We start from the raw sequence: 226,908 nt of genomic DNA, 5'->3' as shown, positions 1-226,908 counted from the left end.
CGACGAACGCGGCCACCGATCCGACCGAGAGGTCGATGTGGCCGGCGATGATGACCATCACCATGCCGATCGCGAGAACGAGGATGTACCCGTTCTGCACGATCAGGTTCGAGATGTTCTGCGGCCGCAGCAGGATCCCGTTGGTGAGGATGCTGAACAGCACCACCACGAGGATCAGTGCGATGAAGATGCCGTTTTTGCCCAGGTCGCCGAGGATGTGGCTGAGCCGGTCGGTGAACTTGTTCTCCACGGGATTGACCTGCGCACCCGCGGCCGTCGTGTCAGACGGCTTGGTCTCCATATCGGACATGGTCTTCTTCTCTCCTCTCCGTCAGCGCGGGCGCTAGCGGGGCTTTTCCATGGTCATGAGCTTGAGCAACGACTCGGGGTCGGCTTCGGCGATCGGGAGCTCGCCGGTGATGCGGCCCTCCGAGAGGGCGTAGATGCGGTCGCAGATGCCGAGCAGTTCGGGAAGCTCCGAGGAGATCACGATGATGCCCTTGCCCTGCGCGGCGAGCTTGTTGATGATGCTGTAGATCTCGTACTTCGCACCCACGTCGATGCCGCGGGTGGGCTCGTCGAGGATGAGGACGTCGGGGTCGGAGTAGATCCACTTCGACAGCACGACCTTCTGCTGGTTGCCGCCGGAGAGCTTCCCGGTCTTCGCCAGCACCGAGGGAGCCTTGATGTTCATGCTCTTGCGGTACTCGTTGGCGACCTGGAACTCCTTGCCGTCGTCGACGATGCCGAAGCGCTCGAGCTTGTCGAGGGCGGCCATCGAGATGTTGCGCTTGATGTCGTCGATGAGGTTGAGGCCGAAGGTCTTGCGGTCTTCGGTGGCGTAGGCGAGCCCGTTGTCGATCGCCTCGGCGACGGTGCGCGTCTTCACCTCCTTGCCCTTCACGAACACCCGGCCCGAGATGCGCGAGCCGTAGCTGCGGCCGAAGACGCTCATCGCGAACTCGGTGCGCCCAGCGCCCATGAGCCCGGCGATGCCGACGATCTCGCCGGCCCGAACGTTCAGGTCGACGGAATCGACCATCACCCGGTTCGGGTCTTGCGGGTGGTGTGCTGTCCACTCCTCGACCCTGAAGATCTCCTCACCGATGTGCGGGGTGTGGTCGGGGTAGCGGTGCTCGAGGTCGCGGCCCACCATGTCCTTGATGATGCGCTCCTCGGTCACCTCCGTCTTCGCCATCGTCTCGATCGTCTTGCCGTCACGGATGACGGTGACCGAGTCGGCGACCTTCTTGATCTCGTTCAGCTTGTGGCTGATGATGATCGACGTGATGCCCTGCTCCTTGAGGTGCAGGATGAGGTTCAACAGGTGGTCGCTGTCCTCGTCGTTGAGGGCGGCGGTCGGCTCGTCGAGAATGAGCAGCTTCACGCGCTTGGAGAGGGCTTTGGCGATCTCCACCAGCTGTTGCTTGCCCACACCGATGTCGCGCACCTTGGTGGTGGGGTTCTCACGCAGCCCCACGCGTGCGAGCAGCGACGCGGCTTCGTGGTTGGTCTTGTTCCAGTCGATCAGACCGAGCGGGCCCTTGAGCTCGTTGTTCAAGAAGATGTTCTCGGCGATCGAGAGGTAGGGGCTGAGTGCGAGCTCCTGGTGGATGATCACGATGCCTTTGGCCTCGGAATCACGGATGTCGCGGAACGACTGCACCTCGCCTTCGAAGACGATGTCGCCGTCGTAGGTGCCGTGCGGATACACGCCGGAGAGCACCTTCATGAGGGTGGACTTGCCGGCGCCGTTCTCGCCGCAGATGGCGTGCACTTCGCCGCGACGGACGTGGATCGTCACGTCCTGCAGCGCCTTCACGCCCGGGAAGGTCTTGGTGATGCCGCGCATCTCCAGAATGTTGGTGCGATCATCCGTCATCGAACTGTTGTCCTTTTCTCGCCTCGTCCAGGGACCGGCCGGGGCCCCGGCCGCGCTGTCACGCGGCCGGGGCCTCGGTCGGAGCAGGGCTCGATCAGCCCTTGATCTCGTCTTCGGTCCAGTAGCCCGACTTCACCAGGACGTCTTCGATGTTGTCCTTGACGACGATCTGCGACTCGAGCAGGTAGCTCGGAACGACCTTCACGCCGTTGTCGTAGTCGGTGGTGTTGTTGGTCTCGGGCTCGTTGCCCTCGAGCAGTGCCGTCGCCATGTCGACCGCGACCTTCGCCAGGTTACGGGTGTCCTTGAAGATGGTGGCGTACTGCTCGCCGGCCTCGATGGCCTTCACCGAGTCGAGCTCGGCGTCCTGGCCCGAGATGACGGGCCATTCGGCACCCACCGTGTAACCGGCGTCGGTGAGGGCGGAGATGATGCCTCGCGAGATGCCGTCGTAGGGCGACAGCACCGCGTTGACCTTCGACCCGTCGGAGTACGTCGAGGTGAGGATGTTCTCCATGCGCTTCTGAGCGGTCTCACCGTCCCAACGGAGCGTCGCAGCCTGCTCGAAGTCCTCCTGGCCGCTCTTCACGACGAGGGTTCCCTTGTCGATGTAGGGCTGGAGGGTGTCGATCGCGCCGTTCCAGAAGAACGTCGCGTTGTTGTCGTCGGGCGAACCGGCGAACAGCTCGATGTTGAAGGGGCCGGCGGGGGCTCCGTCGGTCGCCTTGCCCTCGAGGTCGACGAGGCCGAGGCCGTTCAGTACCGAGTTGGCCTGCTGCACGCCCACCTTGTAGTTGTCGAAGGAGGCGTAGTAGTCGACGTTCTCGGTGTCGCGGATGAGGCGGTCGTAGGCGATGACGGGGATGTCGCTGTCAGCGGCCTCCTGCAGCACGCTGGTGAGCGTGGTGCCGTCGATCGAGGCGACGATCAGGGCTTCCGCGCCCTTGGTGATCATGTTCTCGATCTGCGAGACCTGGGTGGGGATGTCGTCTTCTGCGTACTGCAGGTCGACGGTGTAGCCGGCTGCCTCGAGCTGCTCCTTGACGGCGTTGCCGTCCTGGATCCAGCGCTCCGACGACTTGGTGGGCATGGCGACGCCGATGAGGCCGCCGTCGCCGCTTCCGCCGCCTGAGCTGTCGGTGCTGCCGGAGCCGCCAGAGGAGCAGGCGGCGAGGCTGACCATGAGTGCGCCCGCGGCGACTCCCGCGAGCAGTGTCTTGATCTTCACTGTGATTCCTTTCGTGTGGTGTGGGACTTCTTCGTCGGTATCTCGGTAGGGGACGGTTGAGCATGGGGGGCTCCGGCGAGCTGCCGGGCCAGGTAGGCGACGCGGGCCGCGTCTTCGACGAGAACCGCCGACTTCACGGCGGCACGGGCGTCGGGGCCGAGGGTGAACGGGCCGTGCCCGCCCATCAGCACGGCGGGCGAGCGGTGCTCGGCGAGGGTGGCGGCGATGCCGCGCCCGATCGACCCGTCGCCGGTGACGGCGGCGGGGCCGAGGGGGATCTCGGGGCCGAACTCCTCGACCGCGGTGGTGCCGATGCACGGGATGCCCTCACCGAGCGACGACCAGGCGACCGCGAACGGCGAATGGGTGTGGGCGATGCCACCGACCTCGGGGAGGGTGCGGTAGACGTAGGCGTGCGTGGCGGTGTCGACCGACGGGGAACGCGTGGCACCCGGGGTGTCGGGGATGACGTTGCCGTCGAGGTCGCAGAGGATCATGTTCTCGGGGGCGAGCTCGTCGTAGGAGACGCCGGAGGGCTTGATGACGAACAGATCGGCGCCGGCGACGCGGCCGGAGATGTTGCCGCCCGTCCAGACCACGAGGTCGTAGCGCGGGAGCTCGGAGTGGAGCTTGGCGATCTCGGCGCGCAGTCTCGCGATGCCCACCTCGATCTCCGGACCGAAGCCGCTCACGCGAGGCCACCCGCGGAGATGCCCGCCACCCGCTGGGGGGAAGACTGGTCGGCGTACTGCATGGTCCGGGGACTCCTTTGTCTAGTGTGACCGTTCACATCGGTCTTGATGTGAACGGTCACATCTCGAACATAGTAAGACCCCGAGGGATCGCCCTGTCAAGTCGACGAATGTCTCGTTTCGATAAACGCGTCGTCGTCAGCCTGCGAAGGGGGGCGCAGTCGATCTGCGCACGACGAGGGCGGGCTGCACGGCGCCGGGCTCCTCCTCGGCCACCGGCGAGGCCGCCTCGGGTTCGGGATGCAGCACACGCCGCCACAGACCGCGCGGCTGCGGTCGGTGCTCTTGCGGCGGCTCAGGGGCCGGCTCGGGCTCGGGCTCCTCGCTGGTGCCTACGCCCGCATCTCCCGCCTCAGCGCTCTCCACGAGAGCCGCGATCGCCCGTCGGCCGAGCTCGGCGAAATCCTGCCGGACCGTCGTGAGCGGCGGCCAGAAGTGCGCGGCCTCGGGGATGTCGTCGAAGCCCACGACGCTGATGTCGCGGGGAACGTCGAGCCCCGCGTCGCGGATGGCGTGCACGAGGCCGAGGGCCATCTGGTCGTTCGACGAGAAGATGGCCGTGAAGTCGCGCACCCTCAGCAACTCACGACCGGCGTAATAGCCGAACTCGGCGGTCCAGTCGCCGAGGATGGGCGCCGTGGTGGGCACGTCGTTGTCGCTCATCTCGCGAAGGAAGCCCTTCATGCGCGCCTCAGCCTCGATCCAGTCCTGCGGGCCCGCGAGGTGATAGATGCCGCGATGGCCGAGTTCGATGAGGTGCCGCGTCGCGGCGCGGGCACCCGCGATCTGGTCGACGGCGAGAGAGTGGTCGTTGAGCCTGCCGGTGGCCTGGAGGGTGACGTAGGGCAGGTCGAGCCGCATCTCGGCGAGGGTGTCGAAGACCCGCACCTGCGGCGCGATCACCACCATCCCCTCGACCGACTGATTGATGAGGTGGGTGATGGCGCGAGCGATCGAGGCGCTCGAGTTGCCGTCGGCGTTGGCGGTGATGACGAGATAGCCGGCGAGCTGCGCGGCTTCCTCGATGGCGAGGATGCTCGACGCAGGCCCGTAGTCGGCACGCGAGGAGGTGAGCACGCCGATGGTGCGGGAGCGGCTGGTGACCAGGGCGCGGGCCGCGCGGTTCGGCCGGTACTGGAGCTGGTCCATCACCTCCAGCACGCGTGCCTTGGTCTCGTCGCGAATACTCGGGTGGTTGTTCAGAACGCGCGAGACGGTCTGGTGCGAGACCCCGGCGAGCTTCGCGACGTCACGGATGCTGGGGGCACGCGAACGGCGCTGCTCCGGTGGGGCTTCGCTCATCGCATCCCTGCTCGCTCACGGCCATGTGCACGTTCACACGGCGTGGACGCAGTTACATTATGCCGTCTCCCGACGCGCGATGTGACTGTCACACTCCTGTGAACACGCCGAGGGCATGGGCTCGGAGCGGGTGCGTCCGCCGAAGCGGTGCGCACCCGCCCGAGGTGCCGTCATCGACCGGTGCCGGCCAGAGCCCGCGCCCTGGGGGCCGGCGCCAGCCGCGCCGAGAAGGTGCGGCGCGAGCCGTCGACCGACTCGAGAGGGAGCCCGGCGTCGGCTGCGGCGGCCCGTCGCCAGGCCACCGCGGCCTGCACAGCCGCGTCGGCCGGGTCGGTGCCGGGCAGCTCCTCGACGACGAGGTCAGGGGCGAGGATCGCCCCGGCCTCGGCGAAGGCCCGGTGCGCCGACCGGATGAGGGCGGCACCCCACACCTCGGGGTGCGGGAGCGACTCGTCGACGAGGAGGCAGTGCAGGGCTACGGGGTGAACCGAGCCCACAGGCCCCCACCAGACACCCCGGGCCACCGGGGCGGCGTCGGGGGTGTCGTCGACGAAGGCGAGCCAGGTCCATTCGCGACGGTAGGTGCCGGCGGCGAGGCCGCGGCCGTAGCGGAGGGCGTCGACGCGGTCGAGGGGTTCTCGACCGGTGAAACGGAGTATCGCGGCGTCGTGCGCGCGAGACGAAGAAGTGAACACGATGATGTCTCCAGGAAGGTGATGGGCGTCGGGGAGACGCTTCCTGGCGAGACCGGGGCGAGCCTGGCTTCAGAGAATCTGAACTAGAGGGCTGCGCGCGTCGACGAGGGAAGCGTCATGTCTGTGATCTCCGGATCGAACATGATTCACCTCCCTTTCTCGTGTCTGGGCGACCGTGTTGTCGCGGTTTATGACTGTAGCGGTCAGCCGCCCGCGAGCGCAAGGCTTGTGCCGCGATCAGTGCGAACCGCGAGCCGCCGTGCGGCGCGGCAGCGCGAAGACGAGCAGGAACGCCACCACGCTGAACGCCACGCTCACCCCCATCGCCGCCGCAGAGCTTGCGGTGAAGCCCGACGCGAGCGCCTCGGCCGACCCGCCCTGTACCACCAGGGTGCCGAAGAACACGCTGCCGATCACCGCGATACCGATCGCGCTGCCGATGCGCTGGATGGCGCTGATGACACCGGAGGCGGCTCCCGCATCCCGACCGTCGACGGTCGCGACGATGAACTGCACGTTCGGGGCGATGAACAGCCCGTTCCCGAAGCCCGCCACGAGGAGCGGCACGAGAAGGTGCCAGGAGGTGAGCTCGCCCGCCGGCACGGTGAGCAGCAGCAGCCAGACGGCGGTGAGGCCCAGCGTGACCGCCGCGGTGCCGATGACGAGCACAGTGCGCCCGAGGCGCTGCGCGAGGCGGTTGCTGAGCGCCGAGCCCGCGATGGAGCCGAAGGCGAACGGGATCGAGACGAGACCCGACTCGAGCGCCGTGTGCCCCAGGCCGGCTTGCCAGAGCAGCGAGATGGTGAAGAAGATGCTGGTGAAGGCCGCGAAGTACACCAGCGCCAGCACGACACCCCCGGTGAACGAGGGATGCCGGAACAACCGCGGGGGCACGAGCGGCAGCCTCCCCCGCTTGCTGAAGAACACCTCCCAGGCGCCGAAGGCGACGAGCAGCAGCACTCCCCCGCCGATCGTGAGGAAGGTCCACAGCGGCCAACCCTCGTCCTCCCCCTGGATGAGCGGCACCAGCAGCGCGATCAGGCCCGCCGAAACGAGCACCAACCCCACCCAGTCGACCCCCGCGCCTTGCACGGCCGCCGGTTCCGCGCCGCGCGACGCCGTGCCTTCCGGAGCCCCGGCGGGGGCGCCACCGGGTGCCCCACCGCCGATCGAGGCGGCCTTGTGCGAGGCGGCGACCGCATCCGTCTCCCGCCGCCCTGGCAGCAGCACGGCTGCGGCCACGAGCGTGACGACGCCGATCGGCAGGTTCACCCCGAACACCAGCCGCCAGCCCTCGTCGGCGCCGAAGGCCTGGATGATGAGTCCCCCGATGATGGGGCCGAGTGCCGTCGACACCCCGATGACCGCGCCCATGACGGCGAAGGCCCGCCCGCGCGCACGGAAGGGGAAGAGCAACTGGATGTACGCCGTCACCGCCGGCACGAACGCCCCGCCCGCGAGCCCTTGCACCACCCTCGAGGCGACGAGCTGCAGGTCGTTCTGGGAGAGTCCGCACGCCACGCTCGCCGCCGTGAAGACGGCGATGCCGGTGAAGAACACCCACTTGTGGCCGATGCGGTCGCCGATGCGCCCGGCGGGAACCAGCGCGAGACCGAAGGCGAGCGCGTACCCCGAGATGATCCACGACAGTGTGGCCTCGGAGGCGTCGATGCTGGTGCGGATGCTGGGCAGTGCCACGTTCACGATCGTCGTGTCGAGGAGAGCGATGAACATGCCGGCCAGCAGCACGACGAGGGCCTGCCAAGCGCGGCGGGGGACGGCGGGAGGAGCATCCGACATGATGCAATCATGTCCCCGATCCTCGGGCGACGGACGCAACGCCCTCGACGCGTTCCCGGCGAGTGGCGGCGGGCACGGCTCGTCGAATAAGTTGTGTCTGGGAACTTATAGAGGAGACACCAATGACGTTGGTCGCCGGCATCGATTCATCGACGCAGAGCTGCAAGGTCGTCGTGCGGGAGGTGGAGAGCGGGGCGCTGGTGCGCGAGGGCCGCGCCGCGCATCCCTCAGGCACCGAGGTCGATCCGGCCGCGTGGTGGGAGGCGTTGCTGACCGCCCTGACCGCGGCGGGCGGACTCGACGACGTCGCTGCCCTCGCGATCGCCGGCCAGCAGCACGGGATGGTGGTGCTCGACCAGGCGGGCGAGGTGGTGCGGCCCGCGCTGCTCTGGAACGACACCCGGTCGGCGGGCGCCGCCCGCGAGCTCATCGAGGAGTTCGGCGCCGAGGCCCTCGCCGCGCGCACGGGGTCGGTGCCGGTCGCCTCCTTCACCGCGACCAAGTTGCGCTGGCTGCGCGACACCGAGCCCGAGGCCGCCGCCCGGGTCGCGGCGGTCGCCCTTCCCCACGACTGGCTCACCTGGCGGCTGCGTGGGTACGGCCCGGCCGGCTCCAGCCCGCTCGGGCCCGTGCTCGACGAGCTCGTCACCGACCGCTCCGACGCGAGCGGCACCTCCTACTGGAGCCCGGGAGCCGAGGCCTACGACCGCGAGCTGCTCGTGGCGGCACTCGGGCACGACGCAGTGCTCCCCCGAGTGCTCGGGCCCGCCGAGCAGGCCGGCGAGACCGTCGAGTTCGAGGCCGCGGCCGGCCTCCGCATCCCGGCCGGGATCGTGGTGGGCGCGGGCGCCGGCGACAACGCCGGAGCCGCCCTGGGGCTCGGGGCGAGCGAAGGCGACGTCGTGGTGTCGATCGGCACGAGCGGCACCGTGTTCGCCGTCACGGGTGAGCCGTCCGCCGACGCGAGCGGAACCGTCGCCGGGTTCGCCGACGCCTCCGGAGCCTTCCTGCCGCTCGTGGCGACGTTGAACGCCGCCCGGGTGCTCGACTCGACGGCGGCGCTGCTCGGTGTCGACCACGCGGCCCTCGGCGAGCTCGCTCTCGCCGCGGAGCCCGGCTCGGGCGGCCTGGTGCTGCAGCCCTACTTCGAGGGCGAGCGCACACCCAACCTGCCCGAGGCCACCGCGACGCTGTTCGGCATGACCCTCGCGTCCACCACGCGCGAGGGCCTCGCCCGAGCGGCCGTCGAGGGGCTGCTCTGCGGCCTCGCCGACGGGCTCGACGCGGTGCGGCGGGTGGGGGTGCGGCCGCGTCGCATCCTGCTCATCGGCGGGGCCGCGCTCAACCCCGCCGTGCAGGCCGTCGCGGCCCAGGTGTTCGACGTGCCCGTCACGGTTCCCTCGCCCGGCGAGTACGTCGCCGACGGGGCGGCGACCCAGGCCGCGTGGGCGCTCACCGGCACCCGGCCGTCCTGGCCCGTCGCGGTGGTCGCGGAGCCGAAACCCGACCACAGGCCCGTCATCCGCGAGCAGTACGCGGCGCGCGCCGTCAGTGTGAGCTGAGCGGAGGCGCCGCGCCCGGCCGTCCTGCCACCCTCCGAGCGAGAGACGGGCGCGGCCGCGGGAGCGGGCAGCGGGACGACGGGCGCATCCGCCACCGAGGCGGCGGGCGCGGTCGCCGAGGCCGGCCGGAGCGCGGGGCCGGCCGGAGCCGGCCGGAGCGCGAGGCCGCCAGGAGCGCGGTCGCCGGGGCCGCCCGAAGCGCGAGGCCGCCAGGGGCGCGGTCGCCGAGGCCGGCCGGAGCCCGGGGCCGTTACCGGGCGGCGCTCGCCCGGCGCCCGAACCAGCGCTCGAGGGCGGCGTCGAGCCCCGCCTGGTCGTCGCCGAGCCAGGCGGCATGACCATCGGGCCGCAGCAGCGCGGCCGGGCCGACCAGCGCATCCGCACCGTCGACCACCCGATCGACGCGGTCACCCCATCCCCCGACCGACAGCTCGCCACCCGGATCGAGCAGAAGGCCGCGCCCGCGTCGGGTGAGCTCGTAGAGCCGGCCACTCTGCAGCGCGAGGTCGGGCATCCGGCGACCGAGCAGCTCCGGCCCGTCGCCGAGCGGGTAGCGGATGCCCGTCGCCGTCACCTTCTCGGCCAGCAGGTGCGCGACGCCGTCGATCTCCATCAGCTCCACGAGCAGCCTCCGCACCGCCTGCGGCCCGGGCTCGGGCAGCAGCAGCTCGCTCTGCGCGCGGGTGAGGGTGAGCACCTGCTCGGCGACGGGCCGGCGCTCGGCCTCGTAGCTGTCGAGGAGGGCTTCGGGGGCGGTGCCGTTCACGACGGCGGCGAGCTTCCAGCCGAGGTTGAACGCATCCTGAATGCCGAGGTTGAGCCCCTGCCCGCCGAGCGGCGGATGCACGTGGGCGGCATCGCCGGCAAGCAGCACCCTGCCGCGCCGGTAGCTCTCGGCGAGCCGCGTGGCGTCGGTGAAGCGGGTGAGGGATCGCGGCTCGTGCACCCCGAAGTCGGTGCCGGCGTAGGCGACGAGCTGCGCGCGGAACTCCTCCAGCGTCGGCGCGACCGTGCGATCCTCCGCCACCGACGCGGCGGGCACCACCGCGCGGAAGAGGCCGTCTCCGGCCGGCCCGATGCCGAAGCCGCGATGCGTGAGACGCACCCGCGCCGAGGTCTCGGCGATCTCCTCGGCCGAGGCCCGCACGTGCACCTCGCCGAGCAGCCACTCGGTGGTCGCCGCCTCTCCGGGGAAATCGATGCCGAGCAGCCGGCGCACGGTACTGCGCCCACCGTCGCATCCCACGACCCACGACGCCGTCAGCCGCTCGCCGTCGGCGAGCACAACGGTCACCTCGTCGTCGCCCTGCTCGAGCGACACCACCTCGGCGCCACGACGGATGGTCGTGCCGAGCTCCAGCGCGTGCTCGGTGAGCAGACGGTCGGTCACCGGCTGCGGCAGCCCCAGCACGTAGTCGTGAGCGCTGTCGAGCTGCACCGGTCTGGGTGGCTCGATGCCGGCGAATCGGCCGGACATGCCCGGGTAGGCCGTGCCGAGCTCGAGGAAGCGCTCGAGCATCCCGCGCATGTCGAGGATTTCGACGCTCCGCGGGTGCAGGCCGAGCGACCGCACCGCCTTCGTGGGCTCGTGCTCGCGCTCGAGCACCAGCACCTCGACCTCGTGGAGGCGCAGCTCGGCGGCGAGCATCACGGCGGTGGGGCCGCCACCCACGATGACGACGCGGCTCACGCGGAGGGCTCGATCGTCGCGGCCAGCCGCGCGCCGGCGACTCTCAGCCAGGTGAGGGGGTCTGCTCGTGCCGCCTCCGCGCTGCCGGCGAGCTCGCTCAGCGAGACGGCCGCGTCGAAGCCCGTCGGGTCGGCGGCGAGCAGACCCACCGCCAGGTAGGCGCGAGCGCCGGCGTCGGCAGCGAGCTGCCGCAGGTGGCCGGCGACCTTGCCCGACTCCGATTGGCCGTCGTACCGCCCCTCGCCGGTGACCACCGCATCCGCCTCGGCGATCGCGTCGCGCAGCCCCACGAGCTCGGCCACCGCCGACGCTCCCCCGCGCAGCTCGGCTCCCCAGGCGAGCAGGCCGAAGCCCACTCCTCCGGCCGCGCCCGCGCCGGGCGTCGACGGGTCGATGCCGCGAGCCGCGGCCACGATCGAGCCGAAGTGCGCCAGCCGCGCCTCGGCGGCGGGGGCCAGAGCCTCGGTGACGCCCTTCTGCTCCCCGAACACCGCGACCGCGCCCGAGCGGCCGAGGAGCGGACTCGTCACATCGCTCAGCACGACGACCCCGCCGGGCGGGAGCTGGTGCATGGTGCTGAAGTCGACGCGGTCGAGCTCGGCGAGGGCCCCGTTGCCGGTGAAGATGGGCGTGCCGTCGGCACGCAGCAGCGCGCAGCCGAGGGCTTGGAGCAGCCCCGCGCCGCCGTCGCTCGACGCGCTGCTGCCGATCCCCAGCACGAGCCGGTCGACGCCCGCGTCGAGCGCCGCCCGCACGGCCTGCCCGAAGCCCACCGAGTGGGCCTCGAGGGGCCGGAGCCCGGCCATCATCGTGATTCCGCTGGTGTTCGCCAGTTCGACGACACCCGTGCCGCCCAGGGGGTGCGGATGCGCGTCGGAGTCGCTGCGCGCATCCGGAGCATCGCTCGCGGTGTGCTCACCGGGCAACCACAGCCACGAGCTCGTGGCGACCCGGTCGTCGGGCCCCGTGACGACGACCGGTCTGCGCACGGAGTCGGGCCGCGCCCGTTCGAAGGTGTCGAGCACTCCCTCCCCGCCGTCGGCCATCGGCACGCAGCGCAGCGAGTCGCCCGGGCGCACCTCGAGCCACCCCGCGGCGATCGCCTCGGCAGCCTCCACCGCAGTGGCGGTGCCCTTGAACGAATCGGGAGCGATCACCACGCGCAACTGCATGCCCCCATCCCCTCACGCCACGCCACGCCCGTCAACCACCGACACGGGTCGTGCAGGGCACGAGAGGGCGCCGCCGGGTGGGTGCTCGGTCAAAAGGGCACTTGGAGCGAGAGGATCTTCGAGTCGTAGCCCGGCGCGGAGTAGATGAACTGTGCGGTCGGCAACACCGTCGACGGGGCGCGGCGAAGAACGATGTCGATCGTGATCGTCTCGCCGGGAGCGAGCGGAGCGGTGTACACGTACGAGTAGGTGGGACCCCCGCCGGTGCCGGGGCCGTAGGCCCAGCCGTCGCTGTCGAACATCTCCAACGTCCACTGCCGATCCGAGCCGTCGACGTACAGGGTGAGGCCTCCGGCCGGAATGGCGGAGAGACCGCTGTTCCCAACGTGCAGGCGGTAAGCCGTGCCGGCGGGCTGTCCGGAGATGTCAGGGCCGATGGCGAACGCGTCGAGCAGCTGCGCGGCGCTCGCTGCCGCCTGAGGTGCGGCGGCCAGGGCGACGATCACGGGGGCGGCCCAGGCTGCACCGACGACGGTGCGGCGGGAGACGGAGGGCACCTCAGGCTCGGTCATGTCGGCATGCTAGCGAACGACGAGCGCCCTGTTGAGGGCATGTCCTCAACAGGGCGCTTCGCGTCGACTCCCACGCGCAGAGCGGTTCGGGCTAGAAGTCCCAATCCTCGTCTTCGGTGTTCACGGCCTTGCCGATGACGTACGACGAGCCCGACCCCGAGAAGAAGTCGTGGTTCTCATCCGCGTTCGGCGAGAGGGCCGAGAGGATGGCGGGGTTCACATCCGTCACCGCCTTCGGGAACATGGGCTCGTAGCCCAGGTTCATCAGCGCCTTGTTCGCGTTGTAGTGCAGGAACTTCTTGACGTCTTCGGTGAGACCGACCTCGTCGTAGAGGTCTTGCGTGTACTGCGTCTCGTTGTCGTAGAGGTCGTAGAGCAGCGAGAAGGTGTAGTCCTTGATCTCGTCGCGCTTGGCTTGGTCGACGAGTTCGAGCCCGCGCTGGAACTTGTAGCCGATGTAGTACCCGTGCACGGCCTCGTCGCGGATGATGAGGCGGATGAGGTCGGCCGTGTTGGTGAGCTTCGCCCGGCTCGACCAGTACATCGGCAGGTAGAAGCCGCTGTAGAACAGGAACGACTCGAGCAGCGTCGAGGCGACCTTCCGCTTCAGCGGCTCGTCGCCGTGGTAGTAGTCGAGGACGATCGATGCCTTCTTCTGCAGGTTCGGGTTCTCGACCGACCAGCGGAAGGCTTCATCGATGTCTTTCGTGTTCGACAGGGTCGAGAAGATCGACGAGTACGACTTGGCGTGCACCGACTCCATGAACGCGATGTTCGTGTAGACGGCCTCCTCGTGAGGAGTGAGCGAGTCGGGAATGAGCGACACAGCGCCCACCGTGCCCTGGATGGTGTCGAGCAGGGTGAGCCCCGTGAACACGCGCATGGTGAGCTGCTGCTCGGCCGGGGTGAGCGTCGCCCACGACTGCACGTCGTTCGACAGCGGCACCTTCTCGGGCAGCCAGAAGTTGTTCACCAGCCGGTTCCACACCTCGACGTCTTTCTCGTCTTGGATGCGGTTCCAGTTGATCGCCTGCACACGATCGACCAGCTTCAGCGGCCCGGAGGGAGGAGGAGTCATTGTCTTGTCCGATTCAGATTATCTACAGGTGTCGATCACAGCATGCAGGAAACGCAACCATCGATCTCCGTGCCCTCGAGGGCGAGCTGGCGGAGACGGATGTAGTAGATGGTCTTGATGCCCTTGCGCCAGGCGTAGATCTGGGCCTTGTTGATGTCGCGGGTGGTGGCGGTGTCTTTGAAGAACAGCGTCAGCGACAGGCCCTGGTCGACGTGCTGGGTGGCCGCCGCGTAGGTGTCGATGATCTTCTCGGCACCGATCTCGTAGGCGTCGTCGTAGTACTCGAGGTTGTCGTTCGTGAGGAACGGAGCCGGGTAGTAGACGCGGCCGATCTTGCCCTCTTTGCGGATCTCGATCTTCGACGCCACCGGGTGGATCGACGACGTGGAGTTGTTGATGTACGAGATCGACCCGGTGGGCGGCACGGCCTGCAGGTTCTGGTTGTAGATGCCGTGCGCCTGGATGGAGGACTTGAGCTCGCGCCAGTCGTCTTGCGTGGGGATGTGGATGTTCGAGGTCTCGAACAGCTCGGCCACACGCGCCGTCGCCGGCACCCACGCCTCGTCGATGTACTTGTCGAAGAACTCACCGGAGGCGTAGGTGGAGTCTTCGAAGCCGTCGAACCGCTCGTTGCGCTCGATGGCGATGGCGTTCGAGGCCCGCAGCGCGTGGAAGAGCACCGTGTAGAAGTAGATGTTCGTGAAGTCGACACCTTCCTCCGAGCCGTAGAACACGCGCTCGCGGGCGAGGTAGCCGTGGAGGTTCATCTGCCCGAGCCCGATGGCGTGCGACTTGTCGTTGCCGTCTTCGATCGAGCGCACCGAGGTGATGTGCGACTGGTTCGAGACCGAGGTGAGGCCGCGGATGGCGGTCTCGACGGTCTTGCCGAAGTCGGGCGAGTCCATGGTGAGCGCGATGTTCAGCGAACCCAGGTTGCACGAGATGTCTTTGCCGATCTCGGCGTAGGAGAGGTCTTCGTTGTAGGTGGTCGGGGTGTTGACCTGGAGGATCTCCGAGCACAGGTTCGACATGTTGATGCGGCCCTTGATGGGGTTCGCCTTGTTCACCGTGTCTTCGTACATGATGTACGGGTAACCCGACTCGAACTGGATCTCGGCGAGGGTCTGGAAGAACTCGCGAGCGTTGATCTTGGTCTTGCGGATGCGCGGGTCGTCGACCATCTCGCGGTACTTCTCGGTCACCGAGATGTCGCCGAACGGCACACCGTAGACGCGCTCGACGTCGTAGGGCGAGAAGAGGTACATGTCTTCGTCGTTCTTCGCCAGCTCGAAGGTGATGTCGGGAACGACGACACCGAGGGAGAGGGTCTTGATGCGGATCTTCTCGTCGGCGTTCTCACGCTTGGTGTCGAGGAACTTCATGATGTCGGGGTGGTGCGCGCTCAGGTAGACCGCGCCGGCGCCCTGACGAGCACCGAGCTGGTTGGCGTAGCTGAAGCTGTCTTCGAGCAGCTTCATGACGGGGATGATGCCGGAGGACTGGTTCTCGATCTGCTTGATCGGGGCGCCCGCCTCACGGATGTTCGACAGCAGCAGTGCGACGCCGCCGCCCCGCTTGGAGAGCTGGAGCGCCGAGTTGATGCCACGGGCGATCGACTCCATGTTGTCTTCGATGCGCAGCAGGAAGCAGGAGACGAGCTCACCGCGCTGTGCCTTGCCGGTGTTGAGGAAGGTGGGGGTGGCCGGCTGGAAGCGGCCTCCGATGATCTCCTCGACCAGGTTGGTGGCGAGCTGCTCGTCGCCCTGGGCGAGACCGAGGGCGGTCATCACCACGCGGTCTTCGAAGCGCTCGAGGTAGCGCTTGCCGTCGAAGGTCTTCAGCGTGTAGCTGGTGTAGTACTTGAACGCGCCGAGGAAGGTGTCGAAGCGGAACTTCTTCGAGTACGCGAGGTCGTTGAGCTGCTGGATGAACTCGAACGAGTAGGCGTCGAGCACCTCCTTCTCGTAGTACTCCTTCTCGACCAGGTAGTCGAGGCGCTCCTTCAGGTTGTGGAAGAAGACCGTGTTCTGGTTGACGTGCTGCAGGAAGTACTGCTTCGCCGCCTCTTTGTCTTTGTCGAACTGGATCAGTCCGTTCTCGTCATAGAGGTTCAGCATCGCGTTCAGCGAGTGGTAATCGAGCGCCGGCGCGGCGGTCGGCGCGTCGATCAGAGTTGCTTCCACAGTCTGTCCAATCCGTTCTGGACGGCCTCACGGTCATCCGGGGTTCCGAATACTTCGAATCGATAGAGCACCGGCACCCTGCATTTGCGCGCGACGATGTCGCCCGCAAGGCAGTAGGCGGCACCGAAGTTGGTGTTGCCTGCGGCGATGACGCCGCGGATGAGCGATCTGTTTCCCTCGTCATTGAGGAAGTGGATCACCTGTTTGGGAACGGCACCCGCACCGTTCCCCCCGCCGTAGGTGGGGAGGACGAGCACGAACGGCCGGGTCGCCGTGAGCTTCTCTTCGCGGGCATAGATCGGGATGCGCGAGGCAGCCCGGCCGAGGGACTCCACGAAGCGGTGCGTGTTACCGGAGACGCTCGAGAAATAGACGAGGTCGTCGGTGTCTGACGTGAGCAGGCTCGGTGACTCGATCCGGGCGGAATCAGCCCGCATCGACTCAGGCGGAGGCGCGGCTGGCGAGCTCGGCGATCTTGTCGGGACGGAAGCCCGACCAGTGGTCGCCCTCGGAGGTCATGACGACGGGGGCCTGCAGGTAGCCGAGCTCCTTGACCGTCTCGAGCGCCTTCTCGTCGACCGAGAGGTCGAAGATCTCGAACTCGAGACCCTTGTTCTCGAGGGCGCGGTAGGTGGCAGTGCACTGAACGCAGGAGGGCTTCGTGTAGACCGTGATTGCCATAGGAGTTGCACCTTTCTCGAGGAGAAAAAAGGACTGATGAAAATGAGGTTTCTGCCCGGTTCGGAACCCATTTCCCGCTTCGCAGCGGGCTCTCGTCGCCGGGAGTTCAATACTACATCTAGTTGTCAGCCAGAGCGAGCACCCCTAGATGAAGTGTTACACCTGTGTAATTATCCACAGGCCCTCCACAGCTGTGAACAGCTTTCTGCGCAGGGATCTCCACAAGCAGATCGGCCTGTTCTCGCCTTTCTCGCTCGGCCTGTGGAGAGTGGGCCTGATCTCCCCTGAGGATAAATTCGACCACCGACATTCAGCGCGCCCGGCGTGTCGCGTGAGTCGCCCGAACGAGTGACACGGCGAGGGCCGCCACGGCGAGCAGGGCCGGCACCAGCAGATTCCCTCCGGCGAGCACGACCAGCCCGCCCACGAGCAGCACCGACACTGCGGCGCACCACCACCCGGCCCCGAACCGCGGCAGGATGCGCAGCGCCGCCACCACCCCGAGGGCGTACACCGCCACCATGCAGGAGGTGTGGATGAGGATGAACGGCGTCAGTTCCCCTCCCGTCAGCACCATCGCCGTGTAGTAGCCGGCCGCCAGCAGCGCGACCACCGCGAGCGCCCGCCGCGGCACCCCTCCCGCCTCGGCCCCCCGGCCGAGCGCCGAGGGCAGGTCACCGTCGCGCCCGAGCGAGGCACCCAGCTTGGCGAAGGCGCCCAGATAGGCGTTCAGCACCCCCACCGCGACGATGCCGGCCACGGAGGCGACGGCGACGCGACCCCACGAGGGCGCCGTGGCGTCGACGAGATCGAGCAGGGGAACCGGGGATGACCCGGCTGCGTCGCCCAGCACCGCGACGGTCACCAGTTGGAGGCCGAGGTAGCACGCACCCACCACCACGATGGCGATCGCCGTGGCCAGCGGGATGGTCGTGCGCGGGCGCCGGAACTCCCCGGCGATATGGGTCACGGCCTCCCAGCCGGCGAAGGCCCAGACGAAGAGGCTGATCGCCGCTCCGACACCTGCCCAGCCGTGCGGGAGGAAGGGCTCGACGTTCGCGGCGGCACCCGCCGGCGCCGCGACCACGACCACTCCCACCACCACGGCGACCAGCAGCCCCGAGAGCGCGAGCTGCGCCCGCCCCGAGAAGCGCAGTCCGAACAGGTTCGAGGCCAGGGGCAGCGCGATCAGCGCGGGAGCGACCACGAAGGCCACCCAGCGCTCGGCACCGAGCACGGCGACGAGGTATTCGGCACCGAGGAGCGCGACCACCGGCGACCCGACGCAGACCCCGAAGAAGAACCAGTACCCGGCCATGCGCGCTGCCGTCGGCCCGAGTGCCAGACGCACGAAGGTGGCGACCCCGCCGGCATCCGGATGCCGCGCCGCGAGAGCCGCGAAGGTTCCCGCGAGCGGTACCGACAGCACGATGAGCGCCAGCACCGCGAGGATCGATCCCGGCCCCGCCACCTGGGCGGCGAGCGCCGGCAGCACGAGGATGCCCGTGCCGAGCACCGCCGCGACGTAGAGCGCGGCGCCCTGCGCCCACCCGACGGTGCCGGAGTCGATCGAGGGTTGGGTGGGGCTCTGGTCGGTCTCGGTGCTCACTCCTTCATACTCGCGGCCCGATGCGACGGCGGCGATGGCAGAAATGCCAGCATCCGTCGAATTACAGCCAGCCTGCGGCTAGTCCCCTTCGTGATGCGCGAGCCACCGCGCGAGCAACTCCTCGAGATCACGGGCATCGGATGCGCCGAGCTGGTCGAGCAGGCGACGCCCGTTCTCCATGTGGTCGGCGAAGGCGGCATCGATCACCTCGACGCCCTCCGGCGTGAGCGCCACGACACGGCGGCGGCCGTCGCCACCCGCGGCGCGGCGGCTGAGCAGACCGCGCGCCCCGAGCCGGTCGAGACGCTTGGTCATGCCCCCCGTCGTCACCATCGTCTGGTCGGCGAGCTCACTCGGCGCGAGCTCGAACGGATCCCCCGCGCGGCGCAGCGTGGCGAGCACGTCGAACTCGCCCTCACTCAGGCCGTGGCGGGCGTAGACCACCTCGAGCTCGGCGGTCAGGTGGGCGGCGAGACGGTGCAGCCGGCCGATCACCCCCTGGGGCGAGACGTCGAGGTCGGGGCGCTCGCGTCGCCAGGCGGCCTGGATGCGGCCCACCCTGTCGTCGAATTCCGTCATGGTCCTCATCTTAGCTTCCACGGAAGCTATAGTGGCTTCCATGGAAGCTACCTGGCGCTGGATCCTCGTCACGGCGATCGCGCCCATCGCCTGGGGCTCGAACTACTTCGTGACGCGCCAGCTCCTCCCCGTCGACTCGCCCCTGTGGGGCGCCGTGCTGAGGGCGCTCCCGGCCGGGCTGCTCCTGGTCGCACTCGCACGAGAGCTGCCGCGCGGTTCGTGGTGGTGGAGGTCGGCCGTGCTGGGAGTGCTCAACGTGGGGGCGTTCTTCGTGCTGATCTACGTCGTCTCGCAGCTGCTGCCGACGAGCCTCGCCGCCACCCTCATGGCCACCTCGGCAGGAGTGCTGATGCTCATCGCCTGGCCGCTGCTCGGCGAGCGCCCGCAGCTGGTGCCGGTGATCGGGATGCTGGTCGGGTCGGCCGGCGTCGTGCTCATGCTCACCGCGGGAGCGGGAGCGGGGGGCGGCGATCGGGGCACTCCGGGTGGCGAGGTCTCGGGACTCGGAGTGCTCGCCTCCCTGGGCGCGATGCTGCTCTCCTCGATCGGCTTCGTGCTCACGAAGAAGTGGTCGGCGGGCGTCCGCACCCTGTCCCTCACCTCGTGGCAGCTCGTCGGCGGCGGTCTCGCCGTCGTGCCGGCCGCCATCGTCGTCGAAGGCCCTCCGCCCGCCCTCGACGCGCCGGCGATCGCCGGCTTCGCCTACGTCTCGCTCGTGGCGACCGCGCTCGCCTTCGTCGCCTGGTTCACCGGTCTGAAGCATCTGCGCGCAGGAACCGTCGGTGTGATCGGCCTGCTCAACCCCGTGACCGGTGTGGTGCTCGGCACCGTGATCGCCGGCGAGGCCTTCGGGCCGGCGGAGGCGGTGGGCACGGCGCTGGTGCTGCTCGGCGTGCTCGCCGGCAGGGTGCGCGTGAGGCCGGGGCGGATGCCCGGTCGGATGCGGGCCTCGGCGGCGCGGGCGTCGGCGGGCCGGGCGTCGGCGGGCTCCGATAGAGTCGCCAGAACCCCAGGCAGAGGAGAGACGTGAAGCGACGCAGCACTTTCGGCGCGGCGACGGTGGGCGCGGTCGCGCTCGTGGCCCTACTCGCCGGCTGCACGGGCATGACCCCCGACCCCACCCCGTCTCCGACCGGCACACCCGAGAGCCGCTACCAGCCCGGGGCCGCGGGTATCGGAGACCCCTACTACCCGCTCGACGGCAACGGCGGCTACGACGTGGGGCACTACGACCTCGAGCTCGCCTACGAGCCCGAGACGGGTGAGCTCGCGGGCCGCGCCGTCATCAGCGCCACCGCCACCCAAGACCTGTCGCGCTTCGACCTCGACCTCGACGGGCTCATGGTCACCAGGGTCACCGTCGACGACGTCGACGCAGACTTCACCACCGAGAGCTTCGACATCAGTGCCGCCACGGGGCAACCGGTCGATGAGCCGGAAGGCGACGAGCCCGGGGCCGCCGACGGGAGCGACGAAGACGGTGCGGCAGGTGCTGAAGGAGACGGGCTGGCCGATCCCGGGCGCACCGAGCTCATCGTCACGCCCGCGGCGGGCATCGACGAGGGCACCGACTTCACGGTGGCCGTCGAGTACGGCGGCGTGCCCGCCACCATCGACGACACCTTCGGCTACGGCGGGGTCATCCGCACCGCCGACGGCGCCGTCATCGTGGGCCAGCCGCGCGTGGCGGCGACCTGGTTCCCGGCCAACGACCATCCCGCCGACAAGGCGACCTTCCGCATCCGGATGTCGGTTCCCGAGGGTCTGCAGGCCATCTCGAACGGGCGGCTGGCAGGTGCCGTCACCGCAGACGGCCGCACCGACTGGGAGTGGGTGATGGACGAGCCGATGGCCACCTACCTCGCCACCGCCACGGTCGGCGACTTCGCCGTCTCGACGCTGTCGCAGGACGGCATCGACTACTGGAACGCCGTCGGCAGCGGCCTCTTCGACGAGCAGGCCGTGGAGGCGACCGGGCAGAGCTACGGCGACCTGGCCGATCAAGCCTTCGCCCGTGGGCCCGAGATCACCGCGTTCCTCGCCTCGCGCTTCGGACCCTACCCGTTCACCGAGTCGGGCGGCATCGCCGTCAACGTCGACGACCTCGACTACGCGCTCGAGAACCAGACCCGCCCCATCTACGGGCCGTGGGTGTTCGAGGGGCCCGAGGGCCTGTCGACCGTGGTGCACGAGCTCGCCCACCAGTGGTTCGGCGACAGCGTGTCGATCGCCGCATGGAGCGACATCTGGCTGAACGAGAGCTTCGCGACCTACGCCGAGTGGCTGTGGTCGGAAGACCAGGGCGGCCAGACCGCCCAGCAGATCTTCGACTTCCTCGACGACCAGCCGGCGAGCGACCCGTTCTGGGGCCTCGAGATCGGCGACCCGGGACCCGCGCACGTCTTCGACGAAGCGGTCTACAACCGGGGCGCCATGACCCTGCACGCCCTGCGGCTGAAGCTCGGCGACGAGGTCTTCTTCTCCGCCGTGAAGTCGTGGGCCGCCGAGAACGCTTACGGCACCGTCTCGACCGACGACTTCATCGCCCACGTCGAGAAGGCCTCGGGGAGCGACCTCGGCGACTTCTTCGACACCTGGCTCTACACCGGCTCGAAGCCCACGTCCACCTGAGGCCTGACCGCCCATCACCCCGGGCTGTTCCCCGGCCCTGCTGTGCCCCTATGCTGGGGGCTTCCTGAGCACCGTTCCCTCGACACGATCGGCGAGCATCCATGAACTCCTGCGAATTGGCGGCAACGGGCTCGGGCCCCTTCCCCCTGGTCCTCCTCGCCTTGGCACTAGCAGCCGTCGGCGGCGGGGCCGCCTGGCTCCTGGTGCGTCGCCACCGGCGGCGCGGCGCGATCGCGCTGGCGACGCTGCCGCTGCTCGTGGCAGCCCTCGTGATCGGCGGTGGAGGGTTCGCGCCGCAGTCGGCGAGCGCCGCTGCACCGTGCCCGCCGACGACGTCGCCGTCGCCGCTGCCGACCCCCGAGCCGACACCCACGCCCACCCCGGCTCCCGTCGACTTCGTCGCGGGCGCCGCCGGCATCGGCGATCCCTACTACCCGCTCGACGGCAACGGCGGGTACGACGTCGAGCACTACGACCTCGACCTCTCCTACGAGCCCGCCACCGGGGTGCTCTCCGGCTCCGCCACCATCGAGGCGGTCGCCACCGAGAACCTCTCCTCCTTCAACCTCGACTTCGACACCCGCACCGTCGACGGCAGCGACGCCATCGCCATCGACTCGGTCACGGTCGACGGGGCCACAGCGGGGTGGAGCCTCGCGAGCACCCAGATCAGCATCGTCACCGGCCAGCCCCAGCTCCCCGGGTCGACCGACGGCGACGCCACGCCGCCCCGCACCGAGCTCACCGTCACCCCCGCGTCGGGCATCCCGAGCGGGAGCACGATCTCGACGACGGTCGTCTACCGCGGCGTGCCGATCACCATCGACGACGCCTTCGGCCCGGCCGGGGTGTTCCGCTCGACCGACGGCGCCGTGATCGTGGGTCAGCCCCGCGTGGCGGCGACCTGGTTCCCGTCGAACGACCACCCGTCCGACAAGGCCACCTTCACCACGACCATGTCGGTGCCCGAGGGGCTCACCGTGGTGGGCAACGGCCGCCTCGCGGGCGAATCGACCTCAGCCGGTCGCACCAGCTTCACCTGGGAGATGGCGAAGCCCATGGCCACCTACCTCGCCACAGCGACGGTCGGCGACTACGACATCACCACCTCCACGGTCGACGGCATCACGTTCTACGACGCCATCGACCCCTCCCTCTACACCGTCGAGGCCGACGGCGGCGGCACGACCGTCGGCGACGTGGCGGCGAAGATCTTCGCCACCGAGCCCGAGGTCATCGACGTCCTCGAGCAGTCGTTCGGGCCCTATCCGTTCAGCGAGGCGGGCGGCATCGCCATCGCCGACCTCTCGCCCGGGCAGCCCCTGCCGTATGCCCTCGAAAACCAGACCAGGCCCATCTACCCGAGCTGGTCGTTCCCTGCCGACGCCGATGCCTCCGTGGTCGTGCACGAGCTCGCCCACCAGTGGTACGGAGACGACGTCTCGATGCACCGGTGGAGCGACATCTGGCTGAACGAGGGCTTCGCCACCTACGCCGAGTGGCTGTGGGCCGAGCACACCGGCGGCCCGACCCCGCAGCAGAGCTTCGACCAGGCCTACGCCTCGGCACCCGACGACTTCTGGACGACGGAGATCGCCGACCCCGGAGCATCCGGCATATTCGACGCACCCGTCTACGTGCGCGGGGCCATGACGCTGCAGGCGCTCCGCACCGCCGTGGGCGACGACGACTTCTTCGCCATCCTCCAGGGCTGGGCTGCGGGTCACGCCGGAGGGTCCGGGTCGACCGCCGAGTTCGTCTCGTATGCCGAATCGCTCTCGGGCGACGACCTCTCGGCGCTCTTCGACGCATGGATCCACTCCGACACCAAACCCGCCGTGTGACGGGCGCGCGTCTGCCGCGGCACCGGATGCGACAGCACCCGATGCCGCGGCACGCGGGCTAGCGCCGGGGCAGCGCCCGGTCGAGATCGGCGATCAGGTCGTCGACCGACTCGATGCCCACCGAGAGCCGGATGACGTTCTCGGGAACCTCGAGAGGCGTACCCTTCACCGACGCGTGGGTCATCTCGGAGGGGTAGCCGATGAGCGACTCCACACCCCCGAGCGACTCCGCGAGCTGGAACACCTTGGTCGACTCGGCGAACTTGCGTGCCGCCTTGGGGCCGGCTTTGAGCGCCAGCGAGATCATGCCGCCGAAGGAGCGCATCTGCCGCTTCGCCAGCTCGTGCCCCGGATGCGTGGGGAGGCCGGGGTAGTAGACGGCGTCGAGCGCGGGGTGACCGACGAGGTGCTCGGCGATGGCCTGGGCGTTGGCCGAATGGCGGTCCATGCGCACCGCCAACGTCTTGATGCCCCGCGTGGTGAGCCACGCATCCATCGGCCCCGAGACCCCGCCCGAGGCGAACTGCAGGAAGCGCACCTTCTCTTCGAGCACGTCGTCGTTCAGCACGACGGCGCCGCCCAGTACGTCTGAATGCCCACCGAGGTACTTCGTCGTGGAGTGCACCACGACATCGGCGCCGAGCGCGAGCGGCTGCTGCAAGTACGGCGAGGCGAAGGTGTTGTCGACCACGACGATCGCGCCCGCGGCGTGGCCGATCTCGGCGAGCTCGGCGATGTCGCTGATCTTCATGAGCGGGTTCGACGGGGTCTCGAGCCAGAGCATCTTCGTGCGGCCGGCGGCGACCGCCTTCGAGACGGCGGAGAGGTCGCTCATCTCGACGGCGACGTTCTCGACGCCCCACTTGCCGTGGATGCGGTCGATCAGCCGGTGCGTTCCGCCGTAGGCGTCGTTGCCGAGCACGATGCGGTCGCCGGGCTCGAGCACCGCGCGCAGCAGCGCGTCTTCGGCGGCGAGGCCCGAGGCGAAGGAGAGGCCGTGCTTGGCGCCCTCGAGCGAGGCGAGCAGGGTCTCGAGCGAGGTGCGGGTGGGGTTGCCGCCGCGCGCGTACTCGTAGCCGCCGCGGAACCCGCCGATGCCGTCTTGGACGAAGGTGGAGGTGAGGTAGACGGGCGGGATGATCGCGCCCGTGGTGGGGTCGAACTGCTGCCCGGCGTGGATGGCGCGGGTCTCGAAGTTCTCGTTCTGCTGGATCGCCATGGTGCGGTGCCTTTCGCTGGTCAGGCTTCGCTGAGGAAGGTGAGGAGGTCTTGACGGGTGATCACGGTGACGGGCTTGCCGTCGTCGGAGACGAGCAGTGCGGGCGTCGCGGCGAGCGCTTGACGGGCCGAGGCGACCGACTCGTTGATGCCGATGAGGGGCAGGGCGGGGCCGACGAAGTCGCCGACCTTGTCGGTCATCGCCGCCTCCCCGGTGAACACCTTGTCGAGCAGTGTCTGCTCGTCGAGCGACCCGACGACCTCGCCCATCACGACGGGCGGTTCGGCCGAGAGCACGGGCATCTGCGAGACCCCGTAGATGCTCATGATCTCGATGGCGTCGTGAACGGTCTCGCTCGGATGCGTGTGCACCAGGTCCGGGAGGCCGTCGCCCTTGCCGGCGAGCAGGTCGCGCACCGTCGAGCCCTCGCTCCGGTCGGCGAAACCGTAGCTGCGCATCCATTTCTCGTTGAAGATCTTGCCGAGGTAGCCGCGGCCGCCGTCGGGCAGGAGCACCACGACGACGGCGTCGGCGGGCAGCTCGCGGGCGGCCTTGAGGGCGGCGACGACGGCGAGGCCGCTCGAGCCACCCACCAGCAGCCCCTCCTCGCGGGCCAGTCGACGGGTCATCTCGAACGACTCGGCGTCGCTCGCGGCGATGATGTCGTCGACCACCGAGCCGTCGTAGGCGGTGGGCCAGAAGTCTTCGCCCACGCCCTCGACGAGGTAGGGGCGGCCGGTGCCACCGGAGTAGACCGAGCCCTCCGGGTCGGCGCCGATGATGGTGACGCGGCCGTCGGAGACCTCTTTCAGGTACCGGCCCGTTCCGCTGATGGTGCCGCCCGTGCCGACGCCGGCCACGAAGTGCGTGACCTCGCCCTCGGTGTCGCGCCAGATCTCGGGGCCGGTGGTCTCGTAGTGGCTGAGCGGCCCGTTCTGGTTGGCGTACTGGTTGGGCTTGAAGGCGCCGGGGATCTCGCGCACCAGTCGGTCGGAGACCGAGTAGTAGGAGTCGGGGTCTTCGGGCGCGACGGCGGTGGGGGTCACGACGATCTCGGCGCCGTAGGCGGTGAGCACGTTGCGCTTGTCCTCACCCACCTTGTCGGGGAGCACGAACACGCAGCGGTAGCCGCGCTGCTGCGCCACCAGCGCGAGGCCGACGCCGGTGTTGCCCGAGGTGGGCTCGACGATGGTGCCCCCGGGCTTCAGCAGCCCCTCACGCTCGGCGGCGTCGATGATGCGGGTGGCGATGCGGTCTTTCGACGAGCCGCCCGGGTTGAGGTACTCGACCTTCACGAGCACCGTTGCGGCGATGCCCTCGGTGACCGAGTTGAGCTTGACGAGGGGCGTGTTGCCGACGAGGTCGATGACGCTGTTGGCGTACTTCATGTGGGTGTCCTTGGATGTGTCTCGCACCGATCGCATCCGTGGACGGATGCGGCACGCAGCGAGAGCGGCGGCTGGGGGCGGGTGACGATCCGGTCTGTCAGGAAGGGTCGTCGCTCAGCGACGACAACAGGTGGGATTCACGAACACCCCTCCAGTGTAGCTCAGCGTGCTGGGCTCACGCCGCCCGCCCTGGCGTCAGCCGTTCGAGCTGACCAGGCAGAACGGATGCCCGACCGGGTCGAGGTAGACCCGCCAGGTCGCGTAGTGCTCGCCGGTCGCCGTGGCGCCGAGCGCCAGCACGGCCTTCTCACCCTCGTCGAGGCCTTCGACCCTGATGTCGAGGTGGAACTGCTGAGGGACGAGCTGGCCTGGCCACTCCGGCGCGCGGTAGTCCTCCACCTTCTGGAAGGCGAGCACGGGGCGGTCGCCGTCGACCGAGCCGGGGCCGGTGAGCTCGACCCACTCGTCCTCGGAGTCTTCGGCGATGGAGAGCCCGAGGATCTCGCCGTAGAAGGCGGCGAGCGCCCTGGGGTCGGGGCAGTCGAGCGCGATGGCGTCAAGTTTTCCGATCATGCGCCCAAGCTACCCCCGGGTTCCTCCGCCCGCAGCGGCAGCGTGGGGTCGTCGTCGAGGGCAGCGTAGGCGCTGAGCGGCACCGGTTTGACAGGCAGATGCGCGGTGAACGCGCCGGTCTCCTCGACGGGCATCCGGCGTGCCTTCGCCACCAGCTGGCCGATCGTCGTCTCGCAGTAGCGCCCCTGGCACGGACCCATCCCGGTGCGGCAGGCGAGTTTGACCGGGTTCACCGAGGAGACGTGGGGGTTCGCGTGGAGGAACTGGTCGACCTCTCCCCTCGTCACCGCCTCGCACCGGCAGACCTCGGTGGAGTCGGTGGCGAGGTCGGCGAGGTCGGCGCGACGAGGCGCGAACATCCGCCGCACCACGGCCGCGAAGCGCTCGGCCCGCTTCACCGCGCGGCGGGCCCTCGGCAGGGCCCGCGGGTCGACGGCCAGGCCGAGGTCGAGCGCGATCTCGAGCCCGGCCAACGCCCCCTGGGCGCGCGCCTTCTCGGCGCCCGAGACCCCGGTGGGCTCACCGGCGGCGAAGATGCCCGCCACACTCGTGGCCAGCCGTTCGTCGGCGCGTACGACCCAGCCGCCCCCGGCTGAGTCCCAACGCATGAGGCACCCCGCCTGACGGGCGAGCTCGGCGGAGGGCTGGAAGCCGTAGCCGAACACCACCTGATCCGTCTCCACCGTGCGTTCTGGCCCTCGCGGGCGCCAGCGCGCGTCGGCCTCGACCAACCGCACCGCCCGCACCCTGTCGTCGCCCTCGATGGCGAGCGGCACGGTACCGAGCGAGATGCGCACGCCGGCGCGCTTCAGTCGCAGCAGACAGAGGGCGAGTTCGAGCAGCAGTCCGACGTGGCCGGGCACCGCGGGAAGCGCCCGCACGAGCTCCCCCAGGGTAGGCAGCGAGCGCGCGAGGGCGAGCTCGGTCACCGTCGCACCCGACGCCACCAGCTGAGCGGCCACGATCACCAGCAGCGGGTGGGACCCGGCCAGCACCACCCGATCGGCGACGCGCAACCGCTGCGACTTGAGGAGCCCCTGCACGGCGCCGGCCATCATGACGCCCGGCAGGGTCCAGCCGGGCACGGCCACGGGCATGTCGTAGGCGCCGGTCGCGATCAGCACCCGCCGCGCCAGCACGGTGCCCGAGGAGGGCCCGCCGTTCAGGTACACCTCGAAGTCTCCGGCGCCGTCATCGCCGGGCTCGGTCGCGAGGGGGCGCAGCAAGCCGAAAACAGTCGTGCCGAGGCTCCACCGGATGCGCGGATCGGCCCTGGCGCGCGTCAGCAGCTCTTCGGCCCACGGGTATCCCGCAGGCAGGCGGGAGGGGGATCCGAACTCGGGCGGTGTGCGGCGGAAGATCTGTCCGCCCGGGGCTCGCTGCTCGTCGACGACGAGCACGTCGGCGCCCGCTTCCGCGGCGGCGAGCGCCGCCGCCAGCCCGGCGGGGCCAGCGCCCACGATCACGAGGTCGTGCCTGATCGTCATGAGCGGCTCGTCCTGACGGTCATGCCGTCGGCCACCACGGTGAGGCAGGAGCGCACGAGGGGCACCCCGTCGATGACGACGCCGCACTCGAAGCACGTGCCCATGTTGCACAGCGGCATCCTGGGCTCCCCGCCGCGCCGTGAGAACTCACGCACTCCGTCGGCCAAGAGCGCCACGGCGACGGTCTCGCCTGCGAAGCATCCGACCGGAACGTCGTCGATGAGGATGGTGAGGGGTTCTCCCCGGTCCCCGGGGAGCCGGCCGGTGTCAGCCCCCGCCTGAGGGGTCTGGGTCGAATCGTCAGACATGGAGCAGACCTCCGAAGCGCTGCGGGTCGTAGGGTGTGAGGTCGATCGCCGGGGCACGGCCGTCGGCGAGAGCGATCAAAGAGCGGGCGAAGCTCGGTCCGAGGGTGAAGGCCGATCCACCCGTGGCGACGAAGACGCCGGGTCGGCCGGGCACTTCGCCGACCAGAGGAAGCTGGTCCGGGGTGACGGTGGTGGCGCCCACCCACGAGCGCAGCACCGGGAGGGCCGCGGTGCGGGGAACGACCCCGATAGCGGCGCGCGCGTTGCCGATCAGCGACGAGCGCACGAGCGCGGGCCGCGCATCCACGTCGGGGGAACCGTCGGCCGTCGTGGTCAGCGTTGCCGGCCAGCCGCCGCCGATCAGCACCGTGCCGTTCCCGGCCTGCTTGAGCGAGAGCTTCGCTCCGGCATGCTGCACGAGGTGCGGGATGAAGGGCTCCGTCGCCGCAGTCACGCTCATCATCAGACCCAACGGGATCGTGGGCAGCTCGACATCGAGCAGGCGGCCGAGGCGCGTGGTCCAGACGCCCGCGGCCAGCATCACCGTGCGCGCCTCGAACCGCACCTCGGCGGGTGCGCCCGGCGCCGACCGGTCGACCGCCTGCACGTGCCAGCCCTCGCCCGCGCGGCTCAGGCCGACCACCTCGTGCCGGGTGAGAACCTCGGCACCACGCCGCACTGCTCCCCTCACCAGTGCGGGGCCCGCGATGCGGGTGTCCGCCTTGCCCTCGATGGGGCAGAACGCCGCCGCGAGCACCCGGTCGGAGAGGTAGGGAGCGCGCGCCCGTGCCTCGTCGCCGTCGAGCAGCACCACCTCCAGACCCCATTGCCGTTCCAGCTCGGTCTTGCGCTGCAGTACCTCGACCTGCTCGGCCGTCTCGGCCAGCATGAAGCCGCCGGGCTGACGCACGCCGAGCGACTCGCCGAGCTCATCGCCGAGCGACCGCCACTCCTCGGCCGCGGCCAGATGCAGCGGCATCGCCTCGGCCGCCGTGCGCGCCGACTCCCAACCGTTCTCCACCATCCGGTACTCCAGCTGGAAGTGCAGGCTGCCGGCGTTCTGTCCCGAGGCGTGCTGATTGAGCTGATCGCGCTCCAGAAGCAGCACGCTGGCACCCTGGCTCGCCAGCATCCACGCCAACGCGGCGCCCAGGAGGCCTCCGCCCACGACGACGCTGTCGTACCTCGCGGTCACGAGAGTGGGACGGTCGGGATGCCGAGCCCCTCGAGCGTTCCGCGCACGATCGCCACCTGCTCGTCGTCGAGCTCGAGCAAGGGGCGGCGCACGAAGCCCGCCGGCACGCCGCGGAGCCGGAGCGCCGTCTTCATGATCGCCTGCTGGTTGCCGAAGCGGGCACCGTAGTCGGCGCCGAACCAGTCGAGCATCACCACACGGTCGCGCGCGCCGAGCTCGATCGCCCGGTCGCGGTCGCCGGCCTCGAGAGCGTTCCAGAAGTCGGGGTGGTCGCGGCCGAGCGGCGCGCCGGAGCCCATCAGGCCGTCGCCGCGACCGAGCTGCACCAGGTCGGCACCGAGCTCACTGGTGGGCACGCCGAAGTAGCGCACCCGGTCGCCGAGCGCGTAGAGCCCGGCGAGGAAGCCGCGGAAATCGCCCGTGGAGTTCTTGATCGCCACCACGTTGTCGATCTCGGCGAGCTCGCCCAGCGTCTCGGCGTCGAGATCGACCACGCAGCCGCGCGGCCAGTTGTAGACGCAGATCGGCAGGCCGGTGCCGTCAGCGACGTCGCGGTAGAACTGAACCACCTCGGCGCGCGAGGGCACGAGATACGGCGGCGGCGTGAGCAGGATGCCGTCGAGCCCGGCGTTCTCCGCCTCGCGGGCGTGCTGGATCGCCTCGGCGGCGGTGAAGGCGTTGCAGCCGCCCAGCACCCGCATGCCCGCGCCGAACTCGGCGCCGCGGCGGAAGAGCTCGGCGCGCTCGGCCGCCGAGAGGCTGAACCATTCGCCCGAGGTGCCGGCGAGGATCACCCCGTGCATCCCCTCCTCGGAGAGCCAGCCCATCTGCCCCTCGAATGCCGCGGTGTCGAAGGCCCCTTCCCGGTCGAACGGGGTGGTGATGGCCGGGATGTACCCGTGCCAGTCGACGCTGTTCCTGTCCATCTGTCGTTCCTTTCGGTCAGGCGCTCGGCCGGGGCGCGGGCAGTGCGAGATCTTGGGCGTGATGGTGCACGATCCGCCACCCCGTACCGTCGCGACGCAGCACATCCGTCACCCGCACGAGCTCGAGCAGCTCGCCGCCGGACGGGTCCCTCACCTCGAGCACGTAGCGGATGAGCCCGGTGTCGTCGTAGCGGTCGGTCACGATCTGCACCGGGCGCACGTCGGGCAGGGGGTCACGGCGCTCGCCCGGCGCCCTGGCGGGCCCGCGCAGCTCGTCGAGTTCGGCGATGCCGCGCATCAGATCGGCCCGGGGGGTCTCCCAGACGGTGACGTCGGGATGCAGCCGCCGGTCGAACGCGGCGCGGTCGCCGAGGTCGCTGTAGAGGTCGAGCACGAAGTCGCGCAGGGTGCTGTCGTGGGTCATCGTGGCTCCGGGGCTGAGGTCGAGAGCAGCTCGCGGAGCGGGCCGAGACCCATCGGCCCGAGGCCGAGCGCGCTGCGGTGGAAGTGAGAGGCCGGGATCCCGCGGGCCTCGGCGTCGGCCCGGGCGTCGAGCCACAGCTTGGCGCCGACCTTGAAGGCGAGTGCCTGCCCCGGCCAGCCGAGGTAGCGGTCCACCTCGAAGCCCGCGGTACGCGGGTCGACGAGAGCGAGCTCCACCAGGAAGCGGCGGGCGAGCTCCGGGGTCCAGGGCCCTTCTGCTCCCAGCGCGTTGGGACGCACCGGCCGGCCGGTGTGCAGGCCGATGTCGGCCACGATCCTGACCGCGCGCCAGACCTGCCCCAGCACGGCTCCCAGCTCCTCGGCCGGGTCGCGCAGGAGGCCCAGCTCGGCGGAGAGCTGTTCGGAGTAGTGCGCCCAGCCCTCGGCGTAGCCGTGGATCTCGCAGAGGTAGCGCTGCCATGGGTGCAGCCCGGAGTTGGCGCGGTTGGTGGTGTGCTCGAGGTGGTGGCCGGGCACCCCTTCGTGGTGGAAGCTCGTCACCTCGTGCCAGGTGCTGATGGAGTCCTCCCCCTCCGGCACCGTCCAGACGATCTTCCCGGTGGTGCTGCCGTCGGGCGCGCCCGGTGTGTAGTAGACGACTCCCGTGGCGGCGGTGGGCACCACGATGTCGACCTCGCGCACGTCGCCGGGCAGGTCGAACGCTCCCTGCACCCGCTCGAGCGTCCACTCGAACCGGTCGCGCAGCCAGCCGACGATGTTGTCGCGTCCCGCGACGCGGTAGCGCTCGTCGGCGAACAGCGCACGGGACGCGGTCTCGACGTCTGCCTCACCGGCGACCCCGAGCACCTGCGCGGCGAGACGTCGCGACTGCGCCACCAGACGGTCGAGCTCGGCCCAGCCGAAGTCGTAGATGTCGTCGAGGTCGATCGGGGTGCCGAGGAAGCTCCGGGCGGTCTGGGCGTAGACCTGCTCGCCCACGGCATCCTCCTCGGGGGCGCCCGCGAGCAGCTCGCCGTCGAGGTACGACGCGAACTCGGCGAACGCCAGGCCGGCGTCGGTGCCCGCCCGCTCCAACCGGGTCTCCCTCGAGGAGGCGAGCCCGCCGCGGGCGATCCGGGAGAAGTAGTCGGTGCCCGTGGGGTCGATCCAGGAGCGCACTTGACCGGCCACCGCCCGCACTTGGCGGGCCGCTGCGACGCCGGTGCCGCTGAACCGGCCCTCCTCACCGGCGGCGCGCGCCCAGTCGAGCCGTCGTCGCAGGTCGGCGAGCGCCGCCGGCACGGCGACGAGTCGTTCGATCACGTCGTCGCCCGCCTCGTCGTCGGTCACGGTGACGTCGTCGAAGCTCTCCCTGATCTCGTGCACCGGCGAGGCGAGGGGCGCCAGCAACCGTGCGCTGAAACCGGTGTCGAAGAGCTCGGCCTCACTGCGCATCCGTTCGCCGAGGGCAGCGCGGAGGGCGAGGTCGGGGTCTTCGGACGCACCGGATGGCGCGGGTGCGCCGGACGCGCCGGTTGCCCCGGGTGCGCCGGCCAGGTCGACGGCGACGCGCTCGGCGAGCCGGCGCCGCTCGACAGCCCACTCCGGGCTGTAGTCGGGGAGCCGGCCTGCGGCGTGCTGCCCGAGCGCCTGCGCCGCGGCCGGCTCATGGGCGGCCAGGGCGGCGGTGTAGTCGTCGGCGATCCGCCGGGTGGACGAGGTGCTCATGCCGTCGCCTTGCGATCGTCGCGCACCACGACGCCGCCCTTCATCACCCAGTCGAGGCCGCGCAGCGCCGAGATGTCCGTCGTCGGGTCCTCCGGGGTGGCGATGAGGTCGGCGTGCGCGCCGGGCTCGATGCGTCCGAGGGTGTCCGTCCCGAGCAGGTCGGCGGCGCGAGCCGTGGCCGAGCGCATCACCGCGAGCGGCGTCATGCCCGCCTCCACCATGAACTCCATCTCGCGCACGGTGGCGGTGGTGCCGTCGAACGCGGCGGCGGGCGGCATGTCGGTGCCCATCGCGATCTGCACGCCGCTGGCGATCGCGTTCTGCAGGCTCTCCCAGTGACGCGGTCCCGCACCGAGGGCTCGGGACTTCATCCACTCGGGCACGCCCTGCGCGTCGAAGAACTCCTCGCACCGGCTGACCGTGATGGTGGGCACGTACCAGACCCCGCGGTCGGCCATCAGGGCCGTCACCTCGGTGGTGAGCTGGTAGCCGTGCTCCACGCAGTCCAGGCCGAGCTCGATCGCACGCCGGAGCGCGTCGGAGGGACCGACGTGCGCGGTGACCTTGCGTCCCCAGTCGTGCGCCACCTGGATGATCGAGGCCATCTCGTCGTCGGTCAGCTGCGGGGTGTCGATCTGCTCGTGCTCGCCGGCGATGCCACCGGAGATGCAGACCTTGATCAGATCGGCGCCGTGCCGGATCTGCAGGCGGGCGAGCCGCCGCAGCTCATCGGCACCGTCGCCCTCCAGCGCATCCGACTCCCAGCCGTGACCGCCCGTGCAGCACAGTGCGTGACCGGCGGTGAAGATGCGCGGGCCCGGCACGATGCCGGCGTCGATGCCCCGTCGCAGGGCGAAGTCGAGGTAACGGCTCTCACCCACCAGCCGCGTGGTCGTGATGCCGGCGTGCAGGGTGCGCTTGGCGCCGTCGGCCATCACCAGGAGGAGGTCGGGGTCGGACTTGCCCGCGATCTCGGCGCCGGCCGACCCGGGCAGGGCGAGCCCGAGGTGCACGTGCATGTTGATCAGGCCGGGGCTCAGCACGCGGCCGTCAAGCTCGATCTCGCGGAGCTCGCCGTCGCCGGCCTCCTCGCGAACCCGTTGCTCGGGGCCGACGCTCACGATCCGCCCGTCGACGCCGATCAGCACGGCAGCGTCGACGAGCCCCTCGGCGTCGGCGGCGGTGAACACGCGGGCGCCGGTGATCAGCGTGGCGGTGCCTGGCGCGATGTCGATCATCATGCGGGGACTCCGTTCGTGGGTAGGGGGAAGTCCTCGTCGAGGCCGGGGAGCTTCTTGGCGGGACCGATCTCGGGGATCGCCGCGATGAGGGTGCGGGTGTAGGGATGCTGAGGGTTCTGCCAGAGCTGCTCGCTCGGCCCGCGCTCGACGATCTCGCCCGCGTACATCACCGCGGTCTCGTCGGCGATGGCCCGCACGAGCGAGAGGTCGTGCGAGATGAAGAGCATCCCCATGCCGAGCTCGGCCACGAGCGATTGGAGCAGGCGCACGATCTGGGCCGAGGAGAACGCGTCGAGCGCGGTCACCGGCTCGTCGGCGACGACCAGGCTGGGCCGGGCGGCAAGGGCTCGGGCGATGGCGAGGCGCTGACGCTGGCCGCCCGAGAACTGGGCCGGGTACCGCGTGGCGGCCGAAGCGTCCAACCCCACCAGCTCGAGCAGTCTCGACACCTCGGCGGCGCGTCCGCCGCGGGCTGCGGGCTCCGCGAGACCGTCGAGCAGCTGGCTGCCGACGGTGCGGCGAGGACTCAGCGAGGAATAGGGGTTCTGGAACACCATCTGCAGGCGACGGTCGGCGAGCGGTCGCCGGCGCATCCTGAGCGGTTCGAGGCTCCTGCCCTCGAACTGCACCGTGCCCGAGGTGGGCGCTTCGATGCCGCAGGCGACCCTGGCCAGCGACGACTTGCCGCAGCCCGACTCGCCCACCAGACCGACGATGCGGCCAGGCTCCACCGCGAGTGAGACGCCGCGCACGGCACGCACCGGCGGCGCTCCGCTCCGGCGATGCGTGACGACGATGTCGTTCAGTTCGAGGATGTTCACCTGGCGCCTCCCGCCTGCTCGCCGGCCTTCGGCGCCAGCGACTGCGCTCGTGCGTCGATGAGGGCCCTGGTGTACTCGTGCTGGGGATCGTTGAGGATGAGCGAGGTCACACCCGACTCCACCACCGAGCCGTCCTTGAACACGTAGGTGCGGTCGGCGATCGAGCTCATCACGCCGAGGTCGTGGGTGATGAACAGCATCGAGACCCCGGTCTCGCGGGCGAGCCGGTCGAACAGCCGCAGGATGCCCGCCTGCACGGTCACGTCGAGTGCCGTGGTCGGTTCGTCCGCGATCAGCACCCGGGGCTCGCAGGCGAGGGCGATGGCGATGGCCGCGCGCTGACGCATGCCGCCGGAGAACTGGTGCGGGTACGCCTTGACGGCGCTCTTCGGGTCGGTGATGCGCACCAGTTCGAGCAGCTCGACGGCCCGGGCGTCGGCCTGCTTCTTCGAGACACCGGTGTGCGCGATGAGGTGCTCGGTGATCTGGGTGCCGATCCTGAGCAGGGGGTGGAGCGCCGCCGTCGGGTCCTGGAAGACGATCGCGATGCGGTTCCCGCGCACCGCGTCGAGCTCCTTGCGTCGCAGTTCCAGGAGATTGCGTCCTTCGAACATGATGCGACCGGTCGCGCGCGCACCGGGGGGCAGGATGCCCATCACGGCCGAGGCGGTCATGGTCTTGCCCGAACCGCTCTCGCCCGCCAGACCCACGATCTCGCCGTCGCCGATCACGATGTCGGTGTCACGCACGAGCTCGGTGAGACCGGCCGGGGTGGGCATGGTCACCGAGAGCCCCTCGATGCTGAGCAGGGGGGCAGTGGTCTGCGTGCTCATCGGCTCCTCCCCGTGCGGGATCGCGGGTCGAGGTGGTCTTGCAGGGCGTCGCCCAGCAGGTTGAAGGCCATCACGATGGTGAGGATGGCCAGGCCCGGGAACAGGCTCACCCACCAATTGGTGAGGTTCTGCGACCCCAGCGCGATCATCGCCCCCCACTCCGCCGCCGGCGGTCGCGGCCCGAGGCCGAGGAAGGAGAGCGCAGCGAGCATGAGGATCGCGTTCCCGAGCTCGATCGTCGACATCACCAGAGCCGGTCCGGCGCTGTTCGGGATGACGTCCTTCACCATCGACCGAAGCGTGCCGGAGCCGAGCAACCTGCCGGAGACGACGTACTCCTGCTGACGCACGCTCAGCACCGAGCTGCGGATGATCCTGGCGTAGAGCGGCCAGGACACGATGACGAGGGCGAGCACGGCGTTGCCGACGCTCGGGCCGAAGGCCGCAGCCACCGCCATGGCGAGGATGATCTGCGGGAACGCCAGCACCAGATCGGCGAGGCGCATCGCCACGTTGTCGACAGCCCGGCCGAAGTAGCCGGCGGCGAGGCCGACGATGCCGCCGACCGTGAGCGAGCAGGCGACGATCGCCACGGCGAGCGGCAACGACAGGCGCGAGCCCCAGATCAGACGGCTCAGCATGTCGCGGCCGAGGTCGTCGGTGCCCATCCAGTGCTCGGCGCTGGGCGCGGTGAGGTTGCCGCCGACGGTCTTCAGCGGGTCGTAGGGCGCGATCCACGGCGCGAAGATCGCCAGGATGCACCAGAGCACGATGATCGCCACGGAGAAGATCGTCAGCGGCCGCCAGAAGGTGCGCGTGCGCGCCAGACCGTCACGGCCGGTGCGCCGACCGAATCTGCCGAGCCGCGAGACGGCGACCCGGTCCGGGGACAGGATGGTCATTTCGCTCCGATCCTGGGGTCGATGACGCTGTACATCAGGTCGACGACGAGGTTGATGATGGTGTAGACCACCGCGATGAACAGCGTCACGCCGAGGATCGAGGAGAGATCGAGCGAGATCGCGCTCTTGTAGGCGTACTGGCCGAGGCCGGGCCAGGAGATGATCTGCTCCACCAGCACCGCACCGCCGAGCAGCGACGCGAACATCAGCCCCGAGACCGTGAGCACCGGCAGCAGCCCCGCGCGGAAGACGTGCCGCCAGGTGATCAGCCGCCCGGGCAGTCCCTTGGCCACTGCCGCGCGGATGTACTCGGCATCGAGCACCTCGATCATGGCCGAGCGCACGAACCGCACCAGGCCCGAGACGGTGAGAGCGGTGAGGATGCCGACGGGCAGCAGCAGGTGCCACACCGCGTCGGCCCAGACGTCCCACTGCCCGGCGAGCACGGCGTCGACCGTGTACATCCCCGTCACGGTGGGCGGCGCATCGTAGAAGTTGCTCAGCCGGCCTCCGTTGGGCACCCAGCCCAGCAGGTAGAAGAACACGTAGAGCGCGACCAGGGCGAGCCAGAACGGCGGAGTCGACAGGCCCACCAGGGCGACGGCACGGATGCCCGTGTCGGTGGGCCGGTTCTTGCGCATCGCCGAGAGCATGCCGAGTGCCACCGCCACGACCACGGCGAGCAGCATGGCGGGGATCGCGATCTCCAAGGTGGCCGGCACGTACTGCTGCAGGTCGGCGGTGACGGGCCGGTGGGTCTGCTGAGAGACGCCGAGATCGCCCTGCAGGATGTTGCCGAGGTAGCGCCCGTACTGCACCCAGATCGGCTGGTCGAGCCCCCACTTGGCCCGGTAGGCGGCACGGATCTCCGGGTCGTCGTAGGCCTGCTGCGACAGGTTCGCGGCGGCCGCGTCTCCGGGCACCACGTTCACCAGCAGGAAGGTGACGACCGTGACGCCCCAGAGCAGGATCACGGCGCTGAGCAGCCGCTTGGCGAGCAGTTTCACGACAGGGGACATGGTTCCGTCTTCATCGATCGGGCAGGGCGGTGCGAGCGTGCCGCCGGGGACGTGACCGCCGGAGCGCACCCCGCGGTTGCGGGGGCGCTCCGGCAGGCGGCTACTTCGCGCTGGTGACGGCCGCGAGGTCGACGGTCCAGCCCGCCGGGGTGTACACGGCGCCGTCGAGGTCGCTCGTGGCCACTACGATGCCCGCGTTGTTGGCGAGCGGGATGAACGGAGAGACCTCGTTCATCACCGTCTGCCACTGCAGCATGGCCTCGTTGCGACCCTCGGGGGTCAGCTCCGCCGTGACGGCCTCGCTGGCGCTCACAGCCGAGGGATCGGCGCGCTCCACCGTCCAGCCGGAGCGGAGCGAGGTCGAGGCACCGGGGGCCATGTTGTTCACGAGCGAGTCGGAGGCGGGGTAGTTCAGGCTGTTCGGCGAGAAGTTGATCTCGTTCTTGCCCTCGGACTGCGACTGCAGGAAGACGTTGATCGGCTGGGGGGTCAGCTCGAGCTCGATTCCCGCCTCCGCGGCATCCTGCTGCACCTTCGTGACGATGGTTCCGAGGTCGACGCCACGGTAGGTGATGGCGGGGTAGACCAGCGCCGCTTTCGCTCCGGTGAGCCCGGCCTCTGCCAGCAGCGCCTTCGCGCCGTCGATGTCCTGCACCGGGGCGTCGGACTCGGGCAGGGCCCCGCCGAACGCGGGCGGCACGAGACCGGAGGCGGGGGTGGCTCCTTCGCCGAAGATCTCGGCAAGGCTCTCACCGTCGACGGTCATCCGCAGCGCCTTCACGAAGGCGGGGTTGCTCGTCACCGGAGACACCGCGGGATCCTGGTTGAGGCTGAGGAAGTAGGAGGTGTCGGCGACACCCGAGACGTTAAGGTCGTCGGACAGCTCGGCGGCCTGCGGCCCGGAAAGGTCGAGGGCGATCTCGTTGGACGTCGCCTTGGAGATGGTCAGCTTCTGGTTCTGAACGTCGACGTTCTGGATCACGACCCTGCCGTAGGCGGGCGCCTCGCCCCAGTACTCGGGGTTGGCCTCGAGCACGATCTTCGAGGTCGGGTCATAACTCTTGATGACGTAAGGGCCGCTGCCGAGGCTCATGGTGTCGAGCTGGGTGCCGACGGTGTCATCGGCGGCCGCGGTGGCGGAATCCGAGGCGCCCATCTCCTTGGCCGCCTCGGAGTTGATCACGCTCGCCGCGGGCATCGCCAGGATGGTGGGGATGTTGGGGTCGGGGGTGGGGCTCGTCACGACGACGGTGTCCTCGCCCTCGGCGGCGAAGGTGAGACCTTCGACGGTCTGTGACGAGGAACCCTGCAGGTTCTTCAGCCGGTTGAGGCTGAACACCGCATCCTCGGCCGTCACTGGGCTGCCGTCGGAGAAGACCGCATCGCCGTTCATGGTGAAGGTCCAGGTGGTGCCGTCGGCCGACTGCTCCCAGGCCGAGGCCAGGCTCGGCTGCAGCGTCGTCACGTCGGAACCGGTGAACGTGACCAGGGTGTCGTAGACCGCGTGCACCGCCGTGTTGCCGGTCTGCTCGTAGACCATCCCGGGGTCGAGCGTCTTCACGACGAACGAGGTGTCGACGGTCAGGGTGGAGTTCGAACCCTGGTTGGAAGAACCACCGGCGCAGCCCGCCATCGCCAGAGCGATGGAGAGGGCGCCGATGGGCAGAGCGAGTGTCGCCGTGCGGAAAGAGGTCATCGTCGAGTCCTTCTCAGGGGTCGGAATGGACGCAGTAGAGTTCCAGGGCAGCTGTGCTCCGGACTGCGGGTGCAGGTGGCTTCAAAAGAGTTCAATGTGATTAGAACTGTTTCAATCTGATTTAATGGATTCCATCAGATTTCCGGTCTGGGCGCAACACGCCGCTCACGCCCGGGGAGCACGCGGCTCGCTCCGGCACCGCAGGAAGGGAGCGATGTGCTCGGAGAACGGCTGAAGGCCCTCCGCACAGGTCGGGGCCTGACACTCAAGGAGCTGTCTCAGCGCACGGGCTTGTCGGTGAGCATGCTCAGTCAGATCGAGAGCGGCACGGCCGACCCCAGTCTGGGCTCGCTGCGCACCCTCGCCAACGTGTTCGAGGCTTCGATCGCCACACTCTTCAGCGATCCGGATGCGCCGCTCGTGCACGTGAGCCGACCCGGCAGCCGGCACCAGCTCACGGTCGGAGAGTCAGGGTACACCTACGACCGCCTCACCCCGGGTCGCGGCGACCTGGAGGTGCTCCGGGCCGAGATCCCGCCGGGCGCGTCGAGTTCTGCGCAGCCCTGGGCACACCCCTCGACCGAGTGCGCCTACGTCATCGAGGGCGTGCTCTCGGTCGAGGTCGGGGCGCAACGCTTCACGGTGAAGGCCGGCGAGTCGATCACCTTCGACTCCCGCGAGCCGCATCGCTACCTCAACGAGACCGAAGCCTCCGTGCAGGTCGTCATCTCGGTCACCCCGCCGTCGCCGTAGCTGCGGTTCAATCGGCGGTGAGCTGCTGCGCCAGGAGCGCCACGTAGGCGCCCCCGCGCGCGACCAGCTCGGAATGCGTGCCCGATTCCACGATGCGACCATCGTCGACGACGAAGATGACGTCGGCGCCCACCACCGTCGAGAGCCGGTGGGCTATGGCGATGGTCGTGCGGCCGCGCGCAGCCGTGTCGAGAGCGTCTTGCACCACGCGTTCCGAGATGGAGTCGAGTGCGCTGGTCGCCTCGTCGAGGATGAGCACCGCCGGGTCTTTGAGCAGCACGCGGGCGATCGCGATGCGCTGCTTCTCGCCACCGGAGAGGCGGTAGCCGCGCTCCCCCACCACGGTGTCGTAGCCGAGCGGGAAGCTCATGACGCGCTCATGGATGTTGGCACGCCTCGCCGCGTCTTCGAGCTCGGCCTGGGTGGCGTCGGGCTTGGCGTAGCGCAGGTTCTCGGCGATGGTGGCGTGGAAGAGATAGGTCTCCTGCGAGACGATGCCGAGCCGGTCGACGAGCGACTCATGCCGGAGCGCCCGTACGTCGTGCCCGTCGACGAGCACCGCCCCGCTCGTCGCCTCGTACAGGCGCGGCACGAGGTACGACACCGTGGTCTTGCCCGCTCCCGACGGGCCGACGAAGGCGGCGAACTGCCCGGGCTCCACCACGAACGACACGTCGTCGAGCGTGGGATGCTCGGGGTCGCCATCGGGGTAGACGAAGCCCACGTGCGCGAACTCGACCCGGCCGGCGGAGCGCGACGCCGGCAGCGCCACCGCATCCGGAGCATCGACGATGGCGGGATTGAGATCGAGGTACTCGAAGATGCGCGCGAACAGAGCGCCCGAGGTCTGCAGGTCGAGCCCCACGCGCATGAGCCCGAGCAGGGGCCACATGAGCCGTGCCTGCACGGTGGAGAACGCCACGATGGTGCCCGCCGTGATGTCGACGCCGCCGGCGATGAGGTACCCGGCCGCGAGGTACACCACCGCGGGCACGATCGAGAGCACGATCTGCACGATGGCGAAGAACCACTGGCCGCTCATCTGCTGCCGCACCTGCAACGCGATCTGGTTGTCGTTCTCGTCGCTGTAGCGGGCCACCTCGGCGCCCTGCCGGTTGAAGCTCTTGGCGAGCAGGATGCCCGACACGCTGAGCGTCTCCTGCGTGATGGCGGTCATGTCGCTCAGCGACTCCTGGGTCTCGGAGGCGATGCGCGCCCGCACCTGACCCACCCGCCGCTGCACCGAGACGAGCAGCGGCATGAGCACCGCGGCCACCAGCGTGAGCTGCCAGCTGAGCAGCAGCATCGCCACGAGCGCCGCGATCACCGTGACGGTGTTGCCGAGCACGCTCGACACCGTGTTGGTGAGCACGTTCGCCACCCCGCCCACGTCGTTCTGCAGACGCGACTGGATGATGCCCGTCTTCGTGCGGGTGAAGAACGCCAGCTCCATGCGCTGCAGGTGCGAGAACAGCCGGATGCGCAGGTCGCCCATCACCCGGTTGCCCACCTTCGCGGTGAGGTAGGTCTGCCAGACGCCGAGGGCGGCGCCGAGCACCCAGATGAGCACCATGAGCCCCACGAGTTCGAACAGCACCGGGATGTCGGGGGTGCCCGAGGCGGGGAAGAGCCCGAGGTCGAAGGCCTGCTCGGTGAGAAGCGGCGGGACCACCGTGAGCGCCGCGCCGATGAGCACCAGCACACCCGTGACGATCAGCTGCCCCTTGTACGGGGTGAAGAGCTCGGAGATGCGGCGCAGCAGGTGCGGCACCTTGGGCGCTTCGGCGTTGGCAGCGCGCTGAGCCCTGGCGTCGCTCGACGACACCCGCCCGCCGCCGCCCGGACCGCCCCTCGGCCTCCCTGCCCCGCCCGCGGCGGCGACCGCGCTCATCCGCCCACCACCCATGCCGCTCATGGGCTCACCCTACGCCGCACCACCGACGCCCCCGTCGCGTTCCTCCCACGGCGAAACGCCGTTCGAAAACGCAAACGTCGCAGGGTAAGAGCTCCTGAGGAAGCCGGACCCTGCGACGTTTGCGTTTCTGAACCCGAAACCCGCGCTACCCCTTCGTCGAGCCGGCGAGCAGGCCGCGCACGAAGAACCGCTGCAGCGCGAAGAACACGATGAGCGGAACCACGATGGCCACGAACGCGCCCGCCGTGAGCAGGTACCAGTCCTGACCGCGGGAGCCCGTGATCTCGGCCAGCAGCTTCGTGATCGGAGCCACCGCGCCGTCGGCGAAGATGAGCGCGACCAGCAGGTCGTTCCACACCCAGAGGAACTGGAAGATCGCGAACGACGCCAGTGCCGGCATGGTCAGCGGCAGGATGATGCGGAAGAAGATCTGCCCGTGGCCCGCACCGTCGACCCGCGCCGCCTCGATGACCTCGCGCGGGATCTCCGACACGAAGTTGTGGAGCAGGAAGATCGCCAGCGGCAGGGCGAAGATCGTGTGCGCGATCCACACCTGCGAGAACGTCCCGTTCGACGGGATGCCCGAGAAGATCCAGTCGTCGCCCACCGCGACACCGCGCGAGAACAGCGACAGAAGCGGCACCAGCGCCATCTGGATGGGAACGATCTGCAGCGCGAAGACGCCGATGAACAGCCAGTCCTTGCCCTTGAAGTCGATCCACGCGAAGGCGTAGGCGGCCAGCGAGGCGATGACGAGCGGGATGAGCGTCGCCGGGATCGTGATGGCGATGGAGTTCACGAACGAGGAGGCGATCGTCACCGAGGAGTTGCCCGACTGGAGCACCTCCGCGTAGTTGTCGATCGTGAAGCCCCAGTTCTCGAAGATCGTCCACCAGCCCGTGGTCTGGATGTCGTTGCGCTCGCGGAACGAGGAGATGAAGAGGCCGAACGTGGGGATCGTCCAGAGCACCGCGATGATGAGCGCGGCGACCGTCGCCCAGCGGCTGGTGAGCCGTCGCTTGGTGCGGCGCGCCGTGCCCTCCTGACGTTCGATGGCCTTCTCGCCGCGGCGGAGCTGCTTCTCGGTGGTGGGATCGACCGGCAGGTCGATCGGCTGCACGGCGCTCATCGGATCTCCCTCTGCTTCTTGATCTGCCTGGCGTTGTAGATGACGATCGGCATCACCAGGATGAACAGGATGACGGCGAAGGCCGCCGACCGGCCGTACTCGAAGTTCTTGAACTGGGTGTACATCTCGTTCGCCAGCACGCTGGTGTCGTTCGCGCCCGCGGTCATCGTGCGCACGATGTCGAAGACCTTGAGGGAGGCGATGGAGATCGTCGTGATGACGACGATGAGAGACGAGCGGATGCCCGGCACGGTGACGTTGATGAACCTCTGCCAGGCGTTGGTTCCGTCGAGTTCCGCCGCTTCGAGCTGCTCGGTGGGCACGCCCTTGATGGCCGCGGAGAGCACGACCATCGCGAATCCGGTCTGGATCCAGATGAGCACCACGATGAGGAAGAAGGTGTTCCAGGGCGAGTTCGCGAGCCACTGCTGCGGATCGCCGCCGAGCCACACCACGACCTGGTTGAGCAGACCGATCTGGTTCTGGTCGTCGGGCCGGTAGGTGTAGACGAAGCGCCAGATGATCGAAGCGCCCACGAAGGAGATCGCCATCGGCATGAACACGAGGATCTTGAAGAACTTCTCACCGCGGCTCTTGTCGATGAAGACCGCGTACGCGAGACCGAAGATCGTCGAGGCCGCCGGCACCACGAGCACCCAGATGATGGTGTTGAGGATGACCCTGAGGTTCGCCGGGCTGGTGAGCACCCAGACGAAGTTGTCGAGACCGACGAAGTTGCCGCGGCTCGAGAACAGCGAGTCGATCGCCGTCTTCACCGTCGGGTAGATGAGACCCACGAGGAGGAGGATGACGGCGGGGGCGAGGAAGCCGAACAGCTGGAACAGGTAGCCCGCGCCCTGCTTGGAGCGCTTGTCGAGCCAGAAGAACAGAAGGCCGAGCGCTGCGGCGATGAGCGCCGCCCACCACACCGACCCGATGAGCACCAGCGCCAGGAACGGCGCGATGATGCAGACCGCGAGACGGATGACGGTGTACTTGCGCCCGGTGCGCGGCGCGATCTCGATGAAGAACAGCACCAGGGCGATCACGGCCGCGAAGGCGATGACCACGATGGGGATCTGGGCGAGCGGCGGAAGTCCCCCCACCCAGAGCAGGAACTCTGACATGACAACCTTTCGAGTGCGACTCTGAACTGCGACAGGCCCGACGCTGTTGCGCCGTGCTGACACCGTACACCGGGGTGCACCGAGGCCGTCCGAACTACTCCGGACGGCCTCGGCGCAGCGGTGGCCCGATTACTCGGTGGGCCAGCCCGCCTCGATCTGCGTGAGCACCTCGTCCTGCGGGGTGCCGTTGATCCAGTCGACCATTCCCTTCCAGAAGGTTCCGGCACCGACGGCACCGGGCATCAGGTCACTGGCGTCGAACCGGAACGTGGTGTTCGGGTCCTGCAGGATCTCGATGGCCTGCTGCAGGATGGGGCTCTGCGCGTTGGCCGGGTCGAGACCCTTGTTCGCGGAGATGACACCACCGAGAGCGACGCGGCTGTTCGCCCACTCGGGGCTCGAGAGGTACTCCTGCACCTTGACGGTGTCGGCGTCGTTCGAGAACGCGCCGACGATCTCGCCACCACCGGTGACGGCGGTGTCGCCCTCGGTGACCGGCGGGGTCACGAAGGCCCAGATGTCGGCGTCGGGGCCGACGGTCGCGCCGGCGTCGGTGAGGAAGCCGTCGAAGAACGAGGCCTGGTGGGTGAGCGAGCAGGTGCCCTGCGCCATGCCGGTCGCCACGTCACCGAACTCGGTGCTGTTGATCGACTTCACGTCGCCGTAGCCGGCGTTGACGTAGTTCGGGTCGAGCAGGATGTCGCCGACCGAGGTGAAGGCGTCGGAGATCGCGGGGTCGGTGAACTTCACCTCGTTCTTCACCCACTGGTCGTAGACCTCGGGGCCCGACTGGCGCAGCACCAGGTCTTCGACCCAGTCGGTGCCCGGCCAGCCGGTGGCGTCGCCCGAGCCGAAGCCCGCGCACCAGGGCTGCGTGCCGAGGGTCTGCTGCATCTTGGCGGTGAGGTCGAGCATCTCCTGGTAGGTGCCGGGCACCTCCCAGCCGTTGTCGGCGAACTGCTTCGGGGAGTACCAGACGAAGCCCTTGACGCTCGCCATCAGCGGAGCGCCGTAGAAGGTGTCGTCGACCGTGCCGTAGGCCTTCCAGTCCTCCGACCAGTACTCGTCGACGTTCTTCTCGACACCCTCGGGGGCCTTCTGGATGAAGCCGCGCGAAGCGAGGTCGGCCAGCAGGCCTGGCTGCGGGAAGATCGCGAGGTCGGGCGGGTTGCCACCCTGGGCGCGGATGCCGATCTGGCTCTCGAACTCCTTCGACGACTCGTACTGGATGTCGATGTTGTTCTCTTTCTCCCAGTCCGCCCAGGACTGCTCGAGAAGCTCGGCTTCGGTGTCGGCGATGGTGCCGTAGACGGTGACCACGCCGTCGGCTTCACCCGCGCTGTTGCCCCCGGCGCCGCCACCGGCGCCGCCGGAGCAACCCACGAGTGCGAGCCCGAGTCCCGTCGCGATTGCGATGGGTGCTGTGACGCGGCGGTGCAGAAGTGACCGCATTTCTCCTCCTCATTGAGTGTGGGACGCCCCCGTTGTGGTGCCTTCGGTGGGCGTGTGTAGGGAAACCTTTCCATAACTCTCGGCAAATCACAACCCGAATCACGGCGGATCCGGAACATAACAATTTGGTTGCAGAGAGCGCTCTCACGATAACCTGTCCACGGCACGATCTGCAACTGCCGTTCCACAATCGCCTCAGCAGGCTCTATGATTCTGGAAGCGTTTGCAGACGAGGAGGTCGAACGTGTCAGGCATCGAAGACGTGGCGAGTCTCGCCGGGGTGTCGAAGGCGACGGTGTCGCGCGCCCTGAGCGGCCGCGGCTACGTGTCGGCAGACACCCGTCTGCGCGTCGAAGCTGCGGCGTCGAGTCTCGGCTACGTGGTCTCGTCGAGCGCCTCGAGCCTCGTCACCGGCCGCACCAACAACGTGGGCGTCATCATCCCCATGATCAGCCAGTGGTTCTTCGCGAACATCCTCGAGGGCGTCGAGCGGGCGCTCCTGGACCGCGGCTACGACCTGATGCTCTACAACGTCACGAAGACCGTCGAGGAGCGCTCCCGGGTGTTCGAGTACTTCCTGGTGCGCAAGCGCGTCGACGCGGTGATCGCGGTGACGCTCGAGATCACCTCCGCCGAGACGCAGCGGCTCCTGGCCCTCGGCAAGCCCATCGCCGGCATCGGCGGGCCGCTCGAGGGCATCCCCACGCTCAGCATCGACGACGTGGAGGCGGCGCGCCTCGCGACCGAGCACCTGCTGCTGCTCGGTCACCGCGACATCATGCACGTGGGCGGCGACATCGACGAGCAGATGGACTTCCACGTGCACTCCAAGCGCCTGAAGGGCTACATGGAGGCGCTCACCAAGGCGGGCATCCGCTACGACGAGTCGTCGTACGCCGCCACGCCGTTCGACATCCCCGGCGGCTACCGGGTGGGCAAGCAGATCCTCGGCGACCCGCGTCGGAGACCGACCGCCATCTTCGCCGCCTCCGACGAGGTGGCGATCGGGGTCATCCTCGCCGCCCGCGAGCTCGGCATCTCGGTGCCGGACGACCTCTCGGTCATCGGCATCGACAACCACCCGCTCGCCGAGCTGTTCGGACTCACCTCGATCGAGCAGCGCCCCGACCTGCAGGGCGAGCAAGCCGTCGACTGGGTCATCCGCCAGCTCGAGCAGCCCGGCTGGGCTCCCCCGGTGAACCACACCGTCCTCCCCGTGCGCCTCGTCATGCGCTCCTCGACCGCCCCGCCTCGCCCCCGCGCCTAGCCCGCCCGTGCCACGTCGGCACGGGTGCACGGCACGGGCCGCACGCTCAGTCGAGGACGCTCGGTGCCCTGAGTCGCCCGCCGATCCGTTCGACCGGCACCACGCGCAGAACCTCGGCGCCGCCGAGCGGGATCGCACCCTCGATCGCGAACCCGCCCCGCTCGTCGGCGCGCACGACGACCCCACCCGCCTCGAGCGCCTCTCGATCGAGCAGCACGACCACCACGGCGAAGCGGATGTCGCCGTACCGCGCGTCGAGCACCCCCTGAACCCCGGCGGGCCCGACAGCGGCCACGTACCCCGCCTCGTCGACGCTGACCCCGCGCGTGGAGACCCCGTACTCGCCGATGTTCGCGGCGGCCTCCCAGTCGTCGGCGATGGCGACGTGAACGACGGTGGTCATGGTGATCCTCCCTGGCTGTAATGACACTTCACCGTATCATTACTCCATGACCGAGAATCCCGCGCCGAAGAGGGGCCGCCCCACCGCTGAAGAGCGATTGCTCCGCCACCAGCGCATCCTGGACTCCGCCGTGGCGCAGTTCGCGGCCCGCGGGCTCGCCCGCTCCAGCCTCGATGAGATCGCCGCCGGCGCTGGCGTCACCAAACGCACGCTCTACGCCGACTACGGCGACAAGCAGGCGATCTTCGCCGCCGCGGTCTCACGAGAGCACGACCGCCTGCGCGAGGCCGCCGCGCATCCGGTGACACTCCTCGCACTCTGCACCGAGATCGTGCACGTGCTGCACGCCGATACCGCGGTCGCTCTCCACCGTGCGGTGCTCACCGAGGCGGCACACGCCCCGCAGCTCGCCGCCGAATTCTATGATGCGGGGCCGCGGCACTCGATCGACCTGCTCTCGAGCTTCGCGCAGGATGCGCGGCCGGCCCAGGTGCGTGCCCTCTACTCGCTGCTGCTCGGCGACACGCACCGCCGGCGGCTGCTCGGCCTCGACGGCGCACCCGACCGCGCCGAGGCCGGAAGGCAGGCAGGTGAAGCCCTTACCCTGCTCGGCTTCTCCCCCGGCGACGGCCGCTAACGCACGGATGCCCCGAACCTCGCGGTTCGGGGCATCCGGTGAATGGTAGCTGAGACGCTGTGCGTCTCGGAACTACTTGAGGGTGACGGTCGCGCCGGCCTCTTCGAGCTGAGCCTTGGCCTTCTCGGCGGTCTCCTTGTTGGCGCCCTCGAGGACGGCCTTGGGAGCGCCGTCGACGAGTGCCTTCGCCTCACCGAGGCCGAGGCTGGTGAGTGCGCGCACCTCCTTGATGACCTGGATCTTCTTCTCGCCGGCAGCCTCGAGGATGACGTCGAAGGAGTCCTTCTCCTCAACCTCTTCAGCAGCAGCGCCACCGCCGGCAGCGGCGGGGCCGGCAACGGCGACGGGGGCGGCGGCGGTGACCTCGAAGGTCTCCTCGAACGCCTTGACGAACTCGCTCAGCTCGATGAGCGTGAGCTCCTTGAAAGCCTCAAGCAGTTCCTCGGTGGAAAGCTTTGCCATGATGTTCTCCTTGTTGTGGTAGTTACTTCAACCGCTGACCCGAGCGTGAGCTCAGGAAGCGGACTCCTGCTTCTCACGCAGCGCATCGACCGTGCGAACGGCCTTCGACAGCGGGGCGTTGAAGAGATAGGCGGCACCGAACAGCGAGGCCTTGAAGGCACCGGCGAGCTTCGCCAGCAGAACTTCACGGGATTCGAGGTCGGCGAGCTTGGTGACCTCTTCGGCGCTCAGGGGGTTACCGTCGAAGTAACCGCCCTTCACGATGAGAAGAGGGTTTGCCTTGGCGAAGTCACGCAGCGACTTGGCGACGGCCACGGGGTCACCGTGGACGAAGGCGATAGCGGAAGGACCGGCGAGTTCGTCGTCGAACGACGAGATGCCGGCGTTGTTCGCCGCGATCTTGGTCAGCGTGTTCTTCACCACGGCGTATGACGCGTGCTCACGGATGCTTCCGCGCAGCTGCTTGAGCTGCGCGACCGAGAGACCGCGGTACTCGGTCAGCAGAACGGCGGTCGAGCTCTGGAAGAGTTCCGTGAGCTCGGCAACCGAGGCTTCCTTGTTCGCCATGGCGCTCCTAGTAATCGATAGTGTCGGCCGGGACGACTACCTGAGCGCTCGCAGTTCTCGGAAGAACGGAAAAAGCTCCGGCACAGGGGCCGGAGCTCGGAGAACAGCACGGATGCTGCGGTTCTTGCTTCGTACACCTGCGCAGGTCTTCGCTCTCGCGAACTTTAGGCCTGTGCGAACACAGACGACCGGCGGTCTTTGGCCTCGACAAGAATAGACGACCCGCGCATCCGGTGCAAATCGCAGGATGCGCGGGTCGTCTGGTCGGGTGGGAAGCGGCTAGACCCTGCGGTTGCCGCTGATCATCCGCACGAGGAAGACGATGACAGCGAACACCAGGAGGATGAGGCCGACCCAGAGCAGGAAGTTCAGGGACGACACGAATCCGCCCGTGAACAGCAGGACGATGGCGATCACGGCGATGATGATGAGCAGGATGTTCATGCTGGCGACCGTACCCCCGTTCAGGGGTCAGCGGATTCGCACCAAAGGGGCTTGACAACAAGCCCCTTCGTCAGGTGACGACGAGCGGCAGCGCGACGGCGAACACCGTCTCCCCCGGCCGGCTGGTGACGGCGACCTCGCCGCCGTGGGCGTCGACGACGGCCTTCACGATGGCGAGCCCCAGTCCGGTGCTGCCGGCGTGCCGCGAGCGCGACGAGTCTCCGCGCACGAAGCGTTCGAACAGGGTGGGCAGGAGCGACTGCTCGATGCCCGGCCCGTCGTCGGCGATCGTCACCACGGCGAGCCTGCGCCCCTCGGGGTCGGCGGTCTCGGTGACACCCACCCGCACCGTCGTGCCGGCCGGTGTGTGCACCCGCGCGTTGGCGAGCAGGTTGGCGAACACCTGGTGAAGGCGGAGCGCGTCTCCCGACACCGAGACGGGCTCTTCGGGCAGGTCCAGCTCCCAGTGGTGGTCGGGGCCCGCGACGTGGGCGTCGCTCACGACATCGACCAGCACGAGCGAGAGGTCGACCTCGTCGAGGGCGAGCTCCGGCTTGGCGTCGAGCCTCGCGAGCAGCAGGAGGTCTTCGACGAGCGTGGTCATGCGCGTCGCCTCCGACTCGATGCGGCCGAGCGAGTGCGACACCTCCTGGGGCAGCTCCGGCGCCGTGCGGCGGGTCAGCTCCGCGTATCCGCGGATCGAGGCCAGCGGCGTGCGCAGCTCGTGGCTCGCGTCGGCGACGAACTGCCGCACCTTGTTCTCGCTGCGCTGTCTGGAGGTGAGGGCCTCGGCGACGTGTTCGAGCATCCGGTTGAAGGCGAGACCCACCCGCCCCACCTCCGAGCGGGGGTCGGGATTCGGCACGCGCTCGGCCAGGGCGACCTCGCCGCGGTCGAGCGGCAGTTCGGCGACGCGGGTCGCCGTCGCGGTGACCCGGTCGAGCGGGCGCAGCGCAAGCCTCGTGACGACAAGCCCCGCCACCCCCGCGATGGCCATGGCACCGACCGTGACGGCGACGATGGTGACGATCTGCTGCGAGAGCGTGCTCGTGACGTCGGAGAGCGGCAGGCCCGTCACGATGACCGCCCCGTCGCTCGTGATGACCTGCGACTCGACGCGGTAGGCGCCGAGGTCGTCGATGGCGACCGTGATCGGCTCGCGGGAGGCCGTGAGCCCGTCGAGCGCCGACAGCTCGGCGGTGGTGAGCGCCAGCGCCTCGCCGCTCTCGTCGAGCACGAAGCCCTGCGTCGCCTCGCCGCCGGCGACGAGCGCCACCATGGTTCCCGCTGCCTGGCCGAGGGTGAGGCCACCCTGCGGACCAGGGCCCTGAGCCCCGGTGAGCGCGCCGATCGTGCGGTTCGACGCTTCGCGCAGCTGGTCGTCGAGACGGCTCACGAGAAAGCCGTTCAGAGCGACCGTGCTGACGACGCCGATGATGACGCCCGCGAGGGCGATGAGTCCGAGCACACTCAGGATGAGCGTGCGGCGCAGCGTCACAGCGCCGGCTTCAGCATGTACCCGGCACCGCGCACCGTGTGGATCATGGGGGTGCGGCCGGCGTCGACCTTCTTGCGCAGATAGGAGATGTAGATCTCGACGACGCTCGACTTGCCGCCGAAGTCGTAGCTCCACACCCGGTCGAGGATCTGCGCCTTGCTCAGCACACGCCTCGGGTTGCGCATGAGATAGCGCAGCAGCTCGAACTCGGTGGCGGTGAGCTCGATCGGGTCGCCGTCGCGGAAGACCTCGTGGCTGTCTTCGTTCAGCTCGAGGTCGCCGACCATGACGATCGGGTCGTCGGCGTCGGCCACGACGAGAGTGGAACGACGGATGAGCCCGCGCAGGCGCGCGACCAGCTCCTCGAGGCTGAACGGCTTGGTGACGTAGTCGTCGCCACCCGCCGTGAGCCCTGCGATGCGGTCGTCGAGGGCGTCTTTCGCCGTGAGGAAGAGCACGGGGGTCTCCTGCCCGTCGCCGCGCACCCGGTTGAGCACCTGCAGGCCGTCGATGTCGGGCAGCATCACGTCGAGCACGATCACGTCGGGCCGGAACTCGCGCGCGATGGTGATCGCCTGACGGCCCTCGCTCGCCGTCTTCACCTCCCAGCCCTCGTAGCGCAGCGCCATCGACAGCAGGTCGGTGAGCGTGTTCTCGTCGTCGACGACGAGCGCCCGCACCGGCGAGCCGTCGGCGCGGCGCAGCCGTGGCTGCTTGGCCGCCTGGGAGGAGTTGCCGGAGCCTGAGAGGAGGGAGCCGTCGAGAGTCACAACTCCCAGTATTGGCAGTCGGCTATGAGGAGTCTATGAGCCGACACAGACGCGTCTGAGAATCGTGGAGCACGGATGCGCGGCGTGGGTGACGAGGGTGTCGGCGGCGCAGGTGAGAATGGAGCGGTGACCGATCTCATGCTCTCCTTCCCATGGGAAGACGAGATCGATGTCGCGCCCCCGCCCCCGCCGCACCTCGCCCGGGTGGTCGCCGAGTCGAGCGACCGGGTCGCCTGGCTCCGTGCACGCAGTCGAGGTGTCACCGCCACCGACGCGGCGCGGCTCTCGAGCGACGCCGCGGTGCGCTCGGTGGCGTGGGAGAAGTTCCACGGCACCGGCTTCACCGGGAACGTGTTCACGCAGCACGGTCGCGAGCGTGAGCCCGAGATCGCGGCCTGGGTGCTGCGCGAGCACGGCATCGAGCCGAGCGTCGCCCTGTTCCACGCGGCCCGCGAGCGCCGGCACCTCGCGACCCCCGACGGTCTGCGTCTCGACGGCGACGGCACCCTCTTCCTCGCCGAGATCAAGACGACCTCGAAGCCGTGGTCGCGCATTCCCCGCGGCTACCTGCGCCAGGTGTGGTGGCAGCAGTACGTGCTCGGAGCGGAGCGCACCCTCGTCGTCTGGGAGCAGCACCGCGACTTCGTTCCGGTCGCCGCCGAGCCGCGCTGCCAGTGGGTCGATCGCGACGAGTCGGAGATCGAGCTGCTGGTGCGGCGCGCCGACGAACTCCTGGCCTGGATGCGCGGGGAACGCGGCGAGCGCCGGGCCCGCTGACCCCGGCTGCACTTCAGACCGGTGACGACTCGGTCGCGGTGGTGAGGTTCGGCTCGGGAACCGTGACGTCGGGGGCGCGAGCTGCGGCGGCACGGTCGACCGCCTGGAAGGCAGCGAGACCGACCAACCAGCCGAGGGCGACTGTGGTGGCGATCAATTCGAGCACACCGCCGAGCTCGGTCGCGAAGCGCAGCAGTGACAGCAGGCCGCCGAGCCCGGCGATCACCGCGACGACGACCGCGGCGACGAGCGAGAACCGTGCCAGACGTGCCAGTCGCCGGTCGACCGCCGCCTGAAGCATCACGAACGCGGCGGCGGCGAACCCGATCACCGCGCAGCTGGTGTGGATGAGGTCTTGCCAGGTGAAGCGGTCGCCCACGGGGAGCGGGCAGTATTGCGTGCAGGTGACCTGCGAGGCGATGCCGAAGCAGATGGCGGCGACGCCGAGCACGAGGCTCGAGGGCACGACGGCGAGCCGGCGCACCGAGGGGTCGAGGCGCGGCGCGACCAGCGCGACGACCAGCGCCGCGAGCGACACCAGCACCATGGCCACCTGGAAGATGCCGGCCGTCGGTTCCTCGGGCGCACCCATCTCACTCACGTAGAGGAAGCGGTCGGCGCCGAACCGTGCCACCCAGATGAGAGCGAGACCTGTGGCCGCCATGGCGGCGGCGAGCGCCAGGAGACCTGCTGCGACGAGGTCGGGAACGGGGAGGAGGGTGGTTCTGCGCATCCGCTCTCTCTCGGTCTCCGGGCGCTAGGTCACTGAATGTTACGACGCGGGGCGCTTGTTTGCACCCCAGTGACGTGTTGGTAACACCGGTGAATCATTCGGCACCTAGCGTGGAACACAGCCGAGAAGGCTGCGCAGAGCCGCGGGTAGCCCGAGCCCTCTTCTTGCGTGATCGAGGACGACGGAAGGCACAGCATGACCGAGCAGTGGAGTGGATCGACGGGCACGACGAGTACGACGCTCACACGCCGCAGCACGATGAGTGCCGCCGTGATCGACGGCTTCGGCGACGCCTCGGTGCTCGGGGTCGCCGAGGTGCCGGTGCCCGTGCGCGTGAACTCGGAGGTGCTCGTCAAGGTGGCGGCGGCGGGGGTGAACCCCATCGACGCGAAGACGCGCGGAGGCGCAGGTGTCGCGGCGGCGGTGTCGTCGTTTCCGTTCGTGCTGGGTTACGACTTCTCGGGTGTGGTGATCGAGACTCCCTTCGAGGGGCACCCGCTGCGGCCGGGAGACGAGGTGTTCGGCATCACCTCGACACCGCGCGGAACCGGCTCGTACGCGGAGTACGTCTCGGTGCCGAGCCTGCAGGTGACGCGCAAGCCCGGTTCGCTCTCGCTCCTCGAGGCCGCGGCGGTGCCGTCGGCCGCGCTCACCGCCTGGGGCGTCGTGGTCGACGTCGCCAAGGCGCACGAGGGGCAGCGGATGCTCATCCACGCCGGCGCAGGAGGAGTCGGCCACTTCGCCGTGCAGCTGGCTGCGTACTTCGGCGCGCGCGTGACAGCGACCGGCGCTGCACGCAACCAGGGCTGGCTGCGCGAGCTCGGCGCGTCGACGGTCGTCGACTACGAGGCGGCGCGGTTCGAAGACCAGGTGGGGGACGTCGATGTGGTGATCGACCTCGTGGGCAACGTCGCCGCCGAGACCGGCTCGCGGTCGCTGAAGGTGCTGCGACCGGGCGGACTGATCGTGAACGTGCCGACCGGCAGCTGGCCCGGGTTCGCCGGCGAGGCGGCGGCCGCCGGGGTGCGGTCGACCACGTACAAGGTGTCGCCCGACGCGTCGGCACTCGCTGTGATCGGCAGACTGATCGATTCGGGCGACGTGCGGGTTCACGTCGACGAGGTCTTCCCGCTCGATCGCGCCGCCGAGGCTCACCGGGCGATCGAGGCCGGCCACACGCGGGGCAAGCTGGTGCTGCAAGTGGGGTCGCTCCCCTTCTGATGTCGCGGCGCAGGCGGGCATTGGGCCGCACGGCGGGCGCCGCTGCGGCGTGCGGGATGAGCGAAGCGGACGCTTGGTGCGCAGCGGGGCACAGGGCACAGCGGGGCGCCTCCCGCACAACGTGGGCGGCCCAGGGCACAGCGGGGATCATGGGCAGGGTGTGAGTGCGGAGACGGCGGAGGAGAGGGTGCCGAGGCCGCCGAGCACGACGATGCGTGTGGGGTTCAGGCGGATGAGTTCGTCGAGCACCGGGCGGGGAACGCAATCGGGGCGCACGACGTAGAGGGGAGCCGCAGCAGTCGCCGCCACCGGCCCGCCGCTCAGCGCGTCGGCGAAGCCCGCCCCGCTCGCCAGGAAGACCGTGGCCGCAGCGGGGTATGCGGCTCGGTTCACGACGGCCGAGGTCTCGTAGCGGTTGGCGCCCGCCAGCCTGGTCGTCGAGCGGGCCGGTGAGGCCAGTGCCCGCTCGACCTCCACGCTCACCGATGCCGGTCCTCCGACGATGGTGAGCGATGTGACCCGAGGCGCCTCGAACACGGCGCGTTCGGGTGGCGACAGTGGCGCGACCCCGTCGACGAGCACGACAGGTGCCTGGAGACGCGCGGCAGCCGACGCCGATGACAGCGCATCGGGAAAGTCACGACCGGAGGCGAGCGTGAGTCGCGGGGCCGTCGGCGCACCGGCAATGTCGTCGGCGAGCAGCCGGCGTGAGACCTCGTAGCGGTCGGCACCATCGATGCGCGAGACCGTCGCGCCCACGGCGACCCTCGACACCTCGATCAGCACGTCGTCGCTCACCGAGGCCGCACCGCCGACCAGCACGACGCTGCTCGGAGTTAGCCGGCCGAGTTCGGCCGCCACACTCGCGGGGAGCCTGCCGGCCTGCACCAGCAGGAGCGGCGCCCGATGGATCGCCGCGATCGACGCCGCCCCGAGCGCGTCGGCGAATTTCTCACCCGACGCCAGATATACCAGCTCTGCGCGGGGGAACGCTCGCGCCGACACCAGCGCCGACTGCTCGTACCGGTCGGCTCCCGCGATCCGCTCCACTGCCACCCTTCTCGCTGTCGCCTCGCCCGCGGCCGAAACGACCTCCGGCGATCGTCCGTGCGCCGCCGCCGCCACGACCGAGGCCCCTGCCGGCGCCGACACGGGGAGCGAGGCCAGCATGGGCGAGAGCACGGCCGCGAGCGTGACGACGAGCGTGGCCGTGCTCGCCCCGCGCACCGGGTTCACGCAGCGCTCCGGGTGCGGCTGCCGGAGGGCGCGTTCGCCCCGGCGGCGGTGGAGAGGGTCGTCGTTCATCAAGGGACTCGCTTTCATCGGAATCACTCACTGTCGCAGCGATGAACCCGAGCCCCGGCCGAGGAGTTGCTACTCCGACGGTGGTGGCGCACCCTCGAGCTGCTGCTCGAGCACGAAGTCGTCGTGGAGTTCGTCGCCGACGAGGAAGGTCTTCGTGCCCACCCGCACGAATCCGCTCTTCTCGTAGAAACGGATGGCGCGTTCGTTGCGCTGGTTGACGCCAAGCCACACGCTCACCGCACCGAGCCCGGCCGCCGCCTCGAGCGAGGCGCTCATGAGCGCCGTCGCCACCCCGTGGCCGTGGAACGAGTCGCGCACGTAGCATTTGCTCAGCTCGACGGTGGGGCGGGTGGACACCGCTGCAGCGACAGCGGGATCGGTCGGCTCTCCACCCACCAGCATCGTGTAGCCCGCGATCTCGCCGTTCACGTCGGCCAGGAGAATCGTGCGTTCGGGCGACCTGAGGTAGCTGCTGAAGCGCTCCTCCGAGAGCTGGGTAGCGACGAACGTGGCGATCGCCTCCCGAGCCGTGCCGGGAGGGCAGGCGAGCTCGAAGGTCTCCGCGGCGACCGCCGCGACGATCCCCGCATCCTCAGGCCTCGCCCGCCGTACCCGTGTCACCATGGAGTCAACCTATCCCGCCGCCGCGGCCATCGATCGCCAGCGCGCGGCGACTTGCAGAACCCGGGCATTTCCTGTCATGCCTGCCCCGGTCTCGCCCAGCCGAGCGAATGGTGCACGGCCGGGCCGGGCCGGGCTGCTGCGTCGTGGGGGCGGGCGAGAACGACGCCCGCCCCCCACGTGCGTCAGCAGCTCCGCAGAGCGTCGACGCCCTTGCCGAGGGTGCCGAGACCGCCGAGCACCACCACCTTCTTCGCTTTCACCCTGGCGATGTCACGCAACACCGAGGGCGGTACGCAATCGTTCTGCACCAGGTAGATCGGCGAGCTGCCGTGACCCGCCGCCGGCCCCCCGCTCAGGGCATCGGGAAAGTTCGTACCGCTCGCGAGGTAGACCGTCGGGGCGGCCGTGAACACCTGATTCAGCGCCACCGAACCCTCGTAGCGATCGCGCCCGCTCTGCCGCTCCACCGTCCAGGGACCACCCCAGAGCGTCGACTCGATCGACGTCGAGATCGACGACGTTCCGCCCGCGATCCGGATGCCCGTCACGCTGAGCGATGCGAGCACGCCGTACTCCTCGGCACTGAGGGTCGACTTCGCACCGTCGATCAGCAGCACGGGCGCGTTCTTCGTGATGGCTGCGGGAGAGGCGGCCAGCGCATCAGGGAACCCGGCTCCCGTCGCGAGGTAGATGTCGGCCGAGTGGGGAACACCGAACACCGGGTGGGTGATGAGGGCGCGGGAGCCCGAGTACCGATCGGCGCCGGCCACTCGCGTGACCGTGGTGCCGGGGAAATCTCGGCCGATGCCATCGATCACGCTCTGTGCCACCGAGAGCGGACCACCCACCACGACGACGTTCTTCGGGTGGAGGCGCGCGATCTCGGTCTTCGTCTGTGTCGGCAGACTTCCCGTCTGCGTGAGCAGCAGGGGAGCTCCGTGCACACCGGCGACGGAGCCGGCGCTCAGTGCGTCGGGGAACTTCTCGCCGTTCGCGAGATAGATCAGCTCCGACGACGAGAACGACGCCTTCGAGACCCGGGCCGCCTGGTCGTAACGATCCGATCCCTGGATGCGGCTGATCGCGGGAGCAGCCGACACGGAGACCGTGCAGTCGATCGTCGCAGGCGGGACATCGGTGCGTGCGAGTCTCACGGTGAAGCTGAAGTCGCCCTCGGCCGAGGGAATGCCCGAGAACGCGTACGAGCCCGGAGCATCGGGCGCGAGCACGACTCCAGCGGGAAGCGACCCTGCGGAGATCGACGCGGCGGCGTGCGGGTCTGCCTCAGACACCGCCGGGGACGGCTGGAGCGCCACTCCCCTCAGCGCCTGCTGCTGAGGGCACAGCGGACCCGGGAGCTCGGCGTGCGCCGCGGCCGGGACCAGCACAGGGAGAGTCAGCGCCGCCAGCGCCGAGAGAGCGATGACGGCGCCCCGGGGGCGTCGAGGGGTAGCGGAGGAAGGAGCCACGGAGAGTTCACTTTCTGTCGAGGATGAGCGGGCGGTGGCCCGCACGCCCACTGTGCGGGCCACCGCCCGCGAGGCGTTCTGAGTACCCAGCTCCTGTGAACAAACTCCTGCCTGTGCAGGAGTCACCCCCTCGGCATGCGAAAGCGCGCCGGCCCGGGGACCGGCGCGCTGGGTGCACGCTGACGAAGAGACCGATCAGCAGGGCTTCAGGGCTGCGACCTCCGCACTGACGGTATTGGTGCCCCCGAGGACGAGGATCTCCGTCGCCCCGATGCGCTCGATGTCGTCGAGCACGCTCACCGGAACGCAGCTCTTCTGTACCAGGTAGATCGGGTTGCCGGTGTGGCCCGCCGCGGGGCCCGCGCTCAGCGCGTCAGGGAACAGCTCGCCGCTTGCGAGGAACGCGACTCGCGCCGTGGCGAACGCCTGGTTCACCGCGACCGCACCCTCATACCGGTTCACGCCGCTCACCCTCTTCGAGGTGAAGGCAGGCACGAGCGACGACTCGATGCCCGCGCTCACCGAGTTCGTGCCACCCGCGATGCGGATGTCGGCCACGCCCGCATCGTTGAGCGTCGCGATCTCATCCTGGGTCAGCGCGTTCTTCGACCCGTCGACGAGGAGCACCGGAGCGTTCGTCGTGATGGCCGCGGGAGACGCCGCCAGAGCATCCGGGAAGTTGCGCCCGTCGGCGAGGTACGCCATCGGGCTGCTGGGCACGCCGAAGGTCGCGTCGGCGATCAGCTTTCGCGAGCCGTCGTAACGATCGACGCCGCCGATGCGAGTCACGGTGGGGTGCGACGACACCTCCTCCAGTTCACGGAGCACAGAGTCGCCGATGGTCAGCGCTCCGCCCACGACTACGACGTCGTCGGGCGCGAGCCGCTCGAGCTCGGTCGCTGTGCTCGCCGGAAGGGCGCCCGCCTGGGTGAGAAGAAGGGGCGCGCCGTGCACACCGGCCACCGAGCTGGCACTGAGCGCGTCGGCGAACTTCTCGCCGCTTGCCACGTAGACCGTCTCGGCCTCCGAGAAGATCGACGCGGAGACCCGCGCCGCCTGGTCGTAGCGGTCGGTGCCCGCGATGCGGATCGGCGCGGGCAGCTCGCCGACGACCATCGTGCAGTCGACCGTCTTCGGGGGCGCGTCTTCGAACACGGCCTTGACGGTGAAGCTCGACGTGCCGGCCATCGAGGGCTTACCGGAGAAGGCGTAGGCGGCACCTCGGGGGCTGCCGGTGAGGACGACGCCGGCCGGGAGCGAACCCGCCGAGATCGTGACGGTGGCGTCTTCGTCGTTCGGGGTGAGCGCCGGTGAGGCGACGAGGTCGATGCCCACGTTCGCACGCGCCTGGGGGCAGGTGGGGTTGTAGGGGTTAGGCGCGGCAGCCTCGGCCGGGAGGGGCGCCGCGGTGGCCGGAGCGGCGAGCAAGGCGCCCGCGACGAGCGCGAGCCCGAGGGCCCCGCTCGCGAGAGAGAGTCGTGAGGTGATGCGGTCGGTCAAGACGGGGTCGCTTTCTGGGTGAAGGGATGGGTACCCTCCATCGTCTGACCGCCGGTCCCGGCGTTGTTATGAGCAATCCCTACTCATTGCGCGCATCCCGCACTCCTATCCGGGTCAACGCAAGAAGGGCCCGCCGCGAGGCGAGCCCTTCCTGATCGAACGGTGCGAACTAGATGGCGTTCACATCGAGCGGGATGCCGGGACCGAAGGTGGTCGACACGGCGCCCTTCTGGATGTAACGACCCTTCGAGGCGCTCGGCTTGAGGCGCACGACCTCTTCGAGGGCTGCCTTGATGTTGTCGTTCAGCTGCTCCTCCGAGAAGCCGGCCTTGCCCACGACGAAGTGCACGTTGGCGTGCTTGTCGACGCGGAACTCGATCTTGCCGCCCTTGATGTCGTTCACGGCCTTGGCCACATCAGGGGTGACGGTGCCGGTCTTCGGGTTGGGCATGAGGCCGCGCGGGCCGAGCACCTTTCCGAGACGACCGACCTTGCCCATGAGCTCGGGGGTGGAGACCGCCGAGTCGAACGCGGTGTAGCCACCGGCGACCTTCTCGATGAGCTCGTCGCCGCCGACCTCGTCGGCACCCGCCGCGATGGCGGCTTCGGCCGCCGGGCCGGTCGCGAACACGATGACGCGCGCGGTCTTGCCGGTGCCGTGGGGCAGGATGACGGTTCCACGAACCATCTGGTCGGCCTTGCGGGGGTCGACGCCCAGTTTCAGCGCGACCTCGACCGTGCTGTCGAACTTCGACGAGCCGGTCTCGCGAGCGAGCGAGACGGCCTCGGTGGGCGTGTAGTACTTGCCGGCTTCGATCTTCTCGGCCGCGGCGCGGTAGGCCTTCGACTTCTGTGCCATGTCAGCCTCCTCCTTATGCCTCGACCGTGATGCCCATGGAACGGGCGGTACCGGCGATGATCTTCTCTGCTGCTTCGACGTCGTTGGCGTTCAGGTCGGCCTGCTTCTGCTCGGCGATCTGGCGCACCTGCTCACGAGTGAGCTTGGCGACCTTGACGGTGTGCGGGGTGGAGGAGCCCTTGGCGACTCCGGCCGCCTTCTTGATGAGCTCCGCCGCCGGCGGGGTCTTCAGGATGAAGGTGAACGAGCGGTCTTCGTAGACCGTGATCTCGACCGGGATGACGTTGCCGCGCTGCGACTCGGTCGCAGCGTTGTAGGCCTTGCAGAACTCCATGATGTTCACGCCGTGCTGACCAAGCGCCGGACCGATGGGCGGTGCGGGGTTGGCGGCGCCGGCGTTGATCTGAAGCTTGATCAGACCTGTGACCTTCTTCTTCGGTGCCATATCTTCTCTTCTCTCTCGAACCGCACGGTCGTGCGGCGCTCCCACCACGGGGCTTCTCCCCGCAGTGGTGTGACGGATGCCCGCGAGGGCAACCGAAATATCTTAGCCGATGAAAGCGGTGACGCCTACAGCTTCGTGACCTGGTCGAACGAGAGCTCGACCGGGGTCTCGCGCTCGAACAGGGAGACGAGCACGGTGAGCTTGCCGCTCTCGGGCTTGATCTCGCTGATCGAACCGGGGAGCCCGGCGAACGAGCCCTCCTTGATGGTGATGGTCTCGCCGATCTCGAAGTCGACCTCGGCCTGGACGGTGCGGGCCGCGGCCTTGCCGCCCTTCGCCGACGACGACTTCGCGGCCGGAGCATCCTGAACCTCGACCAGGCTCTTCAGCATGTTGAAGGCCTCCTCGAAGCGCAGCGGCGTCGGGTTGTGCGAGTTGCCCACGAAGCCCGTGACGCCGGGGGTGTGACGGACGACCGACCAGCTGTCCTCGTTGAGGAACATGCGCACCAGCACGTAGCCGGGGATGCGCACCCGCGTGACCAGCTTGCGCTGGCCGTTCTTGATCTCGACGACGTCTTCCATCGGAACCTCGACCTGGAAGACGAAGTCCTCCATGCCCATCGAGGTCTTGCGGCTCTCGATGTTCGACTTCACGCGCTTCTCGAAGCCGGCGTAGGAGTGGATGACGTACCACTTGCCGGGAAGGGTGCGGAGCTCGGCGCGGAAGGCGTCGTACGGGTCGACCTCGGTCGCCTCGCCTTCGTCGCCCGCGCCGTCGGTCGCCGACTCGACAGCTTCGGCAGCACCATCGATCGGCTTGTCGGCGTCAGCGGCCTCCGGGTCTTCGAGCACGTCGAGAACGGCGGCCGCCTCGTCGAAGCTGTCGATGTTCAACGCATCGTCGACCACAGCATCCGCTTCGGGGTCGGCTGCCTCGTCGATCGCCTCGAGGAGGGCATCGAGATCGGCGGGCACGCCGGCTTCATCGGGTTTTGCGTCAGACAAGGAATTCGTTTCCACTTCTCTCGGTCGGGATGCGTCGATCAGGCGGGATCGCCGAAGACGACGACCGCGAGCCACCCGAACAGGGTGTCGAGACCCACGACGATCGCCATCATGATGACGACGAACACGAGCACGACGAGCGTGTAGCTCAGCAGCTCGCGACGGGTCGGGGTGACGACCTTCTTCAGTTCGGTGAAGACCTGCCGGATGAAAAGGGCGATACGGGCGAACGGGTTGCGCCTGGCAGCCCGCTCTTTTTTGGCGTTCTCGACGACGTCTTCGGAAGGTTCGTCGATTACTTTGCGTGCCACCGTGTCAGTACCTTTCACAAACAGGAGCAGGGCGGACAGGACTCGAACCTGCAACCTGCGGTTTTGGAGACCGCTGCTCTACCAATTGAGCCACCGCCCTAAGCGAGATGAACCCTGGGGCTTCGCTATGCTCGCATTCAGCAGGTGGGCCGAAAAATTGGCATAGAAAAGCTTGGCGGATTCAACCACCGACAGACAGTGTAGGTCAGATCGCAGAGCACCGCAAAGGCGGTACGAGACGGAGCAGCGGATGCGCAGCGGGGCTTTGAGAATCGGGTTCGTCGCAACCCTCGGCGGCCTGCTGGCGTTCGCGCTCGGCTACTCCTTCGTGCAGTTGTCGACGGTGGTGATCTGCATCCTCGCCTCGCTGTTCCTGGCGCTCGGCCTCGATCCGCTGGTGCGCTGGCTCACCCGCCGCCGCATCCCGCGCGGCTGGTCGATCGTGATCGTGTTCGCCATGGTGATCGCGTTCGGCGTGCTGGTCTTCTTCCTCGTCATCCCCGCGGTGATCGACCAGACCACGGAACTGCTGCAGAACCTCCCCGCTGCGGTCAAGAACGTCACCGAGCAGAGCTGGTTCACCGAGGTCTTCGGGTCGTCGGTCGACGGCAAGAAGCTGCTGGACGACCTCAACACCTTCCTCTCCGACCCGAACAACCTCGCCGCCCTCGGCGGCGGCGTGTTGAAGATCGGCGTCGCGCTCATCAACGGCATCTCGGGCGGGATCCTCGTGCTCGTCCTGACCCTGTTCTTCCTCGGCTCGCTCGACGCGGTGAAGAACAGCTTCTACGTGCTCGTCCCGGCGTCGCGGCGGGCGGGGGTCGTCTCCATCACCGATCAGATCGTGCGGTCGATCGGCAAGTACGTGAGCGGTCAGGTCATCCTGGCGGGCACCAACGGCGTCTTCGGCTTCATCGCCATGCTGGTCGTCGGGGTGCCCTACGCGGGTGCGCTGGCGGTCGTCGCGTTCCTGTTGGCGCTCATCCCCCTCGTGGGCACGATCATCAGCGCCATCCTCATCACCTTCGTCGCGCTGACCGTCTCACCGGTCGCGGCCATCGCCATCGGCATCTACTTCCTCGTGTACATGCAGGTCGAGGCATACGTGTTCAGCCCGCGCATCATGAACAAGGCGGTCGATGTGCCCGGCATCCTCGTCGTCATCGGCGCCCTCGTCGGCGGAACCCTGCTCGGGGTGCTCGGTGCGCTCATCGCCGTGCCGGTCGTCGCGAGCATCCTGATCATCGTCAAGCAGGTCGTCGTGCCCCGGCAGGCACTACGGTGACCTCGTGACCGACATCAGCACCCCGACGCTCGTCACGAGCGCGATCGGCCTGCTCACCATCACGAACCCCATCGGCAGCCTGCCGATCTTCCTCAACCTCACCAAAGATTTCGATGTCGCCCGGCAGAAACGGCTCGGGCTCCTGGTCGGCATCGCCGTGTTCGCGGTGCTCACGGTCTCGCTCATCGCGGGCAGCTTCGTGCTGCAGGCGTTCGGCATCGACCTCACGTCGTTCCGCATCGCCGGCAACCTGCTCGTGGCGACCATCGGCTGGGCCATGCTCACCGCGAAGAGCAACATCGTGACGGTGAGCGACAAGCAGTCGCCCGTCGTCGTTCCCCTCGCCATCCCGGTGATCGCGGGGCCTGGCGCGATCAGTCTCGTCATCACCTTCCAGGAGACCTATTCGAGCCTGTTCGACTACGGGATGGGGGTGCTCATGATCCTCGCCGTGTCCATCGTCATCGCCGTGGCGCTCTACTTCGCGCCGCAGGTCGCGCGCATCGTGAAACCCACGGGCATGAGCATCGTGACACGCGTGTTCGGGCTGCTGCTGCTCGCCATCGCGGTGCAGTCGATCCTCGGCGCCCTGACAGACGCCTTCCCGGTTCTCACCAAGTAGTACCGGGCGCCGGTTCAGTAGGCTTGTGGGCGTGACACACCCACGCATCTCCGCACGCATCGCCGCCATCGCCGAATCCGCCACGCTCAAGGTCGACGCGAAGGCCAAGAGCCTCCAGGCCGCCGGCCGACCCGTGGTCTCCTACGCCGCCGGCGAGCCCGACTTCCCGACGCCCGAGCACATCGTGGAGGCCGCCGCGGCGGCGGTCCACGACCCGAGGAACCACCGGTACACCCCGGCCGCCGGGCTGCCGGAGCTCCGCGAGGCGATCGCGGCGAAGACACTGCGCGACAGCGGCGTCGAGGTCTCGCCCTCGCAGGTGATCGTCACGAACGGCGGCAAGCAGGCCGTCTACCAGTCGTTCGCGACCCTGCTCGACCCGGGCGACGAGGTGCTGGTGCCCACCCCGTTCTGGACCACCTACCCCGAGGCCATCGCCCTCGCCGGCGGCGTGCCCGTGCAGGTGTTCGCGGGCAGCGACCAGGACTACCTCGTCACCGTCGAACAGCTCGAAGCCGCCCGCACGGAGCGCACCAAGGTGCTGCTGTTCGTCTCGCCGTCGAACCCCACGGGCGCCGTCTACTCGCCCGAGCAGACCAAGGCGATCGGCGAATGGGCCGAGGAGCACGGACTGTGGGTCGTCAGCGACGAGATCTACCAGAACCTCGTCTACGACGGGCTCACCGCGGTGTCGATCGTCGACGCGGTCCCCGCACTCGCCGACCGCACCATCCTCGTCAACGGGGTCGCGAAGACCTACGCGATGACCGGATGGCGGGTGGGCTGGATGGTCGGCCCCGCCGACGCGATCAAGGCCGCCTCGAACCTGCAGTCGCACCTGTCGTCGAACGTGTCGAACGTGTCGCAGCGCGCGGCGATCGCCGCCCTGACCGGCCCGCAGGACACCGTCGCGGTCATGCGCGACACCTACGACCGGCGGCGCAAGCAGATCGTGGCCGGGCTCAACGCCATCGAGGGTGTGCGCACCCCGTTGCCGGAGGGCGCGTTCTACGTCTACCCCGATGTGAGCGGACTGCTCGGACGCAGCTGGGCCGGGGTCACGCCGACGACCTCGCTCGAGCTCGCCGACCTCATCCTCGACCAGGTCGAGGTGGCGACGGTTCCGGGCGAGGCGTTCGGACCGAGCGGGTTCCTCCGACTGTCGTATGCGCTGGGAGACGAGGCTCTGGCGGAGGGCGTGGCGCGCCTGCAGCGCTTCTTCGCCTGAGCGCAGCCCTGGTCGCACGGTCGTCCTTCAGTGCGGTATTCGGTGAGAAAGTCTCGCCTCGGAGGCACTTGACTCGGTAGAGTTTCGCTCATGTTCAGGCATGGGTGGCTCCGGATGCTCGGGGCGGCTGTGTGCGCGAGTGTGCTGGTCGGTGCGGTCTGGCTGATGGCACCGGCGACGAGCACACCGTCGGCGCGCGCTGCTGCGCCCCTGGTGTCGGTCTCACCCCCTGCGGGCTCGGTCGTCGCCCTGGCGGCGGGTGCTGCGGGTGTCGAGATCGAACTCGCCGGCTCCGACGACGCCGGAAGCACCATCAGGGTGACTGCTTCCGTCGAGGGCGACCTCGCGGAACTCTGCGAGACGACCGCGCTGGCCGACGAGAGCTGGAACTGCACTCTCGTCGATCCGCCCGACTTCGAGGGGCCCGCCACCGTGAGCAACGGAACGGACAGCTCCGCCCTCGCCTTCGGCGTGCTCCACGCGCCGACCATCGACGGCGACCCGGGCCATCCCGGGGTGCTCACGTCGACGATCTCGTCCGACACGCCCACGCAGACGGTCGGCGGGGGCGGGCACCCGGGAGCACTCCTGGCGGTGGCCTTCGACGACGCGTCGGGGTGCTCCACCACCGTCGACGCGTCGGGGCGGTGGGAGTGCGTGCTGGCCGGCGTGCCGGCCGGTGCGGGACCGTTCCGCTTGGTCGCGGCGCAGGCCTATGCGGCGGCTCCGGGGTATCCCGCGGCGAGCGCGCCGGTGCAGTTCGTCGTCGACGAGGTGCCGTTCATTCCGACACCTCCGCCGACGCCCGGTCCGTCGCCGTCGCCGTCGGCGACTCCGTCCCCGAGTCCGTCTCCCACGACGACACCCTCCCCGTCTGCGTCGCCCCGCGCCACCCCGTCGCCGGAAGCGGCGACGCCGGCGACCGTCTCCCCCTCGAGCGCGGCGGAGCCGTCGGGCGACGACCAGGCGAACGAGACGCACGAACTCGGCGGCGACGACGGCACGGCCTCGGGTGGTGCGCCCGCGCAGCGGTCGGCAGAAGCGCCTCCGGTCCGCCCGGGGGCGAACGGGGCCCCGCTGGAGACTCCCCTCGGAGACGGTTCGCTGCTCGCGCGGTCGGGCGACGAGCGTGGGGCGGCAGCACAGCCCGTGAAGGCCGCGACGGCCCCACCGGAGGGCCTTGCTGCGCTCCCCAGTCTCACAGAACTCGGGTCGAGGTCGCTGGGGGACCACGCACGGGCGGCGGTGGGCGCACTCGGGGTGATCCTGCTTGTGCTGCTCCCTGGCGGCATCCTGGAGTCGACCCTAGCGGCCAACCGTGCCCGCATCCGTCGCTCAGCACCCGTTCGGCGTCTCGCGCAGGTCTTCGCCACCCGGGGCGCGAGGCGGACTTCGGTCGACGAGCAGCCTGCCGCACCTGAGCCCAACCGACACCTCACACGCCGGCTGGGAGTTGCCGGCACACTGATCGCAGGCGCAGCCATGGGCGCCGCGGTCGTGCCCGGAGCCTTCACGGGCCCGGCGGGTCTGCACTTGTTCATCGTGTTTCTCGCGGCAAGCGCGATCGTGTGTCTCGTGCCCGGATTCGTCGCACTCCTCTTCGCGGGGCGTCCGGGAACCCGTGCGCACGGCGGGTTCGAGGCGCAGCTCTGGCTGCTGCCGCTGACCACACTCACCGTTGTCGCATCGCGGCTCGGCGGTGTGGCGCCCGGGTTCGTGTTCGGACTCGTCGTGGGCGTGACGCTCGCGCCCGGCCTCAGCCGGTCGAGCACGGCGCGGGCACTTCGCGCCGGAGTCGTGGCCTGCCTGGTCACCGGAGTCGGCGCGTGGCTCCTCAGCGGGTCGCTGCGCGACCTCGCCGGTGCGATGTCGTCGGTCTCCGCCGACTCGGTGCCGCCGCCGACGCCTCTCGTCGCCCTCGTGGGCGGCGCCGCGGCCGCCGCCGACGTGCTGACCGTCGTGGCGACGGCGGCGCTCACCGGGCCCGTGGTGTCGCTGTTGCCGCTGCGTTTCCTCGACGGCCATGAGCTGCGGCGGGCCCTCCCCCGCTCCTGGGCGGCCTGCACCCTGGCCGCGGTCACCACCTTCGCCTTCATCGTCGCGCCCGACCGCGACGCTTGGGATGCGGTGGCCGGCGATCTCCTCCGCTGGGCCCTCATCGCCGCCGCCGTCACCCTTCTCAGCCTCGCCATCTGGGCCTACTTCACCTTCGTACCCGAACGCCCCGCTCCCGCCCACACCGGCAACTCCACCCCGCCCTCGCACTCGGCCTCCCGCGACACCCCCGAACCCGTGCGCTGACCCACCAGCCTTCGAGAACCCGGAGCTTCGAGAACCCGGACCCTCGAGACCCAGAACTTCGAGAACCCAGACCCGTTCACCTGCGACGTCTGTCGCGAACTCACCACAGAGTTCTGTCGCGCTCAATGCGCCAAGTGGCGCCATTCCAGCACTTCGTGCTACCTCGACGACGCGTGTGACGCATCCCCCGCGGCGCGCTCGATCGGTAGCCACAACTCGGTGATGGCGGTGCTGAAGTCGTCGGCTCGGTCGAGAATCGCGACGATGGACGGACCCGGCCGGAGCCGCCAAGGGTTGGACGGAAACCAGTCGGTCGCGGTCGCCGCCCACACCTTCTGCAGCGCGGCCGGGTACTCGCCCTCGGTGCGGAAGATCGCCCAGGTGCCGGCCGGAACCTCGATCGTGTCGAGATCATCGTCCACCGGGGTCGTGTCTGCGACTGCAACACCGTGCAGGTAGGTCAGTTCGCTGCCCTCGGCGTAGTCGGGGTCGACATCGGCGGTGACTTGGAGCAGACCAGCCGGTTCGTCGTCGCTCAGGGCCTTCAAGCGTGAGTGCTCCGTCGTCGGCAGCGAGGCGATGTGCGCTTGGATGTGCGGATTGATGCCCTCGTGGATGAGCGGCACGGTAGCGGCGTGCCCGACGAGCCGGAACGCCGGTCGGTCGGTGATGCGGGTCTCCATGGTGATGTTCCCTTCTACGGTCAGGCGGAACCTGAGCTGCGATTGCTGTCGAAGGGGGCCGCCGTTTCGCTTGACGTCACCGATGCTGAGACCGTGCACCGACCGGAACGCCCGGCCGAAGGCCTCGGTCGACCCGTAGCCGTAGCGCACCGCGATACCCAACAGGTCCCCGCCGCCGAGGATGTCGGCAGCCGCGACCGACATGCGACGACGCCGGATGTACTCCGATAGCGACATCCCGGCGAGCGACGAGAACATCCGCCTGAGGTGGTACTCCGTCGTGCCGAGCCGACTCGCCAACGACGCCACGTCGAGGTCGTCGGTCAGGCGATCCTCGATCAGCTCGATCAGCCGGTTCAACTCCGCGATCATGCGCCTCCTTCGACACCCACCCTTCCGGGTCGTCACGACCGGCACCCTACTATCGCGGTCCGATCGGATCGTCGCTGTGCTCACTACCGAGACGAGGCCCGCGGAGCGGGTAGCGGGGTAGCGCGGGGCGCGCAGCGCGCGGCGTCAGCGGATGAGGCGGGCGACCTCGCGGGCGAGGGGCTCGCGGATGAGGTGGTCGGCCCGCGGCACCTGGTGGAGGCCGACGTGGTGCATGGAACCGAGGCGTTCGATCGTGGCGGGCACGATGACCTGGTCGCGAGCGCCGTAGACGACGTCGATCGGCACGGAGACCTGGGCGAGATCGGTCATGGTGGTCTGCGTCTCGATGCAGTGCTGCATCGAGAGCGAGAAGGCCGCCCAGGACTCGTCGTCGATCTTGAGGGACCCGTTCGGCATCCAGCGCGAGAACCGGCCGACGTTGCTGACGATGGTGAGCTGGTTGCCGCGCACGAAGCGGTAGAACCACAGATACCCGCCCACGCGCAGCCGCTGCCCGAGCTCGTCGATGTAGCGACGGTGCGGGTAGATGGGTGGGGAGACGAGCACGAGATGCGAGAGTTCCTTGCGATGCACCGCCGCGTAGCGGGCAGCGATCAGACCGCCCAGGCTGTGCCCCACGAGCGTGAACTGCCCGCGCAACCGCAGCGACCGAACCGTCTTGTGCAGCGCCTGCACGTGCTCGTCGAGCGTGAAGCTCGCGGCATCACCGGCGCGCGACCCGCCGAACCCGAGGAGATCGATGGCGATCACCCGGTACAGCGGTGACAGCAGCGGCACGATGCCCCGCCAGCTCGCCGACGACGACGCGATGCCGTGCAGCAGGATGACAACCGGGCCCGACCCCACGTCGACCGCGACATTGAGCAGCCGCGCCGGGGTTTGACGTTCGCGCAGTCGTGCAAACATGATCTCACCTCACTTCTATACATGAGAATACATCACAGCGCGGCGGTCGGGGCGGGTGCGGAGCCCGTTCAATGAAGCTGCAACGCCGCCCGCCATCCCCCGACCGGCGGACCGCACTGTCCCCCCGGCGACCGCTGGTGGTGCGGCCCGCCACTCGCGACGATGATGTCATGGGATCCACCTCAGCCTCCGGCACCGCCGTCAGCGTCCGCGGCCTCCAGAAGCGCTACGGCTCCTTCACCGCCGTCGACGATGTCTCCTTCGACATCGCGCACGGCGAGACCTTCGCCCTCCTCGGCCCGAACGGCGCCGGCAAGAGCACGACAGTCGAGATTCTCGAGGGCTATCGCGACCGCACCGGCGGCGAGGTGAGCGTGCTCGGCACCGACCCGCAGCACGGCAAGCTCCCCTGGAAGGCCCGTCTCGGCATCGTGTTGCAGCAGTCGGGCGAGAGCGCCAACCTCAGCGTGCGCGAGCAGATCAAGCACTTCGCCGGCCTCTACCCGAATCCGCGCGACGTCGACGAGGTGATCGCCGCCGTAGGGCTGGACGAGAAGGCCGGGGCGCGCATCCGTTCGCTCTCCGGAGGCCAGCGACGCCGTGTCGATGTCGCGCTCGGCATCGTCGGCAACCCCGAGCTGCTGTTCCTCGACGAGCCCACCACCGGGTTCGATCCCGAAGCCAGGCGCCAGTTCTGGGTGCTCATCAGGTCGCTGGCGCAGTCGGGAACGACGATCCTGCTCACCACGCACTATCTCGACGAGGCGGCGCAGCTCAGCGATCGCGCGGCGGTCATCGTTGGCGGCAGGCTGGTCGACATCGGCCCGGTGGGCGCCCTCGGCCCCGCCGAAGCGCGCGTGCCGATCGTGCGCTGGCGCGACGGCGACCGGACGCACGAAGAACGCACCGAGAACCCGGGCCTCCTGGTGAGCCGGCTGATCGCCGAGCGGGGCGGCAGCACCGAACCCGACGGTCTCGAGATCGTGCGCCCCTCCCTCGAAGACATCTACCTCGACCTCGTCGCCGCCGCAGAGCGGCCCGACCCGCAGGGCACCGACCCGCAGGGCACCATCCCGCAGGGCACCGCCCCACACGACGCCGCCCCGCAAGGCGCCGCCCCACAGTCCCCCACCGCAGAAGCCACGACCCCGGAGGGGAGCGCCGCCGGATGACCACCCCCGCGAGCACGAGCACGAGCACGACAGCCGCCCCCACCCCCATGGCCACCCCCGCCCACTTCGGCCCCCTCCGCACCCTCCGCATCGGCCTGAAGCGCATCGCCTACGAGGTCACCGTCTACTTTCGTGCCGGCGACACCGTGTTCTTCACCTTCCTCTTCCCGGTCGTGCTGCTCGGTATCTTCTCGGTCGCCTTCGACGGCCTGGGCGAGGTGCGGAGCCCCGACGGCTCCGCCGCCCTCTCGCAGGCCGCGTACTATCTGCCGGGCATGATCGCGGCCGGCATCCTGCTGAGCGGGGTGCAGAACCTCGGCGTCGACATCGCCATCGAACGCGGCGACGGCACCCTCAAACGTCTCGCCGGCACCCCCATGCCCGTGCTGTCGTACTTCCTCGGCAAGATGGGCCAGGTGCTGGTGACCTCGCTCGCTCAGGTCGCGCTCCTGCTGCTGCTCGCTCGCGTCGCGTTCGGGGTCGAGCTGCCGGGCGATGCGGGCAGCTGGCTCACCTTCGCGTGGGTGTACCTGCTCGGCATCACCACCTCGGCCGTGCTCGGCATCGCCATCTCCCGCCTGCCCCGCACCGGCAAGAGCGCGACAGCAGTCATCATCCCGCCGCTGCTGGTGCTGCAGTTCATCTCGGGCGTCTTCCTCGGCTTCACGATGCTGCCCGGCTGGCTGCAGACGGTGGCGAGCATCTTCCCGCTCAAGTGGATCGCCCAGGGCATGCGCGCGGCCTTCCTGCCCGACTCCTTCGCGGCCGCCGAGCAGGGCGGCAGCTGGAACCTCCTCGGTGTGGCCATCGTGCTCGGCGTCTGGCTCGTGGCCGGGGTCGTGGTCTGCCGCGCCACCTTCCGCTGGATCAGGAAAGACGCATGACGAGCGGATGCGCGCCCGGGCGGCGAAGACACGAATCCCCACTGGCTAGGGTGGGCTCATGAACCCGCGCTGGTGGCAGATCGTCGTGGGCGGGGTTCTGGTGCTCGTCACCGGGCTGGTCTCGATCACCGCGACGGCCGTGCCGTGGGCGACCCCGGCGGCAATCGGGCTGCTCGGCGCCTTCGCGCTGTTCTTCTACACCGTCGGACGGCGTGGGCTCACCGAGAACCGCTGGCGCATCCCGTTGCTCGTCGCGCTGTTCGTGCTCACCGCCGTCGGCACGGCACTCTCCCCGAACATGGCCGTGCTGCAGGCCATCGCCTACCCGCTCATCTGGGTGCTGGTCGACGACGAGCCGCTCCTGCGGCCCATCCTCGTGAACGTCGTGCTCGCCGTCGCGGTAGGACTGGGTTTCTACATCTGCTTCGGCGGAGGGCTCGACGCCCTCATGCAGGCGGTGGTGATCGAGGGCATCTCGCTCGGCCTCGGCGTGGGCATCGGGGTGTGGTTCACGCTCGAGATGCGCAAGAGCGAGGAGAAGTCGCGGTTGCTGACCGAGCTCACGGTGGCACAGCGGCAGTTGGCGGCGCTGCACCACGAGGCGGGAGCGGGCGCCGAGCGCGAGCGGCTCGCCCTGGAGCTCCACGACACGATCGCCCAGAACCTCACCAGCGTGGTCATGCTCGCACAGCGGGGGCTCACCCGCGGTGACGATCGGGAGGCGGTGAGAAGCGACCTCGCACTCATCGAGGAGGTGGCGCGCGACGCACTCACCGAGACGCGAGTGCTCGTCGCCGCCACGGCGCCGGTCGAGGTGGAGGGTGGGCTCGCCCTCGCGCTCCACCGGCTCGCCCGTGGTTTCGAGCGGGAGACCGGCATCGTCATCTCCACCGAGATCGACGAGGTGGGAACCGTTCCGCGCGACCTCCAGGTCGTGCTGCTGCGCTGCGCGCAGGAGGCTCTCGCCAACGTGCGCAAGCACTCGCGCGCCACACACGCGCGCCTGGCGCTGCGGCGACCGGAGGGCGTGGGGGGCGACCTCGAACTCGTGGTCGCCGACGACGGCGTCGGCATCGGCGTCGGCATCGCCGACTCCGCCACCCTGCGCACCGACCCCGGCGGCTTCGGCCTCGACGGCATGCGTCAGCGGCTGTCGATGGTGTCGGGCGGACTGCAGGTCACGGCTCTCGCCCAGGGCGGCACCGAACTCGTCGCCACGGTGCGGACGGGGAGCAACGCCGACGCCACCGACTCCACCGACTCCGCCACCGACCGAGCCGCACCGGGCGCCCGCGTCGACGACACCGCCGTCAGCACCCTCGCCCCCACCCACCGAACCGACCCCGACAGAACGGACGAGGCATGAGCATCCGGGTCCTGGTGGTCGACGACCACCCCATCGTGCGCGGCGGCATCGTCGCGCTGCTCGAGCAGGCTCCCGGCATCGAGGTCGCCGGGGAGGCCTCCGACGGCCTCGCCGCCGTGGAGCGGGCGGCCGAGCTGCAACCCGACGTCGTGTTGATGGACTTGCGTCTGCCCGGGCTCGACGGCTCGCAGGCGACGGCGCGCATCATCGCTGCCGACCCCGGCATCCGGGTGCTCGTGCTCACCACCTATGAGAGCGACGACCACATCCTCGACTCCATCGAGGCGGGAGCGAGCGGGTACCTGCTGAAGGCCGCGCCCCAGGAGGAGATCATCGCGGGGGTGCGCGGCGTCGCCGACGGGCAGACGGTGCTCGCGCCCAGCATCGCCACGAAGCTGGTGCAGCGGATGCGCGATGCCCCCGCTTCTCCCCCATCGCTGAGCCCGCGTGAGCTCGACGTGCTGCGGCTCGTCGCGCAGGGGCGCAGCAATCCCGAGATCGGGCGCACCCTGTTCATCGGAGAGGCGACGGTGAAGACGCATCTGCAGCACGTGTTCGAGAAGCTCGAGGTCTCCGACCGCACTCGTGCTGTGACGCGCGCGATGGAGCTGCGGCTGCTCTGAGGCGGGAGCGAGCAGCCCTACGCGTTCTCTTTGCGGAAGGTGCGGGTGCCCACCCACAGGCCCAGGGCGAAGAGCACGATCGTCCAGATCACGCCCCACATCGTGGTGATCGTGAACAGGTTGCCGATGAACAGTTCGCGGATGGCGTTCACGATGTACTTCGTCGGCATGAAGTCGGAGACCACCTGCAGCCACTCCGGCCCGATGGTCATCGGCAGCAGGATGCCCGAGAGCAGCAGCACGGGCAGCGCGATGCTGTTGATGACGGGGGCCATCACGTCTTCGCTCTTGGTGGTGAGGGCGAGGGCGTTCGAGGCCGCGGCGCAGGCTGCTCCGAGCAGCACGGTGAGCAGGAGCCCGACGACCATACCGGGGATCGACCCGGTGAGCCCGAACGCGAAGGCGAGCCCCACCAGCACGAGCCCCTGCACGAACAGCTGCAGCACGTCGCGGAGGATGCGCCCGAGCAGCAGCGCGGTGCGGCTCGCCGGCGTGACCCGCTCGGCCTCGATGACCCCCGCCCGCCACTCGGCGATGAGCCCGAAGCCCGCGAACAGCGCCCCGAACAAGCCGAGCTGCACCAGCAGCCCGGGCACGAAGAGGGTGTACGCGTTCTGCGCGCCGAGCGTTCCCGCGAGCGGCTCGAGCAGGGGGCCGAACAGGCACAGGTAGAGAATGGGCTGCACCAGCCCGATGATGACCCACGCGGGGTTCCGCAGCGCCAGCCGCAGCTGCCGCCGGAAGACGATGAAGGTGTCGCGCCAGAACATGGGCTACGCATCCTCTCTCAAAGAGCGGCCGGTGAGGTCGAGGAAGACGTCGTCGAGGGTGGGCCGGCGCACCTCGATCGACTCCAGGGCGATGCCCGCGGCATCGAGGGCACGGATGAGGCCCGCGACCTCGTGACCCGCTCCGCGCACGCGGGCGCTGACCGAGGCTCCATCGGCCACCAGCTCGGCGTCGGCGATGCGCCCGAGCAGCTCGGCCGCCGCCGCACCGTGGGCGGGGTCGGCGACGACGAGCTGCACGAGGTCGCCCGCCACCTGCCGCTTCAACGCATCGGGGGTGTCGCTCGCCACGATGGAGCCGTGGTCGATGACGAGGATGCGGTCGCACAGCGCATCAGCCTCGTCGAGGTAGTGGGTGGTGAGGAAGACGGTCGAGCCGAGGTTCGTGCGCAGATCGGAGATGTGGGTCCACAGGTTGGCCCTGGCCTGCGGGTCGAGGCCCGTCGTCGGCTCGTCGAGGAAGACGAGCTTCGGGTCGTGGACGAGACCCATCGCGATGTCGAGCCGCCGGCGCTGCCCGCCCGACATGGCCTGCGGCTTGCGCTCCCAGAGCCCGTCGAGGTCGAGCTGGCCGAACAGCTCGCGCCCGCGCGCCTCGGCTCGGCGCTGGCTGATGCCGTAGAGCATCCCGTGGTCGATGATCTCCTCGCCCGCCCGGGCCTCGGGTGAGGTGGAGCCGCTCTGCGAGACGTACCCGATGCTGCGCCGCACCTGCTGCGACTCGGTGGCGACGTCGTAGCCGGCCACGGTCGCCGAGCCCGCAGTGGGCTTCAGCAGCGTGGTGAGCATGCGCAGCGTCGTCGTCTTGCCTGCGCCGTTCGGGCCGAGGAACCCGACGATCTCCCCCTCGTCGACGTCGATGTCGACCCCGGCGACGGCTTTCACCTCGTCTTTCTGCTTGCCCCGACCGCGTCCCTCGAAGGTGCGCGCAAGACCTCGTGCGTGGATCACATGGACTCCCCTGCTCGACTTGACCAGCACCATTATTCAAACTTGAACACATCCTGTCAATGCTGAGTTGCTGATCGATGCGCGCTCATATACTCGGCGCATGGCCACGCTCACCACCCGCGCCCTGCTGCTCGGCGTCGCGAGCATCTTCGAGCCCGCCAACGGGTACCAGTTGCGGCGCGAACTGCTGTCGTGGGGTGTGGAGGACTGGGCGCACATCCGGCCCGGCTCCATCTACTCCATGCTCGCCACCTTCACCAAGCAGGGACTGCTCGAACGCCACGACCTGCGGGAGGGCGAGCGCGACGTGGCGGTCTACACGGTGACGGATGCGGGCAAGGCCGAATTGCAGGCACTGCTGCGCGAAGCGACGGTGACGGTGAACGCCATGGATCCCTCGGCGTTCAGGGTCGTCTTGAGCCTCGCACCCCTCATCTCCCGCGCCGACATGCTCGACGCCCTGCGTGAGCGCGAGCGCCGCTCGTCCGACACGAGCGCGGCTCTGCTCGAGCGCATCGCGTTCGTGGCGCGCGGCCTCGCTCCGCCGCACGTCTCACACAGCCTCGAGCTCGAGCTGCGGATGGTGGAGACCGAGCGCGCCTGGCTTGCCGAGTACATCGGCGCCCTCGAAAGCGGAGCGCTGGCCTTCGACGGGGAGGGCTTCGAGTGGTCTCCGCCCGAGAACGACGCCGGGTGGCAGATGGTGCGGGAGTCACAGCACTACCGGGAGCAGCTGGAGGGCTGAGCGGCCCTCCGCGCTCGGGGCGCAGGGGCTCGCGGCTCAGACCAAGGCGCTCAGGGCTCAGGTCGTAGGTGCTCGGGCGGAACGATCAGAGCGAGTGACCCACGAACACGGGCTCCGGCTGCAGCAGCACCCCGAACTCGCTCTGCACCCGCGCCTGCACGAAGCGGGCGAGCTGCGCCACGTCGGCGGCGGTTCCCGCCTCGCCGGAGCGGTTGACGAGCGCGAGCGTGTGCTTCGACGAGATGGCGGCGGTCGAGCCGGGCAATGAGAAGCCCTTGCCGATGCCCGCGTGCTCGATGAGCCACGCGGCACTGAGCTTCACGTGGTACTCGGCGGGCAGGGCGCCCCGGTCGTCGGCGAGCGCGGCGCCGGTGCCCTGGTCTCCTTCGGGTTCGAGTGCGATGACGAGATCGGGCTCCTCGGGTTCGATCTGCCAGCGCGGCGCCTCGGAGGGCAGCGATCGGGCGAACGACTCGGTGACGATCGGGTTGGTGAAGAACGACCCCGCACTCACCGAATCGGCGTCGGCTGCGTCGAGCACCATGCCCTTCGAGGCGCGCAGCCACAGCACCGCACGGCGCACCTCGGCCAAGGGCAGGCTGTCGCCGAGTTCGACACCGAGCGCCTTCGCGAGCTGGGCGTACCGCACCGGCGCACTCAGCGCATCCGGCCCGGAGTCGCGCAGCTCGAAGGTGACCGAGAGCACGACACCTCGCAGCCCCCGCTTGAACACGGAGGAGCGGTAGTCGAGCTCGAGCTCGCCGACCGGCATGCGCCGCACCTCGCCCGTGGCGGCGTCGAGGAAGTCGAGCGAGACGATGCTGTCGGCGACCTCCTGGCCGTAGGCGCCGATGTTCTGGATCGGTGCCGCGCCCACCGAACCGGGGATGCCCGACAGGGCCTCGACACCGCTCCAACCCTGTTCGACGGTGTGGGCGACGAAGGCGTCCCACGAATGACCCGCCTGCACGCGCACACGCACCGCGCCGACCTTCGCCATCACGGGCGCGACGCCCTCGGTGGCCACGCGGATGACGGTACCCTCGAAGCCCTCGTCGGCGACGACGACGTTCGAGCCGCCGCCGAGCACCAGCCAGTCGCCCCCATCGGCCCAGGTCTCGCGGGCGACGTCGAGCAGCTCCTGCTCACTGCGTGCGGTCACCAGTCGAGCCGCCGGGCCTCCGACCCGCAGCGTGGTGAAGGGCGCCAGCGGCGCGTCGAACTCGACTGCTGTCACGGCAGCCTGACGCGCACCTGCGCCTTGCCGAGCACAGCGGCGTCGTCGACGGTGACGGTGAGGTCGATGCGGGCCGTACCCGCCTCCTCATCGAGCTGAGCGATCTTCGCCGAGACGGCGATCTCGGCGCCCGCGGTGGGGTCGACCACGACCGGACGGGTGAACTTCACCTGGTAGTCGAGCACCCGAGAGGGATCGCCCAACCACTCCACGACCGGTTGCACGGCGAGGCCCATGGTGAGCATCCCGTGGGCGAGCACGCCAGGGAGCCCCACCTCGGCCGCCACGTCGTCGCGGTAGTGGATGGCGTTGAAGTCGCCCGAGGCGCCCGCGTAGCGCACCAGAGACTCTCGGGTGAGCGGGTACCGCGCCTCGGCGACGACCTCGCCCACGGTGAACACCTGCACGGTGGCGTCGCCGCCCGCCGCCTCGGCGACGGCCTCGGCGGTGGCCAAGCGGTCTTCGATGCTCATGCGTCTCCCCTCACCACGAGCGTCGAGGTCGCGGTGACCACGTGCTCGCCTGCTGCGTCGTGGATCGCTGTCTCGGCGGTGAGCATGGCGTTGGCGCCCAGCGTCTTGATGCTCGTCACCGCGAGCTGGGCGGTGAGCTCGTCGCCCGCCACGATCGGCCGCGAGTAGCTGAACTGCTGCGCGCCGTGCACCACATGGGTGAGCTCGATGCCCGCGTCGTCGACGGCGAACAGCTGGTCGAGGGTGAGCTGCTGCACGACGATGGCGAAGGTGGGAGGTGCCACGACGTCGGCGTAGCCCGCGTCGCGGGCCGCCTCGACGCTCAGGTTGACGGGGCTCGAGGCGAAGACCGCGCGCGAGAACTCGCGCACCTTCTCGCGGCCCACCAGGTACGGGGTCGTCTTGTCGAACTCGCGCCCGACCAGGTCTTGATTCACTGCCACGCGACCAGTCTACGGAGGTGGGTCGCCAGCGGGCGCGGAGGCGTGCATCCGGAACCGGGCGGACCGGTAGGGTCGGAGCGTGCGACTCGGAGTGCTCGACGTGGGATCCAACACCGTCCATCTGGTGGTGGTCGACGCCCACCCCGGGGCCCGGCCGGTGCCGGCAGCCGATCACAAGTCGGTGCTGCGGCTCATGCGCTACCTCGAACCCGACGGCGGCATCAGCCGCGAGGGCGTCACCGCGATCGTCGACGCCATCTCGGCGGCGATGGAGGTCGCGCGGCGCGAGGGCATCGACGAGCTGCTGCCGATGGCCACCTCGGCGCTGCGGGAGGCTCGCAACGGAGCCGAGGTGCTCGCCCAGATCGAGGCCGCGACCGGTGTCGCGCTGCGCGTGCTGTCGGGCGAAGACGAAGGGCGGCTCACCTTCCTCGCCATCCGCCGCTGGTACGGCTGGTCGTCGGGCAACATCCTGCTGTTCGACATCGGCGGGGGTTCGCTCGAGATCGCGGCGGGCTCCGACGAGTACCCCGAGGTGGCGGTGTCACTGCCGCTCGGCGCCGGGCGCACCACTGTGCAGTTCTTCCCCGCCGACCCGCCGACACCCGAGCAGATGCTCGAGCTGCGGGCGCACTCGCGCCAGGTGATGAGGGCGGATGCGCTGCCGACGTTCGAAGGGATGCCGCCGTTTCAGCATGTGGTCGGGTCATCGAAGACGATCAGGTCGCTGGCGCGGCTCGCCGGTTCGAGCTCGGCGTCGGCCTCCGGTGACGAACGGCGCACGCTGCGGAGGGCCGACCTCAAGGACTGGATACCCCGGCTCGGTCAGCTGCCCGCCGAGGCGCGGCAGTCGCTGCCCGGGATCACCCCCGACCGCACCTTCCAGATCGTGGCGGGAGCGATCGTGCTGCACTCGGTGATGAAGCTGTACGACGTGGAGGAGCTCGAGGTGTCGCCGTGGGCGTTGCGCGAGGGGATCCTGCTGCGGTATCTCGACGGGCTCGAGGCGTGAGCGGGGGCGCTGGTGCGGGGGCGCCGGGTGGGGCTGTTCGCGATCGCGAGCACCTCGCGCACGCGATCGCCGAGGCGCGGGCCGGACTCGCGGAGGGCGGCATCCCCATCGGTGCGGCGCTCGTCGTCGACGGCGAGGTGGTGGCCGTGGGCCGCAACCGCCGGGTGCAGAAGGGCTCGCCCATCCTGCACGGTGAGACCGACTGTCTGGAGAATGCGGGACGGCTGCCCGCATCCGTGTACGCCAGGGCCACCATGGTGACGACGCTGTCGCCGTGCGACATGTGCACAGGGGCGATCCTGCTGTACGGCATCCCGCGCGTGATCGTGGGCGAGAACCGCACCTTCTACGGCGGCGAAGACTACCTGCGTGCCCGCGGCGTGACCGTCGACGTGCTCGACGACGAGGAGTGCGTGGCGCTCATGACGGGCTTCATCGCCGCATCGCCCGAGTTGTGGAACGAGGACATCGGGGAGGAGTAGGCGGGCGCGACCGCGCGACCAGCAGAAGTACCTACGGCCTCGACCGGCCCGGGCGCGGTGCGGATACGCTCGTCGCGACCCGGCGGGTGATCCGGGTCGTCGCAGGGTGAAGGGGATCACATGCCGAACGAACTCAGCCGCCGAACCGTCGTCGGGGCCGCCTGGGCCGCACCGGTCGTGGCGCTCGCCGCGTCAGCGCCGTCGGCGGCGGCGTCGCCCGAACCGCCGACGCCGGCGTTCGTCGATGCGATCGACATCACCGTGCTCGAGAGCGATTTCATCCGCACGGTGTTCCAGGTGGTGGTGACCGGGTCGGGCTTCGGCGAGGTGCTCGGCGTGAACTGGGAGACGAACGACTGGAACGTCAGCTACCCGCAGGCGTACACCCAGTTCCTCACCTCGAGCGCCGAGACGGCGACCGGGCGCATCGAGATACCCGCCGAGCGCGAGGAAGAGACGGTCTACCAGGCGGTGCTCGAGGTGACCATCCTCGCGAAGAAGGTGACCTACGAGTACACGCGTCGGCCCTGACGCGATCGAAGCAGTCGGGCCTCGACGCGCCTCTCGTCAGCGGTCGCCTGAGACGGCCCACATCGCGACGGCGCTCGCAGCGGCGACGTTGAGCGAGTCGATGCCGTGCAGCATCGGGATGCTCACCACGGTGTCGGCGGCGGCGACCGCCTCGATAGTGAGACCGTCACCCTCGGCACCGAGCACCAGGGCGACCCGCTCGGGCAGGTGACGTTCGAAGTCGCGGAGGCTCACCGCATCCGGGGTGAGGGCGAGTGCGGCGATGTGGAAGCCGCGGGCGTGGAGTTGAGGGGCGAGCTCGTTCCAGGGGCCGGTGCGCGTCCACGGCACCTGCAGCACCGTGCCCATGCTCACGCGGATCGCACGGCGATAGAACGGATCGCTGCAGTGCGGCGTCACCAGCACAGCCTCGGCCCCGATCGCCCCTGCCGAGCGGAAGATCGCGCCGAGGTTCGTGGGGTCGACCACGTTCTCCACCACGACGACGCACCGCGGGCCGGCGTCTGCGTCGTCGGGCGAGGCGGTGGCGCGTGTGCCGGCCGCAGCGGTGGCGGGGGTGGGGGTGGTGTCGCTGGCGGAGCGCGTGGCGGGGGTGGGGCCGGCGAGGAGCTCGTCGACGGGGCGGAGTGCGGGGCGGGACATCGAGGCGACGAGTCCGCGGTGGAGGCGGTAGCCGGTGAGCTCGGCGAGCAGGTCGTCGGAGCCCACGAAGACGGGGGTGTCGGGATGCCCGGCCGCCGTCACCGCGGCGAGGGCCTCGGCGGCTGCACTCTCGAGCGCCAGCACCGAGCGCGGACGATGCCCCGCGCGCAACGCCCGCTCGAGCACGAGCAGCGACTCCGCGAGGTAGAGCCCGTGCTCGCGCCCCTCCTCAGGCCGGCGCACGTTCTTCAGTGCGACGTCGGTGGCGCGGGCGTAGTCGGCGAGTCGCGCATCGCCGAGGTCGTGGAGATCGATGCGGGGCACGCCCAGAGTCTAGGCGCGCCCACCCGCGAGCACGCGGGCACGGGGACGGGCAGCGCGCACCACGAGATGGTCGCACGAACTGCTCCCTCGCGGCCTTTCGGGAGCACAGTGCGCGACCAGGAGCGAGCCCGCGGCCCCGCCGGGGGCGGGTCAGCGCGGGGGGCTGAGGCGGCGGGTGATGGCATGGGCCTGGTCGAGGAGGAGGCGGCCGAGCTCGGGGCGGCGTTCGGGGCGGAAGCGCGACTCGATGCCGGTGAGCGAGAGCGCCCAGGCGGGGCGGCCGGCGACGTCGAAGACGGCGGCGCCCATGCCCCAGCTCCCCTCGAGGATGAGCGCGGGGTTCACCGCATACCCCGTCTCACGGGTCGCAGCGATGCGCGAGCGCAGTGGGCCGGCCGCGTGCTGCGGCCCCCACCGCTCTTCGAGTGCGGGTGCCGCCGCCGCGAGATACCCGTCGATCTCGTCGTTACCGAGGAAAGACAGGATGGCGAGCCCCGCCGACGCCACCCCCAGCGGGAACCGCACCCCTTCGTACAGCACGAACGACCGCACCGGGAAGCTTCCCTCCTCGCGCAGCAGGCACACGGTCTCGTTGCCGCGCCGCGCCGAGAAGAAGGCACTCTCGCCCGTCTCCTCGGCAAGGATGCGCACGCTCTCGCGCGCCGCATCCGTGATGTCGTAGCGGTCGGCGGCGAGCGAGCCGAGCAGGTAGAGCTCGGGCCCGAGGAACCAGCGGCCGTGGGCGGTGTCGTGGTCGACGAAGCCCTCGGCGGCGAGCGACGACAGCAGGCGGTGCGTCGTGGGCCTGGTGAAGCCGGTCGCGTGGGCCACCGCGGCAGCCGTGACCCCGTCGGGGAACTCCGACACGACCTTAAGCACACGGCTCACGCGCGAGACGAGTTGGGCGCCCTGAACCGGCTCAGCCATCTGGGTGCCGTGGGTTGTCCATATCGTGAGCATACGCGCATCCGTCGCCCACACTGCGAGAGAACGGATGCGCGCTCGATTGACGGGGAAAATCTGCCGATCTAGCGTCGCAGTGTCCGAGGAATTGACCACCACGTGGACACGAAGGGGTGTCGAATGTCGAAACTGTGGCCCGGAGCGGTCGAGGCGTTGCACGAGACCGTCACCGACGGCAGCACCGTCGCGGTAGGGGGCTTCGGCCTGAGCGGCAACCCGAGCGACCTGATCGATGCGCTGCGCGACACCGGCGCCACCGACCTCACGATCGTGTCGAACAACATGGGCGTCGACGGCAAGGGGCTCGGCGTGCTGCTCGAGAACCGGCAGGTCGCCAAGGTCATCGCATCGTACGTGGGCGAGAACAAGCTCTTCGCCGCGCAGTACCTCAGCGGCGAGCTCGAGGTGGAGTTCGTGCCGCAGGGCACTCTCGCCGAGCGCCTCCGCGCGGGCGGCGCGGGCATCGCCGGGTTCTACACGAAGACGGGGGTCGGCACCCCGGTCGCCGAGGGCAAACCGCTCGCCGAGTTCGACGGGGAGAGCTACGTGCTCGAACGCGGCATCGTCGCCGACGTCGCCCTCGTTCACGCCTACCGCGCCGACCGCGAGGGCAACCTCGTCTACCGGCACACCGCCCGCAACTTCAATCCGCTCGTCGCCACCGCGGGACGGGTGACGATCGCCGAGGCCGAGGAGGTGGTCGACGGATGGCTCGACCCCGACACCGTCGTGACCCCCGGCATCTTCGTGCAGCGACTCGTGACCGCACGGCCCCGGGTGAAGGACATCGAGCAGCGCACGGTCAGGCCCCGCCCGGTCGGATCCCGCCCGGGCGGCTCGGCGACACAAGCGACAGAGAGGAACGCGTCATGAGCTGGACACGGGACGAGATGGCCGCCATCGCCGCCGCCGAGCTGCGCGACGGCGAGTACGTGAACCTCGGCATCGGCATCCCGACCCTGGTGGCCAACCACCTGCCACCCGGTGTGGACGTGACCCTGCAGAGCGAGAACGGGCTGCTCGGCATGGGCCCGTTCCCCTACGAGGGTGAGGAGGACGCCGACCTCATCAACGCCGGCAAGCAGACGGTCACACTCCTCGAGGGCGGCAGCTACTTCGACTCGGCGACCTCGTTCGGCATGATCCGAGGCGGGCACGTGGCCAAGGCGATCCTCGGCGCACTGCAGGTCGCGGGCAACGGCGACCTCGCCAACTGGACCATCCCGGGCAAGCTCGTGAAGGGCATGGGCGGCGCCATGGACCTCGTCGCCGGCACCCCGCGCGTGATCGTCATCACCGACCACGTCTCCAAAGACGGCTCGCCGAAGATCGTCGAGCGATGCGACCTGCCCCTCACGGGTGCCGGCGTCGTCGACCGCATCATCAGCGACCTCGCGGTGTTCGACGTCACGGATGGCGGGCTGGTGCTCCGGGCGACAGCTCCCGGCGTGACCGTCGACGAGGTGAGGGCGAAGACCGGTGCGGCATTCGACGTCGATCTCGACGAGACTGTGGTGAGCGCTGTCGACACAGCCGTCACCGCAGACACCGAAGGAGCACGGGCATGAGCGCCGTCATCGTGGGCTACGCCCGCACCCCGTTCGTGAAGTTCACCGGGCAGTTCGCCACCCTCCCTGCCACCGAGCTCGGTGCAGTCGCCATCCGAGGTGCGCTCGAGCGGGCCGGGGTCGCCGCCGACGAGGTCGACCGCGTGTTCGCGGGGCAGGTTCTGCAGGCGGGGGCCGGCCAGAACCCGGCGCGGCAGGCGGCGGCGGGGGCGGGCATCCCGCTCACCGTGCCCGCCATGACTCTGAACGCCGTCTGCCTCTCGGGCACCGAGGCCGTGGTGTCGGGCGTGCGGCTCATCGAGACCGGCGAGGCCGACATCGTGGTGGCCGTCGGCCAGGAGTCGATGACGCTCGCCCCGCACGCCTGGCCGGGTTCGCGCGCAGGCAAGCGCTACGGATCGATCGAGCTCGTCGACCTGCTCGACCACGACGGCCTCACCGACGCCTTCGAGAAGCGCTCGATGGGTGCCTCGACCGAGAGCCACAACGACGGCCTCTCGATCTCGCGCGACGACCAGGATGCGTGGGCGGCCTCCTCGCACCAGCGCCTGGCAGCGTCGGACGAGTTCCAGGCCGGCGAGATCGTGCAGGTCTCGGTGCCCGGTCGTCGCGGCTCCACCGTCGTGACCGCCGACGACGGACTGCGGGCCGACACGACCACCGAGTCGCTGGCCGGTCTGCGGCCGGCGTTCGGAGCATCCGGAACGATCACGGCCGGCAACTCGTCGCAGATCACGGATGGCGCCGCCGCTCTCGTGCTGATGAGCGAGAGCACCGCCGCGTCGCGGGGCATCAGGGCCATCGCACGGGTGCTCGCGCACTCCTTCGTGGCCGGGCCCGACGTGTCGCTGCACGCACAGCCGTCGAACGCCATCGCCGCCGCCCTCGCGAAGACACCGCACGAGGCGGCAGCACTCAGCGCGATCGAGATCAACGAGGCCTTCGCGGCGGTGGCACTGCACTCCACCCGCGAACTCGGCGTCGACCCGGCCATCGTGAACGCGCACGGCGGGGCGATCGCGCTCGGGCACCCCGTGGGCGCGTCGGGAACGCGCATCGTGGGGACGCTGGCGCGGCAGCTCGCAGCCGCGGGCCCCGGGGCGCTGGGGGCCGCAGGCATCTGCGGCGGCGGCGGGCTGGGTGCGGCGGTGATCCTCGAGGCGATGTAGCGCGCGGCCGCGGAGTGCGCCGCCCGCGGCGCGCGGTCCGCAGAACGGGCGCGGGTGTCGGTGCCGGCACGAGTACGCGCCGGAGGACCCTTCGCGGCGCCGCCGCTAGGGACGCGAGATCGCGACGGATGGGGCGGCCGCTGCACGTCGGGCCAGGGCACGCACCGACCAGGCCACGGCCCAGCCGAGGCAGGCACCGGCCGTGTTGGTGATGACGTCGTTGATGTCGGCGGTGCGGCCCGCATCCGTCGCGTACTGGGTGATCTCGATGGCGAGGGTCGACCCGAGACCGATGAGGAGCGTGGGCGCGAAGCGCAGGCCCGCCGCCACGAGCAGCACGCCGAGCGGCACGAACACGAAGAGGTTGAGCACGGCGTCGACTGCCGAGCCCGGCCCGTCGAACAGGAGCGGTACGAGATTGAGGCGCACGCCGAGACCCGACCCGGGCCGCAGCGTCATGAACCCTACGGCGAGCGCCCACACCACCGCGAGGAGCGGTGCACCCAGGCGCGACGGGCGGTCGGTCGCCCCCGCCACCCCGGCGCGCACGAGCCCGGCCACCAGGAGCACCGAGAGGGTGGCGGCGAACAGGAGGTTGAGGGCGAAGCTCGACATGATCGCCCCAGCATCGCGCACCCACCAGCGCCCTTCCTGAGCGAGAGCTACGACGCGCCTGTGCGCGGGTGCGCGGGCGTGTGACGTCGTGTGACCCCGGCGGGCGGGGCGCACTCGGTGAGCGCCGTAGAATCGAGTGAGGCTCCCGGCTGAGGCGACTCCCGGCGGGCGCCGCGCCGCATCCCGAACGCACCACGAGTCAGCTCGGGCCACACGCGCCAACCCGAACGCACCACCTGCACACAGCACCCCGAACCACCGTTAGGACATCCCCATGCCCGCATTCGCGCGCCGAGCCCTGGCGGCGACCGCCGCGGCCGGCCTCCTCGTCACCCTGGCCGCCTGCAGCTCCGGAGGCGACGCCTCGAGCACCGGTGCGGCCGGCAGCGGCGGCGACACCGACGCGTCGATCATCGTGATCACGCCCACGCCGGTCGGCTCGAACAACTTCCTCCAGCTCGCCGTCGACGGCGCGAACGAGGCCGGCGAGAAGTACAACGCCAGCGTCGACGTCTACGAGAGCGAAGACCCGACGAGCATCCAGCAGAACATCGACGCCGCCGTGCGCGAGAAGCCGAGCGTGATCGTGGGTGTGAGCTTCAGCGTGCTCGACCAGATCACCGCCGCTGCGGCCGACTACCCCGACCAGCAGTTCCTGCTCATCGACACCTCGGCCGAGGAGCCCACCGAGAACCTCACCGCCGCCGTGTTCAAGGAGTACGAGGCCACCTACCTCACCGGCGTCGAGGCGGGTCTGCTCACTCAGTCCGGCGACATCGGCGTGGTCGCCTCGCTCGACACCCCGTTCCTGCACCGCTGGGTCGACCCCTTCTTCGAGGGCGCGAAGAGCGTGAAGCCCGATGTGAAGACCGCCGTGCAGTACGTCGGCGGCGACAACCCGTTCGGCGACCAGGCCCGCGCCAAGGCGCAGGCGCAGATCCTCGCCGACGGCGGAGCCGACTACGTGCAGGCGGCGGCCTCGGGCGGCAACCTCGGCGTCTTCGAGGCGGCGAGTGAGAACGGCTTCAAGGCCTTCGGCGTCGACACCAACCAGTGCCTCGACTCCCCCGGCAACGTCGTCGACAACGCGATCAAGCGCGTCGATGTCGCGGTCGTGAACTCGGTCGGCGACATCCTCGACGGCAAGTCCGGCGGCTTCACCGCCTACGGCCTCGCCGAGGGCGGCGTGGGCCTCACCGGTCTCGAAGACGGCGTCGCCGACTCCGAGTGCCTCATCGCCGACCACCCCGACGTGATCGAGAAGGTCGCCGCAGTGCGCGACCAGATCGTCTCCGGGGAGATCGTCGTCCAGGACCCGCTCACCGCGGGATGACCCCTTCCGCAGCATCGCAGATTCCGGCAGTTCCCGCAGTCGAACTGACCGGCATCGGCAAGAGGTTCGGCGCCGTCGTGGCCAACGACGGCGTCGATCTCGTGCTGCGCCGCGGCTCCGTGCACGCCGTGATGGGCGAGAACGGGGCCGGCAAGTCGACCCTCATGTCGATGCTGTTCGGCCTGCTGAAACCGGATGCGGGCGAGATCAGGGTCGACGGTTCACCCGTCTCCTTCGACGGCCCGCTCGACGCCATCGCCGCGGGTCTCGGCATGGTGCACCAGCACTTCAGGCTGTTCGACTCGATGACCGTCGCCGACAACGTGGTGTACGGGGCCGAGCCGCGCCGCCGCGGGCTCGTCGACCGCGCCGCGGCCCGCGCCCGCGTGCGCGAGCTGAGCGAGCGCTACGGCCTCGAGACCGATCCGGATGCTGTGGTCGGCACGCTCTCGGCCGGTGCCAGGCAGCGGGTCGAGATCCTGAAGGCGCTGCATCGCGACGCCCGCATCCTCATCCTCGACGAACCGACCGCGGTGCTCACACCGAGCGAGGTCGACTCGCTGTTCGCCGTCATCCGCCGCGCTGCCGATGCCGGGAGCACGGTCGTGCTGGTGACGCACAAGATCCAGGAGGTGCTCGCCATCTCCGACGAGGTCACCGTGCTGCGCGACGGCCGGGTGACCGGCCGGTTCGCCACCGCGGAGGTGACCAGCGCATCCCTCGTGCAGGCGATGACGGGGCGCGAGATCGACGAGGTGCAGAACCCCGGAACCGGGACGACCGGCGAGGCGGTGCTCGAGATCTCGGGCCTGAGCGTGGGAGGAGCGGGAGGCACCGGCACCGTGCGCAGCGTCGACGACGTGTCGCTCACCGTGCGTGCCGGCGAGATCGTCGGCATCGCGGGCGTCTCGGGCAACGGCCAGCACGAGCTCGTCGCCGCCGTGCTCGGCACGCTTCCCGCCGACGAGGGCACCGTGCTGCTCTCCGGCACCGATGTCGCCGGCCGCAGCGTGCGCGACCGCCGCGCCCTCGGCCTCGCCGTCATCCCCGAAGACCGTCGTGGCGAGGGCACCGCGGTCACCATGTCGCTCGCCGAGAACGTGACCCTCGGCCACCACCGCACCCCGCCGATCGGCGCGTCGAAGGGCTTCGGACGCGGCTGGATGTCGATCCGCGCCGAACGCGCCCGCGCCCGCCAGCTCATCGCCGACTACGACGTGCGCACCTCGGGCGAGCTCGCGACCGTCGGCTCGCTCTCGGGCGGCAACGCCCAGAAGGTGGTGATCGCCCGCGAGCTCTCGCACGGCGCACCGCTGCTCATCGCCGAGCAGCCCACGCAGGGTGTCGACGTGGGCGCGATCGAGTCGATCCACGGGCGGCTGCTCGACTACCGAGCCTCGGGCAAGGGTGTGCTGCTGGTGTCGCACGAGATCAGCGAGCTGCTCGCCCTCGCCGACCGCGTGCTGGTGATGTACTCGGGCCGCATCGTCGCCGAGTTCCCGCGCGCCGAGGCCACGGCCGCGCGCATCGGCGCCGCGATGGCGGGAGCCGCCGCGCACGACCATGCGGCGGTCGCGCAGGTGGCGGGCGATGACGCCGCGCACGAGCCCGGCGACGCGCACGGCCGCACGGAGGATGCGCACCCCGCCCGCCCGGTCCCCACACCCCACGACCCCGTGCAGACCGCCATCGACCGCGAAGACGAGGGCCCCCGCCCATGAGCACCACCACCCCTCCTGACGCACCGTCGACGCCGCCCGCGGCACCGGCCGGCGCGACGCCCGCTCCCCGGCCGGCTGCGCGCATCCTGAACACCGCCCTGCGTCACCCCGCGGTCGTGCCGATCGGCGCCGTCGTGGTGGCGCTGCTCATCGGCGCCGCCATCATGCTCGCGGCCGGCCTCGACCCGATCGTCGCGTACACCGCCGTGGTCTCCGGAGCGCTCGAGCCCGGCACCCTCGACTACACCTTCTCGGTGTGGGGCTTCATCTGCGGCATGGCCCTCGCCGCCGCCATCCCGCTGCGCATGGGCGAGTTCAACCTCGGCGGCAACGGGCAGCTCGTGCTCGGCGGCCTGACCGCAGCGCTCATCGCGGGCTACGCCCCGCTGCCCGGCCCCATCGTCATCCCGCTCGCCGTCATCGGCGCGGCCGTGGTCTCGGGCGCCTTCGGCGCGCTCTCGGCACCGCTCGCGACCCGGTTCGGCATCCCCATCATCATCTCGACCCTCCTGCTCTCCCCCGTCGCCGTGGCGATCGTGTCGTACCTCGTGCGGTTCCAGATCGGCGAGGCGGGCTCGGCGGTGGCCCAGACCCCGCGACTGCCCGAGGGCGCGCGCATGTGGGCGCTCGGCGACTTCTCGTACTCGAACGTGGGGCTCCTCGTCATCATCGCGATGATGATCGTGTTCTGGGTGGTCGACTCCCGCAGCGCTGTCGGCTACGAGCTGCGCGTCGTGGGCGCGAACCGCCGCTTCGGCGCCTACGGCGGGGTGCGAGTGGGCCGGCTCGCCCTCGGAGCGATGGCCGCGGCGGGCGCCGCCGCCGGTGTCGTGGGCGCCATCATCGTCATGTCGTCGCCCTACCGCCTCATCGACGGGGCCCTCATCTCACCCGGCTACACCTTCGCGGGCGTCGCGGCGGCCCTGCTCGCGGGCGGGCGCCCACTGCTCGTGCCGGTGACCGCCATCCTGTTCACCGTGCTGCAGGTCGGCGGCGCCGCCATGGAGCGCTCGGCCGACGTGCCCCGCCAGCTCTCCGACGTGCTGCAGGGCGTCGTCATCGTCGTCTTGGCGCTCCGGGTCGTGCTCGACCAGCGACGCAGCGAGAGGAGCTCGGCCTGATGCAGCTGTTCGAGCTGAGCTTCGTGGCGGCGGTGCTGCTGGCCGCCACGCCCATCCTCTACGCCGCCCTCGCGGGCGCCCTCTCGGCCCAGGCCGGGGTGTTCAACATAGCCCTCGAAGGCCAGATGCTCTGGGGAGCGTTCGCAGCCGTGGCGGGCAGCTACTACACCGGCAGCGCCTGGGGCGGAGTACTCGTCGCCCTGCTCAGCACGGCGCTGTTCGCCGTCATCCTCGCGGTGGGCTCGGCCCGCTGGAAGGCCGACCCCATCATCATCGCCATCGGCACGAACCTGCTGGCGCTCGGACTCACGGGCTTCCTCATGCGCGTGCTCTTCGACGTGTCGGGGTCGTTCTCCCCGCGCGGGCTGCAGGGGCTGCCGAAGATGGCATTCCTCGCCGACGTTCCCGTCATCGGCCCGATCTTCGCCGGCCAGACCGTGCTGGTGCCGCTCGCCTTCGTCGTGATCGTCGCCGCCGGGCTCTGGCTGAAGCGCACCCCGGCGGGGCTTCGTCTGCGAGGCGTGGGCGAGCATCCGGATGCGGCGACCGCGCTGGGCGTGAACGTCGCGTCGTACCAGACCTGGACCACCATCGTCGGCGGCGCCCTCTGCGGCGTCGCGGGCGCGCAGCTCGCGCTCGGAAACGTGACCGTGTTCACCGAGAACATGACGGCGGGGCGCGGCTGGATCGCCGTGGCCGCCGTGATGCTCGTGGCCGGGCGCCCGTTCTGGCTGCCCGTGGCCTGCCTCGGGTTCGGTGCCGCCGAGGCGCTCGGGTTCCGGCTGCAGGGCATCGGCGCGCCTCAGCAGCTCACCGACGCCGCCCCCTACGCCATCACGCTGGTGGTGCTGGTGCTCACCCGCATCGGCTTCGCCCGCCGCAACCGCTCCCGCACCCTGATCGACTCGTGAGGACCACCCGATGACCGACTCCGCATCCGCTGCTTCCGCTTCCGCCGCTTCGCCGGCCGGCGCATCCGCCCCCGCCGACGGCGTCAGGCACATCGTGCTCGACACCGACACCGGCATCGACGACGCGCTTGCGCTGCTGTACCTGGCCGGTCGCGACGACGCCGAGATCTCGGCGATCACCTCGGTGTACGGCAACACCCCCGTCGAGGCGGCGCTCACGAACATCGCGCGCGTGCTGAAGGTGGCGGGGCTCGACGACACCCTGGTCGCACGCGGCGCCGCGGGGCCGATCGACGGCGAGCCGCGCATCGCCTCGCACGTGCACGGCGTCGACGGCCTGGGCGACCTGTGGAGCGAGCCGATCGCGCCGAAGAACCTGTCGCCGCTGTCGTCGGCGGAGCTGCTCGTCGAGCTCGGCCGCTCGCGGCCCGGATACTACGACCTGCTGCCGATCGGCCCGCTCACGAACCTGGGGCTGGCGCTCGAGATCGAGCCCGAGCTGCTGACGCTCTACCGTTCGGTCGTCATAATGGGGGGCTCGGGTCCCTTCCCGCCGCTCGGCACGGTGCAGATGGTGGATGCGAACATCCACAACGACGCGGAAGCATCGGCCCGGGTGTTCGCCGCGCCCCGCAACCAGCTCGTGATGGTGGGCGTGAACGTCACCGCGGGAACGATCGTGGACGAGCAGGCCGTGCAGGCGCTGCACCGTGCCGGCACCGAGTGGGGCACCTTCTCGGCGCAGGTGCTCGAGGCGTACATGGACTTCTACCAGTACTCCTGGGGCCGCCGCGTCTCGCCCGCCCACGACGGACTCGCCGCCGCGCTGCTCGTGCAGCCCGAGTGGATCACCTCGTCGGTGGCCGGCCCCGTCAACATCACCTCCGACGGATTCTTCACCCGCGCGCACCTCATGCAGACCGCGAACGGGCTCCCGGTGTCGTGGCCCTCCGAGCCCGCACCCGACACGCTCGTCGTGCTCGACGTCGACCGCGAGGCGTTCCTCACCGACTTCGTGCGGGTGCTCTCGGGGCGCTGACGCGCGCGCGGCGGGGTCGCTGCCGCTTCCGCGCGGGGCGCGCTGGTCGCGCAAAGTGCTGCTTCGGCGCGCTGAGAGGGCACTTTGCGCTACCAACGCCAGTGGCAGGATGCTCGCGAGGGTGGGCCAGAGCACTCGCGAGGGCGGGGGACCCGGGTTGGTCGCACAGAGTGCTGCTCTGACGCGCCGGGCGAGCACTTTGCGCGACCAACGCGAGGGTCGGGATGCTCGCGAGGGTGGGCCCGAACGCTCACAAGGGCGAGTGACCTGAGTTGGTCGCACAAAGTGCTGCTCTGACGCGCTGAGGGAGCATTTTGCTCTACCAACGCCAGTGGCGGGATGCTCGCGAGGGTGGGCCCGAACGCTCGCAAGGGCGGGCGACCTGAGTTGGTCGCACAGAGTGCTGCTGTGACGCGCTCAGAGAGCAGATCGCGCGACCAGCGTGGGGCGGGTACACGCTGGGGCGGGTGGATGCCCGCGAGGGTTGGCCCGGGTGCTCGCGAGGGGGGCGGGTGGATGCTCGCGACGGCGGGTGGATGCTCGCGCTGGTCGCGCATAGTGCTGCTTCGGCGCGGGGAGGGAGCACTTTGCGCTACCAACGCGACGGGTGGGCGGGCGCGGGGCGCGCATCCGGGGCGTGGTGGGGGCTTCAGGCTGGGTTCAGCGGGGGCAGGGGATCGTGGGGGACACCGAGACGATCCACCAGGAGGACCAGATGCGCAAGAAGACCATGATCATCGGCGGAGCTGCCGCGGCGGCCGTGCTGCTGCTCGGCGGGACGGGCGTGGCCTACGCCGCGACCGACGGGTTCGAGTTCGATGGGAGCGACGACCGGGCGGGCGGGCCGGGGGCTGTCAAGACCGTCGACCCCTCAGAGGTGCTCACCGGCGCCGACCTCGACCGGGCGAGCGAGGTCGCGCTGGCCGAGATCGACGGCGGCTCCGTCGTGACGGCCGAGCGCGACGACGACGGGTTCGAGCTCGAGCTGCGCGCCGACGACGGGCGGTACTGGGAGGTCGATCTCGACGCGGCGTTCGCCGTGGTGAAGGTCGAGCTCGACGACGACGTCGTCACGCCCGCGCCCGCTCCCACCCCCGCCTCGACCACCGCTCCCTGAGGGGCAGCGAGGGGCGGGCCGCACGGGCGGTCCCGCCCCCGCGCCGGTAGCGTGAGAGCGGCGGCAGGGAGGGAGACCGGATGCGCATCCTCGTGATCGACGACGAGCTCAACCTGCTCCGAGCCGTCGAATCGGGACTGGAGGCCGAGGGCTTCGCGGTCGACACCGCGACCAACGGCACCGACGGGCTCTGGCTCGCGCGCGAGAACTCCTACGCCGCGATCGTGCTCGACATCATGCTCCCCGGGCAGAGCGGCTTCCGCGTCTGCGAGGAACTGCGGCGCGCCGGGGACTGGACCCCCGTCATCATGCTCACCGCCAAGGACGGCGACCTCGACCAGGTCGAAGCGCTCGACACCGGTGCCGACGACTACCTCACCAAGCCGTTCTCGTTCCAGGTGCTGCTGGCGCGGCTGCGCGCCCTCATCAGGCGCGGCGCGACGGAGCGGCCCGTCGTACTCACTGCGGGCGACCTGTCGGTCGACCCCGCGACGAAGCGCGTCGAGCGCGCGGGCACCACCATCGAGCTCACGACGCGCGAGTTCAGCGTGCTCGAGTTCCTCGTGTCGCGGGCGGGCCAGGTGGTGTCGAAGGCCGAGGTTCTCGGGGCCGTCTGGGACTTCGACTTCGACGGAGACCCCAACATCGTCGAGGTCTACGTGCGCCACCTGCGCAACAAGATCGACCGGCCGTTCGGGCGCAGCTCCATCGAGACCCTGCGCGGCTCGGGCTACCGACTGCAGGCCGATGGCTGAGCCGCGCCCACCGCGCGCGCCGCGCGAGCCGCACCCGCCGCGCCCGAACCGCCCGCGCCGGCCCGCGACCCTCCGCGGCCGCATCACCCTCATCACCACCCTCGTCATGGCCGCGGTGGTCGCCGTCGGCGGGGCGGGCTTCGCCGTGCTGCTGTCGCTGAGCCTCCACCAGCAGGCCGTGCAGGCCTCCGAGATCGAGCTCGACCGCGTCGAGGCCCTGCTCGAGCGCGACGGTCCGTCGGCCCTGACCGAGAGCGACGGATGGGCGCAGCTCCTCAGCGACGGCACGGTCGTCGCCGCGAGCGACGAGCTCGACGACGCGGGCCCCCTCGTCGAGACCCCGCCCAGCGCCGGCGACGGCGACGAAGGCACCCGCACCCTCGACCCCGACGACCTCCTCGGCCGCACCGTGCCGGTGCCGGGCGACGACGACACCCTCGTCATCGCCGCCGCCACCACCGACGACGGCCTCCTCGTGGTCGGTGTCGACGACGGCGTGCGCGCCGACGCGGTGGCCACCACCGTCGTGCTGCTCGCTGTCGCCGGCCCACTCCTGGTCGCCCTGGTGGCGCTCATCACCTTCGTGTCGGTCGGCCGCGCGCTGCGGCCGGTCGACCGCATCCGTGCCGCCACCGACGGCATCACCGCCGACGACCTCGGCCGCCGGGTCGAGGTGCCGGAGGGCTCCGACGAGATCGCCCGCCTCGCCACGACCATGAACCGGATGCTCGCGCGGCTCGACGACGCCCAGTCACGCCAGCGACGGTTCGTCTCCGACGCCTCGCACGAGCTGCGCTCGCCGCTCAGCGCCCTGCGTCAGACCGCCGAGGTGGCACGCGACTACCCGGGCACCCTTCAGCCCGAGCAACTGGCCGCGACCGTCGCCGAGGAGTCGGAGCGCATGGCCGCGCTCGTCGACGGGTTACTGCTGCTCACCCGAGCCGACGAGGGGGCGCTGCGATTCGATGCGCACGAGGTCGACCTCGACGACCTCGTGCTTGCCGAGGCGGCGCGCCTGCGCGCGAGCCACCCCGCGCTGCGCATCGACACCTCGGGCGTCGGAGCAGCGCGGGTGCGCGGCGACTCCGCGATGCTCGGCCGGATGCTGCGCAACCTCGGCGACAACGCGGCCCGCCACGCCCGCAGTACGGTGTCGCTGAGGTGCGGGATTGTCGACGGTCGAGCCGAGCTGAGGGTCGGCGACGACGGCTCCGGCATCCCCGTCGCCGAGCGCGAGCGCGTGTTCGAGCGGTTCGTGAGGCTCGACGAGTCGCGCTCGCGCGACAGCGGAGGGTCGGGGCTCGGCCTCGCCATCGTCGCGTCGATCGTCGCAGCCCACGGCGGCACGGTCGCGATCGCCGATGACCTTGCGGCGGAACCCGACGGCCCGGTCGCGCCGGCGGGCACGGTCTTCACCGTGATGCTGCCCGCTGAGGGATGACGCGACCTACGATGGGCGCATGGACGACCCCACCGAAGACCAGCTCGAGGCCTCCCCGAAACTGGAGAAGCGCACCGTCGGCGACGAGCTCCGCTACTACGTGAAGAACATCGAGGAGCACTGGCCGGCTGTGGTGGAGCAGCATCCGGATGCCGCCGGGCACGAGGCGTGGTGGACGAAGGACGGGAAGTTCCATGCCACCCATGAGCAGCTGCGTCGCGACGCGATGGTGGGCGCGATCGTCTGAGCACCCTGGGCGGCCTGGGCGGCCGGGCCGCTCGCCTCACTCGACCCGCAGCACCGACAGCGCGTAGATGGTCGGGGCGCCTTCGTGCACGAGGGTGGTGACGAGCCCCTGCTCGGGGATGGTCGCGTCGAAGGCGATGGTGGCGTTGCTGCACACCGTCCCCTCCCCTGCCGACGCGCCGTCGAGCGTCGTCACGGTCGCGGTGATCGTGCCCTCGCCGCGGCAGGCGAGCTGGAGCTGGTAGTCACCCGACTCAAGGGTGGTGTTCGTGGAGGTGAGCTGCTGGGCGGAGTGCTCGCTCATCCAGCCCGACGAGGTGTTCTGGTGCCCGGGCGACCCCGGTGCCGGCACCGCTTCGCGCGCCCAGTCGGCTATCTCGTCGGCGGGCAGCGGCAACTGCGCCTCCTCGGCGTCGACCAGCGGATCGCGCGTCGGCGTGGGGGTGGTGCTCGGGGCGGCCTCCGCCGACGGGGTGCTCGCGGATGGGGTGGCGCTGTCGTCGCCGACGTCGGGCGCCACGCACGCGCTCAGCGCCCCCGCCGTCAGCAGCACCGCGGCCAGCGACCCTGCGGTGCGGAATGAGGTGGTGCTCGTCGTCGAGTTCATGGCGCCACGCTAATCGACGAACGTTGAGGCGGCATCCGAGCGGATGCGCCCCGTCGGTGCTATGTTCGCCACCCGCTGGTGGCCAGAAACGCCGAGCCCGTCGTCGACACGGCGATCGATTCCGAATCGGGCGAGACGAACACCGCCTCGCCCGGCGCGAGGTGGCATGACCCCGCTCCGTCCGCCACGGAGGTCGTGCCCTCCACCCCCAGCACGATCGCCGCCTCGGGCAGCGCGACGCGCGCGCTGCCCGGCCCGATCCTGAGCAGCCGGAAGTCGTCGAGCGGCACTTCGTATTCGCTGACCGCGTCGCCGCGCGGAACCGCCGGAACGAAGGGCACAGGCATCTCCGAGAAGTCGAGCACGGCGAGCAGCTCCGGCACGTCGACGGGTTTCGTCGTGAGTCCTCCACGCAGCACGTTGTCGCTCGCCGCCATGATCTCGACGCCGAGACCGTCCACATAGGCGTGGATGTTGCCGGCCGGCAGGTACAGCGCCTCTCCCGGCTGCAGCCTCACCACGTTGAGCAGCACCGCGACGGCGATGCCGGGGTCTGCCGGATAGTGCAGCTGCAGCTCGGCGATCAACCGCGTCTCCGCGAGCCATTCGTCGTCGTCGAGAGCAGCCGCGGCCTCGACCAGCGCTCGCACGAGCGGCCCCGCGTCGCCGAGCAGCACGGAGCCCACCACCGTTTCGAGGCCCTTCGACGCCAACAGCTCGCGCTGATCGCCGATGAGGCGGGCACCCGCCTCCGCCCCCGACTCCGCCGCGGCGAGCTGGAGACGCTGCAGCAGTTCGAGCGTGCGTGCAACCGGCCGGAACCCGCACATCGCTGTGAAGCCGGGGCGCAGCGCCACCATGAGCTCCGGCTTGTGCCATTCGTCGCGGTAGTTCCGCTGCGGTGAGTCGCGGGGAACCCCTCTGGCCTCCTCGTCGGCGAAACCGGCCCGCGCGCGCTCGAGCGTGGGGTGCGCCTGGATGGAGAGCGGCTTCTCCGCCGCGAGCAGCTTGAGCAGGAAGGGCAGCCGGGTGCGGCCGCCGCCGAGCGCGCGCTGCGGGTCGCCTGCGACCCAATCGTTCAGGGTGTCGGGGACGCCGGCGACCCGCTCGATGAAGGTGGTGGTGCTGTCGGGGTGCGCGCCCAGCCAGAGTTCGGCCTGCGGTTCCCCGGTCGGCTCCTGGCCGAACAGGGCCGGTAGGGCGGTGCGGGAGCCCCAGTGGTAGTTCTTGGGCACGGCGGAGACACGGAGGAGCATGAAGACGATCCCGTCGTCAGGCCGGCTGCGCCGGCAGTGAAGGAGAGGAAAAAGCGGCGCACCGTCAGCGACGGCGGATGACGTTGAACGCGATCTCGCTGCTGCGGTGGTAGTCGAGCGCGTAGAGCACCCGCTTGCCCTCGCGGGTGAGGCAGGTCTCCTCGACGAGGAGCCAGGGGTCGTACCGCTCGAGATCGTGCTTCGCCGCGTACTCGGCGGGCAGGTTCGCCGCGCTGATGCGGGCGATCGACGATCCGATGCTGTGCCCGTGGCCTTCGAGCGCGCTCGTGATGGAGATGCCCCAGTCGCGATAGGCGAGCGGGCCGGGCAGGCTGTCGCGGCGGATGACGTTGATGCTGAACACCATCGGCTCATCGTTCCCGAGACGCAGCCTGACCAGCCTGATGACGGGAGCGCCCGGTTGCAGACCGAGCTGCTCGGCGATGTGCTCGTCGGCGACGTCTTCCGACACGCTCAGAACGACGTTCGTGACTGCGTAGCCGAGACCCTCCAGCATCTCGGTGATGCTCTCGTAGATGGTCACGGGGCGCTCGATGCTCATCGCGCCGAGCGCCGAGAGAAACCGGCCACGGCCCTGGATGGCGTTCACCAGCCCGTCTTGCTCGAGCAGCTTCAACGCCTCCCGCACGGTCGACCTCGAGGCGCCGAAGCGCTCGGCGAGCTCGGGTTCGGTGGGCAGCTGATCGCCGGGGGTCAGCTCCTCGTCGGCGATCAGCTCGAGCAGATCGTCCTTCAGCTTGTGGGCAAGGGGCGCCCGCTTCGCCTCCACGTTCTTCGCAGCGTTCACGGCAGCCCTCCTCCGCGGCGCCGACAGCGCCCGTGGAGACCCAGTGTAGGGGTCATTCGTCTGACAACCATGTGAAATGTCCTACCTTTTGTCGGCCGTCTCGCCGAGACCGCACCAGTCGACGGCGGCCCGGGCGATCATCCGTGCCGCCAACGCGATGTTCCCCAAGGCGACCCGCTCGTCGGCCGCGTGCGCCACCCGCACGTCGCCGGGGCCGCAGACGAGCGCCGGAATACCGAACGCCTCGTAGAAGTTCGCATCGGACTGGGCGGCGGCGGTGACGGGTGCGCCGAGCGGAGGAACTGCGGCGTCGACCGAGGCGAGATCGGCACGGCTCGCCATGACCGACCGTGCGAAGTCTCCCTCGGGGTCGGTGAACGCGGGCGGCCAGGAGTCGATCCAGGTGAACTCCACCGGGTGGTCGCGGAGCCAGGGGTCCAGCCGCGAGGCGAGGTCGATGTGCTCTTCGACCTCCGCCGCTATCTCGTCGGAGGTGTAGCCGGGCGGGAACGACAGCAGGTAGTCGATGCGCGCCCGGTCGGGGAAGTAGGGAGCGGCCTCGACTCCGATGTCGGCTCTCAGCACCCCGGGATGGATGATGAAGGCACCGGCGGGAAAGCTCGGGTGCGTCTTGGTGAAGGCCCACTGCTCTTCGAGCTGCCGCATCGCGCTGTAGACGTAGACGACCTTGTCGATCGCGTTCACGCCGATCTCGTCGCCCGGCCCGCCGGCACGGATCGCCAGGTTGCGCGATGCCCAGTGCGTCGACTTGCCGCGGACCGTCACGGAGAACAGGTGGTTGCCCGCGGCGGCGTTCGCGACCCTGAGCAGGTCGGGGGCCGTGGAGGTGGGCTCGGGAACGATGACACCGTCGACGATGTGGCCGGCCTCGAGAATCGCCGTGGTGCCGATCTCGTGGCTCATCGTCTCCTCACCCACGACGGAGTGGATGTGCAGATCGCCGGCGAGGGTCACCCCCGCGCGCTGCAGCGCCTTCGCCGCGAGCCACATCGCCGCATGGCCCGCCTTCATGTCGGTGGCGCCGAGGCCGTACAGCCAGCCGTCTTCGATCACCGCGGTCCACGGATCGTCGAACCGGCCGGCCTGGGGCGCGACGGTGTCGATGTGGCCGTTCAGCCCGAGGGAACGCCCACCCCCTGAGCCGGTCAGCACGGCGACCAGGTTGGGGCGGCCCTCGGCGATCTCGACCCACTCGATGCCGAAGCCGAGCGGCCGGAGGGCTTCGGCGAGCAGCTCGTTGGCGCGCTTCTCGCCGCCGGCGTAGAGACTCCCGTCGACACCCGGTTGCAGCGGGTTGACACTGCGCACCGCGACGAGCCGGGTGAGGAGCTCGGTGGCCTCGTCGGCGAACTCGTCGACGGCGGCGTCGACCGCGGCGTAGGCCTCGGCGGCGGCCTGCTCGGTCATCGGGTCTCCTCGGGGGTCGGGGTCGGGGTAGGGGTCGGGGTCGGCGCAGTCGCTTCCGCCGGGTGCGGCCAGCCTGCGGGATGCGTGCACGCCTCGGCAGCGTGCGCCGCCCCGGCGGCGAGAGCGTCGCCCACGTCGCCTCCGCCGACCCGCAGCGCGATGAAGCCGGCGATGAAGCTGTCACCTGCACCGGTGGTGTCGACGACAGTCGTGGGCATGGCCCGTTGCAGCCAGGTCGCTTCGCCGTCGAACGCCAGTGCCCCCTCGGCGCCGCGCGTGACGACGACCAGCGGCACGCCCTCGGCCACCGTGGCCGCGGCGATCGCCGCAGCATCCGTTCCCTCGCCCGCCGAGAGGAAGGCGACGTCGAGGTGGTCGAGGCCGGAGGACACCGCGCAGTCCTGACTCACCCGGCCCTTGCCGCGCCGGGCGAGTTCGGCACGCAGCTCACTCGCCCGCGGAAGCATGCCGAGGTGCACCCAGGCCGCCGACGCGATGGCCTCGAGCGCCGCCTCGTCGGGGAAGTAGTCGGCGGTGACCCCGAAGTCCTCGCGTTCGAAGACGCGGTCGCCACCCGGGAGGAGGCGGATGACGGTGACGGCGGTCTCGCCCGGCAGCACCGCGAGGTCGTCGGCCGGGATGCCGTTGACGGCGAGTCCGCGCTCGATGATGCGCGCATCCGGGTCGTCGGCGACCGCACCGAAGTAGCGCACCGGCACACCGAGACGGGCGAGCTGCACGGCGACGTTGAACGCGTTGCCGCCCGAGTACTCGACCGTGGAGTCGGCTAGGTAGCGATCGACGGTGTTGTCACCGACGACGGCGACCCAGGGCGTGCTCGTCGAGGCCGTCATGCCGCCTGCGCTCCCGTCATGATGGCGACCGCCTCGGTCATCGAGTGCGACTCGGGCGTGATGGTGGCTGCGCACTTGCCGAGACGCTGGATGTGGATGCGGTCGGCGACCTGGAACACCTGCGGCATGTTGTGGCTGATGATGATCACCGGGATGCCACGCTCACGCAGCGCCTCGACCAGCCCGAGCACCTGGTTCGACTCGCGCACGCCCAGGGCGGCGGTGGGCTCGTCGAGCACGACGACCTTCGAACCGAACGCCGCGGCCCGTGCCACTGCTACGGCCTGACGCTGGCCGCCGGAGAGGTTCTCCACCGGCACGGTCACGTCTTGCAGGGTCGAAATGCCGAGCTCGGCCAGTTCGCGCTTGGCCTTCTCGCGCATCCCCTTCGTGTCGAGCACGCGGAAGAGCGAGCCGAGAACGCCGGGCTTGCGCTCCTCGCGGCCGAGGAAGAGGTTCGACGCCACGTCGAGCGCCGGCGAGACGGCGAGGTTCTGGTACACGGTCTCGATGCCGGCGAGCCTGGCGTCTTGCGGTCGCCTGAAGCTCACCGGGCTGCCGTCGAGCAGCAGTTCACCGGTGTCGGGCACCTCGGCACCGGTGAGGCACTTCACGAGGGTCGACTTGCCCGCGCCGTTGTCGCCGATGATGGCGAGCACTTCGCCGGGGTAGAGCCTCAGGCCCACCCCGTCGAGGCCCACGACTCGGCCGTAGGTCTTCACGAGCCCGCGCGCTTCGAGGATCGGGGTGAGGGTCGGTGATGATGTCGGGGTCATGAGCGGGCCTTCCTGATCCACTGGTCGACGGCCACGGCCACGATGATGAGCACCCCGACCGCGAGGGTCTGGTAGAGCACGTCGAGACCGGCGAGGGCGAGACCGTTCCTGAAGACTCCCACGATGAGGGCGCCGAGGAGCGTTCCCCAGATGGCGCCGCGCCCGCCGAAGAGGCTCGTGCCGCCGATGACGACGGCGGTGATCGAGTCGAGGTTGAGGTCGATGCCCGAGTTGGGGCTCGCCGCGTTGGTGCGGCCGATCTGGATCCACGCCGTGATGGCGATGATGACGCCGGCGGTGAGGTACACCGACAGCAGCACCCGGTCGACCCGGATGCCGGCGAGTCTCGCCGCCTCCTTGTCGTCGCCCACGGCGTAGACGTGCTTTCCCCAGGCGGTGCGGTTGAGCACGAAGGCCATCACCACGTAGAGCGCCAGCATGATGACGACGCCGACCGTGAGGCTGATGCCGGCGACCCCGAAGCTCGCACCGGTGACGGTGAGGAGCGCGGGCAGGTCGGAACCGCGCACCGTTCCGCCGCCGGTGTAGAGCAGCGTCACAGCGGTGAAGATGCTGAGCGTGCCGAGGGTCACGATGAACGGTGGGAGCCGCAGCCGGGTGACGAGCAGGCCGTTCAGGCCTCCGGCTGCGAGGCCGACCACCATGCCGAGCAGGAGGCAGAGGAACGTGGGGAGCCCGGTGGTCGCCGCGGTCTGCGCCATGACCATCGCCGAGAGGATCATCACGGCACCCACCGACAGGTCGATGCCCGCGGTGAGGATGATGAGGGTCTGGGCGATCGCCAGGGTGCCCACGACGGCGACCTGCTGGGTGATCAGCGAGAGGTTCTCGGGCCTCAGGAAGCGGTCGTTGAGCAGGCCGAAGACGATGACGGCGATGACCAGCACGAAGGCGGGACTGATGGCGGGGTGGCGATGGAGCAGGCTCCGGATGCGGGTGGCGGGCGTCGTGCGGTCGAGGAACTCCTCGGCCAGATCGACTGACCCGGTGGGGCGTGCGGTGTCGGTCACGATGGTCTCCTGGTTGGGGACGGGAGGGAGGGGCGGCCCCGCGGCGGACCGCCCCGAGCGGCGCACTCCTCGGTGAGTGCGCCGCGGTGGGTCAGAAGCAGACCTCGAGCCCTTCCTGCACGTCGATGCTCGGCACGCCGGGCATCGGGTCGTTGGTGATGAGCTGAACTCCCGTGTTGAAGAAGTCCTCTCCGTCTTCGGGCTGGGGAGCCGTTCCCGTCGTCACCAGATCGTAGATCGCCTGCACGCCGAGCTCCGCCATCTTGAGCGGGTACTGTTGCGCGGTCGCCTGCAGGATGCCGTCTTCGACGTACTGGGCGCCGTCGCACGAGCCGTCGATCGAGACCGTGATGAGGCCCTCGGTCTTGCCGGCCGCTTCGAGCGCCTGGTACCCGCCGTAGGAGGCCGGCTCGTTGATGCCGTAGATGACGTTGATGTCGGGGTTCTTGCTGAGCAGGGTCTCCGCAGCGGTGCGGCCACCCTCCTCGGTTCCCTGCGTGGCGAGGTTGCCCACGATCGTGTACGTCCCGCCCTTGCCGCCGGTGTAGCTGCCGGTGGGGGCTTCGTCGCCGTTCACCGTCGGGTCGGCGACGTCGATGCCCATGCCGTCGAGGAAGCCCTGATCGCGGTCGTAGTCGACGGTGAGCACCTTGTCGTCGAAGAGGTCGAGCAGCGCGATGACGGCATCGCCGCCGCCGAGTTTCTCGGCGGTCCACTGGCCCACCAGCTGACCGGCGAGGAAGTTGTCGGTTGCGAAGGTGATGTCGACGGAGTCGGCGGGATCGGGAACGGTGTCGAGCGCGATGACGTAGAGCCCTGCATCCCGTGCCTTCTGGATGGCGTCGAAGACGCTGGGGCCGTTGGGGGTGATGAGGATGCCCTGGTCGCCCCGGGAGATGGCGTTCTCGATGGCCTGGATCTGGGTGTCTTCGTCGCCGTCGACCTTGCCGGCGGCGACCGTGAGCTCGACGCCCAGCTCGTCGGCTGCCGCTTCTGCACCGTCGGCCATCTCCTGGAAGAACGAGGTGCCCTGGGTCTTGATGATGAGGGTGACCGCGACGTCGTCTCCGTCGGCGGCGGCGGTCGAACCCGTGGTCGCGGTGCCCGACGAGCATCCCGCAAGGGCGAACAGAGCGAGCCCGGCGGTGGCCGCGGTGGCCAGGCGGAGGGACGTCGCTCGACGGGAGGGGGTCTTGGTGATCATGTGGGTTCCTAACCCGGCGGCCTCAGCCGCTCGATGGTGATGGGGACGGATGGTGTGGAGATGTGGAGGTGCATTCTGGGGTTCTGATGGAGCGTGCCGCGCGATGGTTCGGGTTCGAGCGGGGCGGGGGCGCGACCGCCCCGCCCCGCCGTGGCATCAGTAGTCGAGGCGACGGTAGTAGCGGCGCGTCGTGAGGGGGTGGTCGCGCGCGATCTCGAGGTGCGCGCTGTACCGCTCGAGCACCGTCGCGAGAACGACGTGAGAGATCAGACCGCGCACGCGGCTGCTCACCCCGGGCAGCTCGAACTCGGCCGAGTCGATGACCGTGAGGCTGTCGGTGACCGTGGGTGCGAACGACTCCACGCGGTCGGCGAGCGGACGACTGGCGTCTTCGCCCTTCAGCAGGAACACGCTGACACCCTTCTCGACGAGCTCGAGCGTGCCGTGGAAGAAGTCGGAGGCGTGCACCGGGCGAGTGCGCACCCACTGCATCTCCTCGAGGATGCAGGTGGCGAAGTACCAGGCCTCGGTCCAGGCCTCGCCGGCGCCGGTGAAGATGTGGTAGCCGACATCCTTCGTCGATTCGGCGAGCCGGGCGGCACGGTCTTCGAACGACCGCTTCGTCTCGACCAGCAGGGCGGGGAGCAGATCGAGTTCTGCGAGCGTCTGCTCGTACTCGACGAAGTCACCACGGCGGCGGATGATCGACAGAGCGAGAACGAGCGACTGCAGGTAGAACGACTCGGACGAGGTGTCGTCGGCGGCGAAGTTCACGAAGGTGTGATCGGCGGCTCGGGCCACCGGGGTGTCGTCGTGACCGACCAGGGCGATCGTGACGGCACCCTGCGCCTTGGCGAACTCCACGACCTCGACCGCCTCCTTCGTAGTGCCCGAGAGCGAGGGCACCACGACGATCGAGCCGGCACCGAGGTTCGAGGAGCCGACCGCCATGATCTCGGCGGCGTTCTCGAGGTAGGCGGGGAAGTCTGCGTTGCGGTTGATGAGTTGGGCGGCGGGCTGCATGAGCACACCGGCGCCACCCGCTCCCAGGAAGAAGACGTTCTTCGCGCCGCCGTCGAGCAGTTCGCCGACGAGGGTGTCGAGCGGGCCGGCGAGCGCGAGGGCACCGGACTGGATCCGGATGAAGCGGGCTTCGTCGAAATTGAGCATGTAGGAGCTTTCCGATTTCTATTGTCTGATGACTGAGATTGTCATTGGGCATAAGTATGTAGTCATCCGTTTTCTACTGTCAATCAGCAGTTGGCGGATTTAATGTGTTCGACATCTGATCAGGATCACCGTTCGCTCGCACATTTCTCTGTCAAGGGGCTGGCGCGAGTGCGCAAAAGGAGTTGGGTTGTCTACCGGAAAGCTCAAGAGAGGCGGATGCGTGCGGAGCAAGTCAGCACCCATCGGAAACGGCGGGGTCTTGATCGAACCCTTCTCCAGCCGGGCCGAGGTGGAGTTGCTCGACGGCCTGTTCGCCAGAGCCGCCGAGGCGTCCGGCGATCGTGCTCGGGAGATGTCGCTCGCGCAGGAGATCGGCACGGGGGCGGGCGATCGGAGTGCTGGCCTCTCGTTCGGCGTGCTCGCTACCCTCGCCGCCGTCGACGTGACCCTGGCGCGCGTCGTCGAGCCCCACCTCGACGCCGTGGGAATTCTCGCCGAGTGCCCCGAGCGGGTCGACCTCGACTCGATCGGCGCCGGCGGCTCCAGCACCTGGGGGGTATTTGCGGCCGAGACCTCCGGGCTGCGCCTCGACGCGCGAGAGGCTGCGGACGGCGGGTGGGTTCTCACCGGTACGAAACCCTGGTGCTCGCTCGCCGACGAGCTGAGCCACGCCCTCGTCACCGCACACACCGCGGCGGGTCGGCGGCTGTTCGCGGTCGCGCTGCAGCAGCCCGGTGTGATCTCGCATCCTGAGCTATGGGCTGCTCGGGGGCTTCCCGCCGTGCCGAGCGGGCCGGTCGACTTCACCGAGGTGCCGGCCGTGGTGGTGGGGGCGGCCGGCTGGTACCTCGACCGGCCCGGGTTCGAGCGGGGCGGGGTGGGCGTTGCCGCCTGCTGGTTCGGCGGGGCTCTCGGTCTCGTCCGCCGCGCCCGCGCCGCCGTGCGCCTGCGCCCCGACGACGACATCGCCGCGATGCACCTCGGGCGCATGGGGGCGGCGCTCCTCGCCGCGCGCTCCGTGCTTGCAGACGCCGCGCGCTCATTCGACGAAGACGAGCGGGAAGACTCGGACGAGGGCCGGCGTGGCGGAGGGGGCGACGACTCGCACGACGACGGGCCCGCTGCCGGCGCCGCGCCGGCCCCTCGAAGCGAGGCCGCCCTGCTCGCCCAGCTCACCCGCAGCGTGGTGCGGCGCGAGTGCGAGCTGGTGCTGCGCGAGTGCGCGCACCTGCTCGGCCCCGCCCCCTACGCCACCGAGCCCGAGGTCGCCGCGCGAGCCGCCGACCTCGGGCTCTACCTGCAGCAAGACCACGCCGAGCGCGACGAAGCACGCGCAGGGCGGATGCTCGCCACGGCCGAGGAGGCACGACGATGACGTTCTCGCACCGCGACACCGGAACGCCGGAACGCCTCTGGCGCGACGCCCTCGCCGACCACGGCCCCGCTCCCCTCGCCTTCGAGCAGAGCTTCCTCGCAGACGCCGACCACCTCCTCGTGGTCGCCGCCCACCCCGACGACGAGACCCTGGGCGCCTCGGGCGCGCTCGCGCTGGCCTCGGCAGCCGGGGTGTCGACCACGGTGCTGGTGGCCACCTCGGGCGAGGCCTCGCATCCGGCCTCCCCCACCTACGCCGCCGAGGAGCTCGGGCACCTGCGCGAGGACGAGACCGCCACCGCGGTGAGCGCCCTCGCCCCCGACGCCGAGCTGCTGTTCACCCGCTACCGGGACGGGCGGCTCACCGAGGTGATCGCCTCACTCGCCGACGACATCGAACGGATGCTGCGCCCCGGCGCGAAGACGGTGCTGCTCAGCCCCTGGGCCTGCGACCAGCACCCCGACCACGCCGCTGCCGCACGCGCCACAGCCATCGTCGCGGCGCGTCGGGGACTGACCGTTCTCGCCTACCCGATCTGGCTCTGGCACTGGGCCCGGCCCGACGACGGCTCCGTGCCGTGGGACGACCTGGTGGCCCTCGAGCTGCCCGCCGAGATCGCGGCGGCGAAACGCACGGCCCTGCGCGCGCACCGCAGCCAGGTGCAGCCGCTGAGCGACGAGCCGGGCGACGAGGTGCTGCTCGACGAGCCGATGCTCTCGCACTTCGAGCGCGAGGCCGAGTACTTCGTGACGGTGCGTGTGCCTTCGCGGGCGACCGACGCATCCGGAGGCGCCGGCGCCAGCTCGGGTTCTCGAGCCTCGGGGCCCGGCACCGCGACGGGCGCGGGCGCGGCGGCCGCATCCTCTCCCGTGTCCGCCCGGGCCTCCGGCGCAGGCCCGCGTCGCGGCGCGGCCACCACACCCACCGACGCGGACACCGACACCGACACCGACTCCGAGCCGGTGCCCCAGCTCGACGTCGTCGGCAGCGCGCTCGTCGCCGCCCGCGCCGCCGCCACCGCCGACCACTTCGACGGCCTGCACCAGGCGGCCTCCGACCCGTGGGGCTTCGAGTCGCGCTGGTACGAGGAGCGCAAGCGCGGCATCTTGCTCTCGACGCTGCCCGAGCGGCGCTTCCGCCGCACCCTCGAGGTGGGCTGCTCGACGGGGGTGCTCTCGCGCGAGCTCGCCGAGCGCACCTCGGAGGCGTTCCTCGGCCTCGACATCTCGTCGGTCGCGCTCGAGCGGGCACGTGATCGCACCGCCGACCTCGACCACGCCCGCTTCGCGCGCGCCTTCGTTCCCGAGGAGTGGCCCGAGGAGCGCTTCGACCTCGTGGTGGTCTCCGAGGTCGGCTACTACCTCGACGACCACGAGCTCGAACGCCTCGTCGACCGCACCATCGCATCGACGCGGGCCTCGGTCTCCCGACCCGACGACCGCGGCGGTCTCGTGGTGTGCTGCCACTGGCGGCACCCCGTCGAGGGAAGGCTGTTCAGCGGAGACCGGGTTCACGACGCCTTCCGCGTGCGGCGGGAGCTGGAGGTGCTGGCCCACCACCTGGAGGAGGACTTCGTGCTCGACGTGTTCGAGCATCCGCGCCCCGGATCCGCCGGGCCGACCGGGCACGCGCGCTCCGTCGCGGCCCGGGAGGGGATCGTGTGATCGAGCGGATCGATGTCGTCATTCCGGCCCGCGACGAGGAGGAGGGGCTCGGCCCGGCACTCGAAGCGGTGCTCGCCGCCCGCGTCGCACTGCTCGACGGGCACCCCGAGCTGCGCTGCCGGGTGGTCGTGGTGCTCGACGCGTGCAGCGACTCGTCGCCCGAGGTCGCGCGCAGCTGGGCGCTGGCGGCGGGCGGTTCCGAACGCGACGGGCGGGTGGTCGAGGTGCTCGAGGTGCCGTTCGGCATCGTCGGGCGTGCCCGCGCCGCCGGAGTAGAGGTGGCGCTCGACCAGGCCGACGGCGCCGAGCCCGCCGCGCACTGGCTCTGCTCGACCGACGCCGACTCCGAGGTTCCCGAGAGCTGGCTGCTCGACCACCTCCGCGCCGCCCGCCGCGGCGCCCTGCTGACGCTCGGCCGCGTGCTCCCGGCCGAGCACCAGCTGACCGCCGAGGCACGGCAGACCTGGATGCGCGAGCACGGCGGCACGGGAGAACCGCACGTGTTCGGCGCGAACCTCGGCGTGCGCGCCGACGCCTACCTCGCCACGGGCGGGTTCCCTGCGGAGCGCACGGGAGAGGATGTCGCTCTCGCGGAGGCGGTGGCGGCGTTCGTCGGCCTCGCCGGGCGCCCGGAGCTGGTGGTCGAGCTCGACGCGCCCCCCGTCGTCACCTCGGCACGGTTGCACGGGCGCGCGCCAGGCGGTTTCGCCGGATACCTGCGCACGCTCGTCGATCGCATTCCCTCGAAGGACCTGTCAAGCCCGTAGCGGGAGCCGGAGGCGGGAGTAAGCCGGAACCATGAGAGCACTCACCTGGCAAGCAACGATGAAGGTCGCCGTCGACGAGGTCCCCGATCCCGTGATCGAGCAGCCGACCGACGTCGTCATCCGCGTCACCTCCACCGCCATCTGCGGATCCGACCTGCACCTCTACGACGTGCTCGGGCCGTTCCTGGCCAAGGGCGACGTGTTGGGGCACGAACCGATGGGCATCGTCGAGGAGGTGGGCTCCGAGGTGCGGAACCTCGCGGTCGGCGACCGCATCGTCGTGCCCTTCGTCATCGCCTGCGGCACCTGCTTCATGTGCAGCCGCGGGCTCACCACGCAGTGCGAGACCACGCAGAACCGCGAGAGCGGCACGGGCGCCTCGCTCTACGGCTACACCGAGCTGTACGGCTCGGTGCCCGGCGGGCAGGCCGAGCGGCTGCGCGTGCCCCTCGCCGACTTCAACGCGATCAAGGTGGGCAGCGAGCTGCCGGATGAGCGCTACTTGTTCCTGAGCGACATCCTGCCGACGGCGTGGCAGGGCGTGCAGTACGCAGAGCTGCCCGAGGGCGGGGTGCTCGGCGTGATCGGGCTCGGGCCGGTCGGGCAGTTCGCCGCCCGCATCGGTCGCCACCTCGGCCATCGCGTCATCGCGGTCGACCCCGTGGCGGAGCGGCGCGAGATGGCCGAGCGCCACGGCATCGAGACTCTCGACCTCACCGACGACGTGCTCGACCGGTTGCGCGAGCTCACCGACGGGCGCGGCCCCGACTCCATCGTCGACGCCGTCGGCATGGAGGCGCACGGCAACCCCGGGGCCGCCTTCGCGCAGTTCGCGGCGGGCCTCCTGCCCGACCCGCTCGCGAAGAAGGCCGCGAAGACGGTGGGTGTCGACCGCATGGCCGCGCTGCTGCTCTCGCTCGACGCGGTGCGCCGCGGCGGCACGGTCTCGTTGAGCGGCGTGTACGTCGGCGCCGCCGACCCGATGCCGTTCGTGACCATGTTCGACAAGGGCATCACGCTGCGCATGGGCCAGTGCAACGTGCAGTCGTGGATCGACACGCTGCTCCCCCTCGTCGAAGACCCTGCCGACCCGCTGGGCGTCGAAGACCTCGTCACCCACACCGTTCCGCTCGAGGAGGCGGCGCGCATGTACGACGTGTTCAAGAAGAAGGAAGACGGATGCATCAAGGTCGTTCTGAAGCCGTGAACCCGTGGGACGAACCGGGCGAGGCCCACACGCGGCCGCCCGGCGTCGACGATGCGACCGTCGAGGCGCTCGGCAAGCTGTCTGAGGCACTCGAGGTGGTGGAGCAGGCACGAGGGGGGCTCTACGCCTTCCATCGGCTGACCGGCATGGCCGATCTCGCGTTGGGCGAGGCGGTGGAGCTGTTCCGCTCGGCCGGCCACGACGAGCTCGCCGAGCGGCTCTCGACCGGGCTCGTGGGGCGCAACGTGATCGAAGGGCGCTGGACCTTCCAGCTCGTCGAGGAGTACGACGACGGGTACTACGCGGCCTTCCGCGAGGCCGAGCGCGAGGCTCGCGACCGTCTCGTCGAGGGCCGCCGCCACCTCTTCGAGGCCGAGATGAAGGAAGACCGCCGCACCCCCGGCCTCCGCCACCACGAGGCCCGTCCCGCGCAGCGCGAGTAGCCCGCTGACGCGCCCCGTCGCGCGAGGGACGGGGCGCGTCAGCGGGAGGTGCGCGAAGGCGCGGTGGGGGTGGCGCGCACGCGGGAGCGGAGGGAGGGGCGGAGGGCCGCGAAGGAGCGGCCGCGCCAGGCGCTCAGCCACACGCCCGCGCCGTAGGCGACGTCGTCGAGCCGGCGGAGCACCGCGAAGCGCAGCGGGTCGAGCTTCGCGCGCGTGCGTCTCCACTCGAACAGCGAGTCGACCACCGCCGCCACGGCGAGCGCGCGTCGCACCCGCCGCGAGACCAACGCGGCGGCGACCGCCGCCGGCCACCAGTGCCTGAGCAGCAGCGCCGAGGCCTGCACGAACGAGGCCGCACTGCCGTCGGCCACGAGGCGCGCCGCCGAGGCCACAGGTCGCGAGCTCCTCGGCAGCCGGCGCGCCAGCCGCACGATCGTCGCCGTCACGATCACCCCGGCGACCGGCAGCGACCACCGCCGCTGTGCCAGCAGCGCGAGCAGCATCGCCGCGCTCCACGGCGCCAGCACCGCGGGCGCGATCTCCTCGGGGTGGCGCAGGGCGAGCGGATGCGCGCCCGTGCCGTAGAACGCCTTGCGTGCGAACCAGGCGCGCAGCCCCGTTCGAAGCTCGTGCCCTGCCACCGCCGCGGGCTCGTAGCGCACGCGATGTCCCTCGGCATCGAGTCGCCACACCAGGTCGACGTCTTCGGCGACGCGCATCCCCTCGCCGAATCCTGCACCGAGCGCGTCGGCCCTGCCCACGAGGCACGTGCTCGACACCCACGACACCCGCGACCTCGGCCGCACGAGCGCCGGCAGCCGCCCCAGGTCGAGCGAGGCACGCGCGCCCTCGTAACGCTCGACCGCCGTGGGCCGGTCGACCTCGAGCCCGACGATGCGCGGCGCGACGACGGCGACCGCGGGGTCGGCGAAGTGCTTCAGCATGAGCTCGACGGCGCCCGGTTCGATCACCGCGTCGGAGTCGACGAACACGACGAGGGGTGTCGCCACGAGCCCGAGTCCGTGGTTGCGGGCACCGGCCGGCCCGAGATTGCGGGCGAGGGGCTCGAACCTGGCACCGTGCGCCTCGGCCACCCGTCGCACCGGCTCGGCGTCGATCGAGGCGTCGTCGACGACGATCACCCGCCCCGCGAATGCCGCGCCCAGCGCGCCGAGGAGCCGCTCGAGCTGACGGGGACGGTCGCGCACGGGCACCACCGCGGTGACGTCGTCCAGCCCGAACTGCGACGCGGGCAGGCGCTCCACGACGGGGTCGGCGACCCCGGTGCCGAGCAGCAGGTCGGCCAGCACCGAGCTCGCGGCATCGGAGACGACGAGCTCGCGGTCGCTGAGGCGCAGGGCCGCCGCGGGCGTGAGGTGCAGCATCCGGAGCGGTGCCCCGCCCACGAGAGTGCGACCGCCGTCTTCGACCCGAACCCTTCTGCCGAGCCTCACGACGAAGCCGTCGGGGAGCCGCTGCCGCGTCGCCATGCGCTCCTCCCACCGGCCCGCGCCGGCGCGGGGCTCGTCTTCGATCGTATCGAGCCGGCGAGGGTGCAGCGCGCCGCCGTCGCGGCTTACGATGAGGGGGTCAGGCCGTGTATCCGGCCTGTGCTCGAAAAATGGGCACGACACCGCCGCGCGGGCGCGGCGCGCGAGACACACACGGAATCGCACCGTCACGTCTCGAAAGGCCCCGCCATGCCCACCGTGTCGACCCAGGTCGCCGTCACCCTCTCGCACTTCGTCTCCGACATGTTCGGGGTGATGGGCAACGGCAACGCCCACCTGCTCGACGCCCTCGACCGCCTCACCCCCGTCGAGTACACCGCGGTGCGTCACGAGAGCGGCGCCGTCGCGGCTGCCGACGCCTACCACCGTGCCGGAGGAGGCCTGGCGGCGGCCACCACCACCTACGGCGCGGGGTTCAGCAACACCCTCACCGCGCTCGCCGAGGCGGTGCAGGCGCGCTCGCCGCTCGTCCTGGTCGTCGGCGACGAGCCGACCTCGGGCCCCCGCGACTGGGACGTCGACCAGATCGCACTCGCGTCGGCGGTGGGCGCGCGCACCTACACGGTGGGGCGAACGGATGCTGCGGCCACGACAGCGATCGCCGTCGAGCACGCCCTCTCGTACCGCCTGCCGGTGGTGCTCGCGCTGCCCTACGACGTGGCGACGGTCGAGGCGGGGCCGGTGCCGCCCGCCCCCGCGCTGCGGCTGCCGGAGCCCGTGCCGCCGACGGGAGCGTTCGCCGAGGCCGCAGTGCGCGATCTCGCCCGGGTGCTGCGCGAGGCCGAGCGGCCGCTGCTGCTGGCGGGCCGCGGCGCGTGGCTGGCGGGGGCGGGTGAGGCGCTCGGGCGGCTCGCCGCGCTCACCGGGGCACTCACCGCGACCACGGCACTCGGGCGCGGGGTGTTCCCCGAGGCCCGCTACGACCTCGGCGTCACCGGCGGTTTCGGCTCGGAGGCGGCGATGCACCTCATCGCCCGCGCCGACGTGGCCGTGGTGTTCGGGGCGTCGCTCAACGCCTTCACGATGCGGTTCGGGGAGCTGTTCGGGCCGGGGGCCCTGGTGACGCAGGTCGACCTCGCGGCGTCGGCGACGCATCCGCACGTCGGGCGGTACCTGCGCGCCGACGCCCGGCTCGTGGCTGAGGCGCTGGTGGCCGAGCTCGAGGCGCCCGCGGGTCGCGCGGAGCTCGCGGGTGCGGGCGGCACCGGCCGGCGCTCGTGGCGCGAGAGCGCTCCGCTCGACGGGGTGCACGACCGGCACGAGGGCGAGGCGTTCGCCGACGACGGGCGGCTCGACCCGCGGTCGGCGGCGCGGCGGCTCGGCGAGCTGCTTCCGGCCGACCGGGTCGTCGTCTCCGACGGCGGGCACTTCATGGGTTGGGCGAACATGTACTGGCCGGTTGCCTCCCCCGACCGCATGGTGATGGTGGGCACCGCCTACCAGTCGATCGGGCTCGGCTTCCCGAGCGTGGCCGGCGCCGCCCGCGCCCGGCCCGAGCCCGTGATCGTGCTCAGCACCGGCGACGGCGGCGGACTCATGGCCCTCGCCGACTTCGAGACCGCCGTGCGCACCGCATCCGGCCGCGGCATCGCCGTGGTGTGGAACGACGCCGCGTACGGCGCCGAGGTGAACCTCTACGGGCTGAAGGGGCTCGCCCAGCATCCGATGCGCATCCCCGAGGTCGACTTCGCCGCAATCGGCGAGGCGCTCGGGGGCGAGGGTGTCGTCGTGCGCCACCTCGACGACCTCGATGCGGTGCGGGCGTGGGCGGAGCGGCCGGTGGCGGAGCGGAGGTTCCTCGTCGTCGACCTCCGCATCAGCGCGGAGGTGCGGTCGCCGCACCAGGAGGAGATCATCCGCTCGACGCGGTGAAGCCGCCGGGAGCCTGCGACGCAGGGCATGCGGCACGCGCCGGTTCGAGCCAGAGTGAAGAGGTGCCCGACCTCTCCTTGGCGACCGCTCCGCCGCACCTGCGCCCCTTCCATTCCTCGCCCGAGCAGGCGGCGGGCGGCGGGGAGCGCGTCGTGCTCACGATCGGCAACTGCCAGGCCGAGTCGCTGCGGGTCGTGCTGCCGCAGGACGCCGGTCTGCTGACCGTGCGCACGCCCCCTGTGCACGAGCTCACCGAGACGGATGCGCGACAGCTGCACGCCTGGATCGCCCGCGCCGACCTCGTCGCCCTCCAGCCCGTCCGCGACGACTACCGCGGTCTCCCCGTCGGAACGCGGCAGCTGCTCCAGGCCAACGCCGGTCGCGCGCGCGTGGCCGTGGTGCCGATCATCCGCTACGCCGGGCTGTATCCCCGGCAGCTCATCGTGCGCCCGCCCTCCGACACCTCTCTCACCCCGCCGCTCGTTCCGTACCACGACGCCGGGGTGCTCCTCGAAGCCGCAGGTCATCGGCTCCCCCCGCTCACCCCGGCGGCGGTGCACGCCGTCGCACGGGCGTCGCTCGACGAACTCCGCGCCCGAGAGGCCGCACATGGCACGGTGCGCGCATCCGACCTCTTCGATGCACCGAGCTTCGGGCTCATGCGCACCATCAACCACCCGGGCAACCCCGTCTGGGCGGCCCTCGCCTCCCGTGTGCTCGAGGCCTGGGGTGTCACAGCAGCGCCCCACGATCCGGGCCGGCCCCTGCTCGACTCGGTGCACGCCCCGCGGGAGCAGGCGGTCATCGACGCCTTCGGGCTGGAGGCGGATGCTCGCCCCGACTGGACAGTCGACGGCGAGACGGTGGGATTCGAGCGCATGAGGCGGGCGCATCTCGACTGGTACGCCGAGCATCCCGATGCCGTCGCCGCGGGCCTCGCCCGGCACGAGGCGACGCTTCGCGCGTTGGCCGGCGCATGACGGCCGTCACGACCGGCATCTCCGCCATCCCGGGCACGGTGCGGAGGGAGCTCATGCTCGCCCCCACCGCCCGGCCCGTCGGCGACCCGCACCTGCATATCACCCGCGATCCGCGCCACGGGGTCACCCTCTACGCCCAGCAGATCGCGGATGCGCTGGCCGGCCGATCCGGGCACAGCACGGCCGAGGGAACAGGCTCGCACCCCCCGGGCCGAGACCGGGTGCACCTGCACTTCACCGACCGGCTGTGGGGCGACGACCCGGCAGGGGCGGCCACCGCTGTCGAGCGGATCGCCGAGCGCTCCTCGGTGACGGTGACCCTGCACGACCTGCCGCAGCCCTCCGACGGGGCCCGCGGACTGCCCCGCCGCGCTGCGGCCTACCGTCGCGTGGTGTCGGCGGCGGCGGGCGTGGTGTGCAACAGCGACCACGAGGTGACGTTGCTCCGGCGGTTCGTGTCGGCGGCGGCCGACCCCACCGTCATCCCGCTGCCGGTCGACCCCGCCCCCGGCGCCCCGGGGGTGACCTCCGATGAGGATCGGATCCGGTTCGGCGGGGTCGGCGGGGTCGGCGGGGTCGGCGGCCCGGTGAGCGACCGTACCGTTGCGGGGCGCCGCCACGGCCGTCAGCCCTGGCCGACGGTCGGGGTGCTCGGGTACATCTACCCCGGCAAGGGGCACGACCGGGTGCTGCGGGCCGTCGGCACGCTCGGGCGGTGGCCTCGCCCCTCGGTGGAGGCGCTCGGGCGCGCCTCGGAGGGCCACGAGCACGACCTCCAGAACCTGCGACGGAACGCGCGCTACGCCGGGGTCGCGCTCACGGTGAGCGGGTATCTCGACGACGGCGAGCTGCTCGCCCGGTGCCGCGGCACCGACGTTCCCGTCATCGCCCACGCGCACGTGTCGGCCTCGGGATCGCTCGGCTCGTGGCTCGCGGCAGGACGGCGGCCCGTGGTGCTCCGCAGTGCCTACATGGAGGAGATGGCCGAGCTCCACCGAGGCTCCCTCACCCTCGTCGACCCCCGTGAGCTGGCCGGGGCGATCGAGCACGCACTGGCCTACCCGGAGACGACCTGGCTCGCGCCGGACTCGCTCCTCGGGCCCACTCTCGCCGAGGTCGCCGCCCGGTACCGCGCGTTCTGGGCGGGAGTGGACTGGTGAGTGGCATCGATCACGCGGTGCCCGCCAACGACTGGACGGTGCTCGACGGGCTGATCGCCGACCCTGCTCCGCTCGTCTCCGTGATCGTCGTGCACTACGAGCAGCCCGACGAGCTGGCGCGCACACTCCACGCGCTCGGGCGGCAGAGCTACGACTCCGCCCTCCTCGAGGTGATCGTCGTCGACGACGGCTCCGCGCATCCGCCCGCCGTGCCCGAGGGCGTGCGGCTCGTCGTGCAACCCGACCGCGGGTTCCGGGTGGCGGCGGCGCGCAACGTCGGCGCGGCGCTCGCGCGAGGCGAGGTGCTCTGCTTCCTCGACGCCGACACCTCCCCTGAGCCGGGGTACGTCGAGGCGCTCACCCGGCTTCCCGCCCTGTGCTCCGACGTGGTGACGGTCGGCCGCCGCCGCCACGCCGACTTCACCGCGAGTGCGGGCGTCGAGCCCGTCGAGATCGCGGGGCCGCGGGCCGAGCTCACTGAGCCGCAGTGGCTGCGCGACGCGTACGCGCAGTCGCGCGACCTCCTCGACGCCGACCAGCGCTCCTACCGCTTCGTCATCTCGGCCGTTCTCGCCTGCTCACGCCGGTTCTTCGAGCTCACCGGCGGTTTCGACGAGGACTTCGACGCCTACGGCGGGGAGGACTGGGAGTGGGCTCACCGCGCCTGGCGGCTCGGCGCGGTGCTCGCCCATGTTCCCGAAGCGGTCGCCTGGCACGCGGGGCCCGATCTGGCTGAGCGCTCGGCCGACCGCACCGAGCTGGTGCAACGCAAGAACGTCGAGGCGCTGGCGCTGCTCGACCGCATTGGAGTGTCGGCGCGGCGCGACCTCGGCGTGCTGAGTGCGGCAGTCGACGTCGTGGTGGAGCTTCCGTCGGGGTCGGCCGCGGCATCCGTCGTCTGCGCCGACGTCGTGCTCGCCGCCCTGCCTGCGGGGCGCGTGCTCATCGACGACGAGCACGCCGCGCGGCTGGCGGGCGACGGGCGAGTGCTCGGCCGTGGGTCGCCCGGTGCCGAGAACGCTCGGAGCACGGCGCGGGTCGTGGTGCGCGCCTCCCACCTCTTCACCGTGCCCCGGGCGGAGCGGCCTGCGTTCGCCGAGCAACTCGCGACCGCGACCGAGCAGGTGGGCACCGGTTCGCTCGGCTGGCGCGAACTCGTGACCACCGCCACTGCCACCGACACCGCCACCGACACCGCCACCGACGCGACGGCCGACGACCTCCCCACCGACCCCACCGCACCCCCCGCCACCCCGCTCGGGCTCAGGCTCGAGGTGGCTGCCGCCCGCGCGGAGCACCGGCGGGCGCGGCGCCCGGACGCACACGGGTACGTGCGCGACCGGCGCCCCTGTGCCGCGACCCCCCTGCTGCGCGAGCCCGACCTCGAGGCCCACCTCGCCGGCTGGGGCGGCTGACAGCCCCTGCCCAAGGCCGGAGGGGGTTCGAAAGTGCACGTATTTCGACGACCGAGCCGTATAGGAGCTCGGTCATCGAAATGCTTGCGGTTTCGAACCGGGCGCCGCGCGCGAAGCGGGCGCGAAGACGCGCCGCGCGCCCTCAGTGCTCGTCGGCGATCGCCGCCCTGAACTCCTTCGCGCCCCAGCGCACGCACTCGGCGATCTGCGCCTTGTGCTCGTCGGAGAGCCGGTAGTCGGGCGCCACGATGGTGAGCGCGCCCACGGTGATGCCGTTCGTGTGCACGCTCGCCGCCGCGGCCCAGACGCCTCGGTCGACCTCGCCCGCGCTCTCGGCGTAGCCGGTCTCGCGCAGCGGTTCGAGGTCACGCTCGAGCTTCGTCTTGGCCTGCTTCGAGAGCACCGGCCCGAGCCGGTTGAAGTACTGGGCGAGCTTCGGCGGCGGCAGTTCGCTGAGCAGCAGCTTGGCGGCGGCACCGCCGTACAGCGGCATGAGCGTGCCGGGCTGGAACGAGATCGAGATGGGGTGGTCGCTCTCGGCCATGGCCAGACACACCGCGGAGTCGTTGACGCGGCGGAGGTAGAGCGCCGTCTCACCCGTCTCCTCGGCCATGCGGTTGAGGATGGGCTGCACCTGCCCGCGGAAGTCGATGGTCGTCTCGGCTGCCCTGGCGAGCCTGAAGATCTGGGGCGAGAGCACGAACCGCCCTTTCTCGCGCTCCTCGATGAGGTCGAGCTCGCGCAGCAGCGAGATGTAGCGGTAGGCACTCGGCACCGAGATGTCGTGCTTCTCGAGCACATTGTCGACGGTGAGCTCCGGCGTGCTCTCGCTGAACTCGAGCAGGATCTGCAGCGCGCGGCGGGCGCTGTCGACGCCCTTGGTGCGCTGTGCCTCGGCGGGCGCGGGCGCAGCCGTCTCGTCAGGACGAGCCCCGTCGGCCTCGTCGATGTTCTCTGCGGCGTTCATCATCGGCTCCGATCGATCCTACCCGCGGGTTGCACGACACCCGTCGTCATCGAGCACCGCGAGTGTACGGCGTGCCCAGGGCGGGCGGCACCACCGAACTGCGGGCGAAGACGATGAGCATGAGGATGACGATGATGAACGGCAGCATCTTGATGATGTCGGCGGGCACCGTGAACCCGATCACCTGGAGCGCCGGGCCGATCGCCACGGCGAGTCCGTAGACGAGCGAGGTGATCATGACGACGAGGATGCGCCCCCGCGACAGCATGGTGATCACGATGGCGATGAAGCCGAGACCGTTGGTCAGCATCGGGCTGAACGTCGCTGTCGTGATGAGCGACAGGTACGCGCCGCCGAAGCCGACCAGCGCGCCGCTCAGGACCACGGCGATCGAGCGGGTGCGCACGACGCTTCCGCCGGCGGCGTCGAGCGACGACGGCTTCTGCCCCGCCGACCGGGTCGACAGCCCCCAGTTCGTGCGGGCCATCGCGAAGGCGAGCACGAGGGCGACGATGACGGCGATCCAGAAGATGCCGGTCTGCCCGAACACCGACGGCCCCACCACGGGGATGTCGGACAGCCCCGGGATGGCGATCTTCGGCGGCGTGCCGAGGCTCGCGGGCGACTTGGTGTAGTTCTGCAGATACAGCACGCTCGTGATGCCCTCGCCGATGAGCGTCACGGCGAGGCCGATGACGATCTGGTTGAGGCCGAGCCAGACGTTCAGCACCAGCATGGCGAGGTTGCCCACGATGCCGCCGACGATTCCCGCGAGCACTCCCACCCAGAAGCTGCCCGAAACCAGGGTGGCGACGAAGGCGGAGTAAGCGCCGATGAGCATCACGCCCTCGATGCCGAGGTTGAGCACACCCGCCTGTTCGCCGATGGTCTCACCGACCGCCGCGAGCATGAGCGGCATGGCCTGGGCGATGACGGTGGCGATGAAGACCGTGACGAAGGCGGCCGAGAGCATGTCGCTCATACGGAGGTCCTTTCCGATGCGCTGCGGCTCTCGGTGGCCGAGGTGCCGGCCGAGGAGGAGGCCACCGACGAGCCGAGGAAGGGCTTCAGCACGGTGCGCCGCAGCCCGGCGGGCACGTAGCTCTGACCGAGCTTCCGGCGATCGCCGATGTATTCGGTGATGGTCATGAACAGCAGGATGAGGCCGACGATCACGAGCAGGAAGTCGACGTTCAGACCTGCCTGCTGGGCGGCGAGGGTGCCGCCGGTCGCGAGCACGGCGTAGAACGCCACGAACGGGATGGCCGCGACGGGCCGGAACCGGGCGAGGAACACCAGCGGCATGACGGCGTCGCCGTACCTCGGGTCCCAGTCGGCGCGCTGGTAGGTGAACTGGCCGAGGATGTCGATCGACCCCGCGAAGGCGATGAGTCCGCTGGAGAGGGCGAACAGGAGGATGACCATCCAGGTCGAGTTGAGTCCCACGTGGCGGGCCGCCTTCGGGCTCGCGCCGAAGATGTCGACGCGCAGCCCGAACGAGGTGCGGCTCAGCACGAACTGGGCGACCACGGCGAGCACGATCGCGATGACGAATCCGATGTGGATCTGGGTGCCCGGAATGTAGGGCAGCAGCTCGTCGTCGGGGATGACCGCGGTCTGCGGGGTGGTGACTCCGGGGTCTTTGAAGATGCCTTTGATCAGCAGGTTCACCACTCCCACGGCGATGAACGACATGACGAGCGAGGTGATGATCTCGTTCGTGCCGTAACGCGCCTTGAGGATGGCCGGGATGAGCGACCACACCGCCCCCGCGAGCACGGCCACGATGAACACCACGATGGTGGCGAGGAAGGCGGGCATGACGTCGAACAGGATCGGGCCGAGACCCGAGGCGACCACGGCACCGAGCAGGTACTGGCCGTTGTAGCCGAGGTTCCACAGCTGCCCGCGGAAGGCGACGATGAGCCCCACTGCGACGATGACGAGCGGCGCCATCAGCACGAGGCTGCGCTGCCAGTTGTTGCCCGTGATGCCGTACTTCCAGACGCCCGCGAAGAACTCCAGTGGGCTCGCGCCGATGGCCATCATCACGAAGGCCGACACGATGAGTGCGAGCAGCACGGGCACGACGGCTCTGATGAAGCCCTCCGCGAAACGGCGGGCGGCGGATGTCTCGGTGTTCATTCGGTGCCCTCGATCGCTCCGGTCATGTAATGGCCCACCTTCTCGGCCGTACCCGGCCCGTCGTTCACCACGCCGCCGACGAGGCGACCGCGCGAGATGACCTCGATGCGGTGGGAGAGCTCGATGAGCTCGTCGAGGTCGGTGGAGAGCAGCAGCACGCTGCCGCCCGACGCCGCGAAGTCGATGAGCAGCTCGCGCACGAGGTGCACCGTCTTCAGGTCGAGCCCGTAGGTGGGCTTGTTGACCACCACGAGCCGGGCGCCGTTCGTGAGTTCGCGGGCCAGCAGGATCTTCTGGATGTTGCCGCCCGACAGCGTTCCCGCCCTGGTCGCAGGAGACGGGGTACGGATGCCGTACTCGTCGATGAGACGGCGGGCCTCCACGTCGACGGCCTTGGGCTGGATGCGCCCCGCCTTCCAGAACGGCGCCTGGCCGATGCGCTTGATGACGAGGTTGAGAGCGACCGACATGGAGCCGATCGTGCCCTCGTGGAGGCGGTCGTCGGTGACGTAGCGCACGCCCTGCTGCTGCCGGCTGCGCACGCCCGAACGGGTGATGTCGGCTCCGTCGAAGAGCACGGTGCCCGACGACGCGGGCCGCTGCCCGGCGACGAGCTCGGCGAGCGCCTGCTGCCCGTGCCCGTCGATACCGGCGATGCCGAGGATCTCGCCCTCGTGCACGGTGAGTGAGACGTCTTCGGCCTCGACGTCGCGGCCGAGGCCCTTGCTCGAGACCCCGCGCAGCTCAAGCCGCACGGGCCGTGCCGAGAAGTCGATCGACCGGGTCTCCCGGGTGGCTTCCGTGGCACCCGCGAGATCGGCGAGCTCGGCGGTGCTCGCCGACGACGCGACCATGTCGTCGCCGAACATGGCGGCGAGGATCGCATCCTGCGCCTGCTGCTCGCTGTACGACGCGAGCTCGGCCTCGGAGATGTGGCCGACGTTCCTGCCGCCGCGCAGGATGGTGACGCAGTCGCCCATCTCGTAGGCCTCACGCAGCTTGTGGGTGATGAGCACGACGGCCAGACCGTTGGCCTTCACGCGGTCGATGCTCTCGCCGAGGTGCTCGATGGCCTGGGGGGTGAGCATGGAGGTCGGCTCGTCGAGCACGAGCAGCCGGCTGCCCTTCCACATGGCCTTGGCGATCTCGACCTGCTGCTGCTGGCCGAGCCCGAGGTCGGAGGTGAGGGCGTCGGGGTCGATGCGCACACCGAGGAGGTCGGCGAGCTCCTCGAGGCGCTCGGTGGCGCGCTTCTTGTTCTGCAGCGCCCCCGACTCGCCGAGCATGAGGTTCTCGAGCACTGTGAAGGCGGGAACGAGCGTGGAGTGCTGGTGCACCACGCCGATGCCGTAGTCGACGGCCACCTTCGGCGACGAGATGTCGACCGGTGAACCCCCGATCGAGATCGTTCCCGAGTCGGGCTGCTGCATGCCGGCGAGGATGCTGATGAGCGTCGACTTGCCGGCTCCGTTCTCGCCGAGCAGGCAGTGCACCTGCCCACCGACGATGTCGAGCGAGACGTCGTTGTTGGCGATCACCCCCGGGAAGGCCTTGGTGATGCCCCTCAGCGAGATGACCTCGCTCGTGGCCGTTGTCGTCACGGATGCTCCTTGCGTGTGGCGGGGTGGGGGGCCGGCTCCCCGGGAGCAGCCGGCCCCGTCGTGGCGTCGGGTCAGTTGCCCTTGGCGGCGATGACGGCGGCGACCTCGTCGGCCGAGGTGGCGATCGTCGGCGTGATGGAGCCGTCGATGATGCCCTGCGAGGCCTTGTCGACAGCGGCCTTGATCTCGGGGGTCATGGCGTCGGTCTCCTGCAGGTACATTCCGCCGTTCTCCACGTCGACCGGGTAGGTCTTCGTGCCGAAGGTGCCGGCGTCGACGTCTTTGATGGCCTCCACGTAGGCGGGCTCGTAGTTCCAGCGCACCGAGGTGAGCAGCTTCGACGGGTCGCTGAGGCCGGGGGTGACGTCGCCGATGTCGGCGATGTACTTCACGTTCGAGGCGGCGTCGATGGCCTGCAGGTAGCCGTGGGTGGCTCCGTCGCCCATGCCGAACACCACGTCGGCGCCCGAGGCGATGATCTGCTCGGTGGCGACCTTGCCACCGGCGGCGTCGGCGTAGGCAGCCGGGCCGACCGAGGTGTAGAGCACCTGGATGCTGGGGTCGACGCTGTAGACACCCTCGGCGAAGCCCGACGACATGGCGAACCAGTTCGCGTTGTCGGCCGAGACCACGATGCCGACCTTCTTCGAGGTGGTCGACATGGCCGCGGCAATGCCCGCGAGGTAGCCGCCCTCCTGGCCTTCGGGCTTGGCTGCGGCGATCTGGCCGGGCACGTTCTCGTCCTCACCGGCATCCTGGATGAGGATCGGGACCTTCTTGGCGGCGGCGGTGGCCGCGGCGCCCACGTTGTAGCCCGAGGCGTGCGCGACGATGAACTGCGCTCCCCCGTCGGCGACCTGGGTGAGCACGGTCTCGATGTTGTCGTAGCCGGCGTCGGGAACGATCGTCACCTCGATGCCGAGCTCCTTGGCCGCCTCGTTGGCCGCCTCGATCCCGGCCTGGTTGTAGCCGTAGTCCGACTCGTTCTCGGGGGCGACGAGCGCGAACTGCGTGACCTCGGTTCCGCCCGACGCGGTGGAGTCGTCGGTCGGGGTGTCGCCGCCACGACCCGACGAGCAGGCGGCGAGGCTGAGCGCGAGTGCGCCCGAGACGGTGACGACGACCAGTCGCGACGCTGTGCGCCGCCGGCCACCGCTGGTGAGAATGTTCATTGCCAGAATCTTCCTCTCAGGATGATGGGCCCCGGCTTCTTTGCTTCGGATCCTCTTACATTGTGCAGGGGTGACGCTACGATATGAGAAGAATCCGAGCTTGCCAAGCCCGAAATCGAGTTGTTACCTGTCCGAAACACGCGGAGTCGACGATGACGCCAGGAGGTTCTGCCCGTGACATCACGCCCTTTCATCGCCGTTCTCGCCCTCTCCGTGTTCGCGCTCGCGGGGTGCTCGAGCGCCCCGGCGCTGTCTGAGGACGACGCCGCAGCCCTCGCCACGCTAGCGGAGGTGGCGGGCCCGACGTCGAACGTCGACCCCGCCACGATCACCAGCACCGAGTGCTGGCTGCCGTCGGAGCACCTCATCGACGACCCCTCGGTGAGCGCGACGTCCTGGAAGGTGCTCTGCCGTACCCACTACGTCGACGACTCGGGCGACCGCTACCAGGACGCCACCTGCGTCGGTGACTTCGCGCTGGAGCCCATGCTCGACCACTGCTACCGCTGGGCGTACTACACCGGCATGCCTCACTTCGAAGATTTCCCCGGAGTTGACGCCGGGAACTGAGACCGCCCGTGTTTCGAGTCTGTGAACAGTGCGGCGCATCCTTGACACCGCTCGTAGCGTTCTCATAACGTGATCGACAATTACCGAATGATGATAAAGATCGGAGCATCCGATGACGGATCCGAAGGTGTATCTGCTCGACGGGGGAACTCTCGTCATCGACGAATCCGACGTGCACTGGCACATCAACGCCGGCAATCCCGTGCGGTTCCCGGTCTACAGCGTGCTCATCGAGCATCCTGATGCCCTCATCCTGTTCGACACCGGTTTCGACCTCGACCACGTCAACAAGGTGCTGCCCTTCGAGCTGCCCGAGCAGACCGAAGAGCAGACCATCCCGGCCCAGCTGGCGAAATGCGGGTTCACGCCCGACGACGTCGACATCGTGGTGAACTCGCACTTCCACTTCGACCACGTCGGTGGCAACAAGCACCTCACGAAGGCCACCACCCTCGTGCACAAGGAGGAGCTGCGGCACGCCAAGGTGCCCGAGCCCTTCGAGCGGCTCGGCTACTCCGACCTCTCGTTCGACCACGAGGGCGTGAAGTACACCCCCATCTCGGGCGACTACGAGATCGTGCCGGGCGTGTGGCTGTTCGAGACCCCCGGGCACACCATCGGTCACTACTCGCTGCTCGTCGAGCTGGAGTACGAGCGCAACATGCTGTTCTGCGGCGACGCGGCGTACACCCGCACCACCCTGGAGAAGGAGTGGATCGCCGGCTTCCACCTCGACCCGACGAAGTCGGTCGAGGCGATCCGCCGCCTCAACTACCTCGCTCGCACGAAGAACGCCGACGTGTACCCCTCGCACGAGCTCGAGCCGTACCTCACCTGGAAGCTCGCCCCCGCCTTCTACGGCGGCGGCGAGGGCCAGGCCTGACACCTCCGATCGTCAGTCCCGATCGACAGCTATATATAAGGAGCACCACATGACCGACCAGACCCGACGGGTGGCACTCGTCACCGGAGCAGCCCAGGGCATCGGAGCCGCGATCGCCGACGAGCTCGCCGGCGAGGGGATGACCGTGGTCGTCGCCGACGTGAACCTCGAGGGCGCCGAGGCCGTCGCCGCCCGCAACGGCGGCGTGGCGAAGAAGCTCGACGTGAGCGACCCCGATCGCGTCGCCGAGGTCGTCGACGAGATCGTCGCCGAGTTCGGCCGCATCGACGTTCTCGTCAACAACGCCGCGCTGGTTCCCCTCACCCCGTGGGCCGACATCACCTTCGAGGAGTGGCGCAAGGTCATGTCCGTGAACCTAGACGGCCTCTATCTCGTCACCCACGCCGTCACGCCCGTGATGGGCAAGGCCGGCTACGGGCGCATCGTCAACATCGCCTCGAACACCTTCGTGGCCGGCACCCCCGACTGCGCCCACTACGTGGCGACCAAGGGTGCCTCCATCGGCCTCGTGCGCGCGCTCGCCGGCGAGCTCGGCCGGCTCGGCATCACCATCAACGCCGTGGCCCCCGGCATCATCGCGAGCGAGGGCGTGCTGTCGGGCCCGCACCAGGCCGGCTTCGACTACGTCGTGCCCATGCAGGCGTTCGACCGCCGCGGCCTCCCCCAAGACGTCGCGCCCGCGGTCGCCTTCCTCGCCAGCGAGAAGGCCAGCTGGGTGACCGGTCAGACCCTTGTGGTCGACGCCGGCCACACACGCAACTGACGCCGGCATGGGTTCCGACGTCCTCATCATCGGCGCGGGCTCTGCCGGCAGCGTCGTCGCCCGCCGGCTGAGCGCTGACCCGTCCCGGCGCGTCACCGTGCTCGAGGCCGGGCACCGTGTCACCGACCCCGAGATGCGGCGGCCGGAGCTCTGGCCGTTCATCCACCACCGCAGCTACGACTGGGACTACCGCACGATCCCGCAGAGGGGCCTCGCCGGGCGGTCGCTCGACTGGGCCCGCGGCAAGGGGCCGGGTGGCTCGAGCCTTGTGCACGCCATGGCGCACATGCGCGGCTGCCGCGCCGACTTCGAGCGCTGGGTCGAGCTCACCGGCGACGCTCGATGGGGGTGGGATGCGCTGCTCCCCGCCTTCAAGCGGTCGGAGACCTTCTCGGGCGGCGCCGACGCGGCGCACGGCGACGACGGCCCGCTCCCGGTGCTGCTGCCCGGGCCCGAGCTGTCCTCGCCCCTGGTGCAGGACTACCTCGCAGCCTGGGAGGCGCTCGGTGTGCCCCGCATCCCCGACCACAACGGCGGCGAGATGCTGGGGGCGACCCCCAACTCGCTCACCATCCGCGACGGCGAGCGGGTCACGGTCTCCGACGTCTACCTCGACCCGGTGCTCGACCGCCCGAACCTCACCCTCCTCACGGGTGTCGACGTTCACCGTCTGCTCGTCTCGGGCGGCCGGGTCACGGGGGTGGCCGTCACCCGCGACGGCGTCGACGAGGTGCTCGAGGCCGACGAGGTCATCCTCTGCGGAGGCTCGATCGGCGACCCGCTGCTGCTCATGCGCTCGGGCATCGGAGACCCCGCGGTGCTCGAAGCCGCGGGCGTGACCACCCTCCTCGAGTCCCCTCAGGTGGGGAAGAACCTCCACGACCATCTGCTCGGCGCCGGCAACCTGTACGCCTCGCGCATCCCGGTGCCGCCGACCCGGCTGCAGCTGTCGGAGTCGATGACCTACCAGTCGCGCCTCGGCCTCGAGCAGAGCGCGGGAACCGTCGACGTCGTCGTGGGCTGTGTGGTCGGCCCGAGCGCCTCGGAGGCCCTCGCCGCCGACGCGGCCGAGGTCGCCCCCGGCACGGGTTATACGCTGCTGTTCGGCGTGACCAACCCGACCAGCCGCGGTTCACTCGCGCTCTCGGGCCCGGAGCTCGCCGACGAGCCGATCATCGACCCGAACTACCTCGACACCGAGCACGACCGCGCGATGTTCCGGCTCGCCCTCGAGCGGGCGCGCCTGGTGGGCGGCTCCGAGGGCCTCGCCGCCTGGCGCGACCACGAGGTGCTGCCGGGCGCGGCCGTGCGGAGCGACGCCGAGGCCGACGCTTTCATCGCCCGCGCGGCGATCACCCACCACCACCCGGTGGGCACCCTCAGCATGGGCGCCTCCCCCGAGGCCCCCGTCACCCCGGGCCTGCGCTTCCGCGGTCTCGACAACCTGCACGTGGTCGACGCGTCGGTCATCCCGTCCATCACGGCGGGCCCGGTGCACGCTGCGACGCTGGCGATCGCGGAGTCGTTCGCAGCGGAGTACACCGGCTGACCCCTCCGCATCACGCCGTCACGCACGAACGCCGCCCCGGAGCATCCGGAGCGGCGTTCGTGGTTCGAGGGTCGGTGTCAGCGGCTGAACGTGCCCACGTACCGCGCCTGCTCGATGATGTCGTCGGCGTAGCGCGCGAGGAACTCCTCGCGGGTGGGCTCACCCTCCACCTTCGTGCCGAGCGCGTACACGAAGAAGTAGTAGTGGTGCTCGCCGTGACCGGCGGGCGGCTGCGGGCCGAAGTACGAGGCCACGCCGGCACCGTTCGGAGCCTCGCGCACGCCCTCGGCCTCGAGGTCGAGCTTCGAGGCGTCGGGGGCGATGCCGTAGACCACCCAGTGGGTGAAGCCCTGCGCGAGGGGCGCATCCGGGTCGTTCACGATGAGGGCGAGCTCGACGGTGCCTTCCGGGGCGCCGGTGAACTCCACCACGGGGGTCGTGTTGCCGCCGTCGGCGCTGAACTCCTCGGGGATGCGGCCGAGGTTGTCGAAGTCGGGGCTCGAGACGGCGAGCTTGTCGATGAACAGGGGCATGGTGTTCCTTTCGTGTCGCGTCGAAGACGCGTCGTTCGGCGTCAGAGGACGCGGGCGATCTCTGCCGCGACCAGGTCGGGCAGCTCTTCGGGGATGTAGTGGTCGGCGCCCTCGATCTCGACCCAGCGGTCGCCGGGTCGCACCTCGCGCGCCGAGCGCCACGCGCTCTCGCTCACGATCTTGCTCGCATCGCCGCGAAGGTGCATCATCGGATGCGGAACATCCTGGAACTCCTCGGCGAACGGCGTGCGGAAGCCCTCGATGAGCTGCGTCATGGCCTCGGGTGAGGCGAGCGGCTCCCAGGCGCCCTCGGCGACCTCGCGGTAGCCCCAGCGGGCGCGCCGCGACACGGCACCGGGAAGGATGCGCGGGTAGCGGTCGGCGAGGTAGGCCTCGATCTCGGCGGGGCCGGTGAAGCGGCGGAAGCCCATGGCCACGCGCACGTCGAGCTCGTCGAGCACGGCGGGCTCGACGAACGGCGTGTAGTCGACCACCACGGCGCGGGTGACGCGCTCGGGGTGGCGGGCCGCGGCCAGCCAGGCGTTGCGACCGCCGAGCGAGTGCCCCGCCACGGCGGCCTGCTCGATGCCGAGGGCGTCGAGCACGGTCACGACGTCGGAGGCGAAGTCGTCACCGCGGTAGCCGGTGGCGGGCTTGTCGCTCCTGCCGTGCCCGCGCTGGTCGAGGGCGATCACGGTGGCGCGGCCCTCGAGCAGGTCACCCACGGGCTCCCACACGGCATGGTTCGCCGAGGTGCCGTGCAGCAGCACCACCGCGGGGCCCTCGCCCCGCACCCGGAACGCGATGTCGACATCGGCGCCCCGGGTGCGGCTGAGGCCGTCGCCGATGCTCTCGACCGTCACCGGCGAGGTCGCCGGGCCGGTCTCGGAGACGGCGCCCGCCATCAGACGTTCGGGATGGAGGAGAGCGTCTTGCGGGCGGCGATGAGACCGGTGATGATCTCCTTGCGCTTGGCGTCGACGTCGCCCTCGCCGTACTCGTACATGCCGCCGTTCGACTTGAAGCCGAGCTTGCCCTCCGCGATCTTCTGCTTGATGAACTCGGGGGTGTCGGTGCTGTTGTCGAGGTCTTTGTTGAGGTAGCTCGAGACGGCCTGGTAGATGTCGAGCCCCGCCATGTCGAGAAGGCGGGTCGGGCCGATCACCGAGAGCTTGTAGCCGATGCCCCACTTCACGCAGGCGTCGAGGCCCTCCGGGGTGACGATGCCTTCTTCGAGCAGCGCCATGCACTCGCGAAGGATGGCGTAGAGCACCCGGTTCTCGACGAAGCCGGGGATCTCCTTCTCGAGCACGGGCACGTAGTTGAACGCCTTGACGATCTCGGTGAGCTTGCCCACGAGCGCCTCGTCGGTGGCCTTGCCCGGGATGATCTCGATCATCGGGATGAGGTGCGGCGGGTTCGACCAGTGCATGCCGATGAGGCGGCCGGGCAGGGTCATCGACTCGGCCATGGTGCTGATCGGGATGCCGGAGGTGTTGCTGGCGATGATGACCTCGTCGCCGATGCGGGCCTCGAGGTCGGCGAGCACCTGCTGCTTGAGCTCCAGCTTCTCGGGCACGGCCTCGATGACGAGCTCGGTGCCCTCGAGGGCGGCGTCGAGGTCGGTGCCGAAGCTCACCGAGCCGCCGGGAGCCGACGGCGAGTCGACGGCCTCGAGTACGTTCTGCACGACGCCGTAAGCGGCCTCGGCACGGGCGATGGCCTCGTCGGAGATGTCGTAGAGCCGGACGGTGGCGCCGGCGCGGGCCAGGGTCGCGGCGATGCCGGGGCCCATGGTGCCCGAACCGATGACGGTGGCGATGGTGGGGAGACTGCTCATCTTCGTGCTCTCTTTCGCGGTACGTGGGTGGGGTCGGTGGAGTCGGTGGCTCAGATGCCCGGGGGCAGCGCGATCGGCGAGATGCCGGCGCCGAAGGCGTTCTCGACACGGTCGAGCCGGCGGTTGAAGTAGGTCCAGAAGTTGTGCTGGGCCTTCGCGGGGTAGATGCGGTCGAACTTCTCCTTGGTCTCCTCCGCATCCGGTTCGATCGGGGCGAAACCGGAGGCCTTGAGGTCGACCTGGAAGCGCGCGGCCTTCTCGAGGAAGATGCCCGTGAGGGTCACCTCGGCCACGGTGCTGCCGACGAACGCCACTCCGTGGTTGGCCAGCAGGATGGCCTGCGCGTCGCCCAGCGCCTTCGCCGCGGCCACGCCGAGCGGCACCGTGGTGATGATGTGGCTGGTCTCGGCGAAGCGGGGCACACCCTCGTAGGCGAACCACACGCCGTGGTTGTTGTAGGGCTTGAGCTCCTCCTCCGAGGCGCCGAGCACTGTCGAGTAGTGCGCGTGCGAGTGACCGACGAAGTTCACGTCGGGGCGCGCCTTCATGATCTCGGCGTGCAGCGGCCACTCGAGGTGGCGGAGCCCCGTGCCCTCGAGTACGTTGCCGTCGAAGTCGATGAGGATGAAGTCGTCGCCCTCGACCTCGCTGAGCGCGAGGTTGCCGCGCTTCAGCCACAGGCCCCGGCCGAACGGGTCGCGGAACGACAGGTGCCCCATCGACATGTCGCCGTGGCCCTCGAGCTCGAGGATGCGGTGCGCCCGCGCCACGTCGGCGAGGATGCTCGCGATGGACTGGTCTTCGTAGTACTGGGTGTGCGAATAGCTCATGGTCTGGTCTCCTCCTGGGTCTACTGTGCGCCTCGGCGCACCTCGGCCACGGTCATGCCGCCGACGCGCGCGTTCACGCGGCCTCCGGTGGCGACGGCGGCGATGATCACGATCTCGTCGGGGCGGGGGGCGTCGGGAAGGGCGAGGGTGATGGCGTCGTAGTGCGAGCGCACGTACACCTCGTCCTTGAACGCCAGCGGGATGTCGATGGTGGCGCCGGTGGGGGCGACCTTGGTGGCGGAGGAGATCCACGCCTCGCCGCCGCCGACGGCGTCGCGGAGGGCGTTGCCGAAGACGGTGGTGACGCAGGCGACGATGTGCTCCTGCTCGCCGTTCACGCCGACCATGCCGCCCTTGCCGTAGCTCTCGACCGGCCGGCCGCCGAGCAGCGCCGCGGCGCGCTCGCCGAGCTCCGTGCCGAGCGAGGCGCTGGCGTCGGTGAGGGGCGACAGGTCGTCGACCCAGCGGCCGGAGAACGGGTTCTCGAACACCACGGCGACCGCGGCCTTCACCAGCGGCTGCTCGGGTGCGGGGCCGAGCTCGTGCACGGTCTCCTGCACGAAGGAGTGCCAGGCGCGGACCTTGTAGATGGAGTCGATGCTCATGCTGCGTGTACCTCGTGTCGGTGGGGGTCGGTCGGGTTGTAGAGGGCGGTCTCGACGCTCTCGCCCACGAACTGGTTGCCCTTGGCCATCTCGCGGGTGTCGGCGTACCACTGCGACCGGTTCTGGGCGAGGTCGGTGACGGGTCGCTCGAGGCGCTCCCAGTCGCGCAGGGCCGTCGGCAGGTCGTCGCCCGCGGCGAGCGCCTCGGTGGCCTTGACGGCCAGGGTCCAGGCGTTCTGCATCGCGGTGCCGGCGCCCTGGGCGAGAGCCGGGCACATGGCGTGCGCGGCGTCGCCGATGAGGGCGACGCGCCCCTCGGTCCAGTGGTCGAGGCGGGTGGTCTGGTAGCCGTAGTACCGGCCCTGGATGCCCGCGGCATCCTGAAGCACCGGCGCCAGCTGCGGGAACACCGAGGTCCACAGCTCGAGGTCGATCGGCACCCGTGAGCCCGCGGCGTCGGCCGCCGGCGACATGAGGGCGATGTAGAGCTCCTCGTCGTTCGCCGGGGTGTAGAGCACGCGCAGCACGCGGGGCTCGAGGTTCCAGAAGTCGATCACGTTGTCCCACTCGGTGTCGGGCTCGAGTGCCGTCAGCTCGGCCTTGCGCCGGGGAACGAGGAACCGGGTGATGCCGTCGCGCGAGCGCTCGCGCTTCAGCGGGATGCCGAGCGAGTCGCGCACCGCGGAGCCGACGCCGTCGGCGCCGACCACGAGCTCGGCCTCGGCCGTCGTGCCGTCGGCGAAGCTGACGACGCCTTCCGCCGTGGCGCCCGTGACCTCGGAGTTCGCGACGATCTCGACGCCCGACTCGCGTGCCGCCGTGAGCAGGCTCTGGTGCAGATGCGGGCGCGTCATGGTGCGCCAGCGGATGCCGTCGAGCGTCTCCTGCGACTGGATGACGTTGTTCATGCGGGTCTCGTAGGCGGGCGGGGTCATCGAGCGCGAGTCGAGGTCGGGGGTGGCCCCGATGCGATCGAGCACCTGGAGGCTGTTGTTCCAGAGCACGATGCCCGCGCCCTCGGCGCGAAGCTCCGCCGCTCGCTCGTGAACCCGCACGCGCCACCCCATCTGGGCGAGGGCGGTGGCCGCGGTGAGTCCCGCGAAGCCTCCGCCCGAGATCTCGGCGCGGCGTGGGCTGTCGGTCATGAGCTGGTCCTGTCTGTTCTGTGCATGGTTGTACGTGGCGCCGTCGGTGATCTGCGAGCCGGGGCTCACAGGTCGCTCGCGGCTCCGATCCTGAGGGCGGCGAGGCCGATCACCCGTGCGATGTCGAGGGCGTTGCGGGTGCCGGCGGGCCCCGCGAACTCCTCCCCGCCGGTGGGCGTGTGGTACCGCCACCCCTCCTCGCGGCCGACGCCGACGATGGCGGCGCGCACCACCTGGGTGACGTTGCCGAAGTCGGTGGCGAAGCCGAGGGCGGGAGGGTCGGCGATGAAGTCGCGACCCGCGGCGGCGAAGGCGTCGGCGACGAGGGCGGTGACCGCCGCGTCGGGCCGCACCTCGGCGATGGCTGCCGAACTCGTCCAGCTGCCCTCGCCGAACTGCTGCCGGAGCCGGGCGGCGAGCGCCTCGAGCTCCTCCTCGGTGTCGGCGAAGAGCAGGAAGCTCGCGTCGATCACCATGCCCGCCGACTCCTCGACGTCACCGTCGAGCAGCACGGTCTCGACCATGAGGCGAGCCGGGTCGAAGGTGGAGGGGAGGCGCGCGATCACGGCGAGCGCGTCGAGCGGGGTGGAGACGACGTCGCGCTTCAGGGTGCGGATGCCGACGATGCGCACCGACTCACGCCGCATCCACAGCGACGACGGCCACACCGTGTCGATGAACTCGGGGTGGGGGTAGAGGGCGACGTCGATGTCGTTCCACAGGCCGCGCGCGGCGCTCAGCGCCTTGCCGCTGCCGAGCTCCCTGGTGCGCGGGGAGTGGATCTCGTCGGCCGGGCAGCCGACGATCACGACGGTGCCGCTCAGCTCGTCGCGCACCGCGGCGAGCGCGAGCGCGGCGCCGACGACGCCGGCCGACTGCGCGCCGTGACCGCAGGAGTGCACGGGCGCGACGTCGCCCTCGGGGCTCTTGGCGGCGACGGCGTCGTAGACGGCGATGACGCCGACCGTCTGCCCCGGCGCGCCGCCCTCGAGCTCGGCCCGGAAGGCCGTCGGCATGCCGGCGACGCCCGTGGCGACGGTGTAACCCGCATCGCGGAGACGGGCGACGAGGTGCGCGGAGCTCTCGACCTCTTCGTGGGCGAGCTCCGGGTGGGCCGTGATGAAATCGACGATCGAGGCGACGTCTGCCGCACGTTCGTCGAGGGCCGCTTTGAAGCGTTCGTCGACCTGCTCCGGTGCCATCGAGGTCCTCCCCAGTGATTCGCTCATTCTTACAATATGGATCGCAGTGTCAGCATATGATGCGATGCACTGAATTATTCATGACGAGGCGAAATGTAACAAGGGCTTAATATCCGGCATCGGCCGTCGCGCATCCGTCGTCCCGCCGCGCGGGGTCGACGAAGGCCCGCCGGAGCGGGTGGTCGGGCCGGGCGGCTCAGCCGGCCGTCGTCGGCGCCGGAGTGGGCGTCGGGCACACCAGGGGGCCCGCGTTCGCCGGTGGGGTGCTGAGCTCGCACGCGTTCGGCACGAGGGCCTGCACCGCGAGCGCCCACAGCACGCAGAGGGTCAGCAGCACGAGGGTGACCGCGACGGTGGCGCGGCGGGCTGCGCGGGAACGCCACATGTCACACCATCCCGAAGCGCTCGGAGCGGATGGCGTCGCGGTGCACGCCCGCGGCCGAGAGGGCAGCCTCGATGTCGTCCATCATCACGTCGGGTCCGCAGATGCAGAAGGTCGAGCCTGACGCCACCTGCGGCAGCCGGCTCGTGACGAAGGCGGCGTCGACGTGTCCACGGGCGCCGGCCCACGCATCCGTCGGTCGCGACAGCACGTGCACCACCTCGAGGTCGAGCCGTGTCGTGAGCATGTCGAGCTCGGCTCGGCCCGGGATGCTCGCCTCGTCGCGGTTGCCCAGCCAGATCTCGCACCGCCGGGTGTCACGGCGGTCGGCGAGGGTCTCGAGCATGCTGAGCAGCGGAGTCACGCCGACGCCCGCCCCGATGAGCACGAGCGGGCCGGTGGGCGGCAGCACGAAGGCGCCGAACGGGCCGTCGACGAACATGCGGTCTCCCGGCTGCAGGTCGGCGATGTCGCGGCTGAAGTGGTCGTGCTCCTTGATGGCGAAGCTGATGCGTTCGGGATGCTCGGCGCTGGAGGAGATGGAGAAGGGATGGTAGGTGAGCGCGAAGGCCGAGCGGCGCGCCTGAAGCCAGGCGAACTGGCCGGGTTCGAAGCGGAACGGGCGCGTCGCGAGGCCCGACGCCATGTCGGCGGGGCCGCGACCGCCCTCGTGGTCGTGCGGATGCTCGTGCGGCACGCCCGGCGCGAACTCGGGAACCCGGTCGCGCGGGTGGATCGTGATCGTGGTCACCCCGGCCTCGCGCTCGATCGACTCCACCACCCAGGGCCGCCGCTGCCGGAGCGCCGGCTTCAGCAGCCGCACCCAGACGCCGAGCCCGATGAAGGCGACGCTCAGCACGATCCAGAGCAACTGCTCCCACCACTCGCGCACGTAGTAGCCGACGAGCAGCACGTGCAGGAGGGCGGTGATCACGACGGCCACCGCGATCACCGCGTGGGTGATCTGCCACGTCTCGTAGCGGATGCGCAGCCGCTGCCTGAACACCGACAGACCGATCAACACCAGCAGCAAGACGCACGACGACACCGCGAACTTCGCCCGCAGCGGCGAGGTGAACACGTCGAGGAGGCCGAGGAACCGCGAGTCGACGAGGAACAGGATGATCGGATGCGCGAACACCAACAGCGTCGCGAGGTACGCCATCTGGCGGTGGAAGCCGAGCACGAGGTCCATGCCCACCGGGTGCACCACCACGAAGGTGCGCGCCACCATCACGAACTGCAGCCCGAACATGGCGAGCCCGACGAAGCCGAACGCGATCGAGAGGTTGATCCAGAACCCCCGACCCGGGTCGAGACTGATCAGCGCGAGCGGCAGCGGCAGCACCGCGAGGAGCGTATAGAGGGCGACCCACAGCGCGAAGGCACCGCGACTCCGGCGCTCGACCATCCCCCGCACCGCGCTCGCCCGCATGTCCCCACCCCTCGGGGCGACCAGTGCCCCCTGCGGCAGAGTACACCGAGCTTTGTGGCGTGGGTGATATTCGAGTCGATGGGCAACGCCCTCGTCGTGCGTCTACCCCGAAACAGGATCGGCGGCGAGGATGTGGTCGATGTCTCGGGGGGAAAGCGGCACCCCGGGGAAGTTCAGGAACTGCCTCAAGGGCATGGATGCGATCATCGTCAAGTCAGATGGCTCTGCGCCCTCCTGGGTGGGAAAGAGCATCTGTCCGTAGATCGGGTGCTCGATCCATTCCTGCACGGTCGAGTCGATAGTCAATCGGGTTGGAAGCGCGTCGCCGACCAGGGTGATCGTGGTGGACTGGATGACTCGATCCGCGTTCTCCGCGATCTCGATCCGGTACTCCCCCGGCGCGACGACCCACGAGTCATGGGTGCTGTCCCAATAGGCGAACGACCGTCGTTCGAGAGGGAGCCGAACACGGCGGGTCTCGCCTGCGGTCAGCGCGATCTTGACGAAGCCCTTCAGTTCCCGCCGAGGTCGTCTGACAGGCCCCGCGGCGGTCGAGACATAGAGCTGCACGACGTGGCTAGCAGCCCGGCCTCCCGCATTGGTGATGAGGACTTCGACGGTCAGCGCCGTGTCGTCGTCGGCTGAACGCTCGACGGTGATGTCGCTCGCTGTGAACCTGCTGTAGCTGAGGCCGTGGCCGAAGGGATATCGTACGGGGTGGTCAACGGCGGTGTAGTACCGGTAGCCGACCATGACACCTTCGCCGTAACGGGTATGGCCCTGTTCGCCGGGGTGGGTGAGATAGGACGGGGTGTCTTCGAGCCTCAGCGGGATCGTTTCGGCAAGTCGCCCTGACGGTGACACGACGCCGAGAAGCAGGTCGGCGATTGCAGCGCCCCCGCCCTGGCCGAGCAGCCAGGCTTCGAGAATTGCATCGACGTCGTCGTGCCACTCCTCGAGGCTGACGATCCCACCGTTGAAGAGGACGACCGCGGTGCGGGGCGCCGCTGCGGCGACGCTGCGGATGAGTGCGATCTGATCGTCCGGGAGCGTGAGCGTTGTCCGGTCGAAACCCTCGGACTCGTCCGACTCCCGAAGGCCCGCGAACACGACCGCCACGTCTGCGCGGCGTGCCGTCTCGACTGCGTCGTTCGCAAGCGTGGCGGCATCATGTGACGCCTCGAGCGAGTAGCCCGCGGCGTATTCCACAGTCATGCCGAGGTCGGTGGCTCCGTGGCGGATGCGCTCCACCGGAATATCGAGGTGGGTGGGGACGATTCGCGAGCTGCCTCCACCCTGGTAGCGGGGGTTCTCGGCGAGTTCTCCTATGACCGCGATCCGTTGACCTGCGCGAAGCGGCAGTGTCGAGCCGTCGTTCTTGAGGAGCACCGGGCACTCCAGGGCGAGTGTGCGGCTCAGGGCGTGTTGCCGGTCGTGATCGACGGGTGAACCTGTCGCGCCGTGGTAGGCGCTGAGTTCCAGGACTCGGGACGCAGACGCGTCGATGACGCTCTGCTCGAGTCGGCCGTCGGCTACGGCGGCAGCCAACTCGGGTGAGCTGTCCCTCCCGCCGGGCATCTCGAGGTCGAGCCCAGCTCGAAGCGAGGTGACGCGGTCCTGGACCGCACCCCAGTCCGACACGACGACACCCTCGTAACCCCATTCTCGCCTGAGGAGATCGGTGAGCAGCCAGGTGTTCTCTGCTGCGGGAATGCCGTTGATGGCATTGTAGGAGCACATGATGGTCGCGGGTTTCGCCGTGGTGACGACGCGCTCGAACGCGGGTAGATAGATCTCGCGCATGGTGCGTTCATCGACGTCGGCGCTGATGCGCATCCGTTCGGTCTCTTGGTTGTTCAGCGCGAAGTGCTTCACCGAAGCACCGACGCCGGCCGATTCCTGGGCTGCCGCCTGCTCTGCGGCGAGAACCCCCGTGAGGTAGGGGTCCTCGGAGAAGTATTCGAAGTTGCGCCCGTTGAGAGGGGTCCGCTTGATGTTCACGCCCGGTCCGAGGACGACGCCGACACCCAGCGCCTTGGCCTCCTCGGCGATCGCTTGGCCCATTCGGCGGGCGACATCGCGGTTCCAGCTGGAGCCGACTGCCACAGCGGGGGGAAAGCAGGTGGCGGGTTCGCTGTCGAAGATGCCGAGATTGTCTTCACCCTGCCGCTGATGCCGCACCCCGTGCGGGCCGTCCGTCAGCGTGACGCTCGGGACGCCATGCTCGGGGATGCTCCGGGTTCCCCAGAACGATCCACCCGACAGCAGGGAGATTCGCTGATCGAGGGAGAGTTCACCGACACGGACCGGGTTGCCATCGGCGCGGCGCGGCGCGGCGGTCACGCTCGTCCGCTCCGAGCGATGTCGCCCAGCCAGGCGAGGCTGGGTTTCGGGGTGCGTTCGAACGTGGTGCGGTCGACGGCGATGAGGCCGAAGGTGGGAGCCCAGTGGCCCCACTCGAAGTTGTCCAACGCTGACCAGTGCAAGTACCCGCGTACGTCGAGGCCGTCCACCTGGGCAGCGAACATGTGCTCGAGCGCTTCGCTGGTGTAGGCGATGCGGCGGGCGTCGTCGTTGGTGGCGATTCCATTCTCTGTGATCAGGATCGGTGTTCCCTCGGTCACGTTCCACGCGTTGCGCAGCGCGATGCCGAGTGCGTCTGGGCGGTAGGCCCAGCCGGTGAGGGTGTTGTCGGGATGCGGCGCGTGCGGGATGACACCTCGGGAGTCGATCTTCTGACTGGTGTACGACTGGACACCGACGAAGTCGTCACCCTTCGATACCCGCAGGTACCGGTCCTCCCAGGCATCCTTCACTCGCGCGAACTCGTCTTCGTTGCCGGGAGTCGGTTCGAACGCCTGCCCCGCGACTGTCCACCCGACGCGTGCGCTGGTCGCACTCTTGAGGATGACTTTCGCGGCTCGATGGGCGTCGGCGAGGATGTCGCCGAGTTCCGTGTCGGGGATCGCTGCAGCTTGAGCGCGAAGGAGATCGTCCACGCTGAGGTCTGCCATCGCTGCCCGGCCTTCCTCGCTCATCGTGTTGTCCATGAGTGACATCAGGGCGTAGACATTCGGCTCGTTGACCGTGACGACCCATTCGACGTCGGCGAGGATCGTGGCGGCGGCCTCGACGTAGCGGCAGAAGCGGTCGATGGCGCGGGGGTCGCGCCAGCCGCCATCGTCGGCGAACCATCGCGGGTTGGTGAAGTGGTGCAGCGTCACCACAGGCGTCATCCCCCGCTCCAACGTCGCGTCGATCATGCGGCGGTAGTGAGCCAGCTCCGCCTTCGAGAACTGCCCCTCCTCCGGTTCGATCCGCGCCCACTCGATGCCGAACCGGTAGGCGTTCAGGCCTGCATCGGCCAGAAGCCCGATGTCTTCGCGGTACCGGTGATAGCTGTCGAGAGCGTCACCACTTCTCTCGAACATCTCGGGAAAGCGCTGCTCGCGTTCCCACCAGTCGCTGTTGAGGTTGTTGCCTTCGATCTGGTGCGGTGAGGTCGATGCGCCCCACAGGAATTCCGTCATAGCTCTCTTCTTCTTCGTGACTGTCGGGAGTGGTCGGTCGGGTCAGCGCGAGCCCTTGACCCGGGTGAGAACGATGAGGCCGCCCACGAGTGTGAACGCGGCCGCGATGATGAACAGGGGTAGATAGTTCTTTTCTCCATCGATCACACTGATCGTCAGCACGAGCGAAGCGACGATCGGGGCGATCGCCTGGGCGAGAGACACGGCCAGCTGCGCGATTCCGACGAACCGGCCGGCGTTCTGCTCGCGGGAGGGAAGGATGTCGAGGATGATCGCCGTGTCGACGGAGGAGAAAATCCCGGTCGCAAGCTGCATGAGCACGGAGCCGACGATGATGGCGCTGAAGTCGGGTGCGACCGCCATCGTCGCAGCGCCCGCCGCAAAGATGACGCCGGAGAGGAAGACCAGGAGCTTACGGCGCTTGATCTTGTCAGAGAGCCAGCCGCTGCCCAGCGCGCCCAGCGCGGCCGCTGCCACGCCCCCGATGGAGACCAACGCCACCAGGCCGGCGATCTCGGCGACGGTGGCGCCGAGACGCTGAGCGATGAAGAACGTGCCGAAGGTCGTTCCGATCGTCAGACCGCCCATGAACAGAAACCGCCCGGCCCAGTTCCAGGCGAAGTCCTTGTGCTCTCGCGGATCGAACAGGTAGTTGCGGATGACGACGGTGAACGACAGCCGCTGTGCGGGCGGCGCCAGGGTGAGGCTGTCTTCGCGGCCTACGGTCAAGCCGAAGAGCACCATCAACACCACTCCTACGGCGCCGGGGACCAGGAAGAGCAGGTAATTGTCAGTGACGAGCGAAGCACCGATGATCGATCCCACGACTGGGGCGACCAACCCGGCGAAACCCATCAGCCCGGCGACCTTGCCACGCTGGAGATCGGGGACCCGGTCGGCCATGACGAAGGTGAGTGCCCCGGTAGCGCTAGCCCATGTCGCCTGGGTCAGCACCCATCCGAGACCGAGGACGACGACGGATGGAGCCGCCGCCATCACGAAGAGGGCGATCAGGCCGAGAACGGCTCCCCCGATGACATAGGGCGCCCGGCGACCGAATCGACTTCGAGTGTGGTCGCTCAGAGTGCCGATCAGGGGAGCCATGATCAGCGCTACCACCGCCCCCGCGCCCGTGATGTAGCCCAGGAACTCTTCGTTTCCGGGTGCGAGCTGCTGAAGACGTACAGCGAGTGAGATCGCCAGCGGTGTGATCAACGCGATGGAGCCGCCGACGTTCGCCAGCACGAGGAGCGAGATGAAGAGGCCGCTGACCTTCGGCGCTCGACCGCTGTCGAGGGCCTGGGCCTGCGTCAGTCCATCGATCGTCTCCGGTGCCGTCGGCGCGTCACCAGGACGCTGAGGGGTGGTCGACATGGTTGATCCTCCTTGATCAGGGCTGAAGTCTAAAAGTTCACGGCGATGTAGTTTTCAGGAACATAGCACAAAACTTCATTGCGTTATAGTTTTCATGATCGAGGGAGATGCGATGTCAACCGGAGTACGCGGTCCGTACGGCAAGACGCCACAGGTGCGCCGCCAGATCATCGAGGCGGCGTTCGAGATCTTTTCAGCCAGTGGCTATCGGGCTGCGACCATGAAAGACGTGGCGATGAAGGTGGGGATGACACCCAAAGGGCTCAATCACCACTTCGCCACGAAGGAAGACCTGCTCGGCGCTGTTCTGGAGTTGCGAGACGAGGTGGGCGCGTCCCGCCACGTGCCTCGATCAGCGCATCCGTCTGACGCCCTCGACATGATTCTGGCCGTTCTTCGAGATGACGCCGCGACCCCTCATCTGATCGAGCTGCATATCAGCCTCGCCGCCGAGGCGTCGCAGAACTCCCACCCGGCGCACCAGTTCTACGCCGATCGCTACAACAGTCTGAGGGAGGCCCTCTGCGGTCTGTTCGCGCAAGCTCGTGCAGCTGGGAAACTGAGGTCGAAGCTCGAGGATCACAGCTTGGCGGCCCTGCTGATTGCTGTCATGGACGGGTTACAGCTGCAGTGGTTGTACGACCACGATGCCGTCGAGGTGGAACCCGTCGTGAGGTCGTTCCTCGAAGAGGTGGCCCCGGATCTCGTCCGCCCTCGCTCGCTCTCCGCCGCACAGAAGTAGTTCCACCGGGGCCGCGCATCCCGTCAGGGCAGGATGAACTCCAGTTCCACCCATCCGTGCGGGCGTCTCGCCACCGACGTGGCCAGGCGATGCACTCGTGCCATCTCGACCTGCACCGTTGGCCGGGTCGGATCTTTCTCGTCCGGCGACTGACGTCGCCATTCCGCTCGCGCACGCTCCCACGAGCCATCGGTGAGAATCCGCTGATTCCATGTCCAGATGGTCTGCCAGTGACCGAAGACTTCGGGCACCTGACGCCAGGGGATTGCGCAGCGCTGGCGATAGATGATCGCCTCGACCATGGTCCGCGCATCGGAGAAGCGGCGGCCTGGTCGCCCCGCGGGTCGAGGGAACTCGTGCTGCACAGAATTCCAGAACCGATCGCTCACCAACTCGAAGCGCGCAGTGTAGGTGCGGGGTGGGGATGTTACCGCCTGCATGGGCTCACACCACCGCCACGGGTCGAATCGCATCGAGCAGCGAGACTGCCTTGAGGACCAGCTCGTCTTGCTCAGCCCCTCTGTCCGAACAAGCGGTCACGCCTCCGCCTGTGCCGATCGTCGCCGCCGATCCCTTGAAGACGATGGTGCGGATGGTCATCGCGAGGCGGGCGGCGCCGCCCGCCCCGAACCAACCTAAGGCCCCTGCGTATTCTCCCCGAGGCGACGCTTCGATCTCGGAGATGAGGCCGACCGCCGCCCTCTTGGGAGCGCCCGTCATCGAGCCAGCCGGGAGAAGTGCCCCGAGAAGCTCTGCCAAAGAGATGTCTTCTTTCAGGTTGCCCCGGATCGTGCTCACCAACTGATGGACGTGAGCACGACTTTCCACTCGGAGCAGTTCGACCACGTCGATCGAGCCGAGGCTACAGACCCGCGAGAGGTCGTTGCGCAGAAGATCGACGATCATCACGTTCTCCGCGAGCTCCTTGCTGTCAACCGCGAGTTGGTCCGCTGCCGCGCGATCGAGAACCTCGTCGCGGTGACGAGCACGTGTTCCCTTCACCGGTCGGGAGACGACTTCTCGACCGTTCACAGCGAGGAAGGTCTCGGTCGATGCGCTGACGAGTGTCGTGTCTCCGCCCCGGATGATCGCGCGGAGCACTCCGGCCGATGACCGGCGGATGGCGGCGAAGGCGGCGGCCGGAGTTCCTGCGTCGATGACTCGCAGGCGATCGGTCAGGCATGTCACGTAGACCTCTCCGTGCTCGATGGCGTTCTGGACACGGGCGAACGCCGCGGCATACTCTCCGGGGCCGAGCCCGGGTGTTGACACCGGCTCGGTCGTGGCCCTCGGCGCTACCGGGATTGCCGATGACTGCAGGGCAGCCAGCGCGTACTGCACCCAGTCGGCGTCACTGCGTACGGCGTGAATCCACATTCGTCGATGAGCGATGTCGAACCTCACGACGCGGTCTGCGACGAACAGCACGGAATCTTCCCGCGCGTCGGCGCGGACGGGCAGAGTCGCGTTCAGGCTGGCGCTGTCATACCCGACCCAGCCGACCCAGCCCAGCGAATTCTCTTTCACGCCGTCGCCGGGTCGTAGTTCGGAGAGCAAGTCGCTCACCGTTCCGGACAGCCTCGAGCGCCGGCCGGAAGCTGTGACATGCACCTCGCCGGTCGACGGGTTCCCCACCGCAACGCAGGAGTCGGGACTGGCAGCCCCCATCCAGACGCTGTCACCGATGAGCTCGCCCTCGAACCAGAACGATGCCGACTCTGCTCCGAACAGCACGGAGAAAACGTCCTGCGGGTCGAACCAACCGGGGACCTCGATGCGCACACAGGCGCCACGTACCCGGCGCAGCGCACCCACACCCACAGCGGCGAGACCTCCGTCGGTCATCGAGCAGTGCCCTCGAATGAGTCGAGCGCATCCACCAGCCGTTGAGCCACCCTCGCCAGACGCGGAACGTGCGTGCGGACGCCCCACAGCTCGAACCGCGACAAGACCACCGCGGTGAGCATTGCGCTGACCTCATCGAGTTCCGGGGAGGCCGGCTCCGGCGTGTCGACGAAGGTGCGCAGGAACCGTTTGCGCGAAGCACCTATGAGAACGGGGTATCCGAGGGACTGCAAGGCGTTCAGGTGTCGGAGCAACTCCCAGTTCTGCTGCGGCGTCTTCGAGAAGCCCAGCCCAGGGTCGAGAATGATCGAGCTGGGCTCCACCCCCGCATGTTCGAAGGCGCGGGCTCGCGCGGCCAGATCCTGTACCACGTCACGCGAAACGTCGCTGTACTCACCCGGCAGCGCGCTGGGTCCCCGGGAATGTGCGATCACGACAGGCACACCCGCTGCCGCAACAGCCGACTTCATCTCAGGATCGGCTCCGCCCGTGACATCGTTGATGATGCCCGCACCCGCCTCAAGGGCTGCGCGGGCAACAACCGCTTTCTGCGTGTCGATGCTCACCTTCACTCCGGTCTCGACCAAGGCACGCACCACAGGCAGGACTCGACGGAGTTCGACATCTGTTGGAACCGGCACGGCTCCAGGGCGAGTGGACTCACCTCCCACGTCGACGATGTCCGCACCCGAGGCAGTCAAACGACCCGCATGCTCGACCGCCGACTCGAGCCCGGTGAACCGGCCACCATCACTGAAGGAATCGGGCGTGACGTTCAGGATGCCCATGACCACCAGACTCATCGTTGGCACCGCCCTGCGGAGTCATCGTTGCGCGTCGCCCGGACAGAACTCATCAACGTCACCGTGCCTGTGGCGAGCACAAGGCCGTCGCTGCCTGCCAGGTCTCTGGCCCGGTCGACGGCTTCCGCGGGGTCTGGAACGACTACGATGCGAGCATCCGGGGCAACCCATCGCACGAGGCCGCCGAGCTCGCGACAACTCATCGATCGAATCGAGCTGGTCTGAGTGATGACGAACGTCTCGGCGACCTGTGCGAGGCGCGCCACCATGGCACGACAGTCCTTGTCGCGCAGAACTGCCAGGAGCACCACCGGGGTGCAGCTTCCGGCGATCTGCCTCACCGCGTCGATGGTGGCTGCGATTCCGTGAGGGTTGTGGGCAGCGTCGATGATGACTGTGGGATCTGTCAACACGGTTTCGAACCGACCGGGATTGGTCACCGTCGCCAGGCCGCTGCGCACGGCATTCTCGTCGAACTCCAGCGATTGGCGGCTCTCCGACATCACGGCGCCCGACGCCAACAGTCCCTCGGCTGCGCTGATCGCCACCCCGATGTTCTGTGCCTGATATGCACCCCCCAGAGCCACCTCGACGCGGCAGAGCCGACCGGCTGCCGTACGGAGCGCGACGATCTGCTCGGCAGTTCCGAGCTCACGGGCGAGTACCTCGAAATCCGTCCCTTCGACCGCGAACCGAGCGCCCTTCGATGCCGCCGCTCGTTCGATCTCACGACTAGCCTCCACCACCTGCGCAGCGCTCACGACGAGCGCCCCCGTCTTGATGATCCCAGCCTTCGTGCGCGCGATCTCGGCGACAGTCGATCCGAGCAGTGGACTGTGATCGATGTCCACGGGGGTGAAGACGGCGACATCACCGTCGGCTGCATTCGTCGCATCCCATTCGCCTCCGAGCCCTACCTCGACGACGAGCGCCTGCACGCGAAGGTGCTTGAAAACTGCGAACGCCAGAACGACGAGAACCTCGAAAAATGTCAAGCGCGGATCTCCGGCGTCTGCGAGCCGGGCGTCCTTGGCTTTCACGACACCAGCGACCGAAATCCAAACTGTTTCGAGGATGTCATCCGACACCGGGACTGCATCCACGCAGATGCGCTCAGACACATCTACGAGGTGGGGGCTCGTGAACATTCCCGTACGGACCCCGTGTCCGCGAAGCACAGCTTCGATCAGGCGGGTCGTGGACGTCTTCCCATTCGTGCCAGTGACATGCACCATCGGCGCAGCCTTCTGGGGATCACCGAGTTCGCGCAGGCATCGTCGAACGGGGTCAAGCCTGGGTGCCGGCATGTTCTCGCCAGCTCGCGCGTCGAGTTCTTCTCGGACTGCCACGACTCACCAACCAGGTCTCTCAGTTGAAGACGACCGTGTGGTTCGCCCGACGGATCACCCGATCCTGAGCGTGCCACTCGACGGCCCGGGTCAGCACGGCCCGCTCGACATCGGCACCTCGACGTTGCAGGTCGGCTGCCGTGTCCGAGTGAGACACACGCACGACGTCCTGTTCGATGATGGGGCCCTCGTCGAGATCTGTCGTGACGTAGTGCGCTGTGGCGCCGACGAGTTTCACGCCGCGTTCCTTGGCTCGGGCGTACGGTCCAGCTCCGATGAAAGCCGGAAGGAACGAGTGGTGGATATTGATGATCGGCACGCCGACCGCGTCGATGAACGAGCCGGAGAGGATCTGCATGTAACGCGCTAGAACCACGAAGTCGACGTTGCCGCGGAGCAGCCGCAGATGTTCCTCTTCAGCCGCTGACTTGTCGGGACCTGCTGAGGGAACGTGGAAGAACGGGATCCCGAAGCTGCGGACGTCGTCGGCGGTGTCGGAGTGGTTCGAGATGACCATTGCCACGTGGATCGGCAGCTCACCCCGTCGTTGACGCCACAAGAGGTCGAGCAGGCAGTGGTCGGACTTCGAGACGAAAATGGCGACCCGCTTGGGCGCATCGAGATCCGAGATCCGCCACACCAGTCCGAGCTGCTGAGAGATCAACTTCTGCAAGTCGGATTCGAGAGCCTCGCGGATGGCAGCCAGGTCGACGATCTCGAAGACCGTCCGCTGAAAGAAGTCCCCGCCGTCGGGGTCATCGGAGTACTGGTCGAGCGAGACGATATTGCCTCCGTGCGATCGGATCACTCCGGTGATCTCCGCAACGATGCCCGGCTTATCTGTGCCGTGCACGATGAGACAAGCACGCGAGGGTCGCCGACGATCGACGTTCTGGAAGGCCGGGCGCGGTGCCGTCTGCAGCTCGGCGCTCATCGGGTTGGCTCCTGAAATCTCTGAATCCATTCCGCTGTGGCCTTGAGGCCACCGAAGGTGTAGAAGTGCAGTTTGAGGTCGCCGTGTGACGATTCGTCGTAACGAGCGGCGAGCTCCTCGATGAAGCGATCGGGGCCGGCCGTGCCGAGCAGATTCGTGATCGAGAAGCCGTACTTCTTCGCGATCCCGGCGCTCGAAGCGACCCCGAAGCGCGACGCATAGCTGATGAGTCGCTTGATGCCGGCCGGGCCCGGGACGCCGACCCGGATGGGCCAGTCGATGCCTTTCGCTCGTACATACTCGATCCAGCGGAGGACCGGCTCGGTGTCGAAGCCGAATTGAGTAATGAACTCGCCTCGGATGCCTTGGTCGCGGATGCTCTGAACCTTGCGATCAAGGGCGGCGTCCAACTCGGAATCAGGGATGTCGGGGTGCCCCTCCGGATATCCACTGATGCCGACTCGTGTCACCGCGTGCGCGCGGAGGTCTGCCGCCTCGATGACGTCGGCGGCCCCGTCGAACGGGCCGACAGGTGTGGCGGGGTCGCCCGCGATGACGAAAAGACTGTCACTCGTGCCGTCGTCAGCGAAGGCTGAGAGCGAATTCTGGAGCTCATCCACGCTTGCGAGCCGGCGGGCGGCCACATGAGGCATCGGGAGGTGCCCGTGCGAGGCGACGGTCCGCGCTGCCGCTCGACGCACGTCAAGGGTCTCGCTGGCGAGGAACGTGACATTCACCCGAGTTCGTGGCGGGAGTGAGCCCGCCGAGGCGATGAAGGTATCAGCGTCCTTCCCGGTGATCTCCACGGAAAAGTCCTCGAGCAGACGTGCCGGGGGTGAATCCGTGGGAAACGTTCGTGCGTCGGTCATGGGGCTCGTCATCCTTGCTCGAGTTCCGCTTCACTATCCGTCCAGCCCACAACGCCGTGAGCTTCTCGGTCGGATAGGGATAGCGGTGGAATATTTTGTAAGAGTCTATAGCATGTTGACACAGTCTTTCATTTTTGAGAAGGGCCAGGTGGATGAAGGTGAGACGGGCGTGGAGAAGATGATGGCAGAGATACTCGACGGCGCTGCGGTGGCGAGGCGGGTTCGGGAAGAGGTGGCTCGACGAGTCGCAGCCCTCCGGCAGAGCGCGGATCGAGTACCGGGGCTTGCAACGGTGCTGGTCGGCGATGACCCCGCGTCGGAGGTCTACGTCGCGACCAAGCGACGCATGTCGCTTGCCGTCGGAATGGCCGAGTTCCATCGGCATCTTCCTGCGTCGTCATCCCAGCACGATGTCGCCGAGACCATCCGTAACTTCGCAAGAAATGATGCGGTCTCGGGCATCCTGCTCCAGCTTCCCCTTCCCCGACACCTCAATGCCGCGGCGTTGATCAGCGAGATTCCGCCACACAAGGACGTCGATGGCCTCACTGAGGTCAATGCCGGTCGCCTGTTGCTTGCTGAGCCCGGCCTTCGGCCCTGTACCCCCCTCGGCGTGATGGAGCTGCTCGATTCGTGCGCAACGCCGCTGTCCGGCGCGCTCTGCGCTGTCATCGGCCGTTCGAATCTGGTGGGGAAGCCGGTGGCGCAGATGCTTCTACAACGCGACGCCACCGTCGTCATGACACACTCTCGCACCCGCGATCTGCGCGAGCTCACTCGCGCTGCGGATGTCGTCGTAGCGGCGGCCGGTGTCCCTGGTCTGCTGACCGGTGATGCCGTCAAGGAAGGTGCCGCCGTCATCGACGTCGGAATCCATCGAACGCCGAAGGGGCTGATCGGTGATGTCGATTTCGCGACGGTAGCCACGAGAGCTGGGCGTATCACCCCGGTCCCTGGCGGCGTGGGTCCCATGACGATAGCCATGCTGCTCCGTAACACGATGCTCGCCGCGGAAGGCGGCGTCCGATGAGTCACGAGGTGGCGTCACTGGAGACCCTGAGCGGGATGCGGGCGGTCGTCGTGGGCGGCGCTTCGGGGATGGGGCTGGCTCTCGCGCGAGCCTTGGTCGGGCGCGACGCTCGGGTCATGATCGGGGACATCGAGACCGGCGCTCTCGACGCTGCCGCCGCCGAAATCGGGGTGGGAGCCGCTGTTGTCGATGTGAGCAATCGGTCTAGCACTGCACATTTCGCCGGCCTCGCGGCAGCGGAACTCGGTGGCGTCGACCTTGTGATCACGACTGCCGGTGTCGCGATGCTCGGAAGCCTCTCTGACACAGAACGGAGCGATTGGGACTGGCTGATCAGCGTCAACCTGTTCGGCACCATCAACATCGTCGATTTTTTCGTTCCGCACCTTCGCCGAACGACGGGCCGGCTTCTCATCACCGGCTCGGTCGCAGGCGTCGTTCCGGAAGCAGGAATGGGCGCATATGCCGCAACGAAGGCAGCGGTCGGCGCCTATGCGGAGGTGCTGACCGAGGAACTGGCCGTGGACGGCATCGCCGTGACACTCTTTCTCCCCGGACCGGTCGCAACCCGTTTGGGTTCGAGCGACCGCAATCGGCGTGGCCGGCCCGTGACATCGCGTCAGGAGACCACTTCGCCGGATATCTCTGATCGCCGGTGGATCAGCGCGGATGACGCCGCGGCGAATGCTCTTCAGGCTCTCGCGTCGGGCGTCGCGTTGACCACGACTCACCCGGAGTGGCGCGAGCAGGTGGTTTCGCGGCATCGACGAATCGAGAAGAGCTTCGACTGAGTCGCCGTCGCACTACGCCGGGCGCTACGCCTTCTTGCGGCCGAAGGTGGGGGTGGCGCGGCGGATGGCGGCACCGCGCTTCGCGGTGCGCTCCCAGCGCGACAGGCCCACGGCGGCGAGGAGGGCGACGCCGTTGAACAGGTCGCTGACCCAGTTCTGGGCGCCGAGGAGCTGGAGGCCCTTGATGCCCACGGCGAGCACGTACACCGAGATGACGGTGCCCCACACGTTGAAGCGGCCGCCTTTGAACTGGGTCGATCCGAGGAACACGGCGGTGAGGGCGGGCAGCAGCAGGCCCGGGCCCACGGTCGGGTCTCCCGCGTTGATGCGGGAGGCCAGCAGCACACCGGCGAGGGCGGCGATGATGCCGCCGGCGACCAGCGACGCGATCTGCAGCCGGGCGACGTTCACGCCCGAGAGGCGGGCGCCGTCGGGGTTGTACCCGGCCGCGTACATGCGCCGACCGACGGGGGTGCGCTCGAGCACGTACCAGACCACGAGCGCGACCAGCAGCATGATGAACACCGGGTTCGTGAGCTTGAACGCGGGGTTGTCGGGAACGAGCGGCAGGCCGCCGGTGGCGAAGAGGCGGAACCCGTCTTCGAGACCGATGATCTGCCGGTTCTCCGACAGGAACGCCAGCCCCGCGAGCAGGATCGAGCTCATGCCGAGGGTGGCGATGAACGAGTCGATGCGCCCTTTCGTGATGATGAGGCCCGACACGATGCCGATGAGGGCACCCACCAGGATGGTCAGCGGGATCGCGATGCCCCACGGCAGCTGCAGCTTCGTCTGCAGCACCGCCACGAGGATGACCGCGAACCCGACCTCCGCACCGATCGCGAGGTTGAACACACCGTTGACCAGTGGGATGAGCACCGCGATCGCCGCGAGCACGGTGATCGACTGCGCATCCAGCAGCACCAGCCAGGTGCCGGGGGTGAGGAAGGTGCGCGGGGTGATGATGGCGAACACCGCGAACAGCACGATGAAGATGTAGATCGCGCTGATGTTGCGGAACGACAGCGCCGCCGCCAGGCCACCGCGCTTCGGGCCCGACCGCACGTCGGGTTCCTCCGCGAGGTTGATTGCTTCGGTCTTCTTCACTGCTCGTCCTCGCTCTTCAATCCATAGCCTTCGATGACCAGCCGCGTCTCCGTCAGCTCGTCGCCCGCCAGTTCAGCGGCGATCCTCCCGTCGCGCAGCACCAGCACGCGATCACACAGCCGCACCAGCTCCTTCGCCTCGGAGGAGCACACGAGCACGCCCGCCCCACCCTCGGCCGCGCCGTCGATCGCGTCGTAGATCGCCTGCTTCGCGCCGATGTCGACACCCTGAGTGGGCTCTTCGAGCAGCAGCAACCGCGGCTTGTTCCGCAGCCACTTCGCGAACACGATCTTCTGCTGATTACCGCCCGAGAACTGCTGGAACACCTGCTCCGCCCGCGGCGGCTTCACGTCATACGCCTCCACGAGCGACGCCGCGTGCGCCTTCTCCCGGGCGGTGCTGATGGCACCGAGCCCCGTGGTCAGCGACTTCAGTTCGGGAAGCGTCACGTTCTCGCGCGCCGTCATCGGCCGCACCGAACCCAGCTTGGCCCGGTCACCCGGCACGAACGCGACACCACGACGGATGCTCTCCCCCGGTGAACGCTTCAGATACGACTTCCCCGCCAAGGTGAACGAGTCGACGTCAGCGGGCACCGATCCGAAGATCATCGCCGGCAGCGCCTCACGACCGGAGCCGAGCACACCGGCGACACCGACGACCTCGCCCGCACTCACCCGCAGGTCGATGCCGTCGAGGATCTCACCGGCGAGGCCGCGGATCTCGAGCACGACGTCGCCGTGCACCCGCGCGTTCTCGCCATGCTCGGCCTCACCCACCGGGATACCGGTGACGTAGGAGACGAGCCGGTCGTGGTCGAGCCCGACCCGCTCCACGTCGGCGACCTTGCGGCCGTCGCGCAGCACGACCACACGGTCGGCGAGATCGAGCACCTCGTCGAGCCGATGCGAGATGAAGATCACACCCGCACCGTCGGCCGCGAGCTTCTTCACCGCGTCGAACAGCACCTTCACCTCCGAAGCGTGGAACGCCTCGGTCGGCTCGTCGAGGATGAGCACGTTGCGCGGATGCTGCCACCCGTCGAGCGCGCGGGCGATGCCGATGATCGAGCGCTGCGCCGGAGCCAGCTTGCTGATCGGCACGTCGACGTCGAAGGGCTCGCCGAACCGGCTGATCAGCGCGCGGGCCTTGGCCCGCTCCTTCTTGCGGTCGAAGGGCGCGAACGACGACGCGCCCTTGTAATGCGTGATTCCCAGATTCTCGATGCCCGTGAGCTCGTTCGCGAGCCCCAGATCTTGGTGGATGATGTGCAACGAGGTGTCGACACCATCGTGGGAGGAGAGCTCCACGGTGCCGCCGTCGGAGGTGTACATCCCGGCGAGGATCTTCACGAGGGTCGACTTGCCCGACCCGTTGTGCCCCACGACGGCGACCACCTCGCCGCTGCGGACATCGAGCGACACGTCATCGAGGGCCCGGTTGCCCGGGAAGTCCTTGATCATGCCTTCGATGTGCAGCAGCGGCGAGGTGTCGCGGCTCGCCTCGGTCGTGATCATCAGCGCTTCCTCTCGACGACACCTCTGTCGTTCGTATTGTCATACGGTACGGCAATTATTCAGTTCGGTGATACGGCCCGATTCCTCTCTTTTTTCGATGATCACCTCGCGAACATTTGATGTTGCCTCCGACCCGACTGCACTGAAGCCTGGAATCACCATCCCAAGAATCGGAGTAGCTATGTCAGACATCGTTCCCAGCGACGCGCACGATCCCTTCCCTTCAGGTGGCCCGCATGCGAGCGACCGCTTCGCGATCGAGGATTTGTATGCAAAGTACTTCTGGGCGCTCGATACGCAGGACATCGAGATCTACCTGACGACGTTCTGGAGCGATGCGTCCCTGGTCGAGACCCAACTCGACGGCAGCATCGAGACGTGGTCCGGACTCGACAAGGTGCGTGAGTTCACGGAGTCGCACTTCGGTGGCTACCGTGGCCACCAGCACCGCGACTCGAACCGGCTCTACCAGCCCATAGGGCCCGTGAGTGAGTCCGGCACCCCTGACCGTTGGAGCATTTCGTCCTACTACTTCACGAGCCACCGTGATGACCAAGGGCACACGGAGTTCTTCTCCACCGGGTACTCACGCGATATCGTCGAGCGGCGTTCGGGTGTGTGGCGCTTCGCCGAGCGAGGTGTGGCGCGCTGGAACGGCGACCTGACGCACCCGCTGCGACGCGACGTCTAAAGGTCTCCAAGCCTCGCGAGCGGCATGCAGGAACACCTCGTCACATCGGCCGGGAGTTCGAGTCGGAGACCAGGCCAGCACCGCACTCCGACTGGACTCCGAGTTGACGGTCCGAAGGAGTCGCACCTCCACCCCGCGGGTCCCCTCGGGGGCGTCGAGCTGGCGGTGGCCGATCTCGAGGGCAAAACCCACACCACTCGCGACCAAGGAGCGTGCCATCTCCATCGTCGACGCCCGCGCGGCCACACGTGGAAGTGGTACTCCGTCGCCGAGGTGAGCGCGCACGACCTCGAGAACGGGCTCCGAGTCAGTGTGGACGAATGGCAGGCCTCGGAGATCGTCGATACCCAACTCGCGGTGGGCCGCAAGAGCGTGACCCCGAGGGAGTACGACTCGCGCGAGCAAGGGGACCATGACGATCGACGAGGCCGCCCGCGGGAAGTCGATGTCGAGGCCGACCGCGAAGTCGACGCGATGGGAACGCAGTCGCGACCATATCGACGACTCGGTCGCGATCTCCGTCACCACGTCGATTTCAGGATGCATCCTTGCAACGCGCGCGAGAATACGCGGCAGGACGATCGCAGCGAGCTCCTGCACGCAGGCAACAGTGAGCGTCGTCGGTAGCTCAATGGACGCTCGACCCATCTCCGCCTCGAGCGCTGAGGCGCGGCCGAGGAGTTCGGTGGCGTACTCGAGCACCGTACGTCCCTCTGGGGTGAGGGTGATGCCGACGGATCGGCGTCGCACGCAGAGCACGGCATCGAGCTGTCGCTCGAGCTCCGAGAGAGCGTGCGAAAGCGACGATTCCGACACGCGCATCGTCCGAGCAGCTTGAGTGATGGTGCCTGCATGCGCGATAGCCGCGAAATAGCCGAGCTGTCTGAATGTGATGCCAGGGAGACGGTGAAGTCCCACGGTTTCTGTCAAGATGGCGCGCTCCTCCGAGTGCCGTGATCGAATGATCCGACCACCCGGGTGCGCCGCCTGCCGCCGACGAGCTACCGGGGGGTCTCGTTCTCCATGCGGGCGAGGAGCACGAGATTCTCCTCGATCCGCTTCATCAGGTCGTCGAGCTGCTCCCCGCGAAGCAGTGACTGCATGGCCTGGTCTATGGCGATCCACTGGATGGCGCGCACAGACCGGATCTCCGGGCCGTCGGCGGGGATGCGCAGCCGACGCGCGATCTCCGCATCCATGGCAGCATGCCCCTCGGAGAGGTGATCGAGGTAGATCGCTCGGACTTTCGGCCCCACGACAACCTTGACCGACCGGTACATGTAATCCGAGTCGAGGTAGCCCGCCTCCTCATACTCCTTGCGGAGGGCGCCCACGTAAGGGGCCACGAATCGATCGTCGTCACCTGCAGTAGCCAGCCAACGCGCAACCCGTCCGTTCACCTGACGGATGATGTCTACGACCACGCCGTCTTTGCTACCGAAGTGGCGAAAGAAGGTACTGGGCGAGATTCCGGAGATCTCACAGATCTCGGCGACTGAGACGTTGTCGTAACCCTCTTCGATGAATTGGCGCATGGCGACCGTCTCGACCTGCGTCGCCATCTCGAGGCGGCGCCGCTCTCGGAGCGAAAGCCGTTCGTCCGTGACTGCATTGCTCATGATCTGGACTCCTGGGTATCGATGCGGGCCAGGTCCTTCCCCGTGCCCAGAATACCGGATGCCGTCGTGTCGACGCCGGTGGCCACGTCGACCACCGGCGTGACCGGTCACGCGTCGACAGGAGAGCTGGTGTGAACCGTGGCTCGGATGCGGATGGGAGCGTGTCGAGGCGTCGAAGGGTTCGATTCGCCCCCGTCGTGGTCGCCCCAGACGATCTCGACCTCGGTGCCGTCTACTGCGTACTCTTCATCGACCGACCCATTAGATGAGAAGCCTCCGATGTTCACGGTGTAGCCGGTCTGCTGGGTTCGACCGATCAGGCGGTCTCCGACTCGGACTTCGTCCCAGCTGATTCCCATGGGGAACGGAAGGGCCTTGGGGCGGTCGGGTGCATCGAGTTCGGATGCGACGAGCGCTCGCTGCGTATCCTCGCCGTTCCACTTCAGCCAGACTTTGCGGCGCGGGTTCTCGTTCTGCATTTTCTCCAACGCACTGCGTCCGATGAAGTCGTGGTCGAACTTGACGACTCTGTTGTAGCCCAGTTCCCAGGGGTTGAGGTAATAGCCCTCGACAGTATCGGGATTGTGACTGCCGTGCAGTCCGTTGATGGCGAAGGCCTCGAGTGAATCGTCGGGGAGCCATTCACGGTACGCGCGAAGCGAGGGGGAGGTATAGACGGCAGGCACGATGGCGCCCACCCACCCCGACTCCGCGGTCGTCGATGCGTACGCCAAAGCACCGCCACGCTTCAGTCCGAACTGCTCACCTGCCGCGAGGATCGCCTCGGTGACCGCTGGACCCTCTTCGGTCGGGCCCCACAGTTCAAGCCCAGTACTCTCGGCACCTGGCACTCCGCCCATGGTGTGGTTGAGAGCCCATACCTGGTGGCCTGCGATGGTGATCTTCGCCGTGTTGAAGAACTTGATGTGGTCGAGTTCGTGTCCGGCCGCAGCTTCGAGGATCTTCCACGCGACGGGCCCTTCGAGTTCGTACCGGTAGAGCCGCTTCGAACCGGGCTCGCCTTGACTGTTGCGGTCACGGCTGATCTCGACGTCGTAGCCTCCGGTGGCGGCGTGATATTCGAGCCAGTTCAGGGAGTGTGCGAACCCTGCGAGCGTCACCTCATCCGGCCCCAGACCGACCAGGATGTTGTCGCCGACGACGTAGCCTTCCTCGTTGACCGCGACGTACTGCTTGGCCTTTCCCGGGCCGAAGGTGGCGTAGCTGTTCACCGATGTGTCGCTGAGCAGCTTGTAGACGTCGGGCCCCGTGATGAAGAGATCGGTCATGTGGAAGGACTGATCGAACAGCACCGCGGTCGTGGTCCACGCCTTTTGTTCGTCGCGCCAATTCGTGTAGTCGAGCGGGTAGGGGAACGGATCGCCGATTCCCGACGCCCGCAGCATCGCTAGTGGACTTTCGAATTGGTCGATCCGATCCTGTAACGACATCATCAATCTCCTTTGGTTGATTCCACAGCGATAGCCGAAGCGAAACCCATCTGAGGTGGGTCTTCTACTTTCTGCGACATTATGCCAACATGCTACATAATTCCAAATGTGGAGTTAGTTTCTTTCGGCCCGTGAGATGGCACTGCAGCGAGGCAGTGCCGGCAAGGAGTTCCCATGTCCAAGAAATTCCTCACTCGATTGGCGGCGGGCGGAGTGGCCCTTGCCTTGGCCACCGCACTCGGCGGATGCGCCTCAGGCGGCGACGTCGCCGAGTCACCTAATGCCTCCGGGGAGTGCAGCGGAGAACCCGCCGCGGGGGTCGACTACGCGAAGGTCGAGGCGATCCGCGCACCATACCTTGCGACCGACAAGACCCTGCCAGTCGATCAGCCGCTGCCGGAGAGGCCGGCCGAGGGCCTGCGTATCGCCTATCTCAACCTTGGCTCACCCGTCGCGGGCATCTTCTGGGACCTTCTGCAGCCCATTGCCGAAAAGCTCGGCGCAAAGGCCGAGAATGTCCAGACCGGATCCGACGCCCAGAGCATCAACACGGCACTCAACAGCGTCGTCGAGAGCAAGCCTGACATCGTCATCGCGCTGGGTGTCGACCCGATCTTCTACATCGATCAACTCGACCAGATGAAAGCGGGGGGCATCACCTTCGCCGCGTCTTCGATTGCCAACAGTGAGGATTTCGGACTCGGTGAAGTACTCGCCGGCAAGGCGGCCTCGTACGAGAGCGGCCGAGTGCTGGCTGCATCTGCTCTGGCGCTGACCTGCGGTCAGGGAACTGATTTCGCCTTCTACAGCATCCCCGAGCTCGGAGTCTCACAGACCCAGGCGGAGGCGGCTCAGGAGACCATGGCTGAACTCTGCCCTGATTGCACGCTTCGCGTGGTCGACATCCCCGTCGCCACGATGTCGACAAGTGGTACGGATACCGTCCTCAGCGATCTGCAAGCGCACCCCGACACCGACGCGTTCGCGACCTTCGCTGATGAACTCCAGGTGGGTCTTCCCGACAAGCTCGAGCTGGCCGGGCTGCCGCCCATTCCCGGCGTCGGCCAATCCTCTACTCCGCCCAATGTGCAGCAGATTGCCGAGGGCAGGCAGGCGGAGGGCCTCGCGGTCGACTTCAACATGCTGCTGTGGCTGGCCGTCGACCAGGCGCTTCGTCTCGACGCCGGAGTCCCGGTCGACAATTCCGCAGTCGACTGGTCGACGTTCAACGCCAGCTACTCGTCCTTCTTGACCGAAGAGAACGCGGGAGAGTACCTCAACGGTTACGTGGCGCAACCCGGCTTCGAGGACCAGTTCGCCAAGCTGTGGGGGATCGACTGACCCACGATCATGTGCGGGCCGGCCTGAGATGGCGGCCCGCACACGAGAACGCGGGTCCGGCGAGATCCGCATCTCGGTGAACCCTTTCGCTCGAGAGTCGAGTGATCGCGCCCCAGGCGAGACGTCCGGGGTCCGCTGACAGCTGACCGAGATCTACGAGCATGCCCCACCACTCCGGATGCCGCGTGGCGCGGGCTCGTCGAGCGGCTCAGGGCCGTGCCAGACGGGTGGCTCGCGGTATCGGGCTCGGTGCCGTCGCACCGGGTCGGCTCACCCGCCGCCGAGCTGGCCCTCCTCAGCGACCTGGGGTGAGCGTGGCGCTCGACGTCACGAGACAGGTGCTCGAGGCGGTTCTCCGCCGTGCGGCGCCGCCCGCGTCACGGTCAACCGCCTGGAGGCGACGGATGCGGTGGGCGACGCCCCGGTCTCGGAGCTCGCCGAGCGCCTCCATGAGCGAGGGGCGCGGATCGCTGGGTCACCCACGGGCCCGACGGCAGCATGGGCGCCGACGAACACGGACGCTGGCGGGCGCGCCCCTCGACCACGCCTGTCGCGAACGCGTGCCTTTCGGCCGAGACCTCCGCTACCCGCGGATCATCGACAGCGACGGTGTCGTCGAGCGCCTCCTCGGCGGCGTCGACACGATCAGACTCCGCCCGGAGGGCGGGGTCACGAGCCAGCGAGGAACCGGCCGGCTTGAATGGCGGCGCCCAGCGGCCCGAAGACCCGTTCGGTGACCAGCAGGGTATCGAGGTCGTCCTGCTGCAGAGTGCCCTCAGGAGCATCCTCCAATCGGCCGGAGACGAGATGTCGAGCAAGCCGAGTCGTTCCGAGCGTGCGCATGCGCTGAACCGAGGTGTGCATCCTCTGCAGCTCGGCCTCTTGTGCGGTGAGGGCTTCCTCAAGACGCGCGAGGACGCCTGCCATCTCGTCCTGGTCGGTCGCGTCGCTCGGCGCGACGCCCCTCGAAGGCTGCACGGATGTCGTCGAGAGCCACGCCGGCGTGGGCCATGCGGCGGACCCTCGGCGAGGAGGCCTCCATGGTGATAGTGGCGGATCCTGCGGGGTGTGACTCCGACGAACGCCGCGGCGTCACCGATCAGTACGTCGCGTGACGGGGTGGGAGACAGACGGGCGCATGGCGAACCTTTCGCAGAAGGACGACGTGTGCCTTCAGCAGATCGCATGAGGTTGCGGCAGGAGCAAGCCGACCTCACCTGTGGGTCGTGGTGCCGGGAGAGAACGTGCCATGGCGCAGAAGAAAGGCCCCGAGACGGCGAGATCTCGGGGCCTTGTAGCGGGAGCGGGACTTGAACCCGCGACCCCACGATTATGAGCCGTGTGCTCTAACCAACTGAGCTATCCCGCCAGAGCTTCGGCCGGCGCCGCGAGGCGGCCGAGCCGGAAGCCGGAGCCCCCTGTGGGAATCGGACCCACTACCTCTTCCTTACCAAGGAAGTGCTCTACCAATGAGCTAAGGGGGCGTGTCGAACCGCGAACGGTTTTTGGCACCAGTAGAGAATAGCATCACTCGGAGGCCGGTTTCGCCGCATCGGGGCGATCCGCGCTGCCATTAGAGTTCTCCCCATGACTATCGAGACCTCACCCGATCCCGAGACCCCAGAAGTACCCGAGACCGAGGCCGTCTCCACCCTCATCGGCACCGGCGGCGAGTGGTGGCGTTCCGCTGTCATCTACCAGATCTACCCCCGCTCGTTCTCCGACTCCGACGGCGACGGCATCGGCGATCTGCCGGGCATCACCACTCGTCTCGACTCCCTCGCCGAGCTCGGCATCGACGCCATCTGGCTCTCCCCCTTCATGACGAGCCCCCAGCACGACGCCGGCTACGACGTCGCCGACTACTGTGACGTCGACCCGATCTTCGGTACCCTCGCCGACTTCGACCTCATGCTCGAGAAGGCTCACGCCCTCGGCATCCGCGTCATCGTCGACCTCGTCCCGAACCACACCAGCTGGGACCACGCCTGGTTCAAGGAGGCCCTCGCGGCCGCCCCCGGCAGCCCAGAGCGCGACCGCTACATGTTCCGCGACGGCAAGGGCCCGAACGGCGACGAGATGCCCAACAACTGGGAGAGCGTCTTCGGCGGTCCCATGTGGGAGCGCGTGACGAACCCCGACGGCACGCCCGGCCAGTGGTACCTGCACATCTTCGACAAGTCGCAGCCCGACCTCAACTGGGAGAACCCGTGGGTACGCGAGCGCTTCCACGACATCCTCCGCTTCTGGCTCGACCGCGGCGTCGACGGCTTCCGGGTCGACGTCGCCCACGGCATGATCAAGGAGGCGGGCCTTCCCGACTACACGCCTCCGGCCGACGCCGGCAGCATGGGTGGCGGCACCGCCGACGCCCTGGTGGGCCTCGAGCCGGGCATCGACGCCGACGCCAGCGCCGACCCGCCCACGCCGCCCTACTGGGCGCAGGACGGGGTTCACGACATCTTCCGCGGCTGGCACTCCGTGCTCGAGGAGTACGAGGGCGAGCGCGTGCTCTGCGCCGAAGCCTGGGTGGAACCGCTGACGAAGCTCGCCCGCTGGGTGCGGCCCGACGAGATGCAGCAGGCCTTCAACTTCACCTACCTCTCGGCCGGGTGGGATGCCGCGGAGCTCCGCACCGTGATCGACGGCTCGATCGCCGCGTTCGCCACCGTCGGCGCCCCCAGCACCTGGGTGCTGTCGAACCACGACGTGGTGCGGCACGCCTCCCGTCTCGCGCTCGAGGCCGAGAACCTGCAGGGTGCCGGCATCGGGCCGAACTCCCCCGGGCTCCCCGACCCCGTCGTGGGCCTCCGCCGCGCACGCGCCGCGACGAGCATCATGCTCGCTCTTCCGGGCAGCGCCTACGTCTACCAGGGCGAGGAGCTCGGCCTCCCGGAGGTCATCGACCTCCCCGACTCCGCGCGACAGGACCCGACCTGGTTCCGCACCGACCACGAGAAGTACGGGCGCGACGGCTGCCGCGTGCCCATCCCGTGGGAGGCCGGTTCGCCGACCTACGGCTTCGGGCCCGCGGGGTCGACCGCGAGCTGGCTGCCGCAGCCCGGGGACTGGGACGAGCTCGCCCGCGCCAGCCAGGAGGGCGTCGCCGACTCCACCCTCGAGCTCTACAAGCGCGCCCTGGCGCTGCGCTCGCTGCACGGGCTCGGCACCGGGACGCTCGAGTGGATCCCCGGTTACGGCCCCGAGGTCATCGCCTTCCGCAACAACGGCGTGACCGTCATCGCCAACCTGGGGCAGACGCCGGTCGAGCTTCCCGCAGAGGGCCCGGGCGAGGTGCTCCTCACCAGCGAGCCGCTGAACGAGCCTGCCCTGCCCGCCGACACCGCGATCTGGCTGCTCTAGGGTCGCGTGCCGCGCATCCATTCGCTGTCGACGAGCGGATGCGCGGTGCGGTCGCACCCTGCCCCACCCTTCTCGCGGACGAGCGAATGCGGGGTGTCAGTTCGCGTTGGCCTGAAGCCAGGCGAAGGGGTCGACGGGGGTGACGCCGTCGAGGCGCACTTCGAAGTGCAGGTGGGCCCCGGTGGAGGTGCCGGTGTTGCCGACCTTGCCGACGGCCTGGGCGACCTTCACGACCTGACCCTCCGTGACCTCGACCGAACCGGTGAGCATGTGTCCGTACACGCTCGAGACGGCCTGCCCGTCGATGACGTGGTCGATGATGACGTAGACGCCGAGTCCGCCGTTGTCGCTGGCCTGCACGAGCCGCACCACGCCGTCGGCGATCGACTGGATGGTCGTGCCCTGGCCCGGGGTGAAGTCGACGCCCTTGTGGTCGGTGCTGCCGATGCCGCCGGGCGACTCGCGGGGGCCGAAGCCGTCGCTGATCGGCACGCCGACGGGGAACGGCCACTGGATGGTTCCGTTCGGGTTGTTCGTGAACGTGTCGGCGATGCGGTAGCCCGCAGCGCGGAGCGCGGCGATGTCGCGCACCCCGTAGCCGTCGCGGGTGATGTCGGAGGCGAGCGTCTGCGACCCGGTGGTGAGCTCCTGACCGGGGAGCGCTGCGGCCAGGTCGCCGGCGACGGAGGGAGCGCTGACGCCGGTGGCGGCGGTGGCCGCGTGGAACGCCGAGGCGGGCATGGTCGTGGCGACGGCGATGCCGGCGGCGAAGAGCATGGCGACGACGCTGAAGGCACCCTTCGCGATGTCGCCGCGGCGGCTGCGGCGGCCGGTCGAAGCGCTGCGCGGGGTGTCGGGGGTGCTGCGGGGCGCGTCGGGCGACGTGTGCGACGCGGCCGAGGTGGTTTCGGATGCGTCGGAGGTGGTGCGGGATGCGTCGGGTGACGAAGGCTTGTCGGAGGCCGCGTCGGCGACGGGCGCCGTGCGCAGGGTGCGGCGCGACACGGGCTTGGTGACGACGGGGGCGGAGACCGCCTCGACCTCGGCGGTGACGTCGACGGTGTCGTGCTCGGACGCGGCCACGGGCTCGACCTCGATGACGACGTCGGTGATCGGGGCGGCGGGGGTGGTCTCGACGACGGGGGTGCTCGCGGCGTCGGCGGCGGCCTTGGCGCGGCGACCCGCGGAGGATCGGGTGGTCTCGTCGGCGAAGGTCTCCGATGCGCGCCGTCCGGCGCGCTGCGAGTAAGGCCGGGGGGCGGCGATGGTGCTGGCGGCGACGACGTCTGCGGGTGCCGACTCGGCGCCCGCGCGCGCCCGGCGCCCGGCCGCGCTGCGCGGCGACGACGGCTGGTCGTCGACGGCGGTCGCGCCGACGCGACGGCCCTTTGACTTGCGGGTTTCTGCAGCCGCCTTCGAGGGGTCTGCCGCGTCTTCGATCGGAGCGGCCTCGGCGTCGACCGGTGCGGCCACGGAGGGGGCGGCTCCGGCGCGGCGACCCGTACGGCGGGTCGTGCTCCCGGCGGGCTGCTCGGCGACGACTTCGGCGGCGGTCGCCTCCACGGGGACGTCGGCGACAAGCTCGGGGGTGCCCGCTCGTCGACCGCTGCGCTTCGGGGCGGCGGCAGCAGCATCCGTCTCCGTGCTCACGGGGTGCGCGGTGCGCAGGGTCCGGCGGGAGGGGAGGGTGGAGGGGTCGTGGTGCTTCGTTGAACCTGAGGCCTCGCGGGGGGATGCGTCGTCATCCGGGCGTGAAGTCGTCCGTGGCACGTGTTCGGGTTTCTCCGTGGATCGTCGGGTCGGGTCGTCTCGGGGGAGGTTCGCCGACTCGTGTCACGAGGATTCGGCTTCGACAAGGGTAACGAGGCCCTCGCCGGAACTCCACCTCACGCAATAGATCCGCAGGTGAGCGGAGTGTCACGCACGATCAGAGCGGAAGACCCGCATCCCGATGCAGCTCGAACACGAGTGGTTCGAGCTCGGTCAGAAGGGAGGCGTCGCCCGCGAGCGTCATCACCGATCCCGGTGCCGCGCCGGCGAATCCGGCGGCGACGCCACCCGCCTCGCGCACGATGAGGGCACCGGCGGCGTAGTCCCACGGGTTCAGTCCGCGCTCGGCGTAGGCGTCGAGCCGGCCCGCGGCCACGGAGCACAGGTCGAGGGCCGCGGAACCTGCTCGGCGGATGTCGCGCACCCGCCCCACCAGGCCCGTCACCACGGCACCCTGTTTCACGCGCAGCTCGGCGCTGTAGGCGAAGCCGGTGCCCACGAGCGCCTGCTCCAGCACGACGTCCGTGTTCACCGTGAGAGCGCGGTCGCCGAGGTGGGCGCCGCCGCCGTGGGAGGCCGAGAAGACCTCGCCGAGCACGGGGTTGACGACGCAGCCCACGAGGGTCGTCCAGGTGGCGGGGTCGGCGGGGTCGCCCTCGACGGCGGCGATGCTCACGGCGTAGGCCGGGATGTCGTAGAGGTAGTTGACGGTGCCGTCGATGGGGTCGACGACCCAGGTGATGCCGGAACGACCGGGGGTGGCGTCGGACTCCTCGCCGAAGAACCCGTCGTCGGGGCGCGCCTCGGCGAGCCGAGCGCGGATGTAGTCCTCCGACTCGCGGTCGGCGAAGGTCACCACGTCTTGCGGAGTGGACTTCGTGGCCGCGACGGTGACACCCTCGGCACGACGACGGCGGATGAGCTCCCCCGCATCGACGGCGATCGACCGGGCGAGGGCGAGGAGTTCGGCGGGATCGGTGGCAGGCATGTGGGCTGTTCCGTTCGATGGGTGGCGGGTGGCGGGTGGGCTCCGGTCGCTCGGAGCGCCTTCGTCAGCGTGGCAGGTTACCACGGGCAGGGATCCGCCCTGGCTCGGCTCAGCCCGCGAGCAGCCAGTCGACGGCGGCGTCGACGATCGGTTCGGCGCCGATTCCCCGGTGGTCGACACCCGCGTGCGAGACCACCTCGATGCCGGGCACCGCCGCCGCGAAGGCGAAGGCCGGGGCGATGGGCACATGGGTGTCGCGCTCCCCCACGTCCAGGCGCATGGCCACGGGCGACTCGCGCGAGGTGAAGCGGCTCAGATGGAGGGAGGGATCGAGTGTCTCGCGCAGCAGCGCGGAGAGCGGCGACGTCCGCCCCTGGTCGATCACCGGCCCGTCGTCGAGGTGCCGCATCCCAGGCCTCGACCAGTCGGGCGTCGACCCGATCGCCGCCACGCGCTCGATGCGCGGGTCGATGCCCGCCAGCGCGATCGACACGTCACCGCCCATCGAGGTGCCCCCGGCGAGCACGCGCGGCGGAACCGTGCGCTCGCGGAGCGCCCACTCGACCGCCTCGCCGGCGTCGAGCACGGTGCGGCCGATGATGGTCCACATCCGGTCGCGAAAGCCACCGAGCGCATCGGCGGCGAGCGCCGGCATCTCGGAGTCGGCCCGCTCCCCGTGCCGCCACGCGTCGATCGACACCGCGACGTAGCCCGCGGCGGCGAGTCGCCGCAGCACGGGCAGCGTGACCTCCTTCGACCCGGTGAGCCCGGTCAGCCAGAGCGCCACCCCGCGCGGCTCCCCGCGGGCCTCCCCCTCCGGCTCCAGCACCAGAGCCGGGATGCTGTCGATCCTCACGCGTTCGCCCTCACCCATGCGGCGAATCTAGCGGGGCGCCGACACCGCGGGAGCCCGGACACACGAGAACCCCCGCGATCGCGCTGATCGTGGGGGTTCTTTCGGTGGCGGGTGAGGGATTCGAACCCCCGAATGCGAAGCAGTCTGATTTACAGTCAGATCCCTTTGGCCACTTGGGTAACCCGCCAGGCGCACCCGACCACGTTCGAACAACACAACCGAAGGCGCTGGACAAATATACCCGGGCCGGGCACCAGCGCGAAATCGCCGGGGCTGCTCAGTTCGGCGCCGGCGAGTCGGTCGCCTCGGCGGCGTAGCGATCGGCGTACTCGAGCACCTCGTCGAGGTAGGCGGGCGACTCGTTGTAGGCGGCGATGGCGTCGCGCCACCCCTTCTCGGCGCCAAGGTCGCCGCCGGAATAGCAGAGGTACTCGGCGGCCGAGAGCGAGGAGTCGTCGATGTTGTGGATGTCGGGAACCCCGTCGCCGTTGGCCTCCGTGGCCCAGGCGGCCCAGGTCGTCGGCACGAACTGCATCGGGCCCACCGCCCTGTCCCACTCGGTGTCGCCGTCGACGGCTCCTCCGTCGGAGTCGGGGATCTCCTGAAAACCCTGCCCGTCGAGCGGCACCCCGATGATGAGATCGCTGGTGCGCCCGTCGGGCTGGATGCTGCCGCCGAAGATCGTGCCGTGGTGCGACTCCACCCAGCCGATGCCGGCGAGCGTGTTCCACCCCAGGTGGCACTCCGGCTGCTGCTCGGCCAGCACGAGCGCCGCGCCCGCGTAGCCCTGCAGTGCCCTCCTCGGGATGCCGGTGGCCTCGGCCACCCGGTCGAGCCAGCCGGGGTCGGCGAGCTCGGCACTCGTCACCCCGCCGACTCCGTCACCACCCTCGGCCCGGTCACTGCCCTCCCCGAACTCACCGACGCCGGATGCGCGCTGCGCCTCCGCGAAGACCGGGAACGTCGCATCCGGCCCGCCGTCACCACCGACCTGCCCCGTGCATCCGCTCGCCGCCCCCGCGACGACCCCGGCCACCACGACACCCACGGCCACCCGGCCCCGCACACCCATGCCCCCACCCAATCAGACCCCCCTGACAACCCGCCCGCCTCAGAGCGAGACCATCTCCATCCCGCCCCTGGCCGCCGCGAGCCGTCGATCATGCGTCCAGAAGGCCTCGCACAGATGGAAGTGGGCGGTGGCTACGTGAAGCGCGTCGAGCGTCTTCAGGCCATATCGCGCCCGTAGTCGAGCCGCGTCTTCATAGGCCTGCGGTGCGATCTCGAGAATGGTGAGCTTCTCTAACACCCGCTCGTAGCGTCGCACCAGGATCTGGTCATCGTTACGCAACGGGACGACCTTGCATTCGAGGACCACCAGGGGACTGATGCCCACGTCGTGGGCCCGCTCGGCGAAGTCGGCGCGCACCTTGTCGCCGATCTCGGTGACGTCTTCGACCAGGTGGATGAGGATGTTCGAGTCGGCGTAGATCACTCGTCGTCCTCGCGCATCTCCCGGATGATCTCGTCGATCTCTTCCCGCGTCTTGTGATGACTCGGGGGAAGCGGGTTCGCTTCCAGCCACTCGACCAGCTCTCGCCCCGTCCAGGGGCGCTCCTCCTCCGGGATGGGTCCGAGGCGCGCCACGGGCTTGCCGCGGCGGGTGATCTCGATCGTCTCGCCGCCCTCCGCGCGCGCGACCAACTTCGACAGATTGTTCCTCGTGTACAGCACGTCGTAGCTCTCCATGATCTCCCCCTTTCCGCATCTAGCCATCACTCTAGCCAGCATGAGACATCGTCACAATGGGATGCGGGGGCGATGCCGCGTAAAATGAGGGCATGGCAGATTCATCGTTTGACGTGGTCAGCAAGGTCGACAAGATGGAGGCGGACAACGCCCTCAACCAGGCGCAGAAAGAGGTGGCGCAGCGCTACGACTTCAAGAACGTGGGCGCGTCGATCGAGTGGAGCGGTGAGAAGGTGCTCATGAAGGCCTCCTCCGAAGAGCGGGTGAAGGCCATCCTCGAGGTGTTCGAGTCGAAGCTCATCAAGCGCGGCATCTCGCTGCGTTCGCTCGATGCGGGCGACCCGTTCCCCTCGGGCAAGGAGTTCCGCATCGAGGCGTCGATGAAGAACGGCATCGCGCAGGACGACGCGAAGAAGATCAACAAGCTCATCCGTGACGAGGCGCCGAAGAGCGTGAAGTCGCAGATCCAGGGCGACGAGCTGCGGGTGTCGTCGAAGAGCCGCGACGACCTGCAGGCGACGATGGCGCTGCTGAAGGGCGCCGACCTCGACGTGGCGCTGCAGTTCATCAACTTCCGGTGAGCGCCGAGACCCCGGCGGGCGCCGAGACCCCGGCGGGCGCCGACGCCCCGGCGACCGCTGACACCCCGGCGACCCCGGGCCGCCCCGGCATCGACGTGCCCGACCGCCGTGGCCGCACCGGCCTCGACCGCACGGGCCTCGACCTCACCGGCAACCCGCGCGTGAAGGTGCTCGACGTCACCCTCCTCAGCTCGAACTGGTACGTCACCCGCACCACCCGCTTCGAGTTCGAGCACAGCGACGGTCACCGCTCCATCGAGGAGCGTGAGACCTACGACCGCGGCAACGGCGCCACGATCCTGCTGCACGACACCGCCCGCCGCACCGTGCTGCTCATCCGCCAGTTCCGCTACCCCGCCTACGTCAACGGGCATCCCGACGGCAACCTGCTCGAGCTCCCGGCCGGCCTCCTCGACGAAGACGAGCCCGAGGCCGCCATCCGCCGCGAGGCCCGCGAGGAGACCGGCTACGACATCGGCGAGGTCGAGCACGTCTTCGACGCCTACATGAGCCCGGGTTCGATCACCGAGAAGCTGTTCTTCTTCGCCGCACCCTACCGCTCGGAGGAGCGGGCGGATGCGGGGGGCGGGCTCGCCGACGAAGGGGAGGACATCGAGCTGGTCGAGCTCGGCATCGACGACGCCCTCGCCCGCATCGGCGACGACATCATCGACGCGAAGACGATCATGCTGCTGCAGTGGGCGGCGCTGCGAGGGCCGTTCGCCGCGTGACGAGGTAGGAGCCGGAGAGCACCAGCGCGAACCCCACGATCGTCCACACCGTCACCGGTTCCCGCAGCACGAGCACGCCGGCGAGGATGGCGACCGCCGGGTTCACGTAGGTGATGGCCGTGGCCTTGATGGGCCCGATCTCGCCCACGAGAGCCACCATGAGGATGAACGCGAGAGCACTGCACACCACGGCCAGCACCACGATCGACACGATCACCTCGGTCGAGGGCCACTCGGTGGGAAACGCACCGCGCAGCAGCACGAAGGGCACATAGACCACGGCGGTGAGCGCGAGCGAGACCGCGACGACACCGACGCCGGGCAGGTCGGACATGTACCGTGCGAGCACCGCCGGGCCCGCCGCGTAGCCGATCACCACGAACGCCATCTCCCCCACTGCCAGCAGGTCGCTGCCGCCGACGTCGAGGCCGACGAGCGCGGCGACGCCGAGCATCCCGACCCCCATGCCGAGCCAGTTGAGGCGTGACAGCCGGCTCGGCCGCCCCATCAGGAACGCGACGCCCACCCCGGCGAGCGGCACGGCGGCGAGCAGCAGCCCCGCGGTGGAGCTCGGCAGCTTCTGCTCGGCCGAGCTGAGGAAGTACCAGGGGATGACGATCTCGAGCGCCGTGTACACGAGCAGCGGCTTCCACCGCCGCAGCACCGGCATCACCTCGCGGCGCAGCAGCGCCAGCGGCAGAAGCAGCATGGCGGCGAGCCCTGAGCGGGCGAGCACGACCATCTCGGGCTCGAGCTCGCCGACCGCGATCTTGATGAAGAGGTACGGGATGCCCCAGGCGATGCCGAGGGCGGCGAAGAGCAGGATGCCGCGGCGAGTCACCGCTCCATTGTGCGCTCTCGCGCGCCCGACGAGGCGCTACCCCGGGTGGCTGGTCGTGCGCGTGAACGTCATGCCCGATGCGGGGGCGTAGGCGACCCAATCTCCCTCACCGTGCTGCAGCACCTCTGTTCCTTCTTCCGGCTCGGAGTCGCCCGCGCCCCCGAGCAGGCGCCTGGTGAGCTGCGCGCTCCCCGCGAGCAGCCCGTCGAGGGCCTCCGCGAGGTCGGCGTCGGAGACGGCGCGACCCGCCTCCGCAGCGGTGAGCACGGCGCGGCGCACGAGTTCCTTCGCGAACGACCCGGTCGTGCCCTCCGCCCGCTCGGCGGCGGCGGCGAGCGCCTCGTCGCTGAACTGCAGCCCCTCGGCGTAGCGGCGGAACAGTCGCCGCCGCGCCTCATCGTCGGGCAGCGCGATCTCGACAGCGAGGTCGACCCGCCCCGGCCGTTCGGCGAGCGCGCGCTCGAGCACCTCCACCCGGTTCGTGGTGAGCACGAAGGCCACGTCGGCGTCGCCGTCGAGCCCGTCGAGGGCGTCGAGCACCGCGAACAGCAGGGGCTGCGGCCCGAACATGCCGCGCTCCATCGCCACCAGGTCGACGTCTTCGAGCACGACGATGGCGGGCTGCATGGCCCGGGCGAGCTCGGCGGCCTCGGTGATGAAGCGGATGCTCGTGCCGGTCAAGAGCACGGCCGTCGTTCCCGGCGTGCGGCTCAGCAGGTGTCGCACCGTGAGCGTCTTGCCGGTTCCGGGTGGGCCGTAGAGGAGCACTCCCCGCTTGAGGTGCTGGCCGGCGGCCAGCAGCGCCTCTCGCTGCTCCCCCATCCCGACGACGTGGCGGGCGACGGTCTCGAGCACACCGGGGGCGAGCACGACGTCGTCGGCGGCGACCTGCGGGCGCGGCAGGAACGTGGCGCCCGCCGCGTTCGAGCCGTACTCGTTTCCGGTGAAGGAGAGCACCTGGCCGCGCAGCACCGAGAGGGACAGCATGAGGCGCCCGTGCTCGAGCAGGAAGCGGCTGGCGAGCTCGGAGTCGGCGGCGAGCACCTCGATCGAGGCGTGCCCGCGGCCGCGCTCAGGGCGGGCGGCCCGCTGCAGCGCCACGATCGGCGCGCCCTCCCAGTGCAGCAGGTACACCCCGAACGACATCACGCGGCGCACCGAGTCGGGCCCGTCGGGCACCGAGACGTAGTCGACGGGGCCGGGCGCGAACTGCGCGTGCTGCGGACCCTTGATCAGCTCGGGCAGGGGCGCCTGGTCGCGCATGTGCGAGCCGGTGACACCGACGGGCGTCGCCCCGCTCGGCTCGGCGAGCGCCACCAGCGCGAGGTCGGCGTCGACGAGCCGGTGCGAGGCGATGACCTGCTCGACGGAGGGGATCTCGGTGACGTCGGCGCCGAGGTGCTGCCGCACCAGCTCGCCGAACGGGGTGAGGCCTTCGGCCGGGGCCGGCATCTGCTCCATCGCCTGCCGGAGGAAGCTGGTGAAGGTCTCGGCGAACTCCTGCGTGTGCTCGTCCACGAGCGACTCCTCCCGGTCTCGACTCTTCGACCACTGTAGCCGGGCCCTCCGACACGACGGATGGGGTCGGTACGGGGCCGCGCGACCCCGCCTGTCGTCAGACGGCAGCGCGCGGTGGGTAGGGGAACATCCCCGTGGGGTCGTAGCTGCGCCGCACCTCGGCGAGCCGCCCGAAGATCTCGGCAGGCCACGCCGCCTCGTAGGCTCCCGGAACCGAGAGGTCGCCGGCGAAGTTGATGTTCGTCGAGGCCGAGATCCACGGCCGGAGCAGCCCGGTGATGCCGTCGGCGACCCGCGGGAGCACGGTGTCGAACAGCCCGGGGTCGGGCGCCCCGACCATCACGAGCGTGTACGCGGCGTCGCGCCCGCCGACCGCGCTGCCTCCGGGCACGTCACGAGCGGTCGCCCCACCGACGTGCCGCAGCTCGGCGGCGATGATCGGCAGCTCACGACCCGGCCCGAAGGCCTCGAGGAAGACGTCGACGAAACCGTCGTCGACGGAGTCGAGCATCATCCCCCTGTCCCACACGGGCCCCGGCTGGTCGGGATCGTTGTGCACCATCGCCACGGCTGCGGCGGGCATCACGTCGACGGCACCGAAGAAGGCGGGGGCCGCCTCGCGCAGAGGCTGGAAGACGGCGGCCCCGGATGCCGGGTCGCCGAGGTAGGCGAAGCGCAGCGAGAGCGCGGTCTTGCCACGCAACGGAGTGGGGATCTCGTCGAAGAGCGGGAAGCGCACCACGGCGACGGAGGAGGTCGCTTCGGTCGGGGCGGTCTCGGTGAACGCCGCCCAGGCTCGCAGCACCGCGGGGATGTGCTCGGCGTCGAAGAACAGCGACCCGCCGTAGAAAGACGTGAGCGGCACGAGTTCGAATTCGATCGAGGTCACGACCCCCAGTCCGCCCTTGCCGCCGCGCAGCGCCCAGAACAGCTCGGGGTGCGACGTCTCCGACGCCGTGACGAGCTCGCCGCCCGCCGTCACCACCCGGAAGGCGCGCACCCAGTCGGAGGAGAAGCCGAGGGTGCGGGCGAACGGCCCGAGTCCGCCCCCGGTGGTGTAGCCGACGACGCCCACGCTGTCGCTCGACCCGGTGACCGGGGCGAGGCCGTGCTCGGCGGCCGCCGCCACGACGGGGCGCCAGCGCAGCCCCGCGCCCACGACGGCCCGGCGGGTCTCGGGGTCGATGCGCAGGGTGTCGAGGCGCGAGGTGGTGACGAGCAGCCCGTCGACGACGGGGGTGAACCCGCCGTGGCCCGTGGCGAGCACGTGCACCGGGAGCCCGTGCCGGGCCGCGAAGCGCACGGCGGCGACGACATCGGCCTCGCTCGCCGCGCCCACGACGAGGTCGGGGTCGTGCACGACGGTGGTGTTGAAACCGGCGACTTCGGCCGGGAGCGCATCGTCGCCGCGCACGAAGACGGGGCCGTCGAGCGAGGCGGTGAAGGTGTGGAGATCATCTGCGGTGAAGGTCATGCCTGGAACAGTAACGACGTGCCACACCGCGCCGACAGTGTCTCAGGGCCCTTCAACGTTCGCGCAATCCCTGCAATCCGGCATCCCCGAACCGCTCGAGCTCCCGCGCCAGGATGCGCACCGCCTCCTCGAAGCGCGCCGGGTCGGGCCCGGAGTAATTGAGGCGCACGTGCGACTCCGGGTCTTCGGCCGGGAACCACTCCGGCCCCGGCGAGATGAGAAGGCCGGCGCGGGCGCAGGCCTCGACGTAGGCGGTCGACTCGACGCCGTCGGGCAGGCGCAGCCAGAGGTTGAGTCCGCCGCGCGGCAGCGCGGTGAGCGTTCCCGGCGGCAGGAGCTCGTCGACGAGCCCCGCCAGGGCGTCGCGCCGGGAGCGGAGCTGGTCGCGCATCCGTCGCAGGTGCGGCTGCCAGGCCGGTGAGGAGACGACCTCGAGCGCTGCCGTCTGCAGCACGCCGCTCACGTAGAGACCGTCGACCACGCGGTCGGTGAGGATGCGCGACCGCGCAGCACCGCGCGCCACCACCGCCGCGATGCGCACGGCGGGCGACACGCTCTTCGTGAGCGAGCGCACGTAGACGACGTGTCCGTCGGGGTCGCTGGTGGCGACGGGACGTACCGCTTGCTCGAGGGCGAAGTCGTGAGCCCAGTCGTCTTCGACCAGGAAGGCGCGGTGCGCCCGCACCACGTCGAGGATCGCCGAGGCGTCGGTGCTCGACCAGCTGGTGCCGGTGGGGTTCGCGGCGTGCGGCATGGCGTAGAACAGGCGCGCCCTGCTGCGCTCGAACGCCTCGGCCAGCTCCACCGGGTCGACGGCGGCGCCGCCGCCCGAGGGCCGGCGCGGCACCGGCACCACCTCGAGCCCCGCCTGCCGCGCCGCCGCGATCGCACCCCAGTAGCCGGGCGACTCCATGATGATCGCGTCACCGGGCCGCCCGAGCGAGCGGAACACCGACGACAAGGCGCTCTGCCCGCCCGGCATCACCACCACGTCGGCGGCGGTCGGCGCCGAGCCGTGGGCGGGTGTCGCCTCGGCGAGCTCTTCGGCGAACCAGGAGCGCAGTTCGGTGAGACCGGATGCGGGCGGCCGGTCGAGCGCGCTGCGCGAGCGGGCGGCCCTCGCCAGGGCGTTCTGCACCGCGCGCACCGGGAGGAGATCGTCGACCGGGTACCCGCTGTGCAGCGCGATCACCTCGTCGGAGGGGGTCTGCAGCGTCGACCCGACCGCGGCGCCCTGGGCTCGCACGGCTCCGAGGGCGGCTGTCTGCCACGAGAGGTCGGCGCGAGCCGCCGGCCGTGCGCGACGCACGAAGGTGCCCGCTCCGGGGCGCGACTCGACGAGGCCCTCGCGCACCAGCGCCCGCACGGCGTGCTGCACCGTCACCGGGCTCGCGGCGAAGCGCTCGACGAGAGCGCGCGTGGAGGGGAGCCAGCTGCCGGCGGGCAGCCCGGCGACCTCGCGGCGGAGCTCGTCGGCGATCCGCCCCGAACTGCTACTCTGACTCATGAAGCCTGATGATAGCGCTACTACCGCGCGATCCCGACCGCTACCGCCCGCCCCGGCACGTGTGCGAGCCGCCGGAGTGATCTGGGGCTTCGCCGGCGTGCTCGCCTTCTCGTTCACGCTGCCGTTCACGAAGATCGCCGTCCAGACGATCGATCCGCTCGCCGTCGGGGCCGGCCGCGCGGTGGTGGCGGCCGCGCTCGGGGCCGTCGTGCTCGCCGTCACCCGCTCACCGCTCCCCGCGCGCCGGCTGTGGCCGCGCATCCTGATGGTCGCCGCCGGGGTGGTGGTGGGTTTCCCGTTCCTCACCTCGTTCGCCCTGCAGACCGCGCCCGCCAGCCACGGCGCCGTCGTCATCGGGCTGCTGCCCGCCGCCACCGCCGTCGTGGCGGTGCTGCGGGGGCGCGAACGCCCGAGCCGCCTGTTCTGGGTGGCGTCGATCGCGGGCGCGGGCGCGGTGATCGCCTTCACGGTCGTGGAGTCGGGCGGCTTCGGCGGACTGCACGTCTCCGACCTGCTACTGCTCGGCGCCGTCGTCGCCGCGGGCACGGGCTATGCCGAGGGCGCCCTGCTCGCGCGAGAGATCGGCTCGTGGCAGGTGATCTGCTGGGCGCTCCTTGCCGCTTCGCCGGTGATGCTCGCGCTCACGGGCGTGTCGGTGCTGCAGCATCCGCCCGCCGCCCCACCGGAGGGTTGGCTCGCGTTCGCCTACCTCGCCGGGGTGAGCATGTTCCTGGGGTTCTTCGCCTGGTACCGCGGGCTCGCCATCGGGCCGATCGCGTCGATCGGGCAGATCCAGCTGGTGCAGCCGGTGCTCACCCTGGTGTGGGCGGCGCTGCTGCTCGGCGAGCCGCTCACCGTCACCACGGCCGTCGGCGCGCTGGCCGTCGTGGCGTGCGCCGCTCTGGCGGTGCGGTCGCGCATCCGTCGGTCCTGACCCGCGTCAGCCCGAGCCGGGGAGCACCGGCCCACGCCGATCCGAGCCCACCCGACCGGGTCGACGGATGCGCGCCCGCGCGCGCCGGGGTGGGTCAGGCCCGCGAGATGGTCACCATCTCGTCGCGGGGCACGACCTTCACGCGCACGCGGGGGTGCGCATCCGTCTCGCCGAGCGACAGCTCGTGCTGGTCGAGCTTGTGCCAGCCCTCGAGGTCGGTGTACTCGATGCCGCGCGACTCGAGCAGGGCGGGCACAGCCTCCTCGGCGGGTTCGGCCGGGGTCCACCAGTTGGCCTGCTCGCGCACGAGGTGCCCGACGGTCTCCATGGCGTCGGACTTGGTGTGGCCGATGAGGCCGACCGGTCCGCGCTTGATCCAGCCGGTGGCGTAGACGCCGGGAACGATCTCGTTGTCGTCGCCCAGCACCTGGCCCTCGTGGTTCGGGATGACGCCGTGCCGCTCGTCGAACGGGATGCCGTCGAGCGGCGAGCCGAAGTAGCCCACCGCGCGGTAGATGGCCTGGATGGGGAGCTCGCGCACCTCGCCGGTGCCGCGCACACCGCCCGCACCGTCGGGCTCGGTGCGCTCGTAGCGGATCGCGGCGACCCGCCCGTTCTCGTCGCTCACGACCTCGAGCGGCTTGGCGTAGAAGTGCAGGTGCAGGCGGCGCGAGGCCTGGCCCACGGGTCGCTCGCGCCATTGGTTCAGCACCTTGTTGATGACGAAGACCTGCTTGTTCGACTCGATCGCCGCCTTCGAGGCCTCGTCGAGCTCGAAGTCCTCGTCGTGAACGATCATGTCGACGTCGTTCATCTCACCGAGCTCGCGCAGCTCGAGCGGGGTGAACTTCACCTGCGCGGGGCCGCGACGGCCGAAGACGTGAACGTCGGTGACCGGAGAGGCCTTCAGCCCCTCGTAGACGTTCTCGGGGATCTCGGTGACGAGCAGGTCGTCGGCGTGCTTGGCGAGGATGCGCGAGATGTCGAGCGCTACGTTGCCGTTGCCGATCACCGCCACCGACTCGGCCTCGAGCGGCCAGGTGCGCGGCACGTCGGGGTGGCCGTCGAACCAGCTCACGAAGTCGGCGGCGCCGTAGGAGCCCTCGAGGTCGATGCCCGGGATGGCGAGGGAGGCGTCGCGGATGGCGCCGGTGGCGAAGATGACGGCGTTGTAGTGCTGCTTGAGGTCGTCGAGGGTGATGTCGACGCCGTAGCGCACGTTGCCGAAGAACCTGATGACGCCGGAGTCGAGCACCTCGCGGAGCGCGGTGATGATGCCCTTGATGCGGGGGTGGTCGGGAGCGACGCCGTAGCGCACGAGTCCGTAGGGGGCGGGCAGCTGCTCGAACAGGTCGATCGAGACGTCGAACTGACGCTCGGCCTTCACGAGCAGGTCAGCGGCGTAGATTCCGGCGGGGCCGGCACCCACGATGGCCAAACGGAGCTTGGTCACAGAGTGTTCCTTCGGTCGGGGATCGGCGGCGGACGGCCGCCAGGGGTCAGCTGGTGCGTTCGACGACGGTGTCGGCGAAGCGGATGAGGGTCTTCTTCACGGTGCCCTCCGGCAGCGGCGCGAGCGCCTCGACCGCCTCACGGGCATAGCGGCGCGCCTCGTCGACGGTGCGCTGGGTCACCGGGTGCTCGCGGAGCAGGCGGATGGTCTCGTCGGAGCCCTTGGGCCCGGCGGCCTCGAGCGCGTCGGGCGTGAGCCGCTCGAGCAGGCCTGCGGCGTCGGCGGCCTCGGCCGGGGTCGTGCCGCCGCCCGCAGCCGCGCGCCGCAGGTAGAGCACGGGCAGAGTAGCGACACCCGCGCGGATGTCGGTGCCGGGCGTCTTGCCGGTGTCTTCGTCGTTCGGGGCGATGTCGATGACGTCGTCGACGAGCTGGAAGGCGATGCCGACCTTCTCGCCGAAGTCGCGCACGGGCTGCTCGTAGGCGGCCGACCCGTTCGAGAAGATGACGCCGAGCTGCCCGGAGGCCGAGATGAGCGAGCCGGTCTTGTCGGCGAGCACCTTGATGTAGTGGTCGACGGGATCGTCGCCCTCGGCGGGGCCGATGGTCTCGAGCAGCTGGCCGAGGCAGAGGCGCTCGAAGGTGTCGGCCTGCAGACGGATGGCCCGCTCCCCGAGCTGGGCGAGCAGGGCGCTGGCCCGCGCGAACAGCAGGTCGCCGGCCAGGATGGCGACCGAGTTGCCCCACTTGTACTGGGCGCTCGGCACACCGCGGCGCTGGTCGGCGTCGTCCATCACGTCGTCGTGGTAGAGCGAGGCGAGGTGGGTGAGCTCGATCGAGGCGGCGGCGGTGATGACCTCGGGGGTGACGCCGTCGCCGAGCTGGGCGGTGAGGAAGGCGAGGGTGGGGCGCACACGCTTGCCGCCAGCCTCGAGCAGGTACTTCGAGACGGCGTCGACGATGCCGCCGGCGAAGCGGGTCTCGGTGGTCAGCCGTTCTTCGAGCTGCTCGATGCTGTCTTCGATGAGACGAGCGGTGCGACGGTCGTCGCCGGTGGAGAACAGTCGGTCGGCGAGAGTGAGGGGAGTCGACCGGCCGGGGGCACGGCGAAGGCGGGAGGGCACGGACATCAGCCTACTTTTCCCCGGCGCCGAGCGGTGCCGCAGCATCCGTCGGCTTCACGCCCCGGTGCAGGGCGACGATGCCGGCGCTCAGGTCGCGGTAGCCGACGCGGGTGAACCCGGCGTCGCGCAGCCACCCGGCGAGCTGCTTCTGGTCGGGCCAGGCGGCGATCGACTCGAAGAGGTAGTCGTAGGCGGGCACGTTCGACGAGACGGCCTTCGCCAGCGTGGGCATGATGCGGCGCAGGTACCAGTAGTAGGCGGAGCGCAGCGGCTTGACGGGCTTCGAGAACTCGCAGATGACGATGCGGCCGCCGGGCTTCGTGACCCGGTACAACTCGGCGAGGGCGACCTTCGGGTCGACGATGTTGCGCAGGCCGAAGGAGATGGTGACGGCGTCGAAGCTCTCGTCATCGAACGGCAGGTTCATGCCGTCGGCCACGACGAACTCGATGTTCGGCACGGCGGCCTGACGCCGGCGGCCGACGTCGATCATGCCGGGCGAAAAGTCGGCAGCCACCACGTGGGCGCCGCTCTTCGCGAGCGAGGCGCTCGAGGTGCCCGTGCCGGCCGCGAGGTCGAGCACCTTCTCGCCGGGTCGGGGGTTCACGGCCCGGGTGGTCGCCACGCGCCAGAGCACCGCGTTGCCCACCGAGAGCACGTCGTTGGTGCGGTCGTAGTGCGCTGCCACCTGGTCGAACATGGCAGAGACCTGCTCGGGTCGTTTGGTGAGGTCTGCCTTAGTCACCCCCACAGTTTATGGTCGTTTGCTGCACGGCCGCTCGGGACGGCCTGCACCCCGCCCGGTCGCGCCCCGGCGGCCGTAAGCTGATTCGGTGAGCGATACAGCGCATCCTGGTGCCCGGCTTCGCGTCGAGACGACGAAGGTCGACGACCTGAAGCTCCTCCTCCCCCTGCTCGACCCGCGGCATCCGCTGGTGTGGATGCGCAAGGGCCAGGGCATCGCCGGGGTGGGCGAGGCGCTGCGCCTCGAGTTCAGCGGGCCCGACCGCATGGTCGACGCGTGCGGGGCGTGGCGGGAGGTGGTGCAGCGGGCGACCGTGAGCGATCCGCTGCAGCTGCCCGGCACCGGCTTGGTCGCGTTCGGGAGCTTCGCCTTCGCCGACCGCTCCTCGGCCACGAGCGTGCTCATCGTGCCCCGACTGCTGCTCGGCAAGCGCGACGGCAGCTACTGGATGACCAGGGTCACGGTCGACGACGAGCCCGCCGGCGACGTCGCCATGCCCGTCGCCCGCCCGCTCGGCCAGGAGTACCGCATCTCGCTGCTGCCCGGGGCGATGACCCCCGAAGCGTTCCGAAAGGCTGTGGATGCGGCGGTCGCCCGCATCGCCGACCACCAGCTCAGCAAGGTGGTGCTGGCGCGCGATCTCACCGGTCACCTGCCCGCGGGTGGCGACCTGCGGCGGCCCCTCACCGATCTCGCGCTCGGCTACCCCGACTGCTGGACCTACGCCGTCGACGGCTTCGTCGGCTCGAGCCCCGAGACCCTGGTGAGCGTCTCGCACGGCACCGTGAAGGCGCGGGTGCTCGCGGGCACCACCTCGCGGGGGGCGGATGCGGAGGCCGACCACGATAGGGCCGTCGCCTTGGCCACGAGCGCGAAAGACCTCGACGAGCACGGCTTCGCGGTGACCAGCGTGGTCGCCGCGCTCAGGCCGCACAGCCGCAACCTGGTCACCAGCGAGCTGCCGTTCACGCTCAAGCTGCCGAACCTGTGGCACCTCGCGAGCGATGTGGTGGGAACGCTCTCCGACGGGTCGACCTCGCTCGACCTCATCGCCGCGCTGCATCCCACGGCCGCCGTCGCCGGCACGCCGACCCCCGACGCCCTCGCCCTCATCGACGAGCTCGAGCCCTTCGACCGCGGCCGCTACGCCGGCCCGGTGGGCTGGGTGGGCGCCGACGGCGACGGCGAGTGGGCGGTGGCGCTGCGCTCGGCGCAGGTCGACGAGAACGGCGACATCACCGCGTACGCCGGCTGCGGCATCGTCGCCGATTCGGATGCTGAGCGGGAGTACCTCGAGACGAAGATGAAGTTCCGCCCCATCGTCGAGGCCTTCGGCTGAGCGCGAGGAAGCTCGGCGGCTCCTCGAAGGAGCCCGAGCGCACGGTGATCGCGTGGCAGCGCACGGCGCTGTCGACGGCGATGATCGCGCTGCTGCTCGCGTTCGCGTGCCTCCGCGGCGGCTTCCTCATCGGCACCGCCATCGCCGGCCTCGTCGCCGTCGGCGCCGGTGCCACCCTCTTCGCCGTCCGTCGCCGAGCGGCCCGCCACGAGAAGACCCCCGCCTGGACCCCGCTCACCCGCGTCGCCCTGCTCCTCATCGCGACCGCCGTCCTCGGCGGCACCCTCGCACTCCTCTTCCTCCTCTGAGGGGCGTGGCGAGTGCCCAGCTCCCGATGCCGGGTCCGCTGACCTTCCCGTCTCGTACTCCAGCAGACCCTCCTCCCGGTACGCCGCCAGAACGCCTGACAGTGCGCGGGCGAGTTCCTGCCCCGGCACGTCGATCGCCAGGAAGCGTTCCGAGTACCACTCCATCACGCCACCATGCGACACCACGTCTTCTTCGAGCCTGCGCGCAACTCTAGGGTCGGCCTGGCTGAGGAACGCACGGAAGGTGTAGTGGCCTTGGTCCACCGCCACGCCCGCCAGCATGAAGTCCTCGGTGATGCGGACGTGGTCGCCGAGATTGACGTCGTACAGGTAGAACGGGATGCAGCACAGTTCCACCAGGTCCCCGATCCGGCGACCCCAGAGCTGCTCGATCGTGCGGGGCCGAGTGGCATCCGGAATGGTCGCGTCGAAGATGAAGTCTGCCCTGTCGCGCCAGGCCGGTCGCTCGTGCAGCGCATACCGGTCCGCATCCGTCACGATCTCTCGGCCTCCGTTCGCCGTCTCTGGTGCCCGTCGCCCGCGCCGAACTCCTGATTCGCCGACCGCTTTCGTCGCCCGAAGCGCAACGCAAACGGCGCACCCGGCCCTCGGTGGATCGGCTCGATGGCCTTCGACAGCACGTCGGCCAGCCGGGCGTTGCTACCGGTGTCTTGACTATGGAACCGTGCGGCCACGAACTCGTCGCGGAGCGGCGAACCGATGGTGAAAGCGTCAGTGTCGATCCGGAATCCGGCGTTCTCAGCGAGCTGTGAGAAGAACACGAACTGCGCGCGGGTGTTGCCCTCACGGAAGCTGTGGATGACGTTCAACTCTCCCCACGCTTCCGCGAGCTCATCGACGAACTCGTCTTCGTCGAGGCCGCGGAGGAAGTCTTTGCTCGCGAGCTTGTGGTACTCGGCGTGAGCCGCTTCGGTCAAGCCGGGGCCGGCGGGGTAGTACGAGTGGCCGTCCTTCGACATGAACCCCACGGGTCCCACGCGTTCTTCCCCCGCCCACTCATAGACATCCTGAAAGATGTGCCGATGGATGGCCTTCATGTGGGCGTAGTCGAACGTCGCCGGCAGGCGCGCATCGGCCAGCTCGACGAGCCGCACATGTGCCTGAGCCTCCTCGTAACGACGCAGCAGGTCGCCATCAGCGATACCCTCGATGTTCTTCAAGACGGAAGTACCTGGGATGAAATAGTCATCCCAGGTACGAAAGCCCTTCGCCACAATCAGCGGGTGCCGAGAAGCTGCGCTTTGACAAGCGCAGCGGCCTCTTCCCCCGTGACCTCAGCGGCGGCCAGGCGCCGACTGATTGCCCGCACAGCGGGGTCGGTGACCTCGTGGCCGGCCGCTCCAAGAGCAGCGTCAGCGAAGCTCATCCGGCGCTCAACGTCGACCTGATCGACGGAGGGTGCGGTGCGTGCATGCGCGATGCTCATGACGGCTCCAATCTGACTCTCACTATTTTACTCGATCAGTCCGATACCTCGACGATTGCAGTTTCTGCAGATGCGATTTCGGGAACGGCATGCGGAGAGGTTGTGGACGGCAGGCGTCAAGGGTGATGTCAGAGATACGCCGGTGCATCCGGCAGCGCTCTAGTCTGCTCGTATGGTGAATCGCCCCAACGAGCAGGTGCTGCGCGCGCATCATCTTGCTAGCGAGCTCTCCACAGCAACGGAACTCCTCGCAGTCGGCCTGAACCAGGTCGTGAGCCCGAAATGGCAGGCTCGCCAACCCGGCGCAGCATTCACACCATTGTCACAAGGGGTAGAGCGCACCTTGAAGGTCACGCTCTGGCTGAACGAAGAGAATCACGGTCGACAGATAGACCCGAGGTTTGGATCGGGAGCATCTGGACACGCGCTCGGCGAGTTGAACACGAAAGTATTCGACGCGTACACGGTTGGGGCCCAGACTGCAAATGCCTACATGCGAGGTCTCATCGACGAGGTTTTAGCCGATCCGTTTTGGAGAGATATCCTCCTCGCGCTGGATCGATGGGCAGCAACTCCTGGCCGGTATCGCGACCTGGATGCACTGCGGGGTCGGGCCGCCCAGGACGATCCGCCGTGGGCCTCGTGGGATGAGGCCGAGCACCGCGCAATCACCGAAGTCGGAGGGTGGGCACATCTGACAGACGAGGTCCTTGCGACGAGCCGCCGACGGATGCTCCTTAGCATCATGCGCTGGTGGCACACTCTTTACCGCGGGTGGCAGCACGGACTCGTGGGAGCCCAGGGGGTGCAATTCTCGAGCGGCCTCGATCCGAAGAATCTGCACCTGGATCACTCGATCGCCGCTCTGGTGGCTGGCCGCTAGCGTCGCGGGATGACGTGCGGCAGGTCCTGCGGAATCTCATGTGTCCAGATAATCACGAATGCGTTTCATCGCACGGATCGCTCGCAGAGCATCTGGCTGCAATGTGTGCCATGACCGCCTTCTGGGTCGGTTCTCGGGTGGGCGGCTTAGCGTTGGGGGCATGAGCGCCAATACGTCCGGAGAAGGTAACGCTGCGCACGACGATGTACCGACCGCCGCGAAGAACTTGGGGAAGGCGGTCGGGCGGTCTATCGGGCGCACGGCGACGCGGGCTGCGAAGGGGACGCGGGAGCGCATCCGGAGCAACCCCACGACCGATCGCGTGTATCGCGCCGGGGTGGGGGTCGTCGGGGGTGGCACGGTGGCGCTCGGGGTCGTGATGATTCCGCTGCCCGGGCCGGGGGCGCTGGTCGCGCTCGGTGGGCTGGGCATCCTGTCGACCGAGTTCGAGGGTGCCAAAGTCGCGCGGGTGAAGGCGACGGCGGCTGCGAAGAAGGCCGCGGGTGTGGCGAAGGATGCGCGAGACCGGCGACGAGCCCACAAGGCCGAGGAGCCGACTGTGATCGTCGTGCACCCCACCGAACCCGCCTGAGCCGAACCGCGCCGCGCACGACGTCAGGCACCCGGCGTCAGGCGATGCGCGCCACCTCGACCGACACGTCGACCACGGTTGAGGCGCCGAGCCTGGCCTCGGCGAGCGCCGACACGACGGAGTAGACCTCGCGGCAGGTGTCGGCGGCGAGCCGCCCCCCGCCGACCGCGATGCGCACGGCCACCGACACCGTGTCACCCGTGCGGCGCAGCATGACGGGTTGGGGCGCATCCGTCTTGCGCAGCACGGCCGCCGCACCGGCGAGCACCGCACCCATCGTGCTGCGACCGTCGTAGGTCTGCAGCACTCCGGGAACCGCGAGCACTGCGGCCTCGATCTCGTGCGCCAGCTCGGCGTCGCCGAGGGGCTCGGCCACCTCGCCGGCAATGATCTCGACAGGAACGATCTCGTCGCTCATCGTCACTCTCCGTTCCCTGTGACCGGTGCGCCGCCGGGCAGACCGGGGTCTCGCCGCAGGTGCACGTCGGTGATGGTGACGTCGACCGCCTCGACGCTCAGCTCGGTGTGCTGCAGCAGCGCCCCGGCGATGGCGGCGCGCAGCCGCTCGGCGCTCTCGGGGATGGGTTCACCCCAGAACACGCTCGCCTCGACCTTAACGACGACCGGGCTGCCGGGCACCGTCACGTCGCCATCGAGCACGCAGCGGCCCACGAGGATGCCGTCGATCTGGTCGCCGACCGCCCGCACCAGGCCGCGCACGGCTCCCTCGGTGAGACTCAGCGAGGCGCGCGGTGACGGGTGGGAGAGCGGGATCGACCGCCCCGCCCGCACCTCGCGGGTGAGGTTGCCGAGGATGCCCTCGACCCACCCCTCGGGCGCTCCCCCGCCGTCGGCGTCGACGTCGACGAGCAGGCCCGCCGCCTCGCGCACCCGCTGCAGTGCCGCGAGCGCCAGCTGGTTCTCGGGAGAGGACTGCAGCAGCTCGGCGGGGGGCGCCTCGCCGCGGTCGAGGTAGCCGCTCAGCAGCTCGATGACCTCGTCGCGGGCGGGGTCGTCGAGGGCGCTCACCTCGTCGCGGTGGTCGTCGCCCGAGACGGGAGCATCGCCGTCGTGTGCGTTCATCGCCACCCCTCCATCTCGATCATCAGATGTTTCCTCGCCCTCGACAGCAACCCGCGCACCGTCGACGGCGGCACGCCGAGCTCCTCGGCGATCTCCTCGTAGCTGAAACCGCCCGCCTCCTTCATCACCCAGCACTGCCGCTGCGCCTCCGGCATGCCGTCGAGCACCGCGAGCAGCCTCTCCCGGCGGGAGTGTGCGAAGGCCTGGCGGTCGGGCGCCAGCGACTCCGGCGCGGCGTCGTCCCAGTCGGCGATCGGCTTGTCGTCGTGCCGGGCCCGGATGCGGTCGATCGCCTTGTGGTTGGTGATGCGCATGAGCCAAGCACGCACGGCCGACAGGTCGGCGAGCTGCGGCAGCTTCTCCCAGGCCGTGATGAAGCTCTCCTGCACCACGTCGTCGACCTCGGAGTTCGACCCGAGCAGACGGGTGGCATAGGCGCGCATGAGCGGCCCGTGCCGCCGCACCAGCACCTCGAACGCACGCAGATCACCGTCGGCGGCACGCCCGGCGAGGATGCGGTCGGGGGCTTCGGTGAGCCCCGACGGCCCGGCGGGGTCGGTCATCGCACCTCCTCCTGACGTCGCGCACGGTGTCTCACCAGCGACTCTCCCATGAAGTGCACGCCCGGAGAACAGCAGCGACGAAGCGGATGCTCGCAGCCCGTAAGCTCGTCACGGAGGACACATGAAGAACACGAGCACGCGCCTGCTCCTCAGTTGCGCGGCCATCGGGGTGGCCGGCGGACTGCTGTTCATCGTCAACTCGTACATCGGCGGCACCGTGAACGCGGTCATCCCGGTGCTGTACGGCCTCACGCTCGGCGTGTACTTCGTGCCGGGCGCCATCGCGCAGGCGCTCTACCGGCGCGGCGGTGTGGCGCTCCTCGTCGGCGTGCTCTCAGGCCTGGTGTCGGCCGCCTTCCAACCTCTGGGCTTCCTCGCCGCGCTCATCGCGCTCGGCATCGGCGCCGTGCAGGAGCTGCCGTTCCTCGTGTTCCGCTACCGCGTCTGGCCGGTGTGGCTGTTCGTCGCCGGCGGTGCGCTGTCTGGCGTCATCCTCGCCGTCGGAATGTACCGCCTGGTCGGCGCGAACGACCTCGACGGGGTCGGCACGACCATCCTGCTCGTCGGCTCGCTGGCGTCACCGATCGTCTTCACGCTGCTTGCGCTGGCACTCGCCAAGGCGCTGGCGGCGACGGGGGTTGCCCGCGGTGTCGCACGGCCCGCGCGGCCCGCGCGGTCGGCGCACACCGGTCGCGGCCGGGCCTGACCGCCCCAGTCGGTGCGGCGCCTGCCGGCGAACGCAGGGGAGACCGAACCTCAGCGACCCGTGCCGAGGGTGTCGGCGTTGAGCAGCAGCGGGGCGTCGTTGACCGGCACGTCGACGTGCATGTGGGTGCAGGAGTCGTCGAACTCGGTCCAGTTGGTGAGGTTCACCTTGACGCCGGCGGAGGCGCGGCAGCTGGCCTGACCGACCCGGGCGCCGACCGGCATCACGGGGTCGAGCAGGCTGATGAGCTTCAGCGTTCCCGCGTCGTAGCCGTTGAGGCTCTTGTTGTCGAGGAGGTAGAAGTCGACAGCGTGGCCGCCGCCGTCGATGTAGTGCGACGAGCTCGTGCCCGCACCCTCGATCTGGCCGGTGCACTTGCGGTTGATGTCGCTCACGCCCACCTGATCGAAGTTGCGCACGGCGATCGCGATGATCTCGAGCACCCGGTAGTCGACACCGCAGTCGGGAACCGTGACGCCCTGGGCGATCCAGCGGATCTCCTTCATGTGGTCGGGCACCGACCCCACGAGCTTGCCGGAGTCCATGGCGTCGACGAGTTCTTGCGCCAGCGACCGGCCGACGAGCAGCTGCGCGGTGGAGTACCCGGCCGCCTGCAGCTCGCCCACGTCGGAGACGGCGTAGCCGTCGCGGTCGACGACCTCAGTGGAGGCGGCGTTCGAGGTGATGAGCTGCTGGGTCTCGGCGTTCGCGTTCGCGTTGAGGCTGAGGTTCACCACGTTGGCGTCGACGGGGCTCGCCGAGACGGTGGTGGGGATGGCGGTGACGGCGGTGATGCCGAGCACGAAGGCCATGGCGACACCGGTGAGCGCGCCCTTGGCCCAATTGCGACGCAAACCGGATGCGCGGCCCTGGCGCGCATCCCGCGGCGGGCGGGCGTCGCGCGACGGGCGGGTGGAGCCGGCCGAACGAGGGTCGCGGGGAGACGGGCTCGCGGCGCGGAGCTCGCGACGGGTGGGGGCCTCGCGTCGCACCTCGACCGGGAGGGTGGCGTCGAGCTGGCTCGGGGCTTCGATCTGCAGCGGCGCCTCGGCCTTGATCACTGCGGCGATGTCGAACTGCGCGGCGAACTGCGTCACGGCGACCCGTCGCTCGTCGCTCGTCGGCGCGTCGACGCGCGGCTTGGAGATCTGCGGCGTCGCGATGTGGAGGGGCGCCGGATGCACGGGGTCGGCGAGCGCCTCGGCCGTCACCGGCTCCAGCGGCAGCTCGATGCCGGGCTCGAGGGGCGCCGAACCGACCGCGGCGATCTCGAGCTCGGCGATCTCCTGCCGCCGCAGTTCGCGCAGGCGGCGGCGCGTGAGAGGGGCATCGAGCTCGGCTGCCGAGAGGGCCGCTTCGCGCTCGGCGGCGGCGCGTTGTTCCCGCAGTTCACGTCGGGAGAGGGGGGCGGATGCGCCAGCACGAGGGTTCTCTTCGAGCGGCGCGTGGGCGCCGGGAGTCGAGTCAGGGCTGGTCAAACGTTCAGTGCTTCCGGGTCTCTGTCGGGGTTCGATCACGCCGCGTTACCGTTTCGTGATCAATCAACCTCCCTACGATAACCCGAACGAGCTGGAAAAACCCAGTACGAGACGAGAAGTCCCATCCGTACGCATCGAAAGCGGTCGCATCCTGGAGCCCGAGAGCGCCCTCGATGTTGGCAAGGCTTGCCTAAGCTAGGGGGGTGACCCTCCGCCCTCCCGCCCGACCGATCGTGCGTGTGGTCGACGCCGGCGTGCTGCACGAGGGAAGCACCTCGCCGACGCCGGACGGGGTGAGCTTCGACGTGCATCCGGGCGAGGTCGTGCTCGTGCTGGGCCCGTCGGGGAGCGGCAAGTCGACCCTGGCGCTCACGCTGAACGGGCTCGTGCCGCACTCCTTCCCGGCCGAGCTCGAGGGCACCGTCGAGGTGGCCGGCGTCTCCACCCGCGACACCGACGTGGCCCGGCTGAGCGAGCAGGTGTCGATGGTCTTCCAAGACCCCGATGCCCAGATCGTGACGGGCACGGTTCTCGACGAGGTGTGCTTCGGCCCCGAGAACCTCCTGCTGCCGGTGAACGAGGTGCTGGAGCGTGCCGAGACCGCCCTGCGACAGGTCGGGCTGTGGGAAAGGCGTGTGGAGAACCCCGACCGACTCTCCGGCGGCGGGCGGCAACGGCTGGCGCTGGCCTGCGCGCTCGCGCTGCGCTCCCCGGTGATCGTGCTCGACGAGCCGACAGCGAACCTCGACCCGCTCGGCATCGACGAGGTCTACGCCGTGCTGGGCGAGCTGGTGCAGCGGGGCGACCACGCCCTCGTGCTCATCGAGCACAATCTCGACGCCGCGATCGAACTCGTCGACCGGGTCGTCGTGCTCGACCGGACTGGGCGGCTCGCCTTCGACGGCCCGGCCGCCGAAGTGCTGCGCGGCAACGTCGACGACCTGCTCGCGCTGGGTGTCTGGCTGCCCACCGCCCTCCTCGCCGGTCTCCGCCTGCGCGCGGCCGGCGAGCCGCTCGCCGAGCTCCCCCTCACCCCCGCCCAGCTGACCGCCTGCCTCGACGCCCTGCCGCGCGCATCCGTCACCCCCACCACCGAGGGCGCAGCAGTCACGTCCGGCAGCGCCGCCGCCTCCCGCACCCATGGCGCCAACGACCCCGCCGACAGCGCCTCCACCTCCCCCACCCCTGACGCGACCCACCCCGCCGACAGCGCCACCACCTCCCCCACCCCTGACGCGACCCACCCCGCCGACGGCATCGCCACCGCTCACGCCGATGGCGCGGCCCACGCGGCACTCCGCGACCCGCGGGCGGGCTCGGGCTCCCCCGCCTCCCGCGCCGAGCGCTCCCCCGCCATCCGCGTGTCGGGCCTCACCGTCGCCCGCGGGCGCACCGAGATCCTGCACGGCGTCGACCTCGAGGTCGAGAGCGGCGAGTTCGTGGCGTTCGTCGGGGTGAACGGTGCGGGCAAGACGACGCTGCTGCAGGCGATCGCCGGTGTCGCCACCCCACCCCGCGGCCGCGTCGAGGTGCTCTCGCTCGATCCTTCGCGAGCGGATGCGCGTCAGCTCGCCCGCACGATCGGCTTCGTCTTCCAGAACCCCGAGCACCAGTTCATCACGACGACCGTTGCCGACGAGCTCGCCCACGGCCTGAAGCTGCAACGCCTCGCCGCTCCCGAGATCGACGAGCGAGTCGACCTCATGCTCGACCGGTTCGGTCTCTCGGAGGCGCGTGACGAGCATCCGTACCTCCTCTCGGGCGGGCAGAAGCGCCGCCTCTCGGTGGGCACGGCGCTGATCGCCGGAGCGCCCGTGCTCGCGCTCGACGAGCCCACCTTCGGGCAGGACAGGGCACGCGCCGCCGAGCTGCTCGCCGTGCTCGACGAGCTGCACCGCGCCGGCACCACGGTTCTCGTGGTGACGCACGACCTGCAGCTCGTCGCCGAGCACGCCGATCGGGTCGCCGTGCTGGCCGGGGGCCGCGTCGTCGCCCAGGGCACGACGGGCGAGGTGTTCGGCTCCGGGGCGCTGGAGGCCGCCGGGCTGCAGGCACCGCCGCTCGTGCGAGCCGTGCAGGCGGCGACGGATGCGCGCTGGCACCGGGTCGCCCGGCTCGCCGACCTCGGGGCGGAGCCCGGATCGTGAGCATCGCCGTCGACCCGTACGCCGGTCGTGTCGGGCACGGCCCGCTGAGCTTCCTGCACCGACTCAACCCGCTCGCGAAGATCGCCGGGGTGCTGCCGGGCATGGTGGTGCTGATCGTGGCGCACGAGCTCGCGGTGCCGCTCGCCCTGATCGGGCTGGCGCTGGTGCTGATCGTCGCCGGCGCGCACCTCTCGGGGCGCACGCTTGTGCTGCTGCTCCTCACCCTCCCCGCGGCCACCGCGGTGCTCACGGTGAGTTTCGGGCTGTGGGCCGACGGCGAGCGGGTCGACGGATCGCCCGTGCTGGTGTCGGTGGGCGACTTCGACTTCACCCTCGGGGCGCTCGTCGTGGGGGCCACGACCGCGACCCGGCTCGTCGGCATCGTGATGCTGTCTCTGGTCGCCGGGCTCACGACCTCGGGCCCCGACCTGGTGCGGGCGCTCGTGCAGCAGCTCCGCGTGCCGTACCGGGTCGGGTACACCGCCCTCGCGGCCTACCGCTTCGTGCCGCGGTTCGGGCACGAGCTCGAGCTCATCAGGCAGGCGCACCGCGTGCGCGGCATGGCCAGGGGGCGCGGGCCGATCGCGGCGGCGCGACGGTGGGTCGGCTACGTGGTGCCGCTGCTCGCGGGCGGCATCCGCCACGCCGAGCGGGTCGCGCTCGCGATGGACTCGCGCGCCTTCGGCGCCCACCCCACCCGCACCGAGCGGCACCTCGTGCCGTTCCGCGTGCGCGACGGGGTGTTCGTGCTGCTGCTCTGGGCGGCGACCGCCGCGATCGTCGTGACGCTGGGCGCCTAGAGCCGGCCGCGCGAGGGCAGCGAGACGACGAGCACCGCCACCACGACGAGCACGGCGGCGATCGGGGTGGTCCAGTCGACGCCGTGGCCGGAGCCGGGGGCGATGAGGTCGATGGCGATCGAGCCGAGCAGCTGGCCCGAGATGGAGCACAGGCTGAGCAGCAGCACGCCCGTGGTACGCACGGCGGTCGAGAGCCCGAAGATGAACGCGACGCCGAGCGGACCGCCGAGATACAGCCACCACTCGGTCGGGAGGGAGGCGGGGAAGCCGCCCGTGAGGCCCGCATGCACCAGGGCGATCAGCACGAGCACCGCGGTGCCGGCGCAGAAGTTGAACAGCGTCGAGCTCACGGCCGAACCCGCCACCGCGGCGACGCGTCCGTTCACGGCCTGCTGCACCGCCTGCACGCACCCGGCGGCGAAGGGGAGGAGCAGGAGCCACACCGGGATCTCGGGATCGACGTGCGCCACCACCGACCAGACGACGACGGCGAACGCGATGCCGGCGCCCAGCACCCGCCGCGGGGTCAGGTAGCGGCGACCGCCCGGCCCGATGCCCACGCGGTCGACGACGAGGCCCGAGATGGTCTGCCCGCCGATGAACGCGATGGTGAACAGCGAGACGCCGACGAGCGCTGAGGCGAGCCCTTGCGAGAGCACGAAGACCGCGCCGCCGATGCCGCCGAGCAGCATCCAGGCCGGCAGCCTCCGCTCGCGCACCTCGCGCAGCGCGGTGCGGGCACCGTGCCGCGCCGAGGGCGTGAACGCGACGATCACCGCCACGATCACGAGGCCGATGCCGAAGCTGATGGCCGCCGCCGTGTACCCGTCGCCGATGCGCTTGCCGAACTCGCCGTTCACCCGCGACTGCGTCGCCATGAGCACGCCGCAGACGACCGCGACCACGATCGCCAGCCACAGCGGCAGGCGGCTCGCGCGCGGCGCGCCGACGGCGGGTGCTGCCATCCGGGTCAGTTCGCCCGGGTCGCGTCGGCAGCGAGCTCGCTCACGAGCCGGTCGCCCGGAACCACGGTGACCATCTCGGCCTCGATCTCAGCGCGGCCGAGCAGCTCCTGCATCCGTCGGCCGCGGCTGCGACCGATGATGGTGACGACGGTGCCCTTCTTGCCCGCGCGGCCGGTGCGGCCGGCACGGTGGAGGTAGGTCTTGTACTCGTCGGGCGCGTCGGCCTGGATGACGAGGTCGATGTCGTCGACGTGGATGCCGCGGGCCGCGACGTCGGTCGCCACCAGCACGTTCACCCGGCCGCTCGTGAGCAGCTGCAGGTTGCGGGTGCGGCGCGACTGGTTGAGGTCGCCGTGCAGGCTCGTCGCCGGGAACCCGGCGTCTTCGAGCTGCTCGGCGAGCGTCTCGGCGTAGGCGCGGGTGCGGGCGAAGATGAGCGTCTTGCCCTCACGGTCGGCGAGCTGCTCGATGACGGCGCCCTTGTCGCGGTGGTCGACGATCAGCACACGGTGGTCGATGGTCGACGACGCCTGGTCTTCGCCCGCGACCTCGTGCACGGCGGGCTCGACGAGGAACTCGTTCACGAGCGCGGCGACACCCTTGTCGAGGGTCGCCGAGAACAGCAGCCTCTGGCCGCCCGACTTCGTGCGACGCAGGATGCGCTGCACCGGCTCGAGGAAGCCCAGGTCGCACATGTGGTCGGCCTCGTCGAGCACGGTGACCGAGACCTCGGAGAGGTCGAGTCGACGCTGCTCGATGAGGTCTTCGATGCGACCGGGCGTGCCGATGATGATGTCGACACCGCGCTGCAGCGCACCCACCTGACGGTGCTGCGGCACACCGCCGTAGATCTGGGTGGTGAACAGGCCTACCGAGCGGGCGATGGGCTGCACCGTGCGGTCGATCTGCAGGGCGAGCTCGCGGGTGGGGGCGAGGATGAGCGCGCGGGGCTTGCGGCCCGGCTTGCGGTTCGCGCCGCCGCCGTTCTCCATCAGGCGCTCGACCAGCGGGGCGCCGAAGGCGATGGTCTTGCCGCTGCCGGTGCGGCCACGGCCGAGCACGTCTTTTCCGGCGAGCACGTCGGGGATGGTCGCGGCCTGGATGGGGAAGGGACGCTCGGCGCCGAGCTCGGCGAGGGCACGGGTGATGTTGCCGCCGAGACCGAGCTCGGCGAAGGTCACGCCCTCGACGTCGGAGGCGGTGATGGCCTGCGCCTCGAGGCGCTCGAGCACCACGTCGTCGTCGCCGTGGAAGGCGGGAGCGGACTTGGCGTCGCGGGACGGGTAGAAGGAGGAGTCGCGGGGGCCGCGTGCGTCGCGGTCGCGGTCGAAGCCGCGGCCGGCGGTGCCACGGGAGTCGCGGGCGGGCCGGTCGTCGCGTGCGGGCCGGTCGTCGCGACGCTCGAACCCACCGGCGCGGGGGCCTGAGCGGTTGAACCCGTTCTCACGGCTGGGCTTCTCGTAGCGGGGACGGTCATCACGCGAGAAACGGTCGTCACGGGCCGGACGGTCATCACGCGAGAAACGGTCATTGCGCGCCAGACGGTCATCACGCGAGAAACGGTCATCGCGGGCAGGACGGTCGGTGCGCGCCGGTCGGTCATCGCGAGAGAAGCGATCGGTACGCGCCGAACGGTCGTCACGAGCCGGACGGTCGTCGCGGGAGAAACGGTCGGCACGCGCCGGGCGGTCGTCACGCGAGAAACGATCATCGCGGGCAGGACGGTCGGTGCGCGCCGGACGGTCATCGCGAGAGAAGCGATCGGTACGCGCCGGGCGCTCGTCACGCGAGAAACGGTCGCGCTCTCCGCGCGAGCTCGGCGCCGCACCGCGGGCTGCACGCTCGTCGGCGTTCCAACGGGCCTTGCGCGGCTCCTCCTCGACGGGGCGGTAGCCGCGGTGGCCGGGGCTCCGACTGCCGGCCTTGGTGCCGCTCTTCGCGGCGCGGGGGTCGTAGTTCTTGGCGGGCTTGAAGCCGCCGGACTTGTGCGATTTGGGCATGATTCTTTCCGGGTTATCTCGTGATGCGCACACCCCAGCGCAAGCTGGAAGTGCTTTCGTGAACCCGGATTCTGTACCCCGGGGCCGTGTCGTACGCGACATTCACCAGTGACCAGCGCAACAGCGCACTGACTGGGAAACCGGCCCACCAGACTTACAAACCCTTCCGCGATGCAACTCGCGGTGTCTAGAGCCGACTGACCAACGTTACACGACCGCGCACCAGAAGTCGACGGATGCGCCGCATCCGCCGCTCACGACGCCCCGACCCGGAGACCTCAGATGTCGTCGCGCAGCAGCGACCGGCTGAGTGCCGGCGCCTCCGCGATCACCGAGCCCAGCGCGCTCGCCCCCTCGGGGCTCGCCCGCCAAGCCCGGTAGTCGTCGTCGGCCTCGAGCGACTCCCACTTCTCGACCACCACGATGTGGGCGGGGTCGTCGACGTCGATCGCCACCTCCACCCCGAGGCACCCGGGCCTCGCGCGGGTGTCGTTCAGGGTGTCGCGGAGGATGTCGTCGGCCGAGCCGACCCGTTCGGGCTTGAGCCGCAGTTCGAGCACAGAGATCACGATCATGTGCTCAGCCTAGGCACTCGCCCGAACGGCCGACAGGGCTCAGCCGGCGATGCGGATGAGCTTCTTGTTCACGAACTCCTCGAGCGCGAAGCGGCCCATCTCACGGCCCGAGCCCGAGCGCTTCACTCCGCCGAACGGCAGTTCTGCGGCATCGCCGAGCACGAGGTTGATCCACACCATCCCCGCGTCGATCGCGTCGGCGACCCGGAGCGCCTGCTCCTGGTCGGTGGTGTAGACGTAGGAGCCGAGACCGAACGGGGTGTCGTTGGCGAGCCGCACCGCCTCCTCCTCGGAGCCCACCCGGTAGAGCGCGGCGACGGGGCCGAAGAACTCCTCGCGGTAGGCGTCCATCTCGGGGGTGACGTCGGCGAGCACGGTGGGCCCGAAGTAGTTGCCCGAGCGCGAGCCTGCCGCCAGCACCGTGGCGCCCTGAGCGACCGCCCGGTCGACCTGCTCGCCGAGCCGCTCCGCGGCGGCGGTCGACGACAGCGGGCCGAGCTCGGTGCCGTCGGCCATCGGCGGCGCGGGCTGCACGGCGGTGAAGACCTCGGTGAACTTCTTCGCGAACTCCTCGTAGAGCCCGTCGATGACGACGAAGCGCTTGGCGGCGTTGCACGACTGGCCGTTGTTGTCGAGGCGGGCGTTCACCGCATCCTGCACCGCCGCATCCAGGTCGTCGGTGGAGAGCAGGATGAACGGGTCGGACCCGCCCATCTCGAGCACGACCTTCTTGAGGTGCTTGCCGGCGAGCTCGGCGACCGCGGCTCCCGCCCGCTCCGAGCCCGTCACCGACACGCCCTGCACGCGCGGGTCGGCGATGACCTCGGCGATCTGCTCGTTGCTGGCGAAGATGTTGACGTACACGCCCGAGGGCGCACCGAGCTCGCTCGCGGCCTGCTCGAAGATCTCCTGCATGGCGACCGCCGACTCGGGGCACTGCGGGGCGTGCTTCAGCAGGATGGTGTTGCCCGCGACGATGTTGGGCCCGGCGAACCGAGCCACCTGGTAGTACGGGAAGTTCCACGGCATGATGCCGAGCAGCACCCCGATGCCCGCGCGGCGGACGAACGCCGAGCCGCTGCCGTCGGAGAGCTCGATGGGCTCGTCGGCGAGGAAGGTCTCGCCGTTGTCGACGTAGTACTGGTAGATGGCGGCGGCGAAGTCGACCTCGCCGAGCGCCTGCTCGAGCGGCTTGCCCATCTCGCGCACGGCGATCTCGGCGAGCGCCTCACGACGTTCGGTGTGCAGTTCGGCGACGCGCGCGATGAGCTTGGCGCGGTCGGCCACCGGCGCCCGGCGCGACCAACCCTCGAAGGCCTCCGAGGCGGAGGCGACTGCGGCCTGCAGCTCCCCGTCGGTGATGGTGGGGTACTCGCTCAGGGTCTCGCCGGTGGCGGGGTCGACGACGGCGTAGAGGCTGCTCATGCGGTTGCTCCTTCGGTGACGGTGGCGGTGGATGCTGCGGTGACGGATGCGGTGCTGGCGCCGGCGGTGCCGGGTGCCGGTGCGCTGCCGGCCGCGTCGCCGCCGTTCAGCGACTCCGCGACCTCGGCGGCGAGCCGGCGGCCCACGCGGATGGCGCCGTCGACGTGCTGGTACCCCTCGGGCGCGAGATCGCTCGACCCGAAGCGGAGCGGCCCCACCGGTTCGAGCTGCAGTGCCCCGTAGCGGGTGAGTCCGCCCAGATCGAAGCTAGCCGCGTAGGCGCCCTGGGTCCACTCCTCGGCGGCCCAGTCGCTCTCGAAGTACACGACGGGCTCGAGCGCCTGCGGGCCGTAGTAGGCGGCGAGCGACTCGAGGATGCGGCGCTTGCGCTCCTCGGCCGGCAGCAGGAACACGTCGTCGGCCTTCTTGTCGGAGACGAAGCCCACCAGGGTGCCGCGGCTCTCGCCGTGGTTGGTGTTGTCGTAGGCCTCGTGCACCAGCTGGTAGGGGCTGAAGGCGGTGGCCGAGAGGCCCGCCTCGCGCCAGAACGGCGTCTCGTAGGTGGCGTGCACCTTGATGACGAGGCCGAGCGACTGGTGCTGCTGAGACTGCTGGCGCAGGCGCGGCAGATTGGGGGCGTACTCGATGCGGTTGTAGAGGTTCGGCGGCACCGCGACGATGACGCGCTTCGCGGTGACCACGAGCTCGTCGGTGAACACCTCCACCGGCTCGCCCTCGACGGCGCCGTCGGGCAGCGCGGCCGACGACCAGCGGATGCGCCGCACCGGCTGCGAGAGGCGCACGTCGGCAAGGCCCAGGGTCTCGGCGAGCTTCAACGGCACCTGCTGCAGGCCTCCCACGACGCGCTTGTCGAGGATGAAGTCGGCGTCGACGAGGTGGCTGAAGCTCCCCGCGCTGGCCGCCATGAGAAGGGCCTGCAGCAGCGAGAACGCGTGAGCGGGCTTCGTGAGCATGGCGTCGGCGATGAACAGGGCGATGTTCTCGCGCGCCTCGGCGTCGTCGCTCTGCGACTCGAGCCAGGAGCGGAAGGAGATGCGGTCGAACTCCTCTGCGTGCGGATGCTCCCACGGGGCGGCCGGGTCGGTCTGGGCGACGAGCTCGTCGAGCACGGCGATGAGCCGCTCGATCTCGGCCTCGGTGCGCTCGCTGGCGGGGAAGATGTCGCCCGTGAAGCGCTTGGCCACGCCGTCGGTGCCGATGTAGACGCTCTCGCCCTCACGGTAGCGGGAGTAGGTCTCCAGCCCGAGTTCGTCGAGCGTCTCGAGCAGCGCGGTCTGGTCGGGCGAGACCCACTGGCCGCCGATCTCGAACATCTGCCCGTCGATGTGGTTCGTCCACAGCCTGCCGCCGATGCGGTCACGCGCCTCGAGCACGATCACCGAGAGGCCCGCCCGCTGCAGGGCAACGGCAGCAGTGAGCCCGGTCGCTCCCGCCCCCACGATGACGACGTCTTTCTCCAGCTGTTCCATCACGACTCTTTCCGTAGTTCTGAGACCCCATCGATGACGAAGTCGCAACCATGATGGCACGTTGACCGTCGGAATCGACAGTCACCCAGCGTTTTCACGCCGTGACGGATCGACCCCGACGCGCGGCGATGAAGGAGCGCACGCCGAGCGCGACGTACACGACGAGGAGCACGAAGGTGATGGTGCTGAGCACCACGGCCACGGGTCGTTCGGCGGTTCCCGCGAACACCTCGCCGATCTTCAGCACGTTCATGAAGGTTCCGACGATGCCGAGGAGCGCGACCACCAGCGCGACGTGGATGCCGATCTTCGGCCGCTTGACGCCGACGAGGCCGAACACGATGAGGAGTGCGCCGAGGATGGAGGGGATGAGGGCGGTCCAGCTCGCGAACTCGGTGGCGACATAGCCGATCAACCCCAGGACGATGAGAACGGCGCCGAGGATGATGGTGATGCGGGGCATGGTGATGTCCTGTTCGCTGGGTGTCGTTGTCGCCCCGACCCTATCGAAGCGAGCTTCGAGCGAGGTCGAGAGCGACGAGCATCGCCCACAACTCCGCCCGGCCACGGAAGGTGTCGAGCTGCAGGTCGAGGTCGCGCCCGAGCTCCGACATGCGCAGCTTCAGGGTGTGGCGGTGGAGACCGAGCTCGCGGGCCGCGGCATCCCACACCGCGTTGTGCGCGAGCCATACGGCGGCCTCGCCGAGCCTCGCCGCCCCGTCGGGAGTCGCCAGCTGCGCGCCCAGCCGCAACCGTGCGAGCTCGGCCACCCGCGACTCGGTGAGGAGCCCGAGCACGGTGCCCGCCATCAACTCGTCGAAGGCCAGGATGCGGGCGGGAGCAGCCCCCGCGAGCGCCGCGACGGCCTGGGAGAGCGCTTCGTCGAGGGTGCGCCAGCGCGCCTCCGACGACAGGCCCGCCCTGGTCTCGCTCTCGGCGAGGCGGGATTCGACGGCGACCCGGCTGGTGCCGTCGACGAACAGCAGCAGCTGGGCGTCGTGCTCGACCACGAACAACCGCCGGCCGCGGCCCGCCGCCATGCGCTCGAGGGAATCGCGGAGGGTGGGCGCCACCTCGGCGGCGCTGAGGGCGAGGATGCGGAACGGCTCGGCCGGCAGCTGGGCAGGCAGGTGGTCGAGGGCGCGGCGCACCGCGTCGACGCGCCCGTCGCGCAGGAGCGCCAGGAGCTGCTGCGCCACCGAACGGAAGCCGAGTCGCTGGTCTTCGGCGTGCTCGAGGGCGAGTTCGGTGAGCGCGGTGAGCAGGGTGACGACGGAGAGCTCGGCCGCGGTGAGCGGGTCGGAGCGCACCGCGACCACGGCTCCGAGCAGCCTCCCGGAGTGGCCGAGGGTCTGCACCGACCACGAGCCACGGTCGTCGTCGCCATGGTCGCGCGCGCGGGTGCCGCGGCGCAGCAGCGCCACGGCTCGTTCGCGCAGCCAGCTCGGAGCCGCCCCTTCGAGCACGGCTCCGTCGGGGTCGAGCACCGCGAGTGGGCAGCCGAGCGCGCGCGACGCGCTGTCGACCGCGGCGGCGAGCCCGCCCGAGCCGAGCACCGCCCGCGAGATCGACTCCTGGGCGGCGAGCGCCCACTCGAGCAGCCGGCGCTGCTCGGCGGCGATTCGGTCGGCGACGAAACGGCTCACCGCGATGAACGGGGTGGCGTAGGGCACCTCGACGAGCGCTATCCCGACCGACTCGCAGGCCTCGATCAGCTCGGCGGGGGTTCCCGCCCGCAGCACCTCGGTGCCGAAGCCGAGGGCCACGACACCCGCCGCCGCGACCCGTTCCACGTAGGCCTCGTAGTCCCCGACACCGTCGAAGGCGAGGAACTGGCGGCCCGTCGTGAGCAGCAGCTGGCCCGCCTCGAGGAAGGGGCTCGGGTCGTCGAGGTCGCTGGAGTTCGACCAGCCCAGCTCGACACCGTCGTCGCCGGCGAGCATCCGGATGCTCAGCGGGCGGTGCTGCACGAGGTCGCGCACGGTGACGGGCATGCCACAGTGTCGCACACAGACGATGAGCGTGCCAGATCGGCAGAGGCGAAGGCGTGGGCGGCGACCTAGCGTGGAGGGCGCACCGCCCACCGTCGTGACCAGGAGGACCTCGTGACCATCGCCCCCACCGCCCCGCCCGTCACCGGAGGGCCCTCTCTCCCCCAGCGCCGTGAGCTCGTCACCGAGATTCCCGGCCCGCGCTCCCGTGAGCTGCACGCCCGCAAGACCGCCGCCGTCGCCGATGGCGTGGGCGTCACCCTCCCCGTCTACGTCGAGGCTGCCGGAGGCGGCATCCTCCGCGACATCGACGGCAACTCGCTCATCGACTTCGGCTCGGGCATAGCTGTGACCGGGGTGGGCAACTCGGCGCCCGCCGTGGTTGAGGCGGTGAGCGCCCAGGTCGCCGCCTTCACCCACACCTGCTTCACCATCACCGGTTACGAGGGCTACGTCGCCGTGGCCGAGAAGCTGAACGAGCTGACCCCGGGAGACTTCGACAAGCGCACAGCGCTCTTCAACTCCGGCGCCGAGGCCGTCGAGAACGCCGTGAAGATCGCCCGCCACCACACCGGCAGGCAGGCTGTCGTCGCCTTCGACCACGCCTACCACGGGCGCACCAACCTCACCATGGCGCTCACCGCCAAGGCCATGCCCTACAAGTCGGGCTTCGGCCCGTTCGCCCCCGAGGTCTACCGCGCACCGCTGTCGTACCCGTTCCGCGACGGCGGGCTCTCCGGCGAGGCCGCGGCGGCGCGGGCGATCAGCGTGATCGAGAAGCAGATCGGCGCCGCGAACCTCGCCGCCATCATCATCGAGCCCATCCAGGGCGAGGGCGGCTTCATCGTTCCGGCGGAGGGCTTCCTCCCGGCTCTGCAGCGCTGGGCGCGCGCGAACGACGTGGTGTTCATCGCCGACGAGGTGCAGACCGGCTTCGCCCGCACGGGCGCCTTCTTCGCCAGCGAGCACGAGGGCATCGAGCCCGACCTCATCGTCACCGCGAAGGGCATCGCCGGCGGGCTCCCGCTCTCGGCCGTCACCGGCCGCGCCGACATCATGAATTCGGCTCACGCGGGCGGTCTCGGCGGCACCTACACCGGCAACCCGATCGCCTGCGCCGCGGCCCTCGCCACCATCGAGAGCTACCGCAGCGAGAACCTGGTCGAGCGGGCCCGCGAGCTCGAGACGCTGTTCCGCGGCCGCCTCAACGCCCTCCGCGTGAACGACCGGCGCATCGGCGACGTGCGCGGCCGGGGCGCGATGATGGCGATCGAGCTTGTCGACCCGGCGACCGGCGAACCCGACGCCGCCCTCACCGGCCGCGTCGCCGCCGCCGCCCACGCGGCGGGCCTCGTGCTCCTCACCTGCGGCACGTACGGCAACGTCATCCGCTTCCTCCCGCCGCTGGCCATCTCCGACGAGCTGGCGCTCGAGGGCCTCGACGTGCTGCGCGACGCGCTGGCCGCCTCGTGAACGCGCCGGTGACCGCGGGCGGCGCCATCACGGCCGGCGCGCCCGCCGCTGCGGAGGCCGGGGTGCAGGCGCTGACGGATGCGCACTCGCAGCTCGCCGAGGCCGTCGCGTTCCACGGCTACGACGAAGGCACCCACGCCACCCTCGCCGCCTCCCGGCGCGAACTTACCGTGAGCATCCCTCTGCGCCGCGACGACGGCTCGGTCGAGGTGCTCACGGGCTACCGCGTGCAGCACAACATCTCGCGCGGGCCCGCGAAGGGCGGCCTCCGCTACAGTCCGGGCGTCGGCCTCGACGAGGTGCGGGCGCTCGCCATGTGGATGACCTGGAAGTGCGCCCTGCTCGACGTGCCCTACGGCGGCGCCAAGGGCGGTGTGGCGATCGACCCGCGGCTGCACTCGCGTGCTGAGCTCGAGCGGGTGACGAGGCGCTACACCACCGAGATCCTGCCGATCATCGGCCCGCAGCACGACATCCCCGCCCCCGACATCGGCACCGACGAGAACGTCATGGCCTGGATCATGGACACCTACTCGGTGAGCAAGGGCCACACCGTGCCCGGAGTCGTCACCGGCAAGCCGCTCAGCCTCGGCGGCTCGCTCGGGCGCTCGAGCGCGACCTCACGCGGGGTGGTGCACGTCGCACTCGCCGCCCTCGACTCGCTCGGCATCGAGCACCGCGCGGCGACCGCCGCCGTGCAGGGCTTCGGCAAGGTCGGCCGCGACGCAGCCCGCTTCCTGCAGCAGGCGGGTGTCGCCGTGGTGGCGGTCGCCGACCAGTACGGAGCGGTGCACGCCTCGGGCGGACTCGACATCGAGGCGCTCGCGCGGCACGTCGATGAGACGGGCTCGGTGGTCGGCTTCGGGAACGCCGAGCCGATCGAGGGCGACGAGCTGCTCGAACTGGCCGTCGACCTGCTCGTGCCGGCCGCGGTGGAGGGCGTCATCAACGCCCAGAACGCCTCGCGCATCGCCGCCCGGGTCGTGGTGGAGGGCGCCAACGGCCCCACCACCCGCGAGGCCGACCGGGTGCTCGCCGACTCCGGTGTGCTCGTCGTCCCCGACATCCTCGCCAACGCCGGCGGCGTGATCGTGTCGTACTTCGAGTGGGTGCAGTCGAACCAGTCGTTCCGCTGGGGTCTCGACGAGGTCGAGTCGCGCCTGGCCGAACGGATGCTCGGCGGCTGGCACGACGTCACCCGCTTCGCCACCCAGCACGACCTCACCCTGCGCGCGGCGGCGACGGCCCTTGCCGTGCAGCGCGTCACCGAGGCGCACCGCCAGCGCGGCCTCTACCCCTGATCGATCACCCTCTCCGGTACCATCCGATGCACCCCATGACGACGAAGGACAGCCCCATGACCACCGCACCGCACGAGACCGAGCTGATCTCCCGCATCCCGAACCGCCTGTTCATCGGCGGCGAGTGGGTGGCGGGCGAGGGCGACAAGACCCTCGACGTGTTCGACCCGGCCACCGGCGAGCGCCTGGTCGCCATCGCCGACGCCTCTCCGGCCGACGGGATGCGCGCGCTCGACGCCGCTGTCGCCGCTGCCGACGAGTGGGCGGCGACGCCCGCACGGGTGCGCGGCGAGATCCTCCGCCGCACCTTCGACCTGCTGCAGGAGCGGCGCGACGAGGCGGCACTGCTCATGACGCTCGAGATGGGCAAGCCGCTGGCCGAGGCGCAGGGCGAGGTGACCTACGGCGGCGAGTTCCTGCGCTGGTTCTCGGAGGAGGCGGTGCGCATCACCGGGCGCTACGGCGACAACCCCGAGGGCACCGGGCAGATGGTCGTGTCGCAGCGGCCCGTCGGCCCCTGCTTCCTCATCACCCCCTGGAACTTCCCGCTCGCGATGGCGACCCGCAAGATCGGGCCCGCACTCGCCGCCGGTTGCACGGTCGTGGTGAAGCCCGCGGCGCTCACGCCGCTCACCACCCTGTTCCTCGCGGGCCTGTTCGAAGAGGCGGGTCTGCCGAAGGGCGTGCTCAACGTGGTCACCACCTCGGCGTCGGCGAAGCTCTCCGACCCGATCATCGCCGACCCGCGCCTGCGCAAGCTCTCCTTCACCGGGTCGACGCCGGTGGGCAAGGCACTCATGAAGCAGGCCGCCGACAAGGTTCTGCGCACCTCGATGGAGCTCGGCGGCAACGCCCCCTTCGTCGTGTTCGACGACGCCGACCTCGACAAGGCGGTCGACGGGGCGATGGCCGCGAAGTTCCGGAACATCGGCCAGGCATGCACGGCCGCCAACCGCTTCATCGTGCACAGCGCCGTGGCGAAGGCCTTCGCCGACAAGCTCGCCGAGCGGGTGCGCGCCCTGCGCATCGGCCGCGGCACCGAGGAGGGCGTCACCATCGGCCCGCTGATCGACGACAAAGCGGTCGCCAAGACCGGCGAACTCGTCGACGACGCCGTCGGGCGCGGCGCCACCCTCGTCGTGGGCGGCCACGCCCTCGAGGGCGCGGGCAGCTTCTTCGAGCCGACCGTGGTGACGGGGGTGCCGTTCGGCAGCGACATCCTGCGCGAGGAGATCTTCGGGCCGGTGGTCTCCATCGTCGAGTTCGACGACGAGGCCGAGGCCGTGCGCCTGGCCAACGACACCGAGTACGGACTCGTCTCCTACGTGTTCACCGAGTCGCTCGCCCGCGGCCAGCGCATGATCAAGGCGCTCGACACCGGCATGATGGGTCTGAACGTGGGTGTGCTCTCGAACGCCGCAGCACCCTTCGGTGGGGTGAAGCAGTCGGGGCTCGGCCGCGAGGGCGGGGCCGAGGGCATCCACGAGTACCTCTCGACGAAGTACACCCTCATCCCGAACAGCTGAACCGGAGGACGACCGCGAGATGAGATTCATCGTCGGCTACACCGACACCCCCGCCGGGCGCGACGCCCTCGCCCTGGGGGTGCGTCTCGCCCGGGCCACGGGTGCCCGTCTCGACCTCGTGCTGGTGCTCTCGAGCGAGGAGCGGGCGACGATCGTGCCGGCCGACCCCGGCTACGAGCGCTACGTCAGGGAGACGGCCGAGGGCTGGCTCGCCGAGGCGCTCGGCACGGTGCCGGGCGACGTGCGGGCGGCCTCGCACGTCGTCTACGCCGAGTCGTTCGCCGACGGTGTGCTCGACGCGGCCCGCGTGCTCGACGCGCGGCTCATCGTGGTGGGCGCTGCGCGCGGCGGCATCCTCGGGCGGTTCACCCTCGGCAGCGCCGCGAACGCGCTGCTGCACGCGGCGACCGTGCCGGTGGCCCTGGCCCCCGTCGGCTGCCGCGACGCCACGGGCGACGCGCCGCTCACCCGCATCACCTGTGCGGTCGGCACGCGGCCCGGCGCCGAGGCGCTGCTCGACTCCGCCATCGGGGCGGCGCGCGCAGCCCATCTGCCGCTGCGCCTGATCTCGCTGGTCGCCCTCGACCAGCCCGTCGACTCCCACCACCACGACGCGCTCGTGCGCGCCGCCGCCCATGCCAGGTCGGTGCTCGAGCGGGCTGCATCCGATCTGCCCGACGACGTCGAGGTGACCTCGGAGGTCGTCACCGGGAACCGGGTCGAAGACGCCGTCAGCGGCCTCGACTGGGAGCCCACCGAGATCGCCCTGGTGGGCTCGAGCCGGCTGGCGCAGCCCCGGCAGCTGTTCCTCGGTTCGACCGCGGCGAAGATGCTGCGCGAACTGCCCGTCCCGCTCGTCGTCGTTCCCCGCGACGCGGCAGTCACCATCGGAGACGCCTCATGACCCCTCCCGAGACCAGCGCCCCCGTCACGGCGGCCACCGCAGCCCTGTCGAAGAAGGGCCTCGGCGCCGGGACGGTGGGCCTCATCGGCGCCATCGTCATCGGCATCTCCTGCATCGCCCCGGCCTACACCCTCACCGGCGCGCTCGGCCCCACCGTCGCCGAGGTCGGCACGCACGTGCCCGCCATCTTCCTCGTCGGCTTCATCCCGATGCTCCTCGTGGCCTTCGGCTACCGCGAGCTCAACAGCCGCATGCCCGACTCGGGCACCTCGTTCACCTGGGCGACGCGAGCCTTCGGGCCGTGGATCGGCTGGATGGCGGGCTGGGGCCTCATCGCCGCCACCATCGTGGTGCTGTCGAACCTCGCCGGCATCGCCGTCGACTTCTTCTACCTGATGCTGTCGCAGATCTTCCAGAACCCCGGCATCGCCGAACTCACCACGAATCCGTTCATCAACGTGGTCACCTGCCTGGCGTTCATGCTCGGCGCGACCCTCATCTCGTACCGCGACATGCAGACCACGCAGAAGCTGCAGTACGTGCTGGTGGGCTTCCAGTTGCTCGTCATGGTGTTCTTCGGCATCGTCGCGTTCATCCATGTCGCCGCGGGCGACGCCTTCGACGCCCTGCCCATCTCGCTCGACTGGTTCAACCCCTTCGCCGTTGGCTCGTTCAGCGCCTTCGCCGCGGGGCTCTCGCTGTCGATCTTCATCTTCTGGGGGTGGGACGTCACGCTCACCATGAGCGAGGAGACCAAGGGCTCCTCGTCGACCCCGGGCAAGGCCGCCACCGCCACGGTGATCATCATCGTCGTGCTCTACCTCTTCCTCACCGTCGCGCTCATCAACTACGCGGGCGTCGGCGAGGGCGAGTACGGGCTCGGCAACCCCGACATCCAGGGCAACGTGTTCTTCTCGCTGGCCGGGCCCATCCTCGGGCCGCTCGCCATCCTGGTGTCGATCGCGGTGCTGTCGTCGTCGGCGGCGTCGCTGCAGTCGACCTTCGTCTCCCCCGCCCGAACGCTCCTCGCCATGGGGCACTACGGCGCGCTGTCGCCGAAGTTCTCGAAGGTGCACCCGCGGTTCTTCACCCCGGGCTACGCCACCATCGTGTCGAGCGTCGTCGCTTCCGTGTTCTACACCGTCATGCGGTTCATCTCCGAAGATGTGCTGTGGGACACCATCACCACGCTCGGCATGCTCATCTGCTTCTACTACGGGCTCACCGCGTTCGCGTGCGTCTGGTACTTCCGCAAGCAGTGGTTCGCCAGCGCGCGCAACGCGTTCTTCCAGTTCTTCGCGCCACTGGTCGGCGGGCTCATCCTGGCGGTGCTGTTCGTCACGACGCTCATCGAGAGCGCCAACCCCGACTACGGCAGCGGCTCGAACATCGGCGGCGTCGGCCTCGTGTTCATCCTGGGCATGATCATCATCGTCGCCGGCATCGTCATCATGCTGGTGCAGGCGAAGCTTCGGCCCGACTTCTTCCGCAACAAGACGCTCGCCCGCGGCATCGCCGGCGACGCCAACGAAGCGGATGCGGCGCTGCCGGAGTAGAGCGCCGCACCGTCGTCACTCGGAGATCTTCGAGACCACCTCGCGGGCGATGAAGTCGAGGTGGTCGAGGTCGCCCAGGTCGAGGATCTGCAGGTAGACGCGCTCGGCGCCCTGCTCGCGCAGCGCACCGATCTTGTCGACGACCTCGGATGCGGTGCCGGCCAGCCCGTTCATCCGCAGCTCCTCGGGCTCACGGCCCACGGCAGCGGCGCGACGCGCGAACTCCGCCTCGTCGGCACCCACGACGGCCACGAGCGCGGCCGAGTAGACCATGTCGTCGGGGTCGCGGCCCATCTCGTCGCAGGCGCGGCGCACGTTCTCGAACAGCTCGGGGAGGGTGCCGGGGTCGGGGAACGGGGCGTTGAACTCGGTGGCGTAGCGGGCCGCCAGCAGCGGGGTGCGCTTCGCGCCCTTGCCGCCCACGATGACGGGCAGCGGCGACTGCACCGGCTTCGGCAGGGCCGGCGAGTTCTCCAGCGCGTAGTGCTCGCCGGTGTAGGAGTAGGTCTCACCGCGCTCGGTCGTCCAGAGCCCGGTGACGATCTCGAGCTGCTCCTCGAGCAGGTCGAAGCGCTTGGGCGGGAAGGGGATGCCGTAGGCCTTGTGCTCGGCCTCGAACCAGCCGGTGCCGAGCCCCAGCTCGGCGCGGCCGCCCGACATCTGGTCGACCTGCGCCACCTGGATGGCGAGGATGCCCGGGTAGCGGTAGGTGACCGAGGAGACCAGGGTGCCGAGGCGGATGCGCTCGGTCTCGCGGGCCAGGCCGGCCAGCGTCGTCCAGGCGTCGGTGGGGCCGTAGCCCGGGTCGCCCTCACCCATGCGCAGGTAGTGGTCAGAGCGGAAGAAGGCGTCGAAACCGAGCTCCTCGGTGGCCTTCGCGACAGCGAGGAGTTCGTCGTAGCTGGCGCCCTGCTGGGGCTCGGTGAAGATGCGGAAGTCCATGGTTCAAGGCTAGTGCGGGAACAGCCGTGTCGGAGGGGATGGTTAGCTTGTGGCATGGCTATGAGCGTGACGGAGGGTACGGCTGGCGATTGGTGGAAGGGGGCGGTGGTCTATCAGATCTATCCGCGGAGCTTCCAGGACTCGAACGGGGATGGTGTCGGCGATCTGCGGGGCATCCTGCAGCGGCTCGACCACCTCGAGCGGCTCGGCGTCGACGTGGTCTGGCTCTCGCCCATCTACCGCTCGCCCCAGGCCGACAACGGCTACGACATCAGCGACTACCAGGACATCGACCCCGTGTTCGGCACCCTCGCCGACTTCGACGAGCTGCTCGACGAGGTGCACCGCCGCGGCATGAAGCTGGTCATGGACCTGGTGGTCAACCACAGCTCCGACGAGCATCCGTGGTTCGTGGAGTCGCGCTCGGCCACCGACAGCCCGAAGCGCGACTGGTACTGGTGGCGGAAGGCTCGCGAGGGCTTCGAGCCGGGCACGCCCGGCGCCGAGCCGAACAACTGGGAGTCGTTCTTCTCGGGCTCGGTGTGGCAGTTCGACGAGGCCAGCGGCGAGTACTACCTGCACCTGTTCGACCGCAAGCAGCCCGACCTCAACTGGGAGAACCCCGAGGTGCGGCACGCCGTCTACGCGATGATGCGCTGGTGGCTCGACCGGGGCGTCGACGGGTTCAGGATGGACGTGATCAACCTCATCTCGAAGGTGCTGACGCTCCCCGACGCCGAGCCGCTGCCCGGCCGCACGCTCGCGAACGGCGCCGCGCACTACACCTCGGGGCCGCGGCTGCACGAGTTCCTGCAGGAGATGCACCGCGAGGTGTTCGCAGGGCGCGACGGGCTCATCACCGTGGGCGAGACGCCCGGGGTGAGCACCGAGGAGGCCGTGCTGTTCACCGACCCCGCTCGCGGCGAGGTCGACATGGTGTTCCAGTTCGAGCACGTCGGGCTCGACCACGGGCCGGCCACGAAGTTCCGGCCGCGGCGGCTGGAGCCCGGCGAGCTCGCTGCGAACCTCACCCGGTGGCAGGATGCGCTGGCCGAGACCGGCTGGAACAGCCTCTACCTCGAGAACCACGACCAGGCCCGTTCGGTGTCGCGCTTCGGCGACGACGGCGAGCACTGGCGCGCCTCGGCGACGGCGCTCGCCACCATGCTGCACCTGCAGCGCGGCACTCCCTACGTCTACCAGGGCCAGGAGATCGGCATGACGAACACGCCGTTCGCCTCCATCGACGACTTCCGCGACGTCGAGTCGCTGAACCACTACGCCGACGACCTCGACTCGGGGTCGAGCCCCGCCGAGGCCCTCCTCGGCCTGGCGTCGATGAGCCGCGACAACGCCCGCACCCCGGTGCAGTGGGACGGGTCGGAGCAGGCGGGCTTCACCTCGGGCACGCCGTGGATCGCCGTCAACCCGAACAGCTCCCGCATCTCGGTCGCGGCGCAGGACGGGGATGCCCACTCGGTGCTCGCCCACTACCGGGCGCTGATCGCGCTGCGGCACGAGCATCCGGTGGTCGCGACGGGCTCGTTCACGCGTGTCGACGCAGGAGACGACGCGGTGTTCGCGTTCGAGCGGGCCGGGGCCGACTCCGGCGACGGCGAGCGGATGCTCGTGGTCGCCAACCTGTCGTCCGACGAACGCGTTCCCTCGTTCACCGCAGCGGTGTTCGAGCGGTGGGAAGACGCAGAGGTGCTGCTCACCAACCTCCCCGGCTCGGAGGGCTCGCCCGACGCGGCCGCACCACTGGCCCCCTGGGAGGCGAAGGTCTACCTGGCCCGCGACTGAGGCTCGGGGAGACTTGTGTTCTCGCGCTAGCGTCGCGGGGCGCGGGGGCCGCGGGGGCCGGTGGCGCGGAGGGCGCCGGTGAGGCCGGCGGCGGCGAAGACGAGGGTGGCGATGAGCACGACGCCGATGGCGAGGGTCCAGTTGCCGGAGGCGTCGTGCACGGCGCCGATGAGGGTGGGGGCGGTGGCGCCCAGGGCGTAGCCGGTGCCCTGCACCATGGCCGAGAGCCGGCGGGCGTGGGTGCCCGTGAACGAGAGCTGCACCACCAGCATGAAGACCACGGTGATGCCGCCGCCCTGGGCGACGCCGCCGAGGAAGCCCCAGGCGAGCCAGCCCTCCGGCGCGAACATGAGCCCGAGCGGAAAGGTCACCCAGAGTGCCGCCACGAGCGCGAAGGTGGGCGGGATGCCGATGCGCTGAGCGAGCAGCGGCACGCCCAGCGCGCCGATCACCGCAGCGATCTGGAAGATGGAGGAGCTGGCTCCCGCATCCGTCGCCGAGTAGCCGAGCTGCTGTTCGAGCACGGTGGGGAACCAGGCGGTGAGCCCGTAGTACGAGAACGCCTGGCCGGCGAAGGCGAGCGCGAGCAGCACCGCCGAGAGGTTGCGCCAGGTGCGCGGCTCGGGGGCGGCGAGCGGGATGCCCCTGGTGTCGATGGCGATGGTGTCGACGGCGCCCGTCTCGACGGCGGGCTTCACCGGGCCCCAGCGCAGCGCCTTGCGGCCCACCGCCACGAACCAGGCGATGGCGGCGAGCACGACGAAGCCCGTCCACGCGAGCAGGGCGCCGCGCCAGCCGAAGGCAGCGGCGAGCGGCACCGTGGCCAGCGAGGTGATCATCGAGCTCACGTTCATGGCCGCCGTGTAGGCGCCGGTGACGATGCCGACGCGCTGCTCGGGCACGTCGCGGCGGATGATGACCGGGATGACCACGTTGCCGATGGTGATGAAGGCGCCCATGATGACGGTGCCGACGAAGGTGGCCTCCACTCCCCCGGCCGAGCGCACGATCGAGCCGATGCCCACACCGAGGATGGCGATCGTGGTGGAGAGGTTCGCGCCGGCCTTGCCGATGAACAGCGACGCGAACGGCGTCATGACGGCGAAGCAGAGCACCGGGAGGCTCGTGAGGAGACCGGCCTGAGCAGCGTTCAGGCCGAGGTCGGCGCTGATCGAGCCGGTGACGGGGGCCACCGCGACGATCGGGCCGCGCAGGATGAAACCGACGAACACCACGCCCAGCACCAGGGTGACGGGCAGGGCCGCGCGGAAGGCTCGGTTCATCGGAGGGTCTCGGTTCCCGGTCGCCGCCCCGCACCGCCGACGGCTGACCGTCATCGGTGGGGAGCGGGCTGGTGCTCCTCCATGGTACGCGCGGGCCGGGTACCCGGGGCGCGCCGGCGCCGCCGGGTGTCGCGGAGCGCGAGCAGCATTGGCGCGCCTCCGCCGGGCTACGCCGTGGCGGGCGCCACAGGCACCACCCATCCGATCTCCACCGGGCGCCGGCGCCTGGCCAGCGCGGCGACGGAGAGCGCGACGCTGACGACGAGCATCACCGCCATCACGAGGCACGCGGTCACGACGGTGCCCGCCTGCCCGCCGGTGAGGATGGTCTGGATGCCCGAGACGGCGTAGCTCAGCGGGCTGATGGCGTTCACCGCCTGGAAGGGGCCGGAGAGCAGCTCCACCGGGTAGAGCCCTCCTGTCGCGGCGAGCTGCAGCGCGAGCAGCACCACCGAGATCACCGAGCCGAGCCGACCGAACGCGGTGCTGAGGAACTGCTGGAACGCGGTGAACGCCAGCGCCACGAGCAGCGAGAACCCGAGGGTCGCGGGGAGCGAGCTCCAGGCCACACCGAGCACGAGGTGCAGGAAGGCCACCAGCAGCCCGGCCTGAACCGCGGCGACGCCGGCCGCGCGACCGAAGGTGCGGAGCGCGAGTCGCGCCGTGGGTGCGCTCGAGGCGAGCACGGCCCGCGAGAGCGGCCGCAGCCAGAGGAAGACGGCGAGCGCGCCGAGCCAGAGCGCGACGGGCAGGAGGATCGTCGACACGATCTGCCCCACGCCCGACACCTCGTTGAGGGTGGTGGTGTCGACCGACAGCGGCTGAGCCACCACGTCGGCGGCGTCGGCCGTGTCGCTCGGCACCGTGCCGGTGAGCTGCTCGGCACCCGTGGTGAGCCCGTCGGAGAGCTGCTGCGCCCCGTCGCCGAGCTGCGAGGCCCCGTCGGAGAGCTGCTCGGCGCCCGGCACCGTCTGCGCCACACCGTCGGCCAGCTGCGACACCCCGTCGGCCAACGCCGTCGCCCCCGGCGCCGTCTGCTCGAGCCCCGACGCCAACTGCGACACCCCGTCGGCCAACGCCGTCGCCCCCGGCGCCGTCTGCGCCAGCCCCCCGGCCAGCTGATTGACACCATCTGCCAACTGCTGGGCACCTGGTGCCGTCTGCGCCAGCCCCCCAGCGACCTGACCCGCGCCATCGGCGAGCTGCTGCGCACCCGGTGCGAGCTGCGCGAGCCCGTCCGCGAGGTTCGCGGCACCGTCGGAGAGGCCGGCCGCTCCATCGGTGAGAGAGGAACCCCCGGCGGCGAGCGCATCAGCCCCCGCCGCGGTCTGCGCGATGCCCGATTCGAGATCGGGCAGCCCGGCTGCGCCCTGGGACAGGGCTGCACCGCCGTCGGAGAGATCGTTGAGTCCGCCGGAAAGCTGCGCAAGCCCTTCGACGACGTAGGCGGGCACAGTCGGATCGGCGGCAGCAGCGGCTGCGAGGGCGGAGGCGCCATTCGCCGACTGCGTGACGCCCGCGGTGTAGTCCGCGACGCCGGTCGAGAGCTGCCCCAGCCCGGTCGTGCTGGTCGCGAGCTGGTCGAGCCCGGCAGCCAGCTGCGAGACCCCATCGGTGTACTGGCTCACACCCGTGCGGAATTGCTCGACCCCGCCCGCCAAGGCGGTGGCGCCCGTCGAGACCTGGTCGACACCATCGGCGAGCTGCGCGGTGCCGGCGGCGGTCTGGGAGGCGCCGGACGAGAGCCGACCCAAGCCGTCCGCCAGCTGCGTCGCGCCGGGCGCGGTCTGCGCCGCGCCGTCGGAGAGCTGGGTGAGGCCGTCGGCGAGTTGGGTGGCGCCGGGGGCGGCTGCGGACGCGCCGTCGGCGAGCTGGCCGAGGCCGTCGGCGAGCTGCGTGGCACCGGGGGCCGCGGCGGAGGCGCCGTCGGCGAGCTTGCCGAGGCCGTCGGCGAGCTGGGAGGAGCCGTCGGCGAGGCCGTCGGCGCCGGTGGCGAGCTGGGCGGCCCCGTCGGCGGCGTCGGTGAGGCTCGTGCCGACCTTGTCGAAGCCGGTGTAGATGCCGTTCACCACCTGCGCGGTGACGAACGACCCGAAGTTCGCCTGCACCGCCGAGGCCACCGTCGACGCGACGATCCCGGAGAGGTAGCCGTGCGACGCATCCGTCTCGATCTGGATGAGACCCTTCTCAGGGCTCGTGCTGCCCAGGGTGTTGACCGACGCCGAGAAGCTCGGCGGGATGGTCATAACGGCGTAGTAGCGGCCGTCGGCGAGGCCCGCCTGGGCGTCGTCGGAGTTGGTGACGGTCCAGCCGAAGCCGGAGTCGCCGCCGGTGAGCTCGGTGACGACGGCGCGGCCGGCGAAGTTCACCGTCTCGGTGCCGTCGGCGTTGGTGGTGCGGGTCATCTCGTCGTTGTTCACGATCGCCGCCGGGATGGTGGTGAGATTCGTGTCGGCGTTCGCGAGCGCACCCGCGAACAGGCCGTTCACGGCGAGCGGCGTGAACACCACGGCCAGCAGGGCGAGCACTGCCAGCACGATCTTGGTGCGCCGCCGCATGCGGGGCGTGGGGGTGGAGGTCGAGGCGCTCATCGGAGGGCTCCTTCAGAAGCGGCGGATGCGGAAGTAGCGGATTCGGAGGTAGCGGATGCGGAAGCCGCGGCGGAGGCGTCGAGGTCGATCACCACGAGCGGCCTGCCCCCGAGCGTGTCGGCGGCCCCGGCACTCACCCGGTCGAGCCCGATCACGACGGTGGTGTCGAGTCCCGCGACAGCGGCGACCGCCGCCGCGAAGCCGAGTGTCGACGTGCTCGTGAACTCGCCGTCACCGGCGTCGGCCACGGTCACCCGCGCGCCGTCGGCGACACCCATCGCCACGTTCAGCAGCGTGGCTGCGAGCGGCGAGAGCTCGCCGATCGTGCGGTGGATGTCGATCTGCTCCTCGTCGTCGAACGCGTCGAGCGCGAGGTTGATGCGGCCCACGAGCCCCGACGCAGTGCGCGCCGGCACCCGCCTGAACCACGGCTTCGCGAGCCGCAACCGTTCGAGCAGCGCGTCGCCCACCGTGGTGCTGGCGTCGAGGCGGCGCGACTCGAGGTCGACCAGGGTCACGGCGCCCGCGACATCCGCCGCCTCCGACGGCAACCCGTGCCCGAGCACCTGCAGGTGCCCGCCGGCCGGCGCGATGCGCCCGGCGAGCGCCGCACCCACGAGCCGGCGCGACTGCGTGTCGCCCACGAGCACCGCGGCGGCACCGAACGGCAGCGAGAACGACACCGGGCCGACGGCCCCCGCGACCTCGAGCCGCTCCGCCGTCACGACATCGCCCTCGCGGTCGGCGGCCCAGTCGCGCTCCTCGATGTGGTCGCGCAGGCTCTCGCCCTCCACGTCGACGTTCGGCAGCACCTTGTCGAGCCAGCGCGGCAGGTACCAGGCGCGCCGACCGAGCAGCGTCATCACCGCGGGCACCAGGGTCATGCGCACCAGGAAGGCGTCGACCGCCACACCCACGGCGAGCGCGAGCGCGATGGCCTTGATCGGCCCTTCCCCCTCGGGCACGAAGGCGAAGAACACGAAGAACATGATGAGTGCGGCAGCGGTGACCACGCGAGCACCGTGCTGGAAACCGATGCGCACGGCCCGCCGCGCATCCTTCGTCTTGACGTACTCCTCGCGCATGCCCGAGACGAGGAAGACCTCGTAGTCCATCGCGAGCCCGAACAGGATCGCCATGAGCAGGATGGGCAGGAAGCTGATGATCGGCCCGGTCGCGTGCACGTTCAGCAGGTCGGCGGCCCACCCCCACTGGAACACGGCGACCGTCACACCGAAGGAGGCTCCGATGGTGAGCACGAAGCCGAGCGCCGCCTTGATGGGCACCGCGATCGAGCGGAACACCATCGCCAGCAGCACGATCGACAGGCCCACCACGAGCACGCCGAAGGGCAGCAGCGCCGCGGTCAGCTGGTTCGAGACGTCGATCGCCACGGCCGTCTGGCCGCTCACGGTGAACGGGGTGCCGTATTCCTCGTCGATCGTCGGGCTCAGCTCGCGGAGCCGCTCCACGAGAGCCTTCGTCTCGGGCGAGTCGGGGGCGGTGGTGGGGATGACCTGGAAGATCGCGGTGTCGAGGGTCTCGTCGGGAAGGCCGGGGCCCACGGTGGCCACGCCGGGAACCGTCTCGAGCTCCTTGCGGATGCTGTCGAGGTCGTTCAGCACGTCGGTGGTCTGGGTGATGTCGGCGACCACCACCACCGTGCCGTTGTACCCGGGCCCGAACTTCTCGGCGACCGTGTCGTAGGCGACGCGGGTGGTCGACCCCTCCGGCTGCGACGCGGCCGTGGGCAGATTGAGGTCGAGGCTGAACGCCGGGATGCTCGCCACACCCAGCAGGCCGATCACGGCGATGAGGAAGACGACGGGCGCCTTCATGACGAGCGCGACCCAGCGGCCGCCGAGTGACGGCTTGTGCGCCTTCGAACCCTCCTCGTCGGCCTCGTGCTCGGTGGCGGCGAGAAGCCGCCGGTGAGCGCGGGAACCGGGCTTCGGCGCGAGCCGCCCCTTCGCCACGCCCATGATGGCGGGCAGCATCGTGAGCGCCACGAGTACAGCCACCAGCACCGCGAACGCGGCGCCGACGCCCATGACGGAGAGGAACGGGATGCCCACCACGAGCAGGCCCAGCAGCGCGATGATGACGGTGAGGCCGGCGAAGAGCACCGCGGCACCCGCGGTCGCGACCGATTGCGCTGCCGACTCCTCCGCATCCATTCCCTGAGCCAACTGGCTCCGGTGCCTCGACAGGATGAACAGGGCGTAGTCGATGCCGACCGCGAGGCCGATCATGACGGCGAGCATCGGCGCAGTGCTCGACACCGGGGTGAAGAACGCCACCGCCATGATGCCGCCCGTCGACAGACCCACGCCGAGGAGGGCCGTGAGCAGCGGGAGGCCCGCCGCGAGCAGGGAGCCGAAGGTGATGAACAGCACGACACCGGCGAACAGCACACCGACGGCCTCGGTGATGGTGAGGCCGAACTCCTGACTCTGGAAGGCCTCGCCGCCGTAGGAGACCTGCATGCCGTCGGCGGTGAGGCTGTTGCCGATCTCTTGCACCTGGTCGAGCGTGGCGTCGGTGATGTCGGTGGCGGGCCCGTCGAACTGCACCTTGATGAGGCCGGTGGTGCCGTCTTCGGAGATCTGGTTGGTGGCGTACTCGGAGTAGGGCGGGATGACGCTCGCCACCTGATCGAGGTCGCCGAGCTCGTTCGAGACGTCGGTGATCTCCTGGGTGACGTCGGCGTCGTTCACCGAGGCGCCCTCGGGGGCGACGACCACCACCGTGGCACCGGCTCCCGCCGCGGCCGGGAAGAGGTTCTCGAGCTTGTCGATGGTCTGCTGCGACTCGGTGCCCGGGATGGTGAAGCTCTCCTGGAACTGCCCTCCGAGCGCGAGCCCGCCGCCGAGGATTGCCCCCAGCGCGAACACCCAGGCGATGACGACGTACCAGGCTCTGCGGTAGGCGAACCGGCCGATGCGGTAGAGCAGGGTGGCCATGGGAAGCTCCTCGGTGTTCGGGTGTTCGGGTGTTCGGGTGTCGTCGGGTGTTCGGTGTCGCGGATGCTCGGTCGTGCGGATGTGCGGTCGTGCGGGTGCTCGGATGCGGGGTGTCAGCCCGACAGCGGCGTGATGAGTTCGCCGACGACGTCGATGAGGGCTTCCCTGACCTCGTCGACGTCTTCGGCGGCCGTGAGGCCGGGGCTCGAGGCCACCAGGATGTAGGCGGCGCCGGCGAGGGCGACGCCGAGACGGATGCGCTGCTTGGTGGTGGGCAGACCGAGCATGAACGACTCCCCGATGCGGTCGATGACGCCGCGCGCCTCGTCGATGATCGGGACGTCGGAAAGGGTCTGCCCCTGGTTGATGATGATGTGCGCGGCGAGGCGGTGCGCGAGCAGCAGGTCGACGAAGTTCGCTGTGAACTCGGCCCTGCGATCGCCCGAGGTGACCTTCTCGACGAGCGACTCGAGGAACCCGGCGAGCTCGGCGACGGAGGGTGCGAGCGCCGCCTCGAACAGCGCCTCCTTCGAGCGGAAGTGGTAGAGCACGCTCGACTTCGAGTAACCCGCCGCGTCGGCGATCTGTTGCAGGCTCGTGCCGGCGTAACCGTGCTCGGCGAACATGCTCAGGGCGATCTGCCGCAGCTCCGCTGCGACGTCGTGCTGCGCGCGCGGGATCGGGTGGGTGACGGACACGATTCGAGGGTAGCCTGACCGATCGGTCAGCGCCTGCACGATCGGTCAGATTCCGAGCAGCCCCCCAGCTTTCGCGCCGCTACCGCCCTGCGCTCGCCGCTGCACTAGCGTCATCGTCATGGCACGGGAGAAGAAGCGGGCGAACGGCACCGAGAGCGCGGCCGGCGGTGAGAACCAGCGGGAGACCCTCGGCGACCGGCTCGAGGCCGTGGAGGACTTCTCCGACGAGCAGGCCGGCTACCACAAGTCGCTGAAGCCCCGGCAGCTGCAGATGATCGCGATCGGCGGCGCCATCGGCACCGGCCTCTTCCTCGGCGCCGGCGGCAGGCTTCACGAGGCGGGCCCGCTGCTCGTCTTCGACTACGCCGTGTGCGGCTTCTTCGCCTTCCTCATCCTGCGCGCCCTCGGCGAGCTCGTGCTGCACCGCCCCTCATCGGGCTCCTTCGTCTCCTACGCCCGCGAGTTCTACGGCGAGAAGGCCGCGTACGTCTCGGGCTGGCTGTACTTCCTCAACTGGGCGATGACCGCCATCGTCGACTCCACAGCCGTGGCGGTGTACGTGCAGTACTGGAGCCTGTTCACCGACGTACCGCAGTGGCTCCTCGCCCTCATCGCCCTCGCCGTCGTGCTCGGTGCCAACATGATCTCGGTCAAGGTGTTCGGCGAGATGGAGTTCTGGTTCGCCCTCATCAAGGTGGTGGCGCTCGTCTCCTTCCTCATCATCGGCGTCGTCTTCCTCGCCTTCGCCTTCCCGACGGATGCGGGGGTCACCGGCATCCCGATGCTGGTGAACGAGGGCGGTCTCTTCCCCGACGGCATCAACACGCTCGTCGTGGCGGTCGTGATGATCCAGGGCGTGGTGTTCGCGTACGCCGGGGTCGAGCTCGTGGGCACCGCAGCGGGCGAGACGGCGAACCCCGAGAAGATCATGCCGAAAGCCATCAACAGCGTCGTCTTCCGCATCGCCGTCTTCTACTGCGGCTCGATCGCCCTCCTGGCCCTGTTGCTGCCGGCCTCCACCTACTCCGCCACCGAGAGCCCCTTCGTCACGTTCTTCTCGAACATCGGCAACCCCACCGTCGCAGCGATCGCGGGCTCCGCCATGAACTTCGTGGTGCTCACCGCCGCGCTGTCGAGCCTCAACGCCGGCCTGTACTCGACCGGGCGCATCCTGCACTCGCTCTCGGCCGCGGGCGCCGCACCGAAGTTCACGGGCAAGATCAACAAGCGCGGGGTGCCGTTCGGCGGCATCCTGCTCACCTCGGCCGTCGCGCTGCTCGGCGTGGGCCTCAACTTCGTCGTTCCCGCCCAGGCGTTCGAGATCGTGCTGAACGTCTCGGCGCTCGGCATCATCTCGAGCTGGGGCACCATCGTGCTCTGCCAGATCAAGTTCAAGAAGCTCGCCGACCAGGGTCTCTACACGCGGCCGAAGTTCAGGCTGTTCGGGGCCCCGTTCACCTCGTACCTCACGCTGGTGTTCCTCGTCACGGTGCTCGTTCTCATGGCCTTCGACTACCCGGCGGGAACCTTCACCATCGCGTCTCTCGTCATCATCGTGCCGCTGCTCATCGTCGGATGGTTCGTGTACCGCGACCGCATCACGGCCATCGCCGCCGCACGGGCGGGATACACGGGGGCGTTCCCGACCGTGGCGAACCGGTCGGCGCTCGAGGCGGAGGAGCAGAGGCCCGCGGCGGGCGGGTCCGACAAGCCTTAGGGGGTGGTGACGCCGCCCGCGCGGGGCGTCTCGTTCGCGCCGGGCGTGCCGGCCACCTCGTCGCGCCAGCTGTGCCGGGGGCTGTACCAGAGCATCCGCTTCGCCTTGTCGATGGAGAGCAGCGTCTCGGTGCCGTAGACGTCGCGCGTGAACGGCACGTCGGGGAAGAAGCGGGCGGCGAGCTCGGCCGAGGGAGCCTCGAGCACCGTGTCGGCGGAGGCGATGATGAACGCCTCGAAGCCGGTGAGCGTGCTCTCGAGGGCGAGACGCACGGCCTGAGCGCCGTCGCGGGCGTCGATGTAGCCCCAGGCGTTCCAGGCGCGGCTCGCCGGGTCGTCGGCGAAGGCGGGGAAGGCCGCGTAGTCGGCCGGTTCCATCACATTCGAGAAGCGGAGGCCGATGAGCTTGAGCGACGGGTTCCAGCGGGTGAAGTGGCGCGCCATCTCCTCCTCGAGCGCCTTGCCGAGCGAGTAGGTCGACTGCGGGCGCACCGTGTACTCCTCGTCGACCGGGAACGACGGCGGGGGCGACTGCAGGAACGGCAGACCGAGCACGGTCTCGCTCGAGGCCCAGACGATGTTGTCGATGCCGGCTGCCTGCGCGGCGGCGAAGACGTTGTAGCTGGAGGGCACGTTGTTGGCGAAGGTCGCCGAGTTGGTGAGGATGCCCGGGGCCGGTATCGCGGCGAGGTGCGCGACGGCGTCGATGGACGAGTAACGGTCGTCGACGGCGGTGAGCGCCTCGGCGACCTGGCCGTAGTCGGTGAGGTCGATGCTGAGGAAAGCGGCACGCGGGTCGTGCTGCGGCGCTCGCTGCCGGTCGAGCACCACCACGTCGTAGCCGTGGGCGAGCAGTTCGGCGACGACAGCTCGGCCGAGCTTGCCGCTGCCTCCGGTGACGGCGACACGGGTCATGGGCTACTCCTTCGTGAGGGGATCGATGTCGACAGCGCGGCGATGGCGCTGCCGCCGTGTCTCACCCTAGGCTCGCGGCATGGGAATTGCCGCTTCCATCCTCATCGGCATCGCCGGACTGATCCACGTCTACATCCTCGTCTTGGAGAGCGTGAGGTGGCGGGCACCCTCCACCTGGAAGGTGTTCGGCCTGCGCAGCCAGGAGGAGGCCGACACCACGGCGGGTCTGGCCTACAACCAAGGGTTCTACAACCTCTTCCTCGCGATCGGGGCGCTGCTCGGCGTGGTGCTGCTGCTCTCCGGTGGCGGCTCGGCGGGCGTGGGAGGCGGGTCGGCGGCGGCGATCGCCGGGTTCACGCTCGCGCTGTTCAGCGCCGGCTCGATGTTCGCCGCCTCGATGGTGCTGCTGTCCACCGGCCGCGACAAGCTCCGCGCCGTCACCATCCAGGGCCTCCCGCCCCTCCTCGGTATCGTCGCGCTGCTCATCTCCCTCGCCGTCTGACACGGCCGCACGCGGAACGGGCCCGCCCGGTGCCGTGACGGCGGCCGGACGGGCCCGTTCTGGGGGTGACGACCCGGGGCTAGCCCTTCTGCGCCGCCCGGCGTCGAGCCACCACCAGCGCGGCCACTCCGGCGGCGAGCACCAGGGCGCCGAGCGCTCCGAACCCGAGACCGGCGAAGCCCGTCGAGGCGAGGCCGCCTCCCGCGCCCGAGCCGGGCGCCGGGGTCGCCGAGCTACCCGGGTCGCTCGGGCTCGGCGCGCCCGTGGGGCTCGGCGAGTCGGTCGGGGTCGGCGAGTCGGTCGGCGTCGGAGTCGGAGCCGCCTGCGTGGTGGTCACCGCGACGAGCGTCGAGATTCCTGAGTCGCCGTAGGCCACCGACCCGAGGAACCGTGCCGGCCCGTCGAGCGACGCCCACGAGGCCTCGTAGCTCGTCGACTCACCCGAGACCGCGGCGAGGGCGGTCGGGTTCACCGTCAGCGTGCTGCTCTCACCGACGCCGAGCGCGTACTCGACCAGGTCGAAGGTGGCCTCCGACTGGCCCGACGGCGCCGCGTAGATGTCGACAGTCACCTGGTAGGTGCCGGGCGTCGGGTTCTCGAGGTCGACCCGCTCGTCGGCCGAACCGGTCGCCGAGAGGTACTGCTTCACCGGCTCACCCGCGTCGTCGATGAGGTCGACGAAGAGGTCGAGGTCGGCGGTGTCGTCGATCGAGTCGAGGTCGAAGCGGGCGAACGTCGTGCCCTCCTCCACCGTCATGGTCGACACGAACTGCTTGCCCGTCGGCAGCGTTCCCGAGTGCCCGTCGGATGCGGTCTCGTCTTCCACGAGCACGCCCTCGGCCAGGTTCGTCACGGCCAGCGGCACCTCGCCGTCGACACCCGGGGTCACCGGAACGTCGACGTTGCCGGTGTTGCCCTCGCCGGTCACCTCGTACGGTGCGGCGATGGCCACGGGGCGCACCGCGACAGGGCTGCGCACGTCGCCGTTCTCGCTTGACCAGGTGAGGTACCCGGTGGCGAACTCGTCGAGCGGAGCATCCGTCACATCGAAGGTGACGGTGTAGCTCGCGGTCTCGCCCGGGCCGTCGAAGGAGAGCGTCGACGGGGTGACGGTGGTGTCGACGCCGTCGATCGACAGCTCGGCGGTGTAGTCGCCGGCTCCGGTCGAGGTGACGGTGCGGGTGACGGTCTGGATGCCCGCGAGCGATCCGATCGCGATCGACGCCTGGTTGAGGTCTGACGGGTCGATCGGCTCGACGCCGGTCGGCTCGCTGAACACGTAGCCCTCACCCTGGAGGAAGGCGATCCAGTCGTCGACCCCGCTGTCGTAGACGAGGCCCGGGTCGAGCATCCGGCTCGGGTCGACGTGGCCGGCACCCTGCGCGAAGACGTCGGTCGACGCGCTGCCGTCCTGATTCACCGTGTCGTAGGCCGAGGTCATCATCGACGACTTGATGGTCGAGACCGAGGCGTTCGGGAACTTGGTGAGGTAGAGCGCCGCGAGACCGGCCACGTGGGGCGCCGACATCGAGGTGCCCGACTCGAACTGGAACGTCGGGTCTTCACCCTGCTGGTTCGGGCCGTCGGCGAGGATCGACACACCGGGAGCCGAGATGTCGGGCTTCAGCACGTCGGCGCCGTCGGCCTCAGCCGGGCCGCGCGAGGAGAACCCGGCGACCTGCGGCGTGGGGCGCACGACACCCGAGGTGTTGCCCTGCACGAGCGTGACCGTGGCGCCCGCCGTCGCCGCGTAGGCGTAGATGGCGTCGTAGGCGTCGGAGTCGATCTGGATCGACGGCACCGGGTGGTCGTCGGCGTGGTCGGCGTTCGGGAACGGGTTCACCAGCAGCATGCCCACGCCGCCCGCACGGGCGACCTCGGCTGACTTCGAGACGCGGGCGGTGACGCCCGCCTCGCAGACCACGACCTTGCCCGCGGTCTCGGCCGCCGAGAGGCTGCCGTCTTCGCAGATCGTCGCGTCGCCGGTGCCGCTCGCCACGTCGGCGGCGAGCACCAGCGGGGCGGTCAGCGACTCGTGCACCGTGATCGACGAGCCGGCGAACTTCTCGCCGTCGCCGAGCTCGGCCGTCGCCGTGTAGGTGGGGATCGACGACGCGGCCACCGTGGCGTACCAGGGCGAGGCGTGGTCGAGGGTGGAGGCGTCGGGGCCCGAGTTGCCGGCCGAGGCCGCCACGAACACGCCGGCCGCCGCCGCACCGAGGAAGGCCTGGTCTTCGAGCGCGAAGGTCGAGGTGGCCGAGCCGCCGCCGATGGAGAAGTTGATCACGTCGACGCCGTCGGCGACCGCCTGGTCGATGGCCGCGAGGATCGACTCCGTGTAGCAGCCGTCGTCGGTCTCGACGCCGTTGCCGTTCCAGCACACCTTGTACTGGGCGACCTTGGCGGCCGGGGCCACGCCCGAGATGTCGCCGAAGTCGTAGTCGCCGATGGTGGCGGCGACGTCGGCGTTGCCCGCCGCGGTCGAGGTGGTGTGCGAGCCGTGCCCGTCACCGTCGCGGGGCGACAGGTACTCGGGGCGGTCGGGGGTGCCCACCAGGTCGTAGAGCGCGGTCGGGAGGAACCAGTTCGCACCGATCAGCTTGGTGTTGCACTCGTCGCCGGTCCACTGCTGGTCGGCGTCGAAGCCGGGCTGGCAGGTGCCGGAGTAGGTCTGGCCGTCGCTCTTCTCGAACACGATGCGGCCGTCGGCGAGGTAGGGGTCGGCGCCGGCGGTGGTGCCGAGCTCGTCGCCCGCGAACGACGGGTTCTCGGGAGCGATGCCCGAGTCGAGGTCACCGACCACGATGCCGGCTCCCGCCGACGCGATTCCGCCGAGCTCCGACCAGAGGCCGTCGTCACCGGTCAAGCCGAGGAAGTCGGTCGAGGCGACCTGACCGGTGTCGGGAAAAGGGGTGAGGTCTGCCGTCGTGACGGGGGCCTCGGCTGCAGCATCCGTCGCGTCGGTTGCGGCGGGCTCGGGGGCGGTGGCCCGATCGAGCTGCAGCACCTCCGACTTGGTGACGGCCGCGACGTCTTTGTGGGTCGCGAGCTCGGCTGCCTGGGCGCCGGTGAGCCGGGCCGAGAAGCCGTTGAGGGTGAGGGTGTAGCTGTAGTCGACGGATGCTCCCACCGACGCGGCCACAGCATCCTGCTGGCTCTGCAGCCGGGCTGCGTAGGCTTCGACCGCCGGGGCCGCGGCGTCGAGCTGACGCCCGCCCTCGGGGGCGGTCTTCGCGAGCTGCGCGTCGCCGGTGAAAGTCGCTGCGGGGGCCGCGACGAGAGTGACGATGTAGGTTCCGTCGGAATAGGAGACGGGGCTCGAGGGGCCCGCCGGCGGCTTCACGACCGAGCCGCCCGGGGCGGCGGAGGCGGGCAGGAACGCGAAGGTGCCTGCGGCCACGACGCCGGCGACGACGGCGACCGCCGCAGCGACCCCGCCCCTTCGGCCGGCCGGCCCTCGTTTCGGTGCGGTGAAGGACGACGATCTCAGAGGGGCACGGCGCACGTAGGGCTGCTTTCTCGTCAGGGGAATCGGATCCACATGTGGATTCGATGAGAATGTCATCCGATTATGCGGAGAATTCCGACGGAACGGCAGTCTTCACTTTTGGTTGTCGAGCGTTTACTATCCACCCCCCACTCGGGGGACTCCGAGGTGCTGTGCACCGGCCGGGCTCGGTGCCGATCAAGCACCGCCGGCGGCGATCCTGTCGCGGGCACGCTGTTCACGACGGTCGCGGACGCGTTCGCGGAAGCCCTCGACGAGGTTGTAGAGCACCGGCAGCACGATGAGCGTGAGCACCGTCGATGACACCAGACCACCGATGACGATGATGGCGAGCGGCTGCGAGATGAACCCGCCGTGGCCGGTGAGGCCCACCGCCATGGGCAGCAGCGCGAAGATCGTGGCGAGAGCCGTCATGAGAATGGGCCGCAGACGTCGCGAGGCCCCCTCGACCAGGGCCTCGGCGACTCTGAGACCGCGCCCCCGATACTGGTTCACCAGGTCGACCAGCACGATCGCATTGGTCACGACGATGCCGACCAGCATGAGCACGCCGATGATCGAGGCGACGCCGAGCGGGATGCCCGAGATGACCTGCAGGGCAACGGCTCCGGTGGCGGCGAACGGGATCGACAGCAGGAGCATGAGGGGTTGCAGCAGGCTCTTGAACGTCGCGACCATCACCACGTAGACGATGATGATGGCGACGAGCACGGCGATGCCGAGCTGACCGAAGGCGTCGGACTGGTCGGTCACCACACCGCCGATCTCGGCCGAGGCGCCCGGCGGGAGCTCGACGTCGGCGAGCGCCTGCTGCACCTCGGCGCTGGCGGTACCGAGGTCGTCGCTGTTCGGCGTGACCGAGACCGTCGCCGTGCGCACACCCTTCACCGTGGTGATCGTCGCCGGGCCGTCGACGACGCCGACGGTGGCGAGCGAGTCGAGGCGCACCGGGCCCGCGACCGTGGGCACGGCCAAGGCGGCGAGCTCCTCCTCGGTGGTGGGCGGGTCTTCCGAGACGAGGTAGATGGTGTAGTTCGTGTCGTCGATGACGATGGTGCCCACCGTGGTGGGCTGCATCGCCTGCGACACGAGCGCGCCGACAGCCACCTCGTTGAGCCCGGCCTGCGCCGCCTTGCCGCGGTCGACGGCCACCTGCACGTAGGGGCGCGACTCGCTGAGGTTGCTCGACGCCTGCTTCACGGCGTCGAGGCCCTGCATGGAGCTGAGCACCGCATCCGCCGCCGTCGCCAGATCGGTCTGGGTGGGGGCGGTGACGTCGATGGCGATGTCGGAGGAGGCGCCGAAGCCCGACGAAGAGGAGATGGAGATCTCGCCGGCATCGGGGATGGCCTCGAGCGCCGTGCGCACCTCGCTCTGGAGGGCCTCCTGGTCAGCCCCCTCGTCGGTGGTGATGTTGTAGGTGATGGCGCTGTCGCCGCCACCCACGAAGGCGTCGCGGAGCGAGGAACCGCTCGAGCCGATGGTGAGCTGCACGGTCTCGATGCCGTCGATACCGCGGAGCGCCGTCTCGACCTCGGAGGCCTGAGCCGACTGCGCGTCGAGGCTCGCCCCGACGGGCACGGTCTGGGTGACGGTGAGGGTGTTCTGCCCGCTCGAGCCGAGGAAGTTCGTCTTCATGAGACCGAGCAGGGGGAAGGTGCCGAGCAGCACGACGCCCGCGATGGCGATGGTGATCACCGAGTGACGGAGGGTCCAGCGGATGATCGGGAGGTAGCCGCGCTGGAGGGCAGTCGGCGGCTCGTCGGGCACATCGGCTCTGTGCGAGCCCGGGCGGGCGCGGCGGGGCGGGGCGGTGGCCACGGCGACGGCGCCGGCATCGACCCCCGGCGAGGAGGCGAGCTCGGCGACGGCGGCGTCTTCGGGGAGCAGGGGGCCGGCGTGCTCGGCCGTGTGGGCGGATGCGGTGGCCGAGCCTGAGGGGGCGACCCCCGCATCCGTCGGCGCGGCGACCTCCCGCTTCGCGACCTTCTTCTCCTTCGGCGGGCGCACGAACCAGTACGCCAGCACGGGGACGATGGTGAGCGCGACCAGCAGCGAGGCGAGAAGGGCGATCGTCACGGTGAGCGCGAAGGGGCGGAACAGCTCGCCGGTGGTGTCGCCCACGAAGGCGAGCGGGAGGAAGACGGCGACCGTGGTGATGGTGGAGGCTGTGATGGCGCCGCCGACCTCGCGCACCGCCTCCACGATGAGCGCGGCGCGGGCGGCAGCCGCTTCGCGTGGAGGAAGGGTGGTGCCGGTGAGCGTGGAGAGATGGCGCTTGATGTTCTCGATCACGACGATCGAGTCGTCGACGACACGGCCGATGGCGATGGTGAGGGCGCCGAGGGTGATGATGTTGAGCGTGTAGTCGGCGGCCTGCAGGCCGATGAAGGTGATGAGCACCGAGGTGGGGATGCTGATCGCGGTGACGAGCGTCGACCTGACGGAGAGCAGGAAGACGAACACGACGATGACGGCGAACAGCAGACCGAGCAGACCTTCTGTGGCCAGCGACTCGATGGACTGCTCGATGAAGGGGGCCTGGTCGAACACGACCGTGAAGGTCGCACCGGGGATGGCGGCCTCGAGGTCGGGGAGCAGGGCCTGCACTCCGCGCGACACCTCGACCGTGTTCGCGTCGGGCAGCTTCGTGACCGACAGGGTGAGGGCGTTCTCGCCGTTGACGCGCGAGATGGAGGTGACGGGGTCGTCGACGAGGGCCACCGTCGCGACCTCGCCGATGGTGACCGGGGTGCCGTCGGCCTTGACCGCAGGCAGCGGCAGCGCGGCGATGTCGTCGGTCGAGGTGAGCTTCTTGCCCGCCTGCACGGCGTAGCTCTGACCGCCCTCGGTGAGGGTGCCGGCCGGAATGAGCTGGCCGTTGTTCTTCACCGCATCCGTGATGTCGGTGGCACTCACCCCGGCGATGGCGAGGTCGGCGACGCGCGGCGTGATGGTGACGCGCTGCCCGATCTGCCCGAGGATCTCGGCGGCCCGCACCCCCTCCACGTCTTCGAGCTGCGGTACGGCCGTGGTCTCGAGCTGCTGCGCGAGGGCCTTGGTGTCGGAGTCGGAGTTCGACACGGCCACCGAGATGATGGGCAGGTCGTTGATGCTGCCGCTCAGCACCTGCGGGTCGAGGTCTTCGGGCAGGGTCGACTTGATGCGGTTGATGGCCTGCGTCATCTTCTGCTCGGCCGTCGCGAGATTCGTGCCGTAGGTGAAGGTGGCGGAGATGATCGACAGGTTCGTGCTGCTCGTGGCGCTCGTCGTCTCGATGCCCTCGACGCCCTGGATGGCGGCCTCGATCGGCGTCGACACATCGTCGTTCACCACCTCGGGGCTGGCACCGGGGTAGGTGGTGAGCACCGCGAGCTGCGGGAACTCGATCGACGGGATGAGCTCCTGCTTCAGACTCGTCAGCGCGAGCGAGCCGAACACCGCCACCACGATCGTGACGAGCGCGATGAGCGCCCGGTTCTTCATGCTGACCACGGCGAGGAAGTGCACGAGAACGTCTCCTGAGGGTATTCGGCTGTGTTCAAGCATCTTAGCTATCTCATCCGACCGGATGCTGTAGCTCGGTCATCCTGTGGACAACATGATGACAAATCATCAGTTACGAGCTATCCTCATTCCATGACCCGGAACTCGAGCCCCGATACGACCCGGCGCGAGCCGCGCCCCCTCTCGCGACGCACCATCGCGTTGCTCTCCGTCGGCCTCGTCACCGGCGCCCTCCTCGCCACCAGCGCCCTCCCCACCGCCCACGCCGCCCCACCCACCCCCGGCACAACCCAACTCGTCGACGTCTCATCGGTCCCGGGAGTGGCTTCCACGAACAACGAAAGCTATGAGGCTCCGAGCGTCAGCGGCGACGGCCGGTACGTCGCCTTCGCATCATCGGCACAAGACCTTCTAGCTCCGTATGTGGCAGATCGCGAGGTGCAGCCCTCGCTCTACATCCGCGACACCGCGACGAACACCACGAAGGTCGCCGCTCCAGGGGCGTCCTTCCCGTCCATCTCCGACGACGGCATGCTTGTGGCCTTCGTGCGCCCCTTCAAAGTCATGGTGTGGTCGGGCATAACCGGGCTCAGCACGTCAGTCGTCAAGAGCGTCCTCCACGGCGGCGACTACATCGATGCCGGCATCTCCGCCGTCGACATCTCCGGGTCGGGCAATGCCATCGTGTTCAGCACGCCTGCGACCGACGTCATGGCGGGCGAGGCCTTCGAAGGTGCGCGCAGCCGCGTCTATCGGGTGGATGCCTCCGGTGACATCTCGCTGGTGGGTTTCGACCCGATGGTCGAAGCGAGCGAACCCGCGATCTCCGGCGACGGCCGTTACGTCGCCTTCACATCGACTGAACAGCACACGCCGCTGCCGGCCAACGGGCATCGCCAGGTGTACCTCTTCGACAGCGCGACCGGTCGCATCGATCTCATCTCCACTGATGCCACCGGCACCGGGCCCGGTAACGCGGACTCGTCCGACCCGGCCATCTCTGCAGATGGCTCGACCGTCACGTTCACCAGCGCAGCGGACAATCTGCCAGGTGCACCGGCCGCACCAGGGTCCTACATCTTCACCCGCGATCGCAGCGCTGGAACCACCACCCTCACAAGCTCGCGCGGGGGTGTACCGGAGCAAGGGGTCGACCCCGCGATCTCCGGCGACGGCTCCGTCGTGGCGTACCGCAGCGTCGGATGCCCTCCCACGACGAACGCCTGCCAAGTCTTCGTGAACGACCGCACGACGGGGCACTTCCGGGTCGCCAGCTCCAATCGACTTCCCGACTCGGGCGATGGGCTCTCCCACCACCCGTCCGTTTCGGCGAATGGTCAGTTCGTTGCCTGGGCAGGCGGAGCGACCAACCTCACCCCCGATTCGTACCCACGCGGCAACCTGCACTGGTCTTCGCACTACTTCCTGCGGAATCTGGGGGCGACGGGGACGGCGGTTCGGGCGGCGGGGGCGGATCGGTATGAGACGGCGGTGAAGGTGTCGGAGGGGGCGTTTCCCGAAGGGGCCGGGACGGTGTACCTGGCGGCGGGGGCGAACTATCCGGATGCGCTGAGTGGGGCGCCGGCGGCTGGAGAGGCCGGCGGGCCGGTGCTGCTCGTGGAGAAGGACGGGGTGCCGGCGAGCGTGCAGGCCGAGATCGACAGGCTCGCGCCCGATCGCGTCGTGATACTCGGCGGCACGGCCAGCGTGAGTGTCGGCGTCGAGGCGGCGGTCGCTGCCGAAGGGCGCACCGTGGAGCGGATCGGCGGAGCCGATCGCTACGAGGTGTCGGCAGCGGTCGCCGCCGACAGCTTTGGCACCGCGACCACGGTGTACGTCGCCTCCGGCGAGAAGGCGCCCGACGCACTCAGCGGTGCCGCGGCCGCCGGAAAAGACTCGCCCGTGCTGTTGACGAAGAAAGACGAGCTCCCCGCGAGCGTGCGAGACGAGATCATCGCGCTCGACCCCGAGAAGATCGTCATCCTCGGCGGCACCGACACCGTGGGAGAGACGGTGGCCCTTGAGCTCGGCGACATCGCCGACACCGTGCGGGTGAGCGGAGCCGACCGCTACGAGACCTCCGCCGCCGTCGCCGACGACGCCTTCGTCGAGAACACCGGAGGCGCCGTCTACATCGCCTCGGGCGAGACGTTCCCCGACGCCCTCACAGGGTCGGCGGCGGCCATCGCCGCCGGCGCACCCGTGCTGCTGGTGCAGAAAGACTTGATCCCGATCGACATCGGCGAGGCCCTCGACCGGCTCCGGCCCAGCGCGGTCTACGTTCTCGGTGGGCCAGACACCGTCTCCGACCAGATCGTCGACATCCTCGGCAGCTACGTCTACGACCTGGGCGACTGAATGCGCAACCCCCCGAAAGGAGACCTTGTCAAGCCGGTGAAAGTTCAGACGTGGGAACTAAGATGCGAGGGTCGCGTTCAAAGGAGAACCATGGCAGACACACTCATCGCGCCCATCTCGTGGCGCAGCGCTCAGCGGGGACTCTGGGTCGCATCCGCCGACGAGCATCCGGTCGGCATCGTCACGGAGAAGTGGACCCACGGCTTCGTGGTCACCACCCGTACCGGGCGCAGCCTCGGCACCTATCGGAGCCTCGACGAAGCACAGTCAGCGCTCGAAGCGTCTCTCTGACACGTCACCACTCATCGGCAGCACCACTCGTGCCGCACCCGTCAGCGAACGGTGGCGGGCCCGGGGGTGCTGCCGTTGGTCTGGGGAGCACCGCTCGGGCCGGGTTCATCGGTGAACTGCAGGCCGCCGCTCCCGTTCGACGACGCCGTGAGAATGTCGAGCCACTCGCGGTTGATCGACGGCACCCTCCCCCCGGCGAACTTGAAATACAGGGGAATGCTGGCGTCGAGCCAGATGCTCGAGCGACCGTCGCCGATGGCGGGGTCGTCTTTCCAGGAGAAGAAGAAGCTCTCCTTGCGCCGCAGCTTCGCTGCGATCACGATCTGCAGATGCGTGAGCGTGCGATCATCGAACTCGATCTCGATGCCCGACGAGCCGTACAGCAGTTTTCCCATGGATCGAATCCTCTCGACGCTCCATTAAGCCACGGCGGGCGCGCAAACGCTCCCAGGGCTAGTGTTGCCCTCAGATCGGGACAGCCCGAATCCGCGACAGACCGGAAGAAGGTGCGCCGTGTTCGGCAAGAAGTCAGGTGAGCCGGAATCACAGGTCACACAGCCCGGATCAGACCTCCAGCTGGGTGGAGAGCGAAGCGTTCCCGCCGTGCGGGTGAACGCCTTCCGCATCGGCCTCGTCGGTGGGTTGGGCGTCCTCCTCGCCATCCTCATCGGCGGCATCGTTCAGCAGCTGAGCACCGTGCTCATCTACATCGGCGTCGCCCTGTTCCTCGCCCTCGGCCTCGACCCCCTGGTGTCCTGGCTCGAACGGCGCATGAAGCGGGGACTCGCCATCGTCATCGTCTTCGCGGCAGTCATCCTGGTGTTCGGCGGCCTCCTGTTCGCGGTCATCCCCCTCATCGTCGACCAGGCCACCAACTTCATCACCCAGTTCCCGCAGATCGTCGACAGCTTCGCCAAGAGCGACTTCGTCACCGGCCTCCAGAGCCAGATCGGGAACTTCGTCGACATCGACAAGGCCGTGCAAGACGCGACAGCGTTCATCCAAGACCCGAACAATCTGCTCACACTGGGCGGGGGGCTCCTCGCGGTGGGTTCGGGAATCGCCACCGGCGCCACAGGCGCAGTGATCGTCCTCATCCTCACCCTCTACTTCCTCGCCTCGCTCCGCGGCATGAAGCGGATGACCTACCGCTTCGTGCCCGCCAACAAGCGCGCCTCCTTCGCCTCGCTCACCGACGACGTCACCGGCGCGGTGGGTCGCTACGTGGTGGGGCAGATCGGACTCGCCGCCATCAACGGCATCCTCAGCCTCATCTTCCTCACCATCATCGGCGCCCCCCTCCCCGCCCTGTTCGCGTTCGTGGCGTTCCTCGCCTCCCTCATCCCCCTCGTCGGCACCCTGAGCGGCGCGATCATCATCACCCTGGTGTGCCTGTTCGCCTCACCCCTGACGGCCCTCGTCGCCGCCATCTACTACCTCGTCTACATGCAGGTGGAGGCCTACTTCCTGAGCCCGCGCATCATGAACCGCGCGGTCGCCGTGCCGGGGTCGATCGTCGTGATCGCCGCCATCGCGGGCGGCACGCTCGGCTCCGTGCTGGGGGCCCTGGTGGCCATCCCCATCGCTGCGTCGGCGATCATCATCGTGCAGAAGGTCGTCTTCCCGAAGCAGGACGCGAAGGTCTGAGGCGCAGGCCCCCCGCGCATCCACGTCGTTCCCAGCTTCGGCGCAAGCCCCTTGCGGCGTCGGTGGCGAGGCGTACGGTCGAGCGCGAGAACGACGAGCACCGACGAAAGGATGCATCCATGACCTCCACAATCGAACGTCACGTCGAGGTTCCGAGCGACGGCGGCGCGAAGTCCACCCGCCGCCAGAACGCCGAGCGCGGCTTCGTCGCCCCGAAGGTGCTCACCGAGTCGCTGCAGCGCGTGCTGGTCGACCTGGTCGAACTGCACATCCAGGGCAAGCAGGCGCACTGGAACGTGGTGGGCAAGAACTTCCGCGACCTCCACCTGCACCTCGACGAGATCATCGACGACGCCCGCGAGTTCAGCGACACCGTGGCCGAGCGCCTGCGCGCCTTGCACGCGGTTCCCGACGGCCGGAGCGACACGGTCGCAGCGACGACGACGCTGCCCGAGTACCCGAACGGCGAGATCGACACCGCCGAGACGGTCGACCTCATCACCGCACGCCTCGAGGCGGCGGTGGGGACGATCCGCGAGGTCCACGACGACGTCGACGAGGCCGACCCCACGAGTGCCGACGTGCTGCACGCCATCATCGAGCGACTCGAACAGCACGCCTGGATGGTCAGCGCCGAGAACCGCAAGCCCTCCCGCTCGAAGTAGCGCGGGCGACGGTCGTTCCCCGTGGGGCCTCAGGCCTCCACGGGGAACACCAGCAGGGAACTGCTCGCTGTGGCGATGACGGCTCCGGATGCGTCGGTCACCACCCCTTCGGCGAACGCCACCCTGCGCCCCGGCTTCACCACGGTGCCTACGCAGACGATCTCGCCCGAGTGCCGATGCAGAGGGCGCAGGTAGCTCACCTTGAGTTCGATCGAGGTGTAGCCGAGACCGGCGGCGAGAGTCGTCTGCACCGCGCATCCGACTGCCGAGTCGAGAAGGGTGCAGACAAGACCGCCGTGCACCGTGCCGATCGTGTTGTAGTGCGACTCGTCCGGCGTGCACCGGAACACGGCACGCCCTTCTGAGACTTCCGTGAGTGTCATCCC

209 protein-coding genes, 4 tRNA genes and 1 pseudogene (2 of these 214 only partly in view) are annotated in these 226,908 nt (G+C 69.8%); 74 read left to right on the top strand and 140 right to left on the bottom strand.

From position 1 onward, the window contains the following. The 7 genes from mmsB to ABFY20_RS04150 form a co-directional block, all read right to left on the bottom strand. Positions 1-310 carry the 5' end (the start) of a multiple monosaccharide ABC transporter permease gene (gene mmsB, locus ABFY20_RS04180; protein ID WP_368498686.1) on the bottom strand. 932 nt of this gene lie to the left of the window's left edge, so only the first 310 of its 1,242 coding nucleotides appear in the window; the start codon lies at positions 308-310; its stop codon lies off the left edge, out of view. Between the two features lie 33 nt (positions 311-343). After that, complete coding sequence (gene mmsA / locus ABFY20_RS04175) at positions 344-1,882, bottom strand: multiple monosaccharide ABC transporter ATP-binding protein (RefSeq protein ID WP_368498685.1); 1,539 nt, start codon at positions 1,880-1,882, stop codon at positions 344-346. Between the two features lie 94 nt (positions 1,883-1,976). Beyond that, on the bottom strand, positions 1,977-3,110 hold the full coding sequence (gene chvE, locus ABFY20_RS04170; RefSeq protein WP_368498684.1) for a multiple monosaccharide ABC transporter substrate-binding protein: 1,134 nt from the start codon (positions 3,108-3,110) through the stop codon (positions 1,977-1,979). Continuing rightward, on the bottom strand, positions 3,107-3,802 hold the full coding sequence (locus ABFY20_RS04165) for an L-ribulose-5-phosphate 4-epimerase (protein WP_368498683.1): 696 nt from the start codon (positions 3,800-3,802) through the stop codon (positions 3,107-3,109). The genes chvE and ABFY20_RS04165 overlap by 4 nt, the downstream gene beginning before the upstream one ends. Before the next feature lie 198 nt (positions 3,803-4,000). Continuing rightward, positions 4,001-5,164 (bottom strand): LacI family DNA-binding transcriptional regulator, encoded by a 1,164-nt coding sequence (locus ABFY20_RS04160; RefSeq protein WP_368498682.1) that lies wholly within the window; start codon positions 5,162-5,164, stop codon positions 4,001-4,003. Positions 5,165-5,334: 170 nt separating this feature from the next. Continuing rightward, on the bottom strand, positions 5,335-5,859 hold the full coding sequence (locus tag ABFY20_RS04155) for a hypothetical protein (RefSeq protein ID WP_368498681.1): 525 nt from the start codon (positions 5,857-5,859) through the stop codon (positions 5,335-5,337). A gap of 237 nt (positions 5,860-6,096) precedes the next feature. Beyond that, entirely contained in the window at positions 6,097-7,659 is a 1,563-nt protein-coding gene (locus ABFY20_RS04150) for an MFS transporter (protein WP_368498680.1), read from the bottom strand. A gap of 122 nt (positions 7,660-7,781) precedes the next feature. Here ABFY20_RS04150 and xylB point away from each other — a divergent pair, with 122 nt between their 5' ends. Further along, entirely contained in the window at positions 7,782-9,221 is a 1,440-nt protein-coding gene (gene xylB, locus ABFY20_RS04145; RefSeq protein WP_368498679.1) for a xylulokinase, read from the top strand. Between the two features lie 250 nt (positions 9,222-9,471). Here xylB and ABFY20_RS04140 read toward each other — a convergent pair whose 3' ends face one another. From ABFY20_RS04140 to ABFY20_RS04100, 9 genes are all read right to left on the bottom strand, one after another. Beyond that, positions 9,472-10,911 carry an FAD-dependent monooxygenase gene (locus ABFY20_RS04140; RefSeq protein WP_368498678.1) on the bottom strand — a complete coding sequence of 480 codons (1,440 nt, stop codon included), beginning with the start codon at positions 10,909-10,911 and terminating at the stop codon, positions 9,472-9,474. Then, positions 10,908-12,083 (bottom strand): glycerate kinase, encoded by a 1,176-nt coding sequence (locus ABFY20_RS04135; protein ID WP_368498677.1) that lies wholly within the window; start codon positions 12,081-12,083, stop codon positions 10,908-10,910. The genes ABFY20_RS04140 and ABFY20_RS04135 overlap by 4 nt, the downstream gene beginning before the upstream one ends. An 89-nt stretch (positions 12,084-12,172) precedes the next feature. Continuing rightward, positions 12,173-12,655: a hypothetical protein gene (locus ABFY20_RS04130; protein WP_368498676.1), complete on the bottom strand. Its 483-nt coding sequence runs from the start codon at positions 12,653-12,655 to the stop codon at positions 12,173-12,175. A 91-nt stretch (positions 12,656-12,746) separates the two neighbouring features. Then, complete coding sequence (gene nrdF, locus ABFY20_RS04125; protein ID WP_368498675.1) at positions 12,747-13,733, bottom strand: class 1b ribonucleoside-diphosphate reductase subunit beta; 987 nt, start codon at positions 13,731-13,733, stop codon at positions 12,747-12,749. 35 nt (positions 13,734-13,768) lie between these two features. Then, positions 13,769-15,916, bottom strand: coding sequence for a class 1b ribonucleoside-diphosphate reductase subunit alpha (gene nrdE, locus ABFY20_RS04120; protein WP_368498674.1), 2,148 nt, complete (start codon positions 15,914-15,916; stop codon positions 13,769-13,771). Further along, positions 15,901-16,353, bottom strand: coding sequence for a class Ib ribonucleoside-diphosphate reductase assembly flavoprotein NrdI (gene nrdI / locus ABFY20_RS04115; protein WP_368498673.1), 453 nt, complete (start codon positions 16,351-16,353; stop codon positions 15,901-15,903). Before nrdI ends, nrdE begins: the two co-directional genes overlap by 16 nt. 4 nt (positions 16,354-16,357) lie before the next feature. Then, positions 16,358-16,597: a glutaredoxin-like protein NrdH gene (nrdH, locus tag ABFY20_RS04110; RefSeq protein WP_171705925.1), complete on the bottom strand. Its 240-nt coding sequence runs from the start codon at positions 16,595-16,597 to the stop codon at positions 16,358-16,360. A gap of 310 nt (positions 16,598-16,907) precedes the next feature. Next, positions 16,908-18,206: an APC family permease gene (locus ABFY20_RS04105; RefSeq protein ID WP_368498672.1), complete on the bottom strand. Its 1,299-nt coding sequence runs from the start codon at positions 18,204-18,206 to the stop codon at positions 16,908-16,910. 78 nt (positions 18,207-18,284) lie between these two features. After that, the gene (locus ABFY20_RS04100) at positions 18,285-18,785 is read right to left on the bottom strand and encodes a MarR family winged helix-turn-helix transcriptional regulator (protein WP_368498671.1); all 501 of its coding nucleotides are present in this window, start codon (positions 18,783-18,785) and stop codon (positions 18,285-18,287) included. 40 nt (positions 18,786-18,825) lie between these two features. On the opposite strand from ABFY20_RS04100, the gene ABFY20_RS04095 reads away from it, so the two are divergent. From ABFY20_RS04095 to ABFY20_RS04085, 3 genes are all read left to right on the top strand, one after another. Beyond that, entirely contained in the window at positions 18,826-19,815 is a 990-nt protein-coding gene (locus tag ABFY20_RS04095) for a DMT family transporter (RefSeq protein WP_368498670.1), read from the top strand. Beyond that, on the top strand, positions 19,812-21,416 hold the full coding sequence (locus ABFY20_RS04090; RefSeq protein WP_368498669.1) for a M1 family metallopeptidase: 1,605 nt from the start codon (positions 19,812-19,814) through the stop codon (positions 21,414-21,416). Before ABFY20_RS04095 ends, ABFY20_RS04090 begins: the two co-directional genes overlap by 4 nt. A 101-nt stretch (positions 21,417-21,517) precedes the next feature. Continuing rightward, on the top strand, positions 21,518-23,260 hold the full coding sequence (locus tag ABFY20_RS04085; RefSeq protein WP_368498668.1) for a M1 family metallopeptidase: 1,743 nt from the start codon (positions 21,518-21,520) through the stop codon (positions 23,258-23,260). A gap of 58 nt (positions 23,261-23,318) precedes the next feature. Here the strand turns inward: ABFY20_RS04085 and ABFY20_RS04080 are convergent, their stop codons facing one another. The 15 genes from ABFY20_RS04080 to ABFY20_RS04010 form a co-directional block, all read right to left on the bottom strand. Next, positions 23,319-24,479, bottom strand: coding sequence for a cystathionine gamma-synthase (locus ABFY20_RS04080; RefSeq protein WP_368498667.1), 1,161 nt, complete (start codon positions 24,477-24,479; stop codon positions 23,319-23,321). Between the two features lie 20 nt (positions 24,480-24,499). Then, positions 24,500-25,867, bottom strand: a complete 1,368-nt coding sequence (locus ABFY20_RS04075; RefSeq protein WP_368498666.1) for a cystathionine beta-synthase — start codon at positions 25,865-25,867, stop codon at positions 24,500-24,502. Positions 25,868-26,062: 195 nt separating this feature from the next. Beyond that, positions 26,063-26,440, bottom strand: a complete 378-nt coding sequence (locus ABFY20_RS04070; protein WP_368498665.1) for a VOC family protein — start codon at positions 26,438-26,440, stop codon at positions 26,063-26,065. After that, a complete protein-coding gene (locus ABFY20_RS04065) occupies positions 26,437-27,927 on the bottom strand; it encodes an NAD(P)/FAD-dependent oxidoreductase (protein ID WP_368498664.1) in 1,491 nt (496 codons plus the stop codon). The genes ABFY20_RS04070 and ABFY20_RS04065 overlap by 4 nt, the downstream gene beginning before the upstream one ends. Beyond that, complete coding sequence (locus ABFY20_RS04060) at positions 27,924-28,235, bottom strand: (2Fe-2S)-binding protein (RefSeq protein WP_368498663.1); 312 nt, start codon at positions 28,233-28,235, stop codon at positions 27,924-27,926. The genes ABFY20_RS04065 and ABFY20_RS04060 overlap by 4 nt, the downstream gene beginning before the upstream one ends. Next, on the bottom strand, positions 28,228-29,430 hold the full coding sequence (locus tag ABFY20_RS04055; RefSeq protein WP_368498662.1) for an NAD(P)/FAD-dependent oxidoreductase: 1,203 nt from the start codon (positions 29,428-29,430) through the stop codon (positions 28,228-28,230). Before ABFY20_RS04055 ends, ABFY20_RS04060 begins: the two co-directional genes overlap by 8 nt. Beyond that, positions 29,427-30,356, bottom strand: coding sequence for a dihydrodipicolinate synthase family protein (locus tag ABFY20_RS04050; protein ID WP_368498661.1), 930 nt, complete (start codon positions 30,354-30,356; stop codon positions 29,427-29,429). The genes ABFY20_RS04055 and ABFY20_RS04050 overlap by 4 nt, the downstream gene beginning before the upstream one ends. 16 nt (positions 30,357-30,372) lie before the next feature. Further along, complete coding sequence (locus tag ABFY20_RS04045; protein WP_368498660.1) at positions 30,373-30,780, bottom strand: nuclear transport factor 2 family protein; 408 nt, start codon at positions 30,778-30,780, stop codon at positions 30,373-30,375. Further along, the gene (locus ABFY20_RS04040; protein ID WP_368498659.1) at positions 30,777-32,507 is read right to left on the bottom strand and encodes a DUF885 domain-containing protein; all 1,731 of its coding nucleotides are present in this window, start codon (positions 32,505-32,507) and stop codon (positions 30,777-30,779) included. The genes ABFY20_RS04045 and ABFY20_RS04040 overlap by 4 nt, the downstream gene beginning before the upstream one ends. Next, complete coding sequence (locus ABFY20_RS04035) at positions 32,504-33,748, bottom strand: amidohydrolase family protein (RefSeq protein ID WP_368498658.1); 1,245 nt, start codon at positions 33,746-33,748, stop codon at positions 32,504-32,506. The genes ABFY20_RS04040 and ABFY20_RS04035 overlap by 4 nt, the downstream gene beginning before the upstream one ends. After that, positions 33,745-34,569, bottom strand: coding sequence for an ABC transporter ATP-binding protein (locus tag ABFY20_RS04030; protein ID WP_368498657.1), 825 nt, complete (start codon positions 34,567-34,569; stop codon positions 33,745-33,747). Before ABFY20_RS04030 ends, ABFY20_RS04035 begins: the two co-directional genes overlap by 4 nt. After that, the gene (locus ABFY20_RS04025) at positions 34,566-35,402 is read right to left on the bottom strand and encodes an ABC transporter ATP-binding protein (RefSeq protein WP_368498656.1); all 837 of its coding nucleotides are present in this window, start codon (positions 35,400-35,402) and stop codon (positions 34,566-34,568) included. Before ABFY20_RS04025 ends, ABFY20_RS04030 begins: the two co-directional genes overlap by 4 nt. Next, positions 35,399-36,304 (bottom strand): ABC transporter permease, encoded by a 906-nt coding sequence (locus ABFY20_RS04020; protein ID WP_368498655.1) that lies wholly within the window; start codon positions 36,302-36,304, stop codon positions 35,399-35,401. Before ABFY20_RS04020 ends, ABFY20_RS04025 begins: the two co-directional genes overlap by 4 nt. Next, positions 36,301-37,323 carry an ABC transporter permease gene (locus ABFY20_RS04015; protein WP_368498654.1) on the bottom strand — a complete coding sequence of 341 codons (1,023 nt, stop codon included), beginning with the start codon at positions 37,321-37,323 and terminating at the stop codon, positions 36,301-36,303. The genes ABFY20_RS04020 and ABFY20_RS04015 overlap by 4 nt, the downstream gene beginning before the upstream one ends. Positions 37,324-37,423: 100 nt before the next feature. Further along, on the bottom strand, positions 37,424-39,019 hold the full coding sequence (locus ABFY20_RS04010; protein ID WP_368498653.1) for an ABC transporter substrate-binding protein: 1,596 nt from the start codon (positions 39,017-39,019) through the stop codon (positions 37,424-37,426). 216 nt (positions 39,020-39,235) lie between these two features. Here ABFY20_RS04010 and ABFY20_RS04005 point away from each other — a divergent pair, with 216 nt between their 5' ends. After that, on the top strand, positions 39,236-39,772 hold the full coding sequence (locus ABFY20_RS04005; protein WP_368498652.1) for a helix-turn-helix domain-containing protein: 537 nt from the start codon (positions 39,236-39,238) through the stop codon (positions 39,770-39,772). A gap of 7 nt (positions 39,773-39,779) precedes the next feature. Here ABFY20_RS04005 and ABFY20_RS04000 read toward each other — a convergent pair whose 3' ends face one another. The 4 genes from ABFY20_RS04000 to ABFY20_RS03985 all read right to left on the bottom strand — a co-directional run bounded on the left by ABFY20_RS04000 (position 39,780) and on the right by ABFY20_RS03985 (position 45,395). Beyond that, complete coding sequence (locus ABFY20_RS04000; RefSeq protein WP_368499865.1) at positions 39,780-41,663, bottom strand: ABC transporter ATP-binding protein; 1,884 nt, start codon at positions 41,661-41,663, stop codon at positions 39,780-39,782. Between the two features lie 169 nt (positions 41,664-41,832). Further along, positions 41,833-42,816, bottom strand: coding sequence for a carbohydrate ABC transporter permease (locus ABFY20_RS03995; protein WP_368498651.1), 984 nt, complete (start codon positions 42,814-42,816; stop codon positions 41,833-41,835). Beyond that, complete coding sequence (locus ABFY20_RS03990; RefSeq protein WP_368498650.1) at positions 42,813-43,943, bottom strand: carbohydrate ABC transporter permease; 1,131 nt, start codon at positions 43,941-43,943, stop codon at positions 42,813-42,815. The genes ABFY20_RS03995 and ABFY20_RS03990 overlap by 4 nt, the downstream gene beginning before the upstream one ends. Before the next feature lie 129 nt (positions 43,944-44,072). Continuing rightward, the gene (locus tag ABFY20_RS03985) at positions 44,073-45,395 is read right to left on the bottom strand and encodes an ABC transporter substrate-binding protein (RefSeq protein ID WP_368498649.1); all 1,323 of its coding nucleotides are present in this window, start codon (positions 45,393-45,395) and stop codon (positions 44,073-44,075) included. A 244-nt stretch (positions 45,396-45,639) separates the two neighbouring features. Between ABFY20_RS03985 and ABFY20_RS03980 the strand changes: the two genes are divergently transcribed. Further along, positions 45,640-46,662 carry a LacI family DNA-binding transcriptional regulator gene (locus ABFY20_RS03980; protein WP_368498648.1) on the top strand — a complete coding sequence of 341 codons (1,023 nt, stop codon included), beginning with the start codon at positions 45,640-45,642 and terminating at the stop codon, positions 46,660-46,662. A 46-nt stretch (positions 46,663-46,708) separates the two neighbouring features. On the opposite strand, the gene ABFY20_RS03975 is transcribed toward ABFY20_RS03980, so the two are convergent. Next, entirely contained in the window at positions 46,709-47,065 is a 357-nt protein-coding gene (locus ABFY20_RS03975; protein WP_368498647.1) for a hypothetical protein, read from the bottom strand. A gap of 46 nt (positions 47,066-47,111) precedes the next feature. On the opposite strand from ABFY20_RS03975, the gene ABFY20_RS03970 reads away from it, so the two are divergent. Then, the gene (locus tag ABFY20_RS03970) at positions 47,112-47,702 is read left to right on the top strand and encodes a TetR/AcrR family transcriptional regulator (protein ID WP_368498646.1); all 591 of its coding nucleotides are present in this window, start codon (positions 47,112-47,114) and stop codon (positions 47,700-47,702) included. 72 nt (positions 47,703-47,774) lie between these two features. Here ABFY20_RS03970 and rplL read toward each other — a convergent pair whose 3' ends face one another. From rplL to ABFY20_RS03945, 5 genes are all read right to left on the bottom strand, one after another. Further along, positions 47,775-48,164: a 50S ribosomal protein L7/L12 gene (gene rplL / locus ABFY20_RS03965; protein ID WP_171705938.1), complete on the bottom strand. Its 390-nt coding sequence runs from the start codon at positions 48,162-48,164 to the stop codon at positions 47,775-47,777. 51 nt (positions 48,165-48,215) lie between these two features. Next, complete coding sequence (gene rplJ / locus ABFY20_RS03960; RefSeq protein ID WP_368498645.1) at positions 48,216-48,731, bottom strand: 50S ribosomal protein L10; 516 nt, start codon at positions 48,729-48,731, stop codon at positions 48,216-48,218. A gap of 279 nt (positions 48,732-49,010) precedes the next feature. Beyond that, positions 49,011-49,175, bottom strand: coding sequence for a hypothetical protein (locus ABFY20_RS03955; protein WP_171705940.1), 165 nt, complete (start codon positions 49,173-49,175; stop codon positions 49,011-49,013). 70 nt (positions 49,176-49,245) lie between these two features. After that, complete coding sequence (locus ABFY20_RS03950; RefSeq protein ID WP_368498644.1) at positions 49,246-50,673, bottom strand: sensor histidine kinase; 1,428 nt, start codon at positions 50,671-50,673, stop codon at positions 49,246-49,248. Continuing rightward, positions 50,670-51,443 (bottom strand): response regulator transcription factor, encoded by a 774-nt coding sequence (locus ABFY20_RS03945; protein ID WP_368498643.1) that lies wholly within the window; start codon positions 51,441-51,443, stop codon positions 50,670-50,672. The genes ABFY20_RS03950 and ABFY20_RS03945 overlap by 4 nt, the downstream gene beginning before the upstream one ends. A 138-nt stretch (positions 51,444-51,581) precedes the next feature. Between ABFY20_RS03945 and ABFY20_RS03940 the strand changes: the two genes are divergently transcribed. Then, positions 51,582-52,220 (top strand): YqaJ viral recombinase family protein, encoded by a 639-nt coding sequence (locus tag ABFY20_RS03940; protein WP_368499864.1) that lies wholly within the window; start codon positions 51,582-51,584, stop codon positions 52,218-52,220. 13 nt (positions 52,221-52,233) lie between these two features. Here the strand turns inward: ABFY20_RS03940 and ABFY20_RS03935 are convergent, their stop codons facing one another. Next, the gene (locus ABFY20_RS03935; RefSeq protein ID WP_368498642.1) at positions 52,234-52,953 is read right to left on the bottom strand and encodes a DUF998 domain-containing protein; all 720 of its coding nucleotides are present in this window, start codon (positions 52,951-52,953) and stop codon (positions 52,234-52,236) included. Positions 52,954-53,148: 195 nt separating this feature from the next. Between ABFY20_RS03935 and ABFY20_RS03930 the strand changes: the two genes are divergently transcribed. Further along, positions 53,149-54,174, top strand: a complete 1,026-nt coding sequence (locus ABFY20_RS03930) for an NADP-dependent oxidoreductase (protein WP_368498641.1) — start codon at positions 53,149-53,151, stop codon at positions 54,172-54,174. Between the two features lie 147 nt (positions 54,175-54,321). Here ABFY20_RS03930 and ABFY20_RS03925 read toward each other — a convergent pair whose 3' ends face one another. The 9 genes from ABFY20_RS03925 to ABFY20_RS03885 form a co-directional block, all read right to left on the bottom strand. Beyond that, positions 54,322-55,479 carry a cell wall-binding repeat-containing protein gene (locus tag ABFY20_RS03925; protein WP_368498640.1) on the bottom strand — a complete coding sequence of 386 codons (1,158 nt, stop codon included), beginning with the start codon at positions 55,477-55,479 and terminating at the stop codon, positions 54,322-54,324. 69 nt (positions 55,480-55,548) lie between these two features. Further along, positions 55,549-56,103: an N-acetyltransferase family protein gene (locus ABFY20_RS03920; protein WP_368498639.1), complete on the bottom strand. Its 555-nt coding sequence runs from the start codon at positions 56,101-56,103 to the stop codon at positions 55,549-55,551. Between the two features lie 182 nt (positions 56,104-56,285). After that, positions 56,286-57,572 (bottom strand): cell wall-binding repeat-containing protein, encoded by a 1,287-nt coding sequence (locus ABFY20_RS03915; protein ID WP_368498638.1) that lies wholly within the window; start codon positions 57,570-57,572, stop codon positions 56,286-56,288. Between the two features lie 195 nt (positions 57,573-57,767). Continuing rightward, the gene (locus ABFY20_RS03910; protein ID WP_368498637.1) at positions 57,768-59,072 is read right to left on the bottom strand and encodes a cell wall-binding repeat-containing protein; all 1,305 of its coding nucleotides are present in this window, start codon (positions 59,070-59,072) and stop codon (positions 57,768-57,770) included. A gap of 169 nt (positions 59,073-59,241) precedes the next feature. Further along, positions 59,242-59,931, bottom strand: a complete 690-nt coding sequence (rplA, locus tag ABFY20_RS03905) for a 50S ribosomal protein L1 (protein WP_171705947.1) — start codon at positions 59,929-59,931, stop codon at positions 59,242-59,244. A 13-nt stretch (positions 59,932-59,944) separates the two neighbouring features. After that, entirely contained in the window at positions 59,945-60,376 is a 432-nt protein-coding gene (gene rplK, locus ABFY20_RS03900; protein ID WP_171705948.1) for a 50S ribosomal protein L11, read from the bottom strand. Between the two features lie 125 nt (positions 60,377-60,501). Then, positions 60,502-61,353, bottom strand: a complete 852-nt coding sequence (nusG, locus tag ABFY20_RS03895) for a transcription termination/antitermination protein NusG (RefSeq protein ID WP_368498636.1) — start codon at positions 61,351-61,353, stop codon at positions 60,502-60,504. 68 nt (positions 61,354-61,421) lie between these two features. Beyond that, positions 61,422-61,694 (bottom strand): preprotein translocase subunit SecE, encoded by a 273-nt coding sequence (gene secE / locus ABFY20_RS03890; RefSeq protein WP_171705950.1) that lies wholly within the window; start codon positions 61,692-61,694, stop codon positions 61,422-61,424. Between the two features lie 27 nt (positions 61,695-61,721). Continuing rightward, a tRNA-Trp gene (locus ABFY20_RS03885) sits at positions 61,722-61,794 on the bottom strand. A gap of 150 nt (positions 61,795-61,944) precedes the next feature. On the opposite strand from ABFY20_RS03885, the gene ABFY20_RS03880 reads away from it, so the two are divergent. The 4 genes from ABFY20_RS03880 to ABFY20_RS03865 all read left to right on the top strand — a co-directional run bounded on the left by ABFY20_RS03880 (position 61,945) and on the right by ABFY20_RS03865 (position 67,130). Next, positions 61,945-62,979 carry an AI-2E family transporter gene (locus ABFY20_RS03880; RefSeq protein WP_368498635.1) on the top strand — a complete coding sequence of 345 codons (1,035 nt, stop codon included), beginning with the start codon at positions 61,945-61,947 and terminating at the stop codon, positions 62,977-62,979. A gap of 4 nt (positions 62,980-62,983) precedes the next feature. Next, a complete protein-coding gene (locus ABFY20_RS03875) occupies positions 62,984-63,601 on the top strand; it encodes a MarC family protein (RefSeq protein WP_368498634.1) in 618 nt (205 codons plus the stop codon). Positions 63,602-63,632: 31 nt separating this feature from the next. Then, positions 63,633-64,829 (top strand): pyridoxal phosphate-dependent aminotransferase, encoded by a 1,197-nt coding sequence (locus ABFY20_RS03870; protein WP_368498633.1) that lies wholly within the window; start codon positions 63,633-63,635, stop codon positions 64,827-64,829. Between the two features lie 90 nt (positions 64,830-64,919). After that, positions 64,920-67,130, top strand: coding sequence for a hypothetical protein (locus tag ABFY20_RS03865; RefSeq protein ID WP_368498632.1), 2,211 nt, complete (start codon positions 64,920-64,922; stop codon positions 67,128-67,130). Positions 67,131-67,288: 158 nt separating this feature from the next. Here ABFY20_RS03865 and ABFY20_RS03860 read toward each other — a convergent pair whose 3' ends face one another. Beyond that, positions 67,289-68,185 (bottom strand): GyrI-like domain-containing protein, encoded by an 897-nt coding sequence (locus ABFY20_RS03860; RefSeq protein ID WP_368499863.1) that lies wholly within the window; start codon positions 68,183-68,185, stop codon positions 67,289-67,291. A 144-nt stretch (positions 68,186-68,329) separates the two neighbouring features. Next, positions 68,330-69,112, bottom strand: a complete 783-nt coding sequence (locus ABFY20_RS03855) for an alpha/beta fold hydrolase (protein WP_368498631.1) — start codon at positions 69,110-69,112, stop codon at positions 68,330-68,332. A gap of 170 nt (positions 69,113-69,282) precedes the next feature. Between ABFY20_RS03855 and ABFY20_RS03850 the strand changes: the two genes are divergently transcribed. The 4 genes from ABFY20_RS03850 to ABFY20_RS03835 are packed head-to-tail and all read left to right on the top strand — an operon-like array spanning position 69,283 to position 73,157. Continuing rightward, positions 69,283-70,284, top strand: a complete 1,002-nt coding sequence (locus ABFY20_RS03850; RefSeq protein ID WP_368498630.1) for an ABC transporter ATP-binding protein — start codon at positions 69,283-69,285, stop codon at positions 70,282-70,284. A 47-nt stretch (positions 70,285-70,331) separates the two neighbouring features. Continuing rightward, entirely contained in the window at positions 70,332-71,168 is an 837-nt protein-coding gene (locus ABFY20_RS03845) for an ABC transporter permease (protein WP_368499862.1), read from the top strand. A 58-nt stretch (positions 71,169-71,226) separates the two neighbouring features. After that, positions 71,227-72,534: a sensor histidine kinase gene (locus tag ABFY20_RS03840; RefSeq protein WP_368498629.1), complete on the top strand. Its 1,308-nt coding sequence runs from the start codon at positions 71,227-71,229 to the stop codon at positions 72,532-72,534. Continuing rightward, a complete protein-coding gene (locus tag ABFY20_RS03835) occupies positions 72,531-73,157 on the top strand; it encodes a response regulator (protein WP_368498628.1) in 627 nt (208 codons plus the stop codon). Before ABFY20_RS03840 ends, ABFY20_RS03835 begins: the two co-directional genes overlap by 4 nt. A gap of 17 nt (positions 73,158-73,174) precedes the next feature. Here ABFY20_RS03835 and ABFY20_RS03830 read toward each other — a convergent pair whose 3' ends face one another. Next, entirely contained in the window at positions 73,175-73,927 is a 753-nt protein-coding gene (locus tag ABFY20_RS03830; RefSeq protein ID WP_368498627.1) for an ABC transporter permease, read from the bottom strand. Between the two features lie 3 nt (positions 73,928-73,930). Continuing rightward, positions 73,931-74,896 carry an ATP-binding cassette domain-containing protein gene (locus tag ABFY20_RS03825; RefSeq protein WP_368498626.1) on the bottom strand — a complete coding sequence of 322 codons (966 nt, stop codon included), beginning with the start codon at positions 74,894-74,896 and terminating at the stop codon, positions 73,931-73,933. Positions 74,897-74,996: 100 nt separating this feature from the next. Between ABFY20_RS03825 and ABFY20_RS03820 the strand changes: the two genes are divergently transcribed. Then, entirely contained in the window at positions 74,997-75,641 is a 645-nt protein-coding gene (locus ABFY20_RS03820) for a PadR family transcriptional regulator (RefSeq protein WP_368498625.1), read from the top strand. A gap of 85 nt (positions 75,642-75,726) precedes the next feature. Here the strand turns inward: ABFY20_RS03820 and ABFY20_RS03815 are convergent, their stop codons facing one another. Genes ABFY20_RS03815 through ABFY20_RS03805 form a run of 3 tightly spaced genes read right to left on the bottom strand, consistent with a single transcriptional unit; the run spans position 75,727 to position 77,794 of the window. Continuing rightward, a complete protein-coding gene (locus ABFY20_RS03815) occupies positions 75,727-76,878 on the bottom strand; it encodes a UDP-N-acetylmuramate dehydrogenase (protein WP_368498624.1) in 1,152 nt (383 codons plus the stop codon). After that, positions 76,875-77,351, bottom strand: coding sequence for a MaoC family dehydratase (locus ABFY20_RS03810; protein ID WP_368498623.1), 477 nt, complete (start codon positions 77,349-77,351; stop codon positions 76,875-76,877). The genes ABFY20_RS03815 and ABFY20_RS03810 overlap by 4 nt, the downstream gene beginning before the upstream one ends. Further along, the gene (locus ABFY20_RS03805; RefSeq protein ID WP_368498622.1) at positions 77,348-77,794 is read right to left on the bottom strand and encodes a MaoC family dehydratase N-terminal domain-containing protein; all 447 of its coding nucleotides are present in this window, start codon (positions 77,792-77,794) and stop codon (positions 77,348-77,350) included. Before ABFY20_RS03805 ends, ABFY20_RS03810 begins: the two co-directional genes overlap by 4 nt. A 79-nt stretch (positions 77,795-77,873) precedes the next feature. Here ABFY20_RS03805 and ABFY20_RS03800 point away from each other — a divergent pair, with 79 nt between their 5' ends. From ABFY20_RS03800 to ABFY20_RS03790, 3 genes are all read left to right on the top strand, one after another. Next, entirely contained in the window at positions 77,874-78,806 is a 933-nt protein-coding gene (locus ABFY20_RS03800; RefSeq protein ID WP_368498621.1) for a Ppx/GppA phosphatase family protein, read from the top strand. Continuing rightward, positions 78,803-79,288, top strand: a complete 486-nt coding sequence (locus tag ABFY20_RS03795) for a nucleoside deaminase (RefSeq protein WP_368498620.1) — start codon at positions 78,803-78,805, stop codon at positions 79,286-79,288. The genes ABFY20_RS03800 and ABFY20_RS03795 overlap by 4 nt, the downstream gene beginning before the upstream one ends. Positions 79,289-79,408: 120 nt before the next feature. Further along, a complete protein-coding gene (locus ABFY20_RS03790) occupies positions 79,409-79,819 on the top strand; it encodes a hypothetical protein (protein WP_368498619.1) in 411 nt (136 codons plus the stop codon). 36 nt (positions 79,820-79,855) lie between these two features. Here ABFY20_RS03790 and ABFY20_RS03785 read toward each other — a convergent pair whose 3' ends face one another. Further along, positions 79,856-80,785, bottom strand: coding sequence for a TrmH family RNA methyltransferase (locus tag ABFY20_RS03785; RefSeq protein ID WP_368498618.1), 930 nt, complete (start codon positions 80,783-80,785; stop codon positions 79,856-79,858). Positions 80,786-80,935: 150 nt separating this feature from the next. Beyond that, complete coding sequence (locus ABFY20_RS03780; protein WP_368498617.1) at positions 80,936-81,712, bottom strand: IclR family transcriptional regulator; 777 nt, start codon at positions 81,710-81,712, stop codon at positions 80,936-80,938. Positions 81,713-81,868: 156 nt separating this feature from the next. On the opposite strand from ABFY20_RS03780, the gene ABFY20_RS03775 reads away from it, so the two are divergent. Genes ABFY20_RS03775 through ABFY20_RS03765 form a run of 3 tightly spaced genes read left to right on the top strand, consistent with a single transcriptional unit; the run spans position 81,869 to position 84,485 of the window. Next, positions 81,869-82,621, top strand: coding sequence for a CoA transferase subunit A (locus ABFY20_RS03775; RefSeq protein WP_368498616.1), 753 nt, complete (start codon positions 81,869-81,871; stop codon positions 82,619-82,621). Next, positions 82,618-83,316, top strand: coding sequence for a CoA transferase subunit B (locus ABFY20_RS03770; protein ID WP_368498615.1), 699 nt, complete (start codon positions 82,618-82,620; stop codon positions 83,314-83,316). Before ABFY20_RS03775 ends, ABFY20_RS03770 begins: the two co-directional genes overlap by 4 nt. Continuing rightward, positions 83,313-84,485 carry an acetyl-CoA C-acyltransferase gene (locus ABFY20_RS03765; protein ID WP_368498614.1) on the top strand — a complete coding sequence of 391 codons (1,173 nt, stop codon included), beginning with the start codon at positions 83,313-83,315 and terminating at the stop codon, positions 84,483-84,485. The genes ABFY20_RS03770 and ABFY20_RS03765 overlap by 4 nt, the downstream gene beginning before the upstream one ends. A gap of 105 nt (positions 84,486-84,590) precedes the next feature. Here ABFY20_RS03765 and ABFY20_RS03760 read toward each other — a convergent pair whose 3' ends face one another. Next, the gene (locus ABFY20_RS03760; RefSeq protein ID WP_368498613.1) at positions 84,591-85,100 is read right to left on the bottom strand and encodes a VanZ family protein; all 510 of its coding nucleotides are present in this window, start codon (positions 85,098-85,100) and stop codon (positions 84,591-84,593) included. Positions 85,101-85,374: 274 nt separating this feature from the next. On the opposite strand from ABFY20_RS03760, the gene ABFY20_RS03755 reads away from it, so the two are divergent. The 9 genes from ABFY20_RS03755 to ABFY20_RS03715 all read left to right on the top strand — a co-directional run bounded on the left by ABFY20_RS03755 (position 85,375) and on the right by ABFY20_RS03715 (position 94,785). Further along, entirely contained in the window at positions 85,375-86,433 is a 1,059-nt protein-coding gene (locus ABFY20_RS03755; RefSeq protein ID WP_368498612.1) for a BMP family ABC transporter substrate-binding protein, read from the top strand. Then, entirely contained in the window at positions 86,430-88,154 is a 1,725-nt protein-coding gene (locus ABFY20_RS03750) for an ABC transporter ATP-binding protein (RefSeq protein ID WP_368498611.1), read from the top strand. Before ABFY20_RS03755 ends, ABFY20_RS03750 begins: the two co-directional genes overlap by 4 nt. After that, the gene (locus ABFY20_RS03745) at positions 88,151-89,275 is read left to right on the top strand and encodes an ABC transporter permease (protein WP_368498610.1); all 1,125 of its coding nucleotides are present in this window, start codon (positions 88,151-88,153) and stop codon (positions 89,273-89,275) included. The genes ABFY20_RS03750 and ABFY20_RS03745 overlap by 4 nt, the downstream gene beginning before the upstream one ends. Then, the gene (locus ABFY20_RS03740) at positions 89,275-90,186 is read left to right on the top strand and encodes an ABC transporter permease (RefSeq protein WP_368498609.1); all 912 of its coding nucleotides are present in this window, start codon (positions 89,275-89,277) and stop codon (positions 90,184-90,186) included. The genes ABFY20_RS03745 and ABFY20_RS03740 overlap by 1 nt, the downstream gene beginning before the upstream one ends. A 10-nt stretch (positions 90,187-90,196) precedes the next feature. Next, entirely contained in the window at positions 90,197-91,225 is a 1,029-nt protein-coding gene (locus tag ABFY20_RS03735) for a nucleoside hydrolase (protein ID WP_368498608.1), read from the top strand. A gap of 715 nt (positions 91,226-91,940) precedes the next feature. Then, positions 91,941-92,342, top strand: coding sequence for a PepSY domain-containing protein (locus tag ABFY20_RS03730; RefSeq protein WP_368498607.1), 402 nt, complete (start codon positions 91,941-91,943; stop codon positions 92,340-92,342). A gap of 80 nt (positions 92,343-92,422) precedes the next feature. Continuing rightward, on the top strand, positions 92,423-93,097 hold the full coding sequence (locus ABFY20_RS03725) for a response regulator transcription factor (RefSeq protein ID WP_368498606.1): 675 nt from the start codon (positions 92,423-92,425) through the stop codon (positions 93,095-93,097). Then, positions 93,090-94,538 (top strand): sensor histidine kinase, encoded by a 1,449-nt coding sequence (locus ABFY20_RS03720; RefSeq protein WP_368498605.1) that lies wholly within the window; start codon positions 93,090-93,092, stop codon positions 94,536-94,538. Before ABFY20_RS03725 ends, ABFY20_RS03720 begins: the two co-directional genes overlap by 8 nt. A gap of 19 nt (positions 94,539-94,557) precedes the next feature. Further along, on the top strand, positions 94,558-94,785 hold the full coding sequence (locus ABFY20_RS03715; RefSeq protein ID WP_368498604.1) for a hypothetical protein: 228 nt from the start codon (positions 94,558-94,560) through the stop codon (positions 94,783-94,785). Positions 94,786-94,821: 36 nt separating this feature from the next. Here ABFY20_RS03715 and ABFY20_RS03710 read toward each other — a convergent pair whose 3' ends face one another. The 9 genes from ABFY20_RS03710 to ABFY20_RS03670 all read right to left on the bottom strand — a co-directional run bounded on the left by ABFY20_RS03710 (position 94,822) and on the right by ABFY20_RS03670 (position 103,918). Continuing rightward, positions 94,822-95,391, bottom strand: coding sequence for a hypothetical protein (locus ABFY20_RS03710; RefSeq protein ID WP_368498603.1), 570 nt, complete (start codon positions 95,389-95,391; stop codon positions 94,822-94,824). A gap of 59 nt (positions 95,392-95,450) precedes the next feature. Next, positions 95,451-96,647, bottom strand: a complete 1,197-nt coding sequence (gene manA / locus ABFY20_RS03705; RefSeq protein WP_368498602.1) for a mannose-6-phosphate isomerase, class I — start codon at positions 96,645-96,647, stop codon at positions 95,451-95,453. Between the two features lie 64 nt (positions 96,648-96,711). Then, entirely contained in the window at positions 96,712-97,455 is a 744-nt protein-coding gene (locus tag ABFY20_RS03700) for a GntR family transcriptional regulator (protein ID WP_368498601.1), read from the bottom strand. Between the two features lie 81 nt (positions 97,456-97,536). After that, positions 97,537-98,883 carry a M20 family metallopeptidase gene (locus ABFY20_RS03695; protein WP_368498600.1) on the bottom strand — a complete coding sequence of 449 codons (1,347 nt, stop codon included), beginning with the start codon at positions 98,881-98,883 and terminating at the stop codon, positions 97,537-97,539. Further along, entirely contained in the window at positions 98,880-99,737 is an 858-nt protein-coding gene (locus ABFY20_RS03690) for a PfkB family carbohydrate kinase (protein WP_368498599.1), read from the bottom strand. Before ABFY20_RS03690 ends, ABFY20_RS03695 begins: the two co-directional genes overlap by 4 nt. Continuing rightward, a complete protein-coding gene (locus tag ABFY20_RS03685) occupies positions 99,734-100,513 on the bottom strand; it encodes an ATP-binding cassette domain-containing protein (RefSeq protein ID WP_368498598.1) in 780 nt (259 codons plus the stop codon). The genes ABFY20_RS03690 and ABFY20_RS03685 overlap by 4 nt, the downstream gene beginning before the upstream one ends. After that, positions 100,510-101,544: an ABC transporter permease gene (locus ABFY20_RS03680; RefSeq protein ID WP_368498597.1), complete on the bottom strand. Its 1,035-nt coding sequence runs from the start codon at positions 101,542-101,544 to the stop codon at positions 100,510-100,512. The genes ABFY20_RS03685 and ABFY20_RS03680 overlap by 4 nt, the downstream gene beginning before the upstream one ends. 91 nt (positions 101,545-101,635) lie before the next feature. Then, the gene (locus tag ABFY20_RS03675) at positions 101,636-102,748 is read right to left on the bottom strand and encodes a substrate-binding domain-containing protein (protein WP_368498596.1); all 1,113 of its coding nucleotides are present in this window, start codon (positions 102,746-102,748) and stop codon (positions 101,636-101,638) included. 156 nt (positions 102,749-102,904) lie between these two features. Continuing rightward, positions 102,905-103,918: an SIS domain-containing protein gene (locus ABFY20_RS03670; protein ID WP_368498595.1), complete on the bottom strand. Its 1,014-nt coding sequence runs from the start codon at positions 103,916-103,918 to the stop codon at positions 102,905-102,907. A gap of 220 nt (positions 103,919-104,138) precedes the next feature. Here ABFY20_RS03670 and ABFY20_RS03665 point away from each other — a divergent pair, with 220 nt between their 5' ends. Genes ABFY20_RS03665 through ABFY20_RS03645 form a run of 5 tightly spaced genes read left to right on the top strand, consistent with a single transcriptional unit; the run spans position 104,139 to position 109,374 of the window. Further along, positions 104,139-105,293: an acyl-CoA dehydrogenase gene (locus tag ABFY20_RS03665; RefSeq protein ID WP_368498594.1), complete on the top strand. Its 1,155-nt coding sequence runs from the start codon at positions 104,139-104,141 to the stop codon at positions 105,291-105,293. Beyond that, entirely contained in the window at positions 105,290-106,957 is a 1,668-nt protein-coding gene (locus ABFY20_RS03660; protein ID WP_368498593.1) for a PIG-L family deacetylase, read from the top strand. The genes ABFY20_RS03665 and ABFY20_RS03660 overlap by 4 nt, the downstream gene beginning before the upstream one ends. Further along, the gene (locus ABFY20_RS03655) at positions 106,954-107,724 is read left to right on the top strand and encodes a glycosyltransferase family 2 protein (protein ID WP_368498592.1); all 771 of its coding nucleotides are present in this window, start codon (positions 106,954-106,956) and stop codon (positions 107,722-107,724) included. The genes ABFY20_RS03660 and ABFY20_RS03655 overlap by 4 nt, the downstream gene beginning before the upstream one ends. A 31-nt stretch (positions 107,725-107,755) precedes the next feature. Then, positions 107,756-108,931 carry a zinc-dependent alcohol dehydrogenase gene (locus ABFY20_RS03650; protein ID WP_368498591.1) on the top strand — a complete coding sequence of 392 codons (1,176 nt, stop codon included), beginning with the start codon at positions 107,756-107,758 and terminating at the stop codon, positions 108,929-108,931. Continuing rightward, positions 108,904-109,374 (top strand): hypothetical protein, encoded by a 471-nt coding sequence (locus ABFY20_RS03645; protein ID WP_368498590.1) that lies wholly within the window; start codon positions 108,904-108,906, stop codon positions 109,372-109,374. The genes ABFY20_RS03650 and ABFY20_RS03645 overlap by 28 nt, the downstream gene beginning before the upstream one ends. Before the next feature lie 38 nt (positions 109,375-109,412). Here the strand turns inward: ABFY20_RS03645 and mftF are convergent, their stop codons facing one another. Next, the gene (gene mftF, locus ABFY20_RS03640; RefSeq protein WP_368498589.1) at positions 109,413-110,864 is read right to left on the bottom strand and encodes a mycofactocin biosynthesis glycosyltransferase MftF; all 1,452 of its coding nucleotides are present in this window, start codon (positions 110,862-110,864) and stop codon (positions 109,413-109,415) included. A gap of 210 nt (positions 110,865-111,074) precedes the next feature. Here mftF and ABFY20_RS03635 point away from each other — a divergent pair, with 210 nt between their 5' ends. The 4 genes from ABFY20_RS03635 (at position 111,075) to ABFY20_RS03620 (ending at position 116,312) form a co-directional block, all read left to right on the top strand. After that, complete coding sequence (locus ABFY20_RS03635) at positions 111,075-112,757, top strand: thiamine pyrophosphate-binding protein (RefSeq protein WP_368498588.1); 1,683 nt, start codon at positions 111,075-111,077, stop codon at positions 112,755-112,757. 62 nt (positions 112,758-112,819) lie between these two features. Beyond that, complete coding sequence (locus tag ABFY20_RS03630; protein WP_368498587.1) at positions 112,820-113,737, top strand: WcbI family polysaccharide biosynthesis putative acetyltransferase; 918 nt, start codon at positions 112,820-112,822, stop codon at positions 113,735-113,737. Beyond that, entirely contained in the window at positions 113,734-114,897 is a 1,164-nt protein-coding gene (locus ABFY20_RS03625; protein ID WP_368498586.1) for a hypothetical protein, read from the top strand. Before ABFY20_RS03630 ends, ABFY20_RS03625 begins: the two co-directional genes overlap by 4 nt. Further along, positions 114,894-116,312: a glycosyltransferase family 2 protein gene (locus tag ABFY20_RS03620; protein ID WP_368498585.1), complete on the top strand. Its 1,419-nt coding sequence runs from the start codon at positions 114,894-114,896 to the stop codon at positions 116,310-116,312. The genes ABFY20_RS03625 and ABFY20_RS03620 overlap by 4 nt, the downstream gene beginning before the upstream one ends. A gap of 142 nt (positions 116,313-116,454) precedes the next feature. Here the strand turns inward: ABFY20_RS03620 and ABFY20_RS03615 are convergent, their stop codons facing one another. The 5 genes from ABFY20_RS03615 to ABFY20_RS03595 form a co-directional block, all read right to left on the bottom strand. Continuing rightward, positions 116,455-117,282 carry an IclR family transcriptional regulator gene (locus ABFY20_RS03615; RefSeq protein WP_368498584.1) on the bottom strand — a complete coding sequence of 276 codons (828 nt, stop codon included), beginning with the start codon at positions 117,280-117,282 and terminating at the stop codon, positions 116,455-116,457. A 43-nt stretch (positions 117,283-117,325) separates the two neighbouring features. Continuing rightward, positions 117,326-118,261 carry an ABC transporter permease gene (locus ABFY20_RS03610; RefSeq protein ID WP_368498583.1) on the bottom strand — a complete coding sequence of 312 codons (936 nt, stop codon included), beginning with the start codon at positions 118,259-118,261 and terminating at the stop codon, positions 117,326-117,328. Continuing rightward, complete coding sequence (locus tag ABFY20_RS03605) at positions 118,258-119,424, bottom strand: ABC transporter permease (RefSeq protein WP_368498582.1); 1,167 nt, start codon at positions 119,422-119,424, stop codon at positions 118,258-118,260. Before ABFY20_RS03605 ends, ABFY20_RS03610 begins: the two co-directional genes overlap by 4 nt. After that, complete coding sequence (locus ABFY20_RS03600) at positions 119,421-121,025, bottom strand: ABC transporter ATP-binding protein (RefSeq protein WP_368498581.1); 1,605 nt, start codon at positions 121,023-121,025, stop codon at positions 119,421-119,423. The genes ABFY20_RS03605 and ABFY20_RS03600 overlap by 4 nt, the downstream gene beginning before the upstream one ends. Before the next feature lie 71 nt (positions 121,026-121,096). After that, positions 121,097-122,197 (bottom strand): BMP family protein, encoded by a 1,101-nt coding sequence (locus tag ABFY20_RS03595; protein WP_368498580.1) that lies wholly within the window; start codon positions 122,195-122,197, stop codon positions 121,097-121,099. A gap of 174 nt (positions 122,198-122,371) precedes the next feature. Between ABFY20_RS03595 and ABFY20_RS03590 the strand changes: the two genes are divergently transcribed. From ABFY20_RS03590 to ABFY20_RS03575, 4 genes are all read left to right on the top strand, one after another. After that, positions 122,372-122,767 (top strand): hypothetical protein, encoded by a 396-nt coding sequence (locus tag ABFY20_RS03590; RefSeq protein WP_368498579.1) that lies wholly within the window; start codon positions 122,372-122,374, stop codon positions 122,765-122,767. Between the two features lie 112 nt (positions 122,768-122,879). Further along, on the top strand, positions 122,880-123,650 hold the full coding sequence (locus ABFY20_RS03585) for an N-acyl homoserine lactonase family protein (RefSeq protein WP_368498578.1): 771 nt from the start codon (positions 122,880-122,882) through the stop codon (positions 123,648-123,650). Between the two features lie 49 nt (positions 123,651-123,699). After that, positions 123,700-124,434, top strand: coding sequence for an SDR family NAD(P)-dependent oxidoreductase (locus ABFY20_RS03580; RefSeq protein WP_368498577.1), 735 nt, complete (start codon positions 123,700-123,702; stop codon positions 124,432-124,434). A 7-nt stretch (positions 124,435-124,441) separates the two neighbouring features. Next, entirely contained in the window at positions 124,442-125,983 is a 1,542-nt protein-coding gene (locus ABFY20_RS03575) for a GMC family oxidoreductase (RefSeq protein ID WP_368498576.1), read from the top strand. 77 nt (positions 125,984-126,060) lie between these two features. Here ABFY20_RS03575 and ABFY20_RS03570 read toward each other — a convergent pair whose 3' ends face one another. The 12 genes from ABFY20_RS03570 to ABFY20_RS03515 form a co-directional block, all read right to left on the bottom strand. Next, positions 126,061-126,516 (bottom strand): YbhB/YbcL family Raf kinase inhibitor-like protein, encoded by a 456-nt coding sequence (locus tag ABFY20_RS03570; RefSeq protein WP_368498575.1) that lies wholly within the window; start codon positions 126,514-126,516, stop codon positions 126,061-126,063. A 41-nt stretch (positions 126,517-126,557) separates the two neighbouring features. Further along, positions 126,558-127,421 carry an alpha/beta fold hydrolase gene (locus ABFY20_RS03565; RefSeq protein WP_368498574.1) on the bottom strand — a complete coding sequence of 288 codons (864 nt, stop codon included), beginning with the start codon at positions 127,419-127,421 and terminating at the stop codon, positions 126,558-126,560. Continuing rightward, complete coding sequence (locus ABFY20_RS03560) at positions 127,421-128,356, bottom strand: 3-hydroxyacyl-CoA dehydrogenase NAD-binding domain-containing protein (protein WP_368498573.1); 936 nt, start codon at positions 128,354-128,356, stop codon at positions 127,421-127,423. The genes ABFY20_RS03565 and ABFY20_RS03560 overlap by 1 nt, the downstream gene beginning before the upstream one ends. Positions 128,357-128,406: 50 nt before the next feature. Beyond that, the gene (locus ABFY20_RS03555) at positions 128,407-129,186 is read right to left on the bottom strand and encodes a class II aldolase/adducin family protein (RefSeq protein WP_368498572.1); all 780 of its coding nucleotides are present in this window, start codon (positions 129,184-129,186) and stop codon (positions 128,407-128,409) included. 20 nt (positions 129,187-129,206) lie between these two features. Next, the gene (locus ABFY20_RS03550) at positions 129,207-129,791 is read right to left on the bottom strand and encodes an amino acid synthesis family protein (protein ID WP_368498571.1); all 585 of its coding nucleotides are present in this window, start codon (positions 129,789-129,791) and stop codon (positions 129,207-129,209) included. Further along, on the bottom strand, positions 129,788-130,936 hold the full coding sequence (locus tag ABFY20_RS03545) for an FAD-dependent oxidoreductase (RefSeq protein ID WP_368498570.1): 1,149 nt from the start codon (positions 130,934-130,936) through the stop codon (positions 129,788-129,790). Before ABFY20_RS03545 ends, ABFY20_RS03550 begins: the two co-directional genes overlap by 4 nt. A 65-nt stretch (positions 130,937-131,001) precedes the next feature. Beyond that, complete coding sequence (locus ABFY20_RS03540) at positions 131,002-132,165, bottom strand: M20/M25/M40 family metallo-hydrolase (protein WP_368498569.1); 1,164 nt, start codon at positions 132,163-132,165, stop codon at positions 131,002-131,004. Between the two features lie 169 nt (positions 132,166-132,334). Then, positions 132,335-132,523 carry a hypothetical protein gene (locus tag ABFY20_RS03535; protein WP_368498568.1) on the bottom strand — a complete coding sequence of 63 codons (189 nt, stop codon included), beginning with the start codon at positions 132,521-132,523 and terminating at the stop codon, positions 132,335-132,337. A 1-nt stretch (position 132,524) separates the two neighbouring features. Then, on the bottom strand, positions 132,525-133,955 hold the full coding sequence (locus ABFY20_RS03530) for a ferric reductase-like transmembrane domain-containing protein (protein ID WP_368498567.1): 1,431 nt from the start codon (positions 133,953-133,955) through the stop codon (positions 132,525-132,527). Positions 133,956-134,057: 102 nt separating this feature from the next. Beyond that, entirely contained in the window at positions 134,058-136,298 is a 2,241-nt protein-coding gene (locus tag ABFY20_RS03525) for a glycoside hydrolase family 3 C-terminal domain-containing protein (protein ID WP_368498566.1), read from the bottom strand. Further along, the gene (locus ABFY20_RS03520; RefSeq protein ID WP_368498565.1) at positions 136,295-137,485 is read right to left on the bottom strand and encodes a glycoside hydrolase family 1 protein; all 1,191 of its coding nucleotides are present in this window, start codon (positions 137,483-137,485) and stop codon (positions 136,295-136,297) included. Before ABFY20_RS03520 ends, ABFY20_RS03525 begins: the two co-directional genes overlap by 4 nt. 42 nt (positions 137,486-137,527) lie before the next feature. Next, positions 137,528-138,859, bottom strand: a complete 1,332-nt coding sequence (locus tag ABFY20_RS03515; protein ID WP_368498564.1) for an MFS transporter — start codon at positions 138,857-138,859, stop codon at positions 137,528-137,530. A 94-nt stretch (positions 138,860-138,953) separates the two neighbouring features. Here ABFY20_RS03515 and ABFY20_RS03510 point away from each other — a divergent pair, with 94 nt between their 5' ends. Further along, the gene (locus tag ABFY20_RS03510) at positions 138,954-139,601 is read left to right on the top strand and encodes a TetR/AcrR family transcriptional regulator (protein ID WP_368498563.1); all 648 of its coding nucleotides are present in this window, start codon (positions 138,954-138,956) and stop codon (positions 139,599-139,601) included. A gap of 23 nt (positions 139,602-139,624) precedes the next feature. Here the strand turns inward: ABFY20_RS03510 and ABFY20_RS03505 are convergent, their stop codons facing one another. The 6 genes from ABFY20_RS03505 to ABFY20_RS03480 form a co-directional block, all read right to left on the bottom strand. After that, positions 139,625-140,041: a transposase gene (locus ABFY20_RS03505; protein ID WP_368498562.1), complete on the bottom strand. Its 417-nt coding sequence runs from the start codon at positions 140,039-140,041 to the stop codon at positions 139,625-139,627. Positions 140,042-140,045: 4 nt separating this feature from the next. After that, on the bottom strand, positions 140,046-141,446 hold the full coding sequence (locus ABFY20_RS03500; RefSeq protein WP_368498561.1) for an anthranilate synthase component I family protein: 1,401 nt from the start codon (positions 141,444-141,446) through the stop codon (positions 140,046-140,048). After that, a complete protein-coding gene (folP, locus tag ABFY20_RS03495; protein ID WP_368498560.1) occupies positions 141,443-142,234 on the bottom strand; it encodes a dihydropteroate synthase in 792 nt (263 codons plus the stop codon). The genes ABFY20_RS03500 and folP overlap by 4 nt, the downstream gene beginning before the upstream one ends. 11 nt (positions 142,235-142,245) lie before the next feature. After that, positions 142,246-143,556 (bottom strand): folylpolyglutamate synthase/dihydrofolate synthase family protein, encoded by a 1,311-nt coding sequence (locus ABFY20_RS03490; protein WP_368499861.1) that lies wholly within the window; start codon positions 143,554-143,556, stop codon positions 142,246-142,248. A 61-nt stretch (positions 143,557-143,617) separates the two neighbouring features. Continuing rightward, positions 143,618-144,532, bottom strand: coding sequence for a formyltetrahydrofolate deformylase (gene purU / locus ABFY20_RS03485; RefSeq protein ID WP_368498559.1), 915 nt, complete (start codon positions 144,530-144,532; stop codon positions 143,618-143,620). Further along, positions 144,529-145,401: a methylenetetrahydrofolate reductase gene (locus ABFY20_RS03480; protein ID WP_368498558.1), complete on the bottom strand. Its 873-nt coding sequence runs from the start codon at positions 145,399-145,401 to the stop codon at positions 144,529-144,531. Before ABFY20_RS03480 ends, purU begins: the two co-directional genes overlap by 4 nt. A 112-nt stretch (positions 145,402-145,513) precedes the next feature. Here ABFY20_RS03480 and folD point away from each other — a divergent pair, with 112 nt between their 5' ends. Together folD and ABFY20_RS03470 are read left to right on the top strand one after the other, a co-directional pair. Further along, entirely contained in the window at positions 145,514-146,431 is a 918-nt protein-coding gene (gene folD / locus ABFY20_RS03475; RefSeq protein WP_368498557.1) for a bifunctional methylenetetrahydrofolate dehydrogenase/methenyltetrahydrofolate cyclohydrolase FolD, read from the top strand. Beyond that, positions 146,428-147,222 (top strand): SDR family oxidoreductase, encoded by a 795-nt coding sequence (locus ABFY20_RS03470; RefSeq protein ID WP_368498556.1) that lies wholly within the window; start codon positions 146,428-146,430, stop codon positions 147,220-147,222. The genes folD and ABFY20_RS03470 overlap by 4 nt, the downstream gene beginning before the upstream one ends. A 24-nt stretch (positions 147,223-147,246) precedes the next feature. On the opposite strand, the gene ABFY20_RS03465 is transcribed toward ABFY20_RS03470, so the two are convergent. Next, positions 147,247-148,329 (bottom strand): ABC transporter permease, encoded by a 1,083-nt coding sequence (locus ABFY20_RS03465; RefSeq protein WP_368498555.1) that lies wholly within the window; start codon positions 148,327-148,329, stop codon positions 147,247-147,249. Then, a complete protein-coding gene (locus ABFY20_RS03460) occupies positions 148,326-149,846 on the bottom strand; it encodes a sugar ABC transporter ATP-binding protein (protein ID WP_368498554.1) in 1,521 nt (506 codons plus the stop codon). Before ABFY20_RS03460 ends, ABFY20_RS03465 begins: the two co-directional genes overlap by 4 nt. Positions 149,847-150,027: 181 nt before the next feature. Between ABFY20_RS03460 and ABFY20_RS03455 the strand changes: the two genes are divergently transcribed. Beyond that, positions 150,028-150,537, top strand: a complete 510-nt coding sequence (locus ABFY20_RS03455) for a nuclear transport factor 2 family protein (protein WP_368498553.1) — start codon at positions 150,028-150,030, stop codon at positions 150,535-150,537. Here ABFY20_RS03455 and ABFY20_RS03450 read toward each other — a convergent pair. From ABFY20_RS03450 to ABFY20_RS03440, 3 genes are all read right to left on the bottom strand, one after another. Continuing rightward, a complete protein-coding gene (locus tag ABFY20_RS03450; RefSeq protein WP_368498552.1) occupies positions 150,433-151,467 on the bottom strand; it encodes a LysR family transcriptional regulator in 1,035 nt (344 codons plus the stop codon). The genes ABFY20_RS03455 and ABFY20_RS03450 overlap by 105 nt on opposite strands. A gap of 71 nt (positions 151,468-151,538) precedes the next feature. Continuing rightward, on the bottom strand, positions 151,539-152,156 hold the full coding sequence (locus tag ABFY20_RS03445) for a TetR/AcrR family transcriptional regulator (RefSeq protein WP_368498551.1): 618 nt from the start codon (positions 152,154-152,156) through the stop codon (positions 151,539-151,541). A gap of 107 nt (positions 152,157-152,263) precedes the next feature. After that, positions 152,264-153,607 carry an aminomethyl transferase family protein gene (locus ABFY20_RS03440; protein ID WP_368498550.1) on the bottom strand — a complete coding sequence of 448 codons (1,344 nt, stop codon included), beginning with the start codon at positions 153,605-153,607 and terminating at the stop codon, positions 152,264-152,266. 174 nt (positions 153,608-153,781) lie between these two features. On the opposite strand from ABFY20_RS03440, the gene ABFY20_RS03435 reads away from it, so the two are divergent. Beyond that, complete coding sequence (locus tag ABFY20_RS03435) at positions 153,782-154,948, top strand: sugar ABC transporter substrate-binding protein (protein ID WP_368498549.1); 1,167 nt, start codon at positions 153,782-153,784, stop codon at positions 154,946-154,948. Between the two features lie 669 nt (positions 154,949-155,617). On the opposite strand, the gene ABFY20_RS03430 is transcribed toward ABFY20_RS03435, so the two are convergent. From ABFY20_RS03430 to ABFY20_RS03420, 3 genes are all read right to left on the bottom strand, one after another. Continuing rightward, positions 155,618-155,875 (bottom strand): hypothetical protein, encoded by a 258-nt coding sequence (locus ABFY20_RS03430; protein WP_368498548.1) that lies wholly within the window; start codon positions 155,873-155,875, stop codon positions 155,618-155,620. Between the two features lie 368 nt (positions 155,876-156,243). Further along, positions 156,244-156,317, bottom strand: a tRNA-Met gene (locus ABFY20_RS03425). Between the two features lie 43 nt (positions 156,318-156,360). Continuing rightward, positions 156,361-156,432: transfer RNA gene (locus ABFY20_RS03420), tRNA-Thr, on the bottom strand. Positions 156,433-156,535: 103 nt separating this feature from the next. On the opposite strand from ABFY20_RS03420, the gene ABFY20_RS03415 reads away from it, so the two are divergent. Then, a complete protein-coding gene (locus tag ABFY20_RS03415) occupies positions 156,536-158,311 on the top strand; it encodes a glycoside hydrolase family 13 protein (RefSeq protein ID WP_368498547.1) in 1,776 nt (591 codons plus the stop codon). Positions 158,312-158,407: 96 nt separating this feature from the next. Here ABFY20_RS03415 and ABFY20_RS03410 read toward each other — a convergent pair whose 3' ends face one another. The 7 genes from ABFY20_RS03410 to ABFY20_RS03380 all read right to left on the bottom strand — a co-directional run bounded on the left by ABFY20_RS03410 (position 158,408) and on the right by ABFY20_RS03380 (position 163,674). Further along, complete coding sequence (locus ABFY20_RS03410) at positions 158,408-159,961, bottom strand: peptidoglycan DD-metalloendopeptidase family protein (protein ID WP_368498546.1); 1,554 nt, start codon at positions 159,959-159,961, stop codon at positions 158,408-158,410. A 277-nt stretch (positions 159,962-160,238) separates the two neighbouring features. After that, complete coding sequence (locus tag ABFY20_RS03405; RefSeq protein ID WP_368498545.1) at positions 160,239-161,069, bottom strand: inositol monophosphatase; 831 nt, start codon at positions 161,067-161,069, stop codon at positions 160,239-160,241. Positions 161,070-161,178: 109 nt separating this feature from the next. Beyond that, a complete protein-coding gene (locus ABFY20_RS03400) occupies positions 161,179-161,943 on the bottom strand; it encodes a hypothetical protein (RefSeq protein WP_368498544.1) in 765 nt (254 codons plus the stop codon). An 87-nt stretch (positions 161,944-162,030) separates the two neighbouring features. After that, positions 162,031-162,112 (bottom strand) — tRNA-Tyr (locus ABFY20_RS03395). Between the two features lie 90 nt (positions 162,113-162,202). Next, a complete protein-coding gene (locus tag ABFY20_RS03390) occupies positions 162,203-162,997 on the bottom strand; it encodes a lytic transglycosylase domain-containing protein (RefSeq protein ID WP_368498543.1) in 795 nt (264 codons plus the stop codon). 39 nt (positions 162,998-163,036) lie between these two features. Then, complete coding sequence (locus ABFY20_RS03385) at positions 163,037-163,420, bottom strand: type II toxin-antitoxin system VapC family toxin (protein ID WP_368498542.1); 384 nt, start codon at positions 163,418-163,420, stop codon at positions 163,037-163,039. Continuing rightward, positions 163,417-163,674, bottom strand: a complete 258-nt coding sequence (locus ABFY20_RS03380) for a type II toxin-antitoxin system Phd/YefM family antitoxin (protein ID WP_368498541.1) — start codon at positions 163,672-163,674, stop codon at positions 163,417-163,419. Before ABFY20_RS03380 ends, ABFY20_RS03385 begins: the two co-directional genes overlap by 4 nt. 92 nt (positions 163,675-163,766) lie before the next feature. Between ABFY20_RS03380 and ABFY20_RS03375 the strand changes: the two genes are divergently transcribed. Both ABFY20_RS03375 and ABFY20_RS03370 read left to right on the top strand, forming a co-directional pair. Further along, positions 163,767-164,255, top strand: coding sequence for a YajQ family cyclic di-GMP-binding protein (locus ABFY20_RS03375; RefSeq protein ID WP_368498540.1), 489 nt, complete (start codon positions 163,767-163,769; stop codon positions 164,253-164,255). Next, positions 164,252-164,986 carry an NUDIX domain-containing protein gene (locus ABFY20_RS03370; protein WP_368498539.1) on the top strand — a complete coding sequence of 245 codons (735 nt, stop codon included), beginning with the start codon at positions 164,252-164,254 and terminating at the stop codon, positions 164,984-164,986. The genes ABFY20_RS03375 and ABFY20_RS03370 overlap by 4 nt, the downstream gene beginning before the upstream one ends. On the opposite strand, the gene ABFY20_RS03365 is transcribed toward ABFY20_RS03370, so the two are convergent. The 4 genes from ABFY20_RS03365 to ABFY20_RS03350 form a co-directional block, all read right to left on the bottom strand. Then, a complete protein-coding gene (locus ABFY20_RS03365) occupies positions 164,940-165,827 on the bottom strand; it encodes a DMT family transporter (RefSeq protein ID WP_368498538.1) in 888 nt (295 codons plus the stop codon). The genes ABFY20_RS03370 and ABFY20_RS03365 overlap by 47 nt on opposite strands. 36 nt (positions 165,828-165,863) lie before the next feature. After that, positions 165,864-167,345: an AAA family ATPase gene (locus ABFY20_RS03360; protein WP_368498537.1), complete on the bottom strand. Its 1,482-nt coding sequence runs from the start codon at positions 167,343-167,345 to the stop codon at positions 165,864-165,866. A gap of 97 nt (positions 167,346-167,442) precedes the next feature. After that, a complete protein-coding gene (locus ABFY20_RS03355) occupies positions 167,443-168,819 on the bottom strand; it encodes an FAD-binding oxidoreductase (protein WP_368498536.1) in 1,377 nt (458 codons plus the stop codon). 52 nt (positions 168,820-168,871) lie between these two features. Next, on the bottom strand, positions 168,872-170,326 hold the full coding sequence (locus ABFY20_RS03350) for a PLP-dependent aminotransferase family protein (RefSeq protein ID WP_368498535.1): 1,455 nt from the start codon (positions 170,324-170,326) through the stop codon (positions 168,872-168,874). Between ABFY20_RS03350 and ABFY20_RS03345 the strand changes: the two genes are divergently transcribed. Then, complete coding sequence (locus ABFY20_RS03345; protein WP_368498534.1) at positions 170,325-171,260, top strand: DMT family transporter; 936 nt, start codon at positions 170,325-170,327, stop codon at positions 171,258-171,260. The genes ABFY20_RS03350 and ABFY20_RS03345 overlap by 2 nt on opposite strands. A gap of 94 nt (positions 171,261-171,354) precedes the next feature. Here ABFY20_RS03345 and ABFY20_RS03340 read toward each other — a convergent pair whose 3' ends face one another. Genes ABFY20_RS03340 through ABFY20_RS03330 form a run of 3 tightly spaced genes read right to left on the bottom strand, consistent with a single transcriptional unit; the run spans position 171,355 to position 174,581 of the window. Next, the gene (locus ABFY20_RS03340) at positions 171,355-172,713 is read right to left on the bottom strand and encodes an FAD-dependent oxidoreductase (RefSeq protein ID WP_368498533.1); all 1,359 of its coding nucleotides are present in this window, start codon (positions 172,711-172,713) and stop codon (positions 171,355-171,357) included. A gap of 46 nt (positions 172,714-172,759) precedes the next feature. Further along, positions 172,760-173,842: a polyprenyl synthetase family protein gene (locus ABFY20_RS03335; RefSeq protein ID WP_368498532.1), complete on the bottom strand. Its 1,083-nt coding sequence runs from the start codon at positions 173,840-173,842 to the stop codon at positions 172,760-172,762. Positions 173,843-173,846: 4 nt separating this feature from the next. Next, positions 173,847-174,581 carry a demethylmenaquinone methyltransferase gene (locus ABFY20_RS03330; protein ID WP_368498531.1) on the bottom strand — a complete coding sequence of 245 codons (735 nt, stop codon included), beginning with the start codon at positions 174,579-174,581 and terminating at the stop codon, positions 173,847-173,849. Between the two features lie 88 nt (positions 174,582-174,669). Here ABFY20_RS03330 and ABFY20_RS03325 point away from each other — a divergent pair, with 88 nt between their 5' ends. Next, positions 174,670-175,920 carry an isochorismate synthase MenF gene (locus ABFY20_RS03325; RefSeq protein WP_368498530.1) on the top strand — a complete coding sequence of 417 codons (1,251 nt, stop codon included), beginning with the start codon at positions 174,670-174,672 and terminating at the stop codon, positions 175,918-175,920. A gap of 44 nt (positions 175,921-175,964) precedes the next feature. Continuing rightward, the gene (locus ABFY20_RS03320) at positions 175,965-176,228 is read left to right on the top strand and encodes a hypothetical protein (protein ID WP_368498529.1); all 264 of its coding nucleotides are present in this window, start codon (positions 175,965-175,967) and stop codon (positions 176,226-176,228) included. Between the two features lie 66 nt (positions 176,229-176,294). Here the strand turns inward: ABFY20_RS03320 and ABFY20_RS03315 are convergent. The 3 genes and pseudogenes from ABFY20_RS03315 to ABFY20_RS03305 all read right to left on the bottom strand — a co-directional run. Further along, positions 176,295-176,726, bottom strand: a pseudogene (locus ABFY20_RS03315) (DUF4265 domain-containing protein); the annotation flags it as partial. Then, positions 176,723-177,463, bottom strand: coding sequence for a Fic/DOC family protein (locus ABFY20_RS03310; protein WP_368498528.1), 741 nt, complete (start codon positions 177,461-177,463; stop codon positions 176,723-176,725). The gene ABFY20_RS03310 and the pseudogene ABFY20_RS03315, both read right to left, overlap by 4 nt. Before the next feature lie 2 nt (positions 177,464-177,465). Continuing rightward, entirely contained in the window at positions 177,466-177,675 is a 210-nt protein-coding gene (locus tag ABFY20_RS03305) for a hypothetical protein (RefSeq protein ID WP_368498527.1), read from the bottom strand. Positions 177,676-177,847: 172 nt separating this feature from the next. Here ABFY20_RS03305 and ABFY20_RS03300 point away from each other — a divergent pair, with 172 nt between their 5' ends. Both ABFY20_RS03300 and ABFY20_RS03295 read left to right on the top strand, forming a co-directional pair. After that, positions 177,848-178,558, top strand: coding sequence for a hypothetical protein (locus ABFY20_RS03300; protein ID WP_368498526.1), 711 nt, complete (start codon positions 177,848-177,850; stop codon positions 178,556-178,558). A 160-nt stretch (positions 178,559-178,718) separates the two neighbouring features. Continuing rightward, positions 178,719-179,150, top strand: coding sequence for a PGPGW domain-containing protein (locus ABFY20_RS03295; protein WP_368498525.1), 432 nt, complete (start codon positions 178,719-178,721; stop codon positions 179,148-179,150). 37 nt (positions 179,151-179,187) lie between these two features. Here the strand turns inward: ABFY20_RS03295 and ABFY20_RS03290 are convergent, their stop codons facing one another. Genes ABFY20_RS03290 through ABFY20_RS03280 form a run of 3 tightly spaced genes read right to left on the bottom strand, consistent with a single transcriptional unit; the run spans position 179,188 to position 180,796 of the window. Beyond that, positions 179,188-179,568: a hypothetical protein gene (locus tag ABFY20_RS03290; RefSeq protein ID WP_368498524.1), complete on the bottom strand. Its 381-nt coding sequence runs from the start codon at positions 179,566-179,568 to the stop codon at positions 179,188-179,190. 2 nt (positions 179,569-179,570) lie between these two features. Continuing rightward, positions 179,571-180,233, bottom strand: coding sequence for an Asp23/Gls24 family envelope stress response protein (locus ABFY20_RS03285; protein ID WP_368498523.1), 663 nt, complete (start codon positions 180,231-180,233; stop codon positions 179,571-179,573). Next, a complete protein-coding gene (locus ABFY20_RS03280; protein ID WP_368498522.1) occupies positions 180,230-180,796 on the bottom strand; it encodes an RNA polymerase sigma factor in 567 nt (188 codons plus the stop codon). Before ABFY20_RS03280 ends, ABFY20_RS03285 begins: the two co-directional genes overlap by 4 nt. A gap of 121 nt (positions 180,797-180,917) precedes the next feature. Between ABFY20_RS03280 and ABFY20_RS03275 the strand changes: the two genes are divergently transcribed. Further along, the gene (locus tag ABFY20_RS03275) at positions 180,918-181,502 is read left to right on the top strand and encodes an ECF transporter S component (RefSeq protein ID WP_368498521.1); all 585 of its coding nucleotides are present in this window, start codon (positions 180,918-180,920) and stop codon (positions 181,500-181,502) included. A 50-nt stretch (positions 181,503-181,552) separates the two neighbouring features. On the opposite strand, the gene ABFY20_RS03270 is transcribed toward ABFY20_RS03275, so the two are convergent. Continuing rightward, entirely contained in the window at positions 181,553-182,980 is a 1,428-nt protein-coding gene (locus ABFY20_RS03270; protein WP_368498520.1) for a hypothetical protein, read from the bottom strand. Between the two features lie 203 nt (positions 182,981-183,183). Between ABFY20_RS03270 and ABFY20_RS03265 the strand changes: the two genes are divergently transcribed. Both ABFY20_RS03265 and ABFY20_RS03260 read left to right on the top strand, forming a co-directional pair. Then, entirely contained in the window at positions 183,184-185,127 is a 1,944-nt protein-coding gene (locus ABFY20_RS03265; protein ID WP_368498519.1) for an ATP-binding cassette domain-containing protein, read from the top strand. Positions 185,128-185,129: 2 nt separating this feature from the next. Continuing rightward, positions 185,130-185,927 carry an energy-coupling factor transporter transmembrane protein EcfT gene (locus ABFY20_RS03260; protein WP_368499860.1) on the top strand — a complete coding sequence of 266 codons (798 nt, stop codon included), beginning with the start codon at positions 185,130-185,132 and terminating at the stop codon, positions 185,925-185,927. Here ABFY20_RS03260 and ABFY20_RS03255 read toward each other — a convergent pair. From ABFY20_RS03255 to ABFY20_RS03225, 7 genes are all read right to left on the bottom strand, one after another. Continuing rightward, complete coding sequence (locus ABFY20_RS03255; RefSeq protein WP_368498518.1) at positions 185,924-186,892, bottom strand: DMT family transporter; 969 nt, start codon at positions 186,890-186,892, stop codon at positions 185,924-185,926. The two genes, ABFY20_RS03260 and ABFY20_RS03255, sit on opposite strands and share 4 nt — an antisense overlap. Positions 186,893-186,897: 5 nt before the next feature. After that, complete coding sequence (locus tag ABFY20_RS03250; RefSeq protein ID WP_368498517.1) at positions 186,898-188,892, bottom strand: DEAD/DEAH box helicase; 1,995 nt, start codon at positions 188,890-188,892, stop codon at positions 186,898-186,900. 278 nt (positions 188,893-189,170) lie between these two features. Then, positions 189,171-189,467, bottom strand: coding sequence for a putative quinol monooxygenase (locus tag ABFY20_RS03245; protein ID WP_368498516.1), 297 nt, complete (start codon positions 189,465-189,467; stop codon positions 189,171-189,173). A 39-nt stretch (positions 189,468-189,506) separates the two neighbouring features. Beyond that, on the bottom strand, positions 189,507-190,892 hold the full coding sequence (locus ABFY20_RS03240) for an NAD-dependent succinate-semialdehyde dehydrogenase (protein WP_368498515.1): 1,386 nt from the start codon (positions 190,890-190,892) through the stop codon (positions 189,507-189,509). Continuing rightward, positions 190,889-192,430: a flavin monoamine oxidase family protein gene (locus ABFY20_RS03235; protein WP_368499859.1), complete on the bottom strand. Its 1,542-nt coding sequence runs from the start codon at positions 192,428-192,430 to the stop codon at positions 190,889-190,891. Before ABFY20_RS03235 ends, ABFY20_RS03240 begins: the two co-directional genes overlap by 4 nt. 46 nt (positions 192,431-192,476) lie before the next feature. Further along, positions 192,477-192,845 carry a hypothetical protein gene (locus ABFY20_RS03230; RefSeq protein WP_368498514.1) on the bottom strand — a complete coding sequence of 123 codons (369 nt, stop codon included), beginning with the start codon at positions 192,843-192,845 and terminating at the stop codon, positions 192,477-192,479. A gap of 40 nt (positions 192,846-192,885) precedes the next feature. Further along, the gene (locus tag ABFY20_RS03225) at positions 192,886-194,376 is read right to left on the bottom strand and encodes a PucR family transcriptional regulator ligand-binding domain-containing protein (RefSeq protein ID WP_368498513.1); all 1,491 of its coding nucleotides are present in this window, start codon (positions 194,374-194,376) and stop codon (positions 192,886-192,888) included. A gap of 111 nt (positions 194,377-194,487) precedes the next feature. Between ABFY20_RS03225 and gabT the strand changes: the two genes are divergently transcribed. Genes gabT through ABFY20_RS03200 form a run of 5 tightly spaced genes read left to right on the top strand, consistent with a single transcriptional unit; the run spans position 194,488 to position 201,133 of the window. Beyond that, positions 194,488-195,846 (top strand): 4-aminobutyrate--2-oxoglutarate transaminase, encoded by a 1,359-nt coding sequence (gene gabT, locus ABFY20_RS03220; protein ID WP_368498512.1) that lies wholly within the window; start codon positions 194,488-194,490, stop codon positions 195,844-195,846. A 26-nt stretch (positions 195,847-195,872) separates the two neighbouring features. Further along, on the top strand, positions 195,873-197,147 hold the full coding sequence (locus ABFY20_RS03215) for a Glu/Leu/Phe/Val dehydrogenase (protein WP_368499858.1): 1,275 nt from the start codon (positions 195,873-195,875) through the stop codon (positions 197,145-197,147). 56 nt (positions 197,148-197,203) lie between these two features. Next, positions 197,204-198,673, top strand: a complete 1,470-nt coding sequence (locus ABFY20_RS03210) for an NAD-dependent succinate-semialdehyde dehydrogenase (protein WP_368498511.1) — start codon at positions 197,204-197,206, stop codon at positions 198,671-198,673. A gap of 19 nt (positions 198,674-198,692) precedes the next feature. Continuing rightward, a complete protein-coding gene (locus ABFY20_RS03205) occupies positions 198,693-199,577 on the top strand; it encodes a universal stress protein (protein ID WP_368498510.1) in 885 nt (294 codons plus the stop codon). After that, a complete protein-coding gene (locus tag ABFY20_RS03200; protein ID WP_368498509.1) occupies positions 199,574-201,133 on the top strand; it encodes an APC family permease in 1,560 nt (519 codons plus the stop codon). The genes ABFY20_RS03205 and ABFY20_RS03200 overlap by 4 nt, the downstream gene beginning before the upstream one ends. Positions 201,134-201,148: 15 nt before the next feature. Here the strand turns inward: ABFY20_RS03200 and ABFY20_RS03195 are convergent, their stop codons facing one another. Beyond that, entirely contained in the window at positions 201,149-202,075 is a 927-nt protein-coding gene (locus ABFY20_RS03195; RefSeq protein ID WP_368498508.1) for an LLM class F420-dependent oxidoreductase, read from the bottom strand. A 60-nt stretch (positions 202,076-202,135) separates the two neighbouring features. Between ABFY20_RS03195 and ABFY20_RS03190 the strand changes: the two genes are divergently transcribed. Further along, positions 202,136-203,878: an alpha-glucosidase gene (locus tag ABFY20_RS03190; RefSeq protein WP_368499857.1), complete on the top strand. Its 1,743-nt coding sequence runs from the start codon at positions 202,136-202,138 to the stop codon at positions 203,876-203,878. A 26-nt stretch (positions 203,879-203,904) separates the two neighbouring features. On the opposite strand, the gene ABFY20_RS03185 is transcribed toward ABFY20_RS03190, so the two are convergent. The 4 genes from ABFY20_RS03185 to ABFY20_RS03170 all read right to left on the bottom strand — a co-directional run bounded on the left by ABFY20_RS03185 (position 203,905) and on the right by ABFY20_RS03170 (position 211,413). Continuing rightward, positions 203,905-205,161 (bottom strand): CynX/NimT family MFS transporter, encoded by a 1,257-nt coding sequence (locus ABFY20_RS03185; RefSeq protein WP_368498507.1) that lies wholly within the window; start codon positions 205,159-205,161, stop codon positions 203,905-203,907. A 167-nt stretch (positions 205,162-205,328) separates the two neighbouring features. Next, the gene (locus ABFY20_RS03180) at positions 205,329-207,752 is read right to left on the bottom strand and encodes a YhgE/Pip family protein (protein WP_368498506.1); all 2,424 of its coding nucleotides are present in this window, start codon (positions 207,750-207,752) and stop codon (positions 205,329-205,331) included. After that, complete coding sequence (locus ABFY20_RS03175) at positions 207,749-210,715, bottom strand: MMPL family transporter (protein WP_368498505.1); 2,967 nt, start codon at positions 210,713-210,715, stop codon at positions 207,749-207,751. Before ABFY20_RS03175 ends, ABFY20_RS03180 begins: the two co-directional genes overlap by 4 nt. 113 nt (positions 210,716-210,828) lie before the next feature. Continuing rightward, positions 210,829-211,413, bottom strand: a complete 585-nt coding sequence (locus ABFY20_RS03170) for a TetR/AcrR family transcriptional regulator (protein WP_368498504.1) — start codon at positions 211,411-211,413, stop codon at positions 210,829-210,831. A 118-nt stretch (positions 211,414-211,531) separates the two neighbouring features. Here ABFY20_RS03170 and ABFY20_RS03165 point away from each other — a divergent pair, with 118 nt between their 5' ends. After that, complete coding sequence (locus tag ABFY20_RS03165; protein ID WP_368498503.1) at positions 211,532-213,130, top strand: amino acid permease; 1,599 nt, start codon at positions 211,532-211,534, stop codon at positions 213,128-213,130. Here ABFY20_RS03165 and ABFY20_RS03160 read toward each other — a convergent pair. Continuing rightward, positions 213,127-214,044, bottom strand: a complete 918-nt coding sequence (locus ABFY20_RS03160) for an NAD-dependent epimerase/dehydratase family protein (protein WP_368498502.1) — start codon at positions 214,042-214,044, stop codon at positions 213,127-213,129. The two genes, ABFY20_RS03165 and ABFY20_RS03160, sit on opposite strands and share 4 nt — an antisense overlap. A 79-nt stretch (positions 214,045-214,123) precedes the next feature. On the opposite strand from ABFY20_RS03160, the gene ABFY20_RS03155 reads away from it, so the two are divergent. After that, entirely contained in the window at positions 214,124-214,546 is a 423-nt protein-coding gene (locus ABFY20_RS03155; RefSeq protein WP_368498501.1) for a DUF1304 domain-containing protein, read from the top strand. 79 nt (positions 214,547-214,625) lie between these two features. Here ABFY20_RS03155 and ABFY20_RS03150 read toward each other — a convergent pair whose 3' ends face one another. Together ABFY20_RS03150 and ABFY20_RS03145 are read right to left on the bottom strand one after the other, a co-directional pair. Further along, positions 214,626-218,087, bottom strand: a complete 3,462-nt coding sequence (locus ABFY20_RS03150) for a S8 family serine peptidase (protein ID WP_368498500.1) — start codon at positions 218,085-218,087, stop codon at positions 214,626-214,628. 144 nt (positions 218,088-218,231) lie between these two features. Beyond that, positions 218,232-221,564: an efflux RND transporter permease subunit gene (locus ABFY20_RS03145; protein ID WP_368499856.1), complete on the bottom strand. Its 3,333-nt coding sequence runs from the start codon at positions 221,562-221,564 to the stop codon at positions 218,232-218,234. A 129-nt stretch (positions 221,565-221,693) separates the two neighbouring features. Here ABFY20_RS03145 and ABFY20_RS03140 point away from each other — a divergent pair, with 129 nt between their 5' ends. Then, positions 221,694-223,919, top strand: a complete 2,226-nt coding sequence (locus tag ABFY20_RS03140; protein WP_368498499.1) for a cell wall-binding repeat-containing protein — start codon at positions 221,694-221,696, stop codon at positions 223,917-223,919. A 90-nt stretch (positions 223,920-224,009) separates the two neighbouring features. Then, entirely contained in the window at positions 224,010-224,210 is a 201-nt protein-coding gene (locus tag ABFY20_RS03135; RefSeq protein ID WP_368498498.1) for a hypothetical protein, read from the top strand. A gap of 41 nt (positions 224,211-224,251) precedes the next feature. On the opposite strand, the gene ABFY20_RS03130 is transcribed toward ABFY20_RS03135, so the two are convergent. Beyond that, complete coding sequence (locus tag ABFY20_RS03130) at positions 224,252-224,605, bottom strand: ATP-dependent DNA ligase (protein ID WP_368498497.1); 354 nt, start codon at positions 224,603-224,605, stop codon at positions 224,252-224,254. Positions 224,606-224,723: 118 nt separating this feature from the next. On the opposite strand from ABFY20_RS03130, the gene ABFY20_RS03125 reads away from it, so the two are divergent. Both ABFY20_RS03125 and ABFY20_RS03120 read left to right on the top strand, forming a co-directional pair. Beyond that, complete coding sequence (locus ABFY20_RS03125) at positions 224,724-225,857, top strand: AI-2E family transporter (RefSeq protein ID WP_368498496.1); 1,134 nt, start codon at positions 224,724-224,726, stop codon at positions 225,855-225,857. A 119-nt stretch (positions 225,858-225,976) separates the two neighbouring features. Then, on the top strand, positions 225,977-226,522 hold the full coding sequence (locus ABFY20_RS03120) for a Dps family protein (RefSeq protein WP_368498495.1): 546 nt from the start codon (positions 225,977-225,979) through the stop codon (positions 226,520-226,522). Between the two features lie 29 nt (positions 226,523-226,551). Here the strand turns inward: ABFY20_RS03120 and ABFY20_RS03115 are convergent, their stop codons facing one another. Further along, positions 226,552-226,908, bottom strand: partial view of a PaaI family thioesterase gene (locus ABFY20_RS03115; RefSeq protein ID WP_368498494.1) — the 3' portion only. It continues 150 nt past the right edge of the window; the window shows 357 of its 507 coding nt (coding positions 151-507); the start codon falls outside the window, past its right edge — the gene reads right to left on this strand; the stop codon is at positions 226,552-226,554.

This window comes from Herbiconiux sp. A18JL235 (genome assembly GCF_040939305.1).
GTDB lineage: Bacteria > Actinomycetota > Actinomycetes > Actinomycetales > Microbacteriaceae > Herbiconiux.
This window is presented reverse-complemented; position numbering and strand designations above follow the sequence as displayed.

Excerpts from the sequence above, each read along its gene's own strand:
- mmsA (WP_368498685.1), bottom strand. The coding sequence starts at position 1,882 with ATGACGGATGATCGCACCAACATTCTGGAGATGCGCGGCATCACCAAG.
- ABFY20_RS04160 (WP_368498682.1), bottom strand. The coding sequence starts at position 5,164 with ATGAGCGAAGCCCCACCGGAGCAGCGCCGTTCGCGTGCCCCCAGCATC.
- ABFY20_RS04150 (WP_368498680.1), bottom strand. The coding sequence starts at position 7,659 with ATGTCGGATGCTCCTCCCGCCGTCCCCCGCCGCGCTTGGCAGGCCCTC.
- xylB (WP_368498679.1), top strand. The coding sequence starts at position 7,782 with ATGACGTTGGTCGCCGGCATCGATTCATCGACGCAGAGCTGCAAGGTC.
- ABFY20_RS04135 (WP_368498677.1), bottom strand. The coding sequence starts at position 12,083 with ATGCAGTTGCGCGTGGTGATCGCTCCCGATTCGTTCAAGGGCACCGCC.
- ABFY20_RS04130 (WP_368498676.1), bottom strand. The coding sequence starts at position 12,655 with ATGACCGAGCCTGAGGTGCCCTCCGTCTCCCGCCGCACCGTCGTCGGT.
- nrdF (WP_368498675.1), bottom strand. The coding sequence starts at position 13,733 with ATGACTCCTCCTCCCTCCGGGCCGCTGAAGCTGGTCGATCGTGTGCAG.
- nrdI (WP_368498673.1), bottom strand. The coding sequence starts at position 16,353 with ATGCGGGCTGATTCCGCCCGGATCGAGTCACCGAGCCTGCTCACGTCA.
- nrdH (WP_171705925.1), bottom strand. The coding sequence starts at position 16,597 with ATGGCAATCACGGTCTACACGAAGCCCTCCTGCGTTCAGTGCACTGCC.
- ABFY20_RS04100 (WP_368498671.1), bottom strand. The coding sequence starts at position 18,785 with ATGACGGAATTCGACGACAGGGTGGGCCGCATCCAGGCCGCCTGGCGA.
- ABFY20_RS04095 (WP_368498670.1), top strand. The coding sequence starts at position 18,826 with ATGGAAGCTACCTGGCGCTGGATCCTCGTCACGGCGATCGCGCCCATC.
- ABFY20_RS04085 (WP_368498668.1), top strand. The coding sequence starts at position 21,518 with ATGAACTCCTGCGAATTGGCGGCAACGGGCTCGGGCCCCTTCCCCCTG.
- ABFY20_RS04080 (WP_368498667.1), bottom strand. The coding sequence starts at position 24,479 with ATGGCGATCCAGCAGAACGAGAACTTCGAGACCCGCGCCATCCACGCC.
- ABFY20_RS04075 (WP_368498666.1), bottom strand. The coding sequence starts at position 25,867 with ATGAAGTACGCCAACAGCGTCATCGACCTCGTCGGCAACACGCCCCTC.
- ABFY20_RS04070 (WP_368498665.1), bottom strand. The coding sequence starts at position 26,440 with ATGATCGGAAAACTTGACGCCATCGCGCTCGACTGCCCCGACCCCAGG.
- ABFY20_RS04065 (WP_368498664.1), bottom strand. The coding sequence starts at position 27,927 with ATGACGATCAGGCACGACCTCGTGATCGTGGGCGCTGGCCCCGCCGGG.
- ABFY20_RS04060 (WP_368498663.1), bottom strand. The coding sequence starts at position 28,235 with ATGTCTGACGATTCGACCCAGACCCCTCAGGCGGGGGCTGACACCGGC.
- ABFY20_RS04050 (WP_368498661.1), bottom strand. The coding sequence starts at position 30,356 with ATGGACAGGAACAGCGTCGACTGGCACGGGTACATCCCGGCCATCACC.
- ABFY20_RS04045 (WP_368498660.1), bottom strand. The coding sequence starts at position 30,780 with ATGACCCACGACAGCACCCTGCGCGACTTCGTGCTCGACCTCTACAGC.
- ABFY20_RS04040 (WP_368498659.1), bottom strand. The coding sequence starts at position 32,507 with ATGAGCACCTCGTCCACCCGGCGGATCGCCGACGACTACACCGCCGCC.
- ABFY20_RS04035 (WP_368498658.1), bottom strand. The coding sequence starts at position 33,748 with ATGATGATCGACATCGCGCCAGGCACCGCCACGCTGATCACCGGCGCC.
- ABFY20_RS04025 (WP_368498656.1), bottom strand. The coding sequence starts at position 35,402 with ATGAGCACGCAGACCACTGCCCCCCTGCTCAGCATCGAGGGGCTCTCG.
- ABFY20_RS04020 (WP_368498655.1), bottom strand. The coding sequence starts at position 36,304 with ATGACCATCCTGTCCCCGGACCGGGTCGCCGTCTCGCGGCTCGGCAGA.
- ABFY20_RS04015 (WP_368498654.1), bottom strand. The coding sequence starts at position 37,323 with ATGTCCCCTGTCGTGAAACTGCTCGCCAAGCGGCTGCTCAGCGCCGTG.
- ABFY20_RS04010 (WP_368498653.1), bottom strand. The coding sequence starts at position 39,019 with ATGACCTCTTTCCGCACGGCGACACTCGCTCTGCCCATCGGCGCCCTC.
- ABFY20_RS04000 (WP_368499865.1), bottom strand. The coding sequence starts at position 41,663 with ATGAGCGCGGTCGCCGCCGCGGGCGGGGCAGGGAGGCCGAGGGGCGGT.
- ABFY20_RS03995 (WP_368498651.1), bottom strand. The coding sequence starts at position 42,816 with ATGAGCGCCGTGCAGCCGATCGACCTGCCGGTCGATCCCACCACCGAG.
- ABFY20_RS03990 (WP_368498650.1), bottom strand. The coding sequence starts at position 43,943 with ATGTCAGAGTTCCTGCTCTGGGTGGGGGGACTTCCGCCGCTCGCCCAG.
- ABFY20_RS03985 (WP_368498649.1), bottom strand. The coding sequence starts at position 45,395 with ATGCGGTCACTTCTGCACCGCCGCGTCACAGCACCCATCGCAATCGCG.
- ABFY20_RS03975 (WP_368498647.1), bottom strand. The coding sequence starts at position 47,065 with ATGACCACCGTCGTTCACGTCGCCATCGCCGACGACTGGGAGGCCGCC.
- ABFY20_RS03970 (WP_368498646.1), top strand. The coding sequence starts at position 47,112 with ATGACCGAGAATCCCGCGCCGAAGAGGGGCCGCCCCACCGCTGAAGAG.
- rplL (WP_171705938.1), bottom strand. The coding sequence starts at position 48,164 with ATGGCAAAGCTTTCCACCGAGGAACTGCTTGAGGCTTTCAAGGAGCTC.
- rplJ (WP_368498645.1), bottom strand. The coding sequence starts at position 48,731 with ATGGCGAACAAGGAAGCCTCGGTTGCCGAGCTCACGGAACTCTTCCAG.
- ABFY20_RS03955 (WP_171705940.1), bottom strand. The coding sequence starts at position 49,175 with ATGAACATCCTGCTCATCATCATCGCCGTGATCGCCATCGTCCTGCTG.
- ABFY20_RS03940 (WP_368499864.1), top strand. The coding sequence starts at position 51,582 with ATGCTCTCCTTCCCATGGGAAGACGAGATCGATGTCGCGCCCCCGCCC.
- ABFY20_RS03935 (WP_368498642.1), bottom strand. The coding sequence starts at position 52,953 with ATGCGCAGAACCACCCTCCTCCCCGTTCCCGACCTCGTCGCAGCAGGT.
- ABFY20_RS03930 (WP_368498641.1), top strand. The coding sequence starts at position 53,149 with ATGACCGAGCAGTGGAGTGGATCGACGGGCACGACGAGTACGACGCTC.
- ABFY20_RS03925 (WP_368498640.1), bottom strand. The coding sequence starts at position 55,479 with ATGAACGACGACCCTCTCCACCGCCGCCGGGGCGAACGCGCCCTCCGG.
- ABFY20_RS03920 (WP_368498639.1), bottom strand. The coding sequence starts at position 56,103 with ATGGTGACACGGGTACGGCGGGCGAGGCCTGAGGATGCGGGGATCGTC.
- rplA (WP_171705947.1), bottom strand. The coding sequence starts at position 59,931 with ATGGCACAGAAGTCGAAGGCCTACCGCGCCGCGGCCGAGAAGATCGAA.
- rplK (WP_171705948.1), bottom strand. The coding sequence starts at position 60,376 with ATGGCACCGAAGAAGAAGGTCACAGGTCTGATCAAGCTTCAGATCAAC.
- ABFY20_RS03880 (WP_368498635.1), top strand. The coding sequence starts at position 61,945 with ATGCGCAGCGGGGCTTTGAGAATCGGGTTCGTCGCAACCCTCGGCGGC.
- ABFY20_RS03865 (WP_368498632.1), top strand. The coding sequence starts at position 64,920 with ATGTTCAGGCATGGGTGGCTCCGGATGCTCGGGGCGGCTGTGTGCGCG.
- ABFY20_RS03860 (WP_368499863.1), bottom strand. The coding sequence starts at position 68,185 with ATGATCGCGGAGTTGAACCGGCTGATCGAGCTGATCGAGGATCGCCTG.
- ABFY20_RS03855 (WP_368498631.1), bottom strand. The coding sequence starts at position 69,112 with ATGTTTGCACGACTGCGCGAACGTCAAACCCCGGCGCGGCTGCTCAAT.
- ABFY20_RS03850 (WP_368498630.1), top strand. The coding sequence starts at position 69,283 with ATGGGATCCACCTCAGCCTCCGGCACCGCCGTCAGCGTCCGCGGCCTC.
- ABFY20_RS03845 (WP_368499862.1), top strand. The coding sequence starts at position 70,332 with ATGGCCACCCCCGCCCACTTCGGCCCCCTCCGCACCCTCCGCATCGGC.
- ABFY20_RS03840 (WP_368498629.1), top strand. The coding sequence starts at position 71,227 with ATGAACCCGCGCTGGTGGCAGATCGTCGTGGGCGGGGTTCTGGTGCTC.
- ABFY20_RS03835 (WP_368498628.1), top strand. The coding sequence starts at position 72,531 with ATGAGCATCCGGGTCCTGGTGGTCGACGACCACCCCATCGTGCGCGGC.
- ABFY20_RS03830 (WP_368498627.1), bottom strand. The coding sequence starts at position 73,927 with ATGTTCTGGCGCGACACCTTCATCGTCTTCCGGCGGCAGCTGCGGCTG.
- ABFY20_RS03820 (WP_368498625.1), top strand. The coding sequence starts at position 74,997 with ATGGCCACGCTCACCACCCGCGCCCTGCTGCTCGGCGTCGCGAGCATC.
- ABFY20_RS03810 (WP_368498623.1), bottom strand. The coding sequence starts at position 77,351 with ATGAGCATCGAAGACCGCTTGGCCACCGCCGAGGCCGTCGCCGAGGCG.
- ABFY20_RS03790 (WP_368498619.1), top strand. The coding sequence starts at position 79,409 with ATGCCGAACGAACTCAGCCGCCGAACCGTCGTCGGGGCCGCCTGGGCC.
- ABFY20_RS03780 (WP_368498617.1), bottom strand. The coding sequence starts at position 81,712 with ATGGCTGAGCCGGTTCAGGGCGCCCAACTCGTCTCGCGCGTGAGCCGT.
- ABFY20_RS03775 (WP_368498616.1), top strand. The coding sequence starts at position 81,869 with ATGTCGAAACTGTGGCCCGGAGCGGTCGAGGCGTTGCACGAGACCGTC.
- ABFY20_RS03770 (WP_368498615.1), top strand. The coding sequence starts at position 82,618 with ATGAGCTGGACACGGGACGAGATGGCCGCCATCGCCGCCGCCGAGCTG.
- ABFY20_RS03765 (WP_368498614.1), top strand. The coding sequence starts at position 83,313 with ATGAGCGCCGTCATCGTGGGCTACGCCCGCACCCCGTTCGTGAAGTTC.
- ABFY20_RS03760 (WP_368498613.1), bottom strand. The coding sequence starts at position 85,100 with ATGTCGAGCTTCGCCCTCAACCTCCTGTTCGCCGCCACCCTCTCGGTG.
- ABFY20_RS03755 (WP_368498612.1), top strand. The coding sequence starts at position 85,375 with ATGCCCGCATTCGCGCGCCGAGCCCTGGCGGCGACCGCCGCGGCCGGC.
- ABFY20_RS03750 (WP_368498611.1), top strand. The coding sequence starts at position 86,430 with ATGACCCCTTCCGCAGCATCGCAGATTCCGGCAGTTCCCGCAGTCGAA.
- ABFY20_RS03745 (WP_368498610.1), top strand. The coding sequence starts at position 88,151 with ATGAGCACCACCACCCCTCCTGACGCACCGTCGACGCCGCCCGCGGCA.
- ABFY20_RS03740 (WP_368498609.1), top strand. The coding sequence starts at position 89,275 with ATGCAGCTGTTCGAGCTGAGCTTCGTGGCGGCGGTGCTGCTGGCCGCC.
- ABFY20_RS03735 (WP_368498608.1), top strand. The coding sequence starts at position 90,197 with ATGACCGACTCCGCATCCGCTGCTTCCGCTTCCGCCGCTTCGCCGGCC.
- ABFY20_RS03730 (WP_368498607.1), top strand. The coding sequence starts at position 91,941 with ATGCGCAAGAAGACCATGATCATCGGCGGAGCTGCCGCGGCGGCCGTG.
- ABFY20_RS03725 (WP_368498606.1), top strand. The coding sequence starts at position 92,423 with ATGCGCATCCTCGTGATCGACGACGAGCTCAACCTGCTCCGAGCCGTC.
- ABFY20_RS03720 (WP_368498605.1), top strand. The coding sequence starts at position 93,090 with ATGGCTGAGCCGCGCCCACCGCGCGCGCCGCGCGAGCCGCACCCGCCG.
- ABFY20_RS03715 (WP_368498604.1), top strand. The coding sequence starts at position 94,558 with ATGGACGACCCCACCGAAGACCAGCTCGAGGCCTCCCCGAAACTGGAG.
- ABFY20_RS03710 (WP_368498603.1), bottom strand. The coding sequence starts at position 95,391 with ATGAACTCGACGACGAGCACCACCTCATTCCGCACCGCAGGGTCGCTG.
- manA (WP_368498602.1), bottom strand. The coding sequence starts at position 96,647 with ATGCTCCTCCGTGTCTCCGCCGTGCCCAAGAACTACCACTGGGGCTCC.
- ABFY20_RS03695 (WP_368498600.1), bottom strand. The coding sequence starts at position 98,883 with ATGACCGAGCAGGCCGCCGCCGAGGCCTACGCCGCGGTCGACGCCGCC.
- ABFY20_RS03690 (WP_368498599.1), bottom strand. The coding sequence starts at position 99,737 with ATGACGGCCTCGACGAGCACGCCCTGGGTCGCCGTCGTCGGTGACAAC.
- ABFY20_RS03685 (WP_368498598.1), bottom strand. The coding sequence starts at position 100,513 with ATGACCCCGACATCATCACCGACCCTCACCCCGATCCTCGAAGCGCGC.
- ABFY20_RS03675 (WP_368498596.1), bottom strand. The coding sequence starts at position 102,748 with ATGATCACCAAGACCCCCTCCCGTCGAGCGACGTCCCTCCGCCTGGCC.
- ABFY20_RS03670 (WP_368498595.1), bottom strand. The coding sequence starts at position 103,918 with ATGCTCAATTTCGACGAAGCCCGCTTCATCCGGATCCAGTCCGGTGCC.
- ABFY20_RS03660 (WP_368498593.1), top strand. The coding sequence starts at position 105,290 with ATGACGTTCTCGCACCGCGACACCGGAACGCCGGAACGCCTCTGGCGC.
- ABFY20_RS03650 (WP_368498591.1), top strand. The coding sequence starts at position 107,756 with ATGAGAGCACTCACCTGGCAAGCAACGATGAAGGTCGCCGTCGACGAG.
- ABFY20_RS03645 (WP_368498590.1), top strand. The coding sequence starts at position 108,904 with ATGCATCAAGGTCGTTCTGAAGCCGTGAACCCGTGGGACGAACCGGGC.
- mftF (WP_368498589.1), bottom strand. The coding sequence starts at position 110,864 with ATGGCGACGCGGCAGCGGCTCCCCGACGGCTTCGTCGTGAGGCTCGGC.
- ABFY20_RS03635 (WP_368498588.1), top strand. The coding sequence starts at position 111,075 with ATGCCCACCGTGTCGACCCAGGTCGCCGTCACCCTCTCGCACTTCGTC.
- ABFY20_RS03625 (WP_368498586.1), top strand. The coding sequence starts at position 113,734 with ATGACGGCCGTCACGACCGGCATCTCCGCCATCCCGGGCACGGTGCGG.
- ABFY20_RS03615 (WP_368498584.1), bottom strand. The coding sequence starts at position 117,282 with ATGATGAACGCCGCAGAGAACATCGACGAGGCCGACGGGGCTCGTCCT.
- ABFY20_RS03610 (WP_368498583.1), bottom strand. The coding sequence starts at position 118,261 with ATGAGCGACATGCTCTCGGCCGCCTTCGTCACGGTCTTCATCGCCACC.
- ABFY20_RS03605 (WP_368498582.1), bottom strand. The coding sequence starts at position 119,424 with ATGAACACCGAGACATCCGCCGCCCGCCGTTTCGCGGAGGGCTTCATC.
- ABFY20_RS03595 (WP_368498580.1), bottom strand. The coding sequence starts at position 122,197 with ATGAACATTCTCACCAGCGGTGGCCGGCGGCGCACAGCGTCGCGACTG.
- ABFY20_RS03585 (WP_368498578.1), top strand. The coding sequence starts at position 122,880 with ATGACGGATCCGAAGGTGTATCTGCTCGACGGGGGAACTCTCGTCATC.
- ABFY20_RS03580 (WP_368498577.1), top strand. The coding sequence starts at position 123,700 with ATGACCGACCAGACCCGACGGGTGGCACTCGTCACCGGAGCAGCCCAG.
- ABFY20_RS03575 (WP_368498576.1), top strand. The coding sequence starts at position 124,442 with ATGGGTTCCGACGTCCTCATCATCGGCGCGGGCTCTGCCGGCAGCGTC.
- ABFY20_RS03570 (WP_368498575.1), bottom strand. The coding sequence starts at position 126,516 with ATGCCCCTGTTCATCGACAAGCTCGCCGTCTCGAGCCCCGACTTCGAC.
- ABFY20_RS03565 (WP_368498574.1), bottom strand. The coding sequence starts at position 127,421 with ATGGCGGGCGCCGTCTCCGAGACCGGCCCGGCGACCTCGCCGGTGACG.
- ABFY20_RS03560 (WP_368498573.1), bottom strand. The coding sequence starts at position 128,356 with ATGAGCAGTCTCCCCACCATCGCCACCGTCATCGGTTCGGGCACCATG.
- ABFY20_RS03555 (WP_368498572.1), bottom strand. The coding sequence starts at position 129,186 with ATGAGCTATTCGCACACCCAGTACTACGAAGACCAGTCCATCGCGAGC.
- ABFY20_RS03550 (WP_368498571.1), bottom strand. The coding sequence starts at position 129,791 with ATGAGCATCGACTCCATCTACAAGGTCCGCGCCTGGCACTCCTTCGTG.
- ABFY20_RS03545 (WP_368498570.1), bottom strand. The coding sequence starts at position 130,936 with ATGACCGACAGCCCACGCCGCGCCGAGATCTCGGGCGGAGGCTTCGCG.
- ABFY20_RS03540 (WP_368498569.1), bottom strand. The coding sequence starts at position 132,165 with ATGAGCGAATCACTGGGGAGGACCTCGATGGCACCGGAGCAGGTCGAC.
- ABFY20_RS03535 (WP_368498568.1), bottom strand. The coding sequence starts at position 132,523 with ATGTGGCGTTCCCGCGCAGCCCGCCGCGCCACCGTCGCGGTCACCCTC.
- ABFY20_RS03530 (WP_368498567.1), bottom strand. The coding sequence starts at position 133,955 with ATGCGGGCGAGCGCGGTGCGGGGGATGGTCGAGCGCCGGAGTCGCGGT.
- ABFY20_RS03520 (WP_368498565.1), bottom strand. The coding sequence starts at position 137,485 with ATGACGGAATTCCTGTGGGGCGCATCGACCTCACCGCACCAGATCGAA.
- ABFY20_RS03515 (WP_368498564.1), bottom strand. The coding sequence starts at position 138,859 with ATGTCGACCACCCCTCAGCGTCCTGGTGACGCGCCGACGGCACCGGAG.
- ABFY20_RS03510 (WP_368498563.1), top strand. The coding sequence starts at position 138,954 with ATGATCGAGGGAGATGCGATGTCAACCGGAGTACGCGGTCCGTACGGC.
- ABFY20_RS03505 (WP_368498562.1), bottom strand. The coding sequence starts at position 140,041 with ATGCAGGCGGTAACATCCCCACCCCGCACCTACACTGCGCGCTTCGAG.
- ABFY20_RS03500 (WP_368498561.1), bottom strand. The coding sequence starts at position 141,446 with ATGACCGACGGAGGTCTCGCCGCTGTGGGTGTGGGTGCGCTGCGCCGG.
- folP (WP_368498560.1), bottom strand. The coding sequence starts at position 142,234 with ATGGGCATCCTGAACGTCACGCCCGATTCCTTCAGTGATGGTGGCCGG.
- ABFY20_RS03490 (WP_368499861.1), bottom strand. The coding sequence starts at position 143,556 with ATGCCGGCACCCAGGCTTGACCCCGTTCGACGATGCCTGCGCGAACTC.
- purU (WP_368498559.1), bottom strand. The coding sequence starts at position 144,532 with ATGAGCGCCGAGCTGCAGACGGCACCGCGCCCGGCCTTCCAGAACGTC.
- ABFY20_RS03480 (WP_368498558.1), bottom strand. The coding sequence starts at position 145,401 with ATGACCGACGCACGAACGTTTCCCACGGATTCACCCCCGGCACGTCTG.
- folD (WP_368498557.1), top strand. The coding sequence starts at position 145,514 with ATGTTGACACAGTCTTTCATTTTTGAGAAGGGCCAGGTGGATGAAGGT.
- ABFY20_RS03470 (WP_368498556.1), top strand. The coding sequence starts at position 146,428 with ATGAGTCACGAGGTGGCGTCACTGGAGACCCTGAGCGGGATGCGGGCG.
- ABFY20_RS03460 (WP_368498554.1), bottom strand. The coding sequence starts at position 149,846 with ATGATCACGACCGAGGCGAGCCGCGACACCTCGCCGCTGCTGCACATC.
- ABFY20_RS03455 (WP_368498553.1), top strand. The coding sequence starts at position 150,028 with ATGTCAGACATCGTTCCCAGCGACGCGCACGATCCCTTCCCTTCAGGT.
- ABFY20_RS03445 (WP_368498551.1), bottom strand. The coding sequence starts at position 152,156 with ATGAGCAATGCAGTCACGGACGAACGGCTTTCGCTCCGAGAGCGGCGC.
- ABFY20_RS03440 (WP_368498550.1), bottom strand. The coding sequence starts at position 153,607 with ATGTCGTTACAGGATCGGATCGACCAATTCGAAAGTCCACTAGCGATG.
- ABFY20_RS03435 (WP_368498549.1), top strand. The coding sequence starts at position 153,782 with ATGTCCAAGAAATTCCTCACTCGATTGGCGGCGGGCGGAGTGGCCCTT.
- ABFY20_RS03430 (WP_368498548.1), bottom strand. The coding sequence starts at position 155,875 with ATGGCAGGCGTCCTCGCGCGTCTTGAGGAAGCCCTCACCGCACAAGAG.
- ABFY20_RS03415 (WP_368498547.1), top strand. The coding sequence starts at position 156,536 with ATGACTATCGAGACCTCACCCGATCCCGAGACCCCAGAAGTACCCGAG.
- ABFY20_RS03405 (WP_368498545.1), bottom strand. The coding sequence starts at position 161,069 with ATGCCTGCCACCGATCCCGCCGAACTCCTCGCCCTCGCCCGGTCGATC.
- ABFY20_RS03400 (WP_368498544.1), bottom strand. The coding sequence starts at position 161,943 with ATGGGTGAGGGCGAACGCGTGAGGATCGACAGCATCCCGGCTCTGGTG.
- ABFY20_RS03390 (WP_368498543.1), bottom strand. The coding sequence starts at position 162,997 with ATGGGTGTGCGGGGCCGGGTGGCCGTGGGTGTCGTGGTGGCCGGGGTC.
- ABFY20_RS03380 (WP_368498541.1), bottom strand. The coding sequence starts at position 163,674 with ATGGAGAGCTACGACGTGCTGTACACGAGGAACAATCTGTCGAAGTTG.
- ABFY20_RS03375 (WP_368498540.1), top strand. The coding sequence starts at position 163,767 with ATGGCAGATTCATCGTTTGACGTGGTCAGCAAGGTCGACAAGATGGAG.
- ABFY20_RS03355 (WP_368498536.1), bottom strand. The coding sequence starts at position 168,819 with ATGACCTTCACCGCAGATGATCTCCACACCTTCACCGCCTCGCTCGAC.
- ABFY20_RS03345 (WP_368498534.1), top strand. The coding sequence starts at position 170,325 with ATGAAGCCTGATGATAGCGCTACTACCGCGCGATCCCGACCGCTACCG.
- ABFY20_RS03350 (WP_368498535.1), bottom strand. The coding sequence starts at position 170,326 with ATGAGTCAGAGTAGCAGTTCGGGGCGGATCGCCGACGAGCTCCGCCGC.
- ABFY20_RS03335 (WP_368498532.1), bottom strand. The coding sequence starts at position 173,842 with ATGTCCGTGCCCTCCCGCCTTCGCCGTGCCCCCGGCCGGTCGACTCCC.
- ABFY20_RS03305 (WP_368498527.1), bottom strand. The coding sequence starts at position 177,675 with ATGAGCATCGCGCATGCACGCACCGCACCCTCCGTCGATCAGGTCGAC.
- ABFY20_RS03300 (WP_368498526.1), top strand. The coding sequence starts at position 177,848 with ATGGTGAATCGCCCCAACGAGCAGGTGCTGCGCGCGCATCATCTTGCT.
- ABFY20_RS03295 (WP_368498525.1), top strand. The coding sequence starts at position 178,719 with ATGAGCGCCAATACGTCCGGAGAAGGTAACGCTGCGCACGACGATGTA.
- ABFY20_RS03290 (WP_368498524.1), bottom strand. The coding sequence starts at position 179,568 with ATGAGCGACGAGATCGTTCCTGTCGAGATCATTGCCGGCGAGGTGGCC.
- ABFY20_RS03285 (WP_368498523.1), bottom strand. The coding sequence starts at position 180,233 with ATGAACGCACACGACGGCGATGCTCCCGTCTCGGGCGACGACCACCGC.
- ABFY20_RS03280 (WP_368498522.1), bottom strand. The coding sequence starts at position 180,796 with ATGACCGACCCCGCCGGGCCGTCGGGGCTCACCGAAGCCCCCGACCGC.
- ABFY20_RS03275 (WP_368498521.1), top strand. The coding sequence starts at position 180,918 with ATGAAGAACACGAGCACGCGCCTGCTCCTCAGTTGCGCGGCCATCGGG.
- ABFY20_RS03255 (WP_368498518.1), bottom strand. The coding sequence starts at position 186,892 with ATGGCAGCACCCGCCGTCGGCGCGCCGCGCGCGAGCCGCCTGCCGCTG.
- ABFY20_RS03250 (WP_368498517.1), bottom strand. The coding sequence starts at position 188,892 with ATGCCCAAATCGCACAAGTCCGGCGGCTTCAAGCCCGCCAAGAACTAC.
- ABFY20_RS03245 (WP_368498516.1), bottom strand. The coding sequence starts at position 189,467 with ATGATCGTGATCTCTGTGCTCGAACTGCGGCTCAAGCCCGAACGGGTC.
- ABFY20_RS03240 (WP_368498515.1), bottom strand. The coding sequence starts at position 190,892 with ATGAGCAGCCTCTACGCCGTCGTCGACCCCGCCACCGGCGAGACCCTG.
- ABFY20_RS03230 (WP_368498514.1), bottom strand. The coding sequence starts at position 192,845 with ATGCCCCGCATCACCATCATCCTCGGCGCCGTTCTCATCGTCCTGGGG.
- ABFY20_RS03225 (WP_368498513.1), bottom strand. The coding sequence starts at position 194,376 with ATGCCCGTCACCGTGCGCGACCTCGTGCAGCACCGCCCGCTGAGCATC.
- ABFY20_RS03210 (WP_368498511.1), top strand. The coding sequence starts at position 197,204 with ATGACCACCGCACCGCACGAGACCGAGCTGATCTCCCGCATCCCGAAC.
- ABFY20_RS03205 (WP_368498510.1), top strand. The coding sequence starts at position 198,693 with ATGAGATTCATCGTCGGCTACACCGACACCCCCGCCGGGCGCGACGCC.
- ABFY20_RS03200 (WP_368498509.1), top strand. The coding sequence starts at position 199,574 with ATGACCCCTCCCGAGACCAGCGCCCCCGTCACGGCGGCCACCGCAGCC.
- ABFY20_RS03195 (WP_368498508.1), bottom strand. The coding sequence starts at position 202,075 with ATGGACTTCCGCATCTTCACCGAGCCCCAGCAGGGCGCCAGCTACGAC.
- ABFY20_RS03190 (WP_368499857.1), top strand. The coding sequence starts at position 202,136 with ATGAGCGTGACGGAGGGTACGGCTGGCGATTGGTGGAAGGGGGCGGTG.
- ABFY20_RS03185 (WP_368498507.1), bottom strand. The coding sequence starts at position 205,161 with ATGAACCGAGCCTTCCGCGCGGCCCTGCCCGTCACCCTGGTGCTGGGC.
- ABFY20_RS03180 (WP_368498506.1), bottom strand. The coding sequence starts at position 207,752 with ATGAGCGCCTCGACCTCCACCCCCACGCCCCGCATGCGGCGGCGCACC.
- ABFY20_RS03175 (WP_368498505.1), bottom strand. The coding sequence starts at position 210,715 with ATGGCCACCCTGCTCTACCGCATCGGCCGGTTCGCCTACCGCAGAGCC.
- ABFY20_RS03165 (WP_368498503.1), top strand. The coding sequence starts at position 211,532 with ATGGCACGGGAGAAGAAGCGGGCGAACGGCACCGAGAGCGCGGCCGGC.
- ABFY20_RS03160 (WP_368498502.1), bottom strand. The coding sequence starts at position 214,044 with ATGACCCGTGTCGCCGTCACCGGAGGCAGCGGCAAGCTCGGCCGAGCT.
- ABFY20_RS03155 (WP_368498501.1), top strand. The coding sequence starts at position 214,124 with ATGGGAATTGCCGCTTCCATCCTCATCGGCATCGCCGGACTGATCCAC.
- ABFY20_RS03140 (WP_368498499.1), top strand. The coding sequence starts at position 221,694 with ATGACCCGGAACTCGAGCCCCGATACGACCCGGCGCGAGCCGCGCCCC.
- ABFY20_RS03135 (WP_368498498.1), top strand. The coding sequence starts at position 224,010 with ATGGCAGACACACTCATCGCGCCCATCTCGTGGCGCAGCGCTCAGCGG.
- ABFY20_RS03130 (WP_368498497.1), bottom strand. The coding sequence starts at position 224,605 with ATGGGAAAACTGCTGTACGGCTCGTCGGGCATCGAGATCGAGTTCGAT.
- ABFY20_RS03120 (WP_368498495.1), top strand. The coding sequence starts at position 225,977 with ATGACCTCCACAATCGAACGTCACGTCGAGGTTCCGAGCGACGGCGGC.